Here is a 230,686-nt window from a genome sequence, read left to right on the forward strand (position 1 = left end):
GAGCAACAGCAGCATATTCGGTTTCACGAAAGCCGCCGACGATTCGGTGGGTGGTTGCGCCGGGATCGTCGCCAGGATGGGACGCAGCGCAATCGTCAGCAGGAGTAGCGCGATGGTGACGGCGAGCATGTGGATGGAGGGCGAAACGTGAATGGCAATCAGAATGCCGGCCAGCAGCGAACCAACCATACCGCCGAGGCTCCACATACCGTGGCAGGAAGACATGATCAGAATCTTTTGTTCCCGTTCGACATCGGCTGCGCAGGTGTTCATCGCCACATTCAGCAAGGCCGCGCTCAGCCCCACCAGAAACAAGCCAAAGGCCATCAGGGCTACGTTGGGGGCATTAATGGGGATCAAGGTGCTGAAACACAGCACCAACGCACTCAAAAAACAGGTTCGGGCGGCCCCCAGCCGGGCAATGATCCAGCCCGTTAAGGGGTTCATGAGCAGCAGCCCGACCGGCATGGCAAAGAGGACCATGCCCAAACCGGCGTCGGTCAGGTGCAGTTTTTCTTTGACGTAAGGGATATGCGCCACCCAACCGCCCAGTGACAGGCTTTCCGTGGTGAAAACGAGTCCGACAGCCCGCGCCTGCGGATTGGTAAAAAACGTTTGAAGGCTTTGCAGGAGGCTTGGTGTGGTTGACGGTTTTTCGTCGAGTGTTATGTTCATTGTATTCTGATTCATTCTGGTTACAAAAATAAGGCGGTTTTTTCACTTCTATTTTCGTTTAATTATCTTATTTTGGTGCTACGTTGATTTATTTACCCAATATCATGTTTCCAAAATGTTAACAGTGCATCTGTTCGATCCTAAACAATGAAACCGCAGTTTGAAAAAATAGAACCGGAATTCGGGAGTTCGTTCCGGCTGATGCACCACACCCAGCCGGACAGTTGCTGGGTTTACTGGCATTACCACCCCGAATACGAGATCGTGTACATTCCGCGCGGCAATGGCAAACGCCACATTGGTCACCACGTCTCTACCTATTCGGATGGTGAACTGGTGTTTCTAGGGCCGAATTTGCCGCACCTGAATTTTAGCCACGGAATCGTCGGGGAGTTTGAGGAAATTGTGGTGCAGATGCGCGAAGATTTTCTGGGGAAGGATTTTCTGCAAAAACCGGAAATGGAGGCCATTCGACGGTTGTTCGAGCGGGCGCACCAGGGCATGTCATTTTACGGGCAAACCAAGCAGCAGGTGGGGCAGCAGGTCGCGTCGCTGGTGACGCTGCCACCCTTTGAACGGATGCTGGCGTTGCTGACCATTTTTCAGCAACTGGCGGTTTCGACCGAGTACCAGATCCTGAACGCCGAAAGCATCAGCCTCGATCTGAACGGCCGGGAGCAGGAGCGGATCAATCGCATTTATGGATTTGTGGAAACCAACTACATTCAACCCATTGACATTCAGGATGTCGCTTCGTTGGCAAACATGACGGTGCCGGCTTTTTGCCGGTATTTCAGGAAAATGACCCAGATGACGTTCACGGATTTTGTCAACGAGTTCCGCATCACCCAGGCCCGCAAGCTCCTGACCGGCGACCGCAGCATTGGCGATGTCTGCTACGAAAGCGGTTTTAACAACCTGTCGCACTTCAACAAGGTATTCAAACAGCGAACGGGACAAACGCCGGGACTGTATCGCAAAAGCCTGAAATTGTAAGTAGAACGGGCTTTTCCGGATGACCACTCGCTAAGACGCCGGGCCGGATGCGTAATTTTTGTCGTATACTTGCCCCGGTATGACTATTCACCAAACGATAAAAGTAGCCGTCGATGCCGTGGTTTTCGGGTATCGAAACCAGGCCCTGCACCTCCTGTTGATCCAGCGAAAGCTGGAACCGTATCGGGGGGGCTGGGCGTTGCCGGGCGGTTTTGTGTTGGATAACGAGAGCCTGGAAGCCGCCGTTCACCGCGAGTTGAGCGAAGAAACCAATGTGACCATTAATTACTTGGAACAACTTTATACCTTCGGCCAGCCCAATCGCGATCCCCGTTTCCGGACGGTTGCCGTTGCCTATTATGCCCTCGTGAAGCCGGAAGCCTTTGCCATTGCCGCTTCGACGGATGCTGACGATGTCCGCTGGTTCGACGTTCGGGACTTACCTGATCTGGCGTTCGACCACGCCGAAATCATTCAACACGCCTTGCAGCGTCTGCGCAGCAAATTGAGGTATGAACCCGTTGGATTTGGGTTGCTCAGCGAGAAATTTCTGTTCTCGGACTTCGAAAAACTCTACGCAACGATTCTCGACAAACCCATCGACCGGCGCAATTTCCGGAAAAAGGTGTTGAGCTTCGGGCTGTTGACGGAATTGAACGAAAAACGATCCGATGGGAAAGGGCGTCCGGCGAATCTGTTTCAATTTAATGAAAATCAGTACTTTAAGATGAAAGAGTGCGGTTTTTACTTCGAGCTTTGAACGAACGGTTTACCGTTTGCTCAACAGTTGGCAAATAAAAACCGCAAAATGTAGTTACTATGTAGTTTGTTTTGTTGATTTGCGTAAAAAATACGCAAAATGATTTATCTACACCTTTCTCCCGGTTTTGAGCCCTACGGTCCGTCCGTGCCGTTCAAGGCGTTCACTTTCAATGGGGGAGAACCACACCTGAAATTAAGCGGGCCTTTGGCCGAAACCAGCGTACTGATCACGACCCGCCTGAACACGTTTCAGGATGTGGGCCTGCTTCTGGTGGCAACGGATGCCCTGCGCCGGGCCGGTGCCGAACGCATCAGCCTCTTCGTTCCGTATTTCCCCGGTGCGCGTCAGGACCGGGTTATGGTGCCGGGCGAACCGCTGACTGTTAAAGTCTACACCGACCTGCTGAATGCCCAGCAGTATTACCAGATTACGGTTTTCGATCCCCATTCCGACGTAACGCCCGCTTTACTTGATAGGGTTCAAGTGATTGACAACCACCGGTTTGTTGCGCAATGCCTTACGCAGATCGGTGACTGTAAACTGATTGCACCGGATGGGGGTGCGTTAAAGAAAATCTATAAACTCTCCGAAGCCCTGGGCGGTATGGAGGTGGTGGAATGCAGCAAACGGCGGGATGTCAAAACCGGCGATTTGTCGGGCTTTCTTGTATCGGGGCCGGATTTGCAAGGCGCGTCCTGCGTCATCGTGGACGACATCTGCGACGGCGGGGGCACGTTCGTGGGCCTGGCCGATGAACTCAAAAAACACGGGGCCGGTGATTTGTACCTGATGGTCAGCCACGGGATTTTCAGCCGGGGCCTTGAGCCGCTGGCGACCTCGTTCAAACGGGTTTTTACGACGGATTCCATTCGCGAAATCACCCATCCTCTTCTGAATCAAGTCTCATTTTCCAGCTTTTTACCACACCTTTCCAACCAATGACGACCCTCAATCTTTCCGACGGTTACAAAGTAGACCACCGTCGTCAATACCCCACCGGAACTGAACTGGTCTATTCGAACTGGACCCCCCGCAAAAGCCGCCTTGAGCAGGTCGATCGCGTGGTTTTCTTTGGCTTACAGTACTTTATCAAAAAATACCTGATCGAGGATTACAACCGGAATTTCTTCGCCCGCCCAAAAGAAACCGTCGTGGCCGAATACAAACGCCGGATCGAAAGCTACCTGGGGCCGGGTGCGATTACCTACGATCACATTGAAAAGTTACATGATCTGGGCTATTTGCCGCTCGAAATCAAAGCCGTTCCGGAAGGAACGCGGGTGCCGATGCGGATGCCGATGTTTACCTTCAAAAACACCCGCCCCGAAGAATTCTGGCTGACTAATTTTCTGGAAACCATCCTGTCGTGCATCCTGTGGTTGCCCTGCACCAGTGCGACAACGGCCTTCGAATACCGGAAAATCCTGGACGGCTATGCCGAAATAACAGGTGGTGATCCGGCGTTTGTCCCCTGGCAGGGCCACGATTTCAGTTTTCGCGGGATGGGCGGTCTCGAAGCGGCTTTGTTGAGTGGAGCGGCTCATTTACTGAGCTTTACAGGAACGGACACCATTCCCGCCCTGGATTTTCTGGAACAGTATTATGGTGCCAACTCCGACACCGAACTGATCGGCGGGAGCGTTCCGGCGACGGAACATTCGGTGATGTGTATGGGGATGCAGGATGGCGAAATTGAAACTTTCCGGCGGCTCATTCAGGATGTGTACCCGAAAGGCGTGGTCAGCATCGTGTCCGATACCTGGGATTTCTGGCAGGTCATTACCGGGTATTTGCCCCAGCTAAAACCGCTCATTCTGGCCCGCGACGGCAAGGTGGTGATTCGCCCCGACAGTGGAGACCCGATCAAAATCATCTGCGGTGATCCGGATGCCCGCGAAGGAACCCCGGAATACAAAGGAGCCATCGAATGTCTGTGGGAGGTTTTTGGCGGAACCGTTACGGATAAAGGCTTCAAGGTGCTGGACTCTCACATCGGGTTGATTTACGGCGACAGCATCAACCTCGAACGCTGCCAGGCCATTTGTGAAGGCTTGTACCAGAAAGGGTTTGCTTCCACGAACGTGGTGCTGGGCATCGGAAGTTACACCTACCAGTACGTGACGCGCGACACCTTCGGGTTTGCCGTGAAAGCCACGTATGGTGAAGTGAACGGCGAAGGACGCGCGATTTTCAAAGATCCCAAAACCGATGACGGAACGAAGAAAAGCGCGAAAGGGCTGATTCGTTTGGTGAGCGACGAAACCGGTACGACGGTGATGGAAGACCAGGTGAGTTGGGAAAAAGAAGGAACGGGGTTGCTGGAAACCGTCTTCAAAGATGGCCAGTTGCTGAAAGAACAGACCTTGCGCGAAATCCGGGCCAGGCTGGCAACCCAGTAAGGAACCGTGCTAAAAGGAGCGGGTGTTCGTCGGGGTGACGGATGCCCGCTCTTTCGTTTTCTTACAATTTTGGGCGGGAAAGAAGGTTGAAATTTGTCCGATCAAACCAACACAATCATGACACAATCAACCTCCCCTTCGATTCTTATTACGGGTGCCACCGGCACGATTGGTTCCGAACTCGCCACCCAACTTTCCGCCAAAGGCATCCCGTTCCGCGCACTGGTGCGTTCTCTGGAAAATGCCAAAACGCTGGCGCAACTCGACGGTGCCGAACCGGTGGTCGGCGACTTGAACGATCCCGAAAGCCTGGTTCGCGCATTGGACGGTATCGAACGGGCTTTTCTGCTCACCAACTCGTCGGAACAGGCGGAAACGCTGCAAATGAACTTCGTTGCAGTGGCGCAACAAACTGGTGTAAAGCATCTTGTAAAACTTTCCCAGTTTGCCGCCGACCTTCATTCGCCCGTCCGGTTTTTGCGGTATCATGCCGCCATCGAGCAAAAAATCCGTGAATCCGGACTGTTGTTTACCTTTCTTCGCCCGAATCTGTTCATGCAGACCCTGCTGGGTTTCCGCGACCCCATCGTGAACCAGGGGAAATTCTTTGCCACGGCAGGAGATGCCCGAATTAGCATCGTCGACATCCGGGACATTGCCGCCGTGGCAGTCGAAGCCTTAACCAAGCCGGGCCACGAAGGCAAAACGTACGATCTGACCGGCCCCGAAGGGTTGAAGCATCAGCAGATGGCGGCTCACTTTTCCGACGTCCTCGACCGACCGGTTCTTTACATCGATGTGCCGCCCGCCCATTTGCGGCAGGCGTTGCACTCCGTGGGTTTTCCCGAATGGCAGGCCGACGGGTTGATTGAAGACTACGCCCATTATGCCCGCGGGGAAGCTTCGGCGGTTTCTTCGGCCATTCAGGAGGTGACGGGTAAGCCGCCCCGCGATTTCAAAAGTTTTGTGCGGGATTACACGGCGGTTTTTTCCTGATCGAGCCTACGGCAACGCAAAGGCGACGTAACTATCGCCCTTTTTCGTCCCCAGCTTGGTGCCGCCACAGGCGATGACGATGTATTGTTTGCCGTTCACTTCGTACGTACTGGGCGTCGCATACCCAGCCGCCGGGAGTTCAGTTTGCCACAATACCGTCCCGGTTTTTTTGTCGATGACCCGGAACATGCCGTCTTTGCTGGCGGCAATGAACAGCAAACCGCTGGCTGTGACGACTGGGCCACCGTAGCTCTCGGCCCCGGTTTGCGGAATGCCTTTGGCGGTCAGTTCCTTCAGTTCGCCGAACGGTTTTTGCCAGAGGTGTTCACCCGTGTTGAGGTTGATGGCGGTCAGCGTTCCCCAGGGCGGGCGGATGGCGGGGTAGCCTTTGCTGTCCAGGAATTTGGTGTAGCCATTGAATTTATAGGGTACATACGGTTCCTTTTTGCCGGGTTTCGCGGAGGTTGCTTCTACCTTTTCATCACCGAACAGGAAGGCCGTCAGCGCCTGTTTTTCGGATTCGGAAAACCGCGTAAAACCGGGCATCATGCCTTTGCCGGAGGTGATGAGTTTACTGACAAACTCCCGATCCCGGCGTTGCCCGATGTTGACCAGCGACGGATAACCACTGGTCGGATTGCCTTTGCGGTCCGGCCGGTGGCAAACCGCACAGTTGAGCGTATACAGTTTTTCGCCCGGACTCAGGTGGGCCAGTTCTTCGTCTTTCGGCGTATCACGCAGACTCAACAGCCACGCCATCTCATTGGCATTCACGTACATAATGCCATCGGGATCGACGGCGGCACCGCCCCATTCGCCCCCGCCGTCCAGACCGGGATAAACGAGCGTCGGGGTTTTGCCGAGCGGTTGGTACGGGCCGACTTTAGAACGTCGGTAGGTTGCCAGCAACGAATCCCGGTTTTCGGCGAGTGGGCTTAAATCCGCTTCGGAAATGGTCTGCCGGGAAAAAGGTGCCGGTTTGGTCGGAACCGGTTGCGTTGGCCAGGTGTATTCATCGGGCAAGGATGATTTCGGATACGGCGTTTCCTTAATCGGGAAAAGCGGTTTTCCGGTTACGCGGTCAAAAACAAAAACGTGTCCGGTTTTGGTGATCTGCGCCACAGCATCGACGGTTTTGCCCTGACTTTTAACGGTAATCAGATTGGGCGGAGCGGGCAGGTCGCGGTCCCAGATGTCGTGGTGAACAAACTGGTAATGCCAGATGCGTTTCCCGGTTTTGGCGTCCAGGGCCAGCAGGCAATTGGCAAACAGGTTCTGGCCTTTGCGGTTGCCGCCGTAAAAGTCGAAAGCCGCCGAGCCGGTCGGAACATACACAATGCCGCGCTGGCGATCGATGGCCATGCCCGACCAGTTGTTGGCTCCACCAATGTTGGTATTTTTATAGGCGTCCTTCGGCCAGGTTTCGTAGCCGAATTCGCCGGGGTTCGGAATTGTCCGGAAAACCCAGGCGATTTTTCCGGTTTTCACATTAAAAGCCTGAATGTAGCCCAAGGCTGCATCCGAGCCTTCGGAGAGCCGCAACGGCATAATGATGACGTCGCCAAAGATCGTTCCGGGTGTATTGGAGATGACAAACTTATCGGCAGCGGTGGGACCAAGTCCGGCTTTCAGGCTGGCTTTCCCATCCGTCCCAAAGCTGGGAATCAGGATGCCCGTTCGGGCATCGACGGCGCAGAGGTTGGAGCCGGAAGCGAAGAGAATGCGCTTGTCGTCGTTGTTACTCCAGTAGGTGACACCCCGGGTGGTGTTGACTCCGCCCTTGTTGGCTTCTTTATACCGCCACTTTTCCTGTCCCGTTGCCGCATCGAGCGCAAACACCTGACAGGAAGCCGTGATGCCGTATAACGTTCCGTCGACAATGATGGCGTTACACTGCACCTGCCCCGAATCTTTGGAATGATATTCCCACGCAATTTGTAACTTACCGACGTTGGAAGCGTTAATCTGGTCGAGTGGCGAGTAATGGTTCCGGTCGGGACCGCCGAGGTATTCGGGCCATTCGCGGGAGGAAGCGGGTGGTTGGAGGGCGTCGGAGAAGAACCGGGCCGCGGTCAACGAAGCCGCCAGCAGAACAGCCGCAGGGAATAAAAAACGTTTCATTCGGTTTAGGAAAGCACGAATCGTGCTATTGATTTCTTAATGATGACAAAAAAGCCACCGGTTACCCATAAAAAGGTTCGGAAATATACAACTTCATCGACATTCCTGACGCTATTTCATGAATAATTCGCCCATTACCACTTCCATCTTCGATTTGTTTAAAGTCGGCCCCGGCCCGTCGAGTTCGCACACGATTGGTCCGATGAAGGCGGCTTATGATTTTCTGGAGCGGTTGCGGCACCTTCCCGAGGCCACGGTAGAATCCGCAGATTCAATTCATGTTCATCTGTATGGTTCACTGAGTGCAACCGGCAAAGGCCACGGCACAGACCGCGCCATTGTGGCCGGTTTGCTGGGCTGGCAACCCGAATCGACCGACCCGGTGGCCTTGATGGCGATGCTGAAAGATCCGGCGGTGACGTATCCGGTGGTGGTCGGAAGCCGGACGTTTGACCTGGGTGCGAATTCCATTCATTTTGAGCGCAAAAAGTACGAGTCGCCGTATGCCAATACCGTCGTATTCAAGCTGGTGTCGAATGGAAACGGGCTTTACGAAGAGGAATATTACTCGATTGGGGGCGGTTTTATTCTCCGAAAAGGCGAAGAAGCCGTCGATCAATCTGCCATCCAGTTGCCGTATAAGTATCAGACGATGAAGGAATTGAAAACCCGTTTGGCGGACCATCAACTGAAGCTGGAGCAACTGATGCTGGCGAACGAAACCGCCGTAACGGGCCGTTCGACCAAAGAGATCAACCTGCGGATCGACCAGCTTCTGGACTTCATGCACAAGGCCGTCCGGCGGGGCCTGCGGCATACCGGAACCTTGCCGGGTTCGATCAAACTGCGACGGAAAGCACCGGTTTTGTTTCAGCAGGCGCGGGGTTTGGCCCAGTCGTCGGATAGTTTTCTGATCTTTTTGAACTCGTATTGCCTGGCGGCTTCGGAAGAAAACGCGGCTGGCGGTATTGTCGTGACCGCCCCGACCTCCGGCGCATCGGGCGTGATTCCGGGATTGACCTATCTGGCCAAACACCATTTTCATTATAGCAAGGAAACCCTCCGGGCGGGCATGTGGGCCGCAGCCGCTGTCGGTTTTCTGGTGAAACACAACGCCAGCATTTCGGGGGCCGAAATGGGTTGCATGGGCGAAATCGGCACCGCGTCGGCGATGGGAGCGGCTTTTCTGACCCTATGCGCCGGGCATTCCATTGAAGCCATCGAAGCGGCCGCCGAAATCGGCATCGAGCACCACCTCGGCATGACCTGCGACCCGATTGGCGGGTACGTCCAGATTCCGTGCATCGAGCGCAACGCGATGGGCGCGGTCAAAGCCTACAATGCTTTTTTGCTGGCCACCGCCGGAACGCCCGCCAACCAGAAAATCTCGCTGGATGCCGTTATCAAGGTCATGAAAGCCACCGGACGCGACATGTCCACCAAATACAAAGAAACCTCAGAAGCCGGCCTGGCACTCAGCGCGACAGAATGCTAAAACCCCAAAGCCTGAAAGGCTTTCATCACTAGCCCCGGCGGTAGGCCGGGGGGGCGTGGGCATGGGTAGGATCGGAATTCGGGGAGGGGTTGTTGTGTGTGATGCGAGATTCCGTTCCTCCGCGATTCCCGGGCATATCGCCCCGGTTCCCCCCGGCGTATTCCCCCGGCCCCCCCGGCGTATCGCCCCGGTTTCCCCCGGCATATCGCCCCGGTTCCCCCGGGATATCGCCCCGGTTTTCCCGGGATATCGCCCCGGTTCCCCCGGCGTATCGCCCCGGTTTCCCCCGGCATATCGCCCCGGTTCCCCGGCATATCGCCCCGACCCCCGGCATATCGCCCCGATTCCCCCGGCGTATTCCCCCGGCCCCCCCGGCCTACCGCCGGGGCTAGTGATTAAAGCCTTTCAGGCTTCGGGGGGGGGCGAAGTTGGATTCTGCTCCTCAAACAACCGGTTCGGACCTCCAAAAACCGTACTCTGCAATTTTCTTTTTACATTACCAGCCTTATGATGGACCTTCGCGGTGCATGAATCCGAAAACGGCCTACCGGTTAACCTCCCGCCAGATTGCGCAACTCGCTTTGAGCGTGCTGGTTATCTATTACCCCATTTTGTTGTATGTCAACCTGCCGGAACGAAACTGGCCGTTTCTGGTGCAATCCCTGCCGTTTCTATTGGGGCAGGGTGTGGTGACGTTTGCGATCTACTACGTCTGGATTTACATCACGGAAATCATTCTGGATCGGACGTCCATCCGGTTTGGTGAAGAGTTTCTGGTCGATTTTAAGTTGCCGATGCAGGTGCTGGCGTTGTTGCTGGCCATTACCGCCGGCATGGGGCTGAATCTGGCGGGTGATCAGGCCCGGCATCAATTGGTCCGGTTCATTCCGCGACCGGAAGTGGGTAGCCACCGGTCGGCTTCAGACCAGCCACCGATGGAGGAGCCGCCCAATCGGCCACACCGCTGGGAGTTTTTCGAGCGATCCAACAACGGTTTGTCCATCGTGATCATGCTGTCGATCTTCTATTTGTCGGCCAATCGCCGGGCCAACAGACGACTAAAAGACATTCAGATTCGCGCGGAGCGGCTGGAGAAAGAAGCGGTTTTGACCCAGTTTGCGGCTTTGAAAAACCAGATCAGCCCGCACTTTCTGTTCAACAGCCTGAGCATTCTTTCATCGCTGGTCCATGTCGATGCCGATTTGTCGGAACAGTTTATCGACCAGCTTTCGCGGGCCTATCGGTATATTCTGGAGCAAAAGGACAACGACAAAGTACGGCTGAAAACCGAACTGGATTTCATACGATCCTACACTTTTTTGCTCAAAATCCGCTTTGAAGACAGTTTCGACGTCCTGATCGACATTCCTGAAAAGACCGTCGATCAATATTGCATCGCGCCATTGACCTTGCAACTGCTGGTCGAAAATGCGGTGAAACACAACCGGATGACGCCCGAAATGCCGCAGCACGTTTGGATCAAAACCGAGGGCGAGTACCTCGTAGTTTCGAACCGGATTCAGCCGCGCGAGCAACTGGAACAATCGACGGGGGTGGGTTTACAAAACATCATCAACCGCTACGCGCTCCTGACCGACCAACCCGTGTGGGTGGGTGAGCAGGACGGCGCCTTCGTGGTTAAAATTCCGCTTATCGCATGAAGGTAGTTATTCTGGAAGACGAAAGACTGACGGCCCAGCGACTGGAAAGTCTGCTGCATCGCTACGATCCCGAAATCCGGGTGCTGGCTACATTGCCATCGGTCGAAAAAGCTGTGGCCTGGTTCAGCCAACCCCAGCCGGAAAAACCGGATCTGGTATTTATGGACATCCATTTGCAGGACGGTCTGGCGTTTCGGGTCATCGAGCAGGTGAAGCTGACGACGCCGATTATTTTTACGACGGCTTTCGATGAGTATGTGATTCAGGCCTTTAAGGTCAATAGCATCGACTATTTGCTGAAACCACTGAGTTACGACGAACTGGTTGCCGCCATTACCAAATACAAAAAATTGAAGGAGCACTTTGCTCAACCATCTTCGTCGGCACCCCCAACTGCTCCGATGGCGGTACCGGATATGGACGCGCTCGTTCGGATGCTGGGGGCATTCAAGGAAACGACCTACAAAGACCGGTTTATGATTACCGTCGGTTCGAAAATCCGGAGTGTGGAAACGAGCGAAATTGCGTATTTTTTCCTCGATGAACGTATGGCGTTTCTGGTGACCAAAGACGGCGCAACGCTACCCGTCGATTACAGCCTGGACAAGCTAACGACGCTGCTCAACCCCAAACAATTCTTTCGGATCAGTCGGCAGTTTCTGGTGACCTTGTCCGCCATTCAGACGATTTACACCTATTCGGCCGGGAAATGGCGGCTCGACCTGCAACCTAAATCCCGGCTGGAAGCGTTCGTCAGCGGAGACCGGATTGCGGAGCTGAAAGAATGGCTGGGAAAATAGACGATTTTTTGGAACGGCATCGGTCGGCATTCTGCACCGAAAACCGCCGATTCTGCGCCCGAAAATCCCGGTTTTGCAACATTCTTTTTCGTAAGGAGTTCCCGAAGGCAACCTTTGTAACCTGCCAAGACAACGCAGGTCTATCATGAAAACCAAAGGATTTACTTCAATCATTCGCCCGGCCCTCCTCGCCGTATTTCTCTTCACCGGTCTCTCGGCTGCCATGGCCCAGTTTGGCCCTCCCGGGGGCGGTCCTCCGGGTGGTAGCTTCGGCGGTCAGGACGAAAAGAAGAAGAAAGAATTTACCGGTGTAGCCGAGGATGCGCCCAGGGGTAATGGCAAAATATCCGGTATTCTGATCGACTCGACGTCGGGAAAACCGGTCGAGTTCGCCACCATTGCGCTGATCAATCCCGCCACCAACAAGCCCATCGACGGAACGACTTCAGACGAAAAAGGGAAGTTCTCGCTGACCAAACTGGCCCCCGGTCAATACCGCCTTCAGTACTCTTTCATTGGCTACAAAAACACGGATTCCAAAACGATTACCATTGCCAAAGGCACGGATTTGAATGTGGGAAATGTGCAACTTCAGCCTGATGTGCGCCAGTTGAACGAAGTGGTCATTACCGGACAGGCACCCATGATTGAAGATAAAGTGGACCGGCTGGTATACAATGCCGACAAAGACGTCACGACCAAAGGCGGTGACGCCACCGATGTGCTGAAACGGGTTCCAATGCTGTCGGTGGATCTGGACGGCAACGTGAGTCTGCGGGGTAGCCAGAATATCCGGGTGCTGATCAACAACAAACCGTCGACCATCGTTGCCAGCAGCGTTGCCGATGCGCTGAAGCAATTACCCGCCGACATGATCAAATCCGTGGAGGTGATCACCAGCCCGTCGGCCAAGTACGATGCCGAGGGAGCCGCCGGGATCATCAACATTGTGACCAAGAAGAATACGCTACACGGTTTGACGCTGAACGTCGACGCCGGAGCCGGAATTCGCGGGTCGAATCTGGGATTGAACGGGTCGTATCGGCAGGGGAAACTGGGCATTAGTCTGGGCGGTTTTGGCCGGGCCTTCTACAACCGGGCGTCGTCGAGCCTCGACCAGACGACGCTGATCGGTGGCGTCCCGATGCGGACCAGCCAGCAGGCTACGGCTTTTGATAAACCGCTTTTCGGCCAATATACGTTGGGTCTGGATTACGATCTGGCTAAAAACCAGTCTTTGACGGCGAATATTCGCTACGGTACCCGCAATTTCGTTCAGGAACAGAACCAGTTGACCAGCACGTATTTCGGGGATTCGTTGCAGGGCAAAACCAACCGCGATGTCGACCGGAAAGATTTATCGAACTCGGTGGATATCAACCTGGATTACATCCGCACGTTCAAACCGCAGCAGGAGTGGAGCATTTCGACGCAATACAGCCGCACCGGTTTAGTGAATAATTTTTACGCTGACCTGCTGAACAACGGCGGAGAATTAACCGCCCGTCAACGGAACCTGAATAACAACACCAACCAGGAAATCACCCTCCAAACCGACTACCAAACGCCGATTCAGAAGAACCAGTTGCTTGAATTTGGTGCGAAAGTGATTATGCGTCAGGTCGATAGCCGCTATCAGTATCAGGTGGGCGGCACCACCGGCGACCTGGTTTTTGACCCGACCAACCCATCCGGTTCACTCAATTATTCGCAAAACATTGGAGCGGGTTACGTGTCGTATACCTACGTGACGCCTACAAAATATACCTTCAAAGTCGGGACGCGCTACGAACACACCGGCATCACGGCCACCAGCAACGAAACGACCCCCCTGGCCATTCCGAGTTACAGCAACCTGGTGCCGAGCATCAACGTATCGAAGAGTTTGAAGGGGGGAGCAACGGTAAAAGCTGCCTACAACCGCCGGATTCAGCGGCCCGGTTTGCAACAGTTGAACCCGAACCCCAACGCGGCCAATCCGCAGAACATCAGCGTCGGAAATCCAACCTTGCGGCCGGAATTGACGGACAATGTGGAACTGAGCATCAGCTCGACCATCAAGAAAACATACCTGAATGCCGCTCTGTTCGGACGCCTGACCAACAACGCGCTGACGCAAATCCGGCTGCCATCGGATACGCTGGCGGGGAGCATCATCACGACGTTTCAGAACATCGGTGTGCAGCGGACTTTCGGGGCCAACCTGTTTTTTAACACCAATCTGACATCCAAATGGAGCATCAACGGCGGTTTGGACGGTTATTATGTATACATGCAGGGTATGACGGCCGGAGTCGACGGACGCTCGCAGCAGATTAGTAATCAGGGTTTAAGCATCGGTGGACGGCTGATGTCGCAGTGGACGCTCAACAAAGGCTGGGGGATTCAGGGATTCGGATTTTACCGCAGTCCACAGCCGCAGTTGCAGGGAACGATGGGCGGGATGTATATGTATTCGCTGGGTGTGAAAAAGGATTTCGCCAACAAGCGCGGCAGCATTGGGCTGGCGGCTGAAAACTTCCTGGGGAATGGCGTAACCATGCGTACGACGCTCGACTCACCCCTGCTTTCCCAGACAAGTGTGATGAATCTCTACAACCAGAATGTGAAGGTAACGTTCTCCTACCGCATCGGAAAAATGACGTTTGAAGAGAAAAAGAAGAAAAGCAAATCCGTGAATAACGACGATGTGAAAGGTGATGTAAACTGATCAATACACCACAGCCGCGACCAACTTATAGTGTTTTCCTTCGTGGGCAATGCCCAACGAAAGCGTTAGATATACATCCGCCAGATTCTGCGTCGCCGAAGCATCGTTTCGGTAGAATTCCAGAAATTCAGGATCCGTTACCGGCAGGTCATAGGGTACGCCGTGGTACGAAAATAAAATTCGCAGTTGCTCTTTGGCCCGTTCGCCCTTCAAAACCGTGTAAAATGTAGGTCGATAGATTCGAATGAGGGTCAGGGAATACGAAAGTTCATGCACTTCATCGACCGGAACGGAGCGGGATGTGCTGCCAAACAGGGTGGGAGAGTCGGTTTCCGTCAGCACATTGAGTAGGGCCGTAGGAAAAAAATAGCGTCCGACCACCTGCATACCTTTTACATCAAAAGTGGTGTTCTCGACCTGAAAACTGTCGGGTACGGCCCGGCCGACGGTGATTTCGACAATGTCGAGCAATTGAATGCCGGCGGCATAAAAAAACGCGATCCGTCCGTGCGGATTTTCCAGACAAACCGGTCGAATCCAGAGCGGTTTGTCACCGGCATAGGCGATATCGTCACCATTCAGGACGATCCCGGCCAGACAGCGCCCACCTTCTTTTAGCGAGTTGGCTAGACAAACAAATCGAAGTTTCATCGTTTAACGGATCAGGTGAACGATCTCGATTCCGGAAAACCGGTGTTGCAGGTATTCGGCCAGCAAACGCCGGTGGCAGTGTTCGGGCGTGTGCTCACTGCACAGCAAACAGTGTTGGTGAAGTTGTTCAACAACCAGATGCTGACCGACTTTCCGCAGGTCGAGCAAGTTCAGGTAGGCGGTTTCGTATTCCGGCCAGCCAATTTCCTTATTCCGGTATTTCGCCAGCAGTTCTTTGGTGGGAGCAAAATCCAGTTTGTGTTCGTAGCCGATGTTGCCCAGTTCACGGGCAAAAAAAGAAAGGTCAGCCCCTTTGGCAAAACCCGCTAATTGGGAAACGTTGTTGACGCGTGTGTCGACAATGGCCCTGACATCATGACGGCGCAGGAGGTTGAAAAACTGCTCCGCAGATTTATTCGTAAAACCGATGGTAAAGAGTTGGATCATGCGAAAAGGAAATTAAATGGCCTCATTAGGGGCGTCTGTTTCGGTTGTCTTCCAGCCAATATCCTGATTACGAAGGCGATAAGCGGCATCCAGTTGCCGGTTTCGTGGGATGTCCGGATCAAAAAGGGTGGGTTGTGGTATTTTTTTACGGTATTTCTTCAGTAGTTCGTCTTCCAGGGCGGCATTGGAAAGAATGGTTTTGTCCCGCAGGATGTGGTAGACTTCAAACCCGTTTTCGGTTAAATACCGGGCGATCATCGCAAATCGGTGGCAGTCCAGCGGATCGGCTTCCGAACACATCAGCGCAATGACAAAGTTTCGCTCCAGTCCCTTCAGCAACCGGTTTACACCCGACTGAAAAGCAGCCGATTGGTGTACTTTTTCAAAATCGACTCTTCCGAAATCATCCAGCAGTTCAGGGTGGTCGTGCCGGGCACCGAATTCTTCGGGCAGGTGCAGGTAGGCAATTTGCCGGTTTTTGAGAAAGGCCGAAAGGGCGGCCCGATTGAACTGCGGGTTATAGGTGCTGGCCGGAATCGTTCGCACGTCGACCACGCAGGTAATGCCAACGGTTTCCAATAACTCACCGAAATAGCTAGTTTCGTGGTTAGAATGGCCGACAGTATAGATTCGTACCTCCATAATACGATGGGTTGAAAGCGAATTTAAAAAAATGGGATTATAATTGAAAGTTTTTTCATATATGTTCCCGTTTAAACAAAAGGCGTAACAAACAGAGTTTATAAGATATATTACCTATTTCAACCGCCGATGGCCACCATTTATACCCCCAAACAGCAGCGCGTTCTTTTAATTGTCAGCCTGATTATTATAGCCGGGTTCATATTGATTGGATTGCGTCAGTACACCATTGCCCTTCTGGGTTCCGGGATTATTTACGTCATTTTTCGCCCCTGGTTCACGAATCTGGTTCACAAACGAAAATGGAACCGTTTGCTGGTCACCATTTTACTCATTCTTTTTTCGGTTGTGGTAATTATCATGCCGTTTCTGGCACTCAGTTTATTGTTGATCAACCGGATTCAGTATTACAGCCAGCACACCGACCAAATTCTGCAATTGATCGAAAAACTGGAAAAAGCCACCGGGATTCAACTGACCGATCAGGCCAACATCAAGAACCTGGTGAAGCAGAGCGCCGGTTTTGCCAGCCAGCAGTTTCCTTCGATTTTGAGTGGTACCCTGGATGTCATTATTTCGCTGGGATTGCTCTACGTCGGCTTGTACTTCATTTTCATGGAGGAAGAAAAGTTTTTGAAGGGGCTGCGTAAATACCTGCCTTTTGAAGATGATACGCTCGATGAGTTGGGGGAGGATCTGAAAAATATGGTGAATGCCAATATTCTGGGGCAGGCACTGGTTTCTCTGGTTCAGTCGATTCTGACCGGGTTGACCCTCTGGATTTTTGGGGTGCCCGATGCAGTTTTCTGGGGTACGGTCGCTTTCTTCTTTGCCTTTATTCCGATTCTCGGAACGCCGATTGTCTGGGGGCCCGCCGGTATTCTGATGATTTCACAGGGCAATACCGGTGACGGAATCGGCATTTTGGTGGTTGGAGCCGTGGTGATCATCAACGTCGACAACCTGCTCCGGGTCATGCTGGCCAAGCGAATGGGCGATGTTCACCCGTTCGTAACCTTAACCGGTATCGTGCTGGGCGTACCGATCTTCGGCATTTTAGGTCTGGTCATTGGACCGCTCTTGCTGGCCTATTTCATGGTGCTCTTCAAGGTTTTTGAACGCCAAAACGGCAAGTTGCGCCTGGAAGCCGCCAGAGAAGAAAAGGTATTGGAGAAAAAAGCGGAGCGGACAGTACAATAAGTTTTACTAGAAATCATAAATGAAAAATGATGAATGTAAAATGTTAAAGGATTGGCCGGACCAGCACTTTAACATTTTACATTCATCATTTTTCATTTATGATTCATAGGTTTCGAACAAATTGAAATGCTAATCCGGCCGGGTTTTCAGCCTTTTAGGTAATGCAACTCCACGAGTCCCCGCTCATAGGTTTTGGTTTCCACCAACTGCCAGGGATGCGGTTTTTCCGTCGACTGGAACATCGGAATGCCTTTTCCCAGAATAATCGGATGGACAAATACCTGAAGCTCATCGATCAGCCCGGCTTCGAGTAAGATAGCGTTGATCTGTCCTCCGCCCACCAGAAAAATGTCTTTCCCGGCCTGCTGTTTCAATGCCTGAACAAATGCTACCACGTCACTTGCGATAAATTGCACGTAAGCTGCTTCAGGTCGATTTGGGTTTCGGGTAAAGACGTAATTCGTCTGGGACTTATACGGAAAATCACCAAAGGTTTCGATTAATTTGTACGTTTCATACCCCATTAGTGTCGTATCGACGGTTTCCATAAACGCGTCGTATCCGAATTCTCCCTCGGTAAACAACCAATCGATTTCGCCGTTCGGTCCGGCAATGTAACTGTCTAAACTCGTCGCGATGTACAGTTTTACTTTTCTCATTGTATTTGTTTTTTGAGGCAAAAGTACGCGACAGCGGCTTGGGAGAATTGTATAAAAATTACCCGCGATTCGGTGAGGCCCGGATGTAACAGGGTGATGCGGGGTCGATGGCACCCGCCAGAACATGGTCGCGGTAATCGCCTGGAGTAAGATTCGTCAGGGATTTAAAGAGGTGATTCAGGTGGGCTTGGTCGAAAAAACCGTGCTGATGGGCGAGTTCCGTGAGCGACTGATGCGGTTTTTGAGCTAAATCGGTTGTGAGATCGTTGAGCAGCCGCAGATGCAAAAACCGCCCGGGTGAGATGCCGATGTGCTTTTTAAACGCCAGCGTGAGCGATTTCGGGCTGATTCGGAGGTCCTGGGCCAGCGCTTTGATGATTCCGTCGTGCCAGCGGCTTCGCTGCAAAAAGTCGACCGCATAAACCACATAAGCCGGAATGTCTTTGTCGATCAGGCGTTTGGCCAGAAAGCGTTCGAGCAGAGCCAGTTTTTCACCAGCGGTTGACGCATCCTGCATCCGTCCATTCAGTTCGTTCATCGATTGGCGAAAAACCGTACTTCCCGAAACGATCTGGTTGGTTAGTTCCGACGCTGGAATTCCCGTCAGCGACTGCAAGGCCCAGGGTTTCAAAAAAACGCCGAAGGTTTCATGCTTACCCGACGTTACGGTTCGTTGCGGACGCGTATACAAACCGCTGATCCAGTTTTCTTCGTCTTCAATTATCAGAGCCTCGTTCGGATCGCTTACCGAAAAGTGTTCCGAAAAATTGAACATCAACTCATACTGCAAAACCGGCAGGCAAATGTCCTGTTGATCGATGTGGTCTGCCGAGATGTACCAGAGCTTGTGAACGAACAAACGGAGGAATTCGGGTGGTTCCTTGACAATAACGTTCATGCGGATTTTCGGCGGTTCTTTTCCGGTCAACGCTAGCAGTTTTCGGTAAGTTTCTTCGGCAAGAAATTGGGTGTAAACTGACTCCGAAAAATAATAAAATAAAAAAGTAACGCAGGGGCGTTACTTTTTGTGATGCGCTACGTCTAAGTTGACCGAATTTTAATAGATGGAAAATAGCGCGGCAATTTTCCATATCCCGTTATTTTCCTATTGATCCAAACCAAACTGCCATTTCAGTGGCGCCCCGGTTGTTCCAGGCATAATACGGAATCAACGTAACCGGTTTTGCTCCTGCCGATTTCAAGACCGTTACGCCACCCAGCAACTCTTTTCGAAATTCTGGCGTAAAAGACTGATTAATAGAAGTAGTAATGCCAAGTGCCTGCCCGTTGTTGTCTACTCCTTCGGCACAGTACACAATCGGGCCGCGCTCGATGGCCACTTTCCCTTTGGTCGCTTTTACTTTCTCGTTTGCGACAACTTCACGAACCGGCATATCAAATGTCAGCGTCAGCACATCACCGGTTTTCCAGGTTCTGTACAATTTCAGATAACCCTTTTCAACTGTAACCGGCGTCACTTTTCCATTGATGGTCAGTTTAATCGAAGGCGCGTTTTGCATTACATACCGGTACAGATCCCCCGGCATGGGCTGGTTGGTAGCCCAACCCGGAACGCGGATCAGAAGCGGAAAGGCAATGGCTTTTTTGGGCGAAACCGTCATTTTGATGGCACCATCCCACGGATAATTCGATTGCTGCTGAATGTTGACCGGCACATCATTCATTGTGATCTCCGTCTGGCTATCGGCAAAGAGGTTGATAAACAGCTCGTTGTTGCGAAGCGCGTAGATATAACCCGGCAGCGACGGCAAAAATCGGGCGACATTGCTTGGGCAGCAGTTGATGCCGAACCAGGGCGAGCGCCGGGCCGGTTCGCCGTTGCTAAAGTCTTTTTTGCCGTTCGATGACATCGGATTGACGTAAAAAAACGAATTGCCTTCAATCGAGACGCCCCCCAGAAAACCGTTGTACAACACCCGCTCGAAAACGTCCATGTATTTGGATTCGCCGGTCAACAGAAACAGGCGGTGGTTCCAGAGCAGATTGGCCGTGGCCGCGCAGGTTTCGGCATAAGCCGCGTCGTTGGGCAACACATACGGTTCGTCAAAAGCTTCACCGTTTTCACGCGCACCGACGCCCCCCGTGATGTACTGCTTGCGGGTCGTGGCATCTTCCCAAATCTTCATGACCGCATCCAGAATCGGTTGGTCGTGCTGAATGGCTGCCAGGTCGGTCATGGCGGCATACAGATACTGCGCCCGGACGGCGTGGCCAGCCGCTTCGGTTTGCTGGACAACCGGTTTCAGATCCTGAAAATACGTTGGGCCCAGGTTGTGAGCATCCTGGTACAACGACCGTTTATCGCCCCTGCCGCGCATGTCTACAAAGAACCGGGCCAGATCGAGGTAGCTTTTTTCACCGGTTAAGCGGTACAGTTTAACAAGGGCGATTTCCGTCTCTTCGTGGCCCGGCACCACAATCATCTGCCCCGGTTTCGGGCCAATCGTTTTAACGAGGTGGTTGGCATTTTTGATGGCGACATCCAGTAGCGTTCGCTTGCCAGTCGCCTGAAAATGCGCGATGGCGGCTTCGTAGAGGTGCCCCACATTATAGAGTTCGTGACTGCCATTTTCGAACGCATACCGGCTGGGTCCGGCAATCCAGTCCTTTAAACCGGTGCTGTCTTTGAAAATGGTTCGGATCGTATAAATATACCCGTCGGGTTCCTGAGCAGCCGCAAAGAGCGTAATCAGGCTGTCGAGGTAACGGTCGAGTTTGGGATCATATTTATTCTGGAGCGTATAGGCGGCTCCTTCCACGACCTTATACACGTCGGATTCATCGAATCGAATGCCGTTGAACGTTCCCTTTTTCAGGCCACCGGCCACGGCGAAATTGTCGAGTTTGCCGGTTTCTTCAATTTTATGGAACGCGTGCGGAATGGTGACGTTGCGGGCCGCTTCCAGCCGGTTGTACCAGAAACCGGGCTGAATTTTGACCTTGGAAAGCGGAACGGCGGTGATCGGATACTCCTGCGCAAGAGCAACCTGCGTGGCTAAAAGAACCGATAAAAACCAAGACGAATATTTCATAGGTTGAGCTGATTAATTCAATTTAATAACCGTGCCGTCCTGAATGGACACCAGCCAGCCTTCCACCGAGGCATGGCCCATTTGATGGTAGAGTTTCATAAAAGACCGCATTTTGGCCTGATCGTTTTCATCGGACTCTTCGGTCAAATAATTGACCAACACCACTTTGCCCGGAAACTGAACCACCCGATTGGGGCCGTTTCGTTGCGGTTTTCCGTTCAAACCGGTGTTGACCAGAATCCGGCGGTTGTTGTCAGCCCGGTTTGCCGGTGCGAAAAGCGGACTGATGTCGGGATGGTTCAACACGGTTTGCAAAGCCGACCACATCGTATCCTGCTCCGACGCCCGCAAAATCCCCTCGGCCACCATCCGCCGAATGGCGCGTTCCGAGTCCTCCGGTTTCTGAATCAGGGACAGGGCCGTACAAACTTTTTGCCACCACGCCCGGCTTTTTTCAAAGGCCGACGTGTCGATGGTCCGCTCGATGCGCCGGAGCCGAAGCGGTTGGTTTCCTTCCCGGTTTCCAACGGTAACCGCGAAAGCGTCACTTAGGGTTAACGAATGTTTGGTCGGTTGGGTTACAAAATCAGACAGCGGGTAGCTCATTTTTCCCTCTTCCCAACAGGGATTGCCCCGAAGATCAGTGAGATAGGTATACAACCAGAAGTCGATGCCGTTGGCATTTTTAAAGCCGCCGTCTTTGGCCGTTGGCGAAAAATCCTGCTTGGCCGCGATGATGTACAGCCGGTCGGTGGGGCGGGTGAAGGCCACATAGACCAGATTCATGCACTCGACAAACGTCCGGTACAGTTCGTCCTGGTACTGATCTGCCAGGGGGGTTTCGTCCAGGTCTTTTTTGATGGTGATCGATGCGGTTTGCAGCCGCCGGATTTCCTGATGACCCACACCCGGAATGGCCAGTTCATCCACCTCACCCAATGGCCACAGGTCAGCCCACATCGTCTCGTTGTTGCGCGGTTTATACGACCAATCGGCATACGGAATGATGACGACAGGGTATTCCAGCCCTTTCGATTTGTGGATTGTCTGGATCGTGACGGCATTCTGGTCGGCCGGGGTGCTGACCGACACTTTCTCCTGAGCGGTTTCCCAGTATTTCAGAAAATCCGTCAGGTGACTGCTGTACCGGCTGCTGTAGGTTAGCACCTCGTCCATAAACCGGAACAGATAGGCACTATCCCGCTCATTTTCGTACAGATCGAAGTAGTCGGCCAGTTTTTCGCACAGTTCATAGATGCTGAGTTGCTGCAAAGCCGTCGGATCGAGCTTGGCCTTGTCGATTTTTGAAACCAGCCCGAAAATATCTTCCTCATCTTCCGCTTTGGCCATCTTGTCCATGTACTCCATCCAGGCGGCATCGGGAAGGTTGGGGTTGATGAGCCGGTGGTACAGAAACAGCATGTCGTAGCGCACCATCCGGTTTTCGGGCTGGTGCAGCAGTTGCAGCAGCGAAACCAGAAATCGCACCCGTTCCGACGATTGCAGCGTCAGCGAATCTTCTGAGGTGAGCGGAATGTCGTTGGCTTCCAGATAGTCGGCAATCCGCCGGGCGTTTTTCTTAAACCGGCACAAAACCGCTACATCGCCGTACTGATAGCCATCGGCCACGGCTTTCTGAATCAGTTGCAGCGTGCGCTCCACCATTTGGACGTTGAAATCCGGCTCATCCCCGTCGGCGTTTTTAGCCGCAAACCGATCCGGTTTTTCGATGAAATCAAGTTGAACGTGACCGAGTACACCCGCTTTGGCCGATGCCTGCCGGAATTGCTCATCGAACACCTCCGTTACTTTTTGGAAATCCGTATTGGCGTAGAAATCCGCCATGAATCGAAAAAAGCCGTTGTTGAATTCCACGATGGATTCTGCACTGCGCCAGTTGGTTGCCAGCCGGTCGGGTTGGAGGTGGTGTTGCAAACCGGATAGCCGCTCAACGGTCATGTCACTGGTTTCGTGCGCCGACAGAAGTGAATCCAGTTTGCCGCTGTGCAGGGCGACGATCTGGTCCATGTCGCCCCCGCGAAACCGGTAGATGGCCTGCTTCGCATCGCCCACGGCGAGGTTAAACCGTTGGTAGGCTAAGTTGTTGTCAATTAGCGGTAAAAGGTTGACAAACTGAAGTTTTGATGTATCCTGAAACTCGTCAATCAGAATATGGTGAAATTTTTCGCCGAGCCGTTCGTATATGAAAGGAACCGGTTCTTCGGCTACCACTTTCACAATCAGGCGGTTAAATTCCGAGATGTGAATCCGGTTTTGCTCGCGTAACAAATCGTCACACTCCTGTTTGATTTGCTTCAGCAAGGCTACTTTCTGCAAATGCTGTTCGATGGCTCCGAATGTCCGGTAGCGCAGAAGGCTATCCTGCCGAAGCTGTTCGATTTGCAGAATATATTCCCGCAATTGTTCTTTAATAGCCTCAATCTGAAGCTGTTCGGAGGTCAAATTCTTCTTCCCCGAATGCCAGATGTCGTCGTCGATGGCTTTCCGCACATACGAGTTGGGATCTTCCGGAAAAGAAAAGAGCGAAATACGTTTTTTGAAATACGCTCCGACGCCTTTGTCGCCGTAGTAAAAGGCCTTTTCGGGAATACCGGCCTCCTGAATGAGTTGGTGTCCTTGCTGAGCCAATTGCTCGATCATCGTCTCAATTTCCCGGTTTTTCTCGCGCAGGTTGCGCCGAATGGTCCGGAAATTTTCGGGATTCAGTTCCTTGAGTTTTTGCACGAACTCGTAGTTCCGGTCGCCCAACTGGCCTTTGGAGAAATCGGCGAGCGTACCGGCGAGGCTATACCAGCTTTTCCCGTCGGACGCATTATCGAGGTAAAATTCTTCCAGGGCTTCCGACAAATAGGGGTGATCTTCCTGCCCCACTTTCTCCAGCAGCCGGTCGATAGCTGTTTGCAAAACCGCATCGGTATCCATTTCGACCTCGAAACTGTACGGTAATTCCAGATCGTCGGTGAAAGCCGTCACGACGCGCTGCACGAAGCTGTCGATGGTCAGAACGGAGAAGGAAGAGTAGTCGTGCAGAATGGAATGGAACGTCAGCCGCGCCCGGTTTTGCAGTTCAGCAGGTTCAAGCTGTAACTCATTGGCTAATTCCGTAAGCTGAGAGTTCAGGTCGCCCGAGGTAATTTTCCGGAGCTGCTCCAGAATCCGGTCCTTCATATCCCGCGCTGCCGCGTTGGTGAAGGTCACCGCCAGAATGTTCTTAAACTGGTGGGATTCAAAGCCTTTGCCGGATTGGGGACGGTCCCCCAATGCCAGTTTGAGGTATTCTTTGGTCAGTGTATAGGTCTTCCCCGATCCAGCCGATGAACTGAAAATTTTGAACATAGAGGAAAGGTAAGCAGGTTAACGTTGTAACGCGGAGTTAAGCGGAGAAAAAGAGAGTTAAGCAGAATTACTTTTCTCCGCTTGACTCTCTTTTTCTCCGCTTAACCGCCGGGCGGCCCCGTCCGCGAAATAACCTATAAATTCAGCCGTATCCCCAGTCCGGATTGCAGACCCATGAAAAACGGAGCGGGAATTACTTCAACATAAGCGCCGGTTTCCAGAAAAACGGAGAAGGGTTTGTTGGGCAGGAAATACTCCAGACCCGCCACGCCCGAACCGCCAATTGAAATCGTGTTATCGTAGGCATTGACGAGGCTGAACTGATCCGGATAATACCGTCGGCTGTTCAACTGCCCGCCAAAGCCGAAGTAATAATGCAGGGTTTCCGACTTGCCAATGCCGCCGTGCCAGAGGTAATGCCCCTGAACCGTAAAACCGACATTCTTATACATCCCTTTGCGGTAACTGCGCCGGTTGCCATAAATACCGCCGTAGGTGCCGACATTCAGGTCGAAGGCGTGGTTTTCACCGAAATACTTCCGGATGTTGACACCGGCCGGTTCGCCGATACGGAAACCAATGGCCCAGTTGTTGGTTTGCGCTTCGGCCCGCTGGCTGATTGCCAAGCCAACCAACAATACGATCAGCAGAGAAAAATTTCTTTTCATACGATTCATTGATACTTAAACGGTTGTAGTCAAGCGGTTTGCGTACGTTTTCAGCATGGCCAGCACTTGTTCGTTTTCCGACGGTGTTCCGACGGTGATGCGCAAACAGCCTTCGCACAGTTTAACCCGATGCCGGTCGCGAACAATAATTTGCTGGTCGATGAGGTAGTCGAAAACCGCTTTGGGATCGTCAAACTTCACCAAAATGAAGTTGGCGTCTGAAGGATAAACGTGACGAACCAGCGGTAAATTGAGCAGTTTCGCAATTAATTCTTCCCGCTGGGCCAGAATTTGGGCCACCATCGCATCTTTGGTTGGTACCTGATTGAGGGCTTTCAGTAACAACTGCTGCGTTGGGCCACTGACGTTATACGGCGGTTTTATTTTGTTTAAGACCTCGGTCAGGGCTTCGGACGCAAAGCACATGCCCGACCGCAAAGCCGCCAGCCCCCAGGCTTTCGAGAAGGTTTGCAGAACCACCAGATTGGGGTATTGATCCAGTTGAGCCGTGAACGATTTGGTATCCGCAAAGTCGATATAGGCTTCGTCGACCACCACCAATCCGTTGAAATGGGTGAGCAGCGTAAAGATTGCTTCCCGGTCGATGAGGTTACCGGTCGGGTTATTGGGCGAGCAGACAAATAGCAATTTTGTATGAGGCTGGATGGCTGCCAAAACCGCCGGGACATCGATCTGAAAATCAGTTGTTAGCGGTACTTTGATCAGTTGGACGTCGTTGATGGCCGCACTAACTTCGTACATCCCGTAGGTGGGCGGCAGAATCAGGATGGAATCCGAACCGGGTGTGCAAGTGGCCCGAACCAGCAGATCGATCGGTTCGTCGGAGCCGTTGCCGATAAAAATCTGCGTGGGCCGAACGCCCTTGATGGGTGCCAGTTTGGCTTTGATCGCCAGTTGGTGCGGGTCGGGATAGCGGTTATAGTGTTCCTCCGAAGCCGACCCGTCTAGTGTCGACCCGTCAATCGTCGAACCAAATGCGTTTTCGTTGGCGTCCAGAAAAATCCCCTCTTTTCCGGTGTATTCGTCGCGGGCGGAGGAGTAGGGCGTCAGCGTGATGATGTGGGGGCGGAGGATGGTATTGAGGTCAAACATAAAATCAAAAAATACTTACGTAATCGATTGTAATGAAATAACCTGCAGACCCGATATATCTTCGAAGTCGGCGGTATTATTCGTTAAAACGGGTAAATTATACACCAAAGCCGTCGCAGCAATGATGGAATCGGCCAGGGAGCGTTTACGCTGTTGCCGTAAACGGATGGCTTCGGTGATTATCGGATTATTAATGGCAAAAGTTGGGACAATCTGAAAGAAAACTTCAAACTTTTTCTGATCTTCTGCGGTGAGTTTATGATATCCTAATGTTTCAATTTTAGTAATCATTGAAACCCGGAGACTCTGTTGGTTTATTTCCAGATAATCCCGGAGGACACCAAACTCTGATTGGATGGAATATATAACAATATTTGTATCAATAATCATCATTCACGTTCAGGTAAAGGTCGGTCGGTACGGATTTGGCGTTGCCATTCTGATGGATCACCATATTTCTCGGCAATTCCACTTTTAGAAAGTTCTTCTAAAACATCTCTCAGTGAGAGCCTTGCCTGTTCCTTCTTTTCCAGCACCCTACCATTCAGTTTAGGAAGTAGTGACAGTAAAATGGCTTCATCCTCTGGAGAATCGATTTCAATCAGTAGCTGGCTCATGCTTTTTGTATTTTAAGCAATATAACAAATCTATTGCCAACCTCATTCCAAACTCGCCAGCCGCAGACTCACGGCGTGCTTGTGGGCCAGCAATGATTCGGCTTCGGCCATGGCCTCAATCGTGGGTCCGAGGTTGCGAATGCCTTTCGATGAAATGTGCTGTACGGTGATTTTCTTGACAAAACTATCGAGCGAAACCCCACTGTAAGCACGGGCAAAACCGTTGGTCGGCAGGGTATGGTTCGTGCCGGACGCGTAATCACCCGCGGATTCGGGGGTGTAGTTGCCCAGAAAAATTGACCCGGCATTGGTAATCCGTTCGGCCACGGCTTCGGCATTTTCAATGCTCAAAATCAGGTGTTCAGCGGCATAGTCATTCAGCAGATCGATGGCGTCTTGCTGGGTTTCAACCAGAATGGCTTTGCTGTTTTCGATGGCTTTGGCGGCCAGGTCGCGCCGGGGCAAGCGTTCCAGTTGCGTCGTTAACGCCAAATTGACCGTCGTCACCATTCTTTTACTCGTAGAGACCAGCAACACCTGGCTGTCGGCACCGTGTTCGGCCTGCGACAGCAGATCGGCGGCCACGAAAGCCGGAACGGCGGTGTCGTCGGCATAAACCGCCACTTCCGACGGCCCGGCGGGCATGTCAATGGCCATGCCTTCCTTCGCGACCAGCATTTTCGCTGCCGTCACGTATTGGTTGCCCGGTCCAAAAATCTTGTACACTTTCGGAATCGAGGCTGTTCCATAGGCCATCGCGGCAATGGCCTGCGCCCCGCCAATCCGGAAGAGTTGGGTCACGCCCACCAGTTGGGCGGCATACAGAATCGCCGGGTGATCGCTGGGTGTACAGAGAATAATCTCCTTGCAGCCCGCCAGTTGGGCCGGAATGCCCAGCATCAAAACCGTGCTGAACAAGGGAGCCGTTCCGCCCGGAATGTACAGCCCGACCTTCTCGATGCCCACGCTCCGACGCCAGCAGGTGACGCCCGGCATGGTTTCGATCTTTTCGACCGGTTGCCGCTGTGCTTCGTGAAACGTCCTGATATTCTGGTACGCCTGTTGAATGGCGGTTTTCAGTTCTTGGGAAAGCTGGCTTTCGGCGGCTGCGAGGTCGCCGGGCTGGAAGGGCAAACCGGTGTAGGCGATTTTGTCAAATTTCAAAGACAGTTCCGCCAGCGCCTGATCACCCTGAGTCCGAACTTGTTCCAGAATGGGGGCAACCGCTTTTTCAATCGTTTCGGTAGACTGCACCGGCCGGGCCAGCAGCGCGGGCCAGTCGGTGCGCGGAGGAAAAGAAAGGATTTTCATGAGGAGACAGGAGAGGATAGACAAGAGAATAAAGACAAAAAGCAAACGCAGAAACGTCTTTTCTCTCTTGTCTATCCTCTCTTGTCTACCAATCAATAAATCATTTTTTCGATGGGAATCACCAGAATGCCCTGCGCTCCGGCGGAACGGATGGCTTCGATGTTTTCCCAGAAATCGTTTTCGTTGATGACCGAATGCACCGAACTCCAGCCTTCGGTCGCCAGGGGCGTCACCGTGGGGCTTTTCATGCCCGGCAACAGCGATTTGATCTGATCCAGGGCCGCATTCGGCGCGTTCAACACAATGTATTTGTTGTTCTTGGCAGCCTGAACGGCTTTGATCCGGAACAGTAGTTTGTCCAGCAGACCCTGCTTTTCGGTCTCCAGCGTCGAACGGGCAATCAGGATGGCTTCGGAGCGGAAAATAACCTCCACTTCTTTCAATCCGTTGCTCAACAGCGTACTTCCGGAACTGACAATGTCGCAGATGGCTTCGGCCAGACCAATGCCCGGTGCAATTTCAACCGAACCGCTGATGACATGAATATCCGCCGAAATGTTCTGCTCGCGCAGGTAATTCCCCAGAATGAGCGGGTACGAAGTCGCGATGTTTTTACCACTCAGATCCTGAATGCCGTTCCACTCGTTTCCGCGTGGAATGGCGAGCGACAGACGGCATTTGGAAAAACCGAGCCGATGGACGGTGTCAATCTTGCGGGCCGATTCGACGGCCACGTTTTCACCGACGATGCCCAGATCAGCCACGCCGTCTTCGACGTAACCCGGAATATCATCGTCGCGCAGGAAAAGAAACTCGGCGGGGAAATTCGATGAAACGGATTTCAGCTTGCCGGTGCCGTAGTCGAAGCGGATGCCACACTCTTTGAACAGCTGGTACGAATCCTCGCTCAGCCGCCCGGACTTTTGTAATGCAATACGAAGGATAGAAGACACTTTGAATCGGGTCTGGATTTGAAAGCGCAAAGGTACGAAAAAAACGCACCGCATAGCCGCCATTACCACAAGATCGGCGGATTTGCCGAAAGCGGTTTCCCGGAGCGGACGTTGGCCCGGAATCAGCTAAAATAGCTTTCGGCTTTGTACACTTTGTTCTGAATGGTGGCGGAAGTGACCGTATAGCTGAATCCTTTCTGTACCGAAAATGCTCCCACCTCGCCCCGACGGTTCAGGGCGATGAAACCGACCTGAAAGTCTTTGGCCTTCACAGGGTCGCGTTTGATGATTCGTTCGACCGCCCGCCGACAGGCTTCCGTGGGCGTCATTCCCTGGCGCATGAACTCAACGACCAGGTGCGAACCACACATCCGGATTACTTCTTCGCCCTGACCCGAGCAGGTAACGGCCCCCACTTCATTGTCGACGTACAAGCCCGCGCCGATGATGGGCGAATCGCCGACGCGCCCCCGCATTTTGAAGCCCATTCCACTGGTCGTACACATCCCCGACAGATTCCCGGCGGCATCGAGTGCCACGGTTCCCATGGTGTCGTGGTTGGGCGTTCCGTCCTCTAGTTTGTTGGGCGCGAAGGCTTTTTTGCCTTTGGAAGGAGACGGTTTTTGATTTTCGACGTTGATGATGGGTTTGTATTCGGATTTTTCGAGCCATTTCCGGTAGGTTTTGTCGGCATCGGCGGACAAGGTGCCGGGTTCGAGCACAAAACCGTTGGCAACCGCAAACTGCTGCGCGCCTTCGCCGACGAGCATGACGTGGGGCGTCGTGTCCATTACTTTCCGAGCAACCGAAACCGGGTGTTTGATTCGTTCCAGAAACGCCACGGAGCCGCAGTTGAACTGGTCATCCATGATGCAGGAGTCGAGGGTAACGCGACCGTCGCGGTCGGGATTGCCACCCAGTCCGACGCAGCAATTGATGTCGTTTTCGATGGCAATACCGGCCTGTTCCACGGCGTCGATGGCTTTGCCGCCACCTTGCAACACCGGCCAGGCTCCGCCATTGGCGATGGTGCCACTGTCCCAGGTAGAAACCACCAGGGGCTGGCCCGCGATTCGACTACCCGTTAAACCCGGCAGGCTCTTCAGGCTAAAATGAGACAGTGGAAATAAAGCTCCCAAACGGAGAAACGAACGCCGGCTTTTCATACTAAAATGAAGAAATGTCAATGAAGGTGAAACTGGGCTGCAAGTTAACAGCAAAGTAGTTTCAAAAAACCGATGGCCCGTCCTTTACAGTGAATTGTAGTACGCAAATACGTCCATCAAGGCCGTTCGGGTTTTTAAATCCGGTTTTTTCTCCTTCAAATACGCATTGATGGACTCCTCCCGGTCTTTCATGATGCTCAACAGACCTTTGCGGCCGGGAGTGAATTTGGTGAGCGTTTTGCCATCGCTGGTATACCAGATGGCTTCTTTGATCAATTCAGTATCTTTCGATCCGGTGCTTAAGGCGACGTTGTAGGTAGGTTTCTTAACGTATATCTGATGTCGGATCAGGAGTTTGAGCTTTCCGTCGCTCACCTGTTCGAAAAAACCGCGAACGTCTGCCGGGGCACCGGCTTCGGTGGCATTGATGAAGGTCGTCGTCTGTCCCTTTTGTTCTATGGTAAACTGTTTCACGCGTTCGCCACTGACGGCTTTCACGGTTCGGTTGTCCATCAGAAATTCAAGGTCGTTGGCCGTGATGTTGTAGCGAACGGGGACGTTAACCAGTTCCTGAATCGGTTGAACGCCCGGTTTGGCGATGTTCTGGTAAAACAAAACCGTCGTTTTGGCAAAGGCCGTATCCAGATAGGGGTAGCCCAGAATTTTTCCTTCCGGCCCGGCCATCGTGTAAATAGGCGTGATGTCGTAATTCGACGCTCTAAAATAAGCCCCCTGATTCAGCAGGTCGCGGGTCACGTTGGGAATCTGGGCCTGAGCACCGAAAAAAAAGCTGGTCAGGAGAAACGACAGAAAGAGGAAGGAGCGTTTCCGCGTATTCATAAACTGTTGCCGATGTGGTTAGGGTCGCAATATGAACAGTAAATCGGGGCCTTTCAAGACTTTTTATCGAAACGTACATTCTCAATCAATCGCCGAATGAAAAATACCATAGTCGCTTTGTTATTTCTGGTTAGCCTGGGGCCGGTTTTCGCCCAGAAGAAGTTATTTCCGAAGGCCCCCGGCATGGTGTCCTATACCTATCGACACAGTTTTCAGAAAAACGTGGCTGCCACGCTCGATACAATCAAGGCGCTGGGAATCACCGATATGGAGTTCTCGAATCTGTTTGGAAAAACAGCCGCTGAACTGCGCAAACTCCTCGATGAGCGCGGTATGAAGTGTTCGTCGTTTGGTGTGGGCTATCCCGATGCGCTCAACAAAACGCAGGAAGTGGGCCAGAATGCCAAAACCCTCGGCGCCAAGTTTGTCCGCGTGGCCTGGATTCCACACGAAGGCCCGTTTACGCTCGACATGGCCAAGAAAACCGTCGCCGATTTCAACCAGATTGGCAAGAAGCTGAAAGATGATTTTGGGATCATGTTTTGTTACCACAACCACGGCTTTGAGTTTCAGCAACACGAGAACGGAACCCTGTTCGATTACATCGTGCAGCAAACCGACCCGAAGTATGTGGGCTTCGAAATGGACATTCTGTGGACGGTTTTTCCGGGCCATGACCCGGTGGCCCTGTTGAATAAATACGGCAAACGCTTCAAGCTGATGCACCTGAAAGACCTGCGCAAAGGGATTGTCGGCAACCTGTCGGGCGGCACGCCGGTGGAAAACGACGTGGCACTGGGAACGGGGCAAATTGACCTGCCGGCCGTTCTGAAAGCCGCCAAAAAAGCGGGTGTCGAACACTATTACATTGAAGATGAGAGCCCCAGCATTGCCACCCAGGTGCCGCAGAGTATCGCCTACCTGAAAAGTCTGTAAGGCTGATTAAGCAGTGTCAGTTCGATGAAAAACGAGTTACACCCCGCGTAACCGTTGCCGAAACCGGGCGGGGGTGACGCCCTGCTTTTTTCGAAATGCCTGGACAAAATAGGAGATGTTCTCAAAACCAGACTGTTCACTGATGAACGTAATGCTTTCGTCGGTTCGGGTCAGGAGGTCACAGGCGTAGCGGATGCGCAGATCGGTGACAAACTGCGTGAGCGTTTGCCCCATTTGCGATTTGAAATACCGGCAGAACGCGGCCGGATTCATGTTGGCTAATTCGGCGATTTCCGCCAGCGAAACAGGGGCTTCGACCTGCTGCATCAGGTGGCCGATCACTCGGCTGAGCCGCTCGCTTTGCCGCGTGACCTGCTGATTGGGAACGTATCCCGGCGCGATGGGCAGCACGGCTTCGGAGTGGGCAATCTGGTCGAGGATGTGCAGCAGGGCGGTTAGTTGGGCCAGTCCTTCGCTCTCCAGCAAGGCCACGAGCTGGCGGGCTACGTCCGTCCGAAGCGGTTCCAGGAGTTTCAGGCCGATGCCAGCCCGGTTGAGGAGCCGTTGAATCGGTTTGGTTTCGGGGAGTTCCCAGAAGGGTTCGCCCGCAAACTGGGGCGCAAACCGGGCGACAATGGCTTCGGCCGATGCCGGATTTTCCGCTTCCGGATGCACCACATCATTCTTCCAGTAGTGCGGCAGGTTGGACCCCAGCAACACAATTTCACCGCCGGAAAACCGCTCGATGGTGTGTCCGATAAACCGCATACCGGTACTGTTTACGACGAAGTTTAATTCGATTTCCGGGTGAAAATGCCACGGATTGGTAAAAAACGGCAGCCGCTCGTGCCGTAAGTCGAACGAGCGGTGGGGTTGTTGCGGAACCAGGAGACGATCAGGGCGCATCGGGTGATGAATGAGGTAAGATTTGCAACTTTTTTCAGAACAAGGGATAAGATGCAAATTTTGTGATAGTATTTGCAAATGGGCTGTCAAAAAAATGAAATAAATTAGCAGAATTTTGCTGCTATGAATGGAATCGCCCTAAAACTCATTACGGTTGGTATCAGCCTGTCGTCGCTGGCCCTCGCACAACCGGCTAACACCCTCAGCCCGTCCGAAAAGAAAGCGGGTTGGCAACTGCTCTTCGACGGCAAAACCACCACCGGCTGGCGGGGAGCCTACGCCGACCGGTTTCCCGCCAAAGGCTGGGTTGTGAAAGACGGCGAACTGCGTGGCGAACTCCAGGACGGGGCCGAATCCGGTGACGCCGGGGACATTGTCACCCTGAAAAAATACCGCCATTTCGAGTTGGTGTTCGAGTGGAAACTGGGCAAAGGCGGCAACAGCGGGGTGAAGTATTTCATCGAGGAACGACTGCCCAAACCCGCCATCGGCTCGCAGGCAGGGTACGAATACCAGCTTATCGACGATGCCGACTATATTTATAATGGGAAAAAGCTGCCCCAGGATCTTAAAACCGCATCCATCTACGATGTGGTGGCCGCGACCAAACCGGATGTGAAAATGGATGTCTGGCACCGGTCGCGCATTGTCGTCAACAACAACCAGATCGAACACTGGCTCGATGGCGTGAAAGTCCTGACCACCAACCGAACCACCGATGGCTTCCGGCAGGGTGTGACCGACAGCAAATTTAACAGCTATGTGGGTTTTGCCGACATCCCGGAAGGCCACATTCTGCTCCAGGACCACGGCCATAGTGTTGCGTTTCGGACCATCAAAATCAAACCCTTGCCATGAAACGACGTCATTTTCTGAAAAATAGTGCCGTTGCGGCTAGTGCCGTGTCAGCGGTAGGGATTCCAACGATCGTACCGGCTTCGGTGTTCGGTAAAAACGCCCCTTCCAACCGCATTGCCGTCGGCCTGATCGGAACCGGTCGCCAGGGCTACGGACAGAATCTTCAGGGTTCCGACCTCAAAACCATTGGGGCGCGAATTCCGGGCCTGCTCGATGTGTCTGACGCGCAGGTGGTGGCGGTTTGCGACGTGGATAGCTGGCGGATGGGCAAAGCCAAAACGGCTGTTGAAAGCCACTATGCCCAAAAAACCGCCAGCGGAACCTACAACGGCTGTTCGACCCACCGCGATTTTCGGGAGATCATTGCCCGCAAAGACATCGACGCCGTGATGATTTCGACGCCCGACTACTGGCACGTTCCGATGGGGATTCTGGCGGCCCAGGCCAAAAAACACATCAGTTGCGAAAAACCGCTCAGCATGAGTGTGCATCAGGGCCGCTCGCTGGTCGATGCGTTGAAAAAATACGGTGTCGTGAACCGGACTGATAGCGAATTTAGGTCGGTTCGTCCCCAGAATCAGGCGGTTGAACTGGTTCGGAATGGGCGCATCGGCAAGCTTCAGAAGATCGAAATCTCGTTTCCGTCGGACCCCGACCCGGTTCCGGCGCAGGCCGACATGCCCGTCCCGAAAGAACTAGATTATGAGCTATGGCTGGGACCGATGCCCTTCGTGCCGTATACCGAAATGCGGGTTCACACGCCCTCTGATCTTCAGAAAAGACCGAACTGGATGCGCGTCGACACTTACGCACAGGGCATGATTGCCAACTGGGGTGCGCATTATTTCGACGTGGCGCAATGGGCCAACAACAGCGAATATTCGGGGCCGGTGGAAGTGGAGGGGAAAGGCGAATTTCCGAAAAGTCTCTGGAACTCGATGATCAATTTCACGGTCACGTACCGCTATGCCAACGGCGTTGAAATGACCTGTGTGCAAAGCCCGACGAGTAAACCCAGTATCAAATACATCGGGTCGGAAGGCTGGATTCTGGTCGATAATTATCCGGGCGTCATCAGCAGCAGCAATCCGGCGTTGCTCACATCCAAACCGGCGGGCAGTGAACTGGATTTGTCGAAAACGCTCTGGGACAAGGTGGATTTTGTGGATGCCGTCAAAACCGGTCGCAAAACCCTGGAACCGATTGAAGTGGGCCACCGGACGATTTCGATTTCGCAGATTGGCCTGATTGCCTGTCAGATCAGCGAAAAACTGACCTGGAATCCAGAGAAGGAACTGTTTGTCGGAAACAATGCCGCCAATGCGCTGCTGGCGGCTCCGCTGGCGCGGAAAGAGTGGGCGATGTAAATTCATCACGAGGAACTTATGAAAAAACTGGCGTTCTTTTTCGCTGCAATAGTGTTGAGCGGTTGCGCGCTGGCGCAGAAGGGTTCGAAAATTCAGAATCATTTCTTCGTGCTGCACAACGCCATCCGGGGCGATTCGACCTACAAAACCTTCGATCAGCAGGTGGCTTTCATCAAAAGTCTGGGCTACGACGGCGTCGAAATCAACCTCCTGGATTCGTTCGAAGGCATGAAAGCCGCGTTGGACAAACACCGGTTTACCGGCTCGTATTTTTATATCAAGATTAACCTCGATTCGCCAACGCTGGACCCGCGCATCGAACCGTACATCCGGGCCTTGAAAGGCTCCAAAACCGTTCTGGCTCCGTTTATCGTCAGTGACAGCAAGCGGTTTACGTCGCCATCCGCTACCGCGGATTCCATTGTGGTCAGTCAGCTGCGGCAAATGGGTGAGTGGGCCAAAGCGGCCAACTTGCAGGTGGCGGTTTATCCGCACGTCAGCTTTTACGTCGAAAAAGTCGACCACGCCTTGCGGCTGGTTCAGCAGATCGACCGGCCCAACGTCGGGCTGACGTTCAACCTGTGTCACTGGCTGGCCACCACACCCAAGGCAGAACGGGGCGACTGGAAAGGCTTGCTGACGACCCTGAAACCGCACCTGAAAATGATCACCATCAGCGGAGCGAACAATGTCGATGCCGCCGGAATGGACAACGGGTCGACAGGCATCTGGAATCAATACATTCTGCCGCTCGGAACGGGTAGTTTCGACACCTACGAACTGGTTCGGTTTGCGGTTCAGGATTTGAAATTTCGTGGACCGATCGGGGTGCAGTGTTACGCCATGAAAGGCGACAAACCGACCAACCTGCGGAATACGATGGCGGCCTGGCAGCAGTTTCAATCCCGTATGGCCCGGCGCTAAAACCGTCTCCGATTTTTAGTCTTTTCTCACTTGTCTCATCTCTATCATCACCCATACAGCCATGCCCTTTACTAGTGAACACCTCCAGACCTATCAGCGCGACGGCTACGTGGTCGTACGAAATCTGTTTACCGAAGCCGAAGTAGAACGGCTCTACAGCCTGGCCGTGGGCGACACGGTGTTGAGTACCAAGACCTACGACCGCGTCGATGCCTCGGGCATGAAAACCAAACTGGCGTTGTGGTATGCGCTGGACGAAAGTTTATACAGCAAGTTTGCCCGGTCGGCGCGGATTGTGGAGGGTGTGGAGCAGATTCTGGGGGGGCGGGCAGCCCATTACCACTCGAAACTGATGCAGAAAGAACCGCGAACCGGCGGGGCCTGGGAGTGGCATCAGGACTATGGCTACTGGTATAAAAACAACGGTTTTTTGTTTCCAGACATGCTCTCCGTGCTGACGGCGCTGACACCCGCGACGAAGGAAAACGGCTGCTTGCAGATGATCAAAGGCTCGCACAAAATGGGCCGGGTCGAACACGGTTTTTCCGGTGAGCAGGTAGGCGCAGACATGGAAAAAGTGAACGAAGCGTTGAAAATTATGCCGCTGGAATACTTGGAAATGGAGCCCGGCGACACGGCGTTTTTTCACTGCAACACGCTGCACGCGTCGGCGGCCAATTTGTCCGACAAACCCCGCTGGTCGATCATCACGGCGTACAATCTGGCGACCAACAAACCGTATAAAGACGTTCACGAAAGCAGCTATACGCCCATCGATTCTTTCGACGGCGATCTGCTGGCCGAAACCGAAGCAGGGATTTCGGAAACGGCGGATTTTTTGATAAAAAGATAAAAGAGGAGAGATGTGAGACAAGAGACTAAACTGGCTATTTTTATGGCAATGGTTACAAAAGCGTAGCCAATTCAGGTTAGCTCACCTCTCATTCTCACCTCTGCGGTCTTTATTCTCAATTCTAACGTCTCTTGTCTACAAAAGAATGACTATTAAATTTTTTGCCCCTGCCTGGGGGAATACGCTGCCCTTCGATCAGTTTTGCCGGAACGTGAAAGCCGCTGGTTACGACGGGGTTGAAATGGCGTTACCGTTCGAAACCGGCGAGAAAAACGCCATTTTGGATAGTCTGGCGAAACACGGTTTGGCCTTGATCGGGCAATACTGGCAATCGTTGGAATCCGATCTGGACGAGCACGCGGCCAGTTACGAAAAGTACCTGCGCCACCTGATCGATGCCCGGCCGTTGTTCATCAATTGCCAGACCGGGAAAGACTTTTTTACCTTCGAACAGAACCGTCGGCTCTTTGAACTCGCCGACCGGATTACGGCGGAAACCGGTGTTCGGATCACGCACGAAACGCACCGGGGAAAAGCCCTGTTTGCGGCTCACATTACCCGGGATTACCTTGAAAAACTGCCGGACATCCGGCTGGCGCTCGATATTTCCCACTGGTGCAACGTCCACGAATCGCTGCTCGAAAATCAGGAGGACGCCGTTAAAACCGCCATTCGGCATACCGACCACATTCACAGCCGGGTGGGGCATCCCGAAGGTCCGCAGGTCAACGATCCCCGCGCCCCGGAATGGGCCGATGCAGTTCAGGCGCACCTGAACTGGTGGGATCAGGTCGTGGCCATACACCGCGAAAACCAAACCGTCCTGACCGTCACCACCGAGTTTGGCCCCGCGCCGTATTTGCCCACGCTGCCGTATACCCAGATGCCGGTCGTGAATCAGTGGGAAGTCAATGTGTTTATGATGAATTTGTTGAAAGAGCGGTATTGAAAAGCAATGCCGATCACATTGATCGTTCGGTGGCATTTCTCCGTTTTATACCTACCTTTGCAACCCATTATGCGACGTCTGAATGCAGGTAATTGAGGTTGGCCAAAACGCAACATACCAGAAGGAGTTTATCCGGTTTCCGGTGCGCTTATACCGCAACGACCCCAAGTGGATCCGACCGCTGGACACGGATGTCGAGGAAGTTTTTGATCCGGCCCGCAACAAGCGGTTCGAAAACGGCGAGTGTGTCCGGTATGTGTTGCTGAACGACCAGCAGGAAACCATCGGGCGGGTCGCGGCATTCGTAGACCGGGACATTGCGAATCTCGATAATGACCAACCGACGGGCGGACTGGGTTTCTTCGAGTGCATCGACGACCGGGCGGCTGCGTTTTTGCTCTTCGACACGGCCCGGACCTGGCTCCAAAACCGGGGGATGGAAGCGATGGACGGCCCCATTAACTTCGGTGATCGCGACCGCTGGTGGGGTTTGCTGGTCGATGGCTTCGACCGGGAGCCGAATTACTGCATGCCTTACACCAAACCGTATTACATTGCTTTCTTCGAGGAGTACGGTTTTCAGGATTACTTCAAACAGTTTACGTTCGGGATTCCCACCACCTGGTCCAAGCTGACCGGGATGTCGCAGGCCGTGAAAGATCGCGCCCGGCGTATTTACGAAAACCCCGACTACAGCTTTCGAACGATCGACAAGCGGCAACTGCCCGCAGCGGCTGAGCAATTCCGGCACATCTACAACGCGGCCTGGGGTGGCCACAGTGGCGTAAAGGAAATGACGGCTGCTCAGGCCCAGGTGCTGATGCAGAAACTGAAACCGGTCATCGACGAGAACATCATTTACTTTGCTTACTACGGCGATGAACCCGTCGCCTTTTTCGTTTGCCTGCCCGAACTCAACCAGGTGTTCAAGCACGTCAACGGCAAGCTCGATCTGATCGGAAAGCTGAAGTTTTTGTGGCACATGATCCGGAAAACCAACCGGAAAGCGTTCGGGGTAGTTTTTGGCGTTGCGCCCGCCCACCAGGGCAAAGGACTCGAAGCGGCCATCGCCCTCCGGATGCCCCACGAAGCCGATCACAATCCGGCCTTTCAATATACTGAGCTGGAAATGAACTGGGTAGGCGATTTCAACCCCATCATGGTGCGGTTTGTCAGCCAGCTCGGCTCGACCATTGTCAAAACCCATGTGACGTACCGCTACCTGTTCGATCGAACCAAACCGTTTAAACGGTGCCCGGTGATTGGTAGGAAAAAAGAAAAAAGCTGAGGGGTAAGGATATTGCTTTTCTTCGTTTTGTTCAAAGTCGGCTTTCTAAATCCGGTTTTGTCCCTAAAACTTCCTGTTTTCATCATAAGTCGTTTATTTTCTGAGTAAAAAAGTTGATTCTGGGAGGAAATTGCCGGGATTTAGTTCATTTTGATAGGTCGATGACGTTACTCCTTTCGTAGATTTGTAACATTGACTTCCTTTCTCATCACCTAACTAATTCCCCTCATGAGGAAAATTTTCCTGACTGGTATGCTGACCTGGGGCCTTGCCCAGATCGGCTGGTCGCAGGTTACCTTTCCCCGGAATGGCGTCTACGACGAACGACCGGGGCTTTATGCCTTCACCAACGCTACCCTGATTGTCGATTCAAAAACCACCCTTGAAGGGGCCACCTTACTCATCCGCAACGGGCGCATCGAAGCCGTTGGAAAAACCGTCAGCATTCCGGCGGGAACCGTGGTGGCCGATTTGAAAGGGAAACGCATTTATCCGGCCCTGGTCGACATCGACTCGGACTACGGGATGCCCGAACTCCGGCGAACTCCGCCAGCCGGTGGCCGGGGTGTGCCGCAATACGACTCCAACAAAAAAGGAGCCTTCAACTGGAACCAGGCCATTCAGCCCGAAACCGACGCCGGAACGATTTTCAAAGCCAATGTCGCTCAGGCCAATGAACTTCGGAAACTGGGCTTCGGGGCGGTGGTGACGCACCCGCACGACGGCATTGCGCGGGGCAATTCGGTGCTGGTAACCCTCGCCGATGACCGCGAAAACAACGTCGTGATTCGCGACCGGGTGTCGGGCCATTATTCATTTAGCAAAGGCACCTCGACCCAAACCTACCCGAACTCGCCGATGGGTGCGGTGGCGCTGTTGCGACAAACGTATTACGACGCCGACTGGTACAAGAAAGCCGGGAAAACGACCGAGTCCAACCTGTCACTCGACGCCTTCAACCAGTTGCAAACCGTCCCCTCTGTTTTTGAAGTACCCGACAAACTGGGTGTTCTGCGGGCTGATAAGATCGGTGAAGAATTTGGAATTCAGTATATTATCAAAAGTGCCGGGGACGAATACCAGCGAATTGAAGAAGTGAAAGCCACGGGAGCCTCGCTGATTGTTCCGCTGAACTTTCCGCAAGCCTACGACGTAGAGGACGTCTGGGATGCCGATAACGTGACGCTGGCCGAACTGAAACACTGGGAAATGGCCCCGGCCAATCCGGCGATGCTGGCGAAAGCCGGGGTGCCGTTTGCGCTGACGACGGCCAACCTCAAGAACAAAACCGACTTCTGGGCAAACCTCCGCAAAGCCATCGAATACGGCCTCACCGAGCAACAGGCACTGGCGGCACTGACGACTACCCCCGCCCAACTCCTGAAAATCGACAATGAAGTCGGTAGCCTGAAACCGGGTTTGCTGGCGAACTTCATCATCACGTCCGACAACCTGTTCAGCGCCGATAATGTGGTTCTGGAAAACTGGATTCGGGGAAAGCAGTACGTGTATACGGATAAAAATGCGGCTGATTTGCGCGGAACCTACAACCTGACCATCGGCGACCGCAGCAACCTGAAGCTGAACATTACCGGAAAACCGGGAAAACCGGAGTATGCCGTGATGGCCGATACGGTGAAACTGACGCCGAAAGTGGCCCTGACGAACGACCTGATTTCGTTGCAACTTCAACTTGATAAGAAACAACCGGGAACCACCCGCTTAACCGGCTACCGCGACGGTACGACGCTGAAAGGCGAAGGCGAAATGCCGGATGGCAAGCTTGTGAAATGGACGGCGGTTTTGGCGCAACCGTTCTCTTCAACGGCCATTGCCAAAGCGGATACCGCGAAGAAAACCGCCCCGCAGTTCGGGAAATTGCTGTATCCGTTTATCGGCATGGGGAATCTCGAAAAACCCAAAGCGCAGACCTTGCTGATCCGGAATGCGACGGTTTGGACCAACGAGAAAGACGGCGTGTTACCCAATGCCGATGTGCTGGTGCAGAACGGCAAAATTGCGCAGGTGGGCAAGAGTCTGGCGGCACCGGCGGGTGCGCAGGTGATCGACGGAACGGGCAAACACCTGACCAACGGCATCATCGACGAACACTCGCACATCGCGCTCTATTCCATCAACGAAGGCGGACAGACGAGTTCGGCGGAGGTGCGGATGAGCGACGTCATCAATTCGGAAGACATCAACATTTACCGCCAACTGGCGGGGGGCGTCACGACCTCGCAACTGCTCCACGGTTCGGCCAACTCCATCGGCGGGCAGTCGGCGATTGTGAAACTGAAATGGGGCGAAGCTCCGCAGGAAATGCTGGTGAAAGGAGCCGACGGTTTTATCAAATTTGCCCTCGGCGAAAACGTCAAACAGGCCAACTGGGGCGATGGCGTCCGGATTCGGTTTCCGCAAACCCGGATGGGGGTGGAGCAGGTCTACTTCGATCATTTCACCCGCGCCCGCGAGTATGACAGCGCCTGGAAAGCGTATAACTCGATGAACGCCAAGGAGAAAGCCAAAGCCGTGCCGCCCCGCCGGGATGTGGAACTGGATGCGCTGGCCGAAATTCTGAACAAGAAGCGGTTTATCACCTGCCACAGCTACGTGCAATCCGAAATCAACATGCTGATGAAAGTGGCGGATTCGCTGGGCTTCAAGGTCAACACGTTTACGCACATTCTGGAAGGCTACAAAGTGGCCGACAAAATGGCGAAACACGGCGTTGGCGGCTCGACCTTCGCCGACTGGTGGGCCTACAAAATGGAGGTAAAAGACGCCATTCCGTACAATGCCGCTCTGATGGCGCGGGCGGGCGTGCTGGTTTCGATCAACTCGGATGATGCCGAAATGGCGCGTCGACTGAATCAGGAAGCCGCCAAAGCGGTGGAATACGGCGCGATGTCGGAGGAAGATGCCTGGAAAATGGTGACCCTCAATCCAGCGAAACTGCTTCACCTTGACAGCAAGCTGGGCAGCATTCGGGCGGGCAAAGACGCCGACCTCGTGCTGTGGAACAACAACCCGCTGGCGATTTATGCCCGGCCCGAAAAAACCATAATCGACGGGACGGTTTATTTCGATCTGCAGGACGAAGACCGCAAACGCGACGACTTGCAAAAAGAACGCGCCCGGCTGATTCAGAAGATGTTATCGGCCAAAACCGGTGGTGCCTCGACCCAGCGGCCCACCTTCCGCCGTCAGCGGATGTGGCACTGCGAAGACGTGGAAGGCGTCATGGCGGAAGGGGAGGAACGGGAAGCAGAAACTAAATGAGACAAGAGAGATGAGACAAGAGAATAAAGACAAAAGGGTAGTAGTCTCTATTCTCTTGTCTCATCTCTCACTTCTAACAAGAAAATGAAAAAATTAACACTCTCCATACTCCTGCTGGCCTCGCTCAGCGGGTTTGCCCAGAATCCGGCTCCGGCGGGGCCACAGACGCGGGCCATTGCCCTGACGGGCGCGACGATTCACGTTGGCAACGGGCAGGTAATCAATAACGGGGTGGTCCTGTTCGACAAGGGGATCATTACGGCCGTCGGCGACGGCAACACGCCCACCAACGGCGCGGAAGTGATCAATGTGGCCGGAAAACACGTCTATCCGAGCATCATTTCGCCCGCTTCGACGGTGGGGTTGCAGGAAATCAGCGCGGTTCGGGCCACGGTCGATTTTCAGGAAACCGGTTACATCAACCCGAATATCCGGTCGTTGATTGCCTACAACACCGATTCGGAGGTGATTCCGACCATCCGGAACAACGGCCTGCTGCTGACACAGGTGATGCCGATGGGCGGGGTCATTTCGGGAAGTTCGTCCGTGGTGCAGTCCGACGCCTGGAACTGGGAAGATGCCGTGTTGAAAGCCGACGACGGCATCTGGCTGACCTGGCCGGGGTATTTCGCCCGCAGCTTCGATTTTGAGGATTTTTCGGTCAGTTTAAAAAAGAGCGAACAGCGGCAGGAAAGCATCAACGCCCTGAAAGCGACGTTTTCCGATGCGGTGGCCTATGCCGCCCTGAAAAATCCGGCTCCGAAAAACCTCAAATTTGAGTCGATGAAGGGCCTGTTCGACGGCACGAAAAACCTGTACATCCGCGCCGATTACGGCAAGGACATCATCGAAGCCATCAAATTTGCGAAGCAGATGGGCATTCGGAAACCGGTGATTGTGGGCGGAGAAGACGCCGGTCGGGTGATCGATTTTCTGAAAGAGAACAACGTCGCCGTGATTCTGGGGCCGATGCACCGCCTGCCCAACCTCCAGGACGAGGACGTGTATTTGCCGTATAAACTGCCGGGAATGCTCCAGAAAGCCGGTATTGCGGTGAGTCTGAGCTACGACGGAGCCTACTGGCGGACGCGCAACCTGCCATTTCAGGCCGGAACAGCCGCCGGTTTCGGGGGCATCGACAAAGAGGACGCGTTGAAAATGATCACCTCCACGACCGCCAAAATCATGGGCATCGACAACGTGGTGGGCACGCTCGAAAAAGGCAAACACGCAACGCTGGTGGTCTCGAAAGGTGATTTGCTGGACATGCGCACCAACGTCATCGAACACGCGTATATCCAGGGCCGTCACATCAATCTGGATGATAAACACAAGCGGTTGTACCACATGTACCGCGAGAAGTATGGCCAGCCGGATTTAGGGAAATAATCGGAATTTTTTGTAGAATTGGGGAGTTCAACCGTCAGGAGGTTGGGCTCCCTTTTTATTAATGGCAGGTTTGCATACTGCATTGCTAATGGTCGTCAGCAATCCCATTAATTGTTTTGGCATTTTAGCCGTTTCAACCGATTATTATCCTAAATAGGACTTAAGTCTGATAATTCATCTTTGCCCCCAACCCCCTAAAGGGGGCTAAAACATCCGGATTTTGAAGCCCCCTTTAGGGGGTTGGGGGCGAAAAGCGGAAGCACTTTACAGACTGCCCTTTAGGGGGTTGGGGGCAAAAAGCGAAAGTCTTACTAAAGTAAACTCAAACAAAACGCAAATCTGTATGTCTTTTCAAGCCTACATAGACAACATCAAAGCCAAGACAGGAAAGACACCTGCGGACTTTAAAAAATTAGCGGAAGAAAAAGAATTCATCATTGACGGAAAACTTAATCCTAATATTAAAGCGACAGAAATAACCAACTGGCTGAAAGAGGATTTTGAATTGGGACACGGCCACGCCATGGCCATTTATGCGACCTTCAAAGGAAAAACGGAATGAAACGGTTCACAATACTGATTGTATTCCTATTCTTTTGCACTTCCGGAACTGCACAGAAAAGGCCCACCAACCTCCTGGATAGCATTGCGATTGCAGGGAACAATGGCACCTATCCCAACCTGGAAGGCGTTACCATAACCAAAAGGGGCAAACTTGTTTTTGAAACCTATCTTCATGGGTTACGGAAGGGCGGTCTGCACGATACGCGTTCTGCTTTGAAGTCCGTGACGGCGCTCTTGATGGGTATTGCGATCGACAAAGGGTTTATTAAAAATGTACATCAAAAAGTATATCCTTTTTTTCCGGAGTATAAGCCCTACAGAAACTGGACTGTTTTAAAAGACAGCATGACCATTGAACATTTGCTGGAAATGAAATCCGGTTTTGACTGCGAAGAATGGGATGGAAGCAAAGATTGTGAAGACGACATGGAGAATACGCAGGACTGGATAAAATTTTGTCTCGATTTGCCCTTAAAAAATAAACCGGGGACTCAGTGGGATTATACGTCGATCAATGCCATGCTATTGGGAGGCATCATTGCTCATGCCAGCCATAGGTCGGTTTCGGAGTTTGCCGATCAGTATCTGTTCAAACCGTTGGGAATTACCCAGTACCGGTGGACAAAAGATCCGCTCGGTCACGAAACGACAGCGGGTTCTTTTTACATTTCTCCGGGAGATATGAACAAAATTGGGCAGGTGGTTTTAAATGACGGCGTTTATAACAACCGAAGAATTGTTTCCGGAAAATGGGTTAAAACAATGACGGAAGGGCGTATAAAAATTGAAGACTTCTCCAATGTGCGGATTTCCAGAAATAAAACCGCTATTCCGCAACCTACGTATTACGGGTATGCCTGGTATACGGAAGAAATAAAGACGGACCAATGGAAGCACACGGTTGTTTTTGCTTCCGGGAATGGCGGGCAGTATATTATGGTGATCAGCGATTTAGATTTGGTGGTAACCTTTTCGGGTAATAGCTACAATTCTGCCAAATCAAAATTGCCTTTTGATATCCTGGTCAAATACATTTTACCCCATTTTACCCGGAAATAGCCCGGCTACCAACAAACGGTTTTGTGCAAGTGAGGAGACGTAATAACATGGAGCGTTTGCCAGCCATTTTTCAAACGGCCTGTTGATGGTTATGGACGAAGAAAAACCTGAAATGAACCCAAACGGTGAGATTATTGACCCCAGAGGGGTCGAATGTTTGTAGCAAATGGGTATTCTGAGCACTCCGGGCGTGCCGGAGGTACGCGACCGCGCTGCGATTGTTGCGTACCTATCGGCACGCCCGGAGTGCTCAGAATACCCATTTGCTACAAACATTACGTGCCGCTGGCACTTAAACAACTGGTAGGCAAGGGAATAATCACATTGTTCGCGTTAAAATTAAAGCTGACGAAGAAGTTAGGAATAGACAAAATCCTGGGCATTGGGAATGGGGTGGGCATACTCGAAAAAGGTAAATGCGCGATGTTGGTGGCCTTGAAAGGCGATTTGCTGGATATGTGGACCAACGTCATTGAACGCGCGTATATTCAGGGCTGTCACATCAATCTGGACGACAAACACAAGCGGGCTATTTCACATGTACCGCGAGAAATATGGTCAGCCAGATGTAGGGAAATGAGTGGAATTTTTTGTAGAATTGAGGGAGCTTGAGGAATTGGGCTCCCTTTTTTTATGGGGAGTGAATACAAGTTAATACTATGTTGTTTTAGATTTTTATTTATTTCTATAGACTCTAAGTTTAATAAAAAGAAACAATATAGACTCTGTTTATTGTTACATGGTATATTATCACTCATATATGGAATCAGTTGGAGTAACCGGTATTGATCCTTGGTTTATCTTAGATGATGAACCTTTGGTTAAAGATCTGTATTATTTTGATAGGATTGTTTACACTATGACGGCTAAAAGTGCTTTGGAGGAATTTTGTAATACTACATCAAGTGGTAAAAAGAAATTTAAAGAAAAAATCAAGGAAATTGAAAAATTAGAAAAAGCTGGTTTTTTGTCAGAATATAAAAAAGATTCGTTTATTGTTGATAAGACAAAATATGGGGACGAGCATTCCAAAGATTATACCTTTCAAGCCTTGGAACTTGCCTTAAATTTTGAAATAAATAGCGCATCATTCGAGGAAGATTTTCTGGATTTTCTTACTCGTTTTAGAGAGTTTGACCAACTCAATGCAAGAGCCTTTTCTATAATGTTAAATAGGAAAAACCAGTCCTCTTATACACCAATTATTAGAAGTAGTTATTATAATTTACCAATTGGTGACCCCACATTAACAAGTACTGTGCTTTCGGTTTTATTGAAAAAATTTCCAATAGCTACTGCAGATGTTGATTTAGAAAAATTTATAGAATTCAAAAGTGATTCAGATACTCAATTGAAGCTGGCTCGATTAAAGGAATGGGTTTTGGAGATTAGTAAAAAAAATTATAATGAGAAGGAAATAGAGCAAAAGGTAGATTATCTTCTTAGAGAATATGTAAATCTATTGAAAATACATAGACTAAAATATGACTTAGGCACAATAGAGTCAATTGTTACAGTATCTTTGGACGTTATTGAAAATATAGTTAAAATAAATTTTAGTAAAGCAGCAAAAGCCTTATTTGATTTTGCAAAGCAAGATATAATGCTGCTAGAAGCAGAGCAGAAAATGATTGGTAGAGAACTTGCTTATATTCATAAATTACATGAAAATAAAAATTTGCTATAAGTCGAGATTAATAAAGAATTTATTATTTTGACTTATATATTAATCTATAAACAGGTTATTTGTGTTTTTACAAAAAGATAATGTAAAATCATTCGCTAAAGCAGTGGATATAAGATCCTGATGACATTGAAAGAAGGCAAATTAAACTGCATAGAACTATAAAGGAAATATTGAATAATCATATAACTACTACGGGTTTGGGGAAGATGCAGAGTCTTGCCTTGAACCTTTTTAAAGTATCTATATAACTCAATTTTCTCTATATCAAACATTAGTTTATTCAAGTATATAAAGATTCAAGTTAAGAGTCAAGGTTGAACAGAGTGATTCCTTTTGTTTAGCTGTAGCAAAAACCGTATTTATGAAATTTATCGTACTGATTGCAATGCTTATCTACATGATGAGCGCCTTTCGACAACTTGAAAAAAAACTGCGCCCAACGGTTCTGGCACCATCAAGCCCTGAATCAAAAAAACTAAAAAGACCTGGATGCTGACCCACATTCGGCAGCGGCATTCAATCCAGATTGAGATCGATGCGCAGAGAAATGCCGTGGAGGTTCCGTTGGAAAACTAAAAGCTGATCAATTAGCTGGCCGAAAAATTACTACCAAAAACTCCGAATTTAACCAGTCATTAAACCCATGAAGAACCACGCCGTCTTACTCTGCATCGTTATTTCGGTGATGTTAATCATCACAGCAACCTTGCTATATCCCGGAGGTTCCTTGTTTGATAAAAATTCGGTCGGATTTGACTGGACTAAAAACTTCATCAGCAATCTCTTTGCGGCAAAAGCAATCAACGGTTCAGACAATCCATCCCGAATCTGGGCCATTCTTGGCGTGGCATTCCACTCGGTTGGGTCTGGGATTTTCTTTCTCCATATGTCAAAAAAGATGACGAATCGCCATGCGGCTACGGTTTTAAAATCCGTAGGGATTGCCAGCATCGCACTTGATGTCCTGATCGTCACTTCCTTGCACGACGTGATGGTGATGGTATCGAGTACGTTGTCGTTGCTGGGTCTTTTTTATTGTACGGTTTTTATTCTGAAGTCAAAACTTCACGTCTTAAAATTCGCCTGTGTCATCTGCCTGTTGATTTTTTACTATACCCTCTACTTGTATGGTTCCGGCGATTGGGGATTATTGGCCATCATGCAGAAGGTATCGTTCATCGGTTCAACGCTGCTGGTGTTAGGAATGGAGTATTTTACCCAAAAAGAAGACTTCATGCAGCGCAAATCGGATGGACAAACCATACCGACGACGAACCGGTAACGCCCTTTCAGCTACAACATTGCGACTTTTGGCTACAGCGGTTTTCTGATCCCTGCTGAACTTTGCAGCAACAAACGATCAGAACAATGAACTTACAGAACAACACCATTTTAGTGACCGGCGGAACCAGCGGTTTCGGCATCGAATTTGCCTCCAGATTGCTTGCGCTGGGCAACACCGTCATCATCACCGGCCGGAACGCGGAAAAATTGCAGGAAACGAAACGCCAACTGCCAGCCGTCCACACCATGCAGAGTGATGTGAGCAATGCCGACGACATCACCACGCTATACCATCAGGTAACCCGGCAATTTCCCGCCCTGAATATCATCATCAACAATGCCGGTGAAATGCGGAAAATCAGTCTGCACCAGCCACACGAGCTGACCGACATCACCCGCGAAATTGAAATCAACCTGATGGGACCCATCCGCATGGTGCAGCAATTTCTGCCCCACCTGAAAAAGCAGAAAAATGCGGCCATTGTGAATGTCACCTCGGGCATTGCACTGTCGCCTTTCCCGATTTCACCCATTTACAGTGGCAGCAAATCGGGGCTGCGGGCGTATACACAGGCTTTACGGGTGCAACTCAAAAACACGGGCATTCAGGTAATCGAATTAGTGGCGCCGGGAAGTTCGACACCCTTGAATGATAAATTCAGGAACGAAGACGGATTTAGTGCCAGCGCCTTGATGGCTCCCGAAAAAATTGTGGATGCCGCCCTCAAAGGCATGGAAAATGATAAGGACGAAATCTATCCGGGACTGGCGAAAATCATGCGGGTGATGAGCCGGATTGCGCCCCGGTTTTTGATCGCACAAGCCGGGAAAATGGGTGCTTCGACGATGTACGGTAAATGATTTTTCTTATGTAGGACTTTTGCTTTTGCCCCTAAATCCCCTAAAGGGGACTTGGACGCGGCAACATCCGGATGCGTAAAGTCCCCTTTAGGGGATTTAGGGGCAAAAGCAAAAAGTCCTCTATTTGTAACTTAATTAAATTAACGCGAACTATGAGATGATGCCCTTGCCTAACCGTAGTTTGAGTGCCAGCGGCACGTAATGTTAATAGCAAATGCGTATTCTGAGCACTCCAGGCGTGCCGGAGGTACGCAACTAAGCCTATATCGCGTACCTCCGGCACGCCTGGAGTGCTCAGAATACGCATTTGCTATTAACATCAGACCCCTCCGGGGTCAATAATCTCATAGTTCAAGTTAAATTAATAAAATGAAAATCATCAGCCTAATTCTTCTTCTGGTATCCGCTTTTCTGGGTATCAAACACGGGTGGGATGCCTTCCAGCCCGGCAACGCCGAACAGGCAAAAATGATGGCAACCCTGGGCATTTCCCAAGCCGTTTTACCTTATTTTGGGGTGGCTTCCATTGCAGCGGGTTTGCTATTGCTGTTTCCCCAAACGTTTTTCGTGGCTAACGTAATCAATGCTGTTTCGATTGTGCTGATCATGGCATTGGCGTTGCGGGCAGGGGACTACAGAATGGCCTTGCTGGAAATTCCGTTTCTGGCCATTCCCTTGCTGTTAATCTGGTTGAAATATCCGTTTAAATTTTAAAAACCACTTTTTACGATGTCGAACACAACGCCACGCCGAATAAAAACCATATCGGAAGGGCATCGCTTAACGGGATTTGAAAAACCGCATCATCCGCTGATCAGTGTGGTGGATGTATCTCAATTTAAAAATCATTCCGATGTTCAGGCGGTTATTTTTGACTTCTATGCCGTATCGCTGAAGCGGGGCTGCGACAACCTGTTGTACGGGCAGCAGAAATACGATTTTGACGAAGGTCTGATGGCATTTATGGCACCCGGACAGATTCTGCGGGGCGAAGAAAACGGTCGTCCACTTAACCTCCAGGGCTGGATGATGTTTATCCATCCCGATTTTTTATGGAATACGTCCCTGGCTAAAAAAATAAAGAAGTACGACTATTTTGGGTATGCTACCAACGAAGCGTTGTTTCTTTCGGATCGGGAAGAAACGCTGATGAATGGAATCATCGACAACATAAAACAGGAGTACAACGCACCGATCGATAAATTTAGCCAGGATGTCATCATTGCCCAGTTGGAGCTTCTGTTTACGTATGCCGAGCGGTTTTATGAACGTCAGTTCATCACCCGTAAAATTACCAACAGCCGGATTTTAACGCGATTGGAAGACGTATTGGATGACTATTTTAACCAGGAGGAATTGCTCTCGAAAGGGTTGCCCACCGTGCAATATGTTGCGGATAGCCTCAATATTTCCAGCAAATATTTAGGCAGTTTGCTGAAACAACTTACCGGGCTGACGACCCAACAGCACATCCACGAAAAACTGATCGGGAAAGCCAAAGAAAAACTCTCCACGACTGAATTGTCGGTCGGTGAAATCGCTTTTGAATTGGGGTTCGAACATTCGCAGTCGTTCAGCAAATTATTCAAGACAAAAACGAATCAAAGTCCGTTGGAATTCAGGGCTTCGTTTAACTGATTGAAAAAAGCCCGGCTAACTTTGACGGAAATATCCCTTAATTTTGGCGGTAGCAAAAAGCGCACGCATGAAACATACCTCATCCACAATCTCAAACAGAATCAGCCCCCGACAATGTGAATGTCTATTGACCCCTCACTAAGTGACCCCAGCTTCGTCCCGTTACCAGATCTTGGTAACTTTACAAACCATCAGCAACTAATTTATACGAGCAACATGCGGACCAGTATCTTGACAATCGCTTTCCTTTTCACGCTAACCAATCTGTTTGGACAGGCAAAACCAGAAAAACTTAAGATCGCGCACCTAACGGGGGACTTTTATATTTACACAACCTACAACACCTACCAAGACTCTCAAGTGCCGGCAAACGGAATGTACCTTGTTACGAAAGAGGGTGTTGTTCTGTTTGATACGCCCTGGGACACCACCCAGTTTCAACCCTTGCTCGACAGCATCAAAGTAAAGCATAACCAAAATGTGGTCATGTGTTTTGCAACGCATTGGCACAGCGACAAAACGGCTGGACTCGAATACTACCGGCAGCAGGGCATAAAAACCTATACGACGGTTCTTACCGATGAATTGAGTAAAAAGAACGGTAAAAAAAGGGCAGAATTTTTAATGACAAAAGATACAGTTTTCCAGGTCGGGCCTTATTCTTTTGAAACGTATTACCCCGGACCGGCACACACCGAAGACAATATTGTCATCTGGTTTAAAAACGAAAAAATTCTCTACGGGGGCTGCTTAATCAAAGGGGTTGATGCGGATAATTTGGGCTATTTAGACGATGGAAGTGTCACCGAATATGCGAATACGCTTGAAAAGGTTCAGAAAAAATACCAAAAACCAAAATATATTATCATTGCTCACAGCGATTGGAACAACCTGAATTCATTGAAGCACTCTTTGAAGATGGCAAAAGAACTTAAAAAGAAAGAGAACCGCTAAAATCGGTTTGGTAACCAGGGCGCAGGCTGTCGCGAACTATACGAATAAATCAATCAAACGACGATGTCAATAACGAAAGAAGCGGAACTCACCGGAATGCAGAAAGCCAGTGAAGCAGTTGCTTACACCTTGAAGGCGATGCGAAACTATGCGCAACCCGGTATGACCACCAAACAGCTGGATGATTACGGTGCAATCATCCTGGCGGATTTTGGAGCCAAATCCGCCCCCTATTTAACCTACAAATTTCCCGGTTGGACCTGTATCAGCGTGAACCATGCGTTTTGCCACGGTCTGCCGTCCGACAACACCATTCTGAAAGAGGGCGATCTAGTGAATATTGATGTTTCCGCTGAACTGAACGGTTTCTGGTCGGACAACGGCGGCTCCTTTGTGTTGGGCGAAGATGTCAACCAACACCAGAAGCTGATCGACGCTTCGAAGCAGATTCTGCAGAAAGCCATTTACACGATCAAAGGTGGGGTTCGCGTTGCCGACATCGGGCATCTGATCGAAACGGAAGCCAAAAAACGGGGGTACAAAGTCATCAAAAATTTGACGGGACACGGCATCGGAAGAAGCCTGCACGAAGAGCCCCGCGAAATAGCGAATTACCGGGACCGCTCGAATCCGACCCGATTTAAGAAAAATTCGGTCGTTGCCATTGAAACCTTCATTTCAACGATTTCCACCTATGCCGAAACCCAGCAGGACGGCTGGACGATGGTTGGAAACAAGGGCGGTTTTATGGCCCAACACGAGCATACCATTGTGGTTACGGACGGCAAACCGCTGGTACTGACCGAAATGAATGATATTTGGGCATAAAGCCCAAACTCGTCTTTTTGCCCCTAAATCCCCTAAAGGGGACTTGGACGCAGAATCCTCCTGATGCTGAAAGTCCCCTTTAGGGCAGGGCTGTTAAGTTCTGGAAATTAGGATCGTATCGATCCGCTTTTCGCCCCCAACCCCCTAAAGGAGGCTAAAACATCCGGATTTCGAAGCCCCCTTTAGGGGGTTGGGGGCGAAAAGCGGAAGAACTTAACAACCCTGCCCTTTAGGGGATTTAGGGGCAAAAGCGAAAGTGTAAAGAATTATCAAACGTAAGTCCTACAAACGGACATCTTTTAACAAACCGGCCTTTTAAACAAAGTATATTCGGACGTTTAAACAAAGTCGCTCAGAACCGCCCTGCCTAATTTTGTCCCAACAAAAACAAATAAACGGTTTTAAATCATGGGACAAACAAATGATCAGGGCGCGTTGCAGCAGCCAATCGGTTCAGGATTCAACGCTTCCTCCACGGCCAGCGACGTCATCAAAGGCATTGACCTCACCGGCAAAATCGCCATCGTAACCGGGGGGAACACCGGCATCGGTCTGGAAACCACCAAAACCCTGGCAGCCGCCGGGGCCACGGTCATCGTTCCGGCGCGGGACACCGAAAAAGCAAAGAGAAATCTGGCCGGCATTCCCCGCGTCGAACTGGAAACGATGGACTTGATGACTCCGGCCTCCATCGACGCCTTTGCCGAAAAATTCCGGGCGTCGGGTCGGCCGCTCCATCTGCTCATCAACAATGCGGGCATCATGTGGGTGCCGCTGCGCCGGGATAGCCGGGGGATCGAATCGCAATTGGCAACCAATTATCTGGCCCAGTTTCAATTGACGGCCCGGCTATGGCCCGCCCTTAAAAAAGCCAATGGCGCCCGCGTGATCAACGTTTCCTCACACGGGCATCAATTTGCCCCTTTCGATTTTGAAGACCCCAATTTTCTGAACCGGGACTACGAAACGCTGCAAGCCTACGGGCAATCGAAAACCGCCAGCAATTTATTCGCCCTTGAACTCGACAACCGGGCCAGCGTCTTCCACGTTCGGGCGTATTCGTTGCACCCCGGTTCCATCGGCGGCACGGAATTGGGTCGGGAAGCACCCCTGGAGCTTTTTCAGCAAATGGGGTTTCTGGATGCCGACGGCAATATGCTGCCGGAAGTAGCTGCTTCCCTCAAAACCATTCCCCAGGGCGCGGCCACGACGGTTTGGTGTGCCACCAGTCCCTTGCTCGATGCAGTTGGCGGGGTATACTGCGAAGATGTTGAGGTTGCCGGGCTGGCTTCCGACACCGAAATGTCAACGGGCGTGAAACGGTACTCAGTAGATGAAGCCAACGCAAAACGCCTGTGGACCTGGAGCGAGGAAATGACGGGAATCACCTTCGAGATCAACTAATTAGGTTAAAAATCGTACAATGAAAACTTTAAAAGATAAAGTTGCTGTCATCACGGGCGGCAACAGCGGTATCGGGTATGCCACCGCAAAAACACTCCATGGAAAAGGGGCCAACGTCATCATCACCGGTAGACGAAAAGAAGCGGTTGAACAGGCGGCAGCAGCCTTACAGGTGACCGGTTTACTGGCTGATCAATCCAGTTTAGCCGACATTGACCGGCTGGTAGCGGATGTGGCCGAACAATGTGGTAAAATCGATATTTTGCTTATCAATGCAGGCATCACCAAGTTTGCGCCTGTTGAACAGATGACTGAAACGATGTTCGACGAAATCATGAATGTAAATTTCAAGGGGGCCTATTTTACGCTGAGTAAATTTATTCCTGTTCTGAATGACAACGCATCCGTGGTGTTGTTATCGTCCACATCGGCCACCATTTCTCCGCCAAGTGCATCGGTCTATGCGGCAAGTAAAGCAGCCATCAATGCAGTTGCCAAAATTGCCGCGCTCGAACTGGCACCCCGCAAAATCCGGGTCAATACCGTAAGTCCGGGACCGATCGCTACAGAAATTATGCATAAAATTGGCCTGGACGATCAGCTGGAAAAGCAACTGGTCAACAGTATCCCGTTGTCAAGATTAGGCAAGGCTGAGGAGGTAGCGAATTTGATTGCGTATTTATCCAGTGATGAATCCGCCTATATCACCGGTTCGAATTTTTTGATCGACGGCGGACAGTCCGTATGACCAGAAGCGTTTTGGTTATATTATTTTTTGTAGTATTCAATTTTCTTTACTCAGTAAATATCCAATTCGTTCGCTGCCCCGTCAGGGGCTCCACAGCGGAGCGTAGGTAGATAATCATTCCGTACCGGGCGTGCCGTGAGGTACCCGACTGCCAGGTATACAATGTTGCGTGCCTGACGGCACGCCGGAATACGGGATAACCGAATTGGCCTACCGCTCCGGCGGCCCGGCGACGCTCCGCTGTTCATTCCCTACGGGAATGGATCGCTTATTTAATTTAATCAAAGCAAAAAAAACATGGACTATCAGGCCAAATACATCACCGACGACATCAAACTTTCCTGGTACGAGGATCGGTTTTTCAAGTCGGACATCCTGTTCGACCACCACATGCTGATCTGGTTTATTTCGGGGGAAACCAAAATTGTGCAGGCCGATGCCACCTACTTTTTCGGGAAAGGCGATATTTTTTTAATTCCCAGAAATCAACTGGCAACGATCATCAATTATCCGAAAGACGGCCAGCCGCATAAAACCGTCGTCATGCATTTGACGACCAACAGATTGAGGGATTTTTACGCCAACCTGCCGGTGAAACCCCAGGCTTCGGAATCGCAGAAAATCTATGGGTTCAATAACCACCCGTTGCTGGAAAGTTGTCTGGCTTCGCTGGTTCCGTATTTCGATATGACGGATCTGCCCGAAACGATTGCCGCGTTGAAAATCACCGAAGCCATCCACATTCTCCGGGCGATTGACCAGGGAATCGATTCTGTATTGGGCAACTTCGAGGAACCCGGTAAAATTGATCTGGTCAGCTACATGGAAAAGAATTTTATGTTCAATTTGCCGCTGGAAAAATTCGGCTACCTGACGGGCCGTAGTCTGACGACCTTCAAACGGGATTTTGGCAAAGCGTTCAACGTCACACCGCAGCGGTGGCTTACCCAAAAGCGGCTGGAACTGGCACACTACCAGTTTATCGAAAAAAAGAAGAAACCGATCGATGTCTGCTACGAAGTGGGGTTCGAAAACCTGTCGCACTTTTCGTATGCCTTTAAAAAGCATTTTGGGTATGCACCGACCACCTTGCTGGTGCAAACAGCGGGTCACTAACCGATTTTGAGTATGGAGTCGTCACCAATAATTTTCAGGAAAAATGTTAACAGCATTGCTATTGATCCTCAAGCGGTTTTTCGCAAAAAGAAACATGCCAACCATCAAAAGTTACACCTCCAATCCGGTATTACCAACCCTTATGCCGGATTGGTTAGGCACGCCTTTGGACCAGAATGGTTTGTTTATTAACTACGAATATCCTACGGTAATTAGTTACAGCGCCGTCCTTAAGTTTATGCTGGAAAGAAATCCGCAGCGGGAAGCGAAAAAACGGGATACCTGGCGAATTACCGTTCGTAAAAAAGAGGATTGGCTTTCGGAACCATCCGATAAAATTGTGTGGCTGGGACATGCTAGTTTTTTTATTCAGCTATCCGGTATTCGTATCTTGATTGACCCTGTTTTCGGGAAGTTGCCGGTTGTGAAACGCTATTCGGAGTTGCCTGTGGAGCCGGAAAAATTCCAGAACATCGATTATGTATTGGTTTCCCATGCACACTATGACCACTGCGATAAAGACAGTATCAAGACCATCGCGCGTAATAATCCGAAGGCCCGGTTCCTGGTGGGGTTGAAGCTCAATGAACTCGTGGCCAAATGGGTTACGAACCCGATTCAATCGGCGGGTTGGTATCAGCAGTATCAACTTACTGACACTTTGAAGATTACGTTTTTACCGTCTCGGCATTGGGCCAACAGAAGTCCTTTTGATGTCAACACCAGCCTTTGGGGTGGGTTTATGATTCAATCCGAAACGAAAACCGTCTATTACGGGGGCGATTCAGGTCATGGTTCACACTTTAAATCCATTGGTGCGCTTTTCCCGACCATCGATGTGGCTTTGATCGGCGCGGGGGCTTATTCGCCAACGTGGTTTATGGGGCAGCATCATCAAGACCCCTACAAGGCCGTCGATGCTTTTCATGCCACGGGAGCGAAGACATTCATTCCTTTTCATTACGGAACGTTTGACTCTGCCGATGAACCGATGGGAGAACCCGAAACGGTGTTGAAAAATCTTTACGCGGAAGGCAAAATCAATAATCAACTCAGGATTTTAGCGTTAGGAGAACCTTTTCTGGTGTAAGAATGAGATCACTTTATCAAAAAACACGTTGGTCAATCTGTGTTTTTTTCGTCGGGGCTTCCATCGCCAGCTATGGACAGGATCGTATGCAGAAAGATAAAAAATGGTTTATCGTTTTGCCGCTGCGGTTTACGCAATTACAGGATCAGTCGACGATGCTGAGTGGGGTTAAAGTGGGTCGGACCATCAACGACCGGTTTCAGGCTTCGCTTTCCATCTATCACTCCTTTTATTTGACGAGTTTCAGAGCCCCGGCCAACCTCGACGGCTTTGATAAACAACCCCGTCTTTTTATCAATGGGGTAGGGACGGAGCTCACGTATTATTTCCTGAAAGGCCCTCGATTCGCTTCCAGCCTGGAACTCCTCCTGGGTTGGGGCTTTCTAAAATATGATTTGAAAGACCGGAACTTTACGAGCAGACAAGTCAATTATGTGGCGGTTGAACCCGTACTCAACACCGAATTCAAACTCAACACGACAACCCTGGTCGGTCTAGGAGTTGGCTATCGGCCCATCTTCAGCAACCGGCCCATCGCCTATTCGTCTACGGTTTCAACAGGGGAACTGCCCATTCGGAAAGCATTTCCCAATGGCGTCAATGTGGTTGTAACGCTGAAAGGATTATTATAGGAACACGGATTCCGCGGATCAAAACGGATATTCTTCCGTTAAAATCCGTTCAATCCGCGGAATCCGTGTTCCTCAAAGATTCTGACCGCCCGACACTTCGATTCGCTGGGCATTGATCCACCGGGCTTCTTCCGTACAGAGGAAGGCCACAACCCCGCCAATGTCGTCCGGAAGTCCAACCCGGCCCAGGGCGGTTAAACCGGCAATGTGCTGATTGACCTGCGGGTTGTCGCGCGTTACGCCACCACCGAAATCGGTTTCGATGGCGCCCGGTGCTACGGTGTTGACGGCAATGCCGCGTGCGCCCAACTCCTTCGCCAGGTAGCGCGTCAGCACCTCGATGGCCCCTTTCATGGACGCATAGGCCGAATAACCGGGCAGGCTGAACCGGGCCAGCCCCGTCGACAGGTTGATAATCCGGCCACCGTCCTGGATCAGGGGCAGGGCTTTTTGGGTCAGAAAATAGACACCTTTCAGGTGGATGTTCATCAATTGATCGAAGGCTTCCTCCGTCGTTTCGGCAAACGAGCCGTAGAGTCCAATACCGGCATTATTGATTAAAAAATCGAAGTGATCCGTAGCAAAGGTGTCGTGCAAAACCGCCGAAAGGTCGATAAAAAAACCGTCGAAACTTTTGACGTCGCCCGTATTGAGTTGCAGGGCGGCCGCCTTCCGACCGGTTTGTTCAATTTCGGCTACCACCGCCAGGGCTTCTTCTTTTTTGCTGTTGTACGTCAGAATGACGTCGATTCCTTTTTGAGCCAGACGCAGGGCCATGTTTTTACCCAATCCCCGGCTACCGCCCGTGACCAGGGCTATTTTACGTTGTGATTCCATGGTTGTTTTTTGTTTCAGTCAAATGAAACAAAAGTAGCGGGTCAGCACCCGGCACGGTTTGCAAGCATCAATCCATCGTTTGCAAAATTCAAATCAGGCGGTTCAGGACCGGAAGGCGATGGGAGTGAAGGCGGTCTGTTTTTTGAAAAAATTAGAGAAGTGAGCCACTTCCTCGAATCCCAGCGAATAGGCAATTTCGGAAATGTTCCAGTCGGTTTGCTTCAACAGGATCTTGGCTTCCTGAACGATCCGGCTGCTGATGAGGTCGGTGGTGGTTTTGCCGGTACTTTCTTTCAGCACTTTGTTCAGGTGATTGACGTGAACCGCCAGCCGTTCTGCGTAATCCCTGGCCGTGCGCAGGCTGAGTTTCTGGTGCGGAGATTCGATCGGAAACTGCCGTTCCAGGAGTTCGATGAACAAAGAGGACACCCGGGCCGAGGCTGTGTGCGACGGATAGAGGGCGGTTTCGGGTTGCAACTTTTGTCCGTAATGAATCAGTTCGAGGACGTAATTTCGCAGCAGATCGTATTTAAAGGCATAATTGGAGGCCAGTTCTTTGTACATCTTACGGAAGATATACGCGATGTCTTCCGACGCTTCGTCGGTAAGCTGAAAGATGGGATAACCGCCGGGCTGAAAGATCGGGAGATCGTCCAGCACCACACCGCTTTTGGTCTGAACCAGAAAATCGGCGGTGAAAATGCAGAAGTGACCGGACTGGTTTTCATCCTGCGGAACCCAGTGATACGGTATTTTGGGCGTGGCAAAGAGCAACGCATTTTTCTCAATATCAATTACTTTGTCCGCATATTCGGCTCGGTTCCGCCCGCTGATGTGGCTGATTTTGTAATAGGCCCGCCGGTTATAGGGCATCACTGGTTTTGCTTTAAGCTGAGCCGTAACCTCGTCTATTTTGAAAACATTGAAATGACCAATCTCTTTGCCGATTCCTTCCGGGATTAGCGAAGCGGTTTCTTTATAAAATTCTTCCAGTGTCGTAGTTCCCATGCGTCGGCTCGTTTGCGAAATTCAAATGTACAAAAGCCGGCGGAGAATTCATTTGCTCAAACCGGTTGGTTTCAAACCGGATCGTTTTTATGGATAAAAACCTTTTCCATCCGCTCAGTAGCCCTGTCAAATTCAAACAGAATAAAGTAGATTTGGCGATCGCTTCAGCAGCGACCTTCCTCCTTCAGTTTAACCGCTTCCCAACAAGCTCATGAACACACGATTTACCACTCGAATCCTGGCATTTGTTCTCACGATTTTAATGGTTCCGTACGCCTTCGCCCAGAAAAAGGCGGAGAAAATAGAGGAACTCATGCGCCAGTACGTCGAAAACCGGCAGTTCAACGGAACGGTGCTGGTGGCCGAAAACGGCAAGGTAATTATGAAAAAAGGCTACGGTCTGGCCAATATGGAGTGGAACATTCCCAACACGCCCGACACCAAATTCCGGCTAGGTTCGGTCACCAAGCAGTTCACGGCCTTTCTCATCATGCAACTGGTCGATCAGGGGAAATTGAAAGTCAGTGAAAAAATCACGACCTACCTGCCCGATTATCCCAAAGCCACCGGCGATAAAATAACCGTTCATCACCTGCTCACGCATACGTCGGGCATTCCGAACTATACCAATTTTCCCCGGTTTTTTGAAACGATGAGCCGCGACCCATACGCACCTGAAGCGTTTGTGAAAAAATTCTCCGATCTGCCGCTGGATTTTGAACCCGGTTCCAAATTTTCGTACAGCAATTCCGGCTATTTTCTGCTGGGCGTTCTCATCGAAAAAGTAACCGGCAAACCGTACGCGACGGTTTTGCAGGAGGGTATTCTCACCCCGGCGAAACTGAAGGATACGGGCTACGATTTGCCCGGCCCGATTCTACCCAAACGGGCGGCAGCCTACGAAAAACGGGGGGGCGGTTATGTCAATGCGCCCTACCTGGACATGACGATTCCGTATGCCGCCGGTTCACTGTATTCGACCGTGGAGGATCTGTATCGCTGGGATCAGCTTTTGTATACGGATCAATTGCTCTCAGCGGCTTCAAAAAAGGCTCTTTTTACGCCCGCGCTGGCGCATTATGCCTACGGTTGGGGTGTGGGTAACGCGAAGATCGGGCAGCGGAAAGACAGTGTTCTAATCGTTTCGCACGGCGGAGGCATCAACGGGTTCAATACCCAGTTCACCCGGGTTCCCAACGACAAACACACGGTTATTTTACTGAATAATACCGGCGGAACGGTTTTGGGTGCCATACAGGCCAATATTCTGAATATCCTGTACGACCAGCCCTATGAGAAACCGAAAAAATCAATCGCGACGGCCCTCCGGCAAACCCTCGCGACGGCATCGCTGGAAAAAGCCCTCCAGCAATTTTTGCAGTTAAAAACGGACAAAGCCTATTCACTGAACGAAGATGAAATGAACGAATTGGGCTACGATTTAATGCGGGAAGGCAAAATGAAGGAAGCCCTGGCGGTTTTTAATCTCAATGTGGAAGCGTATCCCCAGTCGTCTAATGTGTATGACAGCCGGGGCGAAGCATACCTGAAAAACGGCGATAAAGAACTGGCCATCAAGGATTATACAAAGTCGGTGGAACTGAATCCGCGCAACACCAACGGCGTTGAAGTCCTGAAAACGCTGGGCGAAAAGGTAGCAGGCCCGAAGGATGCGACGGTGTCGGCCGAAATCCTCGAAAAATACGTCGGTAAATACGAGCTGGCGCCGACTTTCAGCATTACCGTGACCCGGACGGACACGCAACTGTTTGCGCAGGCCACCGGTCAGGACCGTTTTGAGCTTTTTCCGGAATCGGAAACCAAGTTTTACCTGAAGGTGGTTCCGGCGCAGGTGACGTTCGTGAAGGACGAAAAAGGGCAGGTGACGCAACTGGTGCTTCACCAGAACGGACGCGACATTCCGGGCAAGCGGATTCCTTAAATGATTGTTTAGAGATGTAACCGTATTCTATGATTCGCATATTCCAACAGGATGAAGCCGCAGTTCGGAAGGTTCGGGATATTGACTCGTTTTCCGATACCGAGCGCACCCTCTGGGTTGATTTACAGAACCCGACGCGCGAAGAAACCAAGAGCGTAGAAGATAAATTTGACGTTAATTTCCAGACGCAGCAGGAGCAGTCCGAGATCGAAAGCAGTTCGCGCTACATCGAGGAAGACGATTTCCTGATTGCGAACTCCAACTTCATGGTTCCCGACAAGGAACAGATGTATGTGACGGTGCCGGTGAGTTTCATGCTGAAAGACGAGACGCTGTTTACGTACCGGAACGCCGATCTGAAATCGTTTGCCGATACCGTCAAGCGGATCAAGTCGCGCCGGTCGATGTTCAACGACGGGGCGCAGATTCTGATCACGATTTTCGAATCCCGGATCGATTACGACGCCGATTTGATCGAGGTGGTGTCGCTGGAAATCAAATCCATCAACCGCCAACTGGATCTGGAAGCCAACCTGGATCGTGAAATGCTTTTGAAAATCAACGACTATCAGGAGCTAACGATGTCGATTCGGGAGAATGTCGTCGATAAACAGCGCGTGATTACTTCTATGATTCGCAGCGACGGCTGGTTTACGGACGAGGAACAGCAGCGGCTTCGAACGCTCATCAAAGACATCAACTCCCTGATCGACCACACGAATTTTATCTTCGAACGGCTGGAGTTCTTGCAAAATACCTACCTCGGTTTGATCGACCTGGAGCAAAACCGGATCGTCAAAATCTTCACCGTGGTGTCGCTGGTTTTTCTGCCACCGACCTTGCTGGCGAGCATCTGGGGAATGAACTTTGCCAACATGCCGGAACTGAGCTGGCAGTTGGGCTATCCGATCGCGTTGGGGTCCATTATCCTGTCATCGTTGGTAACCTTATTGATTTTCAAACGAAAAAACTGGCTTTAAACCATCTGGGGCGAATAAATATTCATTAAAATGTTACTTTTCGGGGTTCTCTGCTTCTTAACTGTAGGAACTAAAACTACAACTGCATGGAACCCACCCAATCGTCCTTTCAAAATGTTATTGACCAGATCGTCGCGTTTGCCACGCTCTACGGTTTCAAAATTCTTTTGGCCATCGTCATTCTGATTGTCGGCCTTTGGCTGGTCAATCAAGTGGTAAAAATGCTTTCCACCGTAATGAACAAACGGCAGGTCGACCGGGATGTTCAGCCTTTTCTGTTGTCGCTGGTGGGTGCTATTTTGAAGGTACTGGTGTTGCTGAGTGTGGCCAGTACGCTGGGCGTCGAAACGACCTCGTTTGTTGCCATCATCGGTGCCGCCGGTTTGGCGGTGGGTCTGGCGCTACAGGGGAGTTTGGCCAATTTTGCCGGTGGCGTGCTGATTCTGACGTTCAAACCGTTCCGGGTGGGCGATCTGATTACGGCTCAAGGCTTTACGGGTAATGTGGAAGCCATTCACATTTTCAACACCATTCTGGTAACGCTCGACAACCGCACAATCATTCTGCCCAACGGAGCACTGTCAACGTCACCGGTAACCAATATTTCCGGGAAAGGAACGATCCGGGTCGATATGGTTTTTGCCGCCGGGAATTCCAATGCAGTCGATGCGGTCAAGGCGTCGATCAAACGTGTGGTGGATGCCTGTCCGACTGGATTGAAAAACCGGGAACACGACATTCTGGTGACCAAACTAACCGAGCTGGCGTTTCATTTCGACGTCCGGGTCTGGTGCAACAGTGCCGACTATTGGGATACCTACTATTTTGTTCACGAAGGGATTGCCCGCCAGTTTGGCAAAGACGGCATCAAAGGGCCGGAACCGAGTGTTACGGTGATTGGCGATTTTAGCTCGGTCGGCAAGCTGAAATAAATTAAACCAGGCGTTTTTGGCAGCGTAGGGGACGAATGTTTGTAGAAAAAGCGGGTTGCGTGTCTCTGGGTACGCAACCCAATTTTTCTACAAACATCTTTTGCTACTGGCACAGCATCAATTTTAATAAACCAGTCGGCTTAAAACCGGCCAGTGGTCGGAAATGAAAACCTGATCTTTTAAAATAGGCAGGTAATCATGGCGTTGCACCGCTACGTCCGGGCCGACAAAAATGAAGTCGATCACCGGGCCGCGCTGGTCGGTTTTGAAGTTGTTGAAGGTGCTGGTGCCGCCCGTATGCGGGTTTTCCGACAGACTTTCCGAGTTGGTGAGTTTGAATGTCGAATCACTCGTCAAAGTCTTGATGGAAGGCGACGCATCGGGCGTGTTAAAATCGCCGGTCAGAATCACCGGGAGATCATTGCTCAATTCTTTGATCTTGCCAATGAGCAGTTTCGCGCTGTTCTGGCGGGCGATTTCGCTGATGTGGTCGAAGTGCGTATTGATGACAAAGACTTGACTTTCATTGCGTTTATCCTGAAAAACCGCATACGTTGCGATCCTGGGAAAAGCGGCCTCCCAGGATTTGCTGCCCGGTACCCCGGGTGTTTCGGAAAGCCAGAACGTGCCCTGTTTCAGCACCTCGAATTTCTGCTTGTTATAGAAAATCGGCGAAAACTCGCCCTGGGTTTTTCCGTCGTCACGACCCACGCCAATCCAGGCATAGTGGGGTAATTGGTCCTGTAAATCAGCGATCTGTCCGGCGAGTGCTTCCTGCAAACCGGCAAAATCAACCTGGTAATCCGTGAATACACGGGCGGCTATTTCCTTCCGGTTCGGCCAGGCATTTAACCCATCCTGTGGCGTGTTGTACCGAATATTAAACGACAACACATTCAATGGAAACCGGGAAACCGTCTGGGCTGAAACACCTGACAGCATACAGAATAAAAGGGCAGCTACTAATCCCAATTTCATAAGGGCGCGGATTTGGTTTGTTTGCGACGAAGTACGCCGTCGATAACCGGAAAACCAATCAAACCGGCTAATATTTCGAGAATGGGCAAGGTGGTGCCAGCGCCTTCCCTGGGCCGGAGCCTAACAAATAACTGTATTCTTCAACATTTAACCGCTTCCGTCGCTTAGCTTGGTACGTTATGAACCACGCACTATGCAAACGACCCTATCCCCCGGCTCTGTAGCGAGCCTGGCACCTTCGCTGCCGGAAAAACACGCCGTCAAGCTCACCATTAATGGCACCGTTCACCACCTGGAATTGGCACCGTGGACGACGTTGCTCGATGCCCTCCGTGAATACGTCAACCTAACCGGTACGAAAAAAGGCTGCGATCATGGCCAGTGCGGAGCCTGCACGGTGCTGGTCGATGGCAAACGGATCAACTCCTGCCTGACGCTGGCCGTTATGAAGGATGGTTCGGACGTCACCACCATCGAAGGACTTGCCGGAGAAAACGGCCTGCATCCGTTGCAAACCGCCTTTATCGAACACGATGCCTACCAATGTGGTTACTGTACGCCCGGTCAAATCTGTTCGGCGGTCGGACTGATGCAGGAAGGCCGTGCGAAAACCGCCGACGACATTCGGGAATTGATGAGTGGTAACATCTGCCGCTGTGGAGCCTATCCCCACATCGTCGATGCCATTCAGGAAGTGATGCAACTTGACCCCAACGCCTGACGCTATGAACAGTTTTTCGTATGCCCGACCCAGCGACATCAGCATGGCCGTAGGCGAACTGGCAACCCATGAGGGAGCCAAATTTATTGCAGGAGGAACCAACCTGCTCGATTTGATGAAGGAGAATGTCGAACGGCCCAACCGGTTGGTAGACATTAACCGGCTGACACTGAATACCATTGACGACACCGAAGACGGTGGACTTCGACTTGGTGCGTTGGTGACGAATGCCGATACGGCGTATCATCCGGCTGTCGAAAGCCGGTATCCGCTGCTGTCGCGGGCCATTTTGGCGGGAGCATCGGCGCAGTTGCGCAACATGGCCACCAACGGTGGTAACCTCTTCCAGCGGACCCGCTGCTATTACTTTTATGATCTGGCAACGCCCTGTAACAAGCGTGAACCGGGGTCAGGCTGTGGGGCAGTTCATGGCTACAACCGGATTCACGCCATTCTGGGTACGAGCGATCAGCAGCCTGAAACGACCTGCCTTGCCACCCATCCGTCGGATCTCTGCGTGGCCCTTATGGCCCTCGATGCTGTCGTTCGGGTGACGGGACCGAATGGGGATCGAACCATTCCGTTTGCGGATTTTCACCGTTTGCCCGGTGATGAACCCTGGCGCGATCATACCGTTCAGCCGGGTGAGTTGGTAACGGCCATCGATCTGCCCGCCAAAGGATTTTCGGACTATAATGCCTATATCAAAATTCGTGACCGGACTTCCTACGCCTTCGCACTGGTGTCGGTGGCGGTGGGTCTGGAGATTGAAAATAACCACATCACCGACGCCCGGATTGCGCTCGGCGGGGTGGCGCACAAACCCTGGCGCAAGCCCGAGGTGGAAGCCATGCTGGTGGGCCAAAATCTGTCAGAAGCAGATTTTCAATCCGTAGCAGACGCTCTTTTGGCCGGTGCCAAAGGATATGGACACAATACGTTTAAAATCGAACTGGCCAAACGCGCCATTGTCCGGGCATTGAAACAGGCCGCTAAACTTGAACCCGCATCATGACCAAATACATCGGAAAATCCATCAATCGTGTCGACGGTGTAGCCAAAGTCACGGGAAAAGCAAAATATGCTGCTGAATACAAAGCTGCGGACCTGGCGCATGGCTGGGTGATTTCCAGTTCCATTGCGAAAGGAAAAATTACCCGCATCGATGCCGAAGCGTCACTTCAACTACCGGGCGTGATTCAGGTGTTTTCTCACGAAAACCGCCCCGGTTTGGCCTGGTTCGACATGAGCTACAAAGACCAGGATGCGCCACCGGGTTCGCCCTTCCGGCCGTTGCGCGATGCGACGGTGAAATACAGCGGCCAGCCGGTGGCTTTGGTCGTGGCCGAAAGTCTGGAACTGGCCCGGTATGCGGCTTCGCTGATCCGGATTGAGTACGAAGAAGAAGAACACGAAACGGCGCTGGAGCACAACCTGCACCGGGCGCGGGAACCGAAATCGGGCGTTGCCAGTTTGCTCAAACCGCCACCGCCCAAACCACGCGGTGATTTCGAAAAGGCTTTCCAGCGGGCAGCGGTGCAGGTTTCGGGAACGTATGTCCACTCTGCCGAGCATCACAACCCGATGGAGATGTTTGCTACGACGGTGGTGTATGAAAAAAACGACAAGCTGACGATTTACGATAAAACGCAGGGGGCACCCAACAGCCAATTGTATGTTTCGCAGGTATTTGGCATTCCCTTTAAGGACGTCCGGGTTATTTCGCCCTTCGTCGGGGGCGGTTTTGGTGCCGGTTTGCGTCCGCAATACCAGTTATTCTTAGCGGTTTTAGCCGCCCGTGAACTCAAACGATCGGTTCGGGTTTCGCTCACGCGCCAGCAGATGTTTACGTTTGGACACCGCCCGGCTACGGTTCAGAACGTGTCGCTCGGCGCTTCGGCGGATGGAAAGCTTGAGGCCATTTGGCACGATGCCGTGGGAGAAACCTCTCAATTTGAGGATTACACCGAAATTGTCGTGAACTGGGCGGGCATGTTGTATCCGGCTCAGAATGTGACGTTGACCTATAATCTGGTGCCTCTGGATGTCTATACTCCGATCGACATGCGCGCGCCGGGTGGGGTAACCGGCATGTCGGCCCTGGAGTGTGCCATCGATGAATTGGCTTATAAAGTAGGTATGGATCCCGTTGAATTTCGCCTGAAAAACTACACGGAACGCGACATGAACGAAGACCTGCCGTATTCGAGCAAGGAATTACGGGAATGTTTCCGGCAGGGTGCCGAGCAGTTTGGCTGGTCGAACCGAACCCCCGAACCGCGCTCCATGCGGAACGGCCATACGCTGGTCGGCTGGGGCATGGCCACCGGTATTTGGGAGTCGATGCACATGCCCGCGCGAGCGGAAGCCGTGCTGACGGTCAATGGAAAACTCCGGGTCAGCAGTGCTACCGCCGACATCGGAACCGGTACGTATACGATTATGACCCAGATTGCCGCCGACACGCTCGGTATGCCCATAGAAGACGTTATTTTTCGACTGGGAGATACTGATATGCCCCTGGCACCCATTCAGGGCGGTTCCTGGACGGCAGCCACGGTAGGTTCCGCCGTGAAAGTGGCTTGCGAGGATTTGGGGAAAAAGCTCTTCAAAATGGCTCAAAAAATGCCGCATTCGCCATTTGCTGATGTGAAACTGGATGAGATTGTTTTTGAGAATGCCCACATCCGGCTCAAAAAGGATTCGTCTGTAGCGGTTTCGCTGCTGGACATCGTCGGAACGAATGGCGGGCGGGCCGTGAGTGAAACATCGACGTCGTTGCCGAATATGCTGGAGCAACGCAAATACGCCCGGGCGGTTCATTCGGCGGTTTTTGTGGAAGTGGAGGTCGATGAAGATTTCGGAACGGTTCGGGTAACGCGGGCGGTGACTGCCGTAGCGGGCGGACGAATCTTGAATCCGAAAACCGCCCGGAGTCAGATTATTGGCGGCATGGTGTGGGGCATTAGCAAAGGGCTGGAGGAAGAAAGCGTGATGGATCACCAGTTTGGCCGGTTTATGAACCACTCGCTGGCCGAATACCATGTTCCGGTGAATGCTGATATTCAGGGTCTTGATGTGATATTTGTGGAAGAAACCGACACCATTGTGAATCCGCTGGGGGTGAAAGGACTGGGAGAAATCGGGATTGTCGGCATGCCGGCGGCCATTGCCAATGCGGTTTTTCACGCCACCGGAAAACGGATTCGGAGTTTGCCCATTACGCTGGATAAACTGTTGTAAAGTAGATTAAACCTTTGGCTCTTTCGTTTATCAAAGGAACAGTTCTACTTTTAACGTCCGACGGGCCATGAAAACACGACGAATCATACCGGCTTTTGGGTTGATCCTATTCTTTTTAATCGCGCTGGCGATGCCTCAAAAAACGATGGCACAACCCGGCGTCGATATGCCAGTGGAGTCCTTTTACGACGAATTGGCTCCTTATGGACAATGGACCCGAAACCCGACCTACGGTCAGGTCTGGATGCCGGATGTGCCGGGTGATTTTCAACCCTATGCGACCAACGGACATTGGGCGGTAACGGAATATGGTAACACCTGGGTGTCGGATTACGACTGGGGTTGGGCACCTTTTCACTACGGACGCTGGTTGTTCGATGACTATTACGGACGCTGGGTCTGGGTTCCGGACAGCGAATGGGGACCGGCCTGGGTGAGCTGGCGTTCCGGTGGTGGCTACTACGGCTGGGCTCCGCTCGGGCCAGGCATGAGCATCAACGTGAACATCAACCTTCCGTTCAATTACTGGACGTTTGTTCCGCAGATGTACATCACCAGCCCGCGCGTTTACAGCTATTGCATTCCCAGAACCCGGGTCGTCAACGTGTATCACAACACGACCATCATCAATAACGTATACCGGTACAACAACCGGTCGTATGGCTACGGCCCGCGTCGGGATGAAATGGAACGCTATACCCGCCGGAGTGTACCCGTGTACCGGGCCAACGATATTGCGAGTCGTGGCGCGTATGGAGCCCGGGGTGGAAACGGAAATTCCACTCGGGGTGATAACCGGGGAAGTTATAACGGAAATGGAAATTACAACGGCAATAACCGGGATGAGGTAGCCGGGAACTATCCGAACTCAAACCGTTCGAACCGCTATGACAATGACCGTAATGCAACCAATCGGGGCGACAATTCGATGAACCGCAACGACGGCTTCAACAACCGCCGGAATGCTGATAACGCAAACCGCCCGGATTACGAGAATCGTTCCAATTCTTCGAATTCAAATCGTCCCGATTTTGACAACCGGTCGAACTCCCGTCCGTCAACCCGTCCTGATTTTGACAGTCGGTCCGGTGCCGGAACAATGCCAAACCGGGTGGAAAGCCCTTCCGAAAACCGTTCGAACCGCAGCTACAATCCGGGTGCGGGCTCTCCGTCGGTCGAGCGTCGGGTCGAAAGCCGGAGTTATCCCCAGCCGGATCAGTCCAGCCAACGCTCCCGTTGGTCGGGTGGTGGTGGAGGAAGTGAAAACACTCCGCAACGGGTAGAACGGCCCCAGGGCCAGGGAGGCCAGTTTCAGCAACGCTCTGCCGACCGGCCGCCCCGGCAGTATCAGGAGCGTCAAAACTCTTCCAATCGGGGTGAGGGAGGTGGTGGCCGTCGGGGTCCGCAGTAACGATTAAAACGCCAACGAAGTGGTCACGAACAGCCTAACACACGGTTCGTGACCGCTTTTTTCATAATACATCCTGGCGCGACAGAATTGTATTTTATTTCGTTTTCAACCGGTCGATCATCATAATGGCACGATCCACGCGGACCTGGACGTTTTTGGCTCCGTCGATGTAATACATGATGCTGCGTTGCTTGCCGGGCGTCAGGGCCTGAAAATACCGGTTTCCTTCTTCGTCGATAGCCAGCAACTCCTGAAGCTCTTCCGGCATTTTTCGGCCATATTCACTTTCATCTTTCCAGATTACCGCTTTTACGCTGTCACCCAACCGCACTTTAAGCTGCTGACGGATAGGGGTTCCGATGCTGATCATAAACGAACCGTCGCCTTTGGGTCGGAGGGCACAGTGAAACTCGACGGCGCCGTTGAGCAGGCACATGATGCGTACTGCCGACTTTTGCGTAAACTGCTGCACCACCTCGTCGGGAACACCAATATAATGCGCTCCTATCGAGTGTGTAAATCGCTCGATCACCGCGTCAAACCGGACGGCATCGTTGGGTGCTGCCATGATCTGACTACTTTAAAGAACCGGTTCAGTCTCCTTGAGCCCCAACACTTCACTCGTCCAGGCCCGGGTCTGGTGCGCCAGTTCCGCATTGGTCGCCAGCGATTGCCCGTACGACGGAATCATCTGCTTCAATTTGGTCTGCCAGGCTTCCGTACGAAGTTGGGTGGGAAAACACCGGTTTAGCAGGTCGAGCATGATGGAAACGGAGGTCGATGCACCCGGCGACGCTCCCAAAAGGGCCGCAATGGAACCATCGGCTGCACAGACGACTTCCGTGCCGAATTCCAGAATACCGCCTTCTTCGGGGTCTTTCTTGATGACCTGAACCCGCTGACCGGCGGTTTCCAAGTCCCAGTCTTCCATTTTGGCCGCCGGGAAATAGTCTTTCAACGCGGCCAGCCGATCCTCCGGCGATTGCCGCACCTGATCGATGAGGTATTTCGTCAACGGAATATTGTGCAAACCGGCCGCCATCATGGGCAACAGGTTATTGGCTTTAATGGATAATGGCAGGTCCATGAACGAGCCATTTTTTAGAAATTTCGTTGAAAAACCGGCATAGGGGCCAAACAGGAGGGCTTTTTTGCCGTCGATCATCCGTGTATCGAGGTGCGGAACCGACATTGGGGGAGAGCCGACAGCCGCTTTGCCGTAGACTTTCGCTTCGTGCTGTTCAACGATGTCCGGGTTGTTGCAGATCAGCCATTGGCCGCTTACCGGAAAACCGCCAAAACCTTTGCCTTCGGGGATGTCGGCTTTTTCGAGCAGGGGCAGGGAGCCACCGCCCGCGCCAATGAAAATAAAACGAGTGCGCAGTTCCCGTTTCTTGCGTGTCGACCAGTTTTTTACCGTGATTTTCCAGGTACCGTCTTTCTCCTGTTCCAGGTCGCGAACGTCGTGGGCCAGCCGGATCGTAAAGCCGTCCATTTTCCGGAGGTAGTCGAATAAAGCGCGGGTCAGGGCGCCAAAATTGACGTCGGTTCCAATGTCCATGCGGGTAGCAGCCACTTTTTGATCCGGTTCCCGTTCATTCATCACCAGCGGCATCCACTCTTTCAGTTGTGCCGGATCTTCGGAATAGAGCATTCCTTTGAACAGGTGGTGATTGTCGAGCGCGTCGTGCCGCTTTTTCAGATAGTCGACGTTCTTTTCCCCCCAAACGAAGCTCATATGGGGAATTTCGTTGATAAAAGTTTCGGGCGAGGGCGTAATGTTTTGCTGAACCAGATAGGCCCAAAATTCTTTGGAAACCTCGAACGACTCGGCAATTTTAACGGCTTTGGAAATATCGACCGATCCGTCTTCTTTTTCCGGAGTATAGTTTAATTCGCAAAAAGCGGAGTGGCCGGTTCCCGCATTATTCCAGGCATCCGAACTTTCGGCGGCCAACACATCCAGCCGTTCAAACACTTCGATGGTCAGCGTTGGGTCCAGCTCCTTGAGTAACATGCCGAGCGTGGCACTCATGATTCCGGCTCCGATCAATACAACGTCCGGGTCTTTCTGTATAAATCGACTACTTTGTGGCATAATCAGTAAAACGCGTGGTCTATTCTATAAAACTATAATTATTGCGATGTAATTCACTGTTTTTTAGTAACTTCTTTGGAATGTATGTTGTTTTTTCAGGCAATTTTTCGGACTCATTTGACCAGTACAATTTATGCCGGTATTTATTCAATCGGGGCTAATCGGGCGTAATAAACCGAATCGAGAAAACGACCGTTGAAGAATTTATTTTCTTTGAAATGCCCCTCTTTCCGAAAACCGCTTCGCTCCAGAACGTTGGCGGATGCGGTATTGTCCGGATCGACAATAGCTTCGATGGAATGGAGTTGTAGCCCCCGAAAACCGTAGTCAACCACCGCCAGTAGGGCTTCCTGCATCAGTCCGCTGCCGTGGTAGTCCGAATGCAGCAAATAGCCGACTTCGGCCCGGTAGTTTTCTTTCTGAAAGCGAACGAAACCAATGGTTCCGATCACTTTGGGTTCGTTTTTTAGCATGATTCCCCACGTAATGCTTTCGCCGGCCCGAATCAGTTCATCAAATCCCCGGATCAACAGAATCGCATCGTCCACAGATTTCGCCAGGGGGCGGGGAATAAACCGCATCAGGGTTTCATGGGAACGAAGGGCAAACAAATCATTCGCATCGCTTTCGACCAATTGCCGGATTCGCAGTCGGTCGGTAGAAAGGATGGGGAAAGGATCGAAATTTACGGTTAGCATGAATCAAGATGTGGTTTCCTTCACTTACTGTTCGATATTCGTTATTCAATATTTATTATTCGATATTTATTGATTTTACCTTTACAACATCGAACAATGAATATTGAATAACGAATATTGAAGTTTTTAACCATCAGGCAATCAACGGTGTATCCAATTCCGCCAGCGACTCCAGAATTTCTTCCTGCGTCACTTCATGTTCCACCAGCTTGCCCGACAGATACTGCTCGTACGCACTCATGTCGAAGTGGCCGTGGCCGCAGAGGTTGAACAAAATCGTTTTGGCCGTTCCTTCTTCTTTGGCCCGTTGCGCTTCCCGAATGGCCGTCGCAATGGCGTGCGTGGCTTCCGGTGCCGGAATGATGCCCTCGGTTTTGGCGAATTTAATCCCCGCTTCGAAACACTCCAACTGCTTGAGTGCCTGCGCTTCGATTAGCCCGTCCTTGAGCAACTGGCTTACGATAGCCCCCGCGCCGTGGTATCGCAGACCGCCCGCGTGAATTGGGGCCGGAATGAAATTGTGACCGAGCGTATACATCGGCAGGAGGGGCGTCATGCCCACCGTGTCGCCCAGGTCGTAGCGGAACACCCCGCGCGTCAGCTTGGGACAGGAAGCCGGTTCGGCGGCAATGCAGCGGATTTTTTTGCCTTCTTCCAGATTATACCGCAGAAATGGAAACGTGATTCCGGCAAAGTTGGAACCGCCCCCAAACGGAGCGACAATAATATCCGGGAAATCACCAGCCTGCTCCAGTTGCTTGATGGCTTCGAGACCGATGACAGTCTGGTGCATCAGCACGTGGTTGAGCACCGAGCCGAGGGCGTATTTGGTGTTTTCGTCCTGAAACGCCAGTTCGACGGCTTCCGAAATCGCTATGCCCAGGCTACCCGGCGAATTGGGGTCGCCCGCCAGGATTTTCTTGCCGGCTTCGGTGCGGTTTGAGGGGGAGGGGTACACCGTGGCGCCCCAGGTGTTCATCATGATTTTGCGGTACGGTTTGCCGTCGTAACTCGCCCGAACCATGTAGACCTCACACTCGATGCCAAACAGTTGACAGGCAAAACTTAGTGCGCTACCCCACTGACCCGCACCGGTTTCGGTCGTAATGCGCTTAACGCCAGCCTGTTTGTTGTAATACGCCTGCGGAACCGCCGTGTTGGGTTTGTGCGATCCGGCGGGGCTGCCCCCTTCGTATTTGTAGTAAATTTTGGCGGGTGTGTCCAGCAATTTTTCCAGACCATAAGCCCGGAACATGGGCGTGGGACGCCAGATTTTATAGATTTCGCGGACTTCATCGGGAATATCGACCCATTTGTCAGTCGTGACTTCCTGCTTGATCAATTCCATTGGAAACAACGGCGCCAGCATGTCGGGGCCAATGGGTTCTTTTGTGCCCGGATGCAGCGGTGGGAGTGGCTTGTTGGGCATGTCGGCCACGATGTTGTACCATTTTTCGGGAATTTCGGCTTCGCTCAGGATAAATTTTTTCTGTGCCATGCGTTTACGGGGTCTGGAAAATATTGAACCCCTAACTTAGCAATTTACCCGATGTATTGTGATGACGATTCGACAAATTAAACCGGAACATACGTATGCACTGCGTCACGAGGTGCTGTGGCCCGATAAACCGTTTGACTACGTGGTGCTGGAAGAAGACGCCGAAGGGCATCATTATGGGGCTTTCCAGGATGCAGATCTGGTGGCGGTTATTTCACTATTTGAAGAAAACGGGGTCGCCCGTTTCCGGAAATTTGCCACCCGCCCCGATTGCCAGCGGCAGGGCGTTGGCACGCACCTGTTGAAAAGGGTCATTGATGAAGCCCGGAATCTGGGTGCCCATACGCTGTGGTGTGATGCCCGGCTTTCGGCGGCTGATTTTTACCGGCGGTTTGGCATGGGACCGGAAGGAGAAGTGTTTCACAAAGGGGAAATACCGTATTCGAAATACGTGTTGAAACTGATCTGACAACCGGATAGACGGGCATAAAAAAGCCCACGGTTTGAACCGTGGGACAATTGTATGAAATAGTCATCCGTGTGGGCAACCGTTTTAACGGTTTTAACCCCATGCTATTTGAAACTATTCACCATGCTGTTGTGCAACGTCCGGGGACTCCAGTAACCGCTGGCGATGATCCGGCGAACGGAAAGCAACGGATTTTCGTCGTCGCGTTTCCTTTCCGCCAATTGATAGGCACCCAGATAACCCCGTTTTTTCAGTTCAACGGTGGCTTCGTGGTTCCAGAGGCCGAACGGATAGGCAAAATGCCTGACCGGTTTTCCGGTGATGGCTTCCAGTTTTTTGGTCGGTTCTTCAATCTGCGTCACCCAATCCTGGCCCTGGTATTTCTTGACGTTGTGGTGATCCCAGGTATGACAGCCGATGGTATGCCCCCGGTCGGCCAGGTCCTTGATCTGCTGTTTGTCCATGTAGGGCTGGTAGCCGCGTCGTCCGATGGCCACCGTCATGATGAAAAAAGCGGCTTTGTAGTTGTGCTTCTCCAAAATGGGAACGGCGGTTTCGTATTGGTCCAGGTCCCCATCGTCGAACGTAATCATGACCGGTTTGCTGGGCAGCGGGGCGCCGGTGGTCAGATACGCATACAACTGATCCGGCAGAATGGCGTGGTAGCCGCTGTCGGCCAGCATTTTGATCTGGGCTTCAAAAACCGAGGTGGGGCAGATGTAATCTTTTGCACTTTTCGAATCCTTGGCGCGCCATTCCCGAATTTGGTGGTAGCACAAAATCGGCACCTGTTTTCGGCTCAGGATGGTAGCGGCATCGGCGATCTTGCCGGCCGGAATCGTTGCCGGGTCGAGTGTGGTTCCGGGTTCTGTTGTGGTCGATGAAACCGGGATGGCGGTCGCTACCGTGGCGCTATCACTATTAGTATCAGTGGTTTGCGAGGTTTCTTTTGTTTGAGAGCAGGAAACCTGGATAGCGGCAGTTAATAGCGAAATGGCAAGGGGTACTAGGGCACTCTTTGTAATACTCATCTTCTTCCGGGCGACACAATTGGATGGTGAAATGGAGTTGGTCCGGGGAAATATACGCAAAAGGTTTTGTTGGTAACTCCGGAAGTTATTCAAAGTGCCGACTATTTTTTTTGCAAAAGCGTTTCGCTCTGACTATGAGACAGATTGTTCCGCTTCCTTTTTCAAACGCCCTTCCAGCCAGAACGTGCCGAAGGGTACTAAGGAAGCAACAAAGGCCACGACCACGCGGATGAACGACCAGCGACGGTCGAAAGCAACGGCAATCAGAGCGATGAGGTAGGCGATAAACAGAACGCCGTGTGCCCAGCCAACGTACTTAACGGCCAGCGGCCAACCCGCCCAGTATTTCAACGGCATGGCAATGCCCAGCAGAACGAGGTAGGAGATACCTTCCAGAATACCAATGAAACGGAAACGACTGAGTGGGGTTTTGAGGGAAAGGGGCATAAATGTCAGTTAAAATAAGATTCCGATTATGTATTGTACGCAAAAGTACGGCAGCCGATCTTTATATTCCTGTTATGTTGGAATAAGACGGTTTAAGCTTTCGGATAGGAACACGGATGAAGCGGATTGCACGGATTTGAGCAGATGAAAATCCGTTTTAATCGTTTTAATCCGTTTCATCCTCGTTCCAATCCGAAAGCTTAAAACAAAAAAGGCAAGCCGAAGCCTGCCTTTTCTATGAATAGTCAGAAAGCAGGATTATCCCACACTTCCTTCCAGACTGATTTCCAGTAATTTCTGAGCTTCCACCGCAAATTCCATCGGCAACTGGTTCAGCACTTCTTTGGCATAACCATTGATGATCAGGGCTACCGCCTGTTCGGTTGGAATACCGCGTTGATTGCAGTAAAACAGTTGGTCTTCGCCGATTTTCGAAGTCGTCGCTTCGTGTTCAACAGTCGCCGTCTGGTTGTTCACTTCGATATACGGGAAAGTATGCGCTCCGCAGCGATCGCCCAACAGGAGGGAGTCGCACTGGGAGTGGTTCCGGGCATTTTCGGCCCGCTTGAACACCTGCACCAGACCCCGGTACGAGTTCTGACTTTTTCCCGCCGAAATTCCTTTCGAAACAATCCGGCTTTTGGTATTCTTTCCGACGTGAATCATCTTGGTTCCGGTGTCGGCCTGCTGGTAGTTGTTGGTCACCGCGACCGAATAAAACTCACCGATCGAATAATCACCTTTCAGAATCACCGACGGGTATTTCCAGGTGATGGCCGAACCGGTTTCAACCTGGGTCCAGGAGATTTTCGAATGAGCGCCTTCACAAATACCGCGTTTGGTCACGAAGTTGTAAATACCGCCTTTCCCTTCCTTGTCGCCCGGATACCAGTTCTGAACCGTCGAGTATTTGATCTGGGCTTCTTTGGCCGCAACCAGTTCAACGACAGCCGCGTGCAACTGGTTTTCGTCGCGCATCGGGGCCGTACAACCTTCCAGATAACTCACGTAGGAGCCTTCGTCGGCCACGATCAGCGTCCGTTCGAACTGCCCGGTTCCGGCCGCGTTAATCCGGAAGTAGGTCGAAAGTTCCATCGGGCAACGAACGCCTTTGGGAATGTAGCAGAACGAACCGTCGGAAAAAACCGCCGAATTGAGGGCAGCAAAGTAATTATCCCTCGGTGGAACCACCGAGCCTAAATATTTCCTGACCAGTTCGGGGTATTCCTGCACCGCTTCGGTCATCGAGCAGAAAATGATGCCGAGTTCTTTTAGTTTAACTTTAAAGGTCGTGGCAATGGAAACCGAGTCAATTACGGCATCGACCGCAACGCCCGACAGCCGTTCCTGTTCCTGCAACGAAATGCCCAGCCGCTCGAAGGTCGCGCGCAGTTCGGGGTCGATTTCGTCCAGGCTATTGATGGTTTTTTTCTGCTTTGGAGCAGAGTAGTATTTAAGTCCCTGATAATCAATAGCCGGGTATTTGAGGTTAGGCCAGTGGGGTTCAGACAGCGTCACCCAGTGCCGATACGCCTTTAACCGCCATTCCAGCATCCATTCCGGTTCATTCTTCTTGGCAGAGATAAACCGAACGATGTCTTCGCTCAGGCCAATCGGTGCCTCATCCGCTTCAATCAGCGTTTCGAAACCGTACTTGTATTCGGAATTGGTAATACTCTCTAAAATTTCAACGTCTTTGCTCATGATGGGTTGCGGGCTAATACACGCAAAAGTCTACAGGATAACACAACGGACCGGGGGACTGTTCCATTCTGATTAGGCAAATATCGGAAAGTTTCCCTTTAATTTGGTAAAACCGGGTAAACTAAGCCGCGGAATGCCGGATGGTTGGGTAAATTCTTTATTCCTTATCGGCAGGCACATTAACCCCAAACGGAATCGGTCGCGAAATCCGTTCTTCCAGCGAAATAAACGTCTCGGTTCGTTGAATACCGCTCACTTTCTGAATTTTATCGTGTAAAACTTCGCGGAGATGCTGGGTGTCCCGGCAAACAATTTTGGCAAAAATGCTGTAAATACCGGTCGTATAATGGATGTTGACGACTTCGGGGATTTTCAATAATTCGGTAGCAACGTCTTCGTAAAGGGAGCTTTTGTCCAGGTAGATGCCCAGAAAACCGCTGATGTCCCAGCCCAGCTTGGTATGATCGATGACCAGTTGAGAACCGCGAACGATGCCCATCTGCTCCATTTTTTTCATCCGGACGTGAACGGTACCGCCCGAGACAAAAATCCGTTTACCGATTTCAGTGTAGGCCATGTTGGCGTCTTCCATCAATAACGTGAGGATCTTGAGATCGACATTGTCAATCTCTAAATTTTTTTCCATTTGAGCCGCTAAATTTTTAATATCCTCAACAAAATAAGTGATCTTTTGAGAAAACAGAAATTTTTCCAAATTTTTTCTAAAGAATTTGTAAACTTCAACGGTTTTGCATTAACTTTGTATTGTTCAATCGGTCAGAAAGGTCATGCGGCCGGTTAGACAGCGTTCTTTTTACCTTGTAGGATGTCGAAATTGGCAGACGTGCCCTCCTGTCTCGGGGGTGGTGAGTTCGGGATAAACGCAGCATAATGCCGCTTGCAAAAGCGACTGGGGTTGACCACCAGAAGTTGTACTGTAGCTAACCGCACCGTGGGTGGTTCGAGTCCCCCTCCTACAGCTTATGGCCTGATTTTAATCAGCCGCAACATAATTAAGGCTTCGGCAGCTCAATTTGGTTTCTGTAGCTGCATTCCGATTGGTTTTTAGTTTGTTGATGAAGTGTAATCTTAACACGCCGGCTCAGGTTGAGGCCGGCGTTGTTTGTTATAGCTCAGATGTCAGACCCCATTACCCTCGGCGCCCTTTTTCTGATTTTAGCAGCGGTTCTGACCACCGCTGACAGTGCACGCCCTTTCTGGCAGAAATTCTACCATTACGTTCCGGCAACGCTTCTCTGTTACTTTATCCCTTCTTTATTAAACACCTTTGGGCTGGTCGATGCCGACAACACTGAATTATACCCCGTGGTGTCGCGCGTCCTGTTACCGGCTTCCCTGGTTCTCTTCACACTGAGTGTCGATTTTAAAGCTTTTCGGCGGTTGGGTCGTAAGTCCATCCTGATGTTTGCGGCTTCGGCCATCAGCATCATGCTCGGCGGTCCGCTGGCGGTTTGGGCCATCGCCCAGGTTGCGCCGGAACTGGTCGGCGGGCAGGGACCAGAGGCTGTCTGGCGCGGACTGGCCACGCTGGCCGGTACCTGGATTGGTGGCGGAGCCAACCAAACCGCTTTGAAAGAGGTTTTTCAGCCGAGCAGCAATCTGTTTTCCGCCATTGTTACCGTCGATGTGTTTGTGTCCAATCTCTGGTTGGGGGCGTTGCTCTACGGCGCAGGCCATTCCGCTGCCATCGATCGCTGGCTGGGTGCCGACGCCAGTGCGGTGGAAGAAGTGAAGGAACGGATTCAGAATCAGGTCAATGCCATTCGCCGAATTCCCTCCGCCACCGATTTGGTCGTGATTTTGGCGGTCGGTTTCGGAGCCACGGCGGTTGCTCATGCGCTGGCCGACCAGATTGCACCTTACATTGACCGGAACTCCCCGCTACTCAGCCAGTTTAGCCTGAATGCGCCGTTTTTCTGGATTGTTGGTCTGGCCACGGCCATCGGTATTGGGCTTTCCTTTACTAAAGCCCGGAATTTGGAAGGCGCGGGTGCGTCGAAAGTTGCCACGGTTTTTTTATACCTGATGATTGCCACCATCGGCCTGAAAATGAACATCCTGGCCATTGCCGATCACCCCGGTTTAATTCTGGTTGGCGTGGTCTGGATGCTTTTTCATGTCCTGCTGATGATCGGTTTTAGCCGGTTGATCCGCGCTCCGTATTTCTTTCTGGCGGTGGGCAGTCAGGCCTGCATCGGTGGCCCGGCCACCGCACCCATCATTGCGGCCGCTTTCCACCCGGTTCTGGCGCCGGTGGGTGTTCTGATGGCGATTTTAGGATATGCTGTTGGAACCTATATGGGTTATGTCTGCGGGATCTTGATGCAGTTGGCATCGCCCTAACCCGGTCAGGGTCTTAGACCACTACCCGGGTGAAGAGAATCTGCGGTTTTTTAAGTATTTTTGCATTTACACCGAGACAGACAACCGTTTTCAAAGCGTGAAGCACATCCGTAATTTTTGCATAATTGCCCACATCGACCACGGCAAAAGCACGCTGGCCGACCGATTACTTGAGTTTACAAAAACCATTGGAGAGCGCGACATGCAGGCCCAGTTTCTGGACGACATGGATCTGGAGCGCGAGCGTGGGATTACCATCAAGAGCCACGCCATCCAGATGGATTACCTTTATAAAGGTGAAAAATACACGCTGAACCTGATCGATACGCCGGGTCACGTGGATTTTTCCTACGAAGTTTCCCGGTCCATTGCCGCCTGTGAAGGCGCTTTGTTGCTGGTGGATGCCGCGCAGGGAACCGAAGCCCAAACCATTTCGAATCTGTATCTGGCGATGAATAACAATCTGGTTATCATTCCGGTACTGAACAAAATCGATCTGCCCGGTGCCATGCCGGAAGAGGTGAAAGACGAAATGGTGGATCTGATCGGCTGTGAACGCGAGGACATCATTCCGGCGAGTGGCAAGGAAGGCATCGGGATCGAAGCCATTCTGAATGCCATCGTTGAGCGTGTACCACCGCCGAGCGGAGATCCCGAAGGCGAACTCCAGGCGCTGATTTTTGACTCCCAGTTCAATTCCTACCGGGGCATCGAAGTTATTTTCCGGGTTAAAAATGGCCGCATTCGCAAGGGTGATAAGGTCAAATTTATGGCCACCGGGAAAGAATATTTTGCCGACGAAGTCGGTACACTGAAGCTCAGCCAGGTACCCAAGGAGGTCATCGAGTGTGGCGACGTCGGCTATCTGATTTCGGGGATTAAAGTGGCCAAAGAGGTAAAAGTAGGGGATACTATCACCCGCTTCGCTGCCCCGGCAGCCGCGCCCATCCAGGGCTTTGAAGAAGTCAAGCCGATGGTTTTTGCCGGTATTTATCCGGTCGATACCAGCGAGTATGAAGAACTTCGCGAAGCGATGGAAAAGCTCCAGCTCAACGATGCCTCGCTGGTTTGGGAACCGGAAACCTCGGCAGCCCTCGGTTTTGGGTTCCGTTGTGGTTTTCTGGGAATGCTGCACATGGAAATTGTGCAGGAGCGTCTGGAGCGCGAATTCGACATGACCGTGATTACCACCGTGCCGTCCGTGCGGTTTGAAGTGATTACGACAAAAGGAGAAACGCTTCAGGTTAGCGCCCCCGCCGAAATGCCCGATCCGAGCAGCATCGATTGGATTGAAGAACCGTTTATTAAAGCGCAAATCATTACCAAAGCGGAATACGTTGGCGCGATTATTGGTTTGTGTATGGACAAACGCAGTTTGTTCAAAAACCAGGTGTATCTGACCGCCGACCGGGTCGAACTCCAGTTTGAAATGCCACTGGCGGAAGTAGTTTTTGACTTTTTCGATAAGTTGAAAACCATTTCGCGCGGCTACGCTTCGCTTGATTATGAGTTCCTGGGCAACCGGGAGTCGACGATGGTGAAGCTCGACATCATGCTGAATGGCGAAGGGGTCGATGCGCTTTCGGCCATCGTTCACCGCGACAAAGCGTATGAATGGGGCAAGAAACTTTGCGAAAAATTGCGGGAATTACTGCCCCGTCAGCAGTTCGAAATTGCGATTCAGGCGGCTATCGGCCAGAAAATCATTGCCCGCGAAACCGTAAAAGCCCTGCGCAAGGACGTTCTGGCAAAATGTTACGGTGGTGACATCAGCCGAAAACGGAAGCTGTTGGAAAAACAGAAAAAAGGGAAGAAGCGGATGCGCCAGGTGGGTAATGTTGAAATTCCGCAGGAAGCGTTTATGGCGGTTTTGAAAATAAATTAACCGGTTTACGGTTTTCCGTTTACGGTGGCTGACGCGAGAGAGATAGGCTTGCGTCAGCCACCGTAAACGGAAAACTGTAAACCAATTTGCAAAATCACGATGCGTTGTTGCATGATACTTGTTTGGCTAATCATATTTCCAGTTTCTGCCTGCCTGGCACAATCCGGGGCCAAACTGGTGAAGAGCCACACGACAGACTTTGTGATCAAAGCGTTTGACGAACAGACGAAAGTCGAGGTTTCGGCTGCTTACCAGGTGCAGGCGGTGCTTTCGAAGAAGAAATTCAGTGGACGAAGCCAACCGGGTCGGGCGTTTGCTTTTACGCTGGGGCGGAGTGATACGGTGGTGATTAATACAACCGCAAAAGGCTATTATGCGATGGAGGAAGTGCTGTTTGTGCCTTGTGACACCTGCGCGAATTATGAACACCTCGCGTTGATGGAGAAAGTGGGCGTGACCAAAACCGTGCAACCTGACAGCGTTTTCCGGGATTTGAAAGTCAACGACAAAATCCGGCTCGACAATGTGTATTTCGACCAGAGCAGTTACATCCTGCGGAAAGAATCGTATCCACAGCTCGACATGCTGCTGAAAACGCTAAAAAGTTACCCTAAACTGGTCATCGAAATTGCGGGCCATACCGACAACGTGGGCGACCGGCGTCTGAACCAGTCCCTGTCTGAAAACCGGGCGCGGGTCATCACCAACTACCTGATTCAGCGGGGAATTCCCGAAAACCGCCTTCAATACCAGGGCTACGGGGACAACCGCCCGGCCGCTCCCAATGATAATGAAGCCCATAAGAAACTAAACCGGCGCGTCGAATTTACGGTGTTGAAATTATAAGCTTTGCCACCGCTGACCGGGTCTTCGACCACAACGGTGCCCCGGCGCTGACAGGGTGAGGCATTTTTTTAGAAAAAATACGTTATCAAGGTAGAAACCATCTGACTGCCGACTGTACTGATGCGCTACTTTGTTCGTGAAGATTCAATCGTTCGAAAAATTTGGGGAGATGCGGATGTAATTCTCCTCATTTTTGCGGGTGGAGCCGCTGAATTTGCCCTCAACCGGGCGGTAGACTGGCTGTTTTATACCGGAAAACTGCCCGCTGATCCGATTGGGCGGTTGTTTTCGACGGTTAAATATGCCCAGGAAATTGTGTTCATGCCGAACGAAAAAGCCGTGGCTGCCATCAACCGGATGCGGGCGATTCACGGGGGCGTCGAAAAAAGCCGGGGGTACCAGATTCCCGACTGGGCCTACCGCGACGTCTTGTATATGCTGATCGACTATTCCGAACGGGCTTTTCAACTCCTGCACCGCCCGCTGACCAACCCGGAACGCGAGGAACTGTTCGATACCTTTCTCCGCGTGGGCGAGGGCATGGGCGTTCCGGAGATTCCGCAGAATTATGCCGACTGGCAACTTGACCGGCAGCTTCATCTGGACCGGGATTTGGCGCATAGCCCGTTTACGGATAAACTTTTTGAACGGTATCGGGAGGAGTTGGGCAACTGGCGGTACGGCCTGTTGTTGCAGGCACAATCATTGCTGGTTCCCAAACCGGTTCATGAACGACTCCCCTTACCGGATCGGCCTGTCCTGGCGTCGATGCTTTGGCTTTACAAGGTTCTGGAGCGGTTACAGTTGCGGTCGATTACCCAACGGATTTTGCTGCCCCCGGCCTATCTGAAGCAGGTGCGGGAGCTGGATCGGGAAAAAACGCCGGTATAATTACTTCGTTTGGGAATAATTAAACTTCAATATTCAATATTCGTTATTCATTGTTCGATATTCTATCCATGCAGAAGATAGTAGGCTCAAGGACTGAATATTGAATATTGAACACTGAATAACGAATATTGAACAACGAACACCGAATAACGAAATTCTGCTCCAGGTACATAGCAAATCAATGCTATTTCGGCCAATGGGTTTCAATTCCCTGGCTTCTCACCACGTTCTGAAACTCCTCCAGCAGCGGTTTTTGCGCCCGGACCGCGCGGGGAATCACGTTTTTACCGAGAGAAAAAGCGACCAGTTGTCCGACGGCCTCCCCAATGCTCCATTCCACCGGATGAAGCCGGTAACAGCCGTTGGTGATGTGCGTCGTGCCGATATTTTTGTTGGCAGGAAGCAGGTTTTCCATCCGTTGAGGAAGTAGGGCACCCAATGGAATTTGAAACGGCAGCGAACCGAAATCGATGTAGTTATTGCCCCGGCTGCTGGGGTGCAGGTCGATGTGATAATAGCCTGTGCCCACGCTGTCGTAAAATTCTGCCGCCGTGTTGCCGGTTTTTTGTCCGGTAATCAACGCCCGGTTGGCCGCGCCGACGTGTTCTTCCAACACGGTGAAAACCGCTTTGATCCGGCGCGATTCCCGGACGTACGGATATTTTGCCATACCGTCTTCCGTGCCCATAATGTCGGGACGAAACCGCAAACCGGGCCAGCCCTGACCACCGTCGGGCCGGGGCGCTTCGGTCTGGAGCCAGTAGAAAAGCGAAAGGCTAAGCTGCTTGCCGCCATCGACGTGCTTTTTGAATTCCTTCTCGCTGACGCCCACCAGATTACCCAGAAAATAATCGTTCTGCGGCCAGTTGACGACCGTGATATCACTGAGAAAAGTACCAGGTTTAAAATTGTTTTTGTTGATCAGCCGGCGGTAATTCCACAGATTCAGCGCCGAACCCGTCGCAATGCCTTCGGGATGAAAGCCCAGCTTTTTGGGCTCCAGCGTCGAGGGGTTCGAGTAGGAGAGATCCAGCAGTTTGCCCGACCAGGCGGGCGTAAGTTTTGGAACCAACTTTTGCCAGAAAGCGTAGTCTTTCGGTTTTTCGATCAGGTGTTCTGTTTTCTTTTTATTGATCTCGGGAACATAATCCATCGCAAAACAAACCGTAAAGGACTGCTGGTTACCTGGGTCGGCTTTTTCGGGTGCGTGTAATTCGCCGGTTTCCTTTTTTGACTCAGTGCCGGTAACAAATTCGGTGCCGGTCAGCGGCAGCAAATCGCCCAGCTCGGTGGCGTCGACGAAATACGGAGCCGTCAGCACTACTTCTTTTCCACTGCGGTAACTAAGTGCTTTCAAAGCCCGAACCCGGTCGCCGGACGTGTCGGCCCCCGTGATTTTGTGTTCCAGCAACACAATTAACTGCTGCGAACTCTGGTAGGGCGCCAGCATGTCCTGCAAAACCGCCACGGCCACCCGGGGTTCGTGACACAGCCGCGAAACCGCTCCATCGCCCGGATTGAGGTGTTTGCGGTTTTTGGCTTCGTCGGTCAACGGGTAATTCCGGATATAATAGTCGCGAACGGCGGTGCGGAAGGTCCGGTAAAGCTGCGTGGCACCGTGGGTTTCGATCCACTGGTGTTCGTCGGGTGGTACGCCCTGCTGCGAAATCTGTCCACCAATCCAATCGGTTTCTTCCGTCAGAATAACCCGTAAATTAGACCGCAAAGCCGCCAGCGCAGCCGCACAGCCGCCTAATCCGCCACCGGCGACAACTACATCGGCCGAAAATTCGTTACTACTTTTAGAAGGGGCAGACCAGCCTGATGCAGTTGATACTGGCGTTGAAGAAGAAAAAGAAGTCGAAGCGGCAGCCGTAAGACCGCCAACTACAGCAGTTTCAATGAAAATTCTACGATTCATAGGTGAGATAACCGGAAAAGGCGAAGTGAACCATTTTTTGACGGCAATTTGCAAATCAAAGCGGATAAGTGGAAACTTCGCCTTAGATTAACCAACTTTCCCCGCTTTCTTCTAATTTTGAACACTCGAAGCAGAACTACTGATATACTTGCACAAAACCGCATATGGCAGAATTAATCCGAATGCCCAAGATGAGCGACACCATGACCGAAGGTGTCATCGCTGAATGGCATAAGAAAGTAGGCGACACCGTCAAGTCGGGCGACGTGCTGGCCGAGGTCGAAACCGATAAGGCGACGATGGATCTGGAGGCTTACGACGAAGGGACGTTGTTATACATTGGCGTTGAAAAAGGCCAGTCTGTACCGATCGACGGCATTCTGGCCGTGGTAGGAAAGTCCGGTGAAGATTTCAAGGCCTTGCTGGATGGCAATGGTTCTTCCAACGGTTCTGCGGAACCGAAGGCCGAGGCCCCCGCCGAAAAATCCGCGCCTGCACCCGCTTCCAACGGAACAGAACAACCAGCCCCCAAAGCCCCGGCACCTGCGGCCCCGGCCGCCAACATCAACGCATCGATCATCCGGATGCCCAAGATGAGCGATACGATGACTGAAGGAACGATTGTGGCCTGGCATAAAAAAGAAGGGGATACCGTGAAATCGGGCGATGTGCTGGCGGAAGTCGAAACCGACAAGGCAACGATGGATCTGGAAGCCTACGAAGAAGGAACCCTGTTGTACATTGGTGCGAAAGAAGGAACGGCGGTGGCCGTCGATGACGTGATTGCCGTCGTTGGCGAAAAAGGCGCCGATTTTCAGGCCCTGCTGCAAGGCGGTGGACAACCCGCTGCGGCTGCTCCGGAACCGGAAGCTCCCAAAGCCGAAGCCCAGCCAACGGCAGCTCCCGCCGAAGCATCGACCGGCAACGGACACGATAGCCGGGTGCTAGCTTCTCCGCTGGCCAAGACGATTGCCAAAGAAAAAGGCGTTGATCTGGCGCAGGTGCAGGGCTCCGGTCCCGACGGACGCATTGTCAAACGCGATGTCGAAACCTTCCAGCCTGCCGCTCAACCGGCCCCGGCACAAGCTGCTCCGGCTCCTGCTGCCAAACCGGCTGCTCCCGCACCCGTTGCGCAAACCGCACCGGCGGCTCAGGAAGGCGGTTACGAAGATATTCCGCTGAGCCAGATGCGGAAAACCATCGCCCGCCGGTTGTCGGAAAGCCTGTTTACCGCGCCACATTTCTATTTGACCATGGAAATCAACATGGACAAGGCGATGGATCTGCGCGGCAAAGTCAATGAGGTGAGCCCGGTGAAAGTGTCGTTCAATGATTTCGTTCTGAAAGCCGCTGCCCTGGCGCTGAAAAAACACCCGGCGGTGAATTCCTCGTGGCTGGGCGACAAAATCCGGCGGTATTCGTACGTCAACATTGGCGTTGCGGTGGCCGTCGATGAAGGTCTGCTGGTACCGGTGATTCGCAACGCGGATCAGAAAACGCTGTCGACCATTGCCGCCGAGGTGAAAGACCTGGCCGGCAAGGCGAAAGATAAAAAACTCCAGCCGAAAGACTGGGAAGGCAGCACATTCTCGATTTCCAACCTGGGAATGTTCGGCATCGACGAATTTACGGCGATCATCAACCCGCCCGATTCCTGTATTCTGGCGATTGGCTCGATCAAACAAACCGTCAAATTTGAAGGCGAGGTGGCCAAACCCACCAATGTCATGAAAGTGACCCTTTCGTGCGATCACCGTTCTGTCGATGGCGCAACGGGCGCGTCGTTCCTTCAGACGTTCAAAGGTCTGCTGGAAAATCCGTTCGGGATGCTGGTGTAAAATGGGTTTATGGTTTACAGTTTACGGTTTATGGTTTAGGCATCCTTTCCCGACTAGACTCCATAAACTGTAAACCATAAACCATAAACTGAAAAAATCGAATGCAAAAAATTCACGCCACAACCGTCATTGGCATTCTGCACAATGGCGAGATTGCGCTCGGAGCCGACGGCCAGGCCACGATGGGCAATACCATTGCCAAAAGTAACGTTCGAAAAGTACGCAGCCTGATGAACGGCAAGGTGCTGGCCGGTTTTGCCGGTTCCACCGCCGATGCTTTTACGCTGATCGAACGATTTGAAGAAAAACTCAATGCCTACGGTGGCAACCTGAAACGGGCCGCTATCGAACTGGCCAAGGACTGGCGCACCGACCGGTATTTGCGGAAGCTGGAGGCCATGTTGATTGTGGCATCCAAAGACGACCTGCTGGTTATTTCCGGAACCGGTGATGTGCTGGAACCGGATAACCAGATTGCCGCCATCGGCTCCGGCAGCATGTATGCCCAGTCGGCGGCCATCGCCCTGAAAAAACACGCTTCCCAATTGACGGCGGAAGAAATGGTTCGGGAAAGCCTGCATATTGCGGCAGATATTTGCATTTACACCAACCACAATCTCGTGGTTGAAACGATTCGGTAATTATCTGGTTTAGGTTTACGGTTTATAGTTTACGGTTTACGGTTGGCTGACGCACTCGATAAAGGCTTGCGTCAGCCAACCGTAAACCGTAAACTATAAACCGTAAACTGAAAACCGTAAACCGTAAACAGACCAACTGTCTATGAAAGGTTTGCGTGCTGTTTTGCCCAAAGCAGTCAGAAAGCGGATCACCTTCGGTTTCGGTACGGCCTTGTTGCTGATTGCCTTGGGGTTCGGGCTGACCTTGTACAGTTACAACCAATACCGGAAAGCCAGCGACCGGATTGAACACAGTCAACAGGTTACCAACCGGTTGGGGCGCATCCTGTCGTTGATTACGGACGTCGAAACCGGCGAAAGAGGGTATCTGGCTTCTTCCGGAGACGGGATTTACCTCGAAGCCTTCGACGTGGCCGTGCCGCAGTTTACGCCGGAATTGAACGAAATTCGCAGACTCGTCGCGGACAACCCGCAGCAACTCCGGAATGTCGATTCCCTGTCGAAGCGGATCGATACCAAAATCGCGACGGCCTACCAGCAGGTCGATGCCGTTAAAAAGAAGTTGCCGATTTCCATTGCGCGGACGTATATGCTGCTGGGGAAATCCCGCATGGATCGGGTTCGCCAATTGCTGAAAACCATGAACGAAATCGAGCAGGCCCGGTTTGAAACCTACTCCAAAGCCGCCGAAAATTCGTTTCGCAATACGCTGATTATTATTTTTACGTTGTCACTTCTGACATTCGTAACCCTGATTGTTTCGTATAACTTGCTTGAAAATGAGTTGAATACCCGGCAAAAAACGGAAGATCAACTGCGGGCTTACGAGGATGAATTACAGGATAAAATTCAGTTGCTGGAAATTTCGAACGAAGAACTGGAACGGTTTGCCTTTGTGGCTTCGCACGACATGCAGGAGCCGCTGCGCAAGATTCAGTCGTTTGGCTATTTGCTGCGCGACCGGTACGAAGAAGGGCTGACGCCGGATGGGGTGATGTATTTGAACAAGATTCTGCAATCGGCGGAGCGGATGTCGAAAATGATCAAGGACCTGCTTAATTTTTCCCGCATCTCCAGCAAAAAAGAACCGTTTCGGATGGTGCGGCTGGCCGATGTGGTGCAGGGCGTTCTGTCGGATCAGGAACTGAAAATAAAAGCTGCGGAGGCCGTCTTTCACATCGATAAACTGGCCGTGATAGAAGCCGTACAGAGCCAGATGGACCACCTTTTTTCCAATCTGATTTCGAACGCACTAAAGTTTACGCAGCCCGGTAAGGCCCCGGTTATTACGATCAAGGGGGGGGGCGTGGATGGCGATATGTACCCCGAACTTATTCCCGGGAAAAAATATTACCAAATTACGGTTGCCGACAACGGGATCGGTTTTAATGAAAAATACATCGACCATATTTTTAAAATTTTCCAGCGCCTGCACGGAAAAAGCACCTACGAGGGAACCGGAATCGGGCTGGCCATTTGCAAGCGCATCGTTACCAATCACAAGGGCCTGATTACAGCCCAAAGCCAGCCCGGTGTGGGCACGACCTTTATCATTTTATTACCCGAAAAGCAGACGCAGTCTATACATGACAATGCAACAACCCACGAAACCAGTACATATACTATTGGCTGATGACGACGAAGACGACCGGTTTTTAACGCGGGAAGCTTTTCGTCAGCAGTTTCCGGTGACCGAAATGAGTGTTGTTGAGGATGGGGAAGAACTAATGGAATTTTTGCGTCGAACGGGCCGCTACGAGTCGTCGGGTCATTCGCTGCCGGAGTTGATTTTGCTGGATTTGAACATGCCGCGGAAAGATGGCCGCGAGGCTTTGCAGGAGATTAAGTCAGACCGTGAACTCCGGCATATTCCCGTTGTGATTCTGACTACCTCCGACGCCGGTATCGATATTGACAATTCCTACCTGTGGGGAGCCAATAGCTTCATTACCAAGCCGTCTTCTTTCAAGACCTTGATGGACATTACGCAAACCATCGGTGACTACTGGTTCAATGTCGTGAAAGTAAGCGGCCGGAATTAGAAAAACGGGGGTTATTCATTGACTTTAAGGGTTGTCAACTGGGCCATGATCTGTTCCAGATACCCCATGACGCCCTTCAGGGAACCGGGGTTGTATTTGTTCACCAAAATTGTAAAACTCAGGAGTTCTCCGTCGGCGGAGGTGGCATAGCCGGCATAGGCCCGTACCCCCTCGATGGTTCCGCTTTTGGCCCGCACGTTCCCGACGGCGGGTGTGCCACGTGCCAGGCTTTTGACCGTTCCCGACTCGCCCACCACAGGAATGCTGTCGTAAAACGGAAGAAAACTTTTCTCCTTCGACATCGCTGCCAGAATGCCGGAAAGATTTGCCGCCGTCAGCGCCCCAACCGGCGACAAACCGCTGCCATCTTTGGGGCGAAAACCGCTCAGGTCGACGCCCTTGCCCTGCCAGAACCGGGTCAGTTGCTGAACGGCCTGTTCGGTGTTTACCGGGGCTTTCGCCAGTGCATTGCCAGCCAGTATCAGCAGCGATTCGGCGTATAAATTGATGCTCTGGTGATTGGTCAGTCGCGCAATTTCGGAAAGCGGTACCGACATATGGAGGTGCAAGGGTTGTCGTCTGGTTGCCGGGGTGATCGGCGGTATTCCGGCCACGACCGGCGCTCCGATCCGGTTGGGCCCGATGGATTGGGGCAGGCTGTTGACGAAAATACCGGCTCGAGTTAGCTGGTCATGCAGGGCAAAAGCTGTAAAAAAGGCCGGATCGGGTAGGGAGCCTTTCACGCCAAATTCATTGACACCCGTCGGCACCGTTCCCTCCAGAAACACCTGGGTCGAAGGCGGAGCGTTGTAGATAATCACTTCGTCGCCCGAGCCTGCGGGGCCGGTTCGGACGTTGTTCTGAAGCTGGAGAAACGGCGTAGCGGGCTCCGTGCGCAGGAGTCCGGCGGGTTGCCCCACGGTTTTGGCGGGTTTAAAAACCGCCCGGTACAAATTCTCATTAAAATTTAGCCCGGAGATGCCAGCCCCGTAGTAATTGCCAATGTCGCCCCACACCCAGGTGTCCGGCACCGGCAGCGACTGAATCACCGTGGCGTCGCCAATGACCGAACCCCGGATTTGTTTGATGCCGGCACCCTGCACCATTTCCCGCCAGGTTCGCAGGAGGGTGGGGGCATCCGCAAATTCGGCGAAGCGGTTGCTGCCCAGTGTCGGATCGCCGGAACCCCGGATGTAGAGATTTCCGGTCAGAATGCTGTCCCGGATAGAACCGTCTGTTTCCAGAACCGTGCGGAAGGTGTAATTGTCACCCAGGACGGCCAGTGCCGTCGCCGTTGTAACCAGTTTGAGCGTAGAGGCTGAAGGCAGACTGAGCTGGGCGTTCACGTCGAGCAACGCCACACCATCGCGGACCCGGCGCACCGAAACGGCGGCTGTGCCATTGCGAACAAACGGGCTGGTTTGCAGTTGATTGACCGTTGTTTGAAGTCGTTGCAGGGCCAGCGAATCCGTTGCCGGGTGGGCCTGACAAAACGAAAGGATAACAAAAAAATAACCTAGTAGTAATGGTGTATACCGATGCATGGAAATACAAATAGGGAACACACGGTCAGTTGTTGCCATGAACTGGAAAAAGAAAGACCTTTTTGTTCGTTCGGTCGGTGTGCCGGTTCCTGATAGTTTATGAAAGCGGATTTCAGTAATATTGCAAAAATAGCCAGAATTTATAGCCCTTTTCTGTTGTTCTACCGAAATAAAAACTAGTTGTAGCTTCCTTTGAAACTGCACGATCGTGAGAATCAGTATCGAAGGCATTAATCGAATCGAATGAAGTTAACATTTTGGGGGGCAACCCGTCAGGTAACCGGTAGCATGTTTCTATTGGAGACAGAGGACCAGTACCGAATATTGATTGATTGCGGGGCCGATATGGATAAAAAAGCCGCCTTGAACGGCAACAGCCCGGAGGAGGATGAATCGCCGAAATCGGCTGCCGGTTTTTTTCCGTTTGAAGCGTCTTCGATCAACGTTGTTTTGCTGACCCACGCCCACATGGACCACAGCGGTAATCTTCCCAATTTGTACCGGGAGGGTTACGAAGGTCAGATTTTGTGTACAGATCCTACCTATTCATTGACCAACCTCCTGCTCCAAGACGCAGCTTCGCTCAACCACCGGCGGCTCAACGAAATGGGGAAAAGCAAAAAACAGAAGGTCCGGAAAAAAATGGCGAGCCTGCAAAAGGATTTATTTCTGGAAAAGCAGGTGCGGGAATCCATGGACAACGTGGTTCCGATTCAGTATAACCGGAAGTTTCGGCTCGGCGACAGCATCGATGTGACGTTTGTGCCGGCTGGTCATTTGCTCGGAGCGGCACATATTGTCATCAACGTTTACGAAAACGGCGAGAAAAAAAGTCTTTGCTTTTCGGGTGACATCGGTCGTAAAAACTACCCGCTGCTGGGCGATCCGGAGCCGATTCCGCAGGTCGATTACCTGATTTGCGAGTCGACCTACGGCAACCGGCTGCACATTAATAGCGAAACCCCGGAAGCCATGCTCGCCGATGTCATCCAGCGAACCTGCATCGACATTCCGGGTCGGCTGATCATTCCGTCGTTCTCGGTGGGCCGAACGCAGGCGCTGCTCTATACGCTCAACCGCCTGTATACCGAACAGGGTTTTCCGCCGATTAAAGTCTTCTCCGACAGTCCGTTGGCCCTCGAAAGTACAAAAGTGTACCAGAAGAACCTGCGGTTGTTGAACAAGGAAGCGAAGGCGTATCAGGAAGAAAATGAATCGTTGTTCGACTTTGTCAATTTCGAATACCTCGAAAGCTCGAAAGCCAGTCGCGAAGTCTCGAACTACAACCAGCCCTGCATCATCATTTCGTCGTCGGGCATGGTTCAGGGCGGGCGCGTGGAACAACACGTGGCGGCCAACATCAGCAATCCGTATTGCACCATCCTGATCATTGGGTATTGTGCCGAAGGAACCCTCGGCTGGCGGTTGCTGAACGGACAACCGACCATTTCGATCAAGGACAAGGAGGAACCGGTTTTGGCGAAGGTCGAACGGACCGACGTGTTCAGTGGTCACGGCGACCGCGATGATCTGGTGCGGTTTGTCAAACACCAGTCGCCCGAAAAGCTGAAAAAAGTGTTTCTGGTCCACGGCGAATTCACCAGCATGTCGGCTTTTCAGCAGACGCTGGCGGACGAAGGATTTACCAATGTGGAGATTCCGACCAAAGGCCAGACGTATGAGTTATAAGCGCGAAAGGTTGCTGAACCGGATTTTCCGCTAACTTTGCCAATCGAAAAAGTTGCCCCGTCCGTTTCCGGTTTTTGTTTTGGATCAAATGAAACCGGATGACGACACCTTAAATGGGCAGCAGACAACCAATTCTTGAATGAGGACGTATTTGGACTTCGAAAAACCTATAGCCGATTTAGAAGTACGACTGGTCGAAATGAAGAAACTGGCCGAAACCAGTAACGTAGATGTTACTGGTGCTGTAGCGTCACTGGAAATCAGTATTGAAAAACTCCGCAAGGAAATTTTTGAGAACCTTACCCGCTGGCAGCGCGTCCAACTTTCCCGCCATCCCGACCGGCCCTACACGCTCGATTACATTTCCCTGATGGGCGATCAGTTTGTTGAACTGCATGGTGATCGAACCGTTCGGGATGACCCCGCGATGGTCGGCGGTTTTGTCGAAATGGATGGCCAGACGGTCATGCTGATCGGTCAGCAGAAAGGGCGAAACACCAAGCAGCGCCAGCAACGCAACTTTGGCATGGCCAACCCGGAAGGCTACCGCAAAGCCCTTCGGCTGATGAAACTGGCCGAGAAATTCAATAAACCCATCGTGACGATGATCGACACGCCGGGTGCTTATCCGGGGCTGGAGGCTGAAGAACGGGGGCAGGGCGAAGCCATTGCCCGCAACCTCAAGGAAATGTTCATGCTTCAGGTGCCGGTGATCTGCATCGTCATCGGCGAAGGTGCTTCGGGCGGTGCGCTCGGAATCGGCATTGGCGACCGGGTTCTGATGCTCGAAAATACCTGGTATTCGGTGATTTCGCCCGAAAACTGCTCGACCATTCTCTGGCGTAGCTGGGATTATAAGGAGCAGGCGGCCGAAGCCATGAAGCTGTCGGCGCGGGATATGGAAAAAAATAAGCTCGTGGATGGCATCATCGAGGAGCCCGAAGGAGGAGCCCATACCGACCATGCCGAAATGGCCCGACGGATTAAAAAAACCATTCTGGAGAAAATTGAGGAACTCAACCAGTTTACGCCCGAAGAACGCATCGATCAGCGGATTGAGAAATTCTGTTCAATGGGGGTTGTGGTCGAATAATGGTAAATTCTATGGCAGGTGTCTTAAAACCGGGTATTAAAAATATCATTTTCGACCTCGGCGACGTCATTATTCCCATCGATCTGCGCGCGCCCATCCGCAATTTCGCTTCGCTTTCGGGCATGAGTGAAGAGGCTGTGGAAGCACTGTGGAAGGAACACGGCCTGACGATGCACTACGAAACCGGGTTGATCGACGATGCCGGTTTTCGGCAGCACGTCCGCGACCTGCTCAAAAATGATAGCTGGGCCGACGAGGTGATCGATACCGCCTGGAACACGGTTTTGCTCGATTTGCCCGTTGAACGGGTCGACCGCATCCGGGAACTGCACGGAAAATACCGGCTGTTTCTGTTGAGCAACACCAGTGCCATTCACATTCAGGGCGTCAATAAAATCTTCATGGAGCTGGGGCAACCGTCGCTGGAAGAACTTTTTGAGCGGGTCTACTACTCCTACGAGGTGAAAATGGCCAAACCCTCGCCCGCAATTTACCGGCATGTGCTGACTACCTCCGGTCTGGTGGCCGAAGAAACCCTGTTTTTAGATGACAATCCGCACAACATTCGCTCGGCGGCTGAGTTAGGTATCCATGCTGTGCAGGTGCAACCGCCCCTGTCGATTCTTGATTATCTTCGCGATGAATCCACCAACGAGGACATACCTCATTCAAGCTAGCCTTTTTGTTCTTACCCTGATTTCAACAACTGCGGCTGGTGCAGAATGGATGTATGGCCGTTCTTTTCTGGATCCGAAACACGGTATTGGCTGGCCGGAATTCTGGGATGGGCTTCACTATTCAATTCCGTTTCTGGCCATTCTGACGGTTCACGAATTCGGACATTTTTTTATGGCCCGGTACCACCACGTCCGGGTCACCTTGCCTTACTACATTCCGATGTGGTTCGGTTTCGGGCAAACGCTTGGCACGCTGGGAGCTTTTATCCGGATCCAGGATTTCATCAACAGCCGCAAGAAATTCTTCGATATTGGCATTGCCGGGCCATTAGCCGGATTTGTGCTGGCACTCATCGTTCTCTGGTACGGTTTTACACATTTGCCACCACCGGAACACATCTTTTCGATTCACCCCGAATACCAGAAATACGGATTGGCTTTCGGTCAATACGTTTATAAAAACCTGCCGCCCGAGAGTGCGATTCAGTTGGGGGATAACCTCTTGTTCTGGTTTTTCAAAACCTACGTTGCCGACCCGGCCCGTTTGCCGCATCCCTACGAAATGATCCATTATCCGTATTTGATGGCGGGTTATTTTGCCCTGTTTTTTACGTCACTCAACCTGATTCCGATTGGTCAACTGGACGGCGGTCACGTGCTGTACAGCCTGATTGGCCGCCGGGCGTTTCGGATGATTGCGCCGGTTTTGCTGGTGGGCTTTGCGTTTTATGCCGGATTGGGCTTCATCAAACCCTCCGATTTCATCGTCGCCAACGACGGCGTTTTTACCAACGAACTGGGTTATCTGGTGTTGTATGTCATCGGGTTGTTCGTCAGTTTTCAGAGTATCAGCGAAAACCGGATGACAGCCCTGACGCTGGCGTTGAGTGTGGTGGCTGGTCAGTTTTTAATCTCGTTCTTCTTTCCGGCGGCCGAAGGTTATCCCGGGTTTCTGTTATTTATTCTGATTCTGGGGCGTTTTCTGGGCGTTTACCACCCCGATACGGAGGACGATCAGCCATTAGGAACCGGTCGGGTGGTACTCGGCTGGCTGGCTTTGCTCATTTTTGTCCTGTGTTTTAGCCCCAAACCGTTTGTTTTTTCTTAAAATTGCCGCCCTCAACGTAGACGGTTTTAGAGGATATGTTTAGCGCACTGGCCCGGTGGCTCTATAAAGTAGCCGGATGGAAACTTCTCGGCGTGGTTCCGGATCTTCCCAAAGCGATTTGGGTCCTGGCTCCGCACAATACCAACTGGGATTTTCCGGTGGGCGTGGGAGCGCGGGCAACAACGCGCGTCTGGATTCAGTATCTGGCTAAAAAAGAATTGTTTACGTGGTATGCCGGCTGGTTTTTCCGGCTTCTGGGAGGCAAACCCGTCAACCGGAGCCGGGCCAACAACCTGGTGGATGCGATTGTGGATGTCTTTATCCAAAACGAGTACCTGCACATCTGCATTCCCCCCGAAGGCACCCGCAGCGATGTGGAGCGGCTCAAAACCGGCTTTTACTACATTGCCCTGAAGGCTGACGTTCCCATCATCCTTACCGGAATCGACTATCCCCGGAAAGCCGTTGTTCTGAGTGAACCGATGTATATGACCGGCGACTACCAGAAAGATATGCGCCCGATTTATGAGTTTTTCAGCCAGATTCAGGGTCAGCGGAAGGAATGGCTGAAGCGGTATGAAGAGACTGGCTTAATTTCGTAAATACTTCACCATCAGTTCCCCCGCGCGATCCGATGCGCCCGGTCCACCCACTTTCTCCCGCAATTCCGCGTAATCAGCCCGTTGTCGGTCGTGATCTGATCCGCCGGGGAGAATTTTCGTCAGTTCATCAACCAGACGTTCTGTGGTCAGTTCATACTGCTTCAACTCTTTGACGGCTTCCCGACCCAGAATGAGGTTGACCAGCGATATAAAAGGCACCGCAATGAGCCGACTGGCGACCTGAAAGGTCACCCACGACATTTTGTAGCAAACCACTTCAGGCACATTCAGTAGGGCGGTTTCCAGCGTGGCTGTTCCCGAAGTAACCAAAGCGGCCTCCGCAACCGCCAGCAAATCGTAGGCTGCGTCGGTCACGACCGGTATATCCGGCGCGTTTTTCAGCAAGGTTTCGTAGAGGGATTTCGGCAGATTGCTGACGCCGGAAACCACAAACTGGTGATTGGGGAAGTGCCGGACGGTTTCCAGCATGGCGGGCAGCAGCAGCGACACTTCCTGATGACGGCTGCCGGGCAGAAGGGCAATGATTGGTTTGTCACCCAACTGGTTCTTTTGCCGGAAAACCGGGTCAGGTCGGAAGGCGGCAATGGCGTCCATCAACGGGTTGCCGACGTAATCGACCGGGTAGTCGTATTGCTGGTAAAACGCCACTTCAAACGGAAAAATGACAAAAAGCCGGTCTACCACCGCCTTGATTTTTAAAGCGCGTTTCTGGTTCCAGGCCCATACTTTGGGCGAGATGTAATAGAAAACCGGAATGCCGTGCTTTTTGGCAAAGGTAGCCATCCGCAGGTTAAAACCGGCGTAATCGATCAGAATCAAAACATCTGGGTGGGTTTCAAGCAAATCCCGCTGGCAATCACGCAGGTTTTTCCGGATGGTTCCCAGGTTTTGAACCACTTCGAGAAAGCCCATGAACGCCATTGAGCGATAGTGCCGGACGAGTGTGGCTCCGGCTTCTTCCATTTGCTCACCACCCCAGGCCCGAAAGCGGGCATTGGGGTCGTGGTGGTGTATGGCTTTAATCAGATTGCCGCCGTGGAGGTCGCCGGAGCGCTCTCCGGCAATGAGGTAGTACGTCATCGGTTATTCCCCATAATAATCCACGTAATTTTTCGGGGTCTCGTATAAGCGGATGCGGTGAAGCCGGGCTTCGGTAAGCTGACCTAGGGCGCGATCCAGAATTTTCCAGATTTCGACGATAAAGATCTCACAACTAGCCATTTTTCCCTGCATGAAATCGACATCCAGGTTGAGGTTTTTGTGATCGACCTTGTCGATCACTTCGGTTTTCACCAGATCGCCCAGCACTTTCAGGTCGATGACGAAACCCGTGTCAGGATTGGGTTCCCCTTTGACGGTTACAATTAACTCAAAGTTGTGACCATGTCCGTTCACATTGGCACACGGACCAAATACTTCTTTATTTTTCTCGTCAGACCAGGCCGGGTTAAATAACCGGTGGGCTGCGTTAAAATGCTCTTTTCTGCTAATATATACCATTATTCACCATCGCCGGGGCGATTCGTCGTTTCGGGTAGGTTTTATACCACCACTTGATTTGGTTGCAAAATTACGGCCTTCGGAGCGTTAATAAAAATCCAAATTTTAACCGACTGCGCTTCCGCATTGGTGAACAAAATAGAGCGGTTTTACGGCCATGCAGGAAAATCAATATTGGAATATTTCTATTTTTTCATCAAAACGTGGATTGGTTGGTGTAGTGAATTATCCTAACTTTACACCCTATTTAGGATGTTAACACGTAATTTTAATCTAACCTAAAACAATCGTTGCTCAATTTCTACGGAGTATGATCATTGTTACGGGCGCTACAGGCTTCATCGGAAGCTGTCTGATTTCAAGACTGAATCAGGAAAATTTCAATGCTATCATTGCTGTGGATGATTTTTCACGGGACGACAAGCTGGCCAATCTGGAAGAAAAACGCATTCTTGAACGGGTCGACCGGGAAGCGTTTTTCGACTGGCTGGACAACAATTACCATGAGATTGAATTTTTATTCCACATCGGTGCCCGAACCGACACGACGGAGTTTGACCGCAGTATTTTCGAACACCTCAATGTCGAGTATTCCAAGAAAATCTGGCAGAAATGCATCGAGTACCAGATTCCGCTGGTCTATGCATCCTCGGCGGCTACCTACGGGCTGGGCGAATTGGGCTACGATGACAATGAATCGCTTATTCCGCAGCTAAAACCGCTCAATCCCTACGGCGACTCCAAAAACGAGTTTGATATCTGGGTTTTGGAACAGGAAAAACACCCGTTCTTCTGGGCCGGTTTGAAATTCTTCAACGTCTACGGGCCAAACGAATACCACAAAAGCCGCATGGCTTCCGTTATCTACCACGCCTTTTGTCAGATACAGCAAAAAGGTTCGATGAAATTGTTCCGGTCGCATCACCCGAATTTCGCAGACGGTGAACAGATGCGCGATTTCATTTATGTGAAGGACGTTGTGGAGGTCTGTATGTTTTTGATGCACCACCGCCGGAACTCCGGGATCTACAACCTCGGCAGCGGCAAAGCCCGAACCTTCCTGGATTTGGCCAACAACACCTTTCAGGCCATGGGCGTGACGCCCCAGATCGAGTTCATCGACACGCCCGAAGACATCCGTGACAAATATCAGTATTATACGCAGGCCACGATGAGCAAACTGCGCTCCATCGGGTATTCCCAGCCGTTTCGATCGCTGGAAGCCGGTATTGAGGATTACGTGAAAAATTACCTGGGGCCGGGGAAATATCTGTGAGGTTTCCACGGTTGGAAGACCGTGGAAACTGCCCATTTACTGCCAGATAATTTCGACAACTTCCTTCTTTAAATCCACCGTTGTCCGTTTTTCGTCGTGATTCCGGCGCAGCAGAATCGCGCCGTTCTGAACCCGCATCGATTCCTGTTGCAGAACGCGGGTATCATCTTTTTTGTGGAAAACAGACACCGATACATCGGCATAGTCGGGCAGCGGCAGCGAATACGTTTTGCCCGTCACTTTAATGGATTTTGCCGAAGCGGCCAATGTCTGCCCCTTGGCCATCGCCAGCGCGCGTGAAGCCTGCGGGACGCCATAGCCAATGTAATTGTTGCCGTAGGGATAGAGGTGCGACGATTTTTCGATAATGGCAATCAGTTCTTTGTTGGTCAGCTTCGGATTGGCCTGCATCAGACAGGCGGCAAAACCGGTGATGACCGGAGCCGAAAGCGAGGTGCCATACAGCGAAAAACAGGAAACGTTCGGTTTCAGATAGGGGAGAAATTCCGGTCCAATGCTGCTGTAGCCAATGCGGTTCCAGACCTTGTTGTTGGTGGCTCCCACGGCCAGCACGCCTTGTGCGTCGGCCGGGGTTGAAATGATGCGCCAGGAGCGGTCGTCGCCCTCGTTGCCGGCCGAAACGATGACCAGGATGCCCTTTTTGTCGGCGGCCAGTTGAGCGGCTTTGCTGATCAGGCTCGTGTGGCCGTCCATCTGGTTGGGCTGGTAGTTTTCTTTGGGGTTCGTAAAGCCTTTGGCATAGCCCAGCGAGGTGTTGATGATGCGCACGCCCAGGCTGTCCATCCACTCCATGGCAGCAATCCAGTTGTCTTCTTCGCCCCGAAATTCGCGGGCACCGTGGTCGGTACGGGCGAGGTAGAAGGTGGCATCGGTGGCTAAACCGTACTGAATATTTTCGTTGGGATCGTGGCCCGAAATGGCGGCCATCACTTCCGTGCCGTGAAAGTCGGAGAGGGTTTCGAGTGAACCGAAAAAGGCGTTGCGGGGGCGACTGGTATTGACGTAGTCGCGCACTTCCCTGATCCCGTTTCGCTGAAAAATGTGTTTCAAGGCACTGGCCGAATCTGCTCCGAAATACCCCGCATCGATCACGCCGATGGTTACATTTCGGGCCGTCATGCCAGCGCGACCGAACACCTCCGCCTGAATTTGCGACATCACCGGTGCCATCTGCACCTTTGAAATGTCGTGATCGATGCTGTTGATGACAAGGTGCTGATCAATGGGAACAAGGTCCTTCACAAACGACAAGGCCTTCACTTGTTGCGCCTGTCCGGCGGTCAGTTCGGCCGAAACCGCATTGAGCCAGCGTGAACGGAAGAGCGGACGAACGCCATGGTGGGAGAGAGCCTGCAAGTAGGCCGGATTGAGCGGCAGGTCCGTTTCGTCGACGGGGAGCCCCATCGACTGGCGATTGGAGAGGGTGAGGGGAGAAAGCGACGGTTTTTCAGCAGAAGGCTTGTCCTTCAGGGTAATCCAGTATTTGGATTGGGCGTTTGTGATACCGGCTCCGAAGAGCGTGATCCCAAAAAGAAGCGCAACAATTTTTTTCATTGAAACGAAAGCATCAATTTTAGGCATTAATATACAAAATCATATTGATATTACCGAATTGGGCGATTTGAAACCTTACTCCGCATGAAGTATACACCCATCAGCAACGAATTGTTTATCCGAAACCGCCGACGGCTGGCGGAAGTATTGAAACCCAAATCCGTCGTGGTTCTGAACGCCAACGACATCATGCCGACCAATGCCGACGGTACGATGGGTTTCCGGCAGAATAACGACCTCTTTTACCTTTCCGGCGTCGATCAGGAAGAAACCATTCTGGTGTTGTTTCCCGATCATCCGGACGAGCGGTTTCGCGAAGTTCTGTTTCTGCGGGAAACGAGCGAGCTGATTGAAATCTGGGAAGGGCATAAGCTGACCAAGGAAGAAGCGGAGCAAACCTCGGGCATTTCCCGGAAGTCGGTTTTCTGGACGCACGAATTCGACCGTGTGTTTATCCAGATGGTTTTTGAGGCTGAACACATTTATCTGAACACCAACGAACACACCCGGAACTCGTCGGAGGTGGAAAGTCGCGAAGCCCGGGGCATCCGCCAGTTTCGGGAAAAATACCCGCTTCACCGGTATGAGCGACTGGCGCCGTTGATGCATTTTCTTCGGGCGATCAAACAGCCGGAGGAAGTGGCCCTGCTCAGCGAAGCAATCCGGATTACGGAAGCTGGTTTTCGGCGGCTGTTGCCTTTCATCAAACCCGGTGTGTGGGAGTACGAAATTGAAGCCGAACTGCTCCACGAATTTGTCCGGCAGCGGTCGCAGGGGTTTGCCTATACGCCAATCATCGCATCCGGGGCCAGCGCCTGTGTTTTGCACTATATCGAGAACAACCGCCCATGCCAGGACGGGGAAGTCATCTTGCTGGACGTGGCCGCTGAATACGCAAATTACAACGCCGACCTGACGCGCAGTCTGCCGGTGAACGGGCGGTTTACGGAGCGGCAGAAAGCCGTTTATCAGGCGGTGCTGCATGTGATGAAGGAAGCGAAAAAACTGCTGGTGCCGGGCAATGTCTGGGACGATTACCACAAGGAAGTCGGCCGCATCATGGAGTCGCAACTGATCGGGCTGGGCCTGCTCGACCGGCAGGAGGTGGCAAAACAGGACCCTGACAATCCGCTGTACCGCCAGTATTTCATGCACGGAACTTCCCATTTCCTCGGTCTGGATGTGCATGATGTGGGTAACAAATACCGCAAATTCGAAGCCGGAATGGTATTTACCTGTGAACCGGGCATCTATATACGCAAAGAAGGTTTGGGCATCCGGCTGGAGAACAATCTTCTGATAACGGAAACCGGAAACATCGACCTGATGGATTCGATCCCAATCGAAATCGAAGAAATTGAGGATTTGATGCACCAAAAACCGTGACGCACCCTGACTTTCGCACCGCTGACAGGGTCTACGACTGTACGATAGCCCGGCGCTGTCAGGGTGCGAAAGTCAGGGGGTGAGTGTATCGCAAATTCGGTGAATGGCGCGTTCGATCCGCTTCCAGCCTTCGTCCGATTGCAAATCAAGGGTCATAAAATGGTTCTGATTGGGGGCAATGAGCAGGAGCATGGTGATGCCCGAAACCAGAATGGCGGTCACGGCGCTCTGGTCCTCCTTGTCGTTGGTAAAAAACTGGTCGAGAACCTTCTGAAATGATTCGTTACGGGCAATTGCCAACTGCTGACTCAGGTAGGAACCCGGATTGCTGATTTCCCATTTGAGCATTTCCTGAGCCGGCATCCGTCCTTTCAACTCGCGCAGCAGTCCAACCAGGTAGTCGACCCGGGTTTGTTTTTTGACGGTTGGATCGGTTTCCGGGTGTTTAGCCAGAAACTGCTGGTTGTAATCGGTCAGAAAATGGCCTTCGTGCAGAAACCGTTCCATCAGACCCTCCCAGCCTCCAAAATACCGGTAAATAAGCACCTTATTGACTCCCGCTCTTTCGGCTACCGCGTTGATTCCAACCCGGTTGACGCCCCGTTCAGAAATCACTTCCCCTACAGCCTGAAGTATGCGCGCCATAGTCTGTGTGCGACTCCTTTTCCGAACTTCTATCATTCCACTAGGCTTAAACGTCCGGGGGCAAACAGGCCCCATTTCGGTTTGGTTTTAAAGCTAAACTTGATTTCGTATCGGAAGCAAAGGTAGGTGTTTTCGACTAAACGGTTTTTGTTTTTGAGAATTGTCAGACAAAAAAATGGGAAAAGCTAGAAAACGGTAACCCGATCAAATTTGTATAATTTGACTTAACGCTCCGGAAAAAGGGCCAGTTGATTGACTAAATCCCGGATGGCTTCGCGCAGTTGGAACCGGGTTAAGGTAACATCCATCAGGAGTGGAAAATCGGGGTAAGGATGCCAGGATGGCGTTAGGGTGCCGTCCAACTGAATTTGCAGCCGGTACTGTTCATTGGGCAGGGAAGAGGCTTCGACGTTCAGGCCCGGTTCCGAAAACGAGACCGTGACGTGATTGATAGCGCGGCTCCAGAGCAGTTTAAGACCGTTGATCAGCCGCTTGATTTCGTAGGTTTGCAGCGGTGCCGATTGGGTATAGGATTCTTTTTGCCATTCGGTCGACAGTTCGCAGAGCAGGCTGTTGCGTTCCCGCCAGTTGGTTGCTTTCACACCGTAGCCTTTGATCGATAGTTCAAATGAACCGGTAGAACTCTTCAGTTTCATCGCGTTGGGGAGGGTTTTGTTGCAAAAATAGACTTTTGCCTATCTACCAAATATACTATACCGGCGGGTGGTGTCCAAATCAAAAACCGGAATCTTTTTTAATGACCCCGTTCAATCTTTTTCCGGAAATTCTGTCAACAACGCGGCCGGGCTGGCTATCTTTGCGCGAATTTGTTCAACCCTGTTTGTTGGTTTCTGCCGGTAGTATCGGACTGATGAAAATCCGCAGAACGTAACAAATCTTAAACAGTTATACGAAATCAAATGGCTAAAGTGCTGATTATTGGTGCCGGCGGAGTCGGGAGTGTCGTTGCGCACAAATGTGCGTTGAATGCGGACGTCTTCACAGACATTATGCTGGCCAGCCGGACACTTTCCAAGTGCGATAAAATTGCCGCCGAAATTCGGGAAATGCACGGCGTGGAAATCAAAACGGCGAAGGTCGATGCCGACGTGGTGGCCGAAATGGTCAAGCTGATCAAGCAGTTCCAGCCGTATCTGGTTATCAATGTCGCCTTGCCCTATCAGGATTTGCCCATCATGGATGCCTGTCTGGAAACCCGGACGCACTACATGGACACCGCCAATTACGAGCCGAAAGATGTCGCCAAGTTCGAATATAGCTGGCAATGGGCCTATCAGGAGCGGTTTAAGGAAGCCGGTATTATGGCGCTGTTGGGTTGTGGCTTCGATCCGGGCGCCACGCAGGTGTTTACGGCCTACGCAGCCAAGCACCACTTCGACGAGATGCACTACCTGGACATTGTCGATTGCAATGCGGGGAACCACGGCAAGGCATTTGCCACCAATTTCAATCCCGAAATCAACATCCGGGAGATAACGCAGCCTGGGCGGTATTGGGAAAACGGCGAATGGATCGAAATCGAAGCCATGTCGATTCATAAACCGATCGTTTACCCCGAGATAGGCCCAAAAGAGTCGTACGTGCTCTACCACGAAGAACTCGAATCACTGGTTAAAAACTTCCCGACGCTGAAACGCGCCCGGTTCTGGATGACGTTCGGGCAGGCTTACATCACCCACCTTCAGGTGCTGGAAAACGTGGGCATGACCAGCATCAAACCGATCCAGTTTCAGGGAATCGATATTGTGCCGCTGGAATTTCTGAAAGCCGTGTTGCCGGCTCCCGACTCCCTGGGAGAAAACTACACGGGGCAGACTTCGATCGGTTGCCAGATCAAAGGCATCAAGGACGGCCATGAAAAAACGTATTTCATCTGGAACAACTGCGACCACGCCGAGACCTATAAGGAAGTTCGGGGGCAGGCGGTGAGCTACACCACGGGTGTCCCGGCCATGATCGGTGCCATGCTGATGCTGAAAGGCGTCTGGATGCAGCCCGGCGTCTGGAACTGCGAAGAACTCGACCCCGATCCGTTCATCGAACAAATGAACAAACAGGGCCTGCCAGTTCAGGACCAAATCAATCAGCCGCTGAGCGTAGAAAATTAAGTGTGAAGAGTTATGAGTGAAGAGTTGGCTGACGCGTGGTAATTACCAGGACCATTAACTTTTCACTCTTCACTCATAACTCTTAATTCCTCAGCCATCCTCCCCGAAAACCGGCTCGTAACAAGCCCCGCCGGATGATGGGGTTGCGCATCATGAGGTTCCAGATCTGGTTGGTGCGGTAGTTTTCGGTCATCAGCAGAATCGGGCCATTGTCGATGCCGAGGTAATCCTGGTCAAACCACTGGCCGGGGTAAGAAAGGTTGAAGGCGTCCTTGAAACCGTAGGGACCGTAGATCTTTTTTCCATAGCGGTATTTCATTAACTGGAGCGCCCGGATGCTTTCTTCCGGCGTAAACGGCATCGACCCACCGGCTGCCGTGGGCGCAATCGTCCCATCATCGACGATCTGTGTTGCGGCTGCACCCCGGGCGCGGTAGGAGAAAAACTGTCGTCCGTTGATCAGCGTATCTTTCGGGCCGTCGCTGGCGGTCAGGCCCCAGAGGTCGGTTTCATAGCCGGTAAATCCTCCGGGATTTTCGATGCAATAAGCGCGGTTGGCGAGCGTGGCCCGGCGGCTGTTCTCAAAATAATCAATTCCCCGCTGACGCATGTAAGCGTCTTGAATACTGCGGAAATCAATCCAGATGTGCGAATACTGATGCCCAAACAGCGGCTCAAAGTTAACGTGGGTATACTCCTTGAATTCTTTCCATTCGTAGGACGCCGTCCAGGTCGTCCAGGCTTCGGGCCCAATCGGATAGGTGGGTGAGGCCAGGGCCAGCACATACAGGATCATTGCTTCATTATAGCCTTTCCAGTCAGATTTGATAAAACCGCTTTCGGGGTGCCAGCCCATCGACACCAGCGGTTTGCGGACCTGTATCCAGGTCCAGTCGACCCGGCGATAGATCCGGTCGACCAGCATCCGGATTTCCTTCTCTACCCGCGTGTTTTGATCAAAATATGACTGACTGCTCAGCATCCCGGCCAGTAGTAAGGCTGTGTCAATGGTCGACAACTCCACCTGTTTGAAACGCAGCCCGGTTTTCATATCCAGAAAATGGTAGAAAAAACCGTGGTAGCCGGTTGCGTTTTTTTCATCGGCCGATTGGGGGGCGTAATTAAAAAAGCGCAGGGTTCGAAGCGTTCGTTCGGCGGCCTGCTGGCGACTTACATACCCCCGCTCGACACCCACCAGGTAGGCCGTAAGCCCAAAGCCAGTGGCGGCAATGCTTGCAAACGAGGGCGATGGATATCGGTCGGGAATCAGCCCGTTTGGATTGTTACCCAGTTCCCAGAAATACAGAAACGTTTCCCGTTGCAGTGAATCCAGAAACCGCTTTGAGGTGGCCACGCCCCGGGGCTGAGCCAGTGAAAGCGTTGGACATAAGTACAACAACAGAAATAGGGACAACACAATGGAATGTGCAGGGGAACTACACCGGTATCGGTATCCTTCGACTTTCATGGCACAAAAATCAGCGGTATGGTAGGGAAAGATAGGGGAAAGAAAATAAAATAAATTACCTGTGACTTTTATATATAGTTTACTTATATATATTTGTATCAATCATTAACTCCGATCTGGCTATGACACCCGAACAGCTAAACGTCGCAACGCTCGACGACATCGTGTTTGAAAACCGCAACAAATTGTATGGCGCCTACGATTTGCGCCAGGTCTACCAGCGCAGTGCCAACCGGGCGCTGTGGTTGGGAATTGCCTTGTTTTGGGCCGCTTTGGCCACACCAACGCTCTATAACCGGCTGAAACCGGCCGAGACGCCGGATCAGTTTATGAATGAAGTGACGCTGGAAGACATCAGAACCTTACCGCAGGAAGAGCCGCCCGTGGTAATTCCGCCGAAAGTGGAGATTCCCGTGCAACTGCCCACGGTGCGAAATCTACCCCCGGAGGTGGTGACCGAAGCGCCCGATGATGTAACGGTGCCGACGGTGGAGGACCTGGAAGACAAGGTGTCGAGTGATAAAACCCAGGAGGGCGACCCCAACGCGCTGGATGTGATCGAAGCCCCCACGGAAACGGCAGGTCCGGCACCGGTGGAAAAATCGATTGAAGTGGAACGCAAACCGGATGAGGTATTTTTAAAAGTGGAACAAGACCCCCAGTTTCCGGGCGGTATGCGGAAAATGGCTGAATTCCTGGAAAAAAACCTGCGCTATCCGCCGGCCGCTTCCCGGGCAAGCATTTCCGGAAAAGTGTATCTCCAATTTGTGGTGAACACGGATGGGAGCATTGTCGATGTGAACGTTGTTAAAGGAATCGGATTTGGTTGTGATGAAGAAGCCCTGCGGGTCGTGAAGAAGATGCCGCCCTGGCAACCCGGCAAGCAATCGGGTCGGCCGGTGCGGGTTCGGTTTACGTTACCCGTGGTGTTTGCCCTGGAATAACGCATCCACACTTTTGACAGCATGCCCGCCGGTTACCAACCGGCGGGCATTTTTTATGCTGAACAAAACCGCTGTTTTCGCTATTTTTGTGATTAAAAACCGCCTTCATGTGGCGTCTCCATCCCTGATGATCGACTACTCCCAAATTCCCTCGCCCTGTTTTGTACTGGAAGAGACCAAACTCCGCACCAATTTAGAACTTATTGATAGTGTACAGCAACAGGCTGGGGTTCAGATTATTCTGGCTCTCAAAGGCTTCTCGATGTACAGTGCTTTCCCGCTGGTGAAGCAATACCTGTCGGGTGCCACGGCAAGTTCTCTCAACGAAATCAAGCTGGTCAACGAATACCTGGGTGTTCAGGCGCATACCTATATTCCGGCCATTCGCGACGATGAATTTGACGAAGTTCTCGAACGAAGCAGTCACCTGACGTTCAATTCGCTGAGCCAGTGGGAGCGGTTTAAAAACCGGGCGATCGGGTCGGGTGTTTCCTGCGGCATTCGCGTCAATCCGCAGTATTCGGAGGTCGCCACGGATATGTACAATCCCTGTGTGCCGGGCTCGCGGCTGGGCGTGACGCGGAATCTGATCGGCGACCGGCTGCCGGACGGGATGGAAGGCATTCATTTTCATACGCTCTGCGAAAACGATTCCTACACGCTCGAACGCACGCTGGAAGCACTGGAAAGCCGCTTTAGTGACCTGCTTCACCAGGCGCGTTGGGTCAACATGGGCGGAGGACACCTCATGACACGGGAAGGCTACAACACCGAACACCTGATCGGCTTGCTGAAAGCGTTCCGGGAAAAATACCAGGTCGAGGTCATTCTGGAACCGGGTTCGGCCATTGGGTGGCAGACCGGGGTACTGGTGTCGTCGGTTCTGGATGTGATTGACAGCCAGGGGATTCAGGTGGCCATTCTCGACACTTCCTTTGCCGCCCACATGCCCGACACGCTCGAAATGCCGTATAAACCCCGGATTCTGAATTCATACCACGAACCGGTTTCGGGGAAACCAACCTATCGCCTGGGCGGTATGACATGTCTGGCGGGGGACTTCATGGGCGACTACAGTTTTGATGAACCGCTTCAGATCGGAGATAAAATCGTTTTCGATGACATGATTCACTACACAATGGTGAAAACGAGCACGTTCAACGGCGTCAATCTGCCCTCCATCGGCATCTGGCAGGAAGATGATACCTTCCGGCTGGTGAAAACCTACGGGTATGAAAGCTTTAAGGACCGGTTAAGTTGAGGTAAATACTCTGAAAGGTGAAACCGCTTATGCCATTTAGTAAGTAATTTAAATAATACCGTAAATACGCCGGTTGTCAGACAAGTCTATTGTTGTATTAGGTATGATTATGAGTGTAATATGTCGTATATTTTCGGCAAAATTAAACTCATATGAACATCCTAAAAAACCTGACCGCTTCCGCATTTGTTTTTATCTTATTTCTTTTCGCCGGGTGTTCGGTTGACGATCACCTGCAACCGGTTACCATCAACATCAGCGGGCTTTCGTCGCTGACCGGAAACTGGTCATCCCTCGGAATCACCACCCAGGCCGCGATGGAAATTGCGGAGGAAGACATCAATAGCTATTTTGCGGGCAAAGGCAGCAGCTTCCGGCTCAGCGTTACGGGCTACGACACACAACTGGAAGCCGAAAAAGCGGTTGGTTTTTTTACCGCAGCGGCTGGTGCCGGAACCCGGTTTTTCATCGGGCCACAGTCCAGTGCCGAGCTGGCGGCTCTGTTGCCCCTCACCAGTTCCTACAACAGCCTCGTGATCAGCCAGGGCAGTACGGCGGGAAGTCTGGCCATTGCCGACGACCCGGTTTTCCGGTTTTGCCCGGCCGACAAAATTGAGGGAGCCGCCATTGCCAAAACCATCTACGAGCAAGGCATTCGCGGACTGGTAACGATTGCCCGCGATGATGCCGGCAACAAAGGCTTGCAAACGTCGACGGGTTCTTCCTTTACCACCTTGGGCGGGACGGTTCAGGCATTGACGCCCTATGGCACCTCGATCAGTGATTTTACGGCGGAAATTGCCGCGATCAAAGCCCAGATTTCCGCATTCACCACCACCTACGGTGCTGACAAAGTCGGCGTTTATCTGGCTTCTTTCGACGAATGTGTCGGTTTGTTCAAGCAGGCGGCTGCGGACCCGGTTCTGAGTTCCGTGCGCTGGTATGGTGGGGATGGCGTGGCGCTGAGTGCTGCCCTGATTGGCGATCCGGATGCCGCTGATTTTGCGATTAGCACGCAGTTTTTTACGCCGACCTTCGGTTTGCCGGATGCGTATAAAACCGCCTGGGAACCCCTGATTGCCCGGATAAAAACCAAAACCGGTATCGACGCCGATGCGTTCGGCATTGCGGTGTACGATGCGATGTGGGTCATTGCCAAAACGATTGAAGCCAGCAATGGCGTTCCGTCCGATCTCAACGCCCTGGAAAGTCAGTTTGTGACGCAGGCCAACGCCTATGTGGGAGCAACCGGCCCGACGGGCCTCGACACGTTTGGCGACCGGGCCAGTGGCTCATTCGATTACTGGGGCATTGAAAAGATTGGCGGTGTGTACCGGTGGAAACTGGTCGGAAAATCGAATTGAGTCTGTATAATTATAACTTTTCAGAAAGTTGAGTCTCTCATTTTGGTAGGGCAAACGCCATAATAGAACCGGCGGGATTTTCTTTGCTTCCGCCAACCGAGAGTGCGACAAATTGCCGGTTGCCACTGAAATACGTACAGGCGGTTGCGTTGGCAACACCCGGGAGCGCGGTTTCCCACACCAGTTTGCCCGTCGATTTGTCGAAGGCTTTTAATTTCTGATCCCGGGTGCCGCTGATAAAAACCAGCCCACCGGCGGTGACGATGGGGCCGGCAGAACCTTCCAGTCCGGTTTCGGCCGCCCCTTTTTCCTGTAATTCCGGATGATTCCCCAGCGGAATCTGCCAGACGTAATCGCCGGTAGTCAGGTTGATCGCGTTGAGAGTTCCCCAGGGCGGTTTGATGGCCGGATGTCCGTTTGGATCCCGGAAATGACCGTAGGCCGTCAGATTCAGGTATTTATCGGCACCCGCCAGGGTCTGACCGGTTTCCATTTTGGTGGCTTTACCCGAATTCTTTTCCCGGTCGAACAGGAAAGCGATGATGCCTTGTTCTTTCCCCTTAATTATGCTGGCGAAAGCTGGCATTTTGCCGCCACCCTGTTTGATTTTGGCCAGCGCAGCCTCGCGCGTCATCCGGTTTCGAAGGCCGGTCAGCGATGGATAGGTGGGTTCGTCGCCGTTTTTGTCTTTTCCATGGCAGCTCACGCAATACGTCATGTAGAGCGTTTTTCCCTGGGCAAAAACCGTCTGGTCTTTGGCTTCTTTTTCAAGATCGACTTTTTGCATCGACTGAATTTCCGGCGAATCGTTCGACTTGACATACAATACGCTCGTGGCTGGGTCATAGGCCGCGCCACCCCATTCGGCACCGCCCCGGGTTCCGGGCAGCATCAACGTGCCTTTCAGATCCGGTGGGGTGAAGAGCCCTTCGTAGCGCATCGACCGGAATTTTTTAACGATGGAGTCATGCCCCGCCGTCGAATACCGGGTCAAATCCGCTTCCGTCATATGTTGTCGGGCAAACGGTTTGGGTTTCAGCGGAAAAGGCTGCGTGGGCCAGGCTTCTTCGCCAGGGAGGTGAGACATCGGCACCTTTCGTTCTTCAATCGGAAATAACGGTTCACCCGTTTCCCGGTTGAAGACGAACACAAAACCGTGTTTGGTCACCTGGGCCACGGCGTCAATTTTCCGGGGCCGACCATCGGGGCCATCGCGTTCCACCGTGACCAGATTGGGCGGAGCGGGAAGGTCATAATCCCACAAATCGTGGTGGACGGTTTGGAAATGCCAGCGGTATTTTCCGGTTTTGGCATCGAGGGCCACCACACTATTGCCGTACAGATTTTTGCCTTTGCGGTCGGCGCCGTAAAAATCGTAGGAAGGGGAGCCCAGGGCCAGAAACACCATGCCGCGCCGGGTGTCCACGCTCATGCCCGCCCAGTCGTTGACGCCACCAGCGTATTGATACGCTTCTTTGGGCCAGGTTTCGTAGCCGGGTTCGCCGGGCAGCGGAATGGTGTGAAACGTCCATTCGAGTTTTCCGTTTCGGATGTTGTAGGCCCGGATGTAGCCGGGTTGCGCCCCGTACAGCTCCGACACTTCGGCCCCCATGATCAGCAAATCCTGGTAGACGATGCCGGGCGATGTCGGTATGACCGAAATGGTTTCGGGAGCATCGCGCAACCCGACGTTCATGCTCACCTGCCCGTTTTTTCCGAAGCCCGGAACCGGTTTCCCCGTGCGGGCATCCAATGCGAACAGCACATCGCCACCCGTTACCAGAATCCGTTTGTCGGCGCCATCTTCCCAATACGTAACGCCCCGGCTGACGCCCCCGCCCACTCCGCCATCGAACGGATCGAACGACCATTTTTGCTTGCCGGTGGCGGCATCGACGGCATAAACCCGGTGCCGGGCCGATGTGGCGTATAAAACACCGTCGATGATGATGGGGTTGCACTCACTGTTGCCGGGCCGCGCACCGGCCTGGGCGTCGTTCGGGTGAAACGTCCAGGCGAGTTGCAACTGGCTGACGTTGTGGGTCGTAATTTGATTGAGTTCGGAATAACTCGTGCTTTCGGCGTCGGCTTTGTAGAGGCTCCAGGTACGGTTTTTATCGTCGTTCGACTGATAACTCGCCAGGAACAGGAAGGCCGACAAGGCAAGAAAAAAGCCCAGTTTCAGACCGAGCCGGTTTTTTAAAAAGAGAGCGAGGTGGCGCATGGGAGGCTGCGATGAGTGACGGCTGTGTACCGTACCTATAAACAAAATGGCCCCTGATTTTACTCGTGAGTTCCGGTATGGAGTCGGTTCCGGACTAAAAAATCCGGTGAGTGAAGGGGAGCATCGTCCGGCAAGACCTCCGCCGTAAACCCGAAATCCTGCACCAGCGAAATCACGAAACGCGGTTCGACCAAACCGGTTGACGAGTGGATGCGCAGAATCCTGTCACAATCGTCCAGATCAAAATTGGCGGTATACTGCGTAAATGTTTGATGGATGAGATCAAGAAGCCGGTTGGCATGCCGGGCGTCCCGCACATTGGTTTTAAAAACTTCGACCATAACACCTGCGGATGGATTCATACCGGAGAGAACAATAATCCTGCCGACTGCCTACCGGGCTGGTTCAGGGTGGTAACAAAGAACTACGATGCCGACGCTGCTGACGGTGGTCTTCACCAGTTTCAGCGTCATGCGGTCGGTCATTTCCTGCCAGATCGGCAGGCCGGTTTTCAGGGCGACGGGGTTGATAAAAAGATGGTATTCATCGATCAGGTTGTGTTGAATAAAAGCCGAAACGATGCGGGCTCCCCCATACATAATCAGGTCTTTGCCCGGCTGTGCTTTTAGCTCGGCCAATTCTTCGACGGGGCTTTTTTGAGTCAACCGGGCATTTTTCCACTCAACCGTTGAAAGCGTCGATGAAAAAACCACTTTATCGATTTCGTTCATCTGGTGCGCAAAGGCCAGGTCATCCAGATTGGCGTCGGGGTTGGTGGCGGCATTCGGCCAGTAATTCGCCATGCCCTCGTAGGTCATGCGGCCAATCAGCATCGTGTCGGCAGAGTTGGCGAGATCGGCGGCATACTGATTCAGAACCGCATCCCAATTCCAGACCATCCAGTCCTGTTCGCCCGCTGGGCCGGCCACGAAGCCATCGAGGGTCATTTGCATCTGTAATTTCACCTTTCTCATGATTCAGTCGGTCGTAATCATCTGTGGAACAGAGCCCGGCTTCAAACCGGGCTCTGCTGGTTTTTAAAAAGAGGAAGGTTGTTGTTACTGTTCGTTAATTGGTCAGGCGGCCGGTTTTTCATCGAAACTGATCATCCATTGAATGCCAAAAGAATCGGTCAACATGCCAAAATAAGAGCCCCAAAATTCTTTTTTCATCGGCATCACGGCTACTCCGCCTGCCGAAAGTTTTTCGTACAGGCGGTCCGCTTCTTCTTTGCTGTCGGCATCGATGGAAAGATAGAAATTGCTCCCCATGGTTACGGTATGACCCATCGATTCGAGGGCATCGGTTGCCATCAGGAGCGTTCCGGGTCCGAGCGGCAAGGCAATGTGCATGATTTTCTCAGCCTCCGTGGCCGAGAGTTTTGCGCCTTCGGGCGTGTCTTTGAAACGTTGGAGCGCGATAAATTCACCCCCAAAAACCGACTTGTAGAACGTAAACGCTTCTTCGGTGTTGCCATTAAAATTCAGATACGGATTGAAAGTTGCCATGGTTGGAGTGGTTAGAGTCATGCGGTTATTTCCGCCTTGCGTATAGTACAAACGTACGGGAATGAGTTGACACCGGCAGGGGGCAAACGCGGCAATAAAAGGGGTTGATTACGACAATCCCTTTCCTTATTTTTGACACATGAAGCATATATCGATTTTAGTCCCCAAAGGGGCTATTTTAGGTAGCCTGGAGGGCACCCGCCAGTTGTTTACGCAGGTCAATCAGTTTTTTGCCGCTAAGGGCCAACCGCCTTTGTTCCGGGTGCAACTGGTCGGTCTGACGAAAGAAACGCCCCTGAGTGGCGGTGCTTTTACGGCCCATGCGGATGCCGTTCTGGCCGACGTGCAAAAGACGGATTTGATCGTCATTCCCGCGCTGGATGGGGATCTGCGGCTGGCCATCGAAAAAAACCGCGAGTTTATTCCGTGGATCACCGACCAGTACCGGGGCGGGTCGGAAGTGGCCAGCCTGTGTCTGGGCGCCTTTTTACTGGCATCGACCGGTTTGCTCAAAGGCCGCCAGTGTGCGACGCACTGGATGGCGACGAATGATTTCCGGCAGTTGTTTCCCGATGTGAACCTGGTTACCGAGCGGATTATCACCGACGAGATGGGTATTTATTCGAGCGGGGGGGCGTTCTCATACCTGAATCTGATCCTGTACCTCATCGAAAAATACGCGGGTCGCGATATTGCAGTGCTGTCGGCCAAAGTCTTTGCCATTGAAATCGACCGGGAAACCCAGTCGCCGTTCACGATTTTTCAGGGACAGAAAGAACACGAAGACGAACCGGTGAAGAAAGCCCAGGAGTTTATCGAGAAGAATTTTCAGGACAAAATCACAATCGATCAACTGGCCGACATGCACGCCCTGGGCCGGCGGAATCTGGAACGGCGATTCAAGAAAGCCACGTCTAATACCGTTGCCGAATACATCCAGCGGGTAAAAATCGAAGCGGCCAAGAAGAACCTGGAAATCAGCCAGAAGAACATCAACGAAATCATGTACGACGTGGGCTATTCCGACACCAAAGCCTTCCGGACGATCTTCAAAAAAATCACCGGATTGTCGCCCATCGAATACCGCAACAAATACAACAAAGTTGGTGCCGTGGCCTGAGCACACCACGGGCTGACCCTCAACCGATTACTACCCTTCCGTAACTTTTCCATCCACATACCCACCTTTTCTCCGTAAGTTTCCCTACCTTTACATCCCGTAACAACCACATTTCGTTTTCAGACATGGCTCCATCCGGTCAGAAAACCGCTAAGTACATATTCGTTACGGGCGGTGTAACTTCTTCGTTAGGCAAGGGCATTATTGCCTCTTCGCTTGCAAAATTGCTTCAGTCTCGCGGCCTGTCGGTCACGATTCAAAAGTTTGATCCTTATATCAATATTGACCCCGGTACGCTCAATCCATACGAGCACGGCGAATGCTACGTCACCGACGACGGCGCGGAAACCGATCTCGATTTGGGCCACTACGAACGTTTTCTGAACATTCGTACGTCACGCGCCAACAACATCACCACGGGCCGAATCTACAACAACGTCATCACCCGCGAACGCAAGGGCGATTTCCTCGGTCGGACGGTACAGGTTGTGCCGCACATTACCGACGAAATCAAACGCAACATCCGGCTGCTGGGCGAAACCGGTGAGTACGACATCATCATTACCGAAATTGGTGGGTGTGTGGGCGACATCGAATCGCTGCCGTTTGTAGAGGCTGTCCGGCAGTTGAAGTTTGAACTGGGCGAAAAAGATACGCTTGTCATTCACCTGACGCTGATTCCGTACCTGGCGTCGGCGGGTGAGCTGAAGACCAAACCGACCCAGCACTCTGTTCGGATGCTGCTCGAAAACGGCGTTCAGCCCGACATCATCGTCTGCCGCACCGAACACCCGCTTCCGCCCGATATTCGCCGGAAAATTGCGCTGTTCTGTAACGTGCAGGTGAATTCGGTGATCGAAGCCATCGACGCCGAAACGATTTATGACGTTCCGCTGCTGATGCGGAAAGAAAAGCTGGATCAGCGGGCGTTGTATATGCTTGATCTGTACAACGACCAGGACGCCGATCTCGATAGTTGGAAGGAATTTCTGGGCCACCTCAAAAATCCGACGGATTCGGTTACGATCGGTTTGGTTGGCAAGTACGTTGAGCTTCGGGATGCCTACAAATCCATCGCCGAGTCGTTCATTCACGCTGGAGCCAAGAACGAGTGCAAGGTCAATGTCGAGTGGATTCAGTCTGAAACTCTGGGCGATTTTGACCAGGTATCGGAACGGCTTCGGGACCTCGACGGCATTCTGGTTGCGCCCGGTTTTGGCGAACGCGGCATCGAAGGAAAGATCAACGCCATCCGCTTTGCCCGTGAAAATGGAATACCGTTTCTGGGCATTTGCCTCGGAATGCAGTGTGCCTGCATCGAGTTTGCGCGCAACGTTTTGGGGTGGTCTGACGCCCACTCGTCGGAAATGAACCCAAATGCATCGCACCGGGTTATCGACATGATGGAGAGCCAGAAAAAGGTGACCAACAAAGGCGGTACGATGCGTCTGGGCGCTTATCCCTGCAAAATCAAGAAAGACTCGCTGGCGTTCCAGATTTACGGAAAGTCGCAGATCAGCGAACGGCACCGCCACCGGTACGAATTTAACAATGAATTTATCAACCAGTTTGAGAAAGCCGGGCTGGTGCCAACCGGAATCAATCCGGAAACCGGGCTGGTCGAAATTGTGGAGCTGAAAAACCACCCGTGGTTCGTTGGTGTGCAGTTTCACCCCGAGTTGAGAAGCACCGTGATGGATCCGCATCCGTTGTTCGTGCATTTCGTGCGGGCATCGATGGGACACTCTCAGGAGAAACGCCTGGTCGATACCACGGCGAATGTTGGTTAAGCCTTTGCTTCTCCGTACTTTTGCGGACTAATTATTACGTTTAAAGTTTAAGGTTTAACGTTTGAAGTGCTCGTTAGCCACGTTAAACCTTAAACTTTATACTTTAAACCAAAAAAATGGATCGTAATCAAATTATTGGTATTGTATTGATTCTGGGGATGTTGCTGGGGTATCAGTTGTTAATGCCAAAGCCCGCTCCGGAAACAAAACCCCAACAGGAAACAGCCACTTCTGCCCCCACGCCGGAAGCCGCCAAAAAAGCGGAGCAACCCCTCGACTCGGCAGCCTCCCGGATGATGTATGGCGATTTTGCAGCCGCAGCAACGGGTCAGAGCCAGGATATAGTCGTCGAAAACCCCGATATCCGGGTTACCTTTAGCACCCAGGGAGGACGTGTTAAAGAAGTCCTTCTGAAAAATTACAAAACGTACGACCAGAAACCGCTGGTGCTGCTGAATGAAGAAAGCAGCGAAATGGTGCTGGAACTGCCCACCAACCGGGGGAAAGTCAACGTCGAAAAATTGTATTTTGAAACGGCCACGCCACCCCGGACCACCGTTCAGGGAAACGCCCAAACCGTATCGTTTAAACTCGCCCTGTCACCCACCGAATCCGTTGAACAGACCTACACCATCCCGGCGAAAGGCTTTGTGGTTGATTACGACCTGAAACTGAACGGCATGGATAAGCTGTTGACCAACAATGATATCCGGTTCCTGTGGCAGGATAAAATGCGGCAGTTTGAAAACGATATGGCCGAAAACCGGAAATCGGCAACCATCAATTACCTGTCGGCCGACGAAAATTTCGATGGCCTGTCGGAAGGCGCGGCCAACCAGGAAGCAACACTGGAGGAACCGGTGCAATGGTTTACCATCAAGCACAAATACTTTCTGGCCGGGTTTATTTCGGAGAGCAGTCCCTTCAAAAAGCCGGTTTTCAAAACGATTGTGAACGAAGCGGATTCCAGTACGGTAAAAACCGCCATCGCCGACGTGCTGATTCCCATCGCCGATGTGAAGGCGGGCAAAGGCAATTACCGCTTCTATTTTGGCCCGAACGATTATCAGTTGCTCGACGAAGTCGCACCGGAATTTGACCGGAACGTTTACCTGGGCTATGCCATTCTGAAACCGGTGAACAAATACTTTTTTGTACCGGTATTTAGCTTCCTGGAGAAGTTCATTTCCAACTACGGCCTGCTGATCATCGCGCTGGTGGTGTTCGTGAAGCTGCTGCTGACACCCTTGACGTACCGTTCGTACGTTAGTATGGCGAAAATGCGGGTTTTAGGCCCCGAAGTGAACGCGATTCGTGAGAAGGTGGGCGACGACATGGCCAAGCAACAGCAGGAAACCATGAAACTGTATCAGCAGGTGGGCGTGAGTCCGCTGAGTGGCTGTATTCCGGTTCTGGCCACCATGCCGGTCTTGATGGCGTTGTTTTTCCTGTTTCCGAACCTGATTGAACTACGCCAGAAAGGTTTTCTGTGGTCGAACGATTTGTCAACCTACGATTCCTTCATCAAGTTTCCGTTCACGATTCCGTTCATGGGCTCGCACCTGAGTCTGTTCACGATCTTCATGACGGCGTCGAGTTTGGCCTACGCGTACTATAACAACCAGATGACGCCCGCCCAGCCGAACAGCCCGATCAACATGAAAGCGATGAGCTACGTGTTCCCGCTGATGTTCATGTTTGTTCTGAACTCGTTCCCGGCCGGTCTGACTTTCTATTACTTTGTGTCGAACGTCGTGACGATTGCCCAGCAATTGCTGATTCGCAAGTTTGTCGATGAAGACAAGATCAAGGCGGTGCTGGAAGAAAACCGGAAGAAGTTTGCGAAGGGCGATGTCAAGAAATCGAAGTTCCAGGATTTGCTGCAACGCTCGCTTCAACAGGCTGAGGAAGCTAAAAAACAAGCTGAAGAGGCTAAAAAACGACCGAAAAAATAAAAAAGATGGCTCACTAATCTGTCTTCTTTCTAACAAAACCAACACGTCTGTGTTGGTTTTGTTAGTTTTGTGCCACGCTTCTTAATCCAGCCCCATGAATAGGTCTTTTGCTTTCCATACCGGTTTCAGGTCATTTAGCCTCTGTGTCCTAATCTGGACGACCGCACTGGCGGCTATGGCCCAAACCGATAATGCCGAACGACGCTACCAGTATGCGGTACGCTTCATTCAGCAGAAAGACTACGTGAAGGCCAAGGCCGAACTCAAACCGCTGACCGAGATCCGAACCAGTGGCATTGCACCCTACGCACACTATTACCACGCGCTGGCCGATTTTAATTTGAAGCGGTTTTCGGAAAGCCGGTTGATGTTGAAGCAGTTGATCGACCGGTTTCCGGATTGGAAAAAAATGGACGATGCCTATTACCTGCTGGGGGCGGCTTTTTTTGAAAACGGGCAATACGAAGAAGGCATCGAAAACCTGGGCCGCATCGGCGATCCGGCCCTCAAACCGGACGTTAGCAAGCTGCAAACCTATTATTTCAGCCAGATCAACGATTTGAACCGGTTGAAACTGATGCAGAAAGAATTTCCGAACAACCGCGAACTGGCACTGGCGCTGATCGATCAGATCCAGCGAACATCGACGGCCCCGGCCGACCTCGAACTGTCGGACCGGCTGACCAACCGGTTTGGTGTGCCGGGCATTGCGCGTCCCGTACTAACGGAAGCATCATCCAGCACGGCGACGGTTGCCAGACCAGAGAAAAACCGCAACAAAGGCTATTACAACGTAGCTGTGTTGTTTCCATTTCGGTTGAACGACATCAATCCGGAGGAACGCGCCCGCTCTAATCAGTACGCGCTGGATTTGTACAACGGCATGAGGCTGGCGAAAACGAAATTGCAGTCGGAAGGCATTACGGTGAATCTGTTTGCCTATGATGTCGATAATGATGGCACCAAAATGACGACGCTGGTCAATAATCCGGGGTTTATTCAAAACGATTTGCTGATCGGTCCGCTCTACGCAGAACCTAACCGGATTGCCACGGAATTTGCCAATCAGAACAACGTTTTGCTCGTTAATCCGATTTCGACCAGCAGTGAGCTAGTCGTCAATCAACCCCTGGCTTTTCTGGCTACTCCGTCGCTGAACCAGCAGGCACTGAAAACCGTCGCTTTTGCCCGAACCTTGTCGATGGTGAAAAAAGCGGCTATTTATTATGGGAACACCCGGAAGGATTCCACGTTGGCGACCCTGTACCAGAACGAACTGAAACGAATCGGCTACGCGGTGCAGGATTTTCGGAAAGTAAGCAGCAGCGATCTGGAAGCCATTCGGCTGTCGGAAACGAACAAACCCGGCCATATTTTTCTGGTGAGCAGCGACGAAAGTACGGGGTCCAAATTGCTCCGCTTGCTCACACAACGGAAAGTGGAAGTCCCGGTGATTGCCACTTCGTCCGCCTTTAATTTTGACAAAGATCCTCTATCGATTTTTTCAAAAAGCGATTTGTACTTGGTGTATCCCGAGTTTGTCGACCCGGAGCGCCCCGGTTCGGACGAATTTGAGGAGCTATACCTGGATCAGCGCAATATGATTCCGTCGATGTACGCATACCAGGGGTACGATATGCTGCTGTTTTTTGGCCGGATGCTGGCCCGAACCCGCGGACAGATTACAAACCGGTCGCAACTCAAAGCCGCCCCCGAAGAAGGCTACCTGCTTTCCGGCTACGATTACACCGCCAGCAACGATAACCAGGTCGTCCCCATCGTAAAATACGACGGAACACGGTTTACACTAATCAAATAATTGTGAATGAGTGAATGAGCGAATGAGTGAATAGAAAAGCGCGATCTTTGATCCTATTCACTCATTCACTCATTCACTCATTCGCTCATTAAAAGATGAAAACGAGCGAGCAACTCTTCGAGAAAGCAAAAGCATTGATTCCGGGCGGGGTGAATTCTCCGGTTCGGGCCTTTCGGGCCGTAGGTGGAAACCCGGTGTTTATTAAATCCGCAAAAGGGCCTTACCTTTTTGATGAAGATGGTAACCGGTACATCGAACTGATCAATTCCTGGGGGCCGATGGTGCTGGGCCACGCATTCGAGCCGGTGGAAGAAGCCGTTCGGGAAGCGATTCAGCACTCGTTTTCGTTCGGCGCACCCACCCGCAAGGAAGTGGAAATGGCCGAATTGATCACCGACATGGTGCCGTCGGTCGAGATGGTGCGGATGGTCAACTCCGGCACTGAAGCCACGATGGCGGCTATTCGGGTAGCACGTGGGTTTACCGGGCGTGACAAACTGATCAAATTTGAAGGCTGTTACCACGGCCATGCGGATTCCTTTCTGATTGCGGCCGGTAGTGGCGCCATTACGATGGGTACGCCCGACAGTCCCGGTGTTACCAAGGCCACCGCTTTGGATACGCTGACGGCTCCGTTCAACGATCTCTACGCCGTTGAACGATTGATCGATGCCAACGCCAATCAGATTGCGGCCATCATCCTGGAACCCGTTGTGGGCAACATGGGCTGCGTGTTACCCGAACCCGGTTTTCTGCAGGGCTTGCGGGATTTATGCGATAAAAATGATATTCTGCTGATTTTCGATGAAGTCATGACCGGTTTCCGGCTGGCCAAAGGCGGAGCCCAGGAGCGGTTTGGCATTCGTCCCGATCTCACCACGATGGGTAAAATCATCGGGGGCGGAATGCCGGTGGGAGCCTATGGCGGACGGCACGACATCATGAGTATCGTTTCACCCGCCGGGCCGGTGTATCAGGCCGGAACCTTGTCCGGGAATCCGATTGCTATGTCGGCCGGGCTGGCGATGTTGCGGCATTTGAACAATCATCCGGAAGTCTACACGCGGCTGGAGGAACTGGGAACCCGACTCACCGACGGCATTCGCGCCAGCATGGTCAAGCTGGGGCTGGATTTTACAATCAATCACCTCGGCTCGATGTACACCCTGTTCATGACAGAGCGGCCGGTTTCTAATTTCGTCGATGCCAAAACCAGCGATTTGCCATTGTTTGGGCGGTATTTCCAGGCCATGCTGAAGCGAGGTGTCTACCTGGCTCCGTCGCAATTCGAGAGTTTGTTCCTCTCGGTTGCGCTGACGGACGAACTGATCGATCAGGTAATCTGGGCGAACGAAGAGGCATTGAAGGAAGTCATCTAATCCCGTTCGATGCGTTTTTCCGTCATCATTCCCGTTTACAATCGCCCGGACGAACTGCGCGAACTGCTCGAAAGCCTGAGCCGGCAAACCCGTGTTCCCGACGAAATCGTGGTGGTGGAAGACGGTTCCGTAACCCGGGCCGACGCGGTGGTCGAGTCATTCAAAAACCGCCTGACGATCCACTATTATTTCAAACCCAACGGCGGGCAGGGGTTTGCCCGCAACTACGGTTTTGAACGGGCGACGGGGGATTATTTCGTGATTTTTGACTCCGATGCGCTGGTTCCTCCGCATTATTTTGCCGCCGTCGAACAGCGGTTGCAAACCGACTGGCTGGATGCGTACGGCGGCCCCGACGCAGCGCATCCCAGTTTTACGCCCATTCAAAAGGCGATCAGTTATTCGATGACCTCGCCGTTTACGACTGGGGGCATTCGGGGTAGCAAGAAGAACCTTGGCGGCAAGTTTCATCCGCGCAGTTTCAACATGGGTTTTTCGCGACAGGTCTACGAGAAAATCGGTGGCTATAAAATCAGCCGGATGGGGGAGGACATCGAATTTGCCATCCGGATTATTGACAATGACTTTAAAACCGGCCTACTCCCGGATGCGTTTATTTACCACAAACGCCGGACGAATTTCGGCCAGTTTTATCGCCAACTCCGGTTTTTTGGCCGCGCCCGCATCAACATCGCCCGGTTTTTTCCGTCGGAACTCCGGCTGGTTCACACCTTTCCCGCGTTGTTTACGCTATTCGTCTTCTCGGTTCCGGTTTGGTATTTCATCCATCCGGTTCTGTTTGCTCTGGCGGTTTCGGTGTTGCTTCTGTTCTCCGTTCTGATTTTTAGCGACGCTGTCCGAAAAGAGAAGAGCCTGAAAGTGGGATTTTTAAGCATTGGGGCAGCTTTTGTGCAGCTCATCGGCTACGGCGTCGGTTTTTTGAGCGAGGGCTGGAAACGACTCCGCGAACCCAAAGGACACCAGGAAACCGGTGCCAATATGGAATATCCGTCGTGATCCGTAATTTTACGGCATGAAAGTCTTGGTTACGGGAAGCGCGGGACACCTGGGGGAGGCACTGGTCCGCACGTTACAGCGTTTGGGAGATGAAGTCGTCAGTATCGACATTTTAAACTCTCCTTTTACCTCGCACGTCGGCTCGATTACCGACCGCTCGTTTGTTCAATGTTGTCTTGAGGGCGTAAAGACGGTTTTTCATACGGCAACCCTCCACAAACCGCACGTCGCCACCCACAGCCTGCAGGATTTCATTGACACCAACATCACCGGTACGCTCAATCTGCTGCAGGAGTCGGTGGCCGCCGGTGTGGAGCGTTTTGTGTTCACTAGCACCACCAGTGTTTTTGGTGATGCACTGGTGCCACCCGCCGGAGAACCCGCAGCCTGGATCACGGAGGAGGTGACGCCCGTTCCCAAAAATATTTACGGCGTTACAAAAACGGCCGCCGAAGACCTCTGCCAGCTTTTTTACCGAAATCACGGGCTGCCTTGTATCATTCTGCGAACTTCCCGGTTTTTCCTCGAAATTGATGACAACAAGGGCGTGCGGGATGCCTATGAAGACGACAATGTAAAAGCCAACGAATACCTCTTTCGGCGCGTGGATCTGGAAGATGTGGTGAGTGCGCACCTGCTGGCGGCCGAACGGGCTCCGGCCCTCGGTTTTGGTACCTACATCATCAGCGCAACGACACCTTTTTTGCCGGATGACACCGTGGCTTTACGGTCTGCTGCCCCTCAAGTAGTTGGACGATTGGTTCCGAACTATGAAGCAGAATACGGGCGCCGGGGCTGGCGGATGTTCCCCGGCATTGACCGGGTGTATGTAAACGAAAAAGCCCGGACAGAACTGGGTTGGCAACCGAAGTATGATTTTAGGTATTTGATTGAACGCCTGAAAGCGGGGGAAGACCTGAGAAGCCCACTGGCCCGGCAGGTTGGCTTGAAGAAATATCATCCGCAAACCTTTTCCGAGGGGCCTTATCCGGTCGAAAGCTAACGACTTATTTTTTGCAGAGATAAATCACCTCTCCGGCGGGCAGTGAAAACCGTTTCACTTCTTCTTTGGGAAGTTCAAACACAAAGCGGTCTTCCACGACGGTAAAACCGCCTTTGGCCAGCCGTTGGGCATAATCGCGGCCAAAAAGCCGGACGTGGTCACTCTGCCAGAAAAGCCGCTCCCGCTCTTTCGGGTCAGTAATGGTAGCGTCTTCGAAGGTGGTTTCGCGGGTGTAGTCGATCGGCGACTGAATGATGGCCCAGCCGCCCGGTTTTAGTACGCGGTAGAGCTCACTACTGGCTTTGGCATCATCTTCGACGTGTTCCATGACGTGGTTACAAAAGGCAACATCGAAGGTATTGTCCGGAAATGGAATCTGGTGAATGTCCATCTTTATTTTCGCCAGGGGTGATTCGATGTCGGCGGTGATGTAATCCAGATTGGGTAGTTTCTCGAACCGGTCGATAAAACAATGCTCGGGTGCAACGTGCAGAACTTTCAGCGGATCTTGGTAGAAATTGGTTTTTCGCTGCAGGTAAAGGTTCATCAGCCGGTGGCGCTCCAGGGCTAAACAGTTCGGACACAAGGCGTTCGGGCGGGGAATGTTCCGGCCGTAAGGCATGAATTCCCGGAAGTGTTTGCCACAAACCGTACACTCGACGTTATTGCCCCGGTAGAAGACCATCATCACCTTCATGGCATAATGGCTGACCCGCTGCAAGACCGGGCGCGGTACGGTTTTTAAAATAAAGCTGATGAGATGTTTCATACCACGGAAAAACACCGCCGGAACACGGGACACTCTCGTTGATCCCCAACCGGCGATGGGGCCGAATAAGCAATAATTAACAGATTTACAGATAAAATGAGAATTAGTCTGTTAAATTAGAGCTTTGATCACTTGTAGTTTTACTTACGATGGCTGTTGCTCCCTCTAAACCTCCCGGTCGGCGACTCATCAAACGGATGAGTACACGCACCAAATGGCTCCTGCTGGCTCCTTTCAGTCTGGTTCTGATTGGCTATGGCTTATGCGTTTTCAGCGAAGCCGCCAACCTGAAACATACCGGCGAATCCTTCAGCCGGTGGTTTTTGCTGGGAACCTACAGTCTGGTGGTTATCAACGCCGGGCTTTCCCTGTTTGGTCAGGCCATTATTTTCCGGATGCAAATCGAAAACCGCCGGACCATCCGGCGGTACCTGAAAAAGATGCTGCGGGAACGGCTTAAAAAAGAAAACCCCGTCCGTCGAGCGTGACGAGGCAATCGAATGATCCTCCGTTTTCAGAAAACAGTGCGAAACTCCCCACTGAAAACCGCTTTTCACTTACGCTGCGGCCTGGCTTTTCTTTTCGGCAAAAGACGCCTTGATGGCTTCGACATCGACGTTTTTCACATCCGGGCGACGCAATAATTGTTTGATACGCGCAATTTTGTTGTTAGCCCGTGCTTTATTTTTTTGGTCTTTGCGTTTCAGTGCTGTTACTCCCATGATTGTATGTAATTAGTCCGTTTAATCCAAATTGTCCGCAAAATTAGCGGAAATACCGCAGAAAATCAATTTTTTATTGGTACTAATCTGGCTCGATGCCGGGGTAGGTTTAGGTTCCTGCAAACAGCCTGCTGAAAACTGCGTCCGGCTTGCTATTTTTGCAACATGCAAAAACCGAGTTTACCCCGCGGCACGCGCGATTTTGGGCCGGAACAGATGAGCAAACGGCTTTTTCTGTTGGAAACCATCCGGCAAACGTTCCGTCGATACGGCTTTCAGCCTATTGAAACCCCCACCCTTGAAAACCTGTCGGTTCTGATGGGAAAATACGGCGATGAAGGGGATCAGTTGTTGTTCAAAGTGCTCAATTCCGGCGATTTTGCCAAAGATTTGACCGAAACCGACTGGCAGGAAAATGCCCGCAAATTAACCCTGAAAATTTCGGAAAAGGGTCTTCGGTATGACCTGACGGTTCCGTTCGCCCGATACGTGGTGATGAACCGCCACGCGCTGACGATGCCGTTCAAGCGTTACCAGATTCAGCCGGTCTGGCGGGCCGATCGTCCCCAGAAAGGGCGCTATCGGGAGTTTGTGCAATGCGATGCCGACGTGGTTGGTACGGATTCGCTGCTGTGCGAAGCCGAAATCGTGTTGATGCTGCACGAAAGCCTGCGCAATCTGGGTATTCAGGATTTTACCGTAAAAATCAACAACCGCAAGATTTTGACCGGCATTGCCGAGGTGGTGGGTGCCGCCGGGCAGGAGGGACTGCTGGCCATTGCCATCGATAAACTGGATAAAATCGGAAAAGAAAAAGTCGTTGAAGAATTGAAACAACGCGGCTTTTCCGATGAATCGATTGAGAAGCTGGAGCCGATGTTTGAGTTTCCGGATCAGGCGCAGGCGGCTTTCGGTCAGTTGAAAAGCTGGCTGTCTTCTTCGGAGGTGGGTCTAAAAGGCGTTGCCGAACTGGAAGAAGTCTGGCAGTTGGTCGCCCAGTACGGCTTGAAAGATGCCCGGATGCAACTGGATGTAACGCTGGCGCGGGGCCTGTCGTATTATACCGGAGCCATTTTCGAGGTAAAAGCCAATGGCGTGCAAATCGGAAGCATCAGCGGGGGCGGGCGATACGACAATCTCACCGGCGCATTCGGTATGCCCGGTTTGTCGGGCGTCGGCATTTCGCTGGGCGTCGACCGGATTTACGATGTGATGGAAGAACTGAATCTGTTTCCGGAAACCGGTTTGCAATCGACGCAGGTGCTGGTGGTTCACCTCGATACTGAAGGGCGTTCGCTTGGCTTGCCGCTGCTGAGCCAGTTGCGGGCGCAGAACATCCCGGCGGAAGCGTATCCGGATACTGCCAAAGTGAAAAAGCAACTGGATTATGCGAATGCAAAACACATTCCCTATGTCGTTTTGATTGGCTCTGAAGAACTGCAAACCGGATTGCTGGGTTTGAAAAACATGATGACGGGGCAGCAGGAGAAGCTGACGGCCGGCGAGATTGTGGAGCGTTTGAAGGAACAGGTCATAACAAGTCCAGGTAACTAAACCGCTCGTTGTCAGGGTTACAAAAACGGCGTTCCGACTCAAAGTCGGAACGCCGTTTGCATAGTGGACAGTTTGCGAATTAAAACTTGAAGCCGAGATTGACACCCAGCGCCCGACGCTGCGAATTGTTGAATCCGCTGATGGCATCGGAGAAACCGTGGTGATACACAAGGTCGATCAGGACTGGTCCCATATCGAAGCCCAGATTGACCAGACCAAGAAATGTTCCGCTTTTGATCTCATTTTCATCCACATTGACAGTATTGTTGCTGCTTAAGCGGTTGGCATATTCAGCACCGACGGCAAAGCGAACTGCAGAAATTCCACGATCCGACTGCGCCAGTTTTACACCAATGTAAGCTGGGATCTGCAGCCATTTGGTGTTGATGCGGCCCGAAATATCCTGAACCGAAGCGCCATCGCCAGGCGTGAAGTAATTCGAACTGGAAGCAAAATATTCTGCACCCAATTGTCCGTAGATCCGGCCGCCACCGCGAACGAAACCCCCAATCTGGTAGCCCAGACGTCCTGAAGGATTGTCGCCGTCCACATCTTCACCCCGGTACCGGGTCGAGTTGGCTCCCACATATATACCACCGGTAAAGGCTTTGTATGGTTTATCAGCCTTGACACGGCTCTGGCGACTCCCGTAGTCAGCGGTAGTGGTCGTTGAGGAATATGAGTTGGTCGTAGCTGGAGTCGACGAATAGGTCGAGCTGTTCGTTGGAGCGACTGTCGTCGCTGAGTTTCTGGTAGTGTCTGAAGAAATGTTATTCTGAGCATTGGCGCTCCACGTTCCCAAAAGGCACACCGCAAGCAGAATACTGTTGCGTTTCATCATGATAAAAGTTTTTGAAATTGTAAAAAAATAAGGTGTATGCATTGCATACACCTTATTAACATTACCAATCTTGGATTGTTTAAAGTTATCTCCATTCTTTGTAAGAATTGATCAGGCCGTTGGTCGAACTGTCGTGCGACGAAACCGGCCGGTTGTCAGCAAGTTCGGGCAGGATGCGATTGGCCAGTTGTTTGCCCAGTTCGACGCCCCACTGATCAAAACTGAAGATATTCCATATGATGCCCTGGGTGAAAATTTTGTGTTCGTACATCGCAATCAGGCTGCCGAGTGTCCTTGGCGTGATTTTCTTCACCAGAATCGAATTGGTGGGCCGGTTTCCGGAAAACACCTTGAAGGGCATCAGTAAAGCAATTTCCTCTTCCTTTTTTCCGGCTTTTACCAGTTCACCCACTACTTCTTCCCCGGATTTGCCGTTCATCAGGGCTTCGGTTTGGGCGAAGAAGTTGGACAGCAGCATGTTGTGGTGTTCACCGAGTGGACGCTGGCTGATGGCCGGGGCAATGAAATCGCAGGGAATTAGCTTGGTGCCCTGGTGAATCAGTTGGTAAAACGCGTGTTGCCCGTTGGTGCCGGGTTCGCCCCAGATCACCGGCCCGGTCTGGTAAGCCGTCGGCTCGCCGTTGCGGTCGACGGATTTGCCGTTGCTTTCCATATCGCCCTGCTGGAAATAGGCCGCAAACCGGTGCATGTATTGGTCGTAGGGCAGAATGGCGTGTGACTCGGCTCCGAAAAAGTTGTTGTACCAGATGCCCAGTAGTGCCAGCGTCACCGGGATGTTTTCTTCGATGGGAGTATTCTTGAAATGCAGATCCATCGCATGGCCCCCTTCAAGCAGTTCAGCAAAATGGTCGAACCCGATGTAGCAGGCAATTGATAGACCGATGGCCGACCAAAGGGAGTAGCGCCCACCGACCCAGTCCCAGAACCCGAACATGTTTTCGGGATCGATGCCGAATTTTTCGACCTCGGTTTTATTGGTTGAAATGGCTACGAAATGTTTCGCCACCGCCGATTCGTCGTTGGCGTGACTGAGGAACCAGTCGCGGGCCGAATGTGCATTGGCCATCGTTTCCTGCGTCGTGAAGGTTTTTGACGCAATCATGAACAGTGTGGTTTCCGGATCGAGTTTTTGCAGGGTTTCGTAAATGTGTACGCCATCGACATTCGACACAAAATAGACCTGCAACTGCGGTTTTCCGTTTTTCTGAACGGCATACGGTTTCAGGGCTTCCGTGACCATCACCGGCCCCAGATCTGAACCGCCAATGCCGATGTTGACCAGTTGCGTGATTGGTTTGCCGGTATACCCTTTCCAGTCGCCCGAGCTGATGCGATGCGAAAAAGCCTCCATTTTGTCCAGAACCGCGTTCACATCCGGCATCACATCCTTTCCATCGACCAGCACCGGCGTGTTGGAACGGTTCCGTAGGGCGACGTGCAGCACAGAACGGTTTTCGGTAACGTTGATCGGGTCGCCGGAAAACATTTTATCGATGGCTTCGTACAGACCCGCCTGCCCTGCCAACTGACGCAGCAGTTGCATGGTTTCGGCGTTAATCCGGTTTTTGGAGAAATCGACCAGAATGTCTTCAAACCGCAGCGAAAAGTCCGTAAATCGATCGGGGTTCTCCGCAAATAAATCCCGCAGGTGTTGTCCCTTTAAGTGCTCGAAATGGTTCTGGAGCTCCTGATAAGCAGGAAGTTTAAGAAAAGAGTGGGTCGGTAACATGGTAAATGGGTTCAAAGAGAAATTTCGTTCAATCGGTCCGGTTCGCAGACAAACACGTTAAAATCGACTTTCCCGCGAATGCCATCCACGGAGCCTTTTTCATTGTGTTGCCAAATGTACAACCGCTCCGCTTTAAAATGCCGGGGGTGGTCGGAAGAATAATCGGCAATCCAGAGCGGATAGTCGTCAAAATTACCGGCAATGTAGAGCAAATAAAAGTGCCGGTTGACATAAATAATCGGTTTGGTACCGTAATGGTCTTCCACCAGCCGCAGCCAGACCCGGATGTCGGCAATGAGTTTCTCCGCCGGAACGGTGCCTTTGGCATTCCGTTCGAAGTCGAGCACGGGGGCAAAGTCACCGGGTTTGAGTGTTACGGTTTTAATGAAATTCTGGGCCTGTTTTACGGGATCGCGTTTCGGGTGGAAGAAGTGGTAGGCACCCCGTTTCAGGCCTGCTTTTCGGGCTTCCTGCCAGTTGTGTTTGAATCGCCGGTCGACGAGTGATGCGCCTTCGGTGGCTTTGACAAAGACGAATTGCAGGCCAACGCCCCGGGCCTGCATCTGCGAAACCCGTTGCCAGTTGATGCGGTTGTTATGGTGAGAGACATCAATACCGTGAATCGTATACTTCAACGGCATTCGAATCCCGTATCCGTTTACAAATTCCCATTGCAATTCATTGACTTTCTTAAGCGAACGGTTCCACCACAACCCGACCAGAACCAACGAAAGTGCCAGAAACGGCCAGACCAGTGCTTTCCTCTTCCTATAAATAAACAGAACAATCCGGCTCATGCTGAGCAAAAATAAGTAGAAAAAGGGGGCGGGTGTCGGTTTCGGGGAGAAACGCTTTGGGTAAGCCGGTTGGGTAAAAAATAAATTTCGAATAATAAATGATGAATGTTAAATGTAAAAGTGATAAACAATGAGATCCTTTTATATTTAATATTCATCATTTATTATTCGAAATTTAAAGCAATTACGCTCTATTTTTACTTATTCGGCTGCGGAGTGGTCCGAAGATACGGTTTGACAATGGTAACGCCTTTCGGGAATTTCTTGATGGCGTCTTCCGTGCTGACCGCCGGAACCACGATTACATCCTGGCCTTCCGTCCAGTCGGCGGGCGTGGCCACCTGGTAGTTGGCGGTTAATTGCAGCGAATCGATGACCCGCAGAATCTCCGTGAAGTTCCGACCCGTTGAAGCGGGATAGGTCAGTGTCAATTTGATTTTTTTATCAGGACCGATGATAAACACCGACCGAACCGTTGATTTTTCACTGGCGTTCGGGTGAATCATGTCGTATAATTCGGCCACCTGACGGTCTTTATCGGCAATCATCGGAAAATTAACCGTCGTGTTCTGGGTTTCGTTGATGTCTTTCACCCATTCGGTGTGCGACTCAAGCGGGTCAACGCTGACCGCAATTACCTTCACGCCACGCTTTGCAAACTCGTCAGTCAGTTGGGCAGTTCGGCCCAATTCCGTCGTACAAACCGGCGTGAAGTCGGCGGGGTGCGAAAAGATCATACCCCAGGAATTTCCCAGCCATTCGTGAAAATTGATCGTACCCTCGGTGGTTTCTGCCGTAAAGTCCGGGGCGATGTCACCTAATCGGAGTGCCATAATAAAAGAGGTTTGGTTATTACTATAGTATAACTATAGTGTTGGTTACACAAATGTAAAACGGATTATCAACAGTGCGTATCCTTGAACGACAAAGACCGCAGTTTGATAACACTACCTTTGCATAAAATGGTTTTTTAAATCAATTTTTCTTCGACGGCCATTTTCACCAGTTCGGCGGCATTCTTCACCTGAAGGCGACGCATCATGTTGGCGCGGTGGTTGTCGACGGTTCGGACCGAAAGCTGGAGTTTTTCGGCAATTTCACGGCTGCTCATGCCATCGACCAAAAACTGCAGGATTTCTTTTTCTTTCTTTGAAAGCTTGGAACGCCGGATTTTGCTGCTACGTTCCGTCTTTTTCAACTGGTGCATGTAGCCGTTGAGAATAATGGTGGCTACGGGTGAGCTGAAATATTTTTCCCCACTGGCAATGGTTCGCAGTGCTTTCATCATCTCATCGCTCGATGAGTCTTTCAGAATGTAGCCAAAGGCCCCGGCTTCCACCGAGCGAAGAATGTAATCTTCGTTGTTGTGCATCGACAACATCAGCGTTTTGATGTTTTTATACAGACGCGAAATGATCTGTGTCGTCTGAATACCCGACATACCCGGCAGGGAGATGTCCATCAAAACCACATCCGGTTGCTGGGTCTTCAGTTTTTCAAGAGCTTCTTCTCCATCGCCGGCTTCGTCGACAATTAAAAATTCATCGTTTTGTTCCAGCAGAGAGCGTATTCCGTTTCGGACGATAGAGTGGTCATCAACCAGCATCAACTTGAGTGTACTCATATTCCTGGTGTGCGAGTTTAAAAGGTATACTGACTTGTACTTTTGTGCCTTTGTCGGGCGCCGATGATATTTTAAATTTTCCGTTGATCAGGGCCGCCCGTTCATTCATGTTGTGAATGCCCTGCGAAGGCCGCTTGCTGTCTTCTTTCCGACTGCGGTGGATCCGGAACCCTTTGCCGTCGTCGTTAACAATCAGGTGCAAATAATTGTCTTTTTCGAACAGATCGATCGTGATCTGGTGCGGGTCGGCGTGGCGAAGGGCATTACTGACGGCCTCCTGCGCAATGCGGTAGACACCAATCTCAACGCTCTTATCTAAACGTGTATTTGATAGATTAGTATGAAAAATAATATCGATGGTACTGTCTTTGTCGTGCGTATCGGCCAGCATTTTCACGGCCGGAACCAGCCCGAAGTCGCTTAAAACCGTCGGCATCAGGTTGTTCGACACGTTTCGGGTCTCCTGAATGGTCTGCGAAATCAGGTTTTTCAGAACCGTTAAATTTTTGGTTCCTTTGGTCTCGCCACTCAGACTTTTCTCAAAACTTTCGACCTGCAGCTTGATCGCCGTCAGCATTTGTCCGATGCCATCGTGCAACTCGCGCGAGAGCCGTTTGCGCTCTTCTTCCTGGCCGGCCACGAGGTAGGAAGTCCTCAATTTCTGCTCGTCCATCTGCTGCTGGTATTGCTGGCGGGTGGCATCGAAGAGTTGCTGGCGGGTTTCTTTCAGGGCGCGGTTCAGCGAGAGGAGCTTGCGGTTGGTGGTGGCGGTTCGGGTTTCGGCTTCGACCAACTGGGCAATAATCCCCTCAAATTTATTTACGGCGGGCCGCAGAATGAACCAGCCCGCAAACACGAGGGCCAGCAGGATAAAAAGGTAGATGACAAACCCGATGAGTCGGGTATCTTCCACATTCGCCAGCGTTTCGCGGGTATATTGCTGAACGACTTCGTCCATTTTGTCTAAAAAGGGCTTTTCGTTCGCCAGCAAAGCGGTTAAATCGGCTTCGGTGATGAATTTTTCGGGGTCAGTGGCACGATCGGCCTGAAGGATGAGTTGCTGCATACTGTCCCGAAAACCCGAATAATATGGTTTCAGGGATTGATACCGGCTTTTAACGCTGTCACTGTTCTGAAGCAATACCGGATTTCCGGGTACAGTGCCCTGTTCAATGTGCAGTTGATTCGTCTGAAATTGCGCGAACAGTTTCTTGATTTCGGAAAGGGTACGCTGGAAATTGGGCAACTCCGAAGGGCGGGTCAGTTGGAGAACTTGGCTCACAAGTCGCTGACTCTGATGGCGTTGCGCTGAAGCCATTCGAATGACCAGTACCCGTTCGGATTCGCGCCGGGTTTGAAACTGGCTCACGATTTCAGCAGCCGTTAACAGCATGGCTATGAACACCAATGTTGTTAAGAACAGGCGGTTGAAATGGCGGGCCGAAGGCTGAGAGGTCTGGGGTATAACGTTAACTACTTCCGACACGGTTTTATGAGGCAACCACGTTGATTAAGGTAAAGGTAACAAAAATTGTGATAATTGCAGGATGGAGGTGGTAACTTATGACTTTCGCGCCTAAAAACCCGAACCAAACCCCACCGAGTGTTGTTTTTAAACCAGAAAACGACGTAGATTTGTAATTATCTGAACGCGACCTCATCATGAAAAAAAATGTCTGCTTCATCGCTCTTTTAGGACTGCTGACTCTGGCAGCGTTTACCCCCGCCAAAGTGGTGAGTAACCGTTCGGTGGCAACCGTTGCTGAGCCCGTCAAACTGTCGTGGGAAACGCTGCGCGATGTGACTTTCAAGAAAAAATGGTATCCCGAAGAATCCGTTTACATGTTGTATCCCACCTTCGGTGCCGGTATTCAGAAACTGAGCGGCAAACCGGTCGAGTTGACGGGATACGTGTTGCCCGTTGATTATGAATCCAATCTGTACGTTCTGTCGGCTTTTCCGTATAGCGCGTGTTTCTTCTGCGGAGGAGCAGGGCCGGAATCGGTGGTATCCCTGAAATTCAAGAAAAACGGCCTCAAGTTTAAAACCGACGAGCGCCGGACCTTCCGGGGAACCCTCAAACTGAACGCTGATAATATCTACGAACTGAACTATATCATCGCGGACGCCGAGATGGTGGAGCAATAATAGAAACGCTTCAAAATTAGTACGCCATGCCATTGCGTGGCGTTTTTTTTGAAATCTGTCAAAAGCTTCATTGCTTTTTCTACAAAATTTCCCATCTTTGCACCACGAAAAAAAGGGGGTATAGCTCAGTTGGCTAGAGCGCTACAATGGCATTGTAGAGGCCGTCGGTTCGAATCCGACTATCTCCACCAAAATTCGTTAAAAGCCCCGGACTTGTCGAGTCTGGGGCTTTTTGATTTAAATGTAAAATGAGCAATGATGAACGCTAAATGTAAAAGTGCTGAGCGGCAACTCCTTTTACATTCGACATTCATCCTTTTTCATTTAACATTTTCTCCCTTTCTTTTACCGGCAGAAAACTTTTCTTCGTATCCTTGGGTGATACCGGCGCGTTATTCCGATAAACCACTAAAAAGCGTATGAATTCAACCCAAACTCTACCCAGAGAAGTCGCCCTGATTGCTGACCGGGAACGAACGATGGAACGAATCTATGCCCAAACCTATCCGATGGTTCGCCATTATATCCGGGAACACGGTGGTTCGGAGGAGGACGCGAAAGATATTTTTCATGAGTCCATGATTCTGTATTACGAGAAAACCGTTCAAGACCAACTGACGTTGACGTGTTCGGTCAGTACGTATCTGATGGGGATTTGCAAAAACCTCTGGCGGCAGCAGGTGGAAAAACAGCGTCAAAAGACGAATTTGAATGAAACCCAGACCGACCTCGTTTGGGACGAACCGGAAGACGAAAACGAACTGCCGTCACTCAAACTGATGACCTTTGTGGAGCAGTTGGGCGAAACCTGTCAATCCATTCTGGTTAGCTTCTATTATTTCGGTCAGCGGCTGGAGCAGATTGCCACGCGACACGGTTACCAGTCGGTTCGCTCGGCCACTGTGCAGAAATACAAATGCCTGGAACGGCTGCGCAAGGCCGTCAGTCACCTGTCAATTGGTCACTTTAAATCCTGATGGCGATGCGTCCCGAATTAGAAGAAGTTCAACTGCTGGAAGCCTATCTGCGCGAAACCCTGCCTGAAGAGCAACGGATTGACGTCTCCGTCCGGCTGCTCTGGAATCCGGACTGGCAACAGAAACTGGCAGCCCAGAAACTGGCCTATCAGGCCCTTCGCCTGGCCGGACGCCAGCAATTGCGTCGCGAATTAGACGCCATTTACATCCGTCTGTTCGGTTAATACCGGCAATACCAACCTCGTTTTATAGATTCTTCAACTGGCTTAAATAGAGCCGGAGGGCATTGCTGTGCCTGAACTGCGCATTTTTCATCCCAAACCATTTACTGATTTATGTATTATCCCGAACTGAGCCAACGTGAGTTCCGTAACTTCGCCGTACACGGACAAAACCTGAACGGTCTGACGGTCGATCGCTACCTGCACCAGGTGGAAAATATGACCCGGTCGGTTATTGAAGAGCGGCCCATGAATTTCCGCGAGGTCGATGTATTTTCCCGCCTGATGGCCGACCGAATTGTTTTCCTCGGTTCGGCAGTCGACGACAACCTTGCGAACATCATCATTGCCCAGATGTTATTTCTGGAATCGGCCGATGCCAAAAAAGACATCTTGCTGTATATCAACAGCCCCGGCGGTTCGGTATATGCCGGGTTGGGTATCTACGACACCATGCAATATGTCCGGCCCGACGTCGCGACGATCTGCACCAGCGTGGCCTTGTCATTTGGGGCGGTTTTGCTCTGCGCCGGAGCACCGGGTAAACGCTCGGCTTTGCCCCACGCCCGTGTCATGATTCACCAGCCACACGGCGGAGCGCAGGGCCAGTCCGTCGATATTGAGATAACGGCGCGGCAGATTGTTATTCTGCGCAATGAGCTCTACGAAATCATGGCCCGGCACAGCGGACGTTCGGCGGAAGAAATTGAACGGAATGCCGACCGCGATTACTGGATGAAAGCCGCAGAAGCCAAAGCGTTCGGTTTTATCGATGAAGTGTTGCAACGGTAACTGATCGGTTCCGATGTCGGGGCTACCTGATTTTGTGGGGCAGGATAGGGGCTTAAAAGCCAGAAATAGCCATCTTTGTGACACTGCATCACAAACCGGTTAGAACCAGCCGGTCTTCGGAGAATTAAATCAGCCGCAGTGATGCGGCTTTTTTTATGGACTTACTTGAAATTTTTGACGCCAGCAACCAGCCGCTGGGCTTTACCAAACCCAAAAAAGAAGCACACCGCGACGGCGACTGGCACCGCACCTCTGAAATCGTCGTATTGAATGATCGTGACGAAGTGTTGCTGAGTCTTCGTCACCCGGACAAAACGGTTTTGCCCAATTTCTGGGACGTCTGCGTCGGTGGACACGTTGATCCGGGCGAGAGTTATGAGCAGTGCGCGATGCGGGAGGTGGAGGAGGAAATTGGCGTGCGGCCCAAAACCGGCGAGTTGCAGTTTCTGGGCATGGTGGCCGTGGAGGTAATCGACCCGGCTGTTTCGCTGATCGACCGGGAACACGCGGCTGTGTATGTCTTTCGGACCCGCCGGACGCTCGATCAGTTCGTCATGCAATCGGATGAAGTGGCGGATTTGCGGTTTATGCCAATTGCGGTCGTCCTGGAAGAATTTCGCACGGGTAACAATTCGCTTCGGTATACGCCACCGCAACACACCTATTTGCGGACGCTTGAAATGGCAGCCGCTTTCCTGAATGACAGGGTTTAAAAAGGCCGGACAGCTTTCACAAACCGGCCTTTGAAGTAACTCGAAAACAGATTGTCTTCCCGAACACCCCGCGACGAAGACGCGTGAATAAACATGATGTTAGATGCCCCGCGAACTTCGGTAACAATTCCGGTGTGCGAAACGTACCCGGATTTTCCGTCATCCGGCACGAAAAAAACGAGATCACCCGGTTGAATCTGAGGGACTTCCACTTCATAGCCCACTTCGGATTGTTGCCAGGAAACCCGCGGCATTTGCAGACCAACGGTATTGAAAGAAGCAAAAATTAGCCCCGAGCAGTCCATGCCTTCCGAGGTCTGACCGCCCGTGCGATACGGTGTTCCGGTGTAGGTTCGGGCAATTTTCACCACCTGCGGCACATACCCTTTCTGGTAGGTTTGCGTATCGACAGTTTTCAGCGGTTTGCCGACCGGTTTCCGATTGGCCACCGCCGGTTTTCGCTGGGCGGGCGGGGTGTAATGCGAAGTTTTGAAAAATGAACAGGACGACAGCGTCAACACCAGAAGAGCAGTAGGCCACAATGGGCGAAGTAAAGTCCTCATTCGTAGTGGTTTAAGTTGTATCGTATATGGTTTAATTTACCGAATGCGTCAACCGTCAGAAAAACAGGAATGCAAGGGGTTAAACTATTAAATCTTCATCGTTAAGGCAATACGCTTGCGCTGCAAATCAACTTCCAGCACTTTCACCTGTACTTTCTGATGCACACTGACGACCTGACGCGGGTCGGAAACGAACTGATTGGCTAATTGCGAAATGTGAACCAGTCCGTCCTGTTTGACGCCGATATCGACAAAAGCGCCGAAAGCCGTTACGTTCGTCACCACGCCCGCTAGCAGCATGCCCTCCCGCAGATCTTCCGGTTTTCGGACCCGCTCGTCATATTCGAAAACGGCCAGCGTTTCCCGCGGATCGCGACCCGGTTTTTCCAGTTCGGCCAGAATATCGCGGAGTGTTGGCAGCCCCACTGTTTCGGTAACGTACAATTCGGGCTTTATCTGCTTTTGAAGGTCCGTTTTTTTGACTAAATCGGTCACCGTGCATTTCAGATCGCGGGCCATGCGTTCCACCACAGCGTAACTTTCCGGGTGAACGGCGCTGTTGTCGAGCGGATTTTTGGCTTGATCGATGCGGAGAAAACCGGCACATTGCTCGTAGGCTTTCGCACCCAGCCGGGCCACTTTTTTCAACTGGTCGCGGGATTGGAACGGGCCGTTTTGCGCCCGGTATTCAACGATGTTCTGCGCCAGTTGTGGCCCCAGGCCCGAAACGTAGCGCAACAAATGACTGCTGGCGGTATTGAGCGAAACGCCCACCTGGTTCACGCAGCTTTCCACCACCCGATCCAGGCTGCTTTTCAGGTCATTCTGATCGACATCGTGCTGGTATTGCCCCACGCCAATCGATTTGGGATCAATTTTAACCAGTTCGGCCAGCGGGTCCATCAACCGGCGACCGATGGAAATGGCGCCCCGCACGGTTACATCCTGATTCGGAAATTCCTGCCGCGCCACTTCCGAAGCGGAATAAATCGATGCGCCCTGTTCGCTCACCATGAACAACGGGATGGTTTTGCCGAAATTCAGGCTTCGGACAAAGTCCTCGGTTTCGCGCCCGGCGGTTCCGTTGCCAATCGTAATGGCTTCAATCTGATGCTGAGCGACCAGTTTTAGCAATGTCTGTTGCGCCTGTTCGCGACGGCTGTCGGGGTAAATAACGTCGTTGGTCAACAGATTCCCCTGGGCATCCAGACAAACCACTTTGCAGCCGGTTCGAAAACCGGGGTCGATGGCCAGCACCCGCTTCTGCCCGAGTGGGGGCGACAGCAGCAGTTGGCGCAGGTTATCCGCAAAAATTTTGATGGCTTCCTGATCGGCTTTTTGCTTCGAAACGTTTTCAAATTCGGTCTCAATCGACGGTTTGATGAGTCGTTTGTAGCTGTCTTTGATGGCCATCGCAACCTGATCGATGCTTTCGGACGAGCCGTGTCGCAAAAACTGCCGGTCCAGCCGTTCGAGGGCGGTTTGTTCATCCGGCGAAATACTGACCGCCAAAATTCCTTCCGCTTCTCCGCGCCGGATGGCCAGCAAACGGTGGGAGGGAACCCGGCGGAGCGGTTCGGCAAAGTCGAAATAATCCTTGTATTTGATCCCGGCGGTTTCCTTGTCTTTTTTGACAACGGCCCGGATAATAGCCTCCCGTTCAAACAGATTCCGGATCCGTTGCCGGGCGTCGGCGTCTTCATTGATCCACTCCGCCATGATGTCGCGGGCGCCCTGCAAGGCGTCCTGAACGGTGGTCACCTGCTCGTTCAGGAACGACGCGGCTTTGCGTTCCACGGTATTTTCGCGCTGACTGAAAATGAATTTGGCCAGGGGCTCCAGTCCTTTTTCAATGGCGATGGTGGCGCGGGTTTTTCGCTTGGGTTTATAGGGCAAATACAGATCTTCCAGTTCGGTGACTGTGCCGGTAGATTCGATTTTCTGGCGGAGTTCCGCCGTCAATTTGCCCTGATCGGCAATGGATTTCAGGATGGTTTCCCGCCGTTTGTCGAGTTCGACCAGTTTTTGGTGGGTATCTTTGATGGCCCCGATCTGCACTTCGTCCAGTTGACCTGTGGCTTCTTTGCGGTAGCGGGCAATAAATGGCACAGTGGCACCGTCGTCGAGCAACTGAACGGTTTGGGCAACCTGCCGGGCGTTCAGATTGAGCAGGGCAGCAATGCGCGACGTCAGATTGCTGGGGTCAGGGGATGGGCTCATGGAGTCGATTTACTGAATGAAGCCGCAAAAAAAGCACGAAAGGATGGTTTGTCAACAAAAAAGAATCAGAAATACCGGCTGACAGCGGTAAGGTGTTCTGATTCAGCGGGCAAAAAAAAACATGCCACCAGGCATGTTTTCTTCTTGAAACTCAAACGGCTCTATCTTTCGATTATACCAGTTCTACGTTTACAGCGTTCAGACCTTTTTTGCCACGTTCAACTTCAAATTTTACTTTGTCGTTTTCGCGGATTTGGTCGACAAGGCCCGTCGAGTGAACAAAAATGTCCTCGCCTGGTGCATCCGGCTTAATGAAACCGTATCCTTTGGTTTCATTAAAAAATTTTACTACTCCTGTTTGCATTGAATTGTGATTGAAAGAATTTGTATAAAGGACTATTTTTTTATATTTCTTTCCAAATTTTTATAACATTTTTTTGTGGGCAAAGGCCACTTATTTAGGCTGGAACGGTCTATTCTCCTACATTTTGAATCGAAGTACCCCTAAATAAGCAAAGAAGATCAGGTTGGCTTCTTCGCCCTTTTGCCGTTAAATCCGACAGTCCAGACAACTTTCGTAATCCTCGTGACCGGGCGCATACACCCCGTTGACGTTTACCAGTCGATTCACCGGGATTGATTCACCGGACGCCAGCGTGACGGAATCGCCCTCGGCTTTGGTAGTCATTTCAGTCATAATGGACGTCACCGAAATTAGCTCGTTCAGGTCGGTGGTGTAGAATATCTTGACATATTTCCGCAGCGCAATCAGCGAGCGAAGCATGTCTCTGTAGGGTTCTGTGAGTGTTGTCATGTGAAACAAACCAATGTTCTATCCAGATAACAAAATTTGATTGAAACAGGCTCCTGATTGGTGAATTATTTTACCGTGTATTCCTGTTCTAAGTATAACTATTGTGAGATTTAAGATTCCCGGTTTTTTGCATTTTTAATCTTGTTTTAATATAAACAGATCAAACTATGCCACTTTTAAGGACGGCTTAATCTGGTTTACATCTTTTTTTAATGCCGTTATGCTTCCTTTGTGACTATAAAATATCCTATCCTCATGAAATACGATCCCTTCTTTTTCCTCTCCTGTATCATGGGAGATGAATTGTATAAATTGAACTCTACCAAGACTGAACAGCTCGATTACCGGGCGCTTGAAGAACGTTTCAAGCAAGTCTGGAACCAACCGATCGATGATTTTTACCTGAGCGGTTTACCCCCCGTGATCCGTCGAAATGCGAGACGTGACTTTATTTAATTGATGCCGATTCCGTTGTCCCCGTAAACTTGTGAAAGATAACTCCAACCTCTGGTGGGAAGGCTGTGCAGCGGGAGGTTGGAGGTTTTGTCAGGCGGCCTGAAATTGTTGAATGCAAAGGTGCTGGAGCAGCATAATGGTTTTCCCATCGACAATTTCGCCCTCGGCAATCATCTGCATGGCTTGTGATAAGGGCATTTCCAGTACGTCGATTTCTTCTTCCTCAATGCCCCCTCCGGTTCGCTTTTCGGTTGAATCGGAATAATCTGCCGTGAAAAAATACAGCTTCTCCGTGACCGATCCCGGACTCATGTAGGCTTCAAAAACTTTCCGGATGTTGGTCACAACAAAACCGGTTTCTTCTTCCGTCTCCCGGCGAATCGCATCTTCCGGGTTGTCATTATCCAGCAAACCGGCGCAGGATTCGATCAGTAAACCGCTTGCATTGCCATTGACGTAGGTCGGCATCCGGAACTGGCGCGTCAGAATGACGGTATTTTTTTCCGGATTATGCAACAGAATCGTCGCGCCGTTTCCCCGGTCATAGGCTTCCCGGGACTGCGTCTCCCAAACCCCATTTTTGCGCTGGTAGTTAAAAGTTACTTTCCGCAAGGTGTACCAGTTGTCCGATAATACTTCCTGCCTGATGAGCTGAACCCGAGAATTATTCATTCGTATTGGTTGTTATTGATCGTTTTTGATTATTTTTGAACAAAATAAAAACGTAGCGATGAATTTTCCAATCAGAAAACGGCTTATTTTACAAACGGTCGAAGAGAAAGGGTCTGTCGAGGTAAAAGAACTGGCCGAACTCCTGCAAACTTCGGAAATTACCATTCGCCGGGATTTAACGGCACTGGCAACCGACGGGTTGATATACCGAACGCATGGTGGTGCTATGAAAGTGGGACTGGCCGTCAATCCGGTGCAGTTTGTGAACAAAACCGCTGTCAATTCGGAGAACAAGGATCACATTTGCCGGCTGGCAGCCCAGGAGATCAACGAAGGGGAGGTGGTGTTTATGGATTGTGGGAGCACGGTTTTCCGGCTTTGCCAGTTTATCCGGAACAAACGCATTCAGGTGATAACGAACTCATTGCCGGTGGTCAACGAACTGATGCAGTCGGAAGTGAGGGTGAATCTGGTGGGGGGAGAAGTCGATCAGAAACGACAGGCTGTTCACGGATTGATTGCCCATGAACACGTGGTCCGCTACCACGCCCACAAAGCGTTTCTGGGTGTCGACGGTATTTCGGCGCAGCACGGACTATCGGCTCATAGCGAAACCGAAGGCGGGATGACGCTGGCGATGGCCGCACAGGCCGAAACCGTGTATCTGTTGTGTGATTCGACGAAACTGGAAAAAGACAAATACGTGCAGTTTGCTCCGCTGAGCCTGATTCAGGTTCTCGTAACGGACTCCAAGGCCCGGCCGGAGGTTCTGGAATTGTACCGCGAACAAGGCGTTCGGGTGTTGAATTAATTCAGGGAAGTATTGCCGTTCGAGCGTTTCCGGCTCGATAAATCTTCGTAATTCCCGGTCAGAATTGCAGCCTGGTGCAGCAATTCGACGGCCTGGATTTCATCGTACAGAATATCGAGTTTGCGCTCGATACGACCGATTTCGGCAACGGCATTCTGATACGCAAAGAAGTCGTCCTCCTCGCTCCGGTTTTGCATGGATTCGGCCAGGAGGTATTTACCAGCCTGGAGCACGCCCCACGATGCCCGTAATTCATGTAAAATCGGGCTGTATTTGGTCACTTTCAGAACTCGCATTCTCAACAGCGGTTTTCGCACGCAAAGATATACAAATTTAGAAGCCGACCATTACGATGGTGCTTAGTTTACGGTTTTTGGTTTACGGTTTTCGGTTTTCGGTTTACGGTTTTCGGTTTACGGTTTTCGGTGGCTGGCGCATTCATCCTGTTCGTGCGTCAGTCACCGAAAACCGTATACCGAAAACCGTAAACCTTATTTACATCAATTCAAAGTCAACACATTTCCCCGCTTCGACGGTGAACGTTTCGGAGAAACTCTGGCCGTTGGCGGCCCGGAATTCGAGCTCATGCTCACCCGCTTTGACGGTGGTGACGGGCGAACCTGTCGCGTCGCAGGAAGGAGCAGAAGTCGTTACTTTGCTTAGTGTTCCTATTTTGGTGCCGTCGACGTAGCAATCCACCTTAATGGTTTCGATCGCGTTGTTGGCCGACCAGAATATCACCCGGCCCGAATCCGGTTCGACTTCCGTTTCTTTTTTACAGGAAACCGTGACGCTCAGCAAAAGCACGGCACACAGGGATTGCAGGCAAAACCGGGTTAAAAAATGGCTGGAAAAGATAGGCAAGAAGTTCATAGTAGTACGTCGTTGTTGTCGTTTGTCGGGACAAAGGTGTCTACGTTGGCTGTGATCCGAAAACAAATTTTATCTGAACTGTTGAATTGAATATGTGAAACGGTAAATAACTTATGTCAACAATCCGGGGTGGATCAGGTTAAAAAATCAAACAAAAACAAACGTGGGGTATGGAAAGGCAGACACTCGAAAATCTGACAACCCGTGAAGAACGGAGCCCGTATGACGTCGCCGAAGACGTGAGAGGAATCAAAAATGGCTTTGTTAACATCTATTTTATCGGAGAATCGCAACCCGGTGGGAAGTGGGTTTTAATTGACACCGGAACACCATCCGGCGCAGATCTGATTCTGAAAAAAGCCCGGGAATGGTTTGGCGATTCCAACCCGCCCCAGGCCATCGTGCTGACGCACGGCCATTTTGACCATGCCGGATCGCTGGAAGCCTTGCTGAAAGCTTGGGGAACGGTGCCGGTTTATGCCCATCCCCTGGAATTGCCGTTTTTACAGGGAAAGTCGCATTATCCACCGCCAGACCCATCGGTTGGGGGCGGGGCAATGGCCTACATGTCGTGGATGTTTCCAACGGCACCTTTTAATTTGGGTGATCGGATTCGGCCGATTCCGGCGGATGGTCTGATTCCGGAATTGCCCGATTGGAGAGTCATCCATACGCCCGGCCACTCGCCCGGCCATATCTCGCTGTTCCGGGAGAGCGACCGGAGTCTGGTGGCGGGTGACGCATTTACCAATACCGATCAGAACTCGGCGTTTGCGGTAATGACCCAGAAGCAGGAGCTACACGGCCCCCCGGCTTATTTCACGATTGACTGGGAAGCCGCGAAACGCTCGATTCAGGAACTGGCGGCCCTGAACCCGACGTCGGCTGGTACCGGGCATGGAAAAGCAATTCAGGGCATCCAGCTCCCGCAACTCCTGGAAGATTTAGTTCTCCATTTTGAAAGCCGGGAAGTGCCGAAAGGAGGTCGGTATGTGAAGCAACCCGTGCATTCGGACGAGGAGGGCATTGTCGATATGCCGGCCCCGATTTCGTACCATGTTACCCGCATTCTCAGTATCGGCGTCATCGTCGGTACGGTGATGCTGCTTTTGGGAAGCAAGCGCAAGAAATAAGGCGCTGCGCTGATCATAAACGTATAATGAACCGGAAGCCCCGATTGTTACTGGTAAATCCGGTACGTTCGGGGCTTTTTCATGCAAATCATTTAAACACCGCAGCCTGGAATAGCGTTTTAGAAGTAAGTTAAATCGAACTCACGTATGGAACGCCGGAATATCATCATTTTAGTAGGAAGTACCGTTATTGTCGTTTTAGTAGCTTGGTTTTCACTCAGGCATTTTGGCTTATTCAATAAAAATGATGTTCCCGCTGAAGGCTGGGACCGCTCTCAGGCCGAAGTGGTTATGCGGCAGTTGTGCCGGGCTGCAGATTCGGTCGGGATAGATACCAACCGGTATTCATTCCTGGAATCCGACACCAAAAAGGAGTTTGGTGAGAAGTTCACCGGTTTGCTGCTGGAACTACGCTACGGATTAAAACCGTCCCGGATTACGTATAACAAGATCCCGGAAAAAATCGACACCGTCTGGGCGATTGCCATGCTGAAAAAAGACGAAGGGAAGTCGGCGTTGGATTCGCTGCGGAAAACACCGGTTTTCGGACATTATACCACGCTGGTCAGTGCCTACGTCAAATTAAGGAAAAACGCGCCCTCCGATACCGGGAAATACATCCGGCAAACATTGAATTTTTATCGCTATCTGAATCGCTTTGATTTTGACCGGTTTTTGGTCGTTAATGTGCCGGCGGCCCAATTGAACATCTACGACCGGAGTGGTAAATGCCTGCTGCCGATGGACGTGATTGCGGGGAAAAAAGACACCAAAACGCCATTTTTTACAACCTATCTTACTGATATCATTACTTATCCCTACTGGAATGTGCCGCGTGGCATTGGGCTGAAGGAAATTCTGCCGAAGGTGCAGCAAAGCGCAGACTATCTGGAGAACCAGAATATGGAGGTGTTGAATGAAAAAGAGCAGGTGGTCGATCCGTCCGAAATTGCCTGGGAAGAAATGTCCGCCGAAAATTTTCCGTATCGGTTTCGGCAGGCTTCCGGGTGTAACAACTCCCTGGGTTTGATCAAGTTCAACCTGACCGGGCCGGGGGCTATTTACCTCCACGATACGAATGCCCGTGACCTGTTTGACCAAACCAGCGACCGCTGGCGGAGCCACGGCTGCATGCGGGTGCAGAAACCGGTTGAACTAGCTAACTACCTGATGGGAACGCCGGTGCTGGACGAGGGATTCATGAACCGCTGCATGGTCGATCAAAAACCGCAAACGTTGACGCTGCCCAAACCGTTCCCGGTTTTTGTGGTCTACAACCGGGTCGATGTCGATGAAAAAGGGCAGTTGCGTTATTACAAAGATGTCTATGACCTGGACGGTCGACCGATGTAATTACAGCAGAAACGTTGATTTTTGCAGATAATCCGGGCTTGGTGAATAGACAAACAGGCAGGAACCGCCTTTGATGGCCTGAATGATGTCTTTGCTGACCGCGTTGGCGATGGCCGGGCAACCCTGGCTACGGCCCAGCCGACCGGTTTTGCGAATAAAATCTTCGCAAACATAATCCGCTCCGTGCATCACGATGGCACGGCTAAAGGCGTTATCGTTAAAACCCTGTTCCAATCCTTTCAGTTGAAGCGACAAACCGTGTTTGCCTTGGTAGGTATTAAGGGTTTGGTAGAATCCCAGGCTAGACTGGAAAGAAGAAAAAGTGTTTGAAAACGAAGCCGCCATCAGTTCGCCCGAATTCCGGCCGTGGGCGACGTAGGTCTGAAACAGCAATTTCTGTTGATCGAGATCGATGACATACAGCCGCTTCTTGTTCGACGGCTGGCTCAGGTCAACGATACTCAGAATGGATTTTGCAAACTTGGTTTTCTGTAACCCACGCAGGGCGTAGTCAAATACCTCTTTTTGAAGCCCCATGCGTTCCAGGTTCAACCCGTCGTAAACCCCCGCCCAAAGGGTGGTTTTGTCAACCACGGTGTGGGCGTTGGCTCTAACCGTGGTGCCAACACTGGCAAGGCTAAGCGGGAGAATGGCAAGGAGAATCAGCAGCGCTTTTTTCATAAAACGTTGGTTAACTGGTTAATATGTAAAAAGGGATGTAGAGAATTAACGCCAACAAGGTCATAATAATTCGATAGTTTCATGAATTTCTGCCTCAAGCTTCAGAATTGTATTTTCATCTTAGTCCTTATGCTCTGGGGTTCAGCGACTTTGGCACTGCCGGTTGTTTCCATTGTAAAGTACAAAAAAAACGGCGAAACTGATTATACATCGGCGGCAGTCCGGGCAATCGCCGATTTGAAAAGGCTGGGTGGAGGCACGTTGACTTACCCCGCCGGGCAATATGTGCAGGGGCCGGTCGAAATCACCGGATCGGGAATCAGCATTCAGGGAGCCGGTCTGGGCCGGACCTTTCTCATCCGGAATTCCCAGCGCGGTTATGCGTTCTGGGCCAACCGGAAGCAGCGGGTTTTTATTCGGGATCTCTCCATCGACTGCGACAAAAGTCCGATTGAGGGCGGTATATACTTCGGCGGCTGTACGGCCAGCGGGGCCGACCGGGTTTCCATTCAGAATGCCGATGCCAGCACGTTTGTCGTTGAAAATCAACTGTTCAATGCCGGAAACGCAACTGCGGTTTCGGATCGCAATGTTTTTCGAAATTGCCGGGCCAGTGGTCAGAAACGGTATCACGAAGTCGGCGGAAAATCCCCTTTTATTGCCGGTGGATACGCCCGCAATACGCGTTTTGAATTCTGCACCGCTACCGACTGCGTGGGCGATGCCTTTGATAGTGACAATGCGCCCGGCACTGTGTTTGTGCGTTGTGTCGCCCGAAATACCAAAGGAATCAGCCCCTATGCCGGTTTCTGGTCGGAGGGCGAGCAAACGGATTCGGACCACCGCGTGACGTGGAGCAATTGCAAAGCGATCGGCTACCGGGTTGGGTTTGGCGTTTCGGAGCGCGTAAAAGCCACCATTCAAAACGGAGAGGCCGAAAATTGCGTGAATGCCGTAAAAGGGTTACATTACCAATACCGCATTGTGATCACCAATTTTACGGCCCGGAATTGTGGCAAAGGGCTGGAAGCGACCGACACCGACGGCGTTTTGACATTCAGCGGCCCGGTTACCCTGACCAAAGTACGCACCCTGAATACCGTCGCCCGAAATTCATTTTCCAACTACGGCGGAGGCACTTCCACCAACGAGGAGACGATTATCGGGCCGGGTTGCGATTTTGACAAAGACGCATACATCAGTTACGAAAATTCCGGTTCGCGCCGGATTACGGTCGATGGTGCTACCTTTCGGGGCAGCAATATCCGGTATTACAACGGGCAGTTGACCGAGTTGCTGGTTAAAAATAGCCAGTTTATCAACGGCGGCATTGTGGGTGCCCGAATCAAACAAAGCCGGATTACAGCCGGTAGTCGGTTCAGTACGACCGACAGTACCAAAACCGCCATCCAATTGAGTCTGGATTCGTATAATACCACAGTCGATAACGCAACCTTTGAAGGGTACAACCGGGTGTCGAACAACGCAAAAATGGGAACCGGTGTCCGGCAAACGAACCGCCGGCAACCGCGATAAACCTGAAACCAACGAACAACTATGTCCCCTTACGAAGACGCCGTGGTGCGTGAATTACACGTCTGGCGACAGAAAATGATGCGCAGACCGTCGGCCGTCAACCGGCTTTCGAAGAACCTGCAGACGCGGATGAACAAGTTCATCCCTGAGAAAGTGCACCAGGCTATTACGGCGACCATTAAGCAAATGACGCGGGCGGTGTTGTTTGGCGCGGAGTTTCTGACCCGGCAGCCGGTGCTGGAACCGCTGTCGCTGGAAGAACGGGAGGAGCGGGTTCGGGATCGCATTGCGTTCTACAAAACCGCCGGAGCAGCAGAGGGGGGTGTCACCGGCGCGGGCGGCATTCTGTTGGGGCTTGCCGATTTTCCGTTGTTACTGGCCCTGAAAATGAAGCTGTTGTTCGAAATTGCGGCCATTTACGGGTATCCGGTCAACGAATACAAAGAGCGGCTTTATATCATGCACATCTTTCAACTGGCGTTTTCGAGCCAGGAGCGTCGGCAGTTCGTTTATCAGCAGATGCTCAACTGGCAGGCCAAAAGCCAGCAACTTCCCGACGACATCAACCAGTTCGACTGGCGCACCTTTCAGCAGGAATACCGGGATTATATCGACCTGGTCAAAATGGCCCAGTTGGTTCCCGGTATCGGAGCCGCTGTCGGTCTGGTTGCCAACTACCGTCTGCTCGACTCCCTTGGCAAAACCGCCATGAACGCCTACCGGATGCGGTGGGCAGAAAGGAGGGAGTTGGAGAGTGGTATGTAGTTTACGGTTTTCAGTTTACGGTGGCTGACGCATGCTGGCTGACACGTTCAACTCATTGAGCCAGCATGCGTCAGCCACCGTAAACCGAAAACCGTAAACTTATTTTATTTCCTTGCCGGATTGATCATGATATGCGCCCGGTGGGTGCCGGGGTCCATGATCCAGGGCATGCCGGGTGCTTCGGCTTTCAGGGGCAGGCCGGTGCTTTCGGAGGTGGCGTAGGGGATATAGACGACCGACCGGAGGTAGCCATTTTTTACTTCGCCCGTTGCCGCATTGTAGCTGGAATCGGGGGCCGAATAAACGAAGAGGGAAGATGGCTGCTTGGGCATTTTCCACTTGCCGGCTTTTTCTTCTTCTTCCCGGATTTTCATGATTTCAGCCGGAGATTTTCCTTCTTTTTTCAATTCCCGACCGCGGGCCATGAAGGGTTCCAGACCCTGGTGGTAGCAGGAAACGTTGAGCCCTTTCTGCGTCGGATCATCCGCCAGACAGACATAATCGTTCGTTCCTTTTCGCAGCACAATCATTTCATTTTTACCAGAATAACCCAATACCGTTGCGCCATCGCGTTTGTCGGAGGGAGCGGCCAGGACGGCGGTTTTGATTTGCAGGTCGGGCGTCGGGGCGGTCGTTTGGGCCAGGGCATTGAAAGCACAAAAGCCCGAAAGTAGAAAGAAGGTAAATTTTTTCATGGGATTCAAAAGAGAGGGTTTGTCAGCCTTAAATCGATCGATCACCGGCATTTATCCAAATTTATGAAAAAATACCGGTGATCGACAGACTATTTACACAGGATAGGATCAATGATGATGCCCGCCCGGTCCGTGTACGTGTTTGTGCGTCACCTCTTCTGCCGTAGCATCCCGAACGTCGATGATTTCGACATCGAAGTTCAGCTCCTGACCAGCTAAAGGATGGTTGGCATCGATCATCACCTGATCGTCGTTCACTTCCGTAACCGTTACTACCTGGCCCTGATTGGTCTGAAACTGCATTCCGATCTGCACCGGCTGACCGCCAAAAGCGCTGATGGGAACCGCCTGAATCATTTGCGGATCCGGAACACCGTAGCCGTCTTCGGCAGGCACCTTGATCTGAAATTTGTCGCCGACGGATTTTCCGGCCAGTCCGTTTTCCATACCCGGAATGAGGTTTCCCTCGCCGTGGAGATAATATAATGGATCCCGTCCTTCGCTGGAGTCGAGAATATTGCCGTCGTTGTCGCGCAACGTGTAGTGTATGCCGGCAACTTTGTGTTTGGAAATTTGCATGTTTAAAATATTGAATAGAAAAACAAAGGTGATATAGTTTGAGAAAGGATGCAACTAATTGCCCGATTCTACGCTAAGATTACGGTCGTAAGATGACCCAAAATGAAATATTCACCGGTCATGCCCCGTTAACCCAACTACATTTAGACAACAAAAGGAAGGCTGAATGTGTTAAAAAGGGATAGTAAATTCTCGACGTTTTGTTTAACAAACTAATTTTCATCATGCAGAAAAAAGCAGTTTTCGCAGTGGCAGTGGCACTAGGCCTGCTGGTTGGTGCCAACAAAACCGTGGTTGCTCAAACGGTTCAGGACACTACTTCGCGCCCCGCATCGCAATCGAACCCGTTGGGAAGCAGCACATCGGTTTCGACCCAAAGTAGTGCCAACGCCTACGGGCCGATGGGAGCAGGACGTGAATCGCGGGGTGGCATGGCTCCCGGCGGCTCAACCGGCCGCGATCTGGCCATCAGCGCGGCCAAATCCGCTGATCATACGGTTTTATTCCGGGCGATGCGGGTTTCCGGATTGTCGGAACAGGCAGCGGGAAAAGGACCTTACACGGTTTTTGCCCCTACCAACGAAGCGTTTGATAAGCTCCCCGCCGGAACACTCGACGGGTTGTTGCAGCCAGCCTCCAAATCAAAGCTGGTGAAGCTGTTGTCGTATCACGTCGTCAAAGGAAATTACACCTCTGATCAGTTGCAGGACGGACAGAAACTGAAAACAGTTACGGGCGGAACACTGACCGTTGGCAAGCAGGGTGATGCCATCACCATCACGGATGGACAAGGCAATGCCGCCACCATCAACCGCGCGGATCTGGAAGCCACGAACGGGGTTATTCACTCGGTGGATGCGGTTCTGATGCCCGCTGAAAAAGGGAAATAGAGGAAGCTTAAAATTTAGGACTTACGTTTGATAATTATGATGTACTCGCCTTTTGCCCCTAAATCCCCTAAAGGGGACTTGGACGTGGATTAATCCGGATGCGTAAAGTCCCCTTTAGGGGATTTAGGGGCGAAAGGCGAAAGTCCTAGAATTTTTAATGTAAAATGAAGAATGTAAAATGCTAAATGTAAAAGTTTTCGCCCGCAGCGACTCACTTTTACATTTAGCATTTTACATTCTTCATTTTACATTTATTACTACCTTTCCGGCAAAAGAAAACTTCTCCTTCTGCTTTTGCCATGCTTTTTCTGTTCCTAAGCATTTTGCTTTCGGTTGTTCTGCTGCTCAATTTCCGGATGTTTCCCCGCTACCGGGTCAATACTTTTCAGGCAATTGTCTTCAACTATCCGGTTTGTTTCCTGACCGGTTTTCTGCTGCTGCCCCGCAATCAGCCTTTTTCCATCGATTTTTCCCAAACCTGGACGTGGCTTGCCCTGGGTCTGGGCGTTGCATTTATCATCACGTTCATTCTGTCGGGCCTGTCAACGCAGCGAATGGGCATTACAGCCACGTCGCTGGCGAATAACATGTCGCTGGTGATTCCGGTCTGTTTCAGTCTCTTCGTCTTTCAAACCGGTGGAAAAACCTTCGATGCATTGAATTACCTGGGTTTGATTCTGGCGGTGGTGGCCGTCGGATTGAGTACATACAAGAAGCAGGAAGGCCAAACCGTGAAAGCCCTGGGCTGGAATACACTCTTGCCGGTGGCGGTTTTTGTGCTCTACGGAGTCACCAATACAATGATCAATTACATGAACATCCGGTATATTCCATCGACTGATCAAACATTGCAGGTGACGTTGACGATGGTACTGGGTGCCATTGCCGCCGGTATGGTTTTGCTATCGAGCCGGCTAATTCTCGACAAAGAAAAGATTGAACGCCAGACCGTCGTGGGAGCCATCACCCTGGGCATTCCGAATTTCCTGAGTTTTTACACCCTGTTGCTGGCACTTTCCGAATATGGCGGCAATGGCGCTTTCGTTTATCCGCTCTACAACATCGGCGTTATTCTGGTGGCGGCTTTGTCGGCCCTGCTCTTTTTCAAAGAAAAACTGCTGGTCATCAACCGAATCGGGCTGGCTCTCGCCATTGTCGCCATCGGTTTGATTTCCTGGCAGGAACTGGCTCAACTGGCGATAGGAGTTAAGAATTAAGAGTGAAGAGTGAAGAGTTGGCTGCCGCGTATTGTCTTCACCCTTAATTCTTAACTCTGCACTGCAAACTCTTCACCCAATATTTCTGTTACTCCGAAAAACCTTCCAACTGTTTTCTTTGTGAATACCGAAACCAAGAGTGGTCAGATTTTTGACTGGATTACCCTGCGACGGCTTTATGCCTTTGTAAAACCGTACCAGCTCCATTTTTACGGGCTTATTCTGATTATTCTGTTGAGTGCGGTGCTGGCTCCCGTTGGTCCGTTGCTGATTCGCTACACCATCGACTCCAAAATTGCCACCGGCGATTATCCGGGCCTGACCAAAATGCTGATTTTGATGATCGCAATTCTGGTTTTGCAGGGCATTATTCAGTTTTTCAATACCTATCTCTCCGGCTGGCTGGGGCAAAATGTGATTCGGGATATCCGGGTTCAGCTCTACCAGAAAGTCCTGAAACTCCGGCTGAAATTTTTCGATAACACACCCATCGGCCGTCTCGTGACCCGCACCATTTCGGACGTTGAAACGCTTTCTGACGTCTTCAGCGAAGGCATGGCCGCCATCGTAGGCGATATTTTGCAACTGGTGCTGATCATCGCTGTCATGTTTTACACCGACTGGCGGCTTTCGGCCATCAGTTTGTCGATGATTCCGCTGATGTTACTAAGTACATACGTCTTCAAGGAAAAGATCAAAGTATCGTTCAACGAAGTGCGGACCGCCGTAGCCAACCTCAGTTCGTTTGTTCAGGAACACATTACCGGCATGAACATCGTGCAGATTTTTGGCAGCGAAAAAATTGAAGAGGAGAAGTTCAGACAGATCAACGACGAACACCGCAAAGCCAACATCCGATCGATCTGGTACTATTCCGTCTATTATCCGGTGGCCGATATTCTGTCGGCAGCCGCCACGGGTCTCGTGGTCTGGTACGGTGCCAAAGCGATTCTGAACCAGGAAGTTACCTACGGAACGGTGACGGCTTTCATCATGTTCATCAACCTGTTTTTCCGCCCCATCCGGATGCTCGCCGACCGATTCAACACCTTACAAATGGGAATCGTGAGCACCGACCGGATTCTGAAACTGCTGGACAGCGACGATTTTACGCCCAACACCGGCACGTATGCGCCCGCAACCTGGCGGGGTGAGGTGGAGTTTAAAAACGTCTGGTTTGCCTACAACGACGACAATTACGTTCTGAAAGACATCAACTTTACCGTGAAAGAAGGCGAAACCGTCGCCTTTGTCGGTGCCACGGGAGCCGGGAAGTCGTCCATTATCAATTTATTAAGCCGGTTTTACGACATCAATCGGGGTGAGATCAAAATCGACGGCGTCGAGGTACACGAGTATAAACTGGAAGCGTTGCGCCAGAGCATTGGCGTTGTTTTGCAGGATGTCTTTCTGTTTTCGGATACCATTGAAAACAACATCACCCTTGGTAATAAAACCATCAGCCGGGAGCGCATTGTCGAAGCGGCCAAACTGGTGGGCGTGCATGAATTCATCGAGCGATTGCCGGGCGGTTATGAGTACAACGTGATGGAGCGCGGTTCGACGCTTTCGGTGGGACAGCGGCAGTTGATCTCGTTTGTTCGGGCCATGGTTCACGATCCCCGCATTATGGTGTTGGACGAGGCCACGTCGTCGGTCGATACCGAAACGGAAGGGCTGATTCAGGATGCCATTGGAAAATTGATGAAAGGGCGCACGGCCATCGTAATTGCCCACCGGCTTTCCACCATCCGCGAAGCCAACAAAATTATTGTTGTCGACAAAGGCAACATCGTAGAACAGGGAACCCACGAAGAATTGTTGCAGCAGGAAGGCACCTACGCGAACCTGTACCGGATGCAGTATAAGGAGATGGTTTAGTTAAGAACTGATACGTTAAAAGTTAAGAGTTAAAAGTTTAAAATAGGCTGGCACACACTTTTTAACTCTTAACTTTTAATTCTTAACTATTTTTTGGGTTCCGCGCCCGCCAGGGCGTAGGCGATTTTTTCGTTTAGATTTTCATCGTTGGACGGATCTTTGTCCATGCCCGACGGGATGCGCCCGGTTGGTTTCGGGCTGGGTTGCAATTCCGTTTCTTCCTTGCTGGGCGTTGGCCCGGTTTGATCGATTACTTCTTCATCGGCGTTCGGATCGTTGTCCATATCCGACGGAATATCCTTTAAAGGAGTCGATTCCCTGACCGGATGAAGGTTCGGATTTTGTGAGGGTGTCATAGTCTTGAGTTGATGGTATCCCCCTATAACCACCGCTTTGGCCGGGTTGTTTTCAGAACTGGACTACAAAAAAGGTCAACCCGGAAGGAGCTGACCTGAAATTTTAGCGGAAAGGCTGGGCGCGTTGGGTGGTATCGGGCGGATCGACCTGCTCCGGAGCAGACGGTTCAATGAACAGCGAATCGGCTGGAATGTCAACATCCGTTGAGTCCGATTCATCCTCTTCGTCATCATCGTTTCCACCGGGACAATTCAGATAATCCTTCGTTATTTTAACCGTCGGTTTATCAAAAGGACCCTGATAAAGCTTCAGCGCCTTGTCCTGATATACTTTCTCCAAAAACCGTCCCACCAGCGGCAAGGCGGTTTTGGCACCTTCACCCATATCAGTCGACCGGAAGTGAATGCTGCGATCATCGCCACCCACCCAGGCCCCCACTACCAGATCACGGGTGACTCCCATGAACCAGCCGTCGGAGTTGTTGGAGGTGGTTCCGGTTTTTCCGCCCACCTGGTTCCGGTTTTTGAACAAATCGTACGACCACAAATTTTGCGATGTGCCGCCCGACTCTTCCAAACCACCTTTCAGCATGTGGAGCATCAGAAAAGCCGACTCTTCCCGAATGGCCTGTTTTTTCTCGGGTACAAATTCTTCAATGACCTTGCCGTTGCGGTCTTCGATTCTTGTCACCAGCAACGGTTCGGTATGTACGCCGTTGTTTGCAAAGGTGCAGTAAGCTGCTACCATTTCATACAGCGACACGTCCGAAGAACCCAAGCCGACGGACGGAACAGCCGCCAACCGGCTTTTAATACCGAGCCGGTGGGCGTATTCCACAACCCGCTGGGGCGTTGCGACGTCATTGGTCAACTGGGCCGTCACCGAATTGATGGAGCGGGCCATGGCCCGGCGCAGGGTCATATTGGAATAGGAGAATGATCCGGCCGAATTTTTGGGTGCCCAGAAATCTTCCTCGCCTTTTTCGTTGATGTACTCCTTCCGGAACGGTTCATCGCGCCGACGGTCGCAGGGGCCTAAATTGATCGTTGAATCGTCGATCACCGTAGCATAAACGAACGGTTTGAAGGTCGAACCCGGTTGCCGTTTTCCCTGTTTGACGTGATCGAACTGGAAAAAGTTATAGTCGAGGCCACCAACCCACGTCCGGATAAAACCGGTATGCGGGTCCATCGCCACCAGACCGGCCTGCAAAAACCGCTTGTAGTAGGCGATTGAATCCATGGGCGACATGTACTTCTTCTTCGGGCCGTTCCAGGAGAAAACCGTCATGCTGTCTTTTTTCTCCTTCATGTAATACTGGATGGAATCCGGCTGATTCGGAAATTTCAGTTGGAGCGCCTTATACCTTTCCGTCCGCTGGGCGACTTTGTCCAGAAAATCCGGAATTTCCTTGCCATCTTCGTCCGTCCAGGGGTTTCGGCCCGACCAGTGGTTGTCGAACGTCCGCTGCAACAGCTTCATTTTCTCCGCAACGGCTTCTTCGGCCAGGGCCTGCATCCGGGAGTCGACGGTGGTATAGATGCGTAAACCGTCGGTATACAGGTCATAACCGTTTTCTTCACCCCACTTTTTGACGACCTCGACCACCGCATTTTTGAAATAATTGGCCGGACCGGAATACGGATTGTCGGGGCTGTAGCGCGTTACGAGGGGTAATTCACACAGTGAATCGGCTTGTGCTTTGGTAAGGTACTTGTATTTTTCCATTTGCCGGATCACCACATTCCGGCGGTTGCGCGACTTCTCGAAGTTTCGTTTGATCAGGGGGTTATACGTCGTCGTCGCTTTCTGCAAGCCTACGAGAACGGCGGATTCCTGCACGTTCAGTGTCTCCGGCGATTTGCTGAAATACGTCCGGGCCGCCGTCTTGATCCCGTAGGCATTGCTGCCAAAATCGACAGTATTGAAATACATGGTCAGGATCTGCTCCTTCGAAAAATTCCGCTCCAGTTTGATGGCCATCAGCCATTCTTTGGTTTTCAGAATGATCGTTTTCACCAGCGGAACATTGTACAGCAATCCCCGCGACTGCCGCCGACGGGTTTTGAACAGGTTTTTGGCAAGCTGCTGCGTTATCGTGCTGCCTCCGCCGGAGTTGTTACCGGTTAAGACGCCATAGACGGCCCGGCCCAGGCTTCGGGTATCGATGCCCGAATGCTCATAAAACCGCACGTCTTCAGTGGCAATCAGGGCGTGAATTAGGGAGGGCGATAAATCTTCGTATTTGATGGGGGTGCGGTTTTCGGTAAAAAACCGGCCGATCATGACTTTGTCGTAGGAATAAATTTCGGAAGACTGAGAAACCTTGGGGTTCTTCAAATCCTCGACGCTTGGCATTTCACCGCTGAGATAGAGGAAATTGGATTCAATGGAAAGGATGTACAACAGAACCAGCACAAAGCCGAAAATAAGCGTTTTGGTGGTCTGGTAAAAGATGCGGAAAGCGAGTGATCGGGTGTCGAAGCGGGCGTTGATCCAATTTCGGTAGCGTTGTCGAACGCCCCGGTAGTAACCGACTGCTGAATCGACACGCTCTTTTCCGAGAAGACCCGACATCATGCGGTAAACCAGTCGTCTAAAGCCGTTGCTTATGAGACCGAAAAAGCCGGTGATGCCTTGCCAAAGGGTACGAAGCTGCCCCCAGAATTTACTCATGCCTGGTATTTTGACGGTTAAAATTGAAGAACGGGTTCAGTTGACGTCGCACCACTGAGAGGATGCGCCTGATGTCCGTCTGATTTCAAAAAAGTAAAATTAATTCGATAGGCAAAAAAGACGGATTGAAAAATCCGTCCCTTAGAGCAAATATAACGGAAATTTAGACGATATAATATGAAAAAAGCCAGCCCGTTCATCGGGTTGGCTCAAAACCAGGGGGTTAGCACCCGCTTATTTCTTTTCAAATTCCAATGCTACGCCGTTCATGCAATACCGCAGGCCGGTTGGCTTGGGTCCATCGTCGAAAACGTGTCCTAAATGCCCGCCACAGACGCCACATTCGACTTCCGTGCGCACCATGCCGTGGCTGCGGTCCACTTTCTCGGCTACGTTCTGTTTCGACAGGGATTTATAAAAACTCGGCCAACCCGTTCCGGATTCAAACTTGGTGTCGGAGCTGAACAGGGGCGTTTTGCAGCCTGCACATTTGAATACGCCTTTTTCGTGGTTATCGACCAGCGGACTCGTAAAAGGCCTCTCGGTACCTTGCTGGCGCAGGACGTAAAATTGCTGGGGCGTAAGGATTTTTTTCCACTCCGCTTCCGTTTTGACCACTTTGCGGGGTGTAGCATCGTCGATACGCGGTGTCAACGAAATGGATGCGACGGAGCCGGTGAGCACCAGCCCACACAAAACTCCAAGAAAAAGGTTGCGGTTCATACCTGATTAACGCAAGAAATGGGAGGATAGTTTACGAGTTAAAAAAGCCACAGCGCAGTTGTGCGTGTGGCTTTTTCCGGTCGTTTAGTCACCTTTGTTACATCGGCATCAAGACCGTATCGATCGAGTGAATTACCCCATTCGACTGATAGACGTCTGAAATCGCAACGGTGGCAGTTCCGCCTTTGGCATCGGTCAGCACCAGATTTTTTCCACTCATTTTGGCGGTTAAATCACCTCCGGCTACGGTTTTCAGCGTGGCGGTTCCATTACCAGCTTTGATGAGCTTTCCAATTTCCTTGGCGTCCAGACGACCCGCAACCACGTGGTAGGTCAGAATGCCGGTCAGGGTTGCTTTGTTTTCGGGTTTCACCAGCGTTTCAACGGTACCGGCTGGTAATTTGCCAAAAGCGTCGTTGGTGGGAGCAAAAACCGTGAAAGGACCGGCTCCCTGTAAGGTTTCGACCAGGCCCGCGGCTTTCACAGCGGCAACCAGCGTGGTGTGATCTTTCGAGTTGACGGCATTTTCAATGATATTCTTGTTGGGATACATCATGGCACCACCGACTTCTTTCGGTTTTTGAGCGTAAGAAACCGTAACAAATGCGCAAAGAATAGCGGCAAAAATTCCTGTTTTGATGAAGGCTTTCATGATTGACATACGAATTAAATGAAGATGGGAAAATAAAAGAATCGGGTTGTTTCCGACTCTCAACAATACCTACGCCATCGCCTTCTATTTGGATTTTAATTATTTAAAAAAAAGCCTATAAATCATAAAAAAAGCCCTGGGAGCGTTTCCAGAGCCTTTTCTTGAGGAGAATAAAAGCTTAAAAATTAAATATATTTTCGATTGAATTGACGTATAACTATCCCTTGGAAAACGTATAACCCTGGTGAAAAAAGAATGATAAATAGTAAATGATAGATGGTAAATGTAAAAGTTTTTGCAAAACCGCCACTTTTACATTTACCATTTACTATTTATCATTCTTTTTTCAGATACAGAGAGATCAGGAGGTCACATTTCCGACCACCACCATCGCGGAAAGCGTGGGAGTGGGGCTACCGCCCCGGCGTTCGAGCGTGATGGCAAAAGCATCGGCTTTCAGGAATTTTTTAGCCTGCTGCACCACCCGGGTGTTGTCGCCCACATCGAAGACACCGGCATCGACCGGTTTTCCGTCGACAATGGCCCAAAGCTGGTATTGCTGGGTTTCGGGCGGACGAACCAGCGAATCAATTTCGAGATTAACCTGGCCCGTGCTGGCATTCCAGTAGATGGTTGCGAGGTTGGCGGTTGTGGTGTCGGTAGGATTCAGCCGGATGACCCGCGTGCCCGGTTCTTTCAGGATGGCCAGCGTTTGGTCGGCTTGTGACTGTTGCGCCCGCAGCACCCGAACCTCTTCGGTCAAGGCTTCATTCGAATTGCGGAGCGAACTGAGCGTTTGCTGGCTTCCCTGCAATTGGGAGTACAGGAAGTAGGCAAAAAACAAGACAACCAGACCCAGAGAAGCGGCTACCAGCCAGGTAACGCGAAACGTGGGTCTGGAATCGAAAGCATCTTCTCTGGAATTTAATGAACGAATGGGGGTTTCAGTACTTTCTTCGCTGGTGAGTGGGGGCGTTGGGGAAACTTCCTCAACCGCTTCGGCTTCCGGAGGGCCAAATTCCAGTTCTTTCAGAAGCCACTCTTTGACATCGGTAGGCGGATCACGGCGCAGGGTCTGGGCATACTGTTCCACCGCAGCCGACAGCGTGTCGAGCTCCCGGCGGATCTCAGGGTAAATGCTCGACATACACTCGACCTCCCGCTTTTCCTGCGGGCTGACGGTGCCGAGCACATACTCTTCCAGTATTCCGGACTCTATGTATTCTTTCGTGTTCATGTGCCGAATAACTTCTTCAATTCCTGTAAAGCAGACCGAACCCGTGTTTTGACCGTTCCGAGCGGCAAATTCAATTTCTCCGCTACTTCTTCATGGGTATATCCATAGAAGTAGACAAGGTCGATAACCATTCGTCGATCCGGGTTTAATTGATTCACCTTGTCGGGTAAATCAAGTGTTTCCACAGCGGGCTGATAGGTTTGCTGATGTTGATCGACAATATCTACGATATCGGTGCTGGTTTGGATTGACTGACCTGAATGGCGGGTGCGGATGGCGTCGATGGCGGTATTTCGGGCAATGTTCAGTAACCACGTAAAAAGACGGCCTTTCTGAGAATCGTAAGAAGGAATGTTCCGCCAGATCTTTACAAAAGAGTCTTGTAAAACGTCACGGGCGGCTTCTTCATCACGAACGACCTTCAGAATTACGCCGTACAAAGCCGGTGAATACTGGTCGTAGAGCAAGTGAAATGCCTGTTCCTCTCGCTGCTGGAGCTTTTTGACCAGTACGTCTTCCGTAAATGGGAGGTTTGAACGCTTCAAGGTAATGGAGTAATTCAGTAACCAAAAGGGTCGGTGTCAAAAATACGAATAAAATGATGCGGGCAAACATATGAATGCGTATTTAGTCCTGAATTTCAAAAAAAAAGCCATTTCCTTTATCCAGAAATAGCTTCTTCTTCGAAACCAGGAATGCATTTTCCCGGAGGCTAATCAACTGGTTTTTTCGTTTTTACGGTTTTGGTCGTTTTTTTTCGAACCGTTGTGCTTTTGGTCGTCACGGCATCCTCCGACCGCCGGGCATTCCGGCTCGATTGGGTGTTCTTAACCAGTTTGCTTTTCAGGGAATCCTGTTTAGCAGTCGGTTCTCCTTGCGGGAACGACTGTGCGGCCTGTCCGGGCGCGTGGGCGTTGGGCGAAGGCGTCTGGGCTTGTCCGTGACTGGCAGTCCAGAGCAAGGCGGCAGTAAAAAGAGCTATTTTTTTCATAACCGTTTAGATCAGCATTGAGTAAGGATTTAACCCGAATCCCGGCGAATTGTTCGATGGGCTCCCGCTGAGCGTATGGATTTCGGATTCGCTTGATTTCGGAAAAAGTAGATTCAGAGCCGGATTGGGGTCGGGAAGCGTTGCCAGAAATGGCATAAAATCGTTTATATTTGCACCTCAAAATTGGCAGACACCCCTGCGTATGCAGCTCGATCAAAACCGTTATCAAATTCAGGGCATCGACGTTCTGGAGATGGCCGAAGCGTTCGGCCTTCCCTTGTATGTGTATGATGCCGACAAAATTATTGAGAAAATAGGCACGCTCCAGTCGGCTTTTCAGGGCGTCAATCTGAAAATCAAGTATGCTGCCAAAGCATTGACCAACGTGTCGATTCTGAAGTTGATGCGCAGCCGGGGAATCGATGTGGAAGTGGTCTCGGTGAATGAAATCCGGATGGCGTTGCTGGCCGGTTTCGATCCCGAACAAATCATGTATACCCCAAGTGGCGTCTCCTTTGCCGAAATTCAGGAAGCCCTTGCGCTGGGCGTTCGGCTGAACGTCGATAGCCTGCCCTTGCTGGAATTTATGGGGCAGCAGTATGGCAGCCGTAAACCAGTCGGCATCCGGATCAACCCCCACATTGCGGAAGGCGGCAACATCAAAATTCAGACCGGTCACGCCGATTCCAAGTTTGGCATTTCGATGGAGCAGCGGAGCCAGATTCGCGCGCTGGTCGAGCAATACGCCATTCCGGTGGTCGGACTCCACATTCATACCGGCTCGGACTTCAAGAATGCCGATGCTTTTCTCAAAGGGGCAGAAGTGCTTTTTGAGCTGGCCAACGACTACCCCAATCTGCAGTTCCTCGATTTTGGCAGTGGTTTTAAGGTGGCCTACAAGGAAGGAGATCACAGCACGGACGTGGTGGATCTGGGCCGAAAAGTGACGGCGGCTTTTCAGAAATTCTGTCAGCAGTACGGGCGGGAAATCGAACTGTGTTTTGAACCCGGCAAGTTCTTAGTGAGCGAAAGCGGTGTGCTGCTGGTGAATGTCAATGTGGTGAAGGAGAATCCCAACCGGACGTTTGTGGGCGTCGATTCGGGATTGAATCACCTGATCCGGCCGATGATGTACGATGCTTACCACGAAATTGTCAATGTTTCGAATCCGACAGGCGAAAAACAGACGTACAGCATCGTGGGGTATATTTGCGAAACCGACACGCTGGGTTGGGATCGCTCGCTAAACGAGGTGCGCCCCGGCGATGTGCTGGCCCTGAAAAATGCGGGAGCCTACGGTTTTAGCATGAGTTCCAACTACAACTCGCGGGTCAGGCCCGCCGAAGTGCTGGTGTATGACGGAAAACCGCACCTGATCCGTCGACGCGAAACCTTTGAAGACCTGGTGCGGAATCAGATTGAAGTGGATTTTGAAGAAGAAATAACCATTAAAAATAATTAAGAGTTAAGAGTTAAGAAGTAAGAGTTAAATGCGTCAGCCAACTCTTAACTCTTAACTCCCAACTCATCACTCTTTACAATGGGACGCGCATACGAATACCGGAAAGCCAGAAAATTCAAGCGGTGGGGGATGATGGCCAAGACCTTCACCAAAATTGGGAAAGACATTGCCCTCGCCGTGAAAAGTGGTGGCCCTGATCCGACAACGAACGGACGACTGCGGGCCATCATTCAGAATGCCCGGGCCGCCAACATGCCGAAAGAAAATGTCGATCGGGCAATCAAACGGGCGGTTTCGAAAGAACAGGAGGATTACAAGGAAATTACCTACGAAGGCTATGGCCCACACGGCATTGCCATTGTAGTAGAAACCGCCACGGACAACATCAACCGGACGGTGGCCAACCTGCGGAGTTACTTCAGCAAATGCGGGGGTGCCCTCGGAACTTCCGGGATGCTCGACTTCATGTTCGACCGCAAATCCGTCTTCCGCATTCCGGCCGGCGACATTGATCTGGATGAACTGGAACTGGAGATGATCGATTTTGGCGCGGACGAAATCTCACTGGATGAAGAAGCCGGGCAGCTGGTGATCTACGGCGAATTCACGGCTTTCGGGGCGATTCAGAAGCACCTGGAAGAAAAGGGATACGAACTCAAACAAGCGGAATTCGAACGCATTCCGAACGATACCAAGGAACTGACCGAGGAAGAATCCGCCGATCTGGAAAAACTGCTGGAAAAGATTGAAGAAGATGAAGATGTTCTGAACGTCTTCCACAACATGCGGTAATCAAAAAAGAGATGCGGTAAGTGACCTCAAAACCACTTACCGCATCTTGTTTAACAATTGCGTTCGGGTGGGGCGCTCGCTGACCACTTCATAGTCCAATCCTTCCAAATCCAGGGCATCCACAAAATGCCGGTAGTTATTGCCTTCCACCTCGAACAGGCAGAGACTCTCATACGGTTCATTAAAAAGCTCAACCTCCGTCAAAACCGCTTTCTGTTGTAGCAATTGGTACTGCTGATTGGATAAATCGTTCTTCCGAATGGTGAAGTACCACATAGATTTTGATGTAGATGAAAGAAGATAGACAAGAGAGGACAGCGGTAAGCGTCTATAGTCTCTTGTCTAACGTCTCTTGTCCATTCCTTAATTTGCCCCTGATTCGCGCAGCAGTTCGACCCAGCCTTTGACAATTTCGGCGGGGGCGGCACAATTCAGCCGTTTGAATTTGACGGTTACCTGGTACAGATACACGCCACCCGGTACGTCTTTCCCCTGGTTGTTCTTGCCGTTCCATTGAAGGGAAAGGTCGCTGCTTTGGTAGACTTTAACTCCCCAGCGGTTGACCACCGTCAGTTCCGCCGACTCAATAAACCGGGGGCATTGGGCGGGCTGAAAAATATCATTTCGGCCATCGCCGTTGGGCGTAAACACATTTGGCATCATCAGATACGGGCAATTGTCCTTGCAAACCCGGTTGGAAGCCGCGCTTTCCCGACCACTCCGACTCACCGCCCGAACTTCGTAACAGCCCGCAAAGGAAGTCAGGTTCTGATGCCGATACGTCAGTTGAGGGGCACTGACGGAGTCGATCAGAACGAGATCCTGGCCTTCGCAGGGACTGTAGTAAATGCGGTATTTCACCACGTTGCGGTCGCAATCGCCCGTAGTCGGGTTTTGCCACGTCAAATTGTTGGCAAAGGTCGTCTGGTTGCAGAATGAGGTGGGCGTCAGCGTAGAGCAGTTGAGCGTATCGACAGCCAGTTGGGGCGGACAGGGTCGGGTGGTATCGATCGGCGACGCGCAAACGCCCTGTGAGAAGTTATTCAGCAGAATCGTCGTGAGCGGGGCGGCATATTGTCCAACGGTTTCGACCCGGTAGCAATAACTGCTGTCTACAGACATGGTGACGGGCTGAACGCCGTCGCCCGCGAACGTATCGGCTCCCTGATCGAGGTAGGCATACGTATTGGCCGTGGTGACCGGAACAACGGCCACCAGGTTGAACGGGCCGTTGGGACCGGTTTTGCTGCGATACACCCGGTGCTGTTTGTTGTCATTGCTCCAGGGTACATTGGCCTGCCAGTTGAGCTGGACGCGTCTGACACCGGGGGTCGCCGTCAGCCGGACCGAGCTGGCATTTTCGGTTGCATCGAGCCGTTGCAATTGTCCCGTACCAGGATCGGTGAAGTAAAACTCAATGCGATACCGGTAGGCGTTGGCGACAGTATTGATGCCGCGATCGGTATAAACCGTATCTGCAACCGTTGATTGCAGGGTGGTGTTGATGGCGGCAATCTGGGTAAAATCAGTGCCGGTAAGCCCGATGGCCCGGAACAGGCGGTATTGGAACGGGCCGGTGCCGTCGTTGGGGTTAATGCCGGGAGGGCGGGTCCAGCGGACGGTGATCACACCCCGTGTATCGAACGTACTGTCGACGGTGACGTGCGTAATCAGCGGTACCTGCTGCGGTAAATTCACACAAACCTGTTGGGAAATGACGCTTTGCCCGTTGTTGGGGCGGGGCAGCAAGACGATAATTCGGTAGCTGTACTGCACACCGCGCTGCAGACCCTGGTTGTTGTTGTTATCAGTATAAGAAGTCTGGTTGATGCCCACGGTATCGACCCGGACATAGCCATTGGCTTCCAGTTGACCGGGGTCGCTGCACGGATCGAATGGGGTATCTTCACAGCCGATCTTGCGGTAAATGGCCATCTTCGTGCTGGCAGGCAACTGAGCAGCACAGGAGTATGCGGCCCAGTTGAGCAGAATGGCTCGTCCGGCCGCATTGGCGGCTGGCCGGGCCGTAAGGTTCTGGGGTTGGGGCGCATAGATCTTGATGCGGAACGACTCGAGGGTGGCCAACTGGGTTTGTCCGGCGGTTCGGGGTAGATCGACGACTCGAAAAACGACATCATAGGGTTCGGCGCGGACGTGGGCGCAACTGGTTTGCCAGCGGAACGTACCGGTAGCCGGCGAGTTCTGGGCGGTTTTCGGCGCAAAAGTGGCGTATTCGGGGGAAATAATGTTGATCGGGGTTGTTCCGTCAGGACCCACATTGAAAGGCCCACCGTAGGCCGAAAGCTCCAGACGGTTGTTGTCGGGATCGGTGGCGGTTATGGCTTGCTGGATGAGCGTTCCGGCTTCTATGCAAAGATCGGGCGGCACCACGATGGCCGGCCGTCTGTTGGTTGAAGGAGTAACGATGATCTGCATATCGCGGATGATCTCCCCAATTTTGACACCATCACGCCATTCCTCCACGATAAAAGCGATGTTGTACTGGCCCTGTTCGGCGGGCGCATCCCAGCAGACATCACCGGTGATGGCATTGACGGTCAGCGTGGCCGGACCGGTTCCGGCTTCGTTGATTCGGTTGACCCCAATCAGTGTAGGATCGGAGTAACCCGCTACATTTCTGAGGGTGCAGTTGCCCTGTTCGTCGGCAATTCGTCCGGAGGGAACGTAAAGCCGGTAGGCCAGGCTATCCCCGTCGGCATCGAAAGCCGCCGGGTTGTGGCACCATTTCTGGCCGATGCGGGCCGAATCCAGTGGTGGGTTCAGCAAAACCGGCGTACTGTTCAGACCCAGAGCGGCATTGACGACGATGGTGGTCTGGAGTTGAAAACTGGTTTGAATCGAAGACGGAATGTTCCGGACGTTCTCGTTGCGGTTCGTAATCGTACACGTAATGCGGTAAGTACCGGGTCCCGGATAGGTAAAGGTCGCAACGTAGGTATTGGCGGTGGTGGCCCGGTTGATGATCGTCCGGCTCCGGCGGGGAACGGCCACGGCATTTCCGATTCCAAAACAAAAATAAGAGGGATCCTGCTGGTCACTGGCCGTTCGTCCCCCGATCTCATCGTGGTAGGTGGTCATTGTAACTTCATACGTCAGGGAGGTACTGGAAATACGGCGGGTGGTAATTTCGCCGGCCCGCAAGTGCGTGGCCTGCGTTTCGGAGATTGCCAGGATTCCCAGCAACAAGACCCACAACAACGTGAGGAAATATGTTTTCATAACCAATTAATTTCTATACCTACAAGAACGTACAATTGCTTGGGTTGTGTATACGGTTTTCGACCACTGGGGACAATTATAGCAATAAAGTTTGGGAGTTGAAGGGTTTCGACAGGCGGCTTTACCCCTAAATCCCCTGAAGGGGACTTTATCCACCCGATGTGGCGGTGTCCAAGTCCCTTTCAGGGGATTTAGGGGCATTTAAATTTTATAAAATCCCTTTTGATTAAAGACGGTTTTCCAGAAAAAACGCAGGAAAATACCCACATGCCGGGCAAATTCCCGCTGGTTTTCCAATTCCGAAAAAGGATGACGCAGCTTGAGGAGGTTAACGCCGATTTTCCAGCCAAAAATCACGGGGATCAGGGTCAGGTAGTGTAGAATCAGGATCAGGTAAGCCCCTACGCCGTATTGTTTCCGCACCCAGAGCAGGTTGGAAACGTGCATTTGCGGTTTGAATCGGTTGATGTGCGTCACCTTCCGTTCCTGATAATCGGTGCTGCTGCCGTATTCGAGGTGAATGTAGAACGCATCGCGGAGCAGCAGCATTTTGCCCTGTTTGCCCAGCCGGTAACACCACTCTACGTCTTCGGCATACATGAAAAAATTATCGTCCAGCATCCCGGCTTTCTGAATCGTTTCCCGGCGGGTCATGATGAACGAGCCAATGAGCCAGTCCACTTCGTTCGGATCAGTATAATGGTTGTCGGGCAGCAGACGGTGAAGCAGCTTTTTGAAAAAACCGGAACCGGGAACAATGTAAAAATACCGGCGCAGTTGGGAAAAACCGTCGTAGGCTTCGGTATGTACCTTGCCGTCGCGCGTAATCTGCATGGGGCCAACGGCGGCCACTTCCGGCCGGCTGTCGAGCAGGTCGGCACAGCGTTTCAGCACATTGTCGATCAGCAACGTATCCGAATTCAGCAACAGCACCAGACGGCCTTTCGACTCGACGATGCCCCGGTTGTTGGCGCGGGAGAAACCGGCGTTGTACCCCATTTCGATCCAGCGGGTGGTGGGGAAGGCGTTCAACACAACTGCCTGGCCGGAAGGGTCCGGGTCATTATTGACCACCAGGACTTCGTAGGTAAGTCCGGAGGTGTGTTTTTCAACCGAATGAAGGCAGTCGACAATGAGGTGCGGGGTTTTGTAATTGACCAGAATGATGGAGATGTCGGGATTTTGCATATCGAATGCAAAATTAAGCATTAAATCAGGTCAAAACACATCCAGATTCCGACTTCCGCTCCATGTTGTCCCAAATTGGGAAGCTTCCCTTCTGAAAGCGATAGTATATATCGGCTATGAATCAAATTAAACTACCATTTGATTCGGAATCTATAGACGAGGTGCCCCGATTCATAAAAATATTTTTTTTAATCTTTATTTGAATGGATGGAGAAAATAATAAGTAATTTTTATGTCTGTTAAATAATCTAGTTATCAGACATTATTCTGGTTGATAATGGATTGATGTACAAAATAATGTTACTGTAACGTATAGAGTGAAAACATACGTATTTAGTATAATTCATATATTATTTTGACTTAATTGGTAGTTGAGTAGTATTTGTAAAATTGTCATTTTTATGACAACTATATTTTACGGGAGGATCGATTATGTGGGTTCTTTCATGTTATGTCTGATAATGCCATATGTGCCAGAATGGTGACTTTATTCAGAATAAAATTCGCTTTTATTTTAAAATAGATATATTAACTTTGGAATACCGTAGCGCACATAAAATAGTATAAGTAGTTATTTGTCACTATTCAACTACTAAAGACTAATTGTTAAATAGTATTTATTACTTAATGTTTTAAGTAGATTTATATAATTGAGTATTTATACTCAATTATATCTTCGTAAGGTTTGTATTTAACTGATTATCTGCACTTTAGATTTTTTAGTACTTCTCTATTAACACTGAATTAATTAGAATTGGGAATTAAGAAAAACCCACACTTTTCTAGTACTGAAAGTGGATGATTCTTATTACTTTATTCGCGTACATTTCTACTCTCTAACTTATTAATCATAGGTTGTATGGTAACTTATACTGGTCTTAAAGATGTTAAAATTGATAAAATAAACTCTTATTCCGGTAGGTCTAGTGGTAGTATTTCTAAGCGGTTATTCGATATAGTTGCTGCAATTTTTATAGTGTTTCTAGTGCTCCTATGGATGATTCCATTGGTTGGCCTGATTATTAAATTCACTTCTCCCGGCCCTGTTTTTTTTGTTCAAATGCGCACGGGACGGCATGGGCGGACATTTCGTTGTTTCAAATTCAGGACGATGGTTCATGATCGTGGCAAGGCGTTTAAACAGGTCACCCGAAATGACCCGGGCATCACCTCCATCGGTCGATTTCTCCGAAAGAACAATTTGGACGAGATGCCGCAGTTTCTGAATGTCTTACTGGGTGATATGAGCCTGGTGGGTCCACGACCCCATGCGGTTGATCACGACAAGGCCTTCTGGACTTCCATACCGTACTACCCAAATCGCTATACGGTTCGACCGGGAATTACGGGGCTAGCCCAGGTTCGCGGGGCCAGAGGGTTGACGGAGACGCCGAAAAAAATGGAGCGCAGGTTGCGCTATGATCTTCATTACATCAAAAATTGCTCGTTTTTATTTGATATGCTAATCTGTTGGTGGACCATCAAGACCATGTTTCAGGGCGATGAAAATGCCTGGTAATAGGTGAACCAGATAATGGTAGCTCAGTCATTTTATAGCGAAAAAGCCAGGTCATTATTTAGAATATATAGATAGCAACCATTGCATTTTGCACCGGTCGAATCCAATGTCACACTATCATTAAATCGTATTAAAAGCATGGTATCCAATCAATTCTATTATGAACCGTCGTCCTCGGGAAAACCGCAGAGCCCCAATTTGAGCTCTATAGTGCTGCGTTACAGGCAATACTGGAAATGGTTTATAGGATCGGTTCTGTTAACGGTTGCCCTGACGATTGTTTATGTCCTGTATTTGCCACCGGTTTACAGCATCCAGGCCAGCCTGATGATCAACGATGAGAAGAAAGGGAGCTTTGAAGAGAAGGTGCTGAAAGAACAGCAGATTTTCATTCCCAAGAAAGTGGTGGAAAATGAAACCGAAGTACTGAAATCCACCATGCTGATGACCAAGGTAGTGGAACGGCTCAATCTGAATGTCTTTTATTCGCGCCCTTCGACGTTCGGAAACCGCCAGCTCTACGACGACTTGCCCATCAGCCTGCAAGTGCTGAAACCCAACGCAACCCTGTATGCCACGGCGCTTTCCATTCAATTTGCTGATTCCCAAACCGTTCTTATCAACCAGAAACGGTATCCCCTCAACCGGGTGATCACCACCCCATTGGGTCAGTTGCGGATTGCCACCCACAAAGCGGTTGGTCCGCAAATGGAGCCCCTGGATGTGCAGGTATTGCCGGTCGCCAAGGTAGCCAGTCAGTATCTGAAGAGTCTGAAAGTGGAGCCCACCAGCAAAACTTCTACGGTTCTGTTGTTATCGATCGAAGAAAGCATTCCACAAAAAGGGCTTGCATTGCTGACGCAGTTGATTGAAGAATACAACCGGGCGGCTATAGAAGAGAAAAACCGCATGGCGATCAACACCCTTAAATTCATCGAATCCCGGCTTTCGTTGATTGGGAATGACCTTGAAACGATCGAAAAAGAAGTAGAATCGTATAAGTCTGCCGAGGGGATTACAGAAATGAGTTCCCAGGCTGGCCTGTTACTCGAAACCGTGAAAGAAAATGATGAACAGTTGAATCAGGTCAATATTCAGTTGCAGGCCCTGAAAAGTATGGAGGATTATGTTGAGCGCAAAGCCAGTGATGTGGGAACCGCCCCGAACACCCTGGGACTCAATGATCCGGTTTTGCTTCAATTGGTTACAAAGCTCAACGAACTCGAATTGCAACGGGCCAATCTGGCTTCTACCATGAGCGAACTAAATCCGCTGGTTCAGTCACAGGATGATCAGATTAGAGCGATCAAGGGGAGTATTCGCGAAAATATCGCAACCTTACGGCAAACCCTCACGGGCACACAGCGTGAATTGATGGCGGTGAGTCAGCACAACGAAGGGCTGATCCGGCGGGTGCCAAAGAAAGACCGGGTACTATTGAACATCACGCGTCAGCAAAAGATCAAAAACGATCTCTATACGTATTTGCTTCAGAAACGGGAAGAAGCTGCACTATCCTATGCTTCAACGATTTCCGACAGTCGGGTGGTTGATAAAGCCTACTACAGTGGAGTACCAATCAAGCCCAAGAAAAGTTACATCGTTCTACTGGGCGGATTACTCGGTTTTTTGCTGCCCATTGGTTTCATCTTTACCCGGGATTTGATCAACGGCCGGATCTTACGTCGCTCGGACGTCGAACAGGCTACACAGGTTCCCATCGTGGGAGAACTGGTTCAAAACCCCGGCATCCCGTCCGTTGGGTTGCTCCCCCAAAGCCGCTCGCTCATCGATGAACAGATTCGGATGCTGCGCACGCGGGTCCAGTTTTTGGGAAACGAGTTGACGAACCCGGTTATTTTAATCACCTCCAGCGTTAGTGGAGAAGGGAAATCGTTTGTTTCAGCCAATCTTGGCGCTAGCCTGGCTATGGCCGATCAGCCCACTGTGGTGCTGGAGATGGATTTACGCAATCCGCAGATTCATCCCACCCTGGGGGTCGAAAATTCAGTCGGTATTACGGAATACCTACAGGGAGAGGCCACCCTGGATGCCATTCTTCGGGAAGTGCCGGGACGCAAGAAGTACTGGATGATTACCAGCGGGCAATTGCCCACGCACCCGGCCGAACTACTTGGTAGCCCGCGTTTGCATACGTTGATTCAGGAATTGCGTTCCCGGTTTTCGTATGTGCTGATCGACTCGTCACCGGTCAGTCTGGTTACCGATGCACAGTTGATTGCGGCCCATGTCGATGCAACCCTTTTTATTGTTCGATGCGATGTCACGCCCAAGAAATCACTCAAAACCTTAGAGACTCTTTATCAGGAGCAACGGTTCCAGCGGCTGAATGTAGTGCTCAATGGCGTCAATGAACAAAAACCGTATTACCATTACTATGCCACCGCCAGCCTGAAGCGGAGCCAGCCAACCTAGACGAACCTATTCTCGTGGTTTAATCAACTCTTTTCTTTAATCCTATTTGTTACGCGATGTTCAACAACGTTGACATACCGGTCCTTTTGTTGCTTTTCAATCGGCCGCACTACGCTTTTGAAGTCATTTCGGCTTTGGAAGCGGTTAGGCCTGCCCGTATTTATGTGGCTGTCGACGGTCCCCGTGCGGGCCATCCGACGGATGCGGAAAACGTTGAAAAGTGCCTTGCACTGCTGGCGCGGATTGACTGGCCGTGCCGGGTTGAAATTCTGAAACGGGAAAGGAATCTGGGTTGTGGACTGGCCGTTAGTGAGGCCATATCCTGGTTTTTTGAACACGAACCGATGGGCATCATTCTGGAAGACGACTGTGTTCCGACAACTGCCTTTTTCGGGTTTTGTGCGGAAATGTTGCTGCGGTATCAGGACGATGAACGGGTCATGCACATTACCGGAACGCGCTGGAACGAGGAATATCCCATCGGGGAATCTTATTTTTTTACGGCCATCGGGCACATCTGGGGTTGGGCTACCTGGCGACGCGCCTGGCAGCATTATGATTTCCAGATGTCGACATGGCCTTCGGAGCGACATACCGATCTGATCGCGCAACAGTTTCCCTCTCACCGGCATGTACTGTATTGGGAAACCAATTTCGATACGGTTTACCACCAAACCGAAAAGCACACCTGGGACTACCAGTGGCAATATGCCCTCTTCCGGAACGGTGGTCTTTCGGTTACGCCACAGAAAAATCTGATTCGGAATATTGGGGCCGAAGGTGTGCATGATAGCGAGTCCGATGAATTTCGTCATCGGCGAACTGTTCATCCGGAATTTCAAATCAAAGAAGAATCCATACCACTCAGTCGGCACCCGTATTTCGACGGATACAACATGGACCATTATTTTTTACGCAAGGATCCACTCTGGGTCCGGTTGAAACGGAGGGTTCGAAAAATCTCCGAAAAACTTTCCGTAGCCTGATGAAACGTATCAAACATAACGGCACTAATCGAAGCCTTTTTATGACCCGATCCATTCTGGAAAAGCTTAAAAAGACGGCCTGGTATCTGGGAGTTCCAGCCGTCAACTTTGCCGTTTCTACAATAACGTTCCCGATCTTGTCCACTTATCTGTCCGCATCAGACTATGGGGTCATTGGCTATTTTGGTTCGTTAATTCTGTTTATCAACGTCTTTTATGGTCTCTCTTTTAACACCTATTTCATGTCGGTTTATCATCGCTACGAACCAGGTGAAAAGGAGGGGCTGATTCGGAAACTCGTATCCGCTTTGCTGGTCTGGAACGTGCTCTTTTATCCGGTATCCGTTGGCCTGTTGGCTTTATTTCTGCATTTTAACAACGTCCGGATTCCCCTGGTACCGTTTGGGGTTTTAGCCCTCGCCATTGCCGGTGCTTCATTCTTTCGGAACTTTCTGCAGGTTAGCTATCGGCTGGATGGGGCGGCTTTTCGGTTTTTTGCTTTCATGAGCAGCCAGAAAATTGTGTTAACAGCAGCGATCTTGTTTTTTGTCGTCTACTGGCGACTGGGCGCACTGGGACATTATTGGGGTACGCTGGTGGCAGAAGGCGTTTTTTTGCTGATCGTATTGAGAATTTACTTCCGAAGCCACGGCCTCGCCTTCGACAAGGTGCTGACCCAGGATGCTTTACGGGTCAGCCTGCCGTTGTTGCCGGCGTCTTTGCTCTACATCCCCTGTGTTAGTTACGACACCATTGTATTGGCCAAAGTCGGCACCCTTTCGGAACTGGGAATTTATAATGTCGGCAAGAATATCGGCACCTATTTATACACGGTTGGCTACGCCCTGTATCAGGTTTTTGAGCCCGTTATTTACCGCGCGGTCAGTGAACGAAACAGCAAAGCGCTCGTAAAAACCGTCGTCCAGCTTACCCTGGCAATTGGCTTTTTAGTTGTGGTGTTGAATGCAGTTTTGCCGCAGGTAGTCGCTTATCTGACCAATAACCGCTTCAACAACGCCGTTCCATACGCCCGGATTCTGCTGCTTTCCTCCGGTCTGATGGTCCTGTTTTCCGTTGGCGATGCCATTCTGGGGGCATTGCAGAAAACGAAAACCATTCTCTGGATTCATGCTACTGCGGCCGTACTCTGCCTCGTCTCGCATACCTACTCCGCTACCCATTGGGGACACATAGGGGTAGCCTGGTCCACCGTATTGGTCTTTGGCTATGTTTTCCTGATGAGCGCTGCCATTGGATTTTATGAACTGAAGCGCGCGACGCCTGCCGCTTTTAAACTGCAAACCGCATGAACGTTCTTTGGTTAGGCCACTATCCGCACCCGCTGAGGGGAAACCCCAACCAACACCCGGTTCCCTGGATGACCATGTTGGCGAACGGCCTGGTGTCCAGCAACGGCCTGGGGTTGACCATCATGAGCTATTCCTCTACAATTGAACAGGATGAAGTATTTTCAGTGGGCGGCATCAACTATATTTATCTCAAAGTGCCCGACGATAAATGGGATTTGTTGACGGCTTATGCCCAGCGAATCAGTCGGTTACGTAGCTACCTGTCGGCTATAGAAAAAAGTTTTGATCTGGTGCATATCCACGGTTCGGAGCAGCAGTATCAGGTAATCGGAGCGAGCCTGTCCATCCCGAAAGTTCTGTCAGTACAGGGTATTGTTACGGAGTACTACAAAATTCTTCCGGCGAAGCCCGATTACCGCCACGTTTCGTGGCTGGTGGCTGGCTACTATGAACGGAAATACCTGCGTTCGGTCCGGCATTTCATTTGCCGAACCCATTGGGACCAGTCGCATACGCTTCGGATGCAGCCGAACGCCGTGATTCATCACAATTGGGAGCCCATTCGGGCCGAGTTTTTTGAGCCGGTTTCCGTCAGTGCCAAAACCGCCCAAACGCTACTTTTTGTCGGAGGCACCAACCGGATCAAAGGCATTCGGGAAGCGCTCCGGGCGTATGACTCCCTGTGTCGCACCCTGACGCTGCGGTTTTGTGTGGCAGGGTCCGGTGACAAAGCCGACCTAATTCAACTTGTTCAAGGGATGCAACTCAGCCATATCCGGGCGGAAAACATTGAACACAAAGGGTTTCTGAACGGGCAGAAACTCCGGGATGCCTACCAGGAAGCATTCTGTTTGATTCATCCGTCCTACATCGACAACAGTCCAAACAGCGTTTGTGAAGCCCAGGTCGCCGGTTTGCCGGTGGTGGCTTCCGACGTCGGTGGGGTCAGTTCGCTGATTGACCACGGACAGACCGGATTGCTCACTACCCTGGAGCCGGAGTCGATTGCCGACGCGGTGATGACGCTCTGGGAAAATCCGAACCTGCACCAGGCGATTGCTTTCAATGCCCGGGCCGTGGCCCGAAACCGCCATGACAAGCAACAAATTGTCGACAAGACCGTGGCTATTTATCAGGAAATCATGAGCCATGCTAACTAACGTAAATATGCTGCCAGGAAACGGCGTAGCGCTGCTCTCTTTACCGCAACTGCTCCTTCATATCGTCGGCTTGCTGATGCTGGGGCATTTGTGTCTGAGTGATCTGGTGAATCCGGCGATTGGGTATCCGATTGGTTTTACGGCCATCCTGTTTCTGTTGATCCGCCTGTTGTTCAGACGTCATTACCTTGATTATGTCCTGGTCATTTTCGCCTGTAGTCATTTCTATTATGGCAACAACCACGGGGGATTGTGGAATTACGTGAATGTCATGGCCTTACTGGCTTATTCGTTCGTTGAACCGTGGTGGGAGGGGACGTCGAATCTGACGCCTTTCCAGAAAACGGTCCTAGGCGGGTTGTTCCTGTTCAATGGGCTGGGGCTGGTCTTTGTGGCCGAATCCTCACTGGCCGGGCGAATCGAAGGTTTTATGATCAGTCTGTCCTACGGGTTACTGTTTCTGTTTATTCTCCGGTTGCCAGCCACGACCCTCTTATTCAGTCGCTTGTTGCTGGTGGTGGCAGGGGTAGGGCTGTGGAACCTGGTGATTGCGCTGAGTCAGAAGACCCACTTCCTGGAATCGGTCTCGCCCTTATTGCCAAAAGGCAATGGCGATGGACTGGAAAACAATGGCTGGGAGTCGTACGAAAATAAGTCCGAAAGAGCCGACGGTCCTTTCAAAGACTTCGAACTCTTCGCCGAATACGCATCACTTCTGTATGCCGTGTTTTTTCCAATCCTGATCGGCCAGGTTAGCCGATATTTCCGGTTGAAAGCCATTATTCCGGCTCTGGCGGTAATCGGTTCTTTCCTGTGCGTTCTGATGACAGCCACGCGATCGTCGATCCTGCTGCTAATTCCGGTGACTTTCTTTTACCTCTTGTATTACCGCAGTCAATTCATTCGGAAACCTGCTCTGTTGGCAGCAATAGGTGCTTTTATCGGTTTCATTGTGCTCATCGGCCCCTACATCGGCCTGGATTATTTGCTGGAACGACTCGGCGAACTGGACGTAAATCGATTAAGTTCCGGTTCGGCAAAGAGTGCGGAAGCTATCAACCGGGGCGAAACCTATCAAGCTGGATTAGAAAGACTGATGGACAAAGATTGGCTGATTGGGTATGGCTACGGCGTTTCCGAACATTATTCCATGGCCTTTTTTGGAATCCCCAACAGCGACATGCGCGATTATCACAACTTATACCTGAGCCTGCCCATTACGCTGGGCTGGATCGGAACCGGTCTCTTCATTCTGCTGCTGCTCGATCACGCTTTTCAAACCCTGATAGCCTGCCGATCGGCCACACAGCCGCATCTGGAAGCCCTGGTGCTCGGTCTGGCCGTTTTCTGGGTTGTATTTTTTATCAATGAATTCAAGATCCAAGCGATCCGGGAACCCAATTACCTGATGCTCATCTGGTGTTGGCTGGGGTTCAGTATTCAGGCAAATCGACTGGCTGCTGGTTCGGTAAAAAAAGAATCGAAACTAAAATCCGTCGTGCGGCTGCAGCCCGCATTTCAGTCACTCTAAACCGGACACACAATGATTTTTATTGTAATCCCCGTTCACAACCGAAAGCACTTGACCCGCCGGTGTCTCGCGTGTTTAACCTGCCAAACGGTTTCAAAGATCACTGTTGTGGTGGTCGACGATGGCTCGACCGATGGGACTGATGAGATGATCCGGACTGAATTTCCGGGCGTGGTGGTGTTGCCGGGTGACGGGACGCTCTGGTGGACCGAGGGCACCAACGTTGGCGTTCGGTATGCATTGCAAAACCGAGTGGCAGGCGAAGAGAATTTTGTGCTGACGATTAACGACGACACCGAAGTGCGTCCTGATTATGTGGCTTCGCTACTGGCTACCTACGCTCAGCATAAACCGTGTCTGGCGGGTTCGGTTAGTGTTGACATTGCCAGGCCGGACTCCCTGCAATACGCCGGCATGAAATTGAACCTCTATTCGGCGAACGAGACGTATCTGGCCAACTCCCGTTTTCGAAACAGTTACAGCCAGTTAAAAGAAACGACCGACGCCATCGACTCCGACAGTTTGCCGGGCCGGGGGGTGCTGATTCCCTTCGGGGTGTTTGAGAAAGTCGGACTCTACGATACGGAACACTACGTCCATTACATGGCCGATATTGAATTCACGGTTCGGGCCAAACGGGCGGGGTATCGCCTGGTCATATCGCCTTCCAGTGTCGTTTATGAACATGTTGAGGCCACCGGACTTCAGATCAATCACCAACTGCCGATCCGCAAGTTCTGGAAAGGGTTATGGGGGCGCTATTCGCCCATCAATATTCCCATGCGCTACCATTTTGCGATGCGCCATACCCACACCAAACACCTGTATTTAGTTCTGGAAGTGGGACGAATCGTTACCGGCTATTGCCTCCGGAAACTTCGCCTGATTTAGAGTAGCATAGCTGTAGTAGACACAAAAATGATACAACCGATGAAAAAGCCCCGTAAAATTCTTTTCCTGACGCAACTCCCTCCACCGATTCACGGAGCGTCTAAAATAAATGAGTATATAAAAACCAGTATACCAATCAATGAAAAATTCGATACGGTTCATATCAATGTGATAACGGCAAAAGACCTTAACGATGTTCAGAAATTTAGCTGGTCGAAAGTGGCCGTTATCGCGAAACTTTATTTGAAAATTATAAAATCCTGTTTATCGACTCGTTTTGATTTGGTATTTGTGACCTTAAGCACGGATGGAATTGCTTTTTATAAGAGCGCATTAGTCTGGATTATCGCAGCGGCTTTTATAAAAAACCGGGTGATTATGCTTCATGAGAAAGGAATCGAAACCACTGCTCAGAAAAATGGGTTCAATCGGTTGATTACCAAGTGGATGATTAATGGTTCTAACCTGATTGTTACCTCGAAACTCCTGTTGGCAGAATTCGATTCGTACACCGCAAAAAAATACGTCGTCTGTAGCGGAACCCCCGGTACCAGCACCGTACGAAATGGTTCGTTTACCGGCAAGAATGTACCTGAGCTTTTATACTTATCCAATTTAATTGTTGAAAAAGGTATCCTGGTTTTTGTCGATATCTGTGCTGAATTAACCAGAAGGGGTTTCGTTTATCACGCGAATATCATCGGTAAAGAATCGGATATATCCATAGCCGAACTTCAGGTATTGATTCATGAGAGAAACCTGAATCGCCAGGTTACCCTGGTTGGGGCGAAATACAACGAAGAAAAAGATGCCTATTTACGGAATGCTGATTTTCTAATATTCCCGACGTTTTATAAGCGCGAAACCACGCCATTAGTCATTCAGGAAGCCTTCAAATTTGGCCTTATTCCCCTCTCTTCTCCCGAAGGAGGCATTCCGGATTTGATCGAGGATGGCGTAGACGGATTCGTGATCGACCCGGAAGACGTGGCGCAATACTGCGATAAAATTATGTGGCTGTCGGCCCATCACGAACGGTTGAACGCCTTCCGGAAAGCCGGTCAGGCCAAGTTCGATAACCGGTTTAGCTTACCGGTTTTTGAAAAAAATATGGTCTCGGTATTGGACTCCGCACTCAACTACTAATCAGTCGATGAATACAACCATTGTTCAGAACGCTACGCCGGTAACCATACATCCGGCACTTACTACGACGGTTATGGGCTATCCGGTTTTTTCGGGTAAGCTGGATCAGCTTTCGGTGGGTAGCCAGACTCCTCTGCTGATCAACACCATGAGTCCCAATTCGTACGGGCTCGCTCAGAGAGATCCACTCTTTGAAAAGTCCCTTAAAAACTGCGATGTGCTGACGCTGGACGGTATTGGTGTGGCCCTTGGTTCGCTTTTGCTGAATGGTAAAAACATCAAGAAAATCGCCGGTGCCGACACCTTTGATTATCTGGCGGCCTATTTCAACCAGCGGGGTGGCCGTTGTTTTTTCGTGGGATCGACGGAAGCTACGTTACAAAAAATCGTGGCGCAACTGGCCAAAGACTTTCCCCGGCTCGAAGCGGATTATTATTCTCCGCCGTACAAAGACGAATTGACGGCTGAAGATTCGGCGCCCATCATCGCGCGGATCAATGCCTTTAAACCGGATGTCGTTTTTGTGGGCATGTCGGCACCGAAACAGGAAAAATGGGCGTACCAAAACAAACCGTACCTCAACACGAAGGTGATTGCAACCATCGGCAACGTCTTCGACTGGTATGCCGGTAACAGCAAACGGCCGGCCAAAATCTGGATTACGCTCCGGCTCGAGTGGCTGGTACGGATTTTCCACCGCCCGGAAATATTCCGGCGGAACACCGGGAATCAACTCGTTTTTTTGAAAGATATGCTTCTGTGTTTTACCCGTTTAAAAAAGATATCAAATGACTGATCAGAAAGTAAAGATTGCCATCATTGGCCTGGGCAAGATGGGTATTTCGCACCTGGCCATTCTGAATGCCCACCCCGCCCTGGAAGTTGTCGGCGTTTGCGACACGTCCGGAATCGTTATGGAAGCCCTGAAACAGCATTCCGTCTTCGAATGCTTTACCGACTATAAGAAGATGGTTGATAAAGTACGTCCGGAAGCCGTGTTGATTGCCACGCCGACGAAGCTCCACTTCGAAATGGCCCGTTTTGCCCTGGAGCGCGGACTTCACGTGTTTATGGAAAAACCGTTTACGCTGAACATGAGCCAGGGCGAGGAACTGGTTCGGCTGGCGGATGCCCGCAATCTGGTGACGCAGGTGGGCTATCATAATCGGTTTATCGGGGTTTTTAACGAAGTCAAACGACTGGTTGATTTGGGGGCGCTGGGGGAAGTCTACCATTTTGTTGCTGAATCCTACGGCCCGGTGGTGACGCGGAAAAAAGAAGATACCTGGCGGTCGAATCCGAGCGAAGGGGGCGGGTGCCTGCTGGATTATACCTCTCATGTGGTCGATCTGCTTCAGTTTGTACTCGGTCGGGTGGATACGGTGGATGGCAGCACGCTCAAAAAGATCTACTCGACCAGCGTTGAAGATGCGGTGTATTCGACCCTGCACCTGGATAGCGGTATTTCCGGTTTTCTATCGGTGAACTGGAGCGACGAAACCTACCGGAAAATGTCGACCCAACTCACCATTATTGGCATGAGCGGAAAGCTGGTGGCAGATGCCCAGGAAATGAAAGTGTACTTCAAAACCGCTCCGGCCATTCCTGGCTACGAAAAGGGCTGGAATGTAAAATACATCACCGATCTGACGCCCGGCGTCGATTTTTACCTGCGGGGTGAAGAGTACTCGGCTCAGATCGATTATTTCGCCCGGTGCATCCAAAACCGGAATGCCCACGGGATCAGCACCTTCCGGAGTGCACTGGAAACCGACCGGGTTCTCAATTTATTACGAACATATACTCAATAGCCCCTTCGTATCATGGAACGAATCTTATTTGGAGATAACCAGTTTTTTGCCGTCAACCACCTTTCCGACGAAAAATCTAGGGCTCAGGCTGTTCGCTTCAAGGACGACAGCGCGATTATCAAGGTATTGGATACCGTCATCGACTGCGATATCAACACGTTTATGTGTACGACGCACGACCGGATTGCCAACATTTGCGACCACATTCGCCGGAATCCGGATCAGTATGCCAACTTCCAGATTTACCCCTGTATGCCTTATGCGCACAAATATGCCAATGCGGTGACAGAACTGGGAATTATGGGAACCCTGAAAGAGTACATGCCGAGTTCGAACCTGCTGGGCACGCTGGCGAAAGGCGGTTTGGCGGTTTTTAAGAAGGACTTCATCAGCATCATGGAAATTCTGGTTGACACCGAAATGAAGATGTTCAAAGGTGTGCGAACGGATGTGATTTTTATCCAGAACGTCATTACCGACCTGATCCTGGGGCTGGGTATGTACGATTTTTTCCGGGCGTTTAGTGATTACGTCAAGAAAAAATACAAGGCAGAAGCCGGTTTTATTACCATGAATCTCCCCATGCTGCATCAGGCGCTGGAGAAAGTAGGGGTCGAGAATCCGATCATCTGTGCTTCGATTAACAAAGTGGGTTTCCGGATGACCGGCGGGGTTGAACTGTACGAGCGCACTTTGCGGGAAAAACAAATGCGCGTCATTGCCATGCAGGTGTTTGCCGCAGGAGCCATTCCCCCCAAAGAAGCTCTGGAGTACGTCTGCAATCTGCCGCGCATCAGTTCCATTCTGTTCGGCGCTTCGTCGCGGAGCCACATCGAGCAAAACCGGGATCTGATTAACCAATACTGGAAAAATGACGAAGCGGTTTTGGTCTGATCGTTTTCAAAATTCCTTTCTCGCTTTTGTTTTCCGACGTGAACGCTTTTTTTATGATAGCACCCATTGCCCTGTTTGCCTACAAAAGGCCGTCCGAATTGACGAAAACCCTGGCGGCTCTCCAGGCCAACCATTTGGCTTCCGAGAGTGAACTCTACGTTTTTGTGGACGGCCCAAGATCAGAAAAAGACGTTCCAAAGGTGGAACAGGTCCGTCAGATTGTCCGGGAAATCACGGGTTTCAAAAAGGTTCACCGGATGATCAGTGATCACAACATTGGGTGCGCCGATTCCATTATCCAGGGGGTTACGCGGGTTTTGAAAGCACACCCGACCGTGATTGTGGTGGAGGATGATATTGTCACGACCCCCAATTTTCTGGATTTCATCAACCAGTCCCTGGCACAATATGCCGGCGATAAACGGGTATTTTCGATTGGCGGGTACACGTTTCCGTTCAAAAAACCGGATGGCTACCAGGCTGACGGTTATTTTTTCGGACGCCATTGTGCCTGGGGGTGGGGAATCTGGGCCGATCGCTGGCAGGAGATCGATTGGGATATTACGGATTTTCAGCAGTTTATGAATGATTCCGGCCAGCGCAAAGCCTTCAACCGGGCTGGTATGGACATGGTTCGTATGCTCCGGAAAACAATGGAAGGCAAACTCGATGCCTGGGATATTCGCGTTTGTTACAACATCTTCAAAAAAGGAAAGCAAACGTTGTATCCCACGGTATCCAAGGTGGAAAATATCGGATTTTATTCCAAGGACGGCATGAATACGAATGAATACAACCGTTACAAGACCGTACTGGATCCGGGTTTAAAACGGGAATTTTCGTTTGCCAAACAGGTGACGGAAGAAGATCTATTTGCCCGGCAATTCCGCTGGAAATACAGCTTGCAGGTTCGCATTTTCGCTCGGTTGTTGACTTATGCCGGTATTCGGTAATGATCATTGTCTGATAAGCAGGACGCAGTAAAAAGATTATTGGCGAATAATTATTTTTTTACTGCGTACCTGATTCCCTTGTCGGATCAGAACCACGTAGGAACCTCCGGCACCTGGCAGCGTTATTTTCTGGCGGTGATAGCCTGCTCCTTCGACTACTTTTTTGTACCACGAACGCCCCAACTGATCGGCGATCGATAGTTCGCTATCCATCGGTTGAGACGTGTAAAAAGAGACCTCAAACTCCCGGTCAATTGGAATCGGCGTTACCTTGAAATCGGACTCATCCAGTTCAATCGCTTCCGAGGCAATCAACCGGGCGTTGGGAGCACAAATTAATGTTTTTGGCGACCAGGACAATGTAAATGTGCTGTTTTGTACTTTGGCACTGATCAGATACGACACCCCGGTTTTGATCGAAGCCGGGGTCGTAAAACTATACCCGTGATTGCCATTGCCCTTGCCGGCAGCCGCAAGGTCAGCGCGGTAAAGGTCCGCTTTGGTGGTTCCGATCGATATTCCATTGGCAAAGAATTCGAGCATCACAGGATCATTGGGCTTGTTGCGATCCCACACCCAGCCGCGAATCGAACCACATTCAACTTTATCCAGATAGCCTTCGAAATTACCGGTGACGGTAACCGGAGGGCTGGGAACGGGATTAACCTGTATGGTAAGAGCGGATGACGGCACACTTTTACAGGCATCCGTTTGTTTGCAGATGGCGGTATAACTTGTGGTAGCCGTCGGCGTTACAGACACCGGAGAGCCCGTTTGGTTGGTGCTCCAGACAACGGTGTGTGCGCAATTACCGGCGGTCAGGGTGACACTTTGTCCGGCGGTTATGGATAAGGAACTGGCACTGATGGTTGGCGCATTGGGTGGAACACAGGCCGTTGGTGGAGAAGAGGCTACATCCGGTTTTTTTAGTAGAATAACCGATGACCAGGGTGCCAGGGTACCGATTCCCTGGTAGGTTCGGTTTTCAAGATCGACGAAAGTGCCACTCGGCAAGTTGAAGCCTTTGCTAACCGATGAAGCGTTGTATTCAAACCGGATGACATCGTCGGGATTTGTGAAAGAAAGATCAGCTTCGACTACCTGCAGATTATCGACAAAAAAAGTACCGTCGGCCTGGTCAACCTGAAAAACTAAAAAAGCATTGCTTTCCGAAACGGGAACCGAAAAAGCAAACTCATTTTCAGTTCTGGATGTACTTAAACTGCAATGGTAACGTGGTGTTAGATCATTGTAAGGCGAATCACGCTTTCTCAGATAAACCTGAAAATTTCGCTGATTTCGCGTACCCAGTAGGCTGAATTTAAGAATATATTTCTTTCCGGCACTTACCGCTCCAATTTCCATGGTAATCAAGGCACTCCGGTCTTTAACCGAAGGATTAATGGTTGTATTGAAAGTGGCCTTCATACAGCCTGCGTCCAAACCGCCCGCATTGCTCCAGCCCAGTGCAATATTGCCTGACTGCGACCAACTGTAAGCGTTGTTGATATGACTCGTAAAGCTGCCATTGGGAAACTTATTATTTCCTATCAAGGTGTTGAATCGGTATGCAGGGATGGCAACTGGCGCTTTCCTGGAATTGGCATCAAGGTTGAATGCCGTCTTCCAGTCGGAGAGGGTATAAATTCCGGAACCGCCTGAATTGGAATTTGCATTGATTACAAATCCATCGTCAAGAGGACGAGAATAAAAATTATTATCGAACGTGCCGAATTGTTTGATGTCGTTTAAATCAGTAACAATTCGGGAAGCTAGTTGATCGCTATTTCTGGCAAAAAACTTATTTTGATTGATGGAATTATTTCGAATCTGATGGCCCCCGTTTTGCTGCATAAACAACTGCCATTCATTACCGAACAACGTATTGCCCGACACGTCGATGTGATTTGCATTGTGCAGGAATATGCCGCTCCCGTTGCAAAAAGCCACCGTATTGCCCTTGACTTCAACTGAACCCGTATTATCATCCATATAAATGCCGTGCGAAGTAAGGTCTGCGGGTTTCGACGTGCCACCACCGGCGCCGATTCCGTTCAAGACGATGTTGTTCAGTACCTTAGATCCTTTTTCCGGGTAAGTTGCATCGCCATTCCAGGTGTAAATTCCTCCGCCATCGTCTTTCACCAGATTAAAGTTCGAGACAAAATTATTTTGTAAAATGGTGTAATCCCCTTCAAACCGGAGCGCTGAATACCCTGTGTTGGTAACCGTGTTTTTTTCTACCAGATTACCCGAACCCCGAATGATTACTGCCTGATACGTATCATCTCCATTTGATCCCATACCGCTTATTACTCCGGTATTGGTAATGGTGTTGTTACGCAGAATCGCTTTGGTTGCAGCGGTAAGATAAATTCCATTATTGCCCGAATTTAAAATTTCTGTATTCTCAATCAGGACCGACGTATTGTTCTGGCCAACGATGCCATTGATGCCGGATGTTATCGTGCAGTTGCTCACGGTTATGGTGGATGTGCCCGACAACTCAAAGCCGTTGGTATTGGCTCCTTCAAGTTGCAGGTTTTGGAATTTTATATAATTTTTACCCACAATTTGAATCAGGGTATTAACGAACGAAACCTTAATTTTTTGATTATTCGGATTGATACCGGAATTTAGAAATAGAGAGACTTTTTTCGTGGCTTTGTTTAAATACCATTCCCCCGTTTTATCCAGGGTAGACCGGTGATTTTGAATAAAATATCCAAAGTTATCTTCAGCCTGATAAGGTGACGAACCTGTATACGTAAGCGAGGTGCCCGAATGCTGGGTAATAATCCCTTTATCCAGGATCCACCGGTTTTTACGGATGACGACTTCCGCTCCGGTCCAACTGGGACTGGACGCTAACTGGTTATCCGTAATTCGCGTATTGCCACTATGACTTTCGTACGTTAGGTAGCCTTTATTCGCAGCGTCGGCATTCGGGTAGCGGCCCATCGGTTCTATCTTGCCATCGATGGTAAGAATGTTGACGCTACTCGTTAAACTGCTATTCGTTGTTTCCCATATGCCACTGCCAACCGAGGTCCAACCACCTAGATTGATAAATCCAGAAATCACCGGTTTCGCTCCTGAGCCATAATCGCCCAGTACGATGGGCAGATTTGGTGAGCCGGATTTTCCGATTATAATCTGGCCATAAAAGGTTTCTCCCCTTTTGAATAATATGGCATCACCCGGTTGTAAATTAGGGAAATAGGCATTGAGTTTTGCAATGGTTTTCCAGGGCGTAGCGGTATTTTGAGCCTGGGAACTGGTCCGGGAATCATCACCGGTTAGGGAGGAGAAATAATACGTTGCTGCCTTTACCGAAACAAAACAATTTATAAAAATAGCAAGAAAAAATAGCCTCATAAAAGTATATTGATTGCCTGTTTATCCGTTCAATTTCAAAGTATTATGGTATCATTATAAGACAGCAAAGCAGATGCCAAAATGATGGATCAGGAAACAGGTAAATCGTTTATTTTACATTATTAAAAGTAAAGGTCAGTCGCCAATAGATCGAACGGAAAACGCCGTCAGCGAAGGATTAACTCATCCTTCGCTGACGGCGGATCTTATTTTTTTGGTTACTTTTTGATTAGACTTTCTCCTCAGTATAACACCCACGTATCTTTTCCACCCCCGCCCTGTGACGAGTTGACCACCAGCGAGCCTTTGCGCAGGGCGACGCGGGTAAGTCCGCCCGGAATCACGTTGATGCCGTCACCGTAGAGGATGTAGGGCCGGAAATCGACGTGGCGTCCTTCCGTGTGGTCGCCGACGATGGTTGGAACGCGGGAAAGCGAAATCGTCGGCTGGGCAATGTAGTTGCGGGGGTTTTCCTTGATCTTTTTCCGGAACAGCTTGTGGTCGGCTTTCGTCGCTTTCGGGCCAATCAGCATACCGTAGCCACCGGCTTCGTTGGCTTCTTTCACCACCAGTTGCTCGATGTTTTCCATGACGTATTTGCAATCTTCCTCCTCCCGGCAAATGTAGGTTTTTACATTCGGGATGATGGCTTCTTCGCCCAGGTAGTATTTGATGATGCGCGGAACGTAGGCATAAATCACCTTGTCATCAGCCACGCCGGTGCCGGGCGCATTGGCCAGCGCCACCCGTCCTTTTTTGTACACTTCGAAGATGCCCGGTATGCCAATCAGAGATTCCGGATTGAAAACGTGGGGGTCGAGGAACGTGTCGTCGATCCGGCGGTAGATCACATCCACCGTCTGGAAACCCTTGGTGGTGCGCATCTTGACATAGCCGCCCGAAACGACCAGATCGCGGGAGTCGACCAGTTCGACGCCCATCTGCTGGGCCAGGTACGAATGCTCGAAATAAGCGGAATTATAAATACCGGGGGTAAGCACCACTACGGTAGGATCGGGCCGGTCGGCAATGTGTTGCAGTAATTGCAGCAGGCGGGTCGGATAATCGGAAACCGGCCGAACGCCCGTGCGGGCCAGCACCTCGGGAAACGTCTGCTTCGACAATTCGCGGTTTTCGAGCATATACGATACGCCCGACGGACAACGGAGGTTGTCTTCCAGGACCATAAACTCCCCGTCTTCACCCCGAATCAGGTCGGTCCCGGTAATGTGACACCAAATGTCTTTCGGCGGTTTGAGGCCCATGCAGGCCGGGAGAAAACACTTACTCGACTCGATCAGGTCGCGCGGCACCACGTTATCGTTCAGAATGTGCTGATCGTTGTAGACATCGTGAATGAACATGTTAATCGCCTGGATTCGCTGAATCAACCCGCGTTCCACCCGGTTCCATTCTTCCGACGGAATCACCCGCGGAATGATGTCGATGGGCATGATGCGTTCGGTTCCTTCCCCTTCCGAATAGACGTTGAAGGTAATCCCCATCGACATCAGTGCCCGCTCGGCCGCATGTTGGCGGGAAATGACATCTTCACGGCTCAACTGCTCCACCCGCTGTTTAAACTGTTCGTAGCCGGAGCGAACCTGACCGTCGGCCGTAAACATTTCATCAAAAAAATTATCCGTCTGATAGTCAGTGAATGAGAAAGAATTTCCCTGTGCTTGCGACTGTGTTTGGTTTCCTTGTGACTGCGATTGAAATTGCATAGGTGGGCTGGTGATTTTGGCGAATAAACCCTTAAAATTGCAATAATATACAAAATTATATATGGTTGGCGTTGAAAGGAGATAGTTTATTATTTATTTCGGTGAATCAATTCCGGATTTACCGTTCAGTAACTGTCTCTTCATTTCCGTAAACATCCTGTATCTTTAAAGGCTCAACAACGCATAAAAAGTTTGAATCATGTCTATTACTAGTTGAATGAGAGAGAGATACGGTCGACTACTCGCAACGTTGGCAATTCTGGGAATTTCGGTTCCGGGCAGTAGCCAATACCTGATGGGAATTGCCAACAGCAATTATGGCGGAACCCAGTCCATCTATCGTCATCCGTCGGAGGCTGCCGATTCCCGATACCGGTTCTACCTGAATCTGGCATCCGTCGATCTGTATGCTTCCAATAATCACGTGCGTTGGGTGGCCCCTTTTTCAGTGGTGCGCTACATGACCGGACAAATTCCGGACCAATACCGGAGTGAGCGCGGGAAGAGCCTGGGCCGAACCGGTTACCTCAAAGAGCAGTTAAATGGCCGCGACAAGCGGTTATCCTTTGGGGGGGAAGTCCGGGGACCGTCGGCACTCATCACCCTGAACGACCGGTTTGGCATTGCCTTTTCGACGCGGGTCAGAACGGCTGTCACCTACCGGAACACGTCGGAGGCCACCGCCCGGCTGATGTTGTACGGTACGCAGATTGTTGAACTTCAACGGGTTCTGAACGAAAACCAGCATGGTATGGCCAATGTCAACGGCTATGGCGAACTGGCCGCGACGTTCGGAGCGGTTATTTTTGATAACGACGACCGGTTTTTAAAAGCAGGGGTGACCATTAAACGGGAAGTTGGATTCTACAACGCCCACGTTCGGGTCGACGATGGAACCCACCAGATTGTTCGGGACCCCAGTCTCTCCGGGTTTCAGGCCCTGCGCATTCGCCAGTTCAACGGTGCTTATGGCTACACCAGCGAGCTGGCCTTTCAACGTGCGGGCTTTTCGCCGGGCTGGTTGTTCGGAAAACAGTCGGCCGGTGGTGGCTGGGGATTCGACCTCGGCATGACCTACGAATACCGTCCGAACTTCCGCAAGTATACGTACCGGGAAAAGGGGGAACTGCGCCGGGATCCGACCAAAAACAAATACCTCTTTCGCATCTCGGCTTCGCTGGTCGATCTGGGGGGAATCCGGTTCAGGAACCCGGAAATGGTCAATCTGTACCCGGTTTCGGTAACCAACAGGCTCATCACCAATACAACCTTCGCGGGGGCCAAATCTCCCGATGCCATCAACGAACGGATCGTGAATACGCTGATGTTACCGCTGATGGAAAAGACGACCTCGTACCGCTCCGGTTTGCCAACGGCCCTCAATGTGAGTGCTGATTATCAGGTGAAAAATAACCTCTACGTCGGCCTTTTGTGGACCCAGAGTCTGGTGCCATCCAACGCTGTCGCCATGATTGCGCCCTCGATGGTGGCCGTGGTTCCCCGGTGGGAGAGCCGTTGGGCCGAGGTGTCGATGCCGGTGGCTTTGCAGGACAATTATTCCATGCCGACGATTGGTCTGGCGCTGCGGGCGGGACCGGTTTTTGCCGGCACCGATCACCTGGGCGGACTGGCAAACATCGGCAATCCGCGCGGGGCGAATTTTTACGCCGGGGCCACCATTCCGCTCTTTCGCCGGGGACCCAAAAACCCGACCGACTGTTATTTTCCCCCGCAGGAAGGCGGCTATTGGAAACGATTCGGCAGAAAGCGGTAAGCCGTTACTTCCGAAGCAAATACCGGTAAAAGAACGACTCCCGTTTGCCGACATACTGGAGGGCATAATCCGTGTCGGCATCGATGGCTTCGTGCGGTTTCATCCGGCTCATATCGGCTTCCCCGAAATTGGTAGTAGCGTTGGCCATCGAGCGTTCGATGGGCTGCGGAACGTGGATCGACCAGATTTTGTAGGCCAGAACCCGCAGCGGCACATACAGCCCGATCATGACCCAGACAGCAAAGACCCAACCGGCCATTGTTCGTTTTGAGGTGCGGTACCAATGCACCAGTCCGTTGGCAAGAGCCAGATAGTACACGAATTGGGCCGGAATCATCGTGCGGTTTTGGAAGTCGTTCCAGCGCCCCATATAGATCAAACTGAGTAGTTGAATGGTGAGGGCGGCTGTGAAAGCCACTTTTACCCAAACCGTGTTTTCGTTCGATTGCCGGATATACCAGCGGTAGAGGAAGACGCCCACCCAGAGTTGCAATCCCCAGAACAAGAAGTACAAGAGCACATCAGCGGGTTTATTGAAAGCTTCAAACAGAAAACCGGCATACGGTATCGGCTCATGGGCCTGGTAAAAGAAGCCCAGAAGCACGCATATTGCCAGACAATTGCCCAGAAAAACCGGTTGCCACCAGGCCGAAACCGTAAACACGTTGCGTTGCGTAAACAGCAACCAGAAACCCAGTCCAATGCTGACAAAAGGCGACCACAAGAGGGTGGCCGCCACGACAAAAGCGAGGGCGACGGGCGAGGCATTCCGGCGTTGCCAATGAACGATCAGGCCGATGGCAATCCAGCCACCGAGGGCATGTTGCGGAACCGCCTGTAGCTGCATGACGAGGGGAGCGGGGTCGAGACTCTGCGCCCAGTTGTGGTTGCTGAACGCCAGCCGGGGTGTTTCGTAGCGGGTGTAGCCCGGAATCTGGTTGGTAAAAACGGCAGTGAGCCAGCGGGCAGCATCCCAGTTAAAATCAATGAATAACGACCAGACCAGCCGAAAAGCCACTTCGACGCCGGACAGAAACGGCAATCCCACGGCAATCCAGACCCTGATTTTTTTGCTCAGCCGGGCCGCCCAGCTAAACGCCAGGAGTACGCCCAGCCAGCCCCACAGGAAAGAAATCCATTCCGCCGATTGAAATGACAGATGGGCCGCTTTGGCAATGGCTGCGGTTGGCAAATAATAGGCGATGTAATAACACAGGAAGGGATTGTCGAGACGCGGATTCTGGTACAAAACCGGCCAGGGACGGGTGATGAGGTCGTGGAAAAGCAGATTGTGTTTGTCGTAATCGCCATACTGCGGTACGAAGGCTCCGATACCGCTCACCCACGTCCAGAACAAGGCACCCGATGCCAGAATCAGCCACTCGGCTCGGGAAAAAGGCATCGGCGATTCGCTGGAAAAAACCGGTTGGCGGATGAATTGCCAGACGCCTAGCGCAATCAGAACCGATAAGGGAAGGGCAATCAGGGGAATAATCCAGAAGAGTAAAAACAGGCAAACCGGGACATATAGATAACCGAGTGAAACAAGCGTTAATCGATCGGTTTTCATCGCGGAAGCTGGGCCTGTGGAAAGATGGATGTGATGTTGTATGAACAAAAGTAAAAAAGGCCGGGCGGATTTTTGGCGTTTTGATTATATTCGCTCAAGTGAAAATCGCCATGCAACACACTACGGCTACGGCATTTCCTCAGACATTCGATGAATTCCTGACGTGGGAACCCGTCGATGGGTATAAATATGAATGGAAAGATGGGGAAATGATCCGATTCTCTGGTTTATCGAAAACACAATATTTTGTATACAATGTCCTGAATAAATTTTTTTACGAAAGAGATTATTACAAAACCGGAATTCTCATCACAATACCTGACGTCATGCTTACTGCTCTCCAAATGCGTCGGCCCGATATTGCTTATTTTACAAAAGAACAAATACAACGCGGTCGGCAAGGCGAAGATGTAATCCCGGCTTTTGTCGTCGAGGTGCTGTCTGAAACAGACCAGGCGTATCGAATTGAAGAAAAAATTGCCGAATACTTCAAAGCAGGTGTGCAGGTGGTCTGGAACATCTTTCCGGAATCTGAGGTCGTCTACGTCTACACATCCCGCAAACACGTCACCATTTGCCTTGAAAGTGATGTCTGTTCAGCCGCCCCGGTATTACCCGATTTTTCGATCTGTGTGAATGATTTGTTTGCACCTACCCCAGTTTAAACGATAAAACCGCCATCCCCACGAGTGTTGAAAATGGCGGTTTTACGTACCAACGGACTTTATTCCGTAGAACTTACAAAATAAACTGGCTCAAATCCCGGTTTTTCACCAGCTCGTTCAGTTTATCCGAAACCATTTCTTTGGTAATGACTACTTTAGAACCTGCGCCAATGACGTCCGGAATGTCGAACATGAAATCGTTCAATAAATGGCTCATGACGGTTTGGAGACGGCGGGCACCAATGTTTTCGACTTCGGAATTGACCTGAAACGCGATCCGGGCAATTTCGCGCAGCGAATCTTCGTCGAAGGTCAGCTCGACCTGCTCCGATTCCATCATGGCGACGTATTGCTTGGTCAACGCATTTTTCGGGGCCTTCAGAATTTGGAAAAAATCATCTTCCGACAAGCTCTGCAACTCCACCCGAATCGGGAAACGGCCCTGTAACTCCGGAATCAGATCCGACGGTTTCGAGACGTGAAACGCCCCGGCGGCCACGAACAGGATGTGGTCGGTGTTGATGCTTCCGTATTTGGTATTGACGGTTGTTCCTTCCACAATCGGCAGCATATCGCGCTGCACGCCCTCGCGGCTCACGTCCGGCCCACCCGAACCGCTGCCCCGGCTGGTGGCAATTTTGTCGATTTCGTCGATGAAAATGATCCCGGTATTTTCGGCTTTGCGGATGGCTTCGTCCTTCACTTCGTCCATGTCGATGAGCTTGGCGGCTTCTTCTTCCAGCATGATTTTCTTGGCTTCGGCAATGGTCACCTTGCGTTTTTTGCCGCGCCGGGGCATCATGCCGCCAATCATTTCCTGGATGTTCATCATCGACAGTTCATCCACCGTGCCGCCGATCATGCCGATGTTGGGGGCCGCATTTTGCTGTACGTCGATCTCGATTTTCCGCTCGTCCATCTCGCCTTTGCGGATTTTTTCGCGGAACCGTTCACGCGTCCGCTCGTTCAGTTCAGCGTCCGTGTCGGGAACGTCATTTTTATCACTCGGCTCGTCCAGCATAAAACCGGACGGTTGTTTGATGGGCGGAATCAGAATGTCGAGGATCATGTCTTCGACAATTTGCAGCGCACGGGTTTTCACCTGCTCTTTTTTGGCGGCTTTCACCATGCTGACCGACTGCTCGACCAGGTCGCGCACCATGCTCTCGACATCGCGGCCCACATAACCCACTTCGGTAAATTTTGAGGCTTCTACTTTGGTAAACGGCGCATCGGCAATTTTGGCCAGCCGACGGGCAATCTCGGTCTTTCCGACGCCCGTGGCTCCAATCATCAGGATATTATTGGGTGTAATTTCCTGCTGCATTTCGGGCGTGCTGTTCATGCGTCGCCAGCGGTTGCGGAGGGCGATGGAGACGTATCGTTTCGCATCGTGCTGACCAATGATGTATTGATCCAGTTCCGCAACAATCTGCCGGGGGGTTAAATCTTTCAGTTCCTGTGTCGTCATTCGTAAGGTAGTTGCATGATGCAGAGGGCATGGGGTACGGGGTAAAGGATGTCGATTGTTCATTGCCCTTTGCCCGGTATCCCATGCCCTCTGTTCTTGCAAAGAAACGTAGGAAACTGCAATTTGTACCGGGATTTGGTCATTTTTTTGCCATTATTCGATTTAAGTTAATCGAAAACGACAAATGGCTGCTACCACCCACCGTCGGCGTTGCCAGGGCGCGGGCATAGGTCAACTGAAACCCTTTGGCCTGAACCGCAACGCCGAACGACAACCCGGCGGCTCCCGAACCCGTCGCCAACTTCGCTTCCTGCCGTCGCATATGATTGTAACCCGCCAGCAGGTTGACATTCCGGTGAATCAGAAACTCCAGTCCAACGGCCAGATGCCGCAGGATTTTTTCGGGAAGGGCGGTTTTCTGCGGAATGGGATTGCCGTTTAGGTCATAGGTCACGTTCAGGGCCGGGTCGTTGTAAACAATATCGAACTGGTGGAGATGGTGGGCTGTCAGGGTTGCGCGAATGGGCAAATGCTCCGGTTTTACCGTCACACCGGCTTGTAAATCGAACGGCAAATCCGGCGATTGTCCGGGCAAATCCGTTTTCAGACGAAAACCGGCATTTTTAGCCACTAACCCAAAAATGAGTTCTTTTTTGGGGTGACGCCATGTTCCGCCAACGTCGAACAAAACCGAAAAAGCCGAGTAGGTTTCGATGGACGAACCAACGGCCTTGAGCGTTGCGCCCAGCGAGAAATTGCCTTCCGTTCGGGCGTGCGTCAGGCTCAGGGCGTAATCACTGGACGTGAAGGTTCCGGTTGGGTTGCCCAGCAAATCCGTCTGGTCGAACGTGCCGTAGGTCAGGTATTGTAAACCGGCAGCCCACTGGCCTTTGGTTTTGATGGGTAAACCGTATTGCAGTGTGATAAACCGGGTGTCGGCGAAATAGGGGACAAAAGTCATGGCCAGTTGGTTGCGGCTCGACGAATCGAGCAAAGCCGGATTTTGGAGAAAAAATAGCGCCCCCGGTTGGGTATTCGAGGCCGCCAGCCCCCCCAGAGCGGCTATGCGGGCGTGGGTCGGAACGTTTAGAAAAGTGAAACCCGCCTGCCCGCCTGGGGGCTGGGCTATGACAATACCTGGAATCAGCAAGAAGAAAAACAGGAAAAGCGATTTCAAAGGCTGTTCTTTAGTTCACGAACCGCTTGCACGTCGGGTTGCTAAAATACAATTCTTACGGGATCAAGCAAAATTGCTTTGAATCAACACTTATGTCTGATAAAGCTTACGCTCTCGTTTTTTGCCCCTAAATCCCCTAAAGGGGACTTTTTTGCATCTGGATTGAGCTGTGTCCAAGTCCCCTTTAGGGGATTTAGGGGCAAAAGGCGAAAGTCCTGGTAATAATTGACCGAAATTATTTACATTGGCCGGGTATAGCAAGTCAAGCTGAACAGCCGGTTTTTCATTTCTTATTGTAACCTTGTCTCGTATGAAAAAAATAGTCGTCATCGCACTGATTGGTCTCGTATTCCGTACCGCTTCTTCCGTTCAGGCGCAAAAAATCGAACTGACACCCGTCTGGGAAACGGATACGACGCTGCGGACTCCCGAGAGCGTTTTCTTTGAACCCGGCAAAAAAGTATTGTACGTCGCCTGTATCAATGGCGGTCCGTCACTGGAAAACAAAGGCAGCTACATCGCCAAAGTGGGCCTGGATGGAAAGGTGATGCAGATGAAATTTACCGAAAATCTGAATTCTACCAAAGGCATGGGCGTTTTGGGGAATAAACTGTATGTAACCGAAATGACCCAGGTCGTGGAAATCGCGCTGGCAACCGGCAAAATTCTCAACCGCTATCCCGTCGAAGGTGCCAAATTTCTCAATGATATTGCCGTCGATGCCAAAAAGGGAGTGGTCTACATCACGGATTCGGGCAACGGCAAAGTGTGGGCCTTGACCGGGGGAAAAACCAGTCTGGTTCTGGAAGGGGCTCCGCTCAAAGGCACCAATGGTCTTCTCGTGGAAAATGGTCAGGTGCTGATCGGCAATGGTGACGGTTCTTTGCTGAGCATGAATCCAACAACGAAGGAACTGAGCACGATCGCCAAAGTATCGGGTGGTATCGATGGCATTGTGGCTTTGGGAAATAAGCAGTATATCGTCACCGAGTGGGGTGGAAAGATTTGGCACGTTCAGGCAGATGGATCGACCGAGCTGAAGTTGGACACGTCAAAAGAGAAAATCAACTCGGCTGACATTGGGTATAATCCAGCTACCAAAACGCTGTTTGTTCCTACTTTTTTCCACAATACCGTAAAAGCGTATTCCCTCAAATAAACCTTACCAGCACAAGCTGTTTTGAGTTAATCGGGGAAAGCCCTGGAAGGGCGGTCTGTCAATAGGCAATAGCATACATCAGTAGTGGTAGCTCCGGAGGAGCGGCCTGAAGATATTTTTAGACCGCTCCTCCGGAACTACCACTACTGATGTATGCTATTGCCTATTGACAGGACAGGCCTCCGACCTTAATTCAAATAACTTCTTACAAGACATAACCCAACTTCAGGCCCAGCGTCGCACTCGGGAACAAGCCGCCCTGGCGGGTATTCCAGGTGCTGAACGTGTTGGGCGTAATGACATCGTCGTTGGTTGAATTCGTGAAGCGATACGGACTGACATTTCGGAAGCCCAAACCGACAAAAAAATCCAGCAGCAGACGGTTGTCGCCCGGCATGGTAAGCACATACTGACGCCCGAACTTGCAGTGAACGCCCCAAACCGTTCGGTACATCGGGAACGTGCCACGTTCGAAATAGGCACAGGTACCATCGACGCACTCCCGGCCGATGGCGGTGGTTTCCAAAACAGTGCGTTGTTTGAAGAACGTTTCGATCGCAAAATACCGGCCAATGGGCGGAGTAGCGAAATGCGGTCGGCGGTAGCCGCGATACCGTCCGGAATACCGTCGCCATTCGGCGCGGCCGCGCCAGACTTCAAAATTTTCGAAGTCGTTCCGACGCTCCGGATACAGGTTGATGGCCTTCCAGCCGTAGCCAAACTCCGCCTGAACGGTGTGCCGCCCGCCAAAAAGCCGCTCGGCACCGAACTGGACCGTATTGTCCAGATCGAACAACGCCAGTGGGGCAAATTTCACCACCCAGCGCGGAGGGTGATTCATGACCGGCGTGAGCGTATCGGGCAACATCAACGACTGAGCCAAAGCGTTCAGCGGAAGCCAGAACAACCAGAGGAAAACAGGCAGAAAACGGTATTTCATCAGTTCTCGACCGGTAATTTACTGAGCAGCGTCAGTTGTTGGGACGCATCATAGCGGTATTGAAAAATACCGTCTTTTCCGGTGACGATCAGCACCGAGCGGTTCGGGATCACGTCGTAGGAACGAATATCCTCGAAAGTTTTGATCAGTTTCAGCTTGACCGGATCGCTGGCGTCGAAGACTTTCAAACCGGCATCGCCTTCGCAAACGAACAGAAGATTGCCGTCGATGCCCAGGCCGTGCGGGTTCGTCATCGAAATCTCATTCACTTGCACGGGGTTTGCCGGATTCGAGATATCGACCACCTCAAGCCGATTGGGGCCGGTGTTGCAGGATGTTCCGCTGCGGAGGGTGACGTAGGCGTAATTCCCCTGCGCCACCACCGGATCACAACTGAAAATGTGCTGGTATAAGGCGGTTTGCTGCGGTTTGGCCGGATTTTCCAGGTTCATGATGTACATCCCGGTTTGCGTTCCGATAAACAGGTGGTTGTTGTACGGAAAAATCGTTTCGACGCCAAAACCGAGCGATACCTTGCTCAAACTGTTCGGATCGGCACTTTTTTGCACATCGTATACCTGCAAACTTTGTTGATTGACGACGTACAGGAAATTTCCCGCAACAGCAAACCTGGCCATCGAGCCGCCCGTTCCGCTGCCGCCGTTGGGATTGACGGAAGCACTGTCTTTGCTCCCCATTTCGGAACAACCGGCCAGAGCGGTCAGTCCGATCAAGATAAAAAGTAGATAATTTTTCATGGTGCAGGATCTTAGCGGTAGCATTTTGGATCGGTGAGCTGGGCGGTTTCCCAGCGAACGACCACGCCCTTTTCGGGATTGGCACATTCAAACTGCACCCCGCGTTGTTGTGGATACGACGGATAAGGGTAGGCGTCTTTTATTCGCTTTAAAACCGTTACCTTCCGGGGATCGGTGATGTCGAGGGCAACCAGATCGACGGCATTGTCGACGTAGAGCACATTTTCCTTCACGGCCATGTCGACGTTGGCGGGAACCGAAACGAAAGCCAGCTTTTCAGGAGCCGCCGGATCGCTGTTGTCGACAATGTGAATCCCTTTTCCCGGTTCGTTAATGAATAAATACGCGCCTTTGACGTAAATTTTGCCGGGATTTTTCAGCGGTTGGGGACCCAGCGTCTGGATCGTGCGGATTTCTTCGTACGTGGCATACACCGGGCGAAGGGCCTGGAATGTTCGGTCGGGGTCGCTTTCACGGTTGATTTCGCAGCCGAAAACCGCCAGCAGAAGCAGCGGGCTCAACAATCGGCGAAGGCAGAGAGGAGAGAAGAGGTTTTTCATCGGACGATGCGGTTTTTGCAACAAGGATTCAAATTCGTATAAAAACGTTGGATTCCGTAATAAAAATTATTTTTGTCGCTATACATTCAATTCAGCCCTTGCATGGACGCAGAAATTAAGTCAGCCAAAACCGAAATTCTTGATCATAAAAATGCCGAAGCCGAACTGGGCGGAGGCCAGAAGCGCATCGACGCCCAACATAAAAAAGGGAAACTCACCGCCCGCGAGCGCATTGCCCTGTTGGTCGACGAAGGGTCGTTCGAAGAAATCGGCAAGTTCGTCATGCACCGCACCCGCGACTTCGGACTCGACAAAGAACACTACCTCGGCGACGGCGTAGTGACGGGTTACGGCACCATCCACGGGCGACTGACTTACGTTTTTGCCCAGGATTTCACGGTTTTCGGGGGAGCCCTGTCCGAAACCCACGCCGAGAAGATTTGCAAGATCATGGATCTGGCCATGAAAAACGGCGCGCCGGTGGTCGGTTTGAACGATTCGGGGGGTGCCCGGATTCAGGAGGGCGTGTTGTCGCTGGCCGGTTATGCCGATATTTTTTACCGCAACACGCTGGCTTCCGGCGTCGTTCCGCAGATTTCGGCGGTGATGGGGCCGTGCGCGGGCGGGGCAGTTTATTCCCCGGCCATCACGGATTTCATTCTGATGGTTGAAAACACGTCCTACATGTTCGTGACCGGGCCGAACGTGGTGAAAACCGTGACCCACGAAACCGTGACGGCAGAGGAACTGGGTGGAGCCAGCACGCACAGTACAAAATCCGGGGTCACGCACTTTGCCTGCGCCAACGAATTGGAGTGCATTCAATACATCAAAAAGCTGTTGAGTTACGTTCCGCAAAACTGTGAGGACGACCCGATTCGGCTGCCGTATGAACCGGCGGACGAAAACCGCCCGAAACTGAACGCGATCATTCCCGAAAACCCGAATCAGCCGTACGACATGCGCGAGGTGATCGAGGAAATTGTCGATGCCGGTAGCTTTTTTGAAGTGCATAAAGCGTTTGCCGAGAACATCGTCGTCGGGTTTGCCCGGTTGGCAGGGCGCAGCATTGGCGTCGTTGGCAATCAACCGGCCATTCTGGCGGGGGTTCTGGACATCGACGCCAGCACCAAAGCCGCCCGGTTTGTACGGTTTTGCGATAGCTTCAACATTCCGCTGCTGGTGCTGGAAGACGTCCCCGGTTTTTTGCCCGGCACCGATCAGGAGTGGAACGCGATCATTACGAACGGCGCGAAACTGCTGTATGCCTTCTGCGAAGCGACGGTTCCGCGCGTGACGGTCATTACCCGGAAAGCCTATGGCGGGGCCTACGACGTGATGAATTCCAAGCACATCGGGGCCGACATGAACTACGCCTGGCCGACCGCCGAGATTGCCGTCATGGGCGCAAGTGGGGCCGCCGAGATCATTTTTAAACGCGAAATTGCCGAAGCCGCCGACCCGCAGGCCCGCTTGCAGGAAAAGGTGCTGGATTATACCAACAAGTTCGCCAATCCGTATCGGGCGGCACACCGGGGCTACATCGACGAGGTGATTTACCCCGAGCAAACCCGGCAGAAACTGATCCGGGCGTTTCAGATGCTGGAAAACAAAGTGGCGACCTTGCCGAAGAAAAAACACGGGAATATTCCGTTGTAAATCGAATCGTATAGCGAAATGGAAAAGCAGCATTTAACCTACTTCAAGATTGAGAATTTCAAGCGATTCGATTCGTTTGAAATGTCCAATCTGGGGCAATTTAATTTGATTGTCGGGGATAATAATGTAGGGAAGACGTCGGTGTTGGAGGGGGTATTATTTGATAAAAACTTGAAAGTCTTGCTTGGTTATTACTTTATGACTATGGCCTTTCGTCATTTTTTTGGAAATAATGGTACAATTGATAAAATTAAAATTCAAGAATCTGAGTTTTGGAATTATATATTCAAAGATTTTAGTAAGCCGATATTTATTGAGTTTAATAATGAAAAATTGATTCTGGAAAGTAAAAAATATGAAGAATTAAATAATCAAGAAGTTTTTTTTGCAAAAAAATATATTGTAAACGAGATTCCTAAGAATTGGTTTTCTCTGAAGAACGGCGATGCTGTACAAATTGCTCCTGCATATTTTGATGGTTTAATAAATGATTATATTCCCTTCATTCCAGCAGACTTAACTTATGGTACAGACTTAGTGGATTTTTACTATAACCATTATAATTTAGATAAAGAGTTAAGAAGGGAGCTTGAGAAAAATATTAAAGAATATATTCCAAATTTTGAAGAAATTAGGATTCATAAATTTTTTGATAAACATGAAGTTTTGTGTTTTTCATTGTCAGATAGGAATACGTTAATGCCATTAACAAGTTTTGGCGATGGTACGATAAAAATAACAAGGATATTGTTTGAAATTTTAATTAATAGGGGTGCTAGAGTCATGATTGATGAAATTGGTAATGGTATACATTTTACGAAGCTAAAGCAGTTTTGGAAACGAATTATCAGCGTATGTAGCCAAAATCGAATACAACTTTTCGCCACAACCCACAGCCTAGAATGCCAGCAAGCTTTCATTGAAGCTTTGCAGGATGACGATATGCAGCAATTTCAGGCCGATGCTCGCAACATTACAATGATTGAAGATAAAGAGGGGCAAGTGAAGGCCATCACCTACGACTTCAATCAACTCGAATATGCAATAAACATTGGCTTTAACACCCGTGGAGGAAAACTATGAGTCCGGTACAGATTTTTGTAGAAGGAGTCGCTGATCAAAAGTTTTTGCAGGACGTGATTTTTGAATGGTATGGAGTAGAAATGGCACTTGGAAGCATGTACAAAGCCGGTGATATTTTAGAACTGGAAGGTAAAGATGCATTCGATAGTGCCAATAAACGGAAAAGACTCATCCCTATATTCCAAACATTAGCGATAACCCGTAAACCGGCTTTAGTCATTTTTGACGCTGATGATTTTTCTGCCAATCACGCCAATTTGCTTGCACATAGTCAAACTCACGGGTTTAGATTTTTTCTATTTCCCAATCATGAGTTGGATGGCGATTTAGAGACCTTGCTTGAGTCGTTGATTCATCCCGGAAATCAAGTGATTTTTGATTGCTGGCAAGCGTATGAAGATTGTTTGAAATCCAAAGAAACCGCGATGACAAATACCGGCAAATTCACCACACCAGCCCGAAAAACTAAAATTTACGCCTATCTGGAAGCCTTGTTGGACGATTCTGATTCGCAAAAAGAGAAAATTAAAGAGCGAAAAAGAGATTATCGGGAAGTAAAACACTGGAATATTGCTCCAACTAATCCTGTCTTAAAACCCCTGAAAGACTTTTTAGACCCGTTTTTTGCCGTGCCTATGTAATGGCTTTTACCTAGCTGCTTCCAGCGTACCATTCGCCCGCAGTGAACCCCACTTTTCCTGTTCCCAAGCCTGCTTTGCGCACTTTTGAGGAAAGCATATTAAAATTTACTACCGTTTAGGAAAAAAAATCCACCATTCATGGGGGGAATCAACCATTTGGGTGTCATACCGGTAGTTGCAGTAGATACGGGTTCAAAAAAGAGTAGTAGATTTGCCACGAAAAAACGGACGCAACTACGTGCAACTGACTGATCAGGAATTAATTCATGCGATACGACTGGGCGACGAACCCGCGTTTGAGGCCGTGTTCCGGCAGCATTACGCACTGTTGTGCCAGTATGCCCGCACGTTCCTGCACGATTGGGATGATGCCGAAGAAGCGGTGCAGGCGGTTTTTCTGGCGGTTTGGGAAAAACGTGATACCCTGGAAATTACGGTTTCGCTGAAGTCGTATTTGTATCGTTCAGTACACAACCGCTGCCTGAACCGCATCCGGCATTTGTCGGTGCAGTCGGAACACCGCGAGCAGGCGGCTTACGAGGTCGAGATGTTCCAGTCGTCGGCGGAAGCGCCCATGCAGACGTTGATTGCCGACGAGTTGTCGGAACGTTTGCAGGTGGCCATTCAGCGGTTGCCGGAACAATGCCGGCTGGTTTTTTCGATGAGCCGGTTTGAAGAGATGAAGTACCAGGAGATTGCCGATCAACTCGGGCTTTCCATCAAAACCGTGGAAAACCAGATCGGGAAAGCCCTGCGCATTTTACGAACCGAACTGGCGGATTATCTGCCGATTTTGATGGTGCTTTTTTTAAATTAAGAAGGTAGAGGAGAGACAAGAGAATATAGACTAAAAAAACAGGTATTTCACTAAAAATCATTTTATCTCTAATCTCATGTCTTGAATCTTTACTCTAAAAAATAAATGCCTGATCAACCCGAAAACCGAATCGACGACGACCTGCTGGGGAAATTCCTGGCCGGGGAGACCGATGCTGCCGAGTCGGAACGGGTTCAGCGTTGGCTGGATCAGGACAACTCCGAGCGTCAGGAATTCGACCGCTTCGAGCGGATTTGGGATACGGCCGGGAAGCTGAGCCAGAAAGCCCAATCGCCGTCGATTCCGGTCAATACCGATGCGGCCTGGCAGAAAATGCGGGGCAAAATGCGGTCTTCGTCCGAAACCGAAGATAAACTCAGCCCGACAAAACCGGTAGAAGCCCCGCCGGAATCCGTCATAAAACCGTTGCCTGTTACGCCGGTTCGGAGCAACCGGACCCGTAGCTGGTGGCAATCGCCGGTGTGGGCCGTGGCTGCAACGGTGGTTTTGTTGTCGGGATTGCTGTGGTTTTTTACGAAAGAAACCGAAACCGTTCCGGTGGCTCAGGTGGCCGCCGTAACCGCCGATCAGAAAATTGAGAAAATTCTGCCCGATGGCAGCCGGGTTTTGTTGAACCGGGATAGTAAACTCACCTATCCCGAGTCGTTTGCCGACGATAGCCGCGAGGTCCAACTGACCGGCGAAGCCTTTTTCGATATCAAACCCGACCCAGCCAAACCCTTCCGGATTCAGGTTCGCAACACCACCGTTCAGGTGTTGGGGACGTCGTTCAGCATCCGGGCGTATACAGCGGACGTCCGTGTGGCGGTTCGTACCGGAAAAGTGAAATTTTCGACCAAAACCAAAGAAGTTACGCTGGTCAAAGATGAACAGGCGGTTTTTGACGCGAAGAAAGACACCCTCATCAAAGCACTCCGGTTCGACGCCAATACATTGTCCTTCAAAACCGGGCGGCTGGTGTTTGACAAAGAACCCCTGAGCAAAATTGTGGAGACGCTCAATGAAGTGTATCATGCTGATATTCATCTGGCAAACGAACGGTTAGGCCGTTGCGAATTTACGTCTACCCTGGCTTTCGAGAATGAAAAACTGGACAATGTCCTGTCAATTACGGCGGAAGCGATGGGTTTACTCATTAAGCGGGATGGCAACCGCATCACATTAGAGGGCAAAGCGGGCAACGAGTGCAGTAAATGAGCCAAAGAATGCTTGCCTGTGTAGGGGTAACGACTTTTCAGGGTGTCTTCAACCCAAACGTATCATTGACGATGTACCCAATCCGTATCTTCTTCTTCCTGCTGATTTCCTGTGGTTTACAACATAAAACCGTTGCCCAGTCGACTCCACCCCTGGAGCGCGTTGTTTCGGTCGATTTTACGAACGAGCGAATTGATAATGCCCTGAAAATAATCAGTAACAAAGGTCAATTTTCCTTTGCCTACAATGCCGCCCTCATCAATCCCAACAGTACCTTGAGTTTGCGGACCACCAACTCCGTCCGGGCTTTGCTGAACCAGATTTTTCGGGGAACCATCACCTACAAATCGCGCGGGAACCACATCATTCTGCAAAAAGCAGAACCGCCCGCCGAAGCACCCAAAAGTTTCATTCTGGACGGGTATATCACCGACCGCCAAACCGGGCAACGGGTCAGTCAGGTCAGTATTTACGAAAAAACAACGCTGGCGTCCACCGTTTCAAACCCGTACGGCTATTACCGCATCAAATTGTCGACCGAAATTCCATCGGTGCGGCTGGAGGTTCGCCGGAAATATTATTTCTCCGAAACCGTCTCCATCAACGCCCGGCAAACGCATAAACTCGACATTGGGATGACGCCCCTGCCTTCGCAAACGGCGCTGCAACCCATGACCGTCCGGACGTCGATCGACACCACGCGCCCGACGCCCATCCTGGCGCAGCCGGTCGCCGTGACCATTCCGGTCGATTCGACACCCGCGCCCCGCACCAACACGCCCGGCCCCACCATCTGGGACCGCAGCAAGTCGGTGCTGGAAGAAACCACAAACGATTTTGCCGACTGGTTTAAATCGACCCGACAGGCCGTTCACGACGCCAACCTGGCGGGTGACACCATTCACCGCGACATTCAGTTTTCGCTTTTCCCGTTTGTGGGCACCAACCACACGCTCAGTGGACGGGTCATTAACCAGTACTCATTGAACCTGGTCGCCGGGTATTCGCTGGGTGTTACCGCCCTGGAAGTGGGTGGATTTATGAACCTGGTTCGGGGCGATGTCGGTGGGGTTCAAGTCGCCGGTTTTGCCAATGTCGTGGGCGAAAACCTGAGTGGGGTACAGGCGGCCGGATTCTTCAACGGGGTGCGGGGCGAGGTGCTGGGTATTCAGGCGGCCGGTTTTGGCAATACCGTGATCGGAAACGTGCAGGGTATTCAGGCGGCCGGTTTTTACAACATGACGATGGGCAAAATGTCCGAAAGTATTCAGGCGGCCGGTTTTGGTAATATCGTTGTCGACGACATGAGTGGTTTTCAACTGGCGGGCTTCACCAACATTGCCGCCCGCTCGATGACCGGTTTTCAGTTGTCGGGTTACGGAAACATAACCGGTGGAAACATGGCGGGTTTTCAGTTGGCGGGCTTCACCAACATCGCCGTGGGCGAACTGTCGGGCTGGCAGCTTAGCGGTTTTCTGAACTACGCGACAAAGGTGGTTCGGGGTCACCAGATTGCGTTGGTCAACATTGCCGGTTCGTCGGAAACGACACCTTTTGGTCTGTTCAGTTACGTTCACCGGAATGGCTACCGGCGGCTGGAGATTTCGACGGACGAGGTGATGACCACCAACCTGACTTTCAAAACCGGCGTTCAGCGGTTCTACAATATCTTCACCGGCGGCTCTAATTTAGGCGTAACCGGAAAACCACTCTGGAGTCTGGGCTACGGCCTGGGAACGGCGGTGGACTTGAAGAGGGGCTGGATGATGAATTTTGACCTGACCGGAAACGTGCTGAGCGCGGATGATCAGTTCAATTGGGGCGAGTGGAACACGCTGGTTCGCCTGAACATGGGAATCGAGAAAAAACTGACCCGGGGCATTGCCCTCGCCGTTGGGCCTTCCGTCAATTTATACCTGAGTGACTACACCCGCGCCAAACCGGCCACGCGCTTCGATGTGCCGCTCTTCAACAATTCCAGCAACATGGTGAATACGTTTTCGACGGGCTGGGTCGGTTTTCAGGCGGCTTTGCGGTTTTGCAACCGGTAACGTCTATTTTATCCAGAGCTTCGTTTTCACAACCTGTTGAATAATCTGCTCCCGGTAATTTCGGCTGATGGGAATGCGGTGTGATTGAATGACAATCTCATTCCCATCGATGGCTTCAATTTTATCAATGGAAACAATGTAGGATTTATGCACCCGGATAAATGATTTCGAGTCTAAATTTTGCTCCAGATTTTTCAGGTAAAGTAACGTTACATACTTCCCTTTCCGGGTATAGATGGTGACGTAATTCTGCATGCCCTGAATATAGAGAATATCATAAAACTGGATTTTTTCGTATTTATTCTCACATTTAATGAAGAAATAATCAGCGTTTGGATCGGCTTTTTGAAGATCGGTATAGGCTGATTTTGTGATGAGCTGAAAGTATTCCTTGGCTTTATTGGCCGCTTTAAAAAACCGGTCGAAAGTGATGGGTTTCAGTAAATAGTCCAGCACATTCAACTGAAAGCTTTCCAGGGCGTAGCTCGGAAAGGCCGTCGTGATGATCACAATCGGGGGATTTTGTACGATTTTTAGAAAATCAATCCCGTTCATTTTCGGCATTTGAATATCCAGAAAAAGCAGATCGATCCGGTGTTCGTCCAGCAGCTTGATCAGCTCAACGGGATTTTGGCAGGTCTGAACCAGATTTAAAAAATCGATCTCCCGCACATAATTGGCAATGCCTTCCCGGGCCAACGGTTCATCATCAATAATCACGCAATTCATCATGGGATGCGGTTTTTATAAATTCATTTTGATCACCACCTTTCGCGGGCTTAGGTCACCGTTTCCAGAGCGTGACGAATTTCCAGTTCGGACAAGGTGAGCTGAAGCTGCACATCGAATCGGTTGTCCCGGTTCAGAATGGACAGAACGTAATGGTCCGGATAGATCAAATCCAGCCTTCTTTGTACGTTTTTAATGCCGATACCGCCAAAGTTCAGCACATCGCTGGCGCTACTGGGTGAAGTGCTGTTCGAAACCGCGAAACAAAGGTTTCGCTGATCAAGCCGGAGATCGATCCGAATCCAGTTGGGTTGATCGGTCAGTTTCGAAACGTGTTTAAACGCATTCTCTACAAAATTCATCAGAATGAACGGTGCAATTTCCAGTGGTTCGTTGTGTTGGAAATCCGTCTGAAAAGTGACCTCGATGTTGTTGTTCTGACGCAGCTTTTCCAGTTCGATAAAATTCTCCAGATACGTAATTTCTTTGGTCAGTGGTATTTTCTGGTCATTGCATTCGTACAGTTGATGCCGCAATAATTCCGAAAATTTAGCCAGCGAATCCGACGCCATATCGGGATTTTTATGAATCAGGAAAAAGATGGAATTGATGGTATTAAACAGGAAATGCGGATTGAACTGGTATTTTAAAAATTTCAGTTCCGTCTCCAGTTTTTCCTTTTCAAGCAGTTGTTGCCGCTGCCGGGTTTCCACCCAGTTCTTGGTTAGTTTTATACTCATCGCCAGCGTCATACTCGCCACGGTCGATGAAAACGCATTGTTCAGAAACTTGTAAAAACAGTCCGCTTCGGAGCCGCCCCCGTACAGTTCATTCAGCGTTTTTCCGGACAAATAAGCACTTAAATAATATCCGGGAATGATGCATAAAGAGGCAACGACTATGGTCAGCAACAGGAATGTCATATACGCCAGAAGCCGGTTTTTCTCCAGATATTTTGGGATAAGGAAATAGAGGTTGAAATAGGCTGCCAGCGCCTGAAAAATGAAGTAGAAAAGAAACTTTACGGAAAAGGGTGTAAAAAAAATATTGGCAGCGGCTTTATACGGATTACCCACAGCAATGGCCCACCAGAGATAGTTATAGAGAAACCAGAACGGAATGTGGTAGAGTCTGTATTTAAAAAACCAGTGCTGGTTTGATCTGCCGAGTGTCAGTGCGTTCATTTCAAATGAATTAACCAATACCGAAAATACCGAATCCCCGGCGGATTTATTCATTTTCGATATGAAACGCCTGAACTAATTGACAAAGGGGTTGCGTGGCTATATGAAAGGTATTCCGCTTCACTTTTTGACTCTTCCCATTCATTTTACGCTGAATGCTGTCGTTCGTCAATTCGATGCTACGGGTTGTCAACGGGGTTTCTGAATGGTTTCTGCAACGGCTTTCTTGTCGGTCGATTAAAGCGGTGACCCGGTTTATCCGCTGGTGCCGTGAAAATCGATCACCCCTAAAACAGCAGCTACCGATGATGCGATTTTTTTTCTCCTGCCTGTTCACCGGTTGCCTGCTGGCGAACGGTTTTGGTCAACTGTCCGGCAAATTCACAACCGCAGCGGAGCAACCCATTCCGTTTGCCAGCATTCTCCTCTTAAATCCGGTCGATTCCACGCTGGTCAAAGGCTCGTTAACCGACGAACGGGGGGCTTTCCGAATGGACAACAGCACGCCCGGAGCTTACCTCCTGCGGTTTACGAGCGTGGGTTATCAGACCTGGCATTCGCCGGTTTTTGAACTGACTGCTTCACAATTGGGCAAAGATTTTGGAACCCTAATGATACGGGAAGATACCCGGCAACTGGGTGAAGTGGTGGTTCGGGCGGAAAAACCGCTGTTTGAACAACAGGTTGCGGGCACCATCGTCAACGTGGAAAGTAGCCTGATGAGCAAGGGGAGTTCGGTTTTGGGTGTTTTGGAACGATCGCCCGGCGTGGTGATCGATTACCAGAACAACAGCCTGATGCTGAACGGGAAAAGTGGGGTGATGGTGATGATGAATGGAAAACTGATGCGACTCCCGTTGGCGCAGGTGGTCGCTCTGCTCAATGGCATGAGTGCCAATGAGATTTCAACGATCGAGTTATTGACCACGCCCCCGTCGCGGTATGATGCGGAGGGAAACGCCGGTTTAATCAATATTGTCACGAAGAAAAATAAACAACGCGGCACGAACGGTTCCGGATCCGTAACGGGCGGCTATGGCTGGGGCAAAAAAGGAAGCGGCAGTGTTTCGCTGTCTCATAATACCAGAAAACTGGATCTCTATGGCTCGTATTTATTTTCCCACGACCGGACGTATACGGACCTGTTTATTCTGAGTTCGCAGGACATGCCGGTGTTCGGTGGGCGACTCGATGTTGTGGCCTGGGATACCACAACGGCGGTGCAAAATAACCATACGGCCAATGTGGGAATCGATTATAAAATCAACCCAAAAACCGGTGTCGGAGGGAGTATTAATTTCAACAGGAATACCACATCTTCCACCCGATATGCCGGGGCTACCTACACGATTTTGCCCGATTCTCTTTTGCTTTATGAGGGGAAAGTACAGGGAGTTAATCGCTGGAAAAACCTGAGTTCTACCGTGTATCTGGAACGGGAGTTACGACCGGGTGAGAAGTTTACGGCAGATCTGGATTATTTGTATTTTAAAAACGATAATCCTGCTACGGTGTACAGTTTATTTCAAAACCGGGATGGAACGCCAGTTGCTTCGGATGCGAATTTGTTTTCACCCCGACAGCAAAGCTTTGCCCACACAACCTTGCACGTGGGCGTTTTTAAAGTCGATTATACCAAACCAATATCGCCAAAACTAAAATTTGAAACCGGTTTGAAAGCGACGTATTCCGGCGGTTCCAGCGTTTCGGGCATTGAGAGCCAGGTTGATGGGGTATGGGTCGGTCGATCTGAAACGGCCACTACGATTCGCATGAAGGAGCGAATCGGGGCGGCATATGCTTCGGTTAATACCCAACTCAATGCATCGATTCAATTGACGGCTGGGGTTCGGTACGAGTATTCACAGACGCGAATGGATGACCCCAATACCAGCGAAAATACGATCAATCGGCGGTTAGGCGCCTGGTTTCCCACGGTGTCGTTTTCCAAAATAGTCAATCCGAATGCGGAATGGCAGCTTTCGTATACCAAACGGATCAGCCGACCCTCGTATAATGATCTGGCTTCCTACGTGTTGTATAGCGACCCTACGGCGGTTTACACCGGAAATCCAGCTTTAAAACCGACGATTACCAGCAACCTGAAACTTGGGTATTCGTTCCGGAGCTACTCGTTTTCCCTGCTTTTCAGCCGCGACGAGCACCCCATTGCACGGTATCAAATTACCGAACAGGAAGCCCGGAATTTACTCTACGTTTCCCCGCAAAACCTGGCGTGGCAGAATAACCTGACGTTTCAAACCAGCATTCCGTTGAAGCTGAACGATTGGTGGGTAATGAATTATAGTTTTGTGGGCGGTTTGCGGCAGTTTCGCGTTGAACACACCCGGATACCGGTCGAAAAATCGTATTTCGGATATTCGGCAAATTTCAGCCAGACGTTTAAATTACCCGCTCGTTTTTCGGTTGAATTATCAGGATGGTACAACTCAACCACGTATAATGGATCGATCAAAGTGGCCGGATTTGGTGCTTTAAATGGTGGCGTTAAAAAAGAGCTAAAAAACGATGCGGGCAGTTTTCAATTGTCGATAACGGATATTTTAAGAACCCTTCAAATCAATCCTTATTACGGAACGCTAACACAGGAAGCCTTTTCAATTAAAAACCAAGTTCAGGTCAATACCGAATCCACCCAATCGCCTATCATAAAGCTCACGTATTCTAGGTCGTTTGGCGATATACATTCGAATAAAAAGAGCCAGCGGAAGGCCGGATCGATTGACGAACGAGATCGGGTTCGGAAAGAATAAGCGCGTTTAAAAAAAATGAAAGCAGATTCAGGCGAAATAAAAAAATCAGAAACCGCGTAGGGGAAAGGTCGTGGATAGCTGTCCTGACGGCATACTACAACAACAAATCCTCATGCACGTTCGTACCTCACTGCTCGTCTTTATTTTGGGTGTTTTCCTGCAAAACGCCCACGCACAAACCTACACACAAACCATTCGGGGAACCGTTGTCGACCAAAGCCTGCAAACCGCCCTGCCCGGCGCAACGGTTCTTATTTTAAACTCCAATCCGCTCAAAGGCATCACCACCGACGCCGATGGATCGTTTCGGTTGTCGCAAATCCCGGTGGGGCGACACAGTTTGAAAATCACCAGCCTGGGCTATAAAGAACTGATTTTGTCGAACATCGTGGTCGATGCCGGGAAAGAACTGGTGCTCAATGTGGCCCTCGAAGAGGCCATTATGACGGTGAATGAAGTGACGGTTCGGCCGCAAATTGAGAAAGACAAACCGCTGAATGAGATGGCCGCCGTGAGTGCCCGGACGTTCTCGGTGGAGGAAACCCAGAAGTTTGCGGCCGCCGTCAACGACCCGGCCCGCATGGCGACGGCCTACGCCGGGGTGGTCAGTGCCGATGATGGCAGCAACCTGATCGTGATTCGCGGCAACGCGCCAACGGGTTTGCTCTGGCGTATGGAAGGCGTCGAAATTCCGAACCCGAACCACTTTGCCAACCTGGGGTCAGCCGGGGGCGGTATTTCCATCCTGAGCGCCCAGCTTTTGACCAATTCGGACTTCATGACGGGTGCTTTCCCGGCCGAATACGGCAATGCACTCTCCGGCGTGTTCGATTTGCGACTGCGGAAAGGCAATAATGCCAAACGTGAACACACCATTCAGGCGGGTGTTCTGGGGCTCGATGTGGCGAGTGAAGGGCCGTTTTCCAAAAACTACAAAGGGTCGTACCTATTCAATTACCGGTATTCGACCCTGGGCCTGCTGTCAAAAATAGGCGTCAACATTGGTCCGTACGCCAACGTTTTTCAGGACTTATCCTTCAATCTGTACCTTCCGGCGGGGAAAACAGGCAATTTTACGGTTTTTGGATTTGGCGGTTTGAGCAACAGTGACATGGACGCTGTGAAAGATTCGACGAAGTGGGAAAGCGAAGGAGAGCGCCACAATGACCATTTTTTTGCCAAAACCGGTGCCGTTGGTGCCACGCACTCGATCAGCCTCAGCAAAAAAGCCTTTCTGAAAACCGTTGCGCTTTTCTCGGGCTACCAAACCGGTTACGAAAATGAATCGCTGGAAACCGGGTATGTGCCGCTGCTGCAAATGCGCGAAGCCTACCGCATCCGGAAACAAATTGCGTCCTCAACCCTGACTTATAAATTTAACGCCCAACACACGCTGCGCGCCGGTGTGACGGGCTCGGTTCTGGGTTTCAATCTGGAGCGGAAGGAGCGGCTGGAAGGGCAAAATGCGCTCACCACGCAGATTCAGACGGACGACCAAACGGCTACGGTGCAGGCTTACGGGCAGTGGAATTACCGCATGACCGAAAAACTGACGTTCAACGCCGGGCTGCATTACCTTCGGCTGATGCTCAATACTACCGACGCCCTGGAACCCCGCGGATCGGTGCGCTGGGCGTTTGTGCCGGGCCATTCAGTGAGTTTGGGCTATGGGCTACACAGTCAGATTCAGAATCTGGCGACCTATTTTGCGGCCCAACCGTCGGAAAATAATGCCCTGACCAACCGGAATCTGGGCTTTACGCGCTCGCACCACCTGGTGCTGGCCTACGACTGGTTGCTCAACGACCACCTCCGTGTGAAAGCCGAATCGTATTACCAGTCGTTGTTCAACATTCCGATCAGTGCCGACAAGAAAGACGCTTTTGCCATGGTCAACAGCTTCGACGGCCTGACCACCGACCGGCTTGTGAACAAAGGCGTTGGCAAAAATTACGGTCTTGAACTGACGCTGGAGCAGTTTTTACACAACAATGTTTATTTTCTACTGTCGTCTTCGCTCTACGATTCGCGGTATCGGGGGTCGGACGGGGTCTGGCGCGACACCCGGTTTAATGGCAAATACGCCTTTAGTTTTCAAGGCGGGAAGGAGTGGGTGCTGGGCGAATCGGGCCGGAATGTGTTGGGGCTGAATCTCAAACTGACCTATTACGGTGGTTATCGCACCACGCCTATTGACATGGCCGAATCAATCCGGCGGCAGGAGACGGTTTATGTTGACAGTCAGTCGTATACCCGAAAACTGCCCAATTATTTCCGGACTGATGTTCGGCTGAGCTGGAAGCGAAACCGCCCGCATTCGACCCGCACACTGTCGCTGGATCTTCAGAATGCGACCAACCGTCAGAACATTTTCGGGCAGTATTTCGAACCCCGGACCGGCCAGATCAAAACCAGTTACATGACGCCCCTGATTCCGGTTTTGAGTTACCGGGTGGCGTTTTAAAAAATACCGCTTCAAAAAACGGTCGGCAAGGTGGGAATTGTCGACCGTTTTTGTTTGGTTTGGGATCACACTGCCCCTAAATCCCCTAAAGGGGACTTTTTAGCAAACGGATTGTGCCGTGTCCAAGTCCCCTTTAGGGGATTTAGGGGTTAACAGACCTAATTTATCAATAAACAAATGACCGAATCCAGTAAAAACTTCCTGTATACCTACCTCAACAATGCCTCGCCCACGGGCTTCGAATCGTCGGGACAGCAAATCTGGCTGGACTACCTCAAACCGTATATTGATGAGTACATTGTCGATACATACGGAACCGTGGTCGGAGTGATCAATGGAACAACACCCGCCGATCAGACACCTTACAAAGTCGTGATCGAAGCGCATTCCGACGAAATTTCGTGGTTTGTCAACTTTATTTCCGACGACGGATACATTTACGTCCGGCGCAACGGCGGTTCCGACGCCCTGATTGCGCCGTCGATGCGGGTGAATCTGCACACGGCCAATGGTCAGGTGCAGGGCGTATTCGGCTGGCCGGCCATTCACGTGCGTGATCTGGCGAAAGACGTGGCTCCGAAAGTAACCGATCTGTTCATCGACGTGGGTGCCCTGACGAAAGACGAAGTGCTCGAAATGGGCATTCACGTCGGGACGGTTTGCACCTTTGCCGAAGGACTTTTCGAACTGAACAACCGGTATTACGTGGGTCGGGCGCTCGACAACCGGATGGGCGGTTTCATGATTGCCGAAGTGGCCCGGCAATTAAAGGAAAATGGTGTGCAACTGCCTTTTACCCTGTACATTGTAAACGCGGTTCAGGAAGAAATTGGCCTCCGCGGTGCCGAAATGATTGCCCGGCGGCTGAAGCCCGATCTGGCGATTATCACCGATGTGACGCACGATACGCAGTCGCCCAAGTACGACAAAAAGGAGCAGGGCGACCTGAAAGCCGGGGGCGGCCCGGTGATTTGCTACGGCCCGGCGGTGCAGAACAAGGTGCGGGACTTCATCATTCAGGTGGCGCAGGACAAGGAGATTGCGTTTCAGCGTCAGGCGGTTAGCCGTTCCACCGGAACCGATACCGACTCGTTTGCCTATGCCGCCGAAGGCAGTGCTTCCGCCCTGATTTCTTTGCCGCTCAAATACATGCACACAACGGTCGAAACCGTTCACATGGACGATGTTCAGGCGGTGATTAAGCTGATTTACGAAACCCTGCTGGCGGTGAAAGGAAACGAGGACTTCCGGTATTTGAAATAAAAACACAAACGCTACAGTCGGCCGGTTGGGTAAATCCGACCGGCCGACTTTTTTTGTGCCTGGTTTTAGTTAATAATACTGGCGGGGTCATTCAGGGTGACATACGCGCCATTGTAGGCGGCAAACACGCCATAGCCACCGGCAATGTTGGAAAACAACACCGTCGGTTCCACAAAATACTGTCCCTGGTTGGTAAACTGCTCCCGTAACGTGGTGTGGTAGCGGAAATAATTTTCGTCGGTGGTCAGCAGGCCCACCCGAATCCGGTTGGTCCGGGTGAGTGTGTTCGGTGCCGTGAGCAGCGAGTGCGAACCAGTCATCAGTCGCTCCACGCCAGCGCGGCCCGTTTCGCGGTCGACAAAAAAAGTGGGCCGACCCAGCCGGTTTTCCAGAACGCGCCCGGTGCCTTCTTCCCGAATTTCCTGATCGATTTCCGCCCAGCCCCGGTAATAGTTGGTTTGGTTTTCAGCGTTTTTTTTATCCGGTGAATTCCAGAAAATTGTTGTCGTGTAATTAGTCAGTGCTGCATTGGCGCTGTTGCGGGTGACGACGGAGTCGAGGGCGATTCGGCTGAGGGGAACGGCGTGGGGGACGGTGGCTTCCGCCGTCACCCGGCGGTTTCCGGTCATGCTCACCGTGAGCCGGTAGGTCACGCCCGCCCGAATGGAAAACCGCCCCTGGGGCAATGCACGGTAATAATTCAGCTTATCGTCATAGATCAATTGAATGGTTCGGGTGCTGTCACTCAGGAACACCACCGCATCTTTCACCACCAGCGAGGGCGCAAAGGAAGACACGATCTGGGGTTCGGACATGGCAATTTTAGCCGCTAAAACCGTGTCTTGCGGGGAAATGAAACAGATCACATTGGGTTTGGTCACCCGATCGATGGGCAGCGCATCCACGGATAATTCATCGACCGAGCGAATGCAGCTACCCGTCAAAACGATCAGAAACAGGGCGAGGAGTGGGCGCATCGGTTTAGAATGAAATCAGGTAGTTGAGCGATGGAACAAATGTAAACAAAGCCACCCGACGGAGCGAAAGCTGCCCGGCGGGATTGATCATCAGGTTGTACGAAAACGGGTTTCGGCGTCCGTAGGCATTGACGACCCCCAATTCGATCCGGTGTTTAAACCGCCGACGCCCAAAATCGGCCTGGAGATTCACGTCCAGCCGGTGGTTGGCTTCGGCCCGGAAGTTGCTGAACGACGTCCTGACCTGCACCAGCGGTGATTCGGTGCCAAACAGTTGTTCCGTTGGGGTAATGACCAGATCCGCCTTGCCGAGTCCCAGATGACCGAAACTGGGAACGCCCGAAACCGGCACCGAAAACGGGTTGCCGGAACTGAACGTCCAGGCTGCCGACAGCCGAAGCCGGGGACTGAAGGTGTACAAACCCGTGACGGAAACGCTGTGACGGCGGTCGTGCAGGGGATAAAACGCGTTGCCGTTGTTGAGTTCGGGAAACTGCCAGCGCGTCATTGACCAGGTATAGTTGAGCGATCCGGTCAGGCGTCCCGAGCGGGATTGTAGGGTTGTTTCAAGGCCGGATGCCTGACCGTTGCCAGCGGTGATGTTGCGCTCCCAACTGACCTCACTGGCCCGAACGGCACTGGTGATGCCGATGAAATCCGCGCCTTCCTGATAACTGATGACGTGGCGCATCCACTTGCGGTAACCTTCCACGGTCAGTTGCCAGCGTGGGTTGAAATCGTGGATGAAACCGAGCACGACCTGCCGCGACCGCTGAGGCTTGATGAGGTCGGTGGCCGGAACCCACAAATCCGTTGGCAACCCCAGGCCTGTGTTGGACAGCAGATGAATGAACTGGTTCATGTCGGAAAAAGACGCCCGAACCGCCTGCTTTTCCCAAATCTGTACGCCCACCGAAATGCGGGGTTCGGCGCGCAGGAAGGCTTTTTGCCGGATGCGGTATTGGGTAATGCGCCCCCCGGCGCTGAGTTTGATGCGTTTGCCGAGATTCCAGTGGTCTTCGGCGTAAGCGGCAGTTTCGACCGATTCGGTTTTTTCCAGACCCGACTGATTGCCGAGGGCCGAAAGCGTGACGACCTGTACGCCATTAAGCCGATACGCCCGGACGGTGTTGATTAGTCCGAATTGAAGATGGTGGTTGGCGGAGGGAAAATAGTCAAAGTCGGTTTTCAGGGTCAGATCCGTGATGCCATCGAAATACCGCCACAAATCCGTGGTTTGCCCGGAGGTTTCGCCTTCGGTACTGATGTTTTTTCGGTGCGTCTCAAAGTTGTATCGGCTGAAAACCAGCGCGGTATTGCTGAATAATTTTTCGGAAAACAGGTGATTCCAGCGCAGGTTTCCGGTCTGGTTCTGCCAGGTCAGCACGTTAACCCAGCGCTGCGCGCGGTTCAGGCTGTCGCCACCGCCAAAGTAGTTTCGTCCGAAATACCCGCTGAAATACAGCTTGTTACGCCGGTTGAGATCGAAATTCATTTTCGCATTGATGTCGTAGAAACTGGCCCGCCAGGTGGTTCCGGTATAATCGTCGATGACCGACGCGACGAAGTCACCCAGAACCGGGCTGAGGTTGGAGCGCCGGGCCGCGAGCAGAAACGACGCTTTCTCGCGGATCAGCGGACCTTCGAGCAAAAGCCGGGAGGCCACGATGCCCGTTCCGACCGCTCCATGCCACTGCTGTTTGTTGCCTTCGCGCATGGACATGTCGACCACCGACGACAGGCGGCCGCCATACCGCGACGAAAATCCGCCTTTTTGCAGCGTCACCGTTTGCAGGGCGTCGGCGTTGAAGGCCGAAAAAAAACCAAACAAGTGATTGGCATTGTAAACCGGGGCCTCGTCCAGCAGGAGCAGGTTCTGATCGGCACCGCCCCCGCGAACGTGCAGGCCGACCTGACCACTCAATCCCGGCTGAATACCCGCCACGAATTGCAGCGTTTTCAGGACATCTTTTTCACCCAGCAAGGCCGGGGTGTTCCGAATCTGGAGGGCCGGGAGCGACAACTGGCCCGTTTGCGATGAACTGAACGCCCGCGCCCCGGCGGTATTGGTCAAGACCACTTCGTTCAGCAAGGTATTGGATATCAGTTCGATATCGAGGGAGGTCGAGCCGGAAAGGGGTAGTTTTTGGTAAAAACGGCGGTAACCCACCATTGAAACCACCAGTTCCACGGTGTCGCGTTCGGCGATGGTCAGGGAATAATACCCGTAGGGATTGGTGGTGGCGACGGTTTGTTCGACGTAAACCGTAGCGCCGTTTACCTGCTCCCGGCTCCCTTTTTCCCGCACAAATCCACTGATGGTAAACCGTCGCACAGGCGTCTGACCGGTGGGCTGGGGGCGGGGCAACGGGCGCGTTGCGGGTTCGATCAGGTAACAGTCGTCGACGCGCCGGAAGGTCAAGCCAGTTCCCGACAGGGCGGTTTCCAGCAGGGTTCGGGTGTCGGCTTTCCACGGGATCGGGGCCGTTATCCGGATGGTCTTCAGGAGTTTCTCATCGTACAAAAAATACGTTCCGCGCTTCTGGTTCAGGGTTTTCAGGAAACCTTCCAGGGGCTGGCCCGACTGCGCACGGGTCTGTGTTCCGGTCAGCAGTGACCCGATCAGTAAACCGCATAGCCCAACCCGGTACGGTTTGTTGGCAAACCTGAAAATCTGTCGCAGCACCTTCACCGGTTCAGCAAATAGGCATCTCCCTTTTTAGTAACTTTTAACTGATGATAAACCGCCAGTGTCTTCAATACTTTTTCGGGGTTTTTCAGCGGTAAAATACCCGAAAACCGCCGACTACCGGCCTCCGCCGGATCGAATCGAATGTTAATCCCAAACTGCTCTTCCACCTGCCGAATGGCTTCCGGAAGGGTGACCTCGTCGAAAATGATCTGATTTCGAAGCCAGCCATTGTAGTGTTCTGCCGACACCTCCCGACGGGTTAGCTGGCCGGTGGCAGAGTTAAGCTCGGCCAGTTGCCCCGGCACCAACGTCAGGGCCGGGCTGCTGTCCGAACCGCTAACCTCTACTTTGCCCCGGTTCAACACCACGCGGTGGAGATCGCTGCGGCTGGTCATGGTAAATTCCGTACCCAGAACCTGAACCGTGAACGCACCTTCGCTGTGCACCCGGAACGGCACATTGGCTTCCAGATGGCGGACCGAAAAATAGCCTTCGCCGGTGAGCGTGACGTCCCGGTTTTCGCCGGATGCCCAATGCCGTCGGTGACTGAGTTCCGAATGGCTGTTGAGCGTAACGGTGGAACCGTCGGGCAGGGTGATCGTTTTCTGCTGAGCATAGTCGGTGCGGTACGAAACCGTCTGGTTCTGCCAGAGCCAGTAACCACCTAAGCCCAGCATGACCAGAACCGAAGCCGCTGCGACCCACCAGCCGGTGTATGAACGGGGCCGTTTGGGTTGGAAATCGACGACGGTGGGGGCGGTGTCCGCCTGTCGATCGGCCAGCAGGGTTTTCAGTTCCTGTAAGGACGCTTCCAGGCCGGGTTTGTGGCCACTGAGCATACTATGCAGCCGCTCGGCTTCCCGAAATGCCGGAAGGTTGCCCGGTTTTCGACGCTGCCATTCCGTCCAGTAGGCTATTGCCGCCGGGTCGGTTCCCTGCCGATAGGCAACAAAACTATCGTCCAGCAAAAAGTCGTCGGCCGTGTAAAGGTCGTGTTTCATTGCGTTCATCGACATCCCGAAAGAGGACCGGGGGTGTTAAGTTCTGATAATAGTACGTCGAAGTAACGAAATCTCACAAACCCAGCAAGGAAAAAATGAGCAACCATAGCGGTACCAGGCTCCGTTTTTCTTTTCGATTCAGCGTCTGTCGCAACAGTTTCAGAGCTGAAGACAGCGTGTTGTAAACCGTATTGATGTGCATGCCGGTGGCTTCGGCAATTTCCTCATTCCCCTGATTTCGGAAAAACCGCAGTTCGATGAGTTGCCGCTGCCGGGGTGTCAATTGACTGAGTGCCTGCTGGAGCGTTTGCTGAAGATGCTGCTGTTCCTGCGCCTGCACGATGACCTCTTCGTAAGGCGGTTCGTAGCCGGGTTCGCGTCCGGTCAGCTCCGTAAAATGATTTTCCCGGTTAAAACCTTTCAACAGCTTCCGGCGCAGGGCGGTGATGAGGTACGACCGGATGTTGCCAACCACCGGCAGTTTCTCCCCGCGTTCCCACAGCTCCAGATACACTTGGTTGATGGCATCTTTAGCATCGGTGGCTGTGAAACCAAAGTAGATGCCAAAATTCAGTAGGTCGTTGTAAGTCAACCGGTACAGCTCACTCAGGCTGGAGTCATCGCGATTGCGAAGACCATCCCAAAGCGATGGCGGAATTTCCGGTACAGGACTGGGCATACGGCAGAACGGTTTGCAGGGAATTGATTACTGGCTGTAACGGATTGATGAGCCAAAATGTTAGCCGCGATTTGTTCAAAGTCAGAGAGAATATTTTTCAAAAAAAATCAAAAAAGTTTTGTGAGAAAGCTGCTTGCCTCCGCACTATGGTTCGAAAGCAATCCAAACACCTCCAAAGGTCGATTGCGGAGTTTTTCAACACACAACTTTTAAACTGTTTATGAAACGTAATCCATCCATTTTTCGAAAATTCACCCGCCTGAAGTTTGTGGTAGCCCTGTTAGTAAGCTCAACCTTGTTTTCAATGACGTCCTGCGACAATGACGACGACGAAGAAACACCGGCACCCCAGACCATCACCGATATCGTTGTCAACACGGCTGATTTTTCCCTACTGGAAGCTGCCGTAGTGCGTGCCGGACTGGCTGAAGCACTCAGAACAGGATCGCTGACGGTTTTTGCGCCAACGGATGCGGCTTTTCAGGCGGCTGGATTTGCCGATGTGGCCGCGATCAATGCTGCGCCGGTAGCAACGCTGCAAGCGGTTTTGCAATACCATGTCATCGGTCAGCGGACGGCTGCGGCTGACATTCCGACGGCAGCCAACACGGCGGTGCAGACGCTGGGCAACAGCAATGTGTATATTACCAAAACCGCTTCAGGAGTTTCTGTCAATGGCGCACGGGTGACGCAGGCCGACGTTTCCGCGTCGAACGGCGTCATTCATGTCATCAATAAAGTGCTGATGCCGCCTACCCAGAACATCGTGCAACTGGCGCAGGGCAATCCGAACCTGAGTTTGCTGGTGGCCGCGGTTACCCGCGGTGGTGCGCCAGTTCTGAATGCCTTGACGGCTGCGGGACCGCTGACGGTGCTGGCTCCCACCAATGCCGCTTTCCAGGCTGCCGGTTTTGCGGATGCGGCTGCCATCAATGCCGCGCCGGTTGCCACGTTGACCAATATTCTGACCTATCACGTTATTGCCGCCCGGGCTTTTTCTACTAACCTAACCGATGGAGCTGCCGTTACCACGGCTCAGGGAACCACCGTTCGAAGCAACGTATCCTCTTCCGGAGTGAGTTTTCTGGGAACTGGGAACGCCAATCAGGCTTCGAACGTGGTTTCTGCTGACAACGTGGCTACCAACGGTGTCGTACACGTGATCGACCGGGTGTTGCTGCCTTAAGTTTAGTTGATTCTGTGGGGATAATTGTATACGGACAACCGGATCTAATCGGTTGTCCGTTTTCGTTTGGAAGCGGATCGACGGTCTACGCCAGAATCGGTTTTACCACTTTTCCGGCCACATCGGTCAGGCGGTAGCGACGCCCCTGGAATTTGTACACCAGTTTTTCGTGATCGAGGCCCAGCAGGTGCAGAATCGTGGCCTGCAAATCGTGAACGTGAACCGGCTCTTTGACGATGTTGTAACTGAAATCGTCGGTCTGGCCATACGTCATTCCCTTTTTAATGCCGCCCCCGGTCATCCAGACGGTGAAGCAGCGCGGGTGGTGGTCGCGGCCATAATTGTCTTTGGTAAGCTTGCCCTGTGAGTAATTGGTGCGGCCAAATTCACCGCCAAAAATCACCAGCGTATCGTCCAGCAAGCCCCGTTGTTTCAGGTCTTTCACGAGCGCGGCCGTCGGCTGATCGACCGAATCGGCCATAATTTTAATGTCTTTCGGCAAATTACCGTGCTGATCCCAGCCCTGGTGATACAACTGAATAAACCGCACATCTTTCTCCGCTAATTTACGGGCCAGCAGACAGTTGGCTGCGTAGGTGCCCGGTTTTCGACTTTCGGGGCCGTACAGATCAAAAATGTAATCCGGTTCTTTGGAAAGATCGAGCGTTTCGGGAACGGAGGTTTGCATTCGGTACGCCATTTCGTACTGTTGCATCCGGCTGTTGAGTTCGGGGTCCAGAACGTGTTTGTACTGATCTTCCGTCAATTTGGCGAGGTAGTTTAGCATCGTCCGCCGGGACGTTTTGTCCACGCCATCCGGGTTATTGAGGTAAAAAATCGGATCGGGGCCCGAACGGAACACCACGCCCTGGTGCGTGGAAGGGATAAAACCGTTGCTCCACAATTTGGCATACAGCGGCTGGTCACCACTGCGCGCCCGCGACAGCAGCACGACGAAAGCGGGCATGTTTTTGTTTTCCGAACCCAGTCCGTAACTCACCCACGAACCCATCGAAGGCCGTCCGCCAATCTGGTTGCCCGTCTGGATAAAGGTGACGGCGGGGTCGTGGTTAATATGTTCGGTGTGCATGGATTTGATGAAACACAGGTCGTCCACCATCGTACTATGGTGGGGCAGCAGTTCGCTCACCCACGCCCGGCTTTTCCCGTATTGCGCAAATTTATACACCGATGCCGCCAACGGAAACGAACTTTGGCCCGCCGACATGCCCGTGAGCCGTTGGCCCTGCCGCACCGATTCGGGCAGATTTTGCCCCCACATCTGTTCAAGCTTCGGTTTGTAATCGAACGTTTCCAGTTGCGACGGCGCCCCGCTTTGCAGCAGGTAAATCACCCGTTTGATCTTGGCCGGGAAATTGGGCAAATCCAGACCCGAAGCCGAACTGGCTGCGGCATGTTGGGGCAACAGGGAAGAAAGTGCGGCCGCGCCAAGACCCAGACCGCTGCTTTGCAGAAACGTCCGGCGGCTCATTTCATCGTGGATGCGGTCTTGCAATTCGTTGGTCATGGCACTTATCGTTTGATCGTCGCTTCGTCGTAATTCAAAATGGTGTTGGCAACCATCGTGTAAGCCGCCAGTTCCGGGCCTTTCAACGATGGATCACGTTCGTATTCACCGGTTTTCAGGAGCGATTCAGCCCGTTGTGGTGCGTTTGCGAAACCCTGATAGGCTTCATTGTATAGAGCTTTCATCAGTTCCAACTCCCGGGGACGCGGGTTTCTGGAAACAATGGCTTGAAAGAAATACCGGATTCGATCGTCTGCCGACGGTTTGGCCCGCATCGTTCGCTGGGCCAGCACCCGGGCGGCTTCCACAAATTGCGGATCATTGAGCGTCACCAGTGCCTGCAATGGCGTAGCGGTTTTTTGCCTTCGAACCGTGCATAAACTCCGGTCGGGCGAATCAAAATTCAGCATCATCGGCGGAGGACTGGTCCGCTTCCAGATGGTATACATGCTGCGCCGGTACAAACTGTCGCCGTGTTGCTGGCAGTAACTGATCGTATTGCGGGTCGCCAGGGCTTCCCAGATACCGGCTGGCTGGTACGGATAGACACTCGGCCCGCCAATTTTTCGAACCAGCAAGCCACTGGCCGCCAGTGCGTTGTCGCGGACCTGTTCGGCAGAAAACCGGTAGCTGCTGCCCCGGGTCAGCCACTTGTTATCGGGATCGCGTTCTATCTCTTCCGACGTGGCTTTGGACGATTGCTGGTAGGTGGCCGATAGCACCATTCGTTTGATAAACCGCTTCGTGTCCCAGCCTTCCTCCCGGAACTGAACCGCCAGCCAGTCCAGCAATTCGGGGTGCGACGGCAAATCGCCCTGGCTGCCAAAATCTTCCTGCGTTTTGACAAGACCGTTGCCGAAGTAGTTCTGCCAGAGCCGGTTGACCATCACGCGGGCGAACAGCGGATGATCGTCTGCCAGCAGCCATTGCGCTAGGCCCAGGCGGTTTTGCGGATAGTCGGCGGGTAGTTTCCCCAGGCGAAGTGGCGTTTGGGAAGACACTGCTGCACCGGGCGCATCGTAAACGCCCCGGTTCAGAATAAAACTTTTCCGTTGCTGGCTGGCGGGCAATTCCTGCATCACCATCACTTCGGGGATGTCGGACAAAACCGCTACTTCCTGCCCGCGAACGACCGAGAGTTGCCGGTTCGTCTGAGCGAAGGTGGAATCGGCCGTGAGCAGATAATGTTCGAGCAGATTCTGCCGTTGCTGAGCGGTTCGTTTGCTTTCAGGGATGCGTACCAGATCGGCCACGGGATTGGTGCCATCCGCCAGCGACTCCACTTCCAGGGCAGACAGCCGCCGGTTGTAGATTCGGAGTTCATCGACGGCAACCCCGTGGAGCGTCTTTTCCTGGGAGTCATGACCGAGTTCAAAACCGAAAAATTTGCCCTGCTTGTTGGAGTTGAATTCTCCGTGCAGAAGGCCCTTGGTCAGGTTGTCGGTAATCACGTTCATGCGGGCGGGTTTGCCGTCCACGAAAAAACGCACACCGGCGGCTTTCGCTCCGCCGTCATACGTGAGCGTCAGGTTTTGCCAGCGATGGAGCGGAAGTTTATCGACGGTTTTCAGTTCGATGCAATTGGCCGGCCAGACGTAACTCAGCAAAACCGTCATCGTTTGGTCCGGATTCATCCTGACCGAATAGCCCCGGTAGCCCTCATTCGCGTAATTGGTTCGGCGAAAAATGGCTCCTTCAACGCCTTTTTGGGCCGGATTGACCCAGATGCTGACCGAAAATTCCTGATTCCGTTCAAAGTTGAGTCCCTTGCCAAACCGTTTCGGCGACTCCACCATTTTTCCGTTCACGCGGTCGATTGTCTCCGACAGAATGCCAATCCCGCATTCACCCCGCAAAGCCATCGCCTGACCGACTTTCCCAGCGGTTGGCAGCGGTTTTCGCTCCTTATCACCACTCAGAAACGCGACGAAAGACCGATCGGCCCGGTTTTCGTAGATGCCATTCTCCTCGGCATCCAGCGGCAAATGTACCAGCAAGCCGAGATTGAGCGTGGAGCTAAGCACTGGATTTGTGGCCCAGTTGGTAAACGATTTTTCGTAAAGTTGCGGTTGCAGGCGGGTTTCCAGCCGCTGAATTTTGGTCCGGATGAACTTCAGCGTTTGATCGACCTGCGGAGACGGCAGCATCACCGTCGGGCAGGCTTCGCCGTTGTGCGTGATTTGCCCGGTTTCCTTGTTCTGGTTGAAAAATGCGAACAGCGAATAATAGTCTTTCTGGCTGATCGGATCGTATTTGTGGTCGTGGCAGCGAGCGCACTCCATCGTCAGGCCCAGAAAGGCTTTTCCGAAGGTATTGGCGCGGTCGGCCACGTATTCGATGCGGTATTCTTCGGGAACAATGCCGTTTTCGCCACTTTGCGAATGCAGCCGGTTGAAAGCTGTGGCCAGGATGCGTTCCCGCTGGACTTCCGGTTTTGGCGAAGGAGGCAGTAGATCCCCGGCTATCTGCTCCTTCACAAACTGGTCGAAGGGTCGGTTTTGATTGAACGATCGGATGACCCAGTCGCGGTACGGATACGCGTTCCGCATCGGGTCATCCTGATAGCCCTGCGAGTCGGCAAATCGGGCCAGATCCAGCCAGCTAACCGCTTGTTGTTCACCATACTGCGGAGACGCCAGCAGCTTGTCCACCACCTGTTCATAGGCGTTGGGGGCGGTATTGTTTTGGAATGCTTCAACCTCGGCGGGGGTCGGTGGTAGGCCCGTTAAATCCATGTAAACGCGCCGGAGCAGGGTTGCTTTTTCGGCTTTGGGCGACGGTTTTAAGCCCAGCTCCTTCATTTTCGCCAGTGTAAACCGATCGATTTCATTGCGAACCCAAGCGGTTTCTTTGTCGGAAGTGACGCCCCAGCGCGACAGAAAACTTTGCCCCACCTTCGGAACCGCCGGTTTTTCGATTTTCGTCAGCGACCAGTGTTCCTTATATTCCGCGCCCTGTTCGATCCACTTGATCAACACGGCTTTTTCTTCCGCCGTCAGTGTCAGGTTCGACTTGGGCGTGGGCATCACTTCTTCCGGGTCGTGGCTCAGAATCCGCTTCACCAGCTCACTTTTTCCGGCGTCGCCCGGCACAATCGCCCGGCGTCCTTCCTTGTTTTCCTGCGTAGCACCTTCGAAGTTTGCCAACTGCAAATCCGCTTCGATTTTGGCCTTGTCGGGGCCGTGGCATTTGAAACACCGGTCCGAAATGATGGGTTTGACGTGCAGGTTGTAGTCCACCGTTTCGGGCGTTTTTTCCATTGCCAGCGCCACCTCTTCAGGCAGTTGAGCGGATTGACAGCCCACCAGACCCAGTGCCGCAACAAACAGGAAGAAGTGAATTGTTTTCATACGAAAGAGACTACCACACGAATTACCATCACCCGGTTTTTTGGCGGGTTGAATCAACCGATCAATCTGTTTTACTACAAAGCCTGGAGCGGAACATTTTTACTTCCTTCTCAACCAAACGAATGAACACCCCTAACCAGCCTGAAAGGCTGAAATACCATAGCCCCGGATGCAATCCGGGGAATGCGGGATGTTGGTAACATCATCCGGGGAATGCGGGATGTCGGTAATACACAATCCGGGGAATGCGGACTCCAATTAATTCATTCGCCCCGGCCGTTGCATCCCCTGTTGCGGGAAGTTCTGATCCCGGTTTTGCCGTTCGGTTCGGGACTGAGGGCCGCTGCCAAATCTCCGCAGGTTATAGGTAAAGCTGAGCATAAAATACCGGTTCAGAACGCGACTATTCGTTTCTTCGGAATACGTTTCTGTCACATTCCGGCTGATGCTGCGGTTTTGATTCAGCAAATCATAGACCTGCAATTTTAATTCTCCCTGGCGGTTTTTGAAAAATTGACGGGTTAAGGCCACGTTCCAGAGCGCAAAATTCTGAACCGATCCGGCCGATTTTCCCGAGTAATTATTGTACGTAACATCCGTCGTAACAACCAGCCGGAAAGGCAATTGGTAATACAGATCGCCACTGAGCGATTTGTTGAAATACTCGGTATTCTGATTCGTTTGCAGAGAGTATAAAGCAGTCTGGTAACTAATGTTGCCGCTCAGTCCAAATTCAAGTTTTTCATCGAAATTCGAGTTGATGCGGGCACCCTGGCTGAACGTCCAGTTTTGCGACCGGTTGGTCTGGCTATTGACCAGACTGACGCCCCGGTTGAAGTTGATGTTACTCGTCAGGTTCACATTGGCTTTGAGGGGTTGAATGCGCCGACCGATGGCCAGGAATGCCATCACGTTATAATAACCGTTGGTGTTTACGGGTTGCGTCGTTTGCGCTCCCTGGTTGGTAAAAGTCGTGGCATTCACGATTTTGTTGTTGGTTTGGGTCGCATTCAGCATGGCGAACACGCTGCGGAAGGTCGTTTGCTGAAAATTGTTGTAATTCAGCGAAACGGTATTGCTAAACTCCTGTTTCAGATCCGGATTACCCAGCCGGATGTTGAGCGGATTGGTGTTGTCGGCTACGGGCTGCAACTGCGACACGGAAGGGGCGTTGGTGCGACTCCGGTAATTGAACCGCAGCGTCCTGTTTTTACTGAAGTTATACGTAAACATTGCATTCGGCAGTACGTTGGTAAAGCTTTTGTTCAGACTGACGTCTCTTGTCTGGTTATCGCTGTGGAGGTTAGCCTGTTGCATGTCAAATCCCAGCGCGTAGGTATACTTCAGCCGTTTGTTTTGCAGCGTAGAACCGACCCGATTTGTCATGTAGGTATTTACAAAGTTATTGCTCAGCGATGGGTTGAATTCCGTGTAGTCTTTGGTCAATTCATCGTAGTCGTTTACCGATCGGTTGGAGGTATTGCGGTTATTGGAATAGTTGTAATGAAACTCCAGGGTTTTGCTGAGCGAAAGCGGTTCGGTATACGTCAGGTTAATCGAATTGGTCACCGACTTGCTGGTTTGCTCGTTTCGTTGATCAATGTTCTGGTTATTCCGGCCGCCGGTTTGCCCGAAAAACTGGTTGAGGGATTGGTTGATGCCATCGGTATTCTGGTTGTTGACGGCAATGTTCCAGTTCAGGGATAACGTCCGCCCTTTTCGTTTGAACTTCCGCATCAGGAGCGCGTTGTTATTCCCCGAAATCCCGTTTCCGGTCGAATTATAATTCGTGTTGCTGGTGTTGATCAGGTTCGTCGAATCCAGTTGCTCGACGCTGGAAATCGCGTCGTTCGTCAGCGTTTGTGATTGATTAATGCTCTGGTATTCAGAATTCTGTAGGGTAAAACCGGGGGTAATCCGCAGCGTCGTCAACGAATCGATCTGGTAATTAAACCGCATATTGAATCGGTGGCTCGTGACCTGATTGCGCGACGTGCTGTTCTGGTTGACCTGGTAGGAAGTGTCGGGCAGCGCATACTGTCGGCGGCTTTGCTGATCGGTTACGGTATTGAGGTCGTTCAGGAAATAACTCCCTGCCACGTCTACTTTCTTACCCCACTGGTCGCGGTAGTTTAAACCACCCGCCAGCGTCCGGGTGATGGCGTTGGTATTCCCGCCATTGCTTCCTCCGCCACTCCGGCCACCCGCCACAATCAGGCCACCACCACCAAAATTGGCACCCAGTCCGGCGCCCCCGCCGAATATATTCTGGCCCGTAAAGCCTTGTTGGTTGATGTTATTGGCTTGCCCGATCAGTGAAATCTGCTGGTTGCCGTTAAACCGGTTCAGATTAAGCCGGGCCGCGTAGCGGATGTCATCGTTCGTCTCGTTCGGCCCGGCACCGATGGATTGCTGGCCGAAATAGCCTTTCCGTTTTTCTTTTTTGGTAACCAGATTGATGGTTTTGTTCCGGTCACCGTCGTCGATTCCCGAAAATTGCGACTGATCGGACTGCTGATCGTACATCTGGACTTTGTCGATGATGTCGGCAGGGAGGTTGCGGGTGGCCATTTTCGGATCATCGCCAAAGAACGGTTTTCCGTCGACCAACACCCGTTTTACTTCCTGCCCCTGCGCCTTGATGGTTCCGTCGCGGTCCACTTCCACGCCCGGTAGTTTCTTCAACAGGTTCTCCACCATTGCATGGGGCTGCGTTTTGAAGGCACCGGCATTGAACTCGACCGTATCCTGTTTGATGACAATCGGCGGCCCTTCCTGCTTCACCACCACTTCGTTGAGGTTAACCGCCTGGGTAATCATTTCAATTGTTCCAGCGTCGGTATGCGGTTTGCCGGTTGTGATCGAAATGCGCTTTGATTTGTTGCGATACCCCACATACGTAATCAGCAGCCGGTAGGTCCCCACCGCTACATTTTTGAAGGTAAATTCCCCGTCTCCGTTGGTAATCATGAAGGTGACGACCGACGAATCGCGCACCGACAGCAGGGAAACCGTCGCTTCCATCAGCGGTTTTCGCGTGGTGGAGTCGACCACCGCCCCCCGGAGCTGCGACTGGGCGACAGCCGTCGTCAGACTGATCATAAAAAAGAAAACAGGGAGAAGTGAGCGCATGGTACTTGGTCAATTTCAGGTTGGTATTCGGTTTACGGTATTCGGTTTACGGTGGCTAACGCATCCGTGGAAGCTTGCGTCAGCCACCGTAAACCGTAAACCGAATACCGTAAACCGTACACTAATTCCGGTTTTGAAAATTATTCATCATTTGCTGGCGCATGTCGGCCATGGCTTTTTGCCGGATGGTGTTCAGCTCTTCGAGTGTTACCACCTGGGCGGTTTGGGGCGGCATAACGTCACTTTCCTTCACGTCCTGGGCGGCAATTTTGGTCGCTTTAAACGCTTCGTTGTCACTCTCGATTTGCAAAACCACGCCTTTTTCGGGCGTCAGGCTGCTGATGGGGGAGTACGTAAACGGCAATTCTGTGGTATACCAGACGGTATAGGACATATTCTTGAAGGGAACCGTTGCTTTCCTGCAGAGATAGCCCGCAATTTTCTTCGTTTTATCGGTTTCCTGCCAGCCCGTCACCCGTTTCTGCGGGATTTCGGTCTGGTAGTGACTGGTGACCGAATCTTTTTTGATCGCCAACACTTCGACGGTTTTCTGAGCTGCCAGATCGTAATACACGGCACGTTCGAAGGGGCGACCATTGAAATTGCGATTTTCGCGTCCTTCAGGGCCACCTGGTCCACCGGGTCCGGGGCCTGGTCCACCACCACCATCCTGTATCACCTGCCGGACCATGATCCCACCACCGCTGTTGCGGTCCTGTTCTTCCTTGCCGTGGGTTCCTGAGAAAATAAAATGCTGGACAAAAGACCGCGTTTCGGGCATACCTGCGGGGGCATCGGCACCATCCGGCCGGACTTCCTGGCCGTTGATGATGACCCGCATCTGGGACAGATCGACTTTTTGCATGACTTCATATGAAATCTTGCCGGCCGTGGGTTGGGCGTTGGCCAGTTGGGCCGCCAAATGAAGACCGATGAGGGCAGCGGCTACAGTTCTGATTCGTTTCATGACTACGCAGGAGTGAAATGATGACTGGAAAATGATGGGACAAAGGTGCGGAAGTTGGATGTAAAGCACTGTTATATAGTGTTAAGTAGTGTTAACGCCGTTGGAAAGCCGACAGAAAAGCGGGTATTTTTGTACATGATGAAACAGCGCATCCGGTCGATCTTTGTTCTGATGACGGTTTGTATCCTGGGCGTGATGACCTTTCAGGGCTACTGGCTGTATACGAGCTACCAACTCCACGAGCAGCAGTTTCGGCGGACGGTGCGGGGTGCGTTCATTTCGGCGGTTGAAAAACAGCAGTTTAACGACGCCCGTCAACTGGTTCGGGGCGAAATCCGTTCCGACGAACCACGTCGGCGGTTTCATTTTCGCCCGATGGAATCGGAAGAGGATTTCCCGGTAAGTCGCATGGCATTTGACCGGCGCAGTGACAGTGCTTTTGTCACCGTCACCGATTCGCAGCCGGTAAGCGTCCAGGTGATGAATTACCGGATTAAACGGCAGTCACGATCGTCGAAAGACCGTGTTTTTATCGACACCATGGCCCGGAAAATTACCAAAATGCTGATTTTGAACTGGGCGGGTGACCATAAATTCAACCTTGCAACATTCGATTCGACCTATCGGGCCGAGTTGCGTCTGCGCGATGTCGAGGCCGATTATCAACTGGACACGATTCAGTTAAAACCGGATCTATTCCGTCAGCAGATGGACAACCCGATGCGTACCGGTTCGCCCATTAAGACCCCGCCGATGCCTATCAATCCCGTTAAAAACCAGTTTCTGCAAGCTTCGTTCGACAGTCCAACGGGCTATATTTTGAAGAAAATGGACTGGCTGTTGGCGGGCTCGGCCCTGTTGATGGCCCTAACGACCTGGTGTTTTCTGTACATGCTATCGACCATTCTGAAACAGAAAAAACTGTCGGAAATCAAAAACGATTTCATCAACAACATGACGCACGAACTGAAAACGCCGATTGCGACGGTTTCGGCGGCTGTGGAAGCCATGCAGCATTTTGGGGCGCTGAATGACTCACAGAAAACCCACACGTATTTGAATATTTCAAAAAATGAACTGCAACGGCTGTCCGATCTGGTGGAGAAGGTGCTGAACATGGCGGTCGATGAGAAGAAGGAACTGGAACTGAACCGCGAATGGCTCAAGCCTTCCGAATTGATTCAGGAGGTGGTGGGAAATCACCAGTTAAAAGCCTCAGCGGGCGCACCACTGAAACTGGTGGCGATTGAAGTAGAAACCACTCCGGAAAATGCCCAGGTTCAGGCCGACCGGCTGCACCTGGGCAACGCCATTAACAACCTGATCGATAACGCGATCAAGTATTCGCAGGAGTCGGTTCAAATCCTGATCAACAGCCGGGCCGACGAAAACGGCTGGCGGCTGACGGTGGAGGACAACGGCAACGGGATTCCGAAGGTGTATCACGAGGTGATTTTCGACCGGTTTTTTCGGGTTCCGACGGGGAACCTTCATCCGGTAAAAGGCTTCGGGCTGGGGCTATCGTACGTCCGGCAGGTCGTCGAGAAGCACGGTGGTCGCATCGAAGTTTCGAGCGAACCGGGACGGGGGAGTGTGTTTGTAATCTGGATCCCTAATTAAAGGAGTTGTTACACAGAGTTGATCGGAGGGAATCAGAGGGTATCAGGGGTGTTTTTCT

201 protein-coding genes and 1 tRNA gene (1 of these 202 running past the window's edge) are annotated in these 230,686 nt (G+C 51.5%); 114 read left to right on the forward strand and 88 right to left on the reverse strand.

The annotated features are described in order from the left end of the window. A protein-coding gene (locus ACS5NO_RS10565) for an MFS transporter (protein ID WP_439415122.1) crosses the window boundary here: on the reverse strand, positions 1 to 690 show its 5' portion. It extends 519 nt beyond the left edge of the window; only the first 690 of its 1,209 coding nucleotides appear in the window; its start codon is at positions 688 to 690; the stop codon falls past the left edge of the window. A 132-nt stretch (positions 691 to 822) separates the two neighbouring features. On the opposite strand from ACS5NO_RS10565, the gene ACS5NO_RS10570 reads away from it, so the two are divergent. The 5 genes from ACS5NO_RS10570 (at position 823) to ACS5NO_RS10590 (ending at position 5,829) form a co-directional block, all read left to right on the forward strand. Further along, positions 823 to 1,671 (forward strand): AraC family transcriptional regulator, encoded by an 849-nt coding sequence (locus ACS5NO_RS10570; protein WP_439415123.1) that lies wholly within the window; start codon positions 823 to 825, stop codon positions 1,669 to 1,671. Between the two features lie 79 nt (positions 1,672 to 1,750). Beyond that, positions 1,751 to 2,431, forward strand: a complete 681-nt coding sequence (locus ACS5NO_RS10575; protein ID WP_439415124.1) for an NUDIX hydrolase — start codon at positions 1,751 to 1,753, stop codon at positions 2,429 to 2,431. A 99-nt stretch (positions 2,432 to 2,530) separates the two neighbouring features. Next, entirely contained in the window at positions 2,531 to 3,376 is an 846-nt protein-coding gene (gene prs, locus ACS5NO_RS10580; RefSeq protein ID WP_439415125.1) for a ribose-phosphate diphosphokinase, read from the forward strand. After that, on the forward strand, positions 3,373 to 4,833 hold the full coding sequence (locus tag ACS5NO_RS10585) for a nicotinate phosphoribosyltransferase (RefSeq protein WP_439415126.1): 1,461 nt from the start codon (positions 3,373 to 3,375) through the stop codon (positions 4,831 to 4,833). The genes prs and ACS5NO_RS10585 overlap by 4 nt, the downstream gene beginning before the upstream one ends. Positions 4,834 to 4,950: 117 nt before the next feature. Beyond that, complete coding sequence (locus ACS5NO_RS10590) at positions 4,951 to 5,829, forward strand: SDR family oxidoreductase (protein ID WP_439415127.1); 879 nt, start codon at positions 4,951 to 4,953, stop codon at positions 5,827 to 5,829. A gap of 6 nt (positions 5,830 to 5,835) precedes the next feature. Here ACS5NO_RS10590 and ACS5NO_RS10595 read toward each other — a convergent pair whose 3' ends face one another. After that, positions 5,836 to 7,950, reverse strand: a complete 2,115-nt coding sequence (locus tag ACS5NO_RS10595; protein ID WP_439415128.1) for an outer membrane protein assembly factor BamB family protein — start codon at positions 7,948 to 7,950, stop codon at positions 5,836 to 5,838. Between the two features lie 118 nt (positions 7,951 to 8,068). On the opposite strand from ACS5NO_RS10595, the gene ACS5NO_RS10600 reads away from it, so the two are divergent. Further along, the gene (locus ACS5NO_RS10600) at positions 8,069 to 9,445 is read left to right on the forward strand and encodes an L-serine ammonia-lyase (RefSeq protein ID WP_439415129.1); all 1,377 of its coding nucleotides are present in this window, start codon (positions 8,069 to 8,071) and stop codon (positions 9,443 to 9,445) included. 28 nt (positions 9,446 to 9,473) lie between these two features. Here the strand turns inward: ACS5NO_RS10600 and ACS5NO_RS10605 are convergent, their stop codons facing one another. Beyond that, entirely contained in the window at positions 9,474 to 9,779 is a 306-nt protein-coding gene (locus ACS5NO_RS10605; RefSeq protein ID WP_439415130.1) for a hypothetical protein, read from the reverse strand. A gap of 193 nt (positions 9,780 to 9,972) precedes the next feature. Here ACS5NO_RS10605 and ACS5NO_RS10610 point away from each other — a divergent pair, with 193 nt between their 5' ends. From ACS5NO_RS10610 to ACS5NO_RS10620, 3 genes are all read left to right on the forward strand, one after another. Next, complete coding sequence (locus tag ACS5NO_RS10610; RefSeq protein ID WP_439415131.1) at positions 9,973 to 11,106, forward strand: sensor histidine kinase; 1,134 nt, start codon at positions 9,973 to 9,975, stop codon at positions 11,104 to 11,106. Continuing rightward, the gene (locus ACS5NO_RS10615) at positions 11,103 to 11,906 is read left to right on the forward strand and encodes a LytR/AlgR family response regulator transcription factor (RefSeq protein ID WP_439415132.1); all 804 of its coding nucleotides are present in this window, start codon (positions 11,103 to 11,105) and stop codon (positions 11,904 to 11,906) included. The genes ACS5NO_RS10610 and ACS5NO_RS10615 overlap by 4 nt, the downstream gene beginning before the upstream one ends. Before the next feature lie 223 nt (positions 11,907 to 12,129). After that, a complete protein-coding gene (locus ACS5NO_RS10620) occupies positions 12,130 to 14,616 on the forward strand; it encodes a TonB-dependent receptor (protein ID WP_439415631.1) in 2,487 nt (828 codons plus the stop codon). Here the strand turns inward: ACS5NO_RS10620 and ACS5NO_RS10625 are convergent, their stop codons facing one another. The 3 genes from ACS5NO_RS10625 to ACS5NO_RS10635 are packed head-to-tail and all read right to left on the reverse strand — an operon-like array spanning position 14,617 to position 16,356. Beyond that, positions 14,617 to 15,267 carry a dual OB domain-containing protein gene (locus ACS5NO_RS10625; protein ID WP_439415133.1) on the reverse strand — a complete coding sequence of 217 codons (651 nt, stop codon included), beginning with the start codon at positions 15,265 to 15,267 and terminating at the stop codon, positions 14,617 to 14,619. A 3-nt stretch (positions 15,268 to 15,270) separates the two neighbouring features. Continuing rightward, complete coding sequence (locus tag ACS5NO_RS10630) at positions 15,271 to 15,714, reverse strand: DUF488 domain-containing protein (RefSeq protein ID WP_439415134.1); 444 nt, start codon at positions 15,712 to 15,714, stop codon at positions 15,271 to 15,273. A gap of 12 nt (positions 15,715 to 15,726) precedes the next feature. Beyond that, positions 15,727 to 16,356 carry a DUF488 domain-containing protein gene (locus tag ACS5NO_RS10635; protein WP_439415135.1) on the reverse strand — a complete coding sequence of 210 codons (630 nt, stop codon included), beginning with the start codon at positions 16,354 to 16,356 and terminating at the stop codon, positions 15,727 to 15,729. Positions 16,357 to 16,485: 129 nt separating this feature from the next. Here ACS5NO_RS10635 and ACS5NO_RS10640 point away from each other — a divergent pair, with 129 nt between their 5' ends. Then, positions 16,486 to 17,556, forward strand: coding sequence for an AI-2E family transporter (locus ACS5NO_RS10640; protein WP_138990589.1), 1,071 nt, complete (start codon positions 16,486 to 16,488; stop codon positions 17,554 to 17,556). A gap of 146 nt (positions 17,557 to 17,702) precedes the next feature. Here the strand turns inward: ACS5NO_RS10640 and ACS5NO_RS10645 are convergent, their stop codons facing one another. From ACS5NO_RS10645 to ACS5NO_RS10700, 12 genes are all read right to left on the reverse strand, one after another. Continuing rightward, positions 17,703 to 18,215, reverse strand: coding sequence for a dihydrofolate reductase family protein (locus ACS5NO_RS10645; protein ID WP_439415136.1), 513 nt, complete (start codon positions 18,213 to 18,215; stop codon positions 17,703 to 17,705). Between the two features lie 58 nt (positions 18,216 to 18,273). After that, positions 18,274 to 19,113, reverse strand: coding sequence for a helix-turn-helix domain-containing protein (locus tag ACS5NO_RS10650; protein ID WP_439415137.1), 840 nt, complete (start codon positions 19,111 to 19,113; stop codon positions 18,274 to 18,276). A 199-nt stretch (positions 19,114 to 19,312) separates the two neighbouring features. After that, on the reverse strand, positions 19,313 to 21,268 hold the full coding sequence (locus ACS5NO_RS10655) for a glycoside hydrolase family 127 protein (protein ID WP_439415138.1): 1,956 nt from the start codon (positions 21,266 to 21,268) through the stop codon (positions 19,313 to 19,315). A gap of 12 nt (positions 21,269 to 21,280) precedes the next feature. Continuing rightward, complete coding sequence (locus ACS5NO_RS10660; RefSeq protein ID WP_439415139.1) at positions 21,281 to 24,625, reverse strand: UvrD-helicase domain-containing protein; 3,345 nt, start codon at positions 24,623 to 24,625, stop codon at positions 21,281 to 21,283. Positions 24,626 to 24,759: 134 nt separating this feature from the next. Continuing rightward, a complete protein-coding gene (locus ACS5NO_RS10665) occupies positions 24,760 to 25,293 on the reverse strand; it encodes a hypothetical protein (RefSeq protein WP_150875250.1) in 534 nt (177 codons plus the stop codon). A 15-nt stretch (positions 25,294 to 25,308) separates the two neighbouring features. After that, a complete protein-coding gene (hisC, locus tag ACS5NO_RS10670; protein ID WP_439415140.1) occupies positions 25,309 to 26,406 on the reverse strand; it encodes a histidinol-phosphate transaminase in 1,098 nt (365 codons plus the stop codon). Between the two features lie 15 nt (positions 26,407 to 26,421). Beyond that, entirely contained in the window at positions 26,422 to 26,799 is a 378-nt protein-coding gene (locus ACS5NO_RS10675) for a type II toxin-antitoxin system VapC family toxin (RefSeq protein ID WP_439415141.1), read from the reverse strand. After that, positions 26,796 to 27,023: a hypothetical protein gene (locus tag ACS5NO_RS10680; protein ID WP_439415142.1), complete on the reverse strand. Its 228-nt coding sequence runs from the start codon at positions 27,021 to 27,023 to the stop codon at positions 26,796 to 26,798. The genes ACS5NO_RS10675 and ACS5NO_RS10680 overlap by 4 nt, the downstream gene beginning before the upstream one ends. A 42-nt stretch (positions 27,024 to 27,065) precedes the next feature. Beyond that, positions 27,066 to 28,334, reverse strand: a complete 1,269-nt coding sequence (gene hisD / locus ACS5NO_RS10685; RefSeq protein WP_439415143.1) for a histidinol dehydrogenase — start codon at positions 28,332 to 28,334, stop codon at positions 27,066 to 27,068. 92 nt (positions 28,335 to 28,426) lie between these two features. Beyond that, positions 28,427 to 29,287, reverse strand: a complete 861-nt coding sequence (hisG, locus tag ACS5NO_RS10690) for an ATP phosphoribosyltransferase (RefSeq protein ID WP_439415144.1) — start codon at positions 29,285 to 29,287, stop codon at positions 28,427 to 28,429. Positions 29,288 to 29,409: 122 nt separating this feature from the next. Further along, positions 29,410 to 30,453, reverse strand: a complete 1,044-nt coding sequence (locus ACS5NO_RS10695) for a glycosylasparaginase (protein ID WP_439415145.1) — start codon at positions 30,451 to 30,453, stop codon at positions 29,410 to 29,412. Between the two features lie 84 nt (positions 30,454 to 30,537). Next, complete coding sequence (locus ACS5NO_RS10700; protein WP_439415146.1) at positions 30,538 to 31,293, reverse strand: hypothetical protein; 756 nt, start codon at positions 31,291 to 31,293, stop codon at positions 30,538 to 30,540. 96 nt (positions 31,294 to 31,389) lie between these two features. On the opposite strand from ACS5NO_RS10700, the gene ACS5NO_RS10705 reads away from it, so the two are divergent. Continuing rightward, complete coding sequence (locus ACS5NO_RS10705) at positions 31,390 to 32,229, forward strand: sugar phosphate isomerase/epimerase family protein (protein ID WP_439415147.1); 840 nt, start codon at positions 31,390 to 31,392, stop codon at positions 32,227 to 32,229. Between the two features lie 36 nt (positions 32,230 to 32,265). On the opposite strand, the gene ACS5NO_RS10710 is transcribed toward ACS5NO_RS10705, so the two are convergent. Then, positions 32,266 to 33,135, reverse strand: a complete 870-nt coding sequence (locus tag ACS5NO_RS10710) for an AraC family transcriptional regulator (protein ID WP_439415148.1) — start codon at positions 33,133 to 33,135, stop codon at positions 32,266 to 32,268. A 123-nt stretch (positions 33,136 to 33,258) separates the two neighbouring features. Between ACS5NO_RS10710 and ACS5NO_RS10715 the strand changes: the two genes are divergently transcribed. From ACS5NO_RS10715 to ACS5NO_RS10830, 24 genes are all read left to right on the forward strand, one after another. Next, positions 33,259 to 33,993 carry a 3-keto-disaccharide hydrolase gene (locus ACS5NO_RS10715; protein WP_439415149.1) on the forward strand — a complete coding sequence of 245 codons (735 nt, stop codon included), beginning with the start codon at positions 33,259 to 33,261 and terminating at the stop codon, positions 33,991 to 33,993. After that, entirely contained in the window at positions 33,990 to 35,360 is a 1,371-nt protein-coding gene (locus ACS5NO_RS10720; protein WP_439415150.1) for a Gfo/Idh/MocA family protein, read from the forward strand. Before ACS5NO_RS10715 ends, ACS5NO_RS10720 begins: the two co-directional genes overlap by 4 nt. A gap of 18 nt (positions 35,361 to 35,378) precedes the next feature. Continuing rightward, on the forward strand, positions 35,379 to 36,284 hold the full coding sequence (locus tag ACS5NO_RS10725) for a sugar phosphate isomerase/epimerase family protein (RefSeq protein ID WP_439415151.1): 906 nt from the start codon (positions 35,379 to 35,381) through the stop codon (positions 36,282 to 36,284). Positions 36,285 to 36,345: 61 nt separating this feature from the next. After that, a complete protein-coding gene (locus ACS5NO_RS10730) occupies positions 36,346 to 37,137 on the forward strand; it encodes a phytanoyl-CoA dioxygenase family protein (RefSeq protein WP_439415152.1) in 792 nt (263 codons plus the stop codon). 145 nt (positions 37,138 to 37,282) lie between these two features. Next, positions 37,283 to 38,086: a sugar phosphate isomerase/epimerase family protein gene (locus ACS5NO_RS10735; protein WP_439415153.1), complete on the forward strand. Its 804-nt coding sequence runs from the start codon at positions 37,283 to 37,285 to the stop codon at positions 38,084 to 38,086. 82 nt (positions 38,087 to 38,168) lie between these two features. Next, on the forward strand, positions 38,169 to 39,374 hold the full coding sequence (locus ACS5NO_RS10740; RefSeq protein ID WP_439415154.1) for a hypothetical protein: 1,206 nt from the start codon (positions 38,169 to 38,171) through the stop codon (positions 39,372 to 39,374). A gap of 228 nt (positions 39,375 to 39,602) precedes the next feature. Then, positions 39,603 to 42,656, forward strand: coding sequence for an amidohydrolase family protein (locus ACS5NO_RS10745; protein WP_439415155.1), 3,054 nt, complete (start codon positions 39,603 to 39,605; stop codon positions 42,654 to 42,656). An 84-nt stretch (positions 42,657 to 42,740) separates the two neighbouring features. Continuing rightward, positions 42,741 to 44,045, forward strand: coding sequence for an amidohydrolase family protein (locus ACS5NO_RS10750; protein WP_439415156.1), 1,305 nt, complete (start codon positions 42,741 to 42,743; stop codon positions 44,043 to 44,045). A 343-nt stretch (positions 44,046 to 44,388) separates the two neighbouring features. Next, positions 44,389 to 44,607, forward strand: coding sequence for a DUF4287 domain-containing protein (locus tag ACS5NO_RS10755; protein WP_439415157.1), 219 nt, complete (start codon positions 44,389 to 44,391; stop codon positions 44,605 to 44,607). Beyond that, positions 44,604 to 45,668, forward strand: coding sequence for a serine hydrolase domain-containing protein (locus ACS5NO_RS10760; RefSeq protein WP_439415158.1), 1,065 nt, complete (start codon positions 44,604 to 44,606; stop codon positions 45,666 to 45,668). The genes ACS5NO_RS10755 and ACS5NO_RS10760 overlap by 4 nt, the downstream gene beginning before the upstream one ends. 279 nt (positions 45,669 to 45,947) lie before the next feature. Then, positions 45,948 to 46,280, forward strand: coding sequence for a hypothetical protein (locus tag ACS5NO_RS10765; protein ID WP_439415159.1), 333 nt, complete (start codon positions 45,948 to 45,950; stop codon positions 46,278 to 46,280). 148 nt (positions 46,281 to 46,428) lie between these two features. Beyond that, positions 46,429 to 47,355 carry a hypothetical protein gene (locus ACS5NO_RS10770; RefSeq protein ID WP_439415160.1) on the forward strand — a complete coding sequence of 309 codons (927 nt, stop codon included), beginning with the start codon at positions 46,429 to 46,431 and terminating at the stop codon, positions 47,353 to 47,355. A 361-nt stretch (positions 47,356 to 47,716) separates the two neighbouring features. Next, a complete protein-coding gene (locus ACS5NO_RS10775) occupies positions 47,717 to 47,851 on the forward strand; it encodes a hypothetical protein (protein ID WP_439415161.1) in 135 nt (44 codons plus the stop codon). A 147-nt stretch (positions 47,852 to 47,998) separates the two neighbouring features. Next, positions 47,999 to 48,637 (forward strand): hypothetical protein, encoded by a 639-nt coding sequence (locus tag ACS5NO_RS10780; protein WP_439415162.1) that lies wholly within the window; start codon positions 47,999 to 48,001, stop codon positions 48,635 to 48,637. A gap of 86 nt (positions 48,638 to 48,723) precedes the next feature. Continuing rightward, positions 48,724 to 49,500 (forward strand): SDR family oxidoreductase, encoded by a 777-nt coding sequence (locus ACS5NO_RS10785; RefSeq protein ID WP_439415163.1) that lies wholly within the window; start codon positions 48,724 to 48,726, stop codon positions 49,498 to 49,500. A 369-nt stretch (positions 49,501 to 49,869) separates the two neighbouring features. Next, complete coding sequence (locus ACS5NO_RS10790; protein WP_439415164.1) at positions 49,870 to 50,214, forward strand: hypothetical protein; 345 nt, start codon at positions 49,870 to 49,872, stop codon at positions 50,212 to 50,214. Positions 50,215 to 50,229: 15 nt separating this feature from the next. Then, positions 50,230 to 51,138, forward strand: a complete 909-nt coding sequence (locus ACS5NO_RS10795; protein WP_439415165.1) for a helix-turn-helix domain-containing protein — start codon at positions 50,230 to 50,232, stop codon at positions 51,136 to 51,138. A 216-nt stretch (positions 51,139 to 51,354) separates the two neighbouring features. After that, positions 51,355 to 52,092 carry a BlaB/IND/MUS family subclass B1 metallo-beta-lactamase gene (gene bla, locus ACS5NO_RS10800; RefSeq protein WP_439415166.1) on the forward strand — a complete coding sequence of 246 codons (738 nt, stop codon included), beginning with the start codon at positions 51,355 to 51,357 and terminating at the stop codon, positions 52,090 to 52,092. Between the two features lie 63 nt (positions 52,093 to 52,155). Then, complete coding sequence (gene map / locus ACS5NO_RS10805) at positions 52,156 to 52,920, forward strand: type I methionyl aminopeptidase (RefSeq protein WP_439415167.1); 765 nt, start codon at positions 52,156 to 52,158, stop codon at positions 52,918 to 52,920. Between the two features lie 408 nt (positions 52,921 to 53,328). Then, on the forward strand, positions 53,329 to 54,324 hold the full coding sequence (locus tag ACS5NO_RS10810; RefSeq protein ID WP_439415168.1) for an SDR family NAD(P)-dependent oxidoreductase: 996 nt from the start codon (positions 53,329 to 53,331) through the stop codon (positions 54,322 to 54,324). A 19-nt stretch (positions 54,325 to 54,343) separates the two neighbouring features. Next, entirely contained in the window at positions 54,344 to 55,072 is a 729-nt protein-coding gene (locus tag ACS5NO_RS10815) for an SDR family NAD(P)-dependent oxidoreductase (protein WP_439415169.1), read from the forward strand. A gap of 297 nt (positions 55,073 to 55,369) precedes the next feature. Continuing rightward, positions 55,370 to 56,188, forward strand: coding sequence for a helix-turn-helix domain-containing protein (locus ACS5NO_RS10820; RefSeq protein ID WP_439415170.1), 819 nt, complete (start codon positions 55,370 to 55,372; stop codon positions 56,186 to 56,188). A gap of 43 nt (positions 56,189 to 56,231) precedes the next feature. Beyond that, positions 56,232 to 57,278: an MBL fold metallo-hydrolase gene (locus ACS5NO_RS10825; protein WP_439415171.1), complete on the forward strand. Its 1,047-nt coding sequence runs from the start codon at positions 56,232 to 56,234 to the stop codon at positions 57,276 to 57,278. A 2-nt stretch (positions 57,279 to 57,280) separates the two neighbouring features. Next, positions 57,281 to 57,910, forward strand: a complete 630-nt coding sequence (locus ACS5NO_RS10830; protein ID WP_439415172.1) for a hypothetical protein — start codon at positions 57,281 to 57,283, stop codon at positions 57,908 to 57,910. A gap of 72 nt (positions 57,911 to 57,982) precedes the next feature. Here ACS5NO_RS10830 and ACS5NO_RS10835 read toward each other — a convergent pair whose 3' ends face one another. Together ACS5NO_RS10835 and ACS5NO_RS10840 are read right to left on the reverse strand one after the other, a co-directional pair. After that, positions 57,983 to 58,747 carry an SDR family NAD(P)-dependent oxidoreductase gene (locus ACS5NO_RS10835; RefSeq protein WP_439415173.1) on the reverse strand — a complete coding sequence of 255 codons (765 nt, stop codon included), beginning with the start codon at positions 58,745 to 58,747 and terminating at the stop codon, positions 57,983 to 57,985. Between the two features lie 102 nt (positions 58,748 to 58,849). After that, complete coding sequence (locus ACS5NO_RS10840) at positions 58,850 to 59,755, reverse strand: helix-turn-helix domain-containing protein (protein ID WP_439415174.1); 906 nt, start codon at positions 59,753 to 59,755, stop codon at positions 58,850 to 58,852. Positions 59,756 to 59,966: 211 nt separating this feature from the next. Here ACS5NO_RS10840 and ACS5NO_RS10845 point away from each other — a divergent pair, with 211 nt between their 5' ends. The 3 genes from ACS5NO_RS10845 (at position 59,967) to ACS5NO_RS10855 (ending at position 63,609) form a co-directional block, all read left to right on the forward strand. Continuing rightward, a complete protein-coding gene (locus ACS5NO_RS10845) occupies positions 59,967 to 61,697 on the forward strand; it encodes a serine hydrolase (protein ID WP_439415175.1) in 1,731 nt (576 codons plus the stop codon). Between the two features lie 29 nt (positions 61,698 to 61,726). Then, positions 61,727 to 62,677 carry a magnesium/cobalt transporter CorA gene (gene corA, locus ACS5NO_RS10850; protein ID WP_439415176.1) on the forward strand — a complete coding sequence of 317 codons (951 nt, stop codon included), beginning with the start codon at positions 61,727 to 61,729 and terminating at the stop codon, positions 62,675 to 62,677. Positions 62,678 to 62,763: 86 nt separating this feature from the next. Continuing rightward, complete coding sequence (locus ACS5NO_RS10855) at positions 62,764 to 63,609, forward strand: mechanosensitive ion channel family protein (protein WP_421830440.1); 846 nt, start codon at positions 62,764 to 62,766, stop codon at positions 63,607 to 63,609. Positions 63,610 to 63,732: 123 nt separating this feature from the next. On the opposite strand, the gene ACS5NO_RS10860 is transcribed toward ACS5NO_RS10855, so the two are convergent. After that, a complete protein-coding gene (locus ACS5NO_RS10860; protein ID WP_439415177.1) occupies positions 63,733 to 64,587 on the reverse strand; it encodes an endonuclease/exonuclease/phosphatase family protein in 855 nt (284 codons plus the stop codon). Between the two features lie 193 nt (positions 64,588 to 64,780). Between ACS5NO_RS10860 and ACS5NO_RS10865 the strand changes: the two genes are divergently transcribed. The 4 genes from ACS5NO_RS10865 (at position 64,781) to ACS5NO_RS10880 (ending at position 69,962) form a co-directional block, all read left to right on the forward strand. Next, positions 64,781 to 65,308 carry a (2Fe-2S)-binding protein gene (locus ACS5NO_RS10865; protein WP_439415178.1) on the forward strand — a complete coding sequence of 176 codons (528 nt, stop codon included), beginning with the start codon at positions 64,781 to 64,783 and terminating at the stop codon, positions 65,306 to 65,308. Positions 65,309 to 65,312: 4 nt separating this feature from the next. After that, positions 65,313 to 66,323: an FAD binding domain-containing protein gene (locus tag ACS5NO_RS10870; protein ID WP_439415179.1), complete on the forward strand. Its 1,011-nt coding sequence runs from the start codon at positions 65,313 to 65,315 to the stop codon at positions 66,321 to 66,323. Then, positions 66,320 to 68,551 carry a xanthine dehydrogenase family protein molybdopterin-binding subunit gene (locus ACS5NO_RS10875; RefSeq protein WP_439415180.1) on the forward strand — a complete coding sequence of 744 codons (2,232 nt, stop codon included), beginning with the start codon at positions 66,320 to 66,322 and terminating at the stop codon, positions 68,549 to 68,551. The genes ACS5NO_RS10870 and ACS5NO_RS10875 overlap by 4 nt, the downstream gene beginning before the upstream one ends. A gap of 67 nt (positions 68,552 to 68,618) precedes the next feature. Then, positions 68,619 to 69,962 carry a DUF6600 domain-containing protein gene (locus ACS5NO_RS10880; protein WP_439415181.1) on the forward strand — a complete coding sequence of 448 codons (1,344 nt, stop codon included), beginning with the start codon at positions 68,619 to 68,621 and terminating at the stop codon, positions 69,960 to 69,962. 94 nt (positions 69,963 to 70,056) lie between these two features. On the opposite strand, the gene ACS5NO_RS10885 is transcribed toward ACS5NO_RS10880, so the two are convergent. The 4 genes from ACS5NO_RS10885 to ACS5NO_RS10900 form a co-directional block, all read right to left on the reverse strand. Then, complete coding sequence (locus ACS5NO_RS10885; protein ID WP_439415182.1) at positions 70,057 to 70,530, reverse strand: YdeI/OmpD-associated family protein; 474 nt, start codon at positions 70,528 to 70,530, stop codon at positions 70,057 to 70,059. 12 nt (positions 70,531 to 70,542) lie between these two features. Next, positions 70,543 to 72,060 carry a malate:quinone oxidoreductase gene (locus ACS5NO_RS10890; RefSeq protein ID WP_439415183.1) on the reverse strand — a complete coding sequence of 506 codons (1,518 nt, stop codon included), beginning with the start codon at positions 72,058 to 72,060 and terminating at the stop codon, positions 70,543 to 70,545. A gap of 143 nt (positions 72,061 to 72,203) precedes the next feature. Beyond that, positions 72,204 to 72,758 carry a GNAT family N-acetyltransferase gene (locus ACS5NO_RS10895; protein ID WP_439415184.1) on the reverse strand — a complete coding sequence of 185 codons (555 nt, stop codon included), beginning with the start codon at positions 72,756 to 72,758 and terminating at the stop codon, positions 72,204 to 72,206. 133 nt (positions 72,759 to 72,891) lie between these two features. Next, positions 72,892 to 74,256 (reverse strand): TrpB-like pyridoxal phosphate-dependent enzyme, encoded by a 1,365-nt coding sequence (locus ACS5NO_RS10900; protein ID WP_439415185.1) that lies wholly within the window; start codon positions 74,254 to 74,256, stop codon positions 72,892 to 72,894. 61 nt (positions 74,257 to 74,317) lie between these two features. Between ACS5NO_RS10900 and ACS5NO_RS10905 the strand changes: the two genes are divergently transcribed. Next, positions 74,318 to 74,725, forward strand: coding sequence for a GNAT family N-acetyltransferase (locus tag ACS5NO_RS10905; protein ID WP_439415186.1), 408 nt, complete (start codon positions 74,318 to 74,320; stop codon positions 74,723 to 74,725). Positions 74,726 to 74,829: 104 nt separating this feature from the next. Here the strand turns inward: ACS5NO_RS10905 and ACS5NO_RS10910 are convergent, their stop codons facing one another. The 4 genes from ACS5NO_RS10910 to ACS5NO_RS10925 all read right to left on the reverse strand — a co-directional run bounded on the left by ACS5NO_RS10910 (position 74,830) and on the right by ACS5NO_RS10925 (position 78,553). Beyond that, positions 74,830 to 75,756 (reverse strand): polysaccharide deacetylase family protein, encoded by a 927-nt coding sequence (locus tag ACS5NO_RS10910; RefSeq protein WP_439415187.1) that lies wholly within the window; start codon positions 75,754 to 75,756, stop codon positions 74,830 to 74,832. Positions 75,757 to 75,888: 132 nt separating this feature from the next. After that, positions 75,889 to 76,203 (reverse strand): DUF3817 domain-containing protein, encoded by a 315-nt coding sequence (locus ACS5NO_RS10915; protein ID WP_439415188.1) that lies wholly within the window; start codon positions 76,201 to 76,203, stop codon positions 75,889 to 75,891. A 258-nt stretch (positions 76,204 to 76,461) separates the two neighbouring features. Next, a complete protein-coding gene (sufB, locus tag ACS5NO_RS10920) occupies positions 76,462 to 77,907 on the reverse strand; it encodes a Fe-S cluster assembly protein SufB (protein WP_439415189.1) in 1,446 nt (481 codons plus the stop codon). Positions 77,908 to 78,064: 157 nt separating this feature from the next. Beyond that, complete coding sequence (locus ACS5NO_RS10925; RefSeq protein ID WP_138990507.1) at positions 78,065 to 78,553, reverse strand: Lrp/AsnC ligand binding domain-containing protein; 489 nt, start codon at positions 78,551 to 78,553, stop codon at positions 78,065 to 78,067. 491 nt (positions 78,554 to 79,044) lie between these two features. Here ACS5NO_RS10925 and ACS5NO_RS10930 point away from each other — a divergent pair, with 491 nt between their 5' ends. From ACS5NO_RS10930 to ACS5NO_RS10945, 4 genes are all read left to right on the forward strand, one after another. Then, positions 79,045 to 80,271, forward strand: a complete 1,227-nt coding sequence (locus ACS5NO_RS10930; RefSeq protein ID WP_439415190.1) for a DUF819 family protein — start codon at positions 79,045 to 79,047, stop codon at positions 80,269 to 80,271. 97 nt (positions 80,272 to 80,368) lie between these two features. Beyond that, positions 80,369 to 82,156 (forward strand): translation elongation factor 4, encoded by a 1,788-nt coding sequence (gene lepA / locus ACS5NO_RS10935; RefSeq protein ID WP_439415191.1) that lies wholly within the window; start codon positions 80,369 to 80,371, stop codon positions 82,154 to 82,156. Between the two features lie 111 nt (positions 82,157 to 82,267). Beyond that, on the forward strand, positions 82,268 to 83,002 hold the full coding sequence (locus ACS5NO_RS10940) for an OmpA family protein (RefSeq protein WP_439415192.1): 735 nt from the start codon (positions 82,268 to 82,270) through the stop codon (positions 83,000 to 83,002). Positions 83,003 to 83,122: 120 nt separating this feature from the next. Beyond that, the gene (locus ACS5NO_RS10945) at positions 83,123 to 83,893 is read left to right on the forward strand and encodes an oxygenase MpaB family protein (RefSeq protein WP_439415193.1); all 771 of its coding nucleotides are present in this window, start codon (positions 83,123 to 83,125) and stop codon (positions 83,891 to 83,893) included. 184 nt (positions 83,894 to 84,077) lie between these two features. On the opposite strand, the gene ACS5NO_RS10950 is transcribed toward ACS5NO_RS10945, so the two are convergent. Next, positions 84,078 to 85,814: an FAD-dependent oxidoreductase gene (locus tag ACS5NO_RS10950; RefSeq protein WP_439415194.1), complete on the reverse strand. Its 1,737-nt coding sequence runs from the start codon at positions 85,812 to 85,814 to the stop codon at positions 84,078 to 84,080. Positions 85,815 to 85,978: 164 nt separating this feature from the next. On the opposite strand from ACS5NO_RS10950, the gene ACS5NO_RS10955 reads away from it, so the two are divergent. The 4 genes from ACS5NO_RS10955 to ACS5NO_RS10970 all read left to right on the forward strand — a co-directional run bounded on the left by ACS5NO_RS10955 (position 85,979) and on the right by ACS5NO_RS10970 (position 90,335). Next, positions 85,979 to 87,652, forward strand: coding sequence for a pyruvate dehydrogenase complex dihydrolipoamide acetyltransferase (locus ACS5NO_RS10955; RefSeq protein WP_439415195.1), 1,674 nt, complete (start codon positions 85,979 to 85,981; stop codon positions 87,650 to 87,652). Between the two features lie 101 nt (positions 87,653 to 87,753). Then, on the forward strand, positions 87,754 to 88,293 hold the full coding sequence (hslV, locus tag ACS5NO_RS10960; protein ID WP_114404681.1) for an ATP-dependent protease subunit HslV: 540 nt from the start codon (positions 87,754 to 87,756) through the stop codon (positions 88,291 to 88,293). A gap of 142 nt (positions 88,294 to 88,435) precedes the next feature. Next, a complete protein-coding gene (locus tag ACS5NO_RS10965) occupies positions 88,436 to 89,926 on the forward strand; it encodes a sensor histidine kinase (protein ID WP_439415196.1) in 1,491 nt (496 codons plus the stop codon). Next, complete coding sequence (locus tag ACS5NO_RS10970) at positions 89,919 to 90,335, forward strand: response regulator (RefSeq protein WP_439415197.1); 417 nt, start codon at positions 89,919 to 89,921, stop codon at positions 90,333 to 90,335. Before ACS5NO_RS10965 ends, ACS5NO_RS10970 begins: the two co-directional genes overlap by 8 nt. A gap of 11 nt (positions 90,336 to 90,346) precedes the next feature. Here the strand turns inward: ACS5NO_RS10970 and dacB are convergent, their stop codons facing one another. Next, a complete protein-coding gene (gene dacB, locus ACS5NO_RS10975) occupies positions 90,347 to 91,879 on the reverse strand; it encodes a D-alanyl-D-alanine carboxypeptidase/D-alanyl-D-alanine endopeptidase (RefSeq protein WP_439415198.1) in 1,533 nt (510 codons plus the stop codon). Positions 91,880 to 92,122: 243 nt separating this feature from the next. Here dacB and ACS5NO_RS10980 point away from each other — a divergent pair, with 243 nt between their 5' ends. The 5 genes from ACS5NO_RS10980 to ACS5NO_RS11000 all read left to right on the forward strand — a co-directional run bounded on the left by ACS5NO_RS10980 (position 92,123) and on the right by ACS5NO_RS11000 (position 97,048). Beyond that, positions 92,123 to 93,568 (forward strand): MBL fold metallo-hydrolase RNA specificity domain-containing protein, encoded by a 1,446-nt coding sequence (locus ACS5NO_RS10980; protein ID WP_439415199.1) that lies wholly within the window; start codon positions 92,123 to 92,125, stop codon positions 93,566 to 93,568. A gap of 139 nt (positions 93,569 to 93,707) precedes the next feature. Next, positions 93,708 to 94,661, forward strand: coding sequence for an acetyl-CoA carboxylase carboxyltransferase subunit alpha (locus ACS5NO_RS10985; RefSeq protein ID WP_114404686.1), 954 nt, complete (start codon positions 93,708 to 93,710; stop codon positions 94,659 to 94,661). Between the two features lie 11 nt (positions 94,662 to 94,672). Next, complete coding sequence (locus tag ACS5NO_RS10990) at positions 94,673 to 95,338, forward strand: HAD family hydrolase (protein WP_439415200.1); 666 nt, start codon at positions 94,673 to 94,675, stop codon at positions 95,336 to 95,338. Further along, complete coding sequence (locus ACS5NO_RS10995; RefSeq protein ID WP_439415201.1) at positions 95,301 to 96,446, forward strand: site-2 protease family protein; 1,146 nt, start codon at positions 95,301 to 95,303, stop codon at positions 96,444 to 96,446. Before ACS5NO_RS10990 ends, ACS5NO_RS10995 begins: the two co-directional genes overlap by 38 nt. Before the next feature lie 35 nt (positions 96,447 to 96,481). Continuing rightward, positions 96,482 to 97,048 carry a 1-acyl-sn-glycerol-3-phosphate acyltransferase gene (locus ACS5NO_RS11000; protein WP_439415202.1) on the forward strand — a complete coding sequence of 189 codons (567 nt, stop codon included), beginning with the start codon at positions 96,482 to 96,484 and terminating at the stop codon, positions 97,046 to 97,048. Here the strand turns inward: ACS5NO_RS11000 and lpxB are convergent. After that, positions 97,037 to 98,149, reverse strand: a complete 1,113-nt coding sequence (gene lpxB / locus ACS5NO_RS11005) for a lipid-A-disaccharide synthase (protein WP_439415203.1) — start codon at positions 98,147 to 98,149, stop codon at positions 97,037 to 97,039. The genes ACS5NO_RS11000 and lpxB overlap by 12 nt on opposite strands. A gap of 3 nt (positions 98,150 to 98,152) precedes the next feature. Next, positions 98,153 to 98,569: a 6-pyruvoyl trahydropterin synthase family protein gene (locus ACS5NO_RS11010; RefSeq protein WP_439415204.1), complete on the reverse strand. Its 417-nt coding sequence runs from the start codon at positions 98,567 to 98,569 to the stop codon at positions 98,153 to 98,155. 310 nt (positions 98,570 to 98,879) lie between these two features. Between ACS5NO_RS11010 and rfaD the strand changes: the two genes are divergently transcribed. Further along, positions 98,880 to 99,845 (forward strand): ADP-glyceromanno-heptose 6-epimerase, encoded by a 966-nt coding sequence (gene rfaD, locus ACS5NO_RS11015; RefSeq protein WP_439415205.1) that lies wholly within the window; start codon positions 98,880 to 98,882, stop codon positions 99,843 to 99,845. Positions 99,846 to 99,881: 36 nt separating this feature from the next. On the opposite strand, the gene ACS5NO_RS11020 is transcribed toward rfaD, so the two are convergent. Then, a complete protein-coding gene (locus ACS5NO_RS11020; protein WP_439415206.1) occupies positions 99,882 to 101,420 on the reverse strand; it encodes a S8 family serine peptidase in 1,539 nt (512 codons plus the stop codon). Between the two features lie 84 nt (positions 101,421 to 101,504). Here ACS5NO_RS11020 and ACS5NO_RS11025 point away from each other — a divergent pair, with 84 nt between their 5' ends. Then, positions 101,505 to 102,806, forward strand: coding sequence for an aminopeptidase P N-terminal domain-containing protein (locus tag ACS5NO_RS11025; RefSeq protein ID WP_439415207.1), 1,302 nt, complete (start codon positions 101,505 to 101,507; stop codon positions 102,804 to 102,806). A 72-nt stretch (positions 102,807 to 102,878) separates the two neighbouring features. Here the strand turns inward: ACS5NO_RS11025 and ACS5NO_RS11030 are convergent, their stop codons facing one another. Then, entirely contained in the window at positions 102,879 to 103,451 is a 573-nt protein-coding gene (locus ACS5NO_RS11030) for a TetR family transcriptional regulator (protein WP_439415208.1), read from the reverse strand. A 224-nt stretch (positions 103,452 to 103,675) separates the two neighbouring features. Beyond that, positions 103,676 to 104,107 (reverse strand): WapI family immunity protein, encoded by a 432-nt coding sequence (locus tag ACS5NO_RS11035; protein WP_138990488.1) that lies wholly within the window; start codon positions 104,105 to 104,107, stop codon positions 103,676 to 103,678. Positions 104,108 to 104,371: 264 nt separating this feature from the next. Between ACS5NO_RS11035 and ACS5NO_RS11040 the strand changes: the two genes are divergently transcribed. Further along, positions 104,372 to 105,580, forward strand: a complete 1,209-nt coding sequence (locus ACS5NO_RS11040; RefSeq protein ID WP_439415209.1) for a saccharopine dehydrogenase family protein — start codon at positions 104,372 to 104,374, stop codon at positions 105,578 to 105,580. 82 nt (positions 105,581 to 105,662) lie between these two features. Here ACS5NO_RS11040 and ACS5NO_RS11045 read toward each other — a convergent pair whose 3' ends face one another. Beyond that, positions 105,663 to 107,048, reverse strand: coding sequence for a glucoamylase family protein (locus ACS5NO_RS11045; protein WP_439415210.1), 1,386 nt, complete (start codon positions 107,046 to 107,048; stop codon positions 105,663 to 105,665). 122 nt (positions 107,049 to 107,170) lie between these two features. Here ACS5NO_RS11045 and ACS5NO_RS11050 point away from each other — a divergent pair, with 122 nt between their 5' ends. The 3 genes from ACS5NO_RS11050 (at position 107,171) to ACS5NO_RS11060 (ending at position 110,617) form a co-directional block, all read left to right on the forward strand. After that, positions 107,171 to 107,992 (forward strand): energy transducer TonB, encoded by an 822-nt coding sequence (locus tag ACS5NO_RS11050; protein ID WP_439415211.1) that lies wholly within the window; start codon positions 107,171 to 107,173, stop codon positions 107,990 to 107,992. A gap of 127 nt (positions 107,993 to 108,119) precedes the next feature. Then, positions 108,120 to 109,253, forward strand: coding sequence for a carboxynorspermidine decarboxylase (gene nspC / locus ACS5NO_RS11055; protein WP_439415632.1), 1,134 nt, complete (start codon positions 108,120 to 108,122; stop codon positions 109,251 to 109,253). Positions 109,254 to 109,405: 152 nt separating this feature from the next. Beyond that, a complete protein-coding gene (locus tag ACS5NO_RS11060; protein ID WP_439415212.1) occupies positions 109,406 to 110,617 on the forward strand; it encodes an ABC transporter substrate-binding protein in 1,212 nt (403 codons plus the stop codon). Between the two features lie 37 nt (positions 110,618 to 110,654). Here ACS5NO_RS11060 and ACS5NO_RS11065 read toward each other — a convergent pair whose 3' ends face one another. The 4 genes from ACS5NO_RS11065 to ACS5NO_RS11080 form a co-directional block, all read right to left on the reverse strand. Further along, the gene (locus ACS5NO_RS11065) at positions 110,655 to 112,841 is read right to left on the reverse strand and encodes an outer membrane protein assembly factor BamB family protein (RefSeq protein ID WP_439415213.1); all 2,187 of its coding nucleotides are present in this window, start codon (positions 112,839 to 112,841) and stop codon (positions 110,655 to 110,657) included. Between the two features lie 59 nt (positions 112,842 to 112,900). Further along, on the reverse strand, positions 112,901 to 113,203 hold the full coding sequence (locus tag ACS5NO_RS11070; RefSeq protein WP_439415214.1) for a hypothetical protein: 303 nt from the start codon (positions 113,201 to 113,203) through the stop codon (positions 112,901 to 112,903). A gap of 30 nt (positions 113,204 to 113,233) precedes the next feature. After that, positions 113,234 to 113,815: a dihydrofolate reductase family protein gene (locus ACS5NO_RS11075; protein WP_439415215.1), complete on the reverse strand. Its 582-nt coding sequence runs from the start codon at positions 113,813 to 113,815 to the stop codon at positions 113,234 to 113,236. Between the two features lie 102 nt (positions 113,816 to 113,917). Further along, a complete protein-coding gene (locus ACS5NO_RS11080; RefSeq protein ID WP_439415216.1) occupies positions 113,918 to 114,349 on the reverse strand; it encodes a VOC family protein in 432 nt (143 codons plus the stop codon). 139 nt (positions 114,350 to 114,488) lie between these two features. Between ACS5NO_RS11080 and ACS5NO_RS11085 the strand changes: the two genes are divergently transcribed. The 7 genes from ACS5NO_RS11085 to ACS5NO_RS11115 all read left to right on the forward strand — a co-directional run bounded on the left by ACS5NO_RS11085 (position 114,489) and on the right by ACS5NO_RS11115 (position 124,432). Continuing rightward, entirely contained in the window at positions 114,489 to 115,469 is a 981-nt protein-coding gene (locus ACS5NO_RS11085) for a GlxA family transcriptional regulator (protein WP_439415217.1), read from the forward strand. A gap of 125 nt (positions 115,470 to 115,594) precedes the next feature. Next, complete coding sequence (gene pyrG, locus ACS5NO_RS11090; protein ID WP_150875166.1) at positions 115,595 to 117,259, forward strand: CTP synthase; 1,665 nt, start codon at positions 115,595 to 115,597, stop codon at positions 117,257 to 117,259. A 116-nt stretch (positions 117,260 to 117,375) separates the two neighbouring features. After that, the gene (gene yidC / locus ACS5NO_RS11095; RefSeq protein WP_439415218.1) at positions 117,376 to 119,214 is read left to right on the forward strand and encodes a membrane protein insertase YidC; all 1,839 of its coding nucleotides are present in this window, start codon (positions 117,376 to 117,378) and stop codon (positions 119,212 to 119,214) included. Between the two features lie 94 nt (positions 119,215 to 119,308). Further along, the gene (locus ACS5NO_RS11100; protein ID WP_439415219.1) at positions 119,309 to 121,033 is read left to right on the forward strand and encodes an ABC transporter substrate-binding protein; all 1,725 of its coding nucleotides are present in this window, start codon (positions 119,309 to 119,311) and stop codon (positions 121,031 to 121,033) included. Between the two features lie 95 nt (positions 121,034 to 121,128). After that, positions 121,129 to 122,412 (forward strand): glutamate-1-semialdehyde 2,1-aminomutase, encoded by a 1,284-nt coding sequence (hemL, locus tag ACS5NO_RS11105; protein WP_439415220.1) that lies wholly within the window; start codon positions 121,129 to 121,131, stop codon positions 122,410 to 122,412. 9 nt (positions 122,413 to 122,421) lie between these two features. Beyond that, complete coding sequence (locus ACS5NO_RS11110; protein ID WP_439415221.1) at positions 122,422 to 123,429, forward strand: glycosyltransferase family 2 protein; 1,008 nt, start codon at positions 122,422 to 122,424, stop codon at positions 123,427 to 123,429. Positions 123,430 to 123,445: 16 nt separating this feature from the next. Continuing rightward, entirely contained in the window at positions 123,446 to 124,432 is a 987-nt protein-coding gene (locus ACS5NO_RS11115) for an NAD-dependent epimerase/dehydratase family protein (protein ID WP_439415222.1), read from the forward strand. A gap of 4 nt (positions 124,433 to 124,436) precedes the next feature. Here ACS5NO_RS11115 and ACS5NO_RS11120 read toward each other — a convergent pair whose 3' ends face one another. Then, the gene (locus ACS5NO_RS11120) at positions 124,437 to 125,201 is read right to left on the reverse strand and encodes a class I SAM-dependent methyltransferase (RefSeq protein ID WP_439415223.1); all 765 of its coding nucleotides are present in this window, start codon (positions 125,199 to 125,201) and stop codon (positions 124,437 to 124,439) included. Positions 125,202 to 125,398: 197 nt separating this feature from the next. On the opposite strand from ACS5NO_RS11120, the gene ACS5NO_RS11125 reads away from it, so the two are divergent. Continuing rightward, on the forward strand, positions 125,399 to 125,689 hold the full coding sequence (locus ACS5NO_RS11125; protein WP_439415224.1) for a hypothetical protein: 291 nt from the start codon (positions 125,399 to 125,401) through the stop codon (positions 125,687 to 125,689). Positions 125,690 to 125,758: 69 nt separating this feature from the next. On the opposite strand, the gene ACS5NO_RS11130 is transcribed toward ACS5NO_RS11125, so the two are convergent. After that, positions 125,759 to 125,923 carry a hypothetical protein gene (locus ACS5NO_RS11130; RefSeq protein ID WP_165840860.1) on the reverse strand — a complete coding sequence of 55 codons (165 nt, stop codon included), beginning with the start codon at positions 125,921 to 125,923 and terminating at the stop codon, positions 125,759 to 125,761. 165 nt (positions 125,924 to 126,088) lie between these two features. Between ACS5NO_RS11130 and hisS the strand changes: the two genes are divergently transcribed. Then, a complete protein-coding gene (hisS, locus tag ACS5NO_RS11135; protein ID WP_439415225.1) occupies positions 126,089 to 127,477 on the forward strand; it encodes a histidine--tRNA ligase in 1,389 nt (462 codons plus the stop codon). 79 nt (positions 127,478 to 127,556) lie between these two features. On the opposite strand, the gene ACS5NO_RS11140 is transcribed toward hisS, so the two are convergent. The 6 genes from ACS5NO_RS11140 to ACS5NO_RS11165 form a co-directional block, all read right to left on the reverse strand. Continuing rightward, a complete protein-coding gene (locus ACS5NO_RS11140) occupies positions 127,557 to 128,315 on the reverse strand; it encodes an outer membrane beta-barrel protein (protein WP_439415226.1) in 759 nt (252 codons plus the stop codon). A gap of 88 nt (positions 128,316 to 128,403) precedes the next feature. Then, entirely contained in the window at positions 128,404 to 130,068 is a 1,665-nt protein-coding gene (gene pgi, locus ACS5NO_RS11145; protein WP_439415227.1) for a glucose-6-phosphate isomerase, read from the reverse strand. Positions 130,069 to 130,079: 11 nt separating this feature from the next. After that, positions 130,080 to 130,865 (reverse strand): glycoside hydrolase family 25 protein, encoded by a 786-nt coding sequence (locus ACS5NO_RS11150; RefSeq protein ID WP_439415228.1) that lies wholly within the window; start codon positions 130,863 to 130,865, stop codon positions 130,080 to 130,082. 197 nt (positions 130,866 to 131,062) lie between these two features. Next, entirely contained in the window at positions 131,063 to 131,698 is a 636-nt protein-coding gene (locus ACS5NO_RS11155) for a peroxiredoxin (protein WP_138990471.1), read from the reverse strand. A gap of 137 nt (positions 131,699 to 131,835) precedes the next feature. After that, positions 131,836 to 132,489: a response regulator transcription factor gene (locus tag ACS5NO_RS11160; protein ID WP_486284516.1), complete on the reverse strand. Its 654-nt coding sequence runs from the start codon at positions 132,487 to 132,489 to the stop codon at positions 131,836 to 131,838. Then, complete coding sequence (locus ACS5NO_RS11165) at positions 132,461 to 133,882, reverse strand: sensor histidine kinase (RefSeq protein WP_439415229.1); 1,422 nt, start codon at positions 133,880 to 133,882, stop codon at positions 132,461 to 132,463. The genes ACS5NO_RS11160 and ACS5NO_RS11165 overlap by 29 nt, the downstream gene beginning before the upstream one ends. Before the next feature lie 269 nt (positions 133,883 to 134,151). Between ACS5NO_RS11165 and ACS5NO_RS11170 the strand changes: the two genes are divergently transcribed. From ACS5NO_RS11170 to ACS5NO_RS11195, 6 genes are all read left to right on the forward strand, one after another. Continuing rightward, positions 134,152 to 134,637, forward strand: coding sequence for a DUF3299 domain-containing protein (locus tag ACS5NO_RS11170; RefSeq protein ID WP_114404727.1), 486 nt, complete (start codon positions 134,152 to 134,154; stop codon positions 134,635 to 134,637). A 114-nt stretch (positions 134,638 to 134,751) separates the two neighbouring features. Then, positions 134,752 to 134,828, forward strand: a tRNA-Ala gene (locus ACS5NO_RS11175). A gap of 228 nt (positions 134,829 to 135,056) precedes the next feature. Then, a complete protein-coding gene (locus ACS5NO_RS11180; RefSeq protein WP_439415230.1) occupies positions 135,057 to 135,614 on the forward strand; it encodes an RNA polymerase sigma factor in 558 nt (185 codons plus the stop codon). Positions 135,615 to 135,619: 5 nt separating this feature from the next. Continuing rightward, positions 135,620 to 135,838, forward strand: a complete 219-nt coding sequence (locus ACS5NO_RS11185) for a hypothetical protein (protein WP_439415231.1) — start codon at positions 135,620 to 135,622, stop codon at positions 135,836 to 135,838. A 111-nt stretch (positions 135,839 to 135,949) separates the two neighbouring features. Beyond that, positions 135,950 to 136,627, forward strand: a complete 678-nt coding sequence (locus ACS5NO_RS11190) for a ClpP family protease (protein ID WP_439415232.1) — start codon at positions 135,950 to 135,952, stop codon at positions 136,625 to 136,627. A gap of 155 nt (positions 136,628 to 136,782) precedes the next feature. Continuing rightward, positions 136,783 to 137,340 (forward strand): NUDIX hydrolase, encoded by a 558-nt coding sequence (locus tag ACS5NO_RS11195; protein ID WP_439415233.1) that lies wholly within the window; start codon positions 136,783 to 136,785, stop codon positions 137,338 to 137,340. Here the strand turns inward: ACS5NO_RS11195 and ACS5NO_RS11200 are convergent. From ACS5NO_RS11200 to ACS5NO_RS11215, 4 genes are all read right to left on the reverse strand, one after another. Continuing rightward, complete coding sequence (locus tag ACS5NO_RS11200; RefSeq protein ID WP_439415234.1) at positions 137,337 to 137,903, reverse strand: C40 family peptidase; 567 nt, start codon at positions 137,901 to 137,903, stop codon at positions 137,337 to 137,339. The genes ACS5NO_RS11195 and ACS5NO_RS11200 overlap by 4 nt on opposite strands. 87 nt (positions 137,904 to 137,990) lie before the next feature. Continuing rightward, positions 137,991 to 140,123 (reverse strand): Tex family protein, encoded by a 2,133-nt coding sequence (locus ACS5NO_RS11205; protein ID WP_439415235.1) that lies wholly within the window; start codon positions 140,121 to 140,123, stop codon positions 137,991 to 137,993. Positions 140,124 to 140,295: 172 nt separating this feature from the next. Next, complete coding sequence (locus ACS5NO_RS11210; RefSeq protein ID WP_114404734.1) at positions 140,296 to 140,487, reverse strand: cold-shock protein; 192 nt, start codon at positions 140,485 to 140,487, stop codon at positions 140,296 to 140,298. 186 nt (positions 140,488 to 140,673) lie between these two features. Then, positions 140,674 to 140,937 (reverse strand): hypothetical protein, encoded by a 264-nt coding sequence (locus ACS5NO_RS11215; RefSeq protein WP_138990463.1) that lies wholly within the window; start codon positions 140,935 to 140,937, stop codon positions 140,674 to 140,676. A 255-nt stretch (positions 140,938 to 141,192) separates the two neighbouring features. Between ACS5NO_RS11215 and ACS5NO_RS11220 the strand changes: the two genes are divergently transcribed. Further along, a complete protein-coding gene (locus ACS5NO_RS11220) occupies positions 141,193 to 141,393 on the forward strand; it encodes a hypothetical protein (protein ID WP_439415236.1) in 201 nt (66 codons plus the stop codon). A 90-nt stretch (positions 141,394 to 141,483) separates the two neighbouring features. Here ACS5NO_RS11220 and nudK read toward each other — a convergent pair whose 3' ends face one another. After that, on the reverse strand, positions 141,484 to 142,065 hold the full coding sequence (gene nudK / locus ACS5NO_RS11225) for a GDP-mannose pyrophosphatase NudK (protein ID WP_439415237.1): 582 nt from the start codon (positions 142,063 to 142,065) through the stop codon (positions 141,484 to 141,486). A 58-nt stretch (positions 142,066 to 142,123) separates the two neighbouring features. On the opposite strand from nudK, the gene ACS5NO_RS11230 reads away from it, so the two are divergent. Further along, complete coding sequence (locus tag ACS5NO_RS11230) at positions 142,124 to 142,876, forward strand: DeoR/GlpR family DNA-binding transcription regulator (RefSeq protein WP_439415238.1); 753 nt, start codon at positions 142,124 to 142,126, stop codon at positions 142,874 to 142,876. Here the strand turns inward: ACS5NO_RS11230 and ACS5NO_RS11235 are convergent. Both ACS5NO_RS11235 and ACS5NO_RS11240 read right to left on the reverse strand, forming a co-directional pair. Next, entirely contained in the window at positions 142,873 to 143,172 is a 300-nt protein-coding gene (locus ACS5NO_RS11235; RefSeq protein ID WP_114404737.1) for a hypothetical protein, read from the reverse strand. The two genes, ACS5NO_RS11230 and ACS5NO_RS11235, sit on opposite strands and share 4 nt — an antisense overlap. 199 nt (positions 143,173 to 143,371) lie before the next feature. Then, on the reverse strand, positions 143,372 to 143,749 hold the full coding sequence (locus ACS5NO_RS11240; protein ID WP_439415239.1) for a hypothetical protein: 378 nt from the start codon (positions 143,747 to 143,749) through the stop codon (positions 143,372 to 143,374). A gap of 170 nt (positions 143,750 to 143,919) precedes the next feature. Between ACS5NO_RS11240 and ACS5NO_RS11245 the strand changes: the two genes are divergently transcribed. Both ACS5NO_RS11245 and ACS5NO_RS11250 read left to right on the forward strand, forming a co-directional pair. Further along, complete coding sequence (locus ACS5NO_RS11245; RefSeq protein ID WP_439415240.1) at positions 143,920 to 144,882, forward strand: MBL fold metallo-hydrolase; 963 nt, start codon at positions 143,920 to 143,922, stop codon at positions 144,880 to 144,882. Between the two features lie 147 nt (positions 144,883 to 145,029). Continuing rightward, a complete protein-coding gene (locus ACS5NO_RS11250; protein WP_439415241.1) occupies positions 145,030 to 146,235 on the forward strand; it encodes a L,D-transpeptidase family protein in 1,206 nt (401 codons plus the stop codon). Here ACS5NO_RS11250 and ACS5NO_RS11255 read toward each other — a convergent pair whose 3' ends face one another. Further along, the gene (locus ACS5NO_RS11255) at positions 146,236 to 146,916 is read right to left on the reverse strand and encodes a murein L,D-transpeptidase catalytic domain family protein (protein WP_439415242.1); all 681 of its coding nucleotides are present in this window, start codon (positions 146,914 to 146,916) and stop codon (positions 146,236 to 146,238) included. Between the two features lie 129 nt (positions 146,917 to 147,045). Between ACS5NO_RS11255 and ACS5NO_RS11260 the strand changes: the two genes are divergently transcribed. Both ACS5NO_RS11260 and ACS5NO_RS11265 read left to right on the forward strand, forming a co-directional pair. Beyond that, positions 147,046 to 148,452: a hypothetical protein gene (locus tag ACS5NO_RS11260; RefSeq protein ID WP_439415243.1), complete on the forward strand. Its 1,407-nt coding sequence runs from the start codon at positions 147,046 to 147,048 to the stop codon at positions 148,450 to 148,452. 21 nt (positions 148,453 to 148,473) lie between these two features. After that, positions 148,474 to 149,217 (forward strand): EcsC family protein, encoded by a 744-nt coding sequence (locus tag ACS5NO_RS11265; protein ID WP_439415244.1) that lies wholly within the window; start codon positions 148,474 to 148,476, stop codon positions 149,215 to 149,217. Between the two features lie 104 nt (positions 149,218 to 149,321). On the opposite strand, the gene ACS5NO_RS11270 is transcribed toward ACS5NO_RS11265, so the two are convergent. Both ACS5NO_RS11270 and ACS5NO_RS11275 read right to left on the reverse strand, forming a co-directional pair. Further along, the gene (locus ACS5NO_RS11270; RefSeq protein WP_114404744.1) at positions 149,322 to 149,912 is read right to left on the reverse strand and encodes a hypothetical protein; all 591 of its coding nucleotides are present in this window, start codon (positions 149,910 to 149,912) and stop codon (positions 149,322 to 149,324) included. A 108-nt stretch (positions 149,913 to 150,020) separates the two neighbouring features. Continuing rightward, positions 150,021 to 150,491, reverse strand: a complete 471-nt coding sequence (locus ACS5NO_RS11275) for an FKBP-type peptidyl-prolyl cis-trans isomerase (RefSeq protein WP_114404928.1) — start codon at positions 150,489 to 150,491, stop codon at positions 150,021 to 150,023. Positions 150,492 to 150,715: 224 nt separating this feature from the next. Between ACS5NO_RS11275 and ACS5NO_RS11280 the strand changes: the two genes are divergently transcribed. The 3 genes from ACS5NO_RS11280 (at position 150,716) to ACS5NO_RS11290 (ending at position 154,479) form a co-directional block, all read left to right on the forward strand. After that, a complete protein-coding gene (locus ACS5NO_RS11280) occupies positions 150,716 to 151,381 on the forward strand; it encodes a fasciclin domain-containing protein (protein WP_439415245.1) in 666 nt (221 codons plus the stop codon). 299 nt (positions 151,382 to 151,680) lie between these two features. Next, positions 151,681 to 152,598 carry a DMT family transporter gene (locus ACS5NO_RS11285; protein WP_439415246.1) on the forward strand — a complete coding sequence of 306 codons (918 nt, stop codon included), beginning with the start codon at positions 151,681 to 151,683 and terminating at the stop codon, positions 152,596 to 152,598. 120 nt (positions 152,599 to 152,718) lie between these two features. Next, complete coding sequence (locus tag ACS5NO_RS11290) at positions 152,719 to 154,479, forward strand: ABC transporter ATP-binding protein (RefSeq protein ID WP_439415247.1); 1,761 nt, start codon at positions 152,719 to 152,721, stop codon at positions 154,477 to 154,479. A gap of 86 nt (positions 154,480 to 154,565) precedes the next feature. On the opposite strand, the gene ACS5NO_RS11295 is transcribed toward ACS5NO_RS11290, so the two are convergent. The 7 genes from ACS5NO_RS11295 to ACS5NO_RS11325 all read right to left on the reverse strand — a co-directional run bounded on the left by ACS5NO_RS11295 (position 154,566) and on the right by ACS5NO_RS11325 (position 161,115). Next, a complete protein-coding gene (locus tag ACS5NO_RS11295; RefSeq protein WP_439415248.1) occupies positions 154,566 to 154,835 on the reverse strand; it encodes a hypothetical protein in 270 nt (89 codons plus the stop codon). Positions 154,836 to 154,938: 103 nt separating this feature from the next. Continuing rightward, on the reverse strand, positions 154,939 to 157,512 hold the full coding sequence (locus tag ACS5NO_RS11300) for a penicillin-binding protein 1A (RefSeq protein ID WP_439415249.1): 2,574 nt from the start codon (positions 157,510 to 157,512) through the stop codon (positions 154,939 to 154,941). Between the two features lie 234 nt (positions 157,513 to 157,746). After that, positions 157,747 to 158,235: a peptide-methionine (R)-S-oxide reductase MsrB gene (msrB, locus tag ACS5NO_RS11305; RefSeq protein ID WP_114404757.1), complete on the reverse strand. Its 489-nt coding sequence runs from the start codon at positions 158,233 to 158,235 to the stop codon at positions 157,747 to 157,749. Positions 158,236 to 158,332: 97 nt separating this feature from the next. After that, entirely contained in the window at positions 158,333 to 158,887 is a 555-nt protein-coding gene (locus tag ACS5NO_RS11310; protein WP_439415633.1) for a fasciclin domain-containing protein, read from the reverse strand. 361 nt (positions 158,888 to 159,248) lie between these two features. Next, on the reverse strand, positions 159,249 to 160,124 hold the full coding sequence (locus ACS5NO_RS11315) for an anti-sigma factor (RefSeq protein ID WP_439415250.1): 876 nt from the start codon (positions 160,122 to 160,124) through the stop codon (positions 159,249 to 159,251). Continuing rightward, positions 160,121 to 160,669, reverse strand: a complete 549-nt coding sequence (locus ACS5NO_RS11320; RefSeq protein WP_138990442.1) for an RNA polymerase sigma factor — start codon at positions 160,667 to 160,669, stop codon at positions 160,121 to 160,123. The genes ACS5NO_RS11315 and ACS5NO_RS11320 overlap by 4 nt, the downstream gene beginning before the upstream one ends. Before the next feature lie 167 nt (positions 160,670 to 160,836). Beyond that, entirely contained in the window at positions 160,837 to 161,115 is a 279-nt protein-coding gene (locus tag ACS5NO_RS11325; protein WP_439415251.1) for a hypothetical protein, read from the reverse strand. Positions 161,116 to 161,317: 202 nt separating this feature from the next. On the opposite strand from ACS5NO_RS11325, the gene lysA reads away from it, so the two are divergent. Continuing rightward, the gene (lysA, locus tag ACS5NO_RS11330) at positions 161,318 to 162,577 is read left to right on the forward strand and encodes a diaminopimelate decarboxylase (protein ID WP_439415252.1); all 1,260 of its coding nucleotides are present in this window, start codon (positions 161,318 to 161,320) and stop codon (positions 162,575 to 162,577) included. A 78-nt stretch (positions 162,578 to 162,655) separates the two neighbouring features. Continuing rightward, a complete protein-coding gene (locus ACS5NO_RS11335) occupies positions 162,656 to 163,369 on the forward strand; it encodes a YebC/PmpR family DNA-binding transcriptional regulator (RefSeq protein WP_138990439.1) in 714 nt (237 codons plus the stop codon). A gap of 36 nt (positions 163,370 to 163,405) precedes the next feature. Here the strand turns inward: ACS5NO_RS11335 and ACS5NO_RS11340 are convergent, their stop codons facing one another. The 3 genes from ACS5NO_RS11340 to ACS5NO_RS11350 form a co-directional block, all read right to left on the reverse strand. Next, positions 163,406 to 163,645 (reverse strand): hypothetical protein, encoded by a 240-nt coding sequence (locus ACS5NO_RS11340; RefSeq protein ID WP_439415253.1) that lies wholly within the window; start codon positions 163,643 to 163,645, stop codon positions 163,406 to 163,408. 87 nt (positions 163,646 to 163,732) lie between these two features. Then, a complete protein-coding gene (locus ACS5NO_RS11345) occupies positions 163,733 to 166,609 on the reverse strand; it encodes a T9SS type B sorting domain-containing protein (protein WP_439415254.1) in 2,877 nt (958 codons plus the stop codon). A 201-nt stretch (positions 166,610 to 166,810) separates the two neighbouring features. Beyond that, positions 166,811 to 167,797 carry a glycosyltransferase family 2 protein gene (locus ACS5NO_RS11350; RefSeq protein WP_439415255.1) on the reverse strand — a complete coding sequence of 329 codons (987 nt, stop codon included), beginning with the start codon at positions 167,795 to 167,797 and terminating at the stop codon, positions 166,811 to 166,813. Positions 167,798 to 168,656: 859 nt separating this feature from the next. On the opposite strand from ACS5NO_RS11350, the gene ACS5NO_RS11355 reads away from it, so the two are divergent. The 12 genes from ACS5NO_RS11355 (at position 168,657) to ACS5NO_RS11410 (ending at position 182,434) form a co-directional block, all read left to right on the forward strand. Next, a complete protein-coding gene (locus ACS5NO_RS11355) occupies positions 168,657 to 169,316 on the forward strand; it encodes a sugar transferase (RefSeq protein ID WP_439415256.1) in 660 nt (219 codons plus the stop codon). A 138-nt stretch (positions 169,317 to 169,454) separates the two neighbouring features. Next, on the forward strand, positions 169,455 to 171,752 hold the full coding sequence (locus tag ACS5NO_RS11360; protein WP_439415257.1) for a GumC family protein: 2,298 nt from the start codon (positions 169,455 to 169,457) through the stop codon (positions 171,750 to 171,752). Positions 171,753 to 171,808: 56 nt separating this feature from the next. Continuing rightward, positions 171,809 to 172,738, forward strand: a complete 930-nt coding sequence (locus ACS5NO_RS11365) for a nucleotide-diphospho-sugar transferase (protein WP_439415258.1) — start codon at positions 171,809 to 171,811, stop codon at positions 172,736 to 172,738. Positions 172,739 to 172,779: 41 nt separating this feature from the next. Next, on the forward strand, positions 172,780 to 174,048 hold the full coding sequence (locus ACS5NO_RS11370) for a lipopolysaccharide biosynthesis protein (RefSeq protein ID WP_439415259.1): 1,269 nt from the start codon (positions 172,780 to 172,782) through the stop codon (positions 174,046 to 174,048). After that, positions 174,045 to 175,208: a glycosyltransferase family 4 protein gene (locus ACS5NO_RS11375; protein WP_439415260.1), complete on the forward strand. Its 1,164-nt coding sequence runs from the start codon at positions 174,045 to 174,047 to the stop codon at positions 175,206 to 175,208. Before ACS5NO_RS11370 ends, ACS5NO_RS11375 begins: the two co-directional genes overlap by 4 nt. A gap of 7 nt (positions 175,209 to 175,215) precedes the next feature. Continuing rightward, a complete protein-coding gene (locus ACS5NO_RS11380; protein ID WP_439415261.1) occupies positions 175,216 to 176,739 on the forward strand; it encodes an O-antigen ligase family protein in 1,524 nt (507 codons plus the stop codon). A gap of 12 nt (positions 176,740 to 176,751) precedes the next feature. After that, positions 176,752 to 177,630 (forward strand): glycosyltransferase family 2 protein, encoded by an 879-nt coding sequence (locus ACS5NO_RS11385; RefSeq protein ID WP_439415262.1) that lies wholly within the window; start codon positions 176,752 to 176,754, stop codon positions 177,628 to 177,630. Between the two features lie 39 nt (positions 177,631 to 177,669). After that, complete coding sequence (locus tag ACS5NO_RS11390) at positions 177,670 to 178,776, forward strand: glycosyltransferase family 4 protein (protein ID WP_439415263.1); 1,107 nt, start codon at positions 177,670 to 177,672, stop codon at positions 178,774 to 178,776. A gap of 7 nt (positions 178,777 to 178,783) precedes the next feature. After that, positions 178,784 to 179,572 carry a WecB/TagA/CpsF family glycosyltransferase gene (locus ACS5NO_RS11395; protein WP_439415264.1) on the forward strand — a complete coding sequence of 263 codons (789 nt, stop codon included), beginning with the start codon at positions 178,784 to 178,786 and terminating at the stop codon, positions 179,570 to 179,572. Further along, on the forward strand, positions 179,565 to 180,587 hold the full coding sequence (locus ACS5NO_RS11400) for a Gfo/Idh/MocA family protein (RefSeq protein ID WP_439415265.1): 1,023 nt from the start codon (positions 179,565 to 179,567) through the stop codon (positions 180,585 to 180,587). The genes ACS5NO_RS11395 and ACS5NO_RS11400 overlap by 8 nt, the downstream gene beginning before the upstream one ends. Before the next feature lie 12 nt (positions 180,588 to 180,599). Then, positions 180,600 to 181,481 carry an aldo-keto reductase family protein gene (locus ACS5NO_RS11405; protein WP_439415266.1) on the forward strand — a complete coding sequence of 294 codons (882 nt, stop codon included), beginning with the start codon at positions 180,600 to 180,602 and terminating at the stop codon, positions 181,479 to 181,481. A gap of 53 nt (positions 181,482 to 181,534) precedes the next feature. Further along, complete coding sequence (locus ACS5NO_RS11410; RefSeq protein ID WP_439415267.1) at positions 181,535 to 182,434, forward strand: glycosyltransferase; 900 nt, start codon at positions 181,535 to 181,537, stop codon at positions 182,432 to 182,434. Between the two features lie 36 nt (positions 182,435 to 182,470). Here ACS5NO_RS11410 and ACS5NO_RS11415 read toward each other — a convergent pair whose 3' ends face one another. Next, positions 182,471 to 185,812, reverse strand: coding sequence for a right-handed parallel beta-helix repeat-containing protein (locus ACS5NO_RS11415; protein WP_439415268.1), 3,342 nt, complete (start codon positions 185,810 to 185,812; stop codon positions 182,471 to 182,473). A gap of 242 nt (positions 185,813 to 186,054) precedes the next feature. After that, positions 186,055 to 187,539 (reverse strand): circularly permuted type 2 ATP-grasp protein, encoded by a 1,485-nt coding sequence (locus tag ACS5NO_RS11420; protein WP_138990435.1) that lies wholly within the window; start codon positions 187,537 to 187,539, stop codon positions 186,055 to 186,057. Between the two features lie 217 nt (positions 187,540 to 187,756). Between ACS5NO_RS11420 and ACS5NO_RS11425 the strand changes: the two genes are divergently transcribed. Continuing rightward, positions 187,757 to 189,313 carry a DUF5723 family protein gene (locus tag ACS5NO_RS11425; RefSeq protein ID WP_439415269.1) on the forward strand — a complete coding sequence of 519 codons (1,557 nt, stop codon included), beginning with the start codon at positions 187,757 to 187,759 and terminating at the stop codon, positions 189,311 to 189,313. A 4-nt stretch (positions 189,314 to 189,317) separates the two neighbouring features. Here the strand turns inward: ACS5NO_RS11425 and ACS5NO_RS11430 are convergent, their stop codons facing one another. After that, a complete protein-coding gene (locus ACS5NO_RS11430) occupies positions 189,318 to 190,883 on the reverse strand; it encodes a hypothetical protein (protein ID WP_439415270.1) in 1,566 nt (521 codons plus the stop codon). 98 nt (positions 190,884 to 190,981) lie between these two features. Between ACS5NO_RS11430 and ACS5NO_RS11435 the strand changes: the two genes are divergently transcribed. Further along, complete coding sequence (locus ACS5NO_RS11435; protein ID WP_439415271.1) at positions 190,982 to 191,548, forward strand: Uma2 family endonuclease; 567 nt, start codon at positions 190,982 to 190,984, stop codon at positions 191,546 to 191,548. Positions 191,549 to 191,621: 73 nt separating this feature from the next. On the opposite strand, the gene hslU is transcribed toward ACS5NO_RS11435, so the two are convergent. Together hslU and porQ are read right to left on the reverse strand one after the other, a co-directional pair. Beyond that, on the reverse strand, positions 191,622 to 193,019 hold the full coding sequence (gene hslU, locus ACS5NO_RS11440) for an ATP-dependent protease ATPase subunit HslU (RefSeq protein ID WP_150875121.1): 1,398 nt from the start codon (positions 193,017 to 193,019) through the stop codon (positions 191,622 to 191,624). Between the two features lie 139 nt (positions 193,020 to 193,158). After that, positions 193,159 to 194,196 (reverse strand): type IX secretion system protein PorQ, encoded by a 1,038-nt coding sequence (porQ, locus tag ACS5NO_RS11445; RefSeq protein ID WP_439415272.1) that lies wholly within the window; start codon positions 194,194 to 194,196, stop codon positions 193,159 to 193,161. Between the two features lie 310 nt (positions 194,197 to 194,506). On the opposite strand from porQ, the gene ACS5NO_RS11450 reads away from it, so the two are divergent. Beyond that, positions 194,507 to 195,355: an NHL repeat-containing protein gene (locus tag ACS5NO_RS11450; protein ID WP_150875119.1), complete on the forward strand. Its 849-nt coding sequence runs from the start codon at positions 194,507 to 194,509 to the stop codon at positions 195,353 to 195,355. Positions 195,356 to 195,560: 205 nt separating this feature from the next. On the opposite strand, the gene ACS5NO_RS11455 is transcribed toward ACS5NO_RS11450, so the two are convergent. From ACS5NO_RS11455 to ACS5NO_RS11465, 3 genes are read right to left on the reverse strand one after another with little or no spacing between them, the layout of a single operon-like run. After that, positions 195,561 to 196,295, reverse strand: coding sequence for a hypothetical protein (locus ACS5NO_RS11455; RefSeq protein WP_439415273.1), 735 nt, complete (start codon positions 196,293 to 196,295; stop codon positions 195,561 to 195,563). Further along, on the reverse strand, positions 196,295 to 197,053 hold the full coding sequence (locus ACS5NO_RS11460; RefSeq protein WP_439415274.1) for an LVIVD repeat-containing protein: 759 nt from the start codon (positions 197,051 to 197,053) through the stop codon (positions 196,295 to 196,297). The genes ACS5NO_RS11455 and ACS5NO_RS11460 overlap by 1 nt, the downstream gene beginning before the upstream one ends. Before the next feature lie 11 nt (positions 197,054 to 197,064). After that, positions 197,065 to 197,613: an LVIVD repeat-containing protein gene (locus tag ACS5NO_RS11465; RefSeq protein WP_439415275.1), complete on the reverse strand. Its 549-nt coding sequence runs from the start codon at positions 197,611 to 197,613 to the stop codon at positions 197,065 to 197,067. Between the two features lie 102 nt (positions 197,614 to 197,715). Between ACS5NO_RS11465 and ACS5NO_RS11470 the strand changes: the two genes are divergently transcribed. From ACS5NO_RS11470 to ACS5NO_RS11495, 6 genes are all read left to right on the forward strand, one after another. Beyond that, a complete protein-coding gene (locus tag ACS5NO_RS11470) occupies positions 197,716 to 199,272 on the forward strand; it encodes an acyl-CoA carboxylase subunit beta (protein WP_439415276.1) in 1,557 nt (518 codons plus the stop codon). 18 nt (positions 199,273 to 199,290) lie between these two features. Next, positions 199,291 to 200,355 carry an AAA family ATPase gene (locus tag ACS5NO_RS11475; RefSeq protein WP_439415277.1) on the forward strand — a complete coding sequence of 355 codons (1,065 nt, stop codon included), beginning with the start codon at positions 199,291 to 199,293 and terminating at the stop codon, positions 200,353 to 200,355. Continuing rightward, a complete protein-coding gene (locus ACS5NO_RS11480) occupies positions 200,352 to 200,996 on the forward strand; it encodes a DUF3226 domain-containing protein (RefSeq protein ID WP_439415278.1) in 645 nt (214 codons plus the stop codon). The genes ACS5NO_RS11475 and ACS5NO_RS11480 overlap by 4 nt, the downstream gene beginning before the upstream one ends. A 211-nt stretch (positions 200,997 to 201,207) precedes the next feature. Further along, positions 201,208 to 201,813: an RNA polymerase sigma-70 factor gene (locus tag ACS5NO_RS11485; RefSeq protein WP_439415279.1), complete on the forward strand. Its 606-nt coding sequence runs from the start codon at positions 201,208 to 201,210 to the stop codon at positions 201,811 to 201,813. Positions 201,814 to 201,918: 105 nt separating this feature from the next. Further along, the gene (locus ACS5NO_RS11490) at positions 201,919 to 203,031 is read left to right on the forward strand and encodes a FecR family protein (RefSeq protein WP_439415280.1); all 1,113 of its coding nucleotides are present in this window, start codon (positions 201,919 to 201,921) and stop codon (positions 203,029 to 203,031) included. A gap of 71 nt (positions 203,032 to 203,102) precedes the next feature. Further along, entirely contained in the window at positions 203,103 to 205,082 is a 1,980-nt protein-coding gene (locus ACS5NO_RS11495) for an STN and carboxypeptidase regulatory-like domain-containing protein (protein ID WP_439415281.1), read from the forward strand. A 3-nt stretch (positions 205,083 to 205,085) separates the two neighbouring features. Here the strand turns inward: ACS5NO_RS11495 and ACS5NO_RS11500 are convergent, their stop codons facing one another. Together ACS5NO_RS11500 and ACS5NO_RS11505 are read right to left on the reverse strand one after the other, a co-directional pair. Continuing rightward, complete coding sequence (locus ACS5NO_RS11500) at positions 205,086 to 205,814, reverse strand: LytR/AlgR family response regulator transcription factor (protein WP_439415282.1); 729 nt, start codon at positions 205,812 to 205,814, stop codon at positions 205,086 to 205,088. A gap of 47 nt (positions 205,815 to 205,861) precedes the next feature. Next, entirely contained in the window at positions 205,862 to 206,995 is a 1,134-nt protein-coding gene (locus ACS5NO_RS11505) for a sensor histidine kinase (protein ID WP_439415283.1), read from the reverse strand. A gap of 305 nt (positions 206,996 to 207,300) precedes the next feature. On the opposite strand from ACS5NO_RS11505, the gene ACS5NO_RS11510 reads away from it, so the two are divergent. The 3 genes from ACS5NO_RS11510 to ACS5NO_RS11520 all read left to right on the forward strand — a co-directional run bounded on the left by ACS5NO_RS11510 (position 207,301) and on the right by ACS5NO_RS11520 (position 213,496). Beyond that, entirely contained in the window at positions 207,301 to 209,769 is a 2,469-nt protein-coding gene (locus ACS5NO_RS11510; protein ID WP_439415284.1) for a TonB-dependent receptor domain-containing protein, read from the forward strand. 112 nt (positions 209,770 to 209,881) lie between these two features. Beyond that, positions 209,882 to 212,233 carry a TonB-dependent receptor gene (locus ACS5NO_RS11515; RefSeq protein WP_439415285.1) on the forward strand — a complete coding sequence of 784 codons (2,352 nt, stop codon included), beginning with the start codon at positions 209,882 to 209,884 and terminating at the stop codon, positions 212,231 to 212,233. 177 nt (positions 212,234 to 212,410) lie between these two features. Continuing rightward, positions 212,411 to 213,496, forward strand: a complete 1,086-nt coding sequence (locus ACS5NO_RS11520) for a M20/M25/M40 family metallo-hydrolase (protein WP_150875107.1) — start codon at positions 212,411 to 212,413, stop codon at positions 213,494 to 213,496. A 65-nt stretch (positions 213,497 to 213,561) separates the two neighbouring features. On the opposite strand, the gene ACS5NO_RS11525 is transcribed toward ACS5NO_RS11520, so the two are convergent. The 4 genes from ACS5NO_RS11525 to ACS5NO_RS11540 form a co-directional block, all read right to left on the reverse strand. Further along, entirely contained in the window at positions 213,562 to 214,473 is a 912-nt protein-coding gene (locus ACS5NO_RS11525; protein WP_439415286.1) for a DUF4249 domain-containing protein, read from the reverse strand. 4 nt (positions 214,474 to 214,477) lie between these two features. Continuing rightward, positions 214,478 to 217,165, reverse strand: a complete 2,688-nt coding sequence (locus ACS5NO_RS11530) for a TonB-dependent receptor (RefSeq protein ID WP_439415287.1) — start codon at positions 217,163 to 217,165, stop codon at positions 214,478 to 214,480. Next, positions 217,162 to 218,166 (reverse strand): FecR family protein, encoded by a 1,005-nt coding sequence (locus ACS5NO_RS11535; protein WP_439415288.1) that lies wholly within the window; start codon positions 218,164 to 218,166, stop codon positions 217,162 to 217,164. Before ACS5NO_RS11535 ends, ACS5NO_RS11530 begins: the two co-directional genes overlap by 4 nt. Before the next feature lie 73 nt (positions 218,167 to 218,239). After that, complete coding sequence (locus ACS5NO_RS11540; RefSeq protein ID WP_439415289.1) at positions 218,240 to 218,845, reverse strand: RNA polymerase sigma factor; 606 nt, start codon at positions 218,843 to 218,845, stop codon at positions 218,240 to 218,242. Between the two features lie 220 nt (positions 218,846 to 219,065). Between ACS5NO_RS11540 and ACS5NO_RS11545 the strand changes: the two genes are divergently transcribed. Next, positions 219,066 to 220,031, forward strand: a complete 966-nt coding sequence (locus ACS5NO_RS11545; protein WP_439415290.1) for a fasciclin domain-containing protein — start codon at positions 219,066 to 219,068, stop codon at positions 220,029 to 220,031. Positions 220,032 to 220,116: 85 nt separating this feature from the next. Here ACS5NO_RS11545 and ACS5NO_RS11550 read toward each other — a convergent pair whose 3' ends face one another. The 4 genes from ACS5NO_RS11550 to ACS5NO_RS11565 all read right to left on the reverse strand — a co-directional run bounded on the left by ACS5NO_RS11550 (position 220,117) and on the right by ACS5NO_RS11565 (position 229,008). Then, positions 220,117 to 221,559 carry a DUF1501 domain-containing protein gene (locus ACS5NO_RS11550; RefSeq protein ID WP_439415291.1) on the reverse strand — a complete coding sequence of 481 codons (1,443 nt, stop codon included), beginning with the start codon at positions 221,557 to 221,559 and terminating at the stop codon, positions 220,117 to 220,119. Positions 221,560 to 221,564: 5 nt separating this feature from the next. Further along, entirely contained in the window at positions 221,565 to 224,909 is a 3,345-nt protein-coding gene (locus ACS5NO_RS11555) for a DUF1553 domain-containing protein (protein WP_439415292.1), read from the reverse strand. 258 nt (positions 224,910 to 225,167) lie between these two features. After that, positions 225,168 to 228,041, reverse strand: a complete 2,874-nt coding sequence (locus ACS5NO_RS11560; protein ID WP_439415293.1) for an outer membrane beta-barrel protein — start codon at positions 228,039 to 228,041, stop codon at positions 225,168 to 225,170. A 121-nt stretch (positions 228,042 to 228,162) separates the two neighbouring features. Continuing rightward, positions 228,163 to 229,008, reverse strand: coding sequence for a GLPGLI family protein (locus tag ACS5NO_RS11565; protein ID WP_439415294.1), 846 nt, complete (start codon positions 229,006 to 229,008; stop codon positions 228,163 to 228,165). A gap of 135 nt (positions 229,009 to 229,143) precedes the next feature. Between ACS5NO_RS11565 and ACS5NO_RS11570 the strand changes: the two genes are divergently transcribed. After that, entirely contained in the window at positions 229,144 to 230,628 is a 1,485-nt protein-coding gene (locus ACS5NO_RS11570; protein WP_439415295.1) for a sensor histidine kinase, read from the forward strand. The last annotated feature ends 58 nt before the right edge of the window (positions 230,629 to 230,686 follow it).

Source organism: Larkinella fluvii (assembly GCF_051857545.1).
Taxonomy (GTDB): domain Bacteria; phylum Bacteroidota; class Bacteroidia; order Cytophagales; family Spirosomataceae; genus Larkinella.

Coding starts and splice junctions, on each gene's coding strand:
- ACS5NO_RS10570 (WP_439415123.1), top strand. CDS start 823: ATGAAACCGCAGTTTGAAAAAATAGAACCGGAATTCGGGAGTTCGTTC.
- ACS5NO_RS10575 (WP_439415124.1), top strand. CDS start 1,751: ATGACTATTCACCAAACGATAAAAGTAGCCGTCGATGCCGTGGTTTTC.
- prs (WP_439415125.1), top strand. CDS start 2,531: ATGATTTATCTACACCTTTCTCCCGGTTTTGAGCCCTACGGTCCGTCC.
- ACS5NO_RS10585 (WP_439415126.1), top strand. CDS start 3,373: ATGACGACCCTCAATCTTTCCGACGGTTACAAAGTAGACCACCGTCGT.
- ACS5NO_RS10590 (WP_439415127.1), top strand. CDS start 4,951: ATGACACAATCAACCTCCCCTTCGATTCTTATTACGGGTGCCACCGGC.
- ACS5NO_RS10595 (WP_439415128.1), bottom strand. CDS start 7,950: ATGAAACGTTTTTTATTCCCTGCGGCTGTTCTGCTGGCGGCTTCGTTG.
- ACS5NO_RS10600 (WP_439415129.1), top strand. CDS start 8,069: ATGAATAATTCGCCCATTACCACTTCCATCTTCGATTTGTTTAAAGTC.
- ACS5NO_RS10605 (WP_439415130.1), bottom strand. CDS start 9,779: ATGCCGGGGGTCGGGGCGATATGCCGGGGAACCGGGGCGATATGCCGG.
- ACS5NO_RS10610 (WP_439415131.1), top strand. CDS start 9,973: ATGAATCCGAAAACGGCCTACCGGTTAACCTCCCGCCAGATTGCGCAA.
- ACS5NO_RS10615 (WP_439415132.1), top strand. CDS start 11,103: ATGAAGGTAGTTATTCTGGAAGACGAAAGACTGACGGCCCAGCGACTG.
- ACS5NO_RS10620 (WP_439415631.1), top strand. CDS start 12,130: ATGGCCCAGTTTGGCCCTCCCGGGGGCGGTCCTCCGGGTGGTAGCTTC.
- ACS5NO_RS10625 (WP_439415133.1), bottom strand. CDS start 15,267: ATGAAACTTCGATTTGTTTGTCTAGCCAACTCGCTAAAAGAAGGTGGG.
- ACS5NO_RS10630 (WP_439415134.1), bottom strand. CDS start 15,714: ATGATCCAACTCTTTACCATCGGTTTTACGAATAAATCTGCGGAGCAG.
- ACS5NO_RS10635 (WP_439415135.1), bottom strand. CDS start 16,356: ATGGAGGTACGAATCTATACTGTCGGCCATTCTAACCACGAAACTAGC.
- ACS5NO_RS10640 (WP_138990589.1), top strand. CDS start 16,486: ATGGCCACCATTTATACCCCCAAACAGCAGCGCGTTCTTTTAATTGTC.
- ACS5NO_RS10645 (WP_439415136.1), bottom strand. CDS start 18,215: ATGAGAAAAGTAAAACTGTACATCGCGACGAGTTTAGACAGTTACATT.
- ACS5NO_RS10650 (WP_439415137.1), bottom strand. CDS start 19,113: ATGAACGTTATTGTCAAGGAACCACCCGAATTCCTCCGTTTGTTCGTT.
- ACS5NO_RS10655 (WP_439415138.1), bottom strand. CDS start 21,268: ATGAAATATTCGTCTTGGTTTTTATCGGTTCTTTTAGCCACGCAGGTT.
- ACS5NO_RS10660 (WP_439415139.1), bottom strand. CDS start 24,625: ATGTTCAAAATTTTCAGTTCATCGGCTGGATCGGGGAAGACCTATACA.
- ACS5NO_RS10665 (WP_150875250.1), bottom strand. CDS start 25,293: ATGAAAAGAAATTTTTCTCTGCTGATCGTATTGTTGGTTGGCTTGGCA.
- hisC (WP_439415140.1), bottom strand. CDS start 26,406: ATGTTTGACCTCAATACCATCCTCCGCCCCCACATCATCACGCTGACG.
- ACS5NO_RS10675 (WP_439415141.1), bottom strand. CDS start 26,799: ATGATGATTATTGATACAAATATTGTTATATATTCCATCCAATCAGAG.
- ACS5NO_RS10680 (WP_439415142.1), bottom strand. CDS start 27,023: ATGAGCCAGCTACTGATTGAAATCGATTCTCCAGAGGATGAAGCCATT.
- hisD (WP_439415143.1), bottom strand. CDS start 28,334: ATGAAAATCCTTTCTTTTCCTCCGCGCACCGACTGGCCCGCGCTGCTG.
- ACS5NO_RS10695 (WP_439415145.1), bottom strand. CDS start 30,453: ATGAAAAGCCGGCGTTCGTTTCTCCGTTTGGGAGCTTTATTTCCACTG.
- ACS5NO_RS10700 (WP_439415146.1), bottom strand. CDS start 31,293: ATGAATACGCGGAAACGCTCCTTCCTCTTTCTGTCGTTTCTCCTGACC.
- ACS5NO_RS10705 (WP_439415147.1), top strand. CDS start 31,390: ATGAAAAATACCATAGTCGCTTTGTTATTTCTGGTTAGCCTGGGGCCG.
- ACS5NO_RS10710 (WP_439415148.1), bottom strand. CDS start 33,135: ATGCGCCCTGATCGTCTCCTGGTTCCGCAACAACCCCACCGCTCGTTC.
- ACS5NO_RS10715 (WP_439415149.1), top strand. CDS start 33,259: ATGAATGGAATCGCCCTAAAACTCATTACGGTTGGTATCAGCCTGTCG.
- ACS5NO_RS10720 (WP_439415150.1), top strand. CDS start 33,990: ATGAAACGACGTCATTTTCTGAAAAATAGTGCCGTTGCGGCTAGTGCC.
- ACS5NO_RS10725 (WP_439415151.1), top strand. CDS start 35,379: ATGAAAAAACTGGCGTTCTTTTTCGCTGCAATAGTGTTGAGCGGTTGC.
- ACS5NO_RS10730 (WP_439415152.1), top strand. CDS start 36,346: ATGCCCTTTACTAGTGAACACCTCCAGACCTATCAGCGCGACGGCTAC.
- ACS5NO_RS10735 (WP_439415153.1), top strand. CDS start 37,283: ATGACTATTAAATTTTTTGCCCCTGCCTGGGGGAATACGCTGCCCTTC.
- ACS5NO_RS10740 (WP_439415154.1), top strand. CDS start 38,169: ATGCAGGTAATTGAGGTTGGCCAAAACGCAACATACCAGAAGGAGTTT.
- ACS5NO_RS10745 (WP_439415155.1), top strand. CDS start 39,603: ATGAGGAAAATTTTCCTGACTGGTATGCTGACCTGGGGCCTTGCCCAG.
- ACS5NO_RS10750 (WP_439415156.1), top strand. CDS start 42,741: ATGAAAAAATTAACACTCTCCATACTCCTGCTGGCCTCGCTCAGCGGG.
- ACS5NO_RS10755 (WP_439415157.1), top strand. CDS start 44,389: ATGTCTTTTCAAGCCTACATAGACAACATCAAAGCCAAGACAGGAAAG.
- ACS5NO_RS10760 (WP_439415158.1), top strand. CDS start 44,604: ATGAAACGGTTCACAATACTGATTGTATTCCTATTCTTTTGCACTTCC.
- ACS5NO_RS10770 (WP_439415160.1), top strand. CDS start 46,429: ATGGAATCAGTTGGAGTAACCGGTATTGATCCTTGGTTTATCTTAGAT.
- ACS5NO_RS10775 (WP_439415161.1), top strand. CDS start 47,717: ATGAAATTTATCGTACTGATTGCAATGCTTATCTACATGATGAGCGCC.
- ACS5NO_RS10780 (WP_439415162.1), top strand. CDS start 47,999: ATGAAGAACCACGCCGTCTTACTCTGCATCGTTATTTCGGTGATGTTA.
- ACS5NO_RS10785 (WP_439415163.1), top strand. CDS start 48,724: ATGAACTTACAGAACAACACCATTTTAGTGACCGGCGGAACCAGCGGT.
- ACS5NO_RS10790 (WP_439415164.1), top strand. CDS start 49,870: ATGAAAATCATCAGCCTAATTCTTCTTCTGGTATCCGCTTTTCTGGGT.
- ACS5NO_RS10795 (WP_439415165.1), top strand. CDS start 50,230: ATGTCGAACACAACGCCACGCCGAATAAAAACCATATCGGAAGGGCAT.
- bla (WP_439415166.1), top strand. CDS start 51,355: ATGCGGACCAGTATCTTGACAATCGCTTTCCTTTTCACGCTAACCAAT.
- map (WP_439415167.1), top strand. CDS start 52,156: ATGTCAATAACGAAAGAAGCGGAACTCACCGGAATGCAGAAAGCCAGT.
- ACS5NO_RS10810 (WP_439415168.1), top strand. CDS start 53,329: ATGGGACAAACAAATGATCAGGGCGCGTTGCAGCAGCCAATCGGTTCA.
- ACS5NO_RS10815 (WP_439415169.1), top strand. CDS start 54,344: ATGAAAACTTTAAAAGATAAAGTTGCTGTCATCACGGGCGGCAACAGC.
- ACS5NO_RS10820 (WP_439415170.1), top strand. CDS start 55,370: ATGGACTATCAGGCCAAATACATCACCGACGACATCAAACTTTCCTGG.
- ACS5NO_RS10825 (WP_439415171.1), top strand. CDS start 56,232: ATGTTAACAGCATTGCTATTGATCCTCAAGCGGTTTTTCGCAAAAAGA.
- ACS5NO_RS10830 (WP_439415172.1), top strand. CDS start 57,281: ATGAGATCACTTTATCAAAAAACACGTTGGTCAATCTGTGTTTTTTTC.
- ACS5NO_RS10835 (WP_439415173.1), bottom strand. CDS start 58,747: ATGGAATCACAACGTAAAATAGCCCTGGTCACGGGCGGTAGCCGGGGA.
- ACS5NO_RS10840 (WP_439415174.1), bottom strand. CDS start 59,755: ATGGGAACTACGACACTGGAAGAATTTTATAAAGAAACCGCTTCGCTA.
- ACS5NO_RS10845 (WP_439415175.1), top strand. CDS start 59,967: ATGAACACACGATTTACCACTCGAATCCTGGCATTTGTTCTCACGATT.
- corA (WP_439415176.1), top strand. CDS start 61,727: ATGATTCGCATATTCCAACAGGATGAAGCCGCAGTTCGGAAGGTTCGG.
- ACS5NO_RS10855 (WP_421830440.1), top strand. CDS start 62,764: ATGGAACCCACCCAATCGTCCTTTCAAAATGTTATTGACCAGATCGTC.
- ACS5NO_RS10860 (WP_439415177.1), bottom strand. CDS start 64,587: ATGAAATTGGGATTAGTAGCTGCCCTTTTATTCTGTATGCTGTCAGGT.
- ACS5NO_RS10865 (WP_439415178.1), top strand. CDS start 64,781: ATGCAAACGACCCTATCCCCCGGCTCTGTAGCGAGCCTGGCACCTTCG.
- ACS5NO_RS10870 (WP_439415179.1), top strand. CDS start 65,313: ATGAACAGTTTTTCGTATGCCCGACCCAGCGACATCAGCATGGCCGTA.
- ACS5NO_RS10875 (WP_439415180.1), top strand. CDS start 66,320: ATGACCAAATACATCGGAAAATCCATCAATCGTGTCGACGGTGTAGCC.
- ACS5NO_RS10880 (WP_439415181.1), top strand. CDS start 68,619: ATGAAAACACGACGAATCATACCGGCTTTTGGGTTGATCCTATTCTTT.
- ACS5NO_RS10885 (WP_439415182.1), bottom strand. CDS start 70,530: ATGGCAGCACCCAACGATGCCGTCCGGTTTGACGCGGTGATCGAGCGA.
- ACS5NO_RS10890 (WP_439415183.1), bottom strand. CDS start 72,060: ATGCCACAAAGTAGTCGATTTATACAGAAAGACCCGGACGTTGTATTG.
- ACS5NO_RS10895 (WP_439415184.1), bottom strand. CDS start 72,758: ATGCTAACCGTAAATTTCGATCCTTTCCCCATCCTTTCTACCGACCGA.
- ACS5NO_RS10900 (WP_439415185.1), bottom strand. CDS start 74,256: ATGGCACAGAAAAAATTTATCCTGAGCGAAGCCGAAATTCCCGAAAAA.
- ACS5NO_RS10905 (WP_439415186.1), top strand. CDS start 74,318: ATGACGATTCGACAAATTAAACCGGAACATACGTATGCACTGCGTCAC.
- ACS5NO_RS10910 (WP_439415187.1), bottom strand. CDS start 75,756: ATGAGTATTACAAAGAGTGCCCTAGTACCCCTTGCCATTTCGCTATTA.
- ACS5NO_RS10915 (WP_439415188.1), bottom strand. CDS start 76,203: ATGCCCCTTTCCCTCAAAACCCCACTCAGTCGTTTCCGTTTCATTGGT.
- sufB (WP_439415189.1), bottom strand. CDS start 77,907: ATGAGCAAAGACGTTGAAATTTTAGAGAGTATTACCAATTCCGAATAC.
- ACS5NO_RS10925 (WP_138990507.1), bottom strand. CDS start 78,553: ATGGAAAAAAATTTAGAGATTGACAATGTCGATCTCAAGATCCTCACG.
- ACS5NO_RS10930 (WP_439415190.1), top strand. CDS start 79,045: ATGTCAGACCCCATTACCCTCGGCGCCCTTTTTCTGATTTTAGCAGCG.
- ACS5NO_RS10940 (WP_439415192.1), top strand. CDS start 82,268: ATGATACTTGTTTGGCTAATCATATTTCCAGTTTCTGCCTGCCTGGCA.
- ACS5NO_RS10945 (WP_439415193.1), top strand. CDS start 83,123: ATGCGCTACTTTGTTCGTGAAGATTCAATCGTTCGAAAAATTTGGGGA.
- ACS5NO_RS10950 (WP_439415194.1), bottom strand. CDS start 85,814: ATGAATCGTAGAATTTTCATTGAAACTGCTGTAGTTGGCGGTCTTACG.
- ACS5NO_RS10955 (WP_439415195.1), top strand. CDS start 85,979: ATGGCAGAATTAATCCGAATGCCCAAGATGAGCGACACCATGACCGAA.
- hslV (WP_114404681.1), top strand. CDS start 87,754: ATGCAAAAAATTCACGCCACAACCGTCATTGGCATTCTGCACAATGGC.
- ACS5NO_RS10965 (WP_439415196.1), top strand. CDS start 88,436: ATGAAAGGTTTGCGTGCTGTTTTGCCCAAAGCAGTCAGAAAGCGGATC.
- dacB (WP_439415198.1), bottom strand. CDS start 91,879: ATGCATCGGTATACACCATTACTACTAGGTTATTTTTTTGTTATCCTT.
- ACS5NO_RS10980 (WP_439415199.1), top strand. CDS start 92,123: ATGAAGTTAACATTTTGGGGGGCAACCCGTCAGGTAACCGGTAGCATG.
- ACS5NO_RS10985 (WP_114404686.1), top strand. CDS start 93,708: ATGAGGACGTATTTGGACTTCGAAAAACCTATAGCCGATTTAGAAGTA.
- ACS5NO_RS10990 (WP_439415200.1), top strand. CDS start 94,673: ATGGCAGGTGTCTTAAAACCGGGTATTAAAAATATCATTTTCGACCTC.
- ACS5NO_RS10995 (WP_439415201.1), top strand. CDS start 95,301: ATGAATCCACCAACGAGGACATACCTCATTCAAGCTAGCCTTTTTGTT.
- ACS5NO_RS11000 (WP_439415202.1), top strand. CDS start 96,482: ATGTTTAGCGCACTGGCCCGGTGGCTCTATAAAGTAGCCGGATGGAAA.
- lpxB (WP_439415203.1), bottom strand. CDS start 98,149: ATGACGTACTACCTCATTGCCGGAGAGCGCTCCGGCGACCTCCACGGC.
- ACS5NO_RS11010 (WP_439415204.1), bottom strand. CDS start 98,569: ATGGTATATATTAGCAGAAAAGAGCATTTTAACGCAGCCCACCGGTTA.
- rfaD (WP_439415205.1), top strand. CDS start 98,880: ATGATCATTGTTACGGGCGCTACAGGCTTCATCGGAAGCTGTCTGATT.
- ACS5NO_RS11020 (WP_439415206.1), bottom strand. CDS start 101,420: ATGAAAAAAATTGTTGCGCTTCTTTTTGGGATCACGCTCTTCGGAGCC.
- ACS5NO_RS11025 (WP_439415207.1), top strand. CDS start 101,505: ATGAAGTATACACCCATCAGCAACGAATTGTTTATCCGAAACCGCCGA.
- ACS5NO_RS11030 (WP_439415208.1), bottom strand. CDS start 103,451: ATGGCGCGCATACTTCAGGCTGTAGGGGAAGTGATTTCTGAACGGGGC.
- ACS5NO_RS11035 (WP_138990488.1), bottom strand. CDS start 104,107: ATGAAACTGAAGAGTTCTACCGGTTCATTTGAACTATCGATCAAAGGC.
- ACS5NO_RS11040 (WP_439415209.1), top strand. CDS start 104,372: ATGGCTAAAGTGCTGATTATTGGTGCCGGCGGAGTCGGGAGTGTCGTT.
- ACS5NO_RS11045 (WP_439415210.1), bottom strand. CDS start 107,048: ATGAAAGTCGAAGGATACCGATACCGGTGTAGTTCCCCTGCACATTCC.
- ACS5NO_RS11050 (WP_439415211.1), top strand. CDS start 107,171: ATGACACCCGAACAGCTAAACGTCGCAACGCTCGACGACATCGTGTTT.
- nspC (WP_439415632.1), top strand. CDS start 108,120: ATGATCGACTACTCCCAAATTCCCTCGCCCTGTTTTGTACTGGAAGAG.
- ACS5NO_RS11060 (WP_439415212.1), top strand. CDS start 109,406: ATGAACATCCTAAAAAACCTGACCGCTTCCGCATTTGTTTTTATCTTA.
- ACS5NO_RS11065 (WP_439415213.1), bottom strand. CDS start 112,841: ATGCGCCACCTCGCTCTCTTTTTAAAAAACCGGCTCGGTCTGAAACTG.
- ACS5NO_RS11070 (WP_439415214.1), bottom strand. CDS start 113,203: ATGAATCCATCCGCAGGTGTTATGGTCGAAGTTTTTAAAACCAATGTG.
- ACS5NO_RS11075 (WP_439415215.1), bottom strand. CDS start 113,815: ATGAGAAAGGTGAAATTACAGATGCAAATGACCCTCGATGGCTTCGTG.
- ACS5NO_RS11080 (WP_439415216.1), bottom strand. CDS start 114,349: ATGGCAACTTTCAATCCGTATCTGAATTTTAATGGCAACACCGAAGAA.
- ACS5NO_RS11085 (WP_439415217.1), top strand. CDS start 114,489: ATGAAGCATATATCGATTTTAGTCCCCAAAGGGGCTATTTTAGGTAGC.
- pyrG (WP_150875166.1), top strand. CDS start 115,595: ATGGCTCCATCCGGTCAGAAAACCGCTAAGTACATATTCGTTACGGGC.
- yidC (WP_439415218.1), top strand. CDS start 117,376: ATGGATCGTAATCAAATTATTGGTATTGTATTGATTCTGGGGATGTTG.
- ACS5NO_RS11100 (WP_439415219.1), top strand. CDS start 119,309: ATGAATAGGTCTTTTGCTTTCCATACCGGTTTCAGGTCATTTAGCCTC.
- hemL (WP_439415220.1), top strand. CDS start 121,129: ATGAAAACGAGCGAGCAACTCTTCGAGAAAGCAAAAGCATTGATTCCG.
- ACS5NO_RS11110 (WP_439415221.1), top strand. CDS start 122,422: ATGCGTTTTTCCGTCATCATTCCCGTTTACAATCGCCCGGACGAACTG.
- ACS5NO_RS11115 (WP_439415222.1), top strand. CDS start 123,446: ATGAAAGTCTTGGTTACGGGAAGCGCGGGACACCTGGGGGAGGCACTG.
- ACS5NO_RS11120 (WP_439415223.1), bottom strand. CDS start 125,201: ATGAAACATCTCATCAGCTTTATTTTAAAAACCGTACCGCGCCCGGTC.
- ACS5NO_RS11125 (WP_439415224.1), top strand. CDS start 125,399: ATGAGTACACGCACCAAATGGCTCCTGCTGGCTCCTTTCAGTCTGGTT.
- ACS5NO_RS11130 (WP_165840860.1), bottom strand. CDS start 125,923: ATGGGAGTAACAGCACTGAAACGCAAAGACCAAAAAAATAAAGCACGG.
- hisS (WP_439415225.1), top strand. CDS start 126,089: ATGCAAAAACCGAGTTTACCCCGCGGCACGCGCGATTTTGGGCCGGAA.
- ACS5NO_RS11140 (WP_439415226.1), bottom strand. CDS start 128,315: ATGAAACGCAACAGTATTCTGCTTGCGGTGTGCCTTTTGGGAACGTGG.
- pgi (WP_439415227.1), bottom strand. CDS start 130,068: ATGTTACCGACCCACTCTTTTCTTAAACTTCCTGCTTATCAGGAGCTC.
- ACS5NO_RS11150 (WP_439415228.1), bottom strand. CDS start 130,865: ATGAGCCGGATTGTTCTGTTTATTTATAGGAAGAGGAAAGCACTGGTC.
- ACS5NO_RS11155 (WP_138990471.1), bottom strand. CDS start 131,698: ATGGCACTCCGATTAGGTGACATCGCCCCGGACTTTACGGCAGAAACC.
- ACS5NO_RS11160 (WP_486284516.1), bottom strand. CDS start 132,489: ATGAGTACACTCAAGTTGATGCTGGTTGATGACCACTCTATCGTCCGA.
- ACS5NO_RS11165 (WP_439415229.1), bottom strand. CDS start 133,882: ATGCTGTTAACGGCTGCTGAAATCGTGAGCCAGTTTCAAACCCGGCGC.
- ACS5NO_RS11170 (WP_114404727.1), top strand. CDS start 134,152: ATGAAAAAAAATGTCTGCTTCATCGCTCTTTTAGGACTGCTGACTCTG.
- ACS5NO_RS11180 (WP_439415230.1), top strand. CDS start 135,057: ATGAATTCAACCCAAACTCTACCCAGAGAAGTCGCCCTGATTGCTGAC.
- ACS5NO_RS11185 (WP_439415231.1), top strand. CDS start 135,620: ATGCGTCCCGAATTAGAAGAAGTTCAACTGCTGGAAGCCTATCTGCGC.
- ACS5NO_RS11190 (WP_439415232.1), top strand. CDS start 135,950: ATGTATTATCCCGAACTGAGCCAACGTGAGTTCCGTAACTTCGCCGTA.
- ACS5NO_RS11195 (WP_439415233.1), top strand. CDS start 136,783: ATGGACTTACTTGAAATTTTTGACGCCAGCAACCAGCCGCTGGGCTTT.
- ACS5NO_RS11200 (WP_439415234.1), bottom strand. CDS start 137,903: ATGAGGACTTTACTTCGCCCATTGTGGCCTACTGCTCTTCTGGTGTTG.
- ACS5NO_RS11205 (WP_439415235.1), bottom strand. CDS start 140,123: ATGAGCCCATCCCCTGACCCCAGCAATCTGACGTCGCGCATTGCTGCC.
- ACS5NO_RS11210 (WP_114404734.1), bottom strand. CDS start 140,487: ATGCAAACAGGAGTAGTAAAATTTTTTAATGAAACCAAAGGATACGGT.
- ACS5NO_RS11215 (WP_138990463.1), bottom strand. CDS start 140,937: ATGACAACACTCACAGAACCCTACAGAGACATGCTTCGCTCGCTGATT.
- ACS5NO_RS11220 (WP_439415236.1), top strand. CDS start 141,193: ATGAAATACGATCCCTTCTTTTTCCTCTCCTGTATCATGGGAGATGAA.
- nudK (WP_439415237.1), bottom strand. CDS start 142,065: ATGAATAATTCTCGGGTTCAGCTCATCAGGCAGGAAGTATTATCGGAC.
- ACS5NO_RS11230 (WP_439415238.1), top strand. CDS start 142,124: ATGAATTTTCCAATCAGAAAACGGCTTATTTTACAAACGGTCGAAGAG.
- ACS5NO_RS11235 (WP_114404737.1), bottom strand. CDS start 143,172: ATGCGAGTTCTGAAAGTGACCAAATACAGCCCGATTTTACATGAATTA.
- ACS5NO_RS11240 (WP_439415239.1), bottom strand. CDS start 143,749: ATGAACTTCTTGCCTATCTTTTCCAGCCATTTTTTAACCCGGTTTTGC.
- ACS5NO_RS11245 (WP_439415240.1), top strand. CDS start 143,920: ATGGAAAGGCAGACACTCGAAAATCTGACAACCCGTGAAGAACGGAGC.
- ACS5NO_RS11250 (WP_439415241.1), top strand. CDS start 145,030: ATGGAACGCCGGAATATCATCATTTTAGTAGGAAGTACCGTTATTGTC.
- ACS5NO_RS11255 (WP_439415242.1), bottom strand. CDS start 146,916: ATGAAAAAAGCGCTGCTGATTCTCCTTGCCATTCTCCCGCTTAGCCTT.
- ACS5NO_RS11260 (WP_439415243.1), top strand. CDS start 147,046: ATGCTCTGGGGTTCAGCGACTTTGGCACTGCCGGTTGTTTCCATTGTA.
- ACS5NO_RS11265 (WP_439415244.1), top strand. CDS start 148,474: ATGTCCCCTTACGAAGACGCCGTGGTGCGTGAATTACACGTCTGGCGA.
- ACS5NO_RS11270 (WP_114404744.1), bottom strand. CDS start 149,912: ATGAAAAAATTTACCTTCTTTCTACTTTCGGGCTTTTGTGCTTTCAAT.
- ACS5NO_RS11275 (WP_114404928.1), bottom strand. CDS start 150,491: ATGCAAATTTCCAAACACAAAGTTGCCGGCATACACTACACGTTGCGC.
- ACS5NO_RS11280 (WP_439415245.1), top strand. CDS start 150,716: ATGCAGAAAAAAGCAGTTTTCGCAGTGGCAGTGGCACTAGGCCTGCTG.
- ACS5NO_RS11285 (WP_439415246.1), top strand. CDS start 151,681: ATGCTTTTTCTGTTCCTAAGCATTTTGCTTTCGGTTGTTCTGCTGCTC.
- ACS5NO_RS11295 (WP_439415248.1), bottom strand. CDS start 154,835: ATGACACCCTCACAAAATCCGAACCTTCATCCGGTCAGGGAATCGACT.
- ACS5NO_RS11300 (WP_439415249.1), bottom strand. CDS start 157,512: ATGAGTAAATTCTGGGGGCAGCTTCGTACCCTTTGGCAAGGCATCACC.
- msrB (WP_114404757.1), bottom strand. CDS start 158,235: ATGAACCGCAACCTTTTTCTTGGAGTTTTGTGTGGGCTGGTGCTCACC.
- ACS5NO_RS11310 (WP_439415633.1), bottom strand. CDS start 158,887: ATGAAAGCCTTCATCAAAACAGGAATTTTTGCCGCTATTCTTTGCGCA.
- ACS5NO_RS11315 (WP_439415250.1), bottom strand. CDS start 160,124: ATGAACACGAAAGAATACATAGAGTCCGGAATACTGGAAGAGTATGTG.
- ACS5NO_RS11325 (WP_439415251.1), bottom strand. CDS start 161,115: ATGAAAAAAATAGCTCTTTTTACTGCCGCCTTGCTCTGGACTGCCAGT.
- lysA (WP_439415252.1), top strand. CDS start 161,318: ATGCAGCTCGATCAAAACCGTTATCAAATTCAGGGCATCGACGTTCTG.
- ACS5NO_RS11335 (WP_138990439.1), top strand. CDS start 162,656: ATGGGACGCGCATACGAATACCGGAAAGCCAGAAAATTCAAGCGGTGG.
- ACS5NO_RS11340 (WP_439415253.1), bottom strand. CDS start 163,645: ATGTGGTACTTCACCATTCGGAAGAACGATTTATCCAATCAGCAGTAC.
- ACS5NO_RS11345 (WP_439415254.1), bottom strand. CDS start 166,609: ATGAAAACATATTTCCTCACGTTGTTGTGGGTCTTGTTGCTGGGAATC.
- ACS5NO_RS11350 (WP_439415255.1), bottom strand. CDS start 167,797: ATGCAAAATCCCGACATCTCCATCATTCTGGTCAATTACAAAACCCCG.
- ACS5NO_RS11355 (WP_439415256.1), top strand. CDS start 168,657: ATGGTAACTTATACTGGTCTTAAAGATGTTAAAATTGATAAAATAAAC.
- ACS5NO_RS11360 (WP_439415257.1), top strand. CDS start 169,455: ATGGTATCCAATCAATTCTATTATGAACCGTCGTCCTCGGGAAAACCG.
- ACS5NO_RS11365 (WP_439415258.1), top strand. CDS start 171,809: ATGTTCAACAACGTTGACATACCGGTCCTTTTGTTGCTTTTCAATCGG.
- ACS5NO_RS11370 (WP_439415259.1), top strand. CDS start 172,780: ATGACCCGATCCATTCTGGAAAAGCTTAAAAAGACGGCCTGGTATCTG.
- ACS5NO_RS11375 (WP_439415260.1), top strand. CDS start 174,045: ATGAACGTTCTTTGGTTAGGCCACTATCCGCACCCGCTGAGGGGAAAC.
- ACS5NO_RS11380 (WP_439415261.1), top strand. CDS start 175,216: ATGCTGCCAGGAAACGGCGTAGCGCTGCTCTCTTTACCGCAACTGCTC.
- ACS5NO_RS11385 (WP_439415262.1), top strand. CDS start 176,752: ATGATTTTTATTGTAATCCCCGTTCACAACCGAAAGCACTTGACCCGC.
- ACS5NO_RS11390 (WP_439415263.1), top strand. CDS start 177,670: ATGAAAAAGCCCCGTAAAATTCTTTTCCTGACGCAACTCCCTCCACCG.
- ACS5NO_RS11395 (WP_439415264.1), top strand. CDS start 178,784: ATGAATACAACCATTGTTCAGAACGCTACGCCGGTAACCATACATCCG.
- ACS5NO_RS11400 (WP_439415265.1), top strand. CDS start 179,565: ATGACTGATCAGAAAGTAAAGATTGCCATCATTGGCCTGGGCAAGATG.
- ACS5NO_RS11405 (WP_439415266.1), top strand. CDS start 180,600: ATGGAACGAATCTTATTTGGAGATAACCAGTTTTTTGCCGTCAACCAC.
- ACS5NO_RS11410 (WP_439415267.1), top strand. CDS start 181,535: ATGATAGCACCCATTGCCCTGTTTGCCTACAAAAGGCCGTCCGAATTG.
- ACS5NO_RS11415 (WP_439415268.1), bottom strand. CDS start 185,812: ATGAGGCTATTTTTTCTTGCTATTTTTATAAATTGTTTTGTTTCGGTA.
- ACS5NO_RS11420 (WP_138990435.1), bottom strand. CDS start 187,539: ATGCAATTTCAATCGCAGTCACAAGGAAACCAAACACAGTCGCAAGCA.
- ACS5NO_RS11425 (WP_439415269.1), top strand. CDS start 187,757: ATGAGAGAGAGATACGGTCGACTACTCGCAACGTTGGCAATTCTGGGA.
- ACS5NO_RS11430 (WP_439415270.1), bottom strand. CDS start 190,883: ATGAAAACCGATCGATTAACGCTTGTTTCACTCGGTTATCTATATGTC.
- hslU (WP_150875121.1), bottom strand. CDS start 193,019: ATGACGACACAGGAACTGAAAGATTTAACCCCCCGGCAGATTGTTGCG.
- ACS5NO_RS11450 (WP_150875119.1), top strand. CDS start 194,507: ATGAAAAAAATAGTCGTCATCGCACTGATTGGTCTCGTATTCCGTACC.
- ACS5NO_RS11455 (WP_439415273.1), bottom strand. CDS start 196,295: ATGAAATACCGTTTTCTGCCTGTTTTCCTCTGGTTGTTCTGGCTTCCG.
- ACS5NO_RS11460 (WP_439415274.1), bottom strand. CDS start 197,053: ATGAAAAATTATCTACTTTTTATCTTGATCGGACTGACCGCTCTGGCC.
- ACS5NO_RS11465 (WP_439415275.1), bottom strand. CDS start 197,613: ATGAAAAACCTCTTCTCTCCTCTCTGCCTTCGCCGATTGTTGAGCCCG.
- ACS5NO_RS11470 (WP_439415276.1), top strand. CDS start 197,716: ATGGACGCAGAAATTAAGTCAGCCAAAACCGAAATTCTTGATCATAAA.
- ACS5NO_RS11475 (WP_439415277.1), top strand. CDS start 199,291: ATGGAAAAGCAGCATTTAACCTACTTCAAGATTGAGAATTTCAAGCGA.
- ACS5NO_RS11480 (WP_439415278.1), top strand. CDS start 200,352: ATGAGTCCGGTACAGATTTTTGTAGAAGGAGTCGCTGATCAAAAGTTT.
- ACS5NO_RS11490 (WP_439415280.1), top strand. CDS start 201,919: ATGCCTGATCAACCCGAAAACCGAATCGACGACGACCTGCTGGGGAAA.
- ACS5NO_RS11495 (WP_439415281.1), top strand. CDS start 203,103: ATGTACCCAATCCGTATCTTCTTCTTCCTGCTGATTTCCTGTGGTTTA.
- ACS5NO_RS11500 (WP_439415282.1), bottom strand. CDS start 205,814: ATGATGAATTGCGTGATTATTGATGATGAACCGTTGGCCCGGGAAGGC.
- ACS5NO_RS11505 (WP_439415283.1), bottom strand. CDS start 206,995: ATGAACGCACTGACACTCGGCAGATCAAACCAGCACTGGTTTTTTAAA.
- ACS5NO_RS11510 (WP_439415284.1), top strand. CDS start 207,301: ATGATGCGATTTTTTTTCTCCTGCCTGTTCACCGGTTGCCTGCTGGCG.
- ACS5NO_RS11515 (WP_439415285.1), top strand. CDS start 209,882: ATGCACGTTCGTACCTCACTGCTCGTCTTTATTTTGGGTGTTTTCCTG.
- ACS5NO_RS11520 (WP_150875107.1), top strand. CDS start 212,411: ATGACCGAATCCAGTAAAAACTTCCTGTATACCTACCTCAACAATGCC.
- ACS5NO_RS11525 (WP_439415286.1), bottom strand. CDS start 214,473: ATGCGCCCACTCCTCGCCCTGTTTCTGATCGTTTTGACGGGTAGCTGC.
- ACS5NO_RS11535 (WP_439415288.1), bottom strand. CDS start 218,166: ATGAAACACGACCTTTACACGGCCGACGACTTTTTGCTGGACGATAGT.
- ACS5NO_RS11540 (WP_439415289.1), bottom strand. CDS start 218,845: ATGCCCAGTCCTGTACCGGAAATTCCGCCATCGCTTTGGGATGGTCTT.
- ACS5NO_RS11545 (WP_439415290.1), top strand. CDS start 219,066: ATGAAACGTAATCCATCCATTTTTCGAAAATTCACCCGCCTGAAGTTT.
- ACS5NO_RS11550 (WP_439415291.1), bottom strand. CDS start 221,559: ATGACCAACGAATTGCAAGACCGCATCCACGATGAAATGAGCCGCCGG.
- ACS5NO_RS11555 (WP_439415292.1), bottom strand. CDS start 224,909: ATGAAAACAATTCACTTCTTCCTGTTTGTTGCGGCACTGGGTCTGGTG.
- ACS5NO_RS11560 (WP_439415293.1), bottom strand. CDS start 228,041: ATGCGCTCACTTCTCCCTGTTTTCTTTTTTATGATCAGTCTGACGACG.
- ACS5NO_RS11565 (WP_439415294.1), bottom strand. CDS start 229,008: ATGAAACGAATCAGAACTGTAGCCGCTGCCCTCATCGGTCTTCATTTG.
- ACS5NO_RS11570 (WP_439415295.1), top strand. CDS start 229,144: ATGATGAAACAGCGCATCCGGTCGATCTTTGTTCTGATGACGGTTTGT.